The sequence below is a fragment of the Pseudomonas sp. GW821-FHT02B10 genome, assembly GCF_059421865.1.
Window position 1 is genome coordinate 1 of record NZ_JBWKVU010000004.1, and the last position, 227003, is coordinate 227003.

At 63.0% G+C, this 227003-nt stretch carries 209 protein-coding genes, 4 tRNA genes and 2 pseudogenes (1 of these 215 running past the window's edge); 103 read left to right on the forward strand and 112 right to left on the reverse strand.

The window, feature by feature from the left end; translation table 11 throughout:
- Positions 1-226: 226 nt before the first annotated feature.
- Positions 227-478, reverse strand: a complete 252-nt coding sequence (locus tag AC07VU_RS10470; protein WP_495029831.1) for a hypothetical protein — start codon at positions 476-478, stop codon at positions 227-229.
- A gap of 92 nt (positions 479-570) precedes the next feature.
- Here AC07VU_RS10470 and AC07VU_RS10475 point away from each other — a divergent pair, with 92 nt between their 5' ends.
- On the forward strand, positions 571-1356 hold the full coding sequence (locus tag AC07VU_RS10475; RefSeq protein ID WP_092421803.1) for an AraC family transcriptional regulator: 786 nt from the start codon (positions 571-573) through the stop codon (positions 1354-1356).
- 34 nt (positions 1357-1390) lie between these two features.
- On the opposite strand, the gene AC07VU_RS10480 is transcribed toward AC07VU_RS10475, so the two are convergent.
- Positions 1391-2107 carry a FadR/GntR family transcriptional regulator gene (locus AC07VU_RS10480; protein ID WP_007930610.1) on the reverse strand — a complete coding sequence of 239 codons (717 nt, stop codon included), beginning with the start codon at positions 2105-2107 and terminating at the stop codon, positions 1391-1393.
- 354 nt (positions 2108-2461) lie between these two features.
- On the opposite strand from AC07VU_RS10480, the gene AC07VU_RS10485 reads away from it, so the two are divergent.
- The 3 genes from AC07VU_RS10485 to AC07VU_RS10495 all read left to right on the forward strand — a co-directional run bounded on the left by AC07VU_RS10485 (position 2462) and on the right by AC07VU_RS10495 (position 6262).
- On the forward strand, positions 2462-3814 hold the full coding sequence (locus AC07VU_RS10485; RefSeq protein ID WP_422121738.1) for an MFS transporter: 1353 nt from the start codon (positions 2462-2464) through the stop codon (positions 3812-3814).
- Positions 3815-3837: 23 nt separating this feature from the next.
- Positions 3838-5193: a glucarate dehydratase gene (gudD, locus tag AC07VU_RS10490; protein ID WP_495029832.1), complete on the forward strand. Its 1356-nt coding sequence runs from the start codon at positions 3838-3840 to the stop codon at positions 5191-5193.
- A 76-nt stretch (positions 5194-5269) separates the two neighbouring features.
- Entirely contained in the window at positions 5270-6262 is a 993-nt protein-coding gene (locus AC07VU_RS10495; protein ID WP_495029833.1) for a diaminopimelate epimerase, read from the forward strand.
- A 221-nt stretch (positions 6263-6483) separates the two neighbouring features.
- On the opposite strand, the gene codA is transcribed toward AC07VU_RS10495, so the two are convergent.
- The 7 genes from codA to AC07VU_RS10530 all read right to left on the reverse strand — a co-directional run bounded on the left by codA (position 6484) and on the right by AC07VU_RS10530 (position 13173).
- Positions 6484-7737, reverse strand: coding sequence for a cytosine deaminase (gene codA / locus AC07VU_RS10500; protein ID WP_053261917.1), 1254 nt, complete (start codon positions 7735-7737; stop codon positions 6484-6486).
- 78 nt (positions 7738-7815) lie between these two features.
- Positions 7816-9087 carry a cytosine permease gene (codB, locus tag AC07VU_RS10505; protein ID WP_274304079.1) on the reverse strand — a complete coding sequence of 424 codons (1272 nt, stop codon included), beginning with the start codon at positions 9085-9087 and terminating at the stop codon, positions 7816-7818.
- A gap of 228 nt (positions 9088-9315) precedes the next feature.
- Entirely contained in the window at positions 9316-9939 is a 624-nt protein-coding gene (locus AC07VU_RS10510) for an NUDIX hydrolase (protein ID WP_495029834.1), read from the reverse strand.
- Positions 9940-10058: 119 nt separating this feature from the next.
- Positions 10059-10571: a nucleoside 2-deoxyribosyltransferase gene (locus AC07VU_RS10515; RefSeq protein ID WP_495029835.1), complete on the reverse strand. Its 513-nt coding sequence runs from the start codon at positions 10569-10571 to the stop codon at positions 10059-10061.
- Positions 10568-11404, reverse strand: coding sequence for an alpha/beta fold hydrolase (locus tag AC07VU_RS10520; RefSeq protein WP_495029836.1), 837 nt, complete (start codon positions 11402-11404; stop codon positions 10568-10570). Before AC07VU_RS10520 ends, AC07VU_RS10515 begins: the two co-directional genes overlap by 4 nt.
- A gap of 235 nt (positions 11405-11639) precedes the next feature.
- Positions 11640-11996 (reverse strand): 6-carboxytetrahydropterin synthase QueD, encoded by a 357-nt coding sequence (gene queD, locus AC07VU_RS10525; protein ID WP_007930577.1) that lies wholly within the window; start codon positions 11994-11996, stop codon positions 11640-11642.
- A gap of 97 nt (positions 11997-12093) precedes the next feature.
- Complete coding sequence (locus tag AC07VU_RS10530; protein ID WP_274304076.1) at positions 12094-13173, reverse strand: patatin-like phospholipase family protein; 1080 nt, start codon at positions 13171-13173, stop codon at positions 12094-12096.
- A 160-nt stretch (positions 13174-13333) separates the two neighbouring features.
- Between AC07VU_RS10530 and AC07VU_RS10535 the strand changes: the two genes are divergently transcribed.
- The 4 genes from AC07VU_RS10535 to AC07VU_RS10550 are packed head-to-tail and all read left to right on the forward strand — an operon-like array spanning position 13334 to position 15934.
- Entirely contained in the window at positions 13334-13642 is a 309-nt protein-coding gene (locus AC07VU_RS10535; protein ID WP_007930566.1) for a PepSY domain-containing protein, read from the forward strand.
- Complete coding sequence (locus tag AC07VU_RS10540) at positions 13642-13956, forward strand: PepSY domain-containing protein (RefSeq protein ID WP_097138949.1); 315 nt, start codon at positions 13642-13644, stop codon at positions 13954-13956. Before AC07VU_RS10535 ends, AC07VU_RS10540 begins: the two co-directional genes overlap by 1 nt.
- On the forward strand, positions 13956-14624 hold the full coding sequence (locus tag AC07VU_RS10545; RefSeq protein ID WP_007930561.1) for a response regulator transcription factor: 669 nt from the start codon (positions 13956-13958) through the stop codon (positions 14622-14624). Before AC07VU_RS10540 ends, AC07VU_RS10545 begins: the two co-directional genes overlap by 1 nt.
- On the forward strand, positions 14621-15934 hold the full coding sequence (locus AC07VU_RS10550; protein ID WP_009044668.1) for a sensor histidine kinase: 1314 nt from the start codon (positions 14621-14623) through the stop codon (positions 15932-15934). Before AC07VU_RS10545 ends, AC07VU_RS10550 begins: the two co-directional genes overlap by 4 nt.
- Positions 15935-16144: 210 nt before the next feature.
- On the opposite strand, the gene AC07VU_RS10555 is transcribed toward AC07VU_RS10550, so the two are convergent.
- Both AC07VU_RS10555 and AC07VU_RS10560 read right to left on the reverse strand, forming a co-directional pair.
- Positions 16145-16900 carry a methyl-accepting chemotaxis protein gene (locus tag AC07VU_RS10555; RefSeq protein ID WP_371858248.1) on the reverse strand — a complete coding sequence of 252 codons (756 nt, stop codon included), beginning with the start codon at positions 16898-16900 and terminating at the stop codon, positions 16145-16147.
- A 27-nt stretch (positions 16901-16927) separates the two neighbouring features.
- A pseudogene (locus AC07VU_RS10560) lies at positions 16928-18217 on the reverse strand (cache domain-containing protein); the annotation flags it as partial.
- A 428-nt stretch (positions 18218-18645) separates the two neighbouring features.
- Here AC07VU_RS10560 and AC07VU_RS10565 point away from each other — a divergent pair.
- Together AC07VU_RS10565 and ctpM are read left to right on the forward strand one after the other, a co-directional pair.
- On the forward strand, positions 18646-19962 hold the full coding sequence (locus AC07VU_RS10565) for a Na+/H+ antiporter family protein (protein WP_495029964.1): 1317 nt from the start codon (positions 18646-18648) through the stop codon (positions 19960-19962).
- A gap of 199 nt (positions 19963-20161) precedes the next feature.
- Positions 20162-21841: a methyl-accepting chemotaxis protein CtpM gene (ctpM, locus tag AC07VU_RS10570; RefSeq protein ID WP_007932949.1), complete on the forward strand. Its 1680-nt coding sequence runs from the start codon at positions 20162-20164 to the stop codon at positions 21839-21841.
- 186 nt (positions 21842-22027) lie between these two features.
- On the opposite strand, the gene AC07VU_RS10575 is transcribed toward ctpM, so the two are convergent.
- The 7 genes from AC07VU_RS10575 to trhP all read right to left on the reverse strand — a co-directional run bounded on the left by AC07VU_RS10575 (position 22028) and on the right by trhP (position 28859).
- A complete protein-coding gene (locus AC07VU_RS10575; protein ID WP_495029837.1) occupies positions 22028-22936 on the reverse strand; it encodes a MurR/RpiR family transcriptional regulator in 909 nt (302 codons plus the stop codon).
- Between the two features lie 108 nt (positions 22937-23044).
- Positions 23045-23809: an ABC transporter ATP-binding protein gene (locus AC07VU_RS10580; RefSeq protein WP_007927261.1), complete on the reverse strand. Its 765-nt coding sequence runs from the start codon at positions 23807-23809 to the stop codon at positions 23045-23047.
- A gap of 18 nt (positions 23810-23827) precedes the next feature.
- Positions 23828-24940 (reverse strand): succinylglutamate desuccinylase/aspartoacylase family protein, encoded by a 1113-nt coding sequence (locus tag AC07VU_RS10585; RefSeq protein ID WP_053261907.1) that lies wholly within the window; start codon positions 24938-24940, stop codon positions 23828-23830.
- Between the two features lie 9 nt (positions 24941-24949).
- On the reverse strand, positions 24950-25648 hold the full coding sequence (locus tag AC07VU_RS10590; RefSeq protein WP_007927258.1) for an ABC transporter permease: 699 nt from the start codon (positions 25646-25648) through the stop codon (positions 24950-24952).
- Positions 25649-25660: 12 nt separating this feature from the next.
- Positions 25661-26350: an ABC transporter permease gene (locus tag AC07VU_RS10595; RefSeq protein ID WP_053261906.1), complete on the reverse strand. Its 690-nt coding sequence runs from the start codon at positions 26348-26350 to the stop codon at positions 25661-25663.
- 84 nt (positions 26351-26434) lie between these two features.
- Complete coding sequence (locus AC07VU_RS10600; RefSeq protein ID WP_007927242.1) at positions 26435-27211, reverse strand: ABC transporter substrate-binding protein; 777 nt, start codon at positions 27209-27211, stop codon at positions 26435-26437.
- 310 nt (positions 27212-27521) lie between these two features.
- Positions 27522-28859: a prephenate-dependent tRNA uridine(34) hydroxylase TrhP gene (gene trhP, locus AC07VU_RS10605; protein ID WP_274304072.1), complete on the reverse strand. Its 1338-nt coding sequence runs from the start codon at positions 28857-28859 to the stop codon at positions 27522-27524.
- Between the two features lie 167 nt (positions 28860-29026).
- Here trhP and AC07VU_RS10610 point away from each other — a divergent pair, with 167 nt between their 5' ends.
- Complete coding sequence (locus tag AC07VU_RS10610; protein WP_495029838.1) at positions 29027-30094, forward strand: AI-2E family transporter; 1068 nt, start codon at positions 29027-29029, stop codon at positions 30092-30094.
- Here AC07VU_RS10610 and AC07VU_RS10615 read toward each other — a convergent pair.
- From AC07VU_RS10615 to AC07VU_RS10625, 3 genes are all read right to left on the reverse strand, one after another.
- Positions 30091-30273: a hypothetical protein gene (locus AC07VU_RS10615; protein ID WP_007927236.1), complete on the reverse strand. Its 183-nt coding sequence runs from the start codon at positions 30271-30273 to the stop codon at positions 30091-30093. The two genes, AC07VU_RS10610 and AC07VU_RS10615, sit on opposite strands and share 4 nt — an antisense overlap.
- Before the next feature lie 109 nt (positions 30274-30382).
- The gene (locus AC07VU_RS10620; protein ID WP_007927235.1) at positions 30383-30577 is read right to left on the reverse strand and encodes a hypothetical protein; all 195 of its coding nucleotides are present in this window, start codon (positions 30575-30577) and stop codon (positions 30383-30385) included.
- Positions 30578-30819: 242 nt separating this feature from the next.
- Positions 30820-31176 carry a hypothetical protein gene (locus tag AC07VU_RS10625; RefSeq protein ID WP_007927233.1) on the reverse strand — a complete coding sequence of 119 codons (357 nt, stop codon included), beginning with the start codon at positions 31174-31176 and terminating at the stop codon, positions 30820-30822.
- A gap of 252 nt (positions 31177-31428) precedes the next feature.
- Here AC07VU_RS10625 and AC07VU_RS10630 point away from each other — a divergent pair, with 252 nt between their 5' ends.
- On the forward strand, positions 31429-32247 hold the full coding sequence (locus AC07VU_RS10630) for a shikimate 5-dehydrogenase (protein WP_495029839.1): 819 nt from the start codon (positions 31429-31431) through the stop codon (positions 32245-32247).
- A 107-nt stretch (positions 32248-32354) separates the two neighbouring features.
- The gene (locus AC07VU_RS10635; RefSeq protein ID WP_495029840.1) at positions 32355-32864 is read left to right on the forward strand and encodes a cupin domain-containing protein; all 510 of its coding nucleotides are present in this window, start codon (positions 32355-32357) and stop codon (positions 32862-32864) included.
- A gap of 87 nt (positions 32865-32951) precedes the next feature.
- On the opposite strand, the gene AC07VU_RS10640 is transcribed toward AC07VU_RS10635, so the two are convergent.
- The gene (locus tag AC07VU_RS10640) at positions 32952-33602 is read right to left on the reverse strand and encodes a YceH family protein (protein WP_097138935.1); all 651 of its coding nucleotides are present in this window, start codon (positions 33600-33602) and stop codon (positions 32952-32954) included.
- Between the two features lie 137 nt (positions 33603-33739).
- Here AC07VU_RS10640 and AC07VU_RS10645 point away from each other — a divergent pair, with 137 nt between their 5' ends.
- Positions 33740-34249, forward strand: a complete 510-nt coding sequence (locus AC07VU_RS10645; RefSeq protein ID WP_053261899.1) for a DUF1993 domain-containing protein — start codon at positions 33740-33742, stop codon at positions 34247-34249.
- An 83-nt stretch (positions 34250-34332) separates the two neighbouring features.
- On the opposite strand, the gene sstT is transcribed toward AC07VU_RS10645, so the two are convergent.
- The gene (gene sstT, locus AC07VU_RS10650; RefSeq protein ID WP_274304069.1) at positions 34333-35565 is read right to left on the reverse strand and encodes a serine/threonine transporter SstT; all 1233 of its coding nucleotides are present in this window, start codon (positions 35563-35565) and stop codon (positions 34333-34335) included.
- A gap of 283 nt (positions 35566-35848) precedes the next feature.
- On the opposite strand from sstT, the gene AC07VU_RS10655 reads away from it, so the two are divergent.
- A complete protein-coding gene (locus AC07VU_RS10655; protein WP_007927226.1) occupies positions 35849-37003 on the forward strand; it encodes an MFS transporter in 1155 nt (384 codons plus the stop codon).
- A 6-nt stretch (positions 37004-37009) separates the two neighbouring features.
- Here the strand turns inward: AC07VU_RS10655 and nhaR are convergent, their stop codons facing one another.
- Entirely contained in the window at positions 37010-37915 is a 906-nt protein-coding gene (gene nhaR, locus AC07VU_RS10660) for a transcriptional activator NhaR (protein WP_007927225.1), read from the reverse strand.
- 135 nt (positions 37916-38050) lie between these two features.
- Here nhaR and AC07VU_RS10665 point away from each other — a divergent pair, with 135 nt between their 5' ends.
- Positions 38051-38299 carry a hypothetical protein gene (locus tag AC07VU_RS10665; RefSeq protein ID WP_009044657.1) on the forward strand — a complete coding sequence of 83 codons (249 nt, stop codon included), beginning with the start codon at positions 38051-38053 and terminating at the stop codon, positions 38297-38299.
- 29 nt (positions 38300-38328) lie between these two features.
- A complete protein-coding gene (locus AC07VU_RS10670) occupies positions 38329-39087 on the forward strand; it encodes a TerC family protein (protein WP_274304067.1) in 759 nt (252 codons plus the stop codon).
- A 79-nt stretch (positions 39088-39166) separates the two neighbouring features.
- Here AC07VU_RS10670 and AC07VU_RS10675 read toward each other — a convergent pair whose 3' ends face one another.
- Positions 39167-39334 (reverse strand): hypothetical protein, encoded by a 168-nt coding sequence (locus tag AC07VU_RS10675; protein WP_007927216.1) that lies wholly within the window; start codon positions 39332-39334, stop codon positions 39167-39169.
- A 222-nt stretch (positions 39335-39556) separates the two neighbouring features.
- On the opposite strand from AC07VU_RS10675, the gene AC07VU_RS10680 reads away from it, so the two are divergent.
- Positions 39557-40231 (forward strand): PA2778 family cysteine peptidase, encoded by a 675-nt coding sequence (locus AC07VU_RS10680; protein ID WP_037004852.1) that lies wholly within the window; start codon positions 39557-39559, stop codon positions 40229-40231.
- Between the two features lie 90 nt (positions 40232-40321).
- Here AC07VU_RS10680 and pbpG read toward each other — a convergent pair whose 3' ends face one another.
- Entirely contained in the window at positions 40322-41260 is a 939-nt protein-coding gene (gene pbpG, locus AC07VU_RS10685) for a D-alanyl-D-alanine endopeptidase (protein WP_009044654.1), read from the reverse strand.
- Between the two features lie 283 nt (positions 41261-41543).
- A complete protein-coding gene (folD, locus tag AC07VU_RS10690) occupies positions 41544-42398 on the reverse strand; it encodes a bifunctional methylenetetrahydrofolate dehydrogenase/methenyltetrahydrofolate cyclohydrolase FolD (protein ID WP_457274434.1) in 855 nt (284 codons plus the stop codon).
- Between the two features lie 280 nt (positions 42399-42678).
- On the opposite strand from folD, the gene AC07VU_RS10695 reads away from it, so the two are divergent.
- From AC07VU_RS10695 to AC07VU_RS10735, 9 genes are all read left to right on the forward strand, one after another.
- A tRNA-Arg gene (locus tag AC07VU_RS10695) sits at positions 42679-42755 on the forward strand.
- A gap of 40 nt (positions 42756-42795) precedes the next feature.
- A tRNA-His gene (locus tag AC07VU_RS10700) sits at positions 42796-42871 on the forward strand.
- Between the two features lie 56 nt (positions 42872-42927).
- A tRNA-Leu gene (locus AC07VU_RS10705) sits at positions 42928-43012 on the forward strand.
- Positions 43013-43435: 423 nt separating this feature from the next.
- On the forward strand, positions 43436-44746 hold the full coding sequence (gene tig / locus AC07VU_RS10710) for a trigger factor (protein ID WP_009044653.1): 1311 nt from the start codon (positions 43436-43438) through the stop codon (positions 44744-44746).
- 93 nt (positions 44747-44839) lie between these two features.
- On the forward strand, positions 44840-45481 hold the full coding sequence (gene clpP, locus AC07VU_RS10715; protein WP_007927205.1) for an ATP-dependent Clp endopeptidase proteolytic subunit ClpP: 642 nt from the start codon (positions 44840-44842) through the stop codon (positions 45479-45481).
- 106 nt (positions 45482-45587) lie between these two features.
- On the forward strand, positions 45588-46871 hold the full coding sequence (gene clpX, locus AC07VU_RS10720; RefSeq protein WP_007927204.1) for an ATP-dependent Clp protease ATP-binding subunit ClpX: 1284 nt from the start codon (positions 45588-45590) through the stop codon (positions 46869-46871).
- A gap of 163 nt (positions 46872-47034) precedes the next feature.
- On the forward strand, positions 47035-49431 hold the full coding sequence (gene lon / locus AC07VU_RS10725) for an endopeptidase La (protein ID WP_009044652.1): 2397 nt from the start codon (positions 47035-47037) through the stop codon (positions 49429-49431).
- A 93-nt stretch (positions 49432-49524) separates the two neighbouring features.
- Complete coding sequence (locus tag AC07VU_RS10730) at positions 49525-49854, forward strand: HU family DNA-binding protein (protein ID WP_020296819.1); 330 nt, start codon at positions 49525-49527, stop codon at positions 49852-49854.
- A gap of 233 nt (positions 49855-50087) precedes the next feature.
- A complete protein-coding gene (locus AC07VU_RS10735) occupies positions 50088-51959 on the forward strand; it encodes a SurA N-terminal domain-containing protein (RefSeq protein WP_457274360.1) in 1872 nt (623 codons plus the stop codon).
- A gap of 55 nt (positions 51960-52014) precedes the next feature.
- On the opposite strand, the gene AC07VU_RS10740 is transcribed toward AC07VU_RS10735, so the two are convergent.
- Positions 52015-53220, reverse strand: a complete 1206-nt coding sequence (locus AC07VU_RS10740; RefSeq protein WP_274304064.1) for an MFS transporter — start codon at positions 53218-53220, stop codon at positions 52015-52017.
- A 125-nt stretch (positions 53221-53345) separates the two neighbouring features.
- Here AC07VU_RS10740 and AC07VU_RS10745 point away from each other — a divergent pair, with 125 nt between their 5' ends.
- The 3 genes from AC07VU_RS10745 to AC07VU_RS10755 all read left to right on the forward strand — a co-directional run bounded on the left by AC07VU_RS10745 (position 53346) and on the right by AC07VU_RS10755 (position 55520).
- On the forward strand, positions 53346-54245 hold the full coding sequence (locus AC07VU_RS10745) for a LysR family transcriptional regulator (RefSeq protein WP_495029841.1): 900 nt from the start codon (positions 53346-53348) through the stop codon (positions 54243-54245).
- Between the two features lie 91 nt (positions 54246-54336).
- On the forward strand, positions 54337-55194 hold the full coding sequence (locus AC07VU_RS10750; protein WP_495029842.1) for a DUF2242 domain-containing protein: 858 nt from the start codon (positions 54337-54339) through the stop codon (positions 55192-55194).
- Between the two features lie 128 nt (positions 55195-55322).
- Complete coding sequence (locus tag AC07VU_RS10755; RefSeq protein WP_125738070.1) at positions 55323-55520, forward strand: hypothetical protein; 198 nt, start codon at positions 55323-55325, stop codon at positions 55518-55520.
- A 17-nt stretch (positions 55521-55537) separates the two neighbouring features.
- On the opposite strand, the gene AC07VU_RS10760 is transcribed toward AC07VU_RS10755, so the two are convergent.
- Both AC07VU_RS10760 and AC07VU_RS10765 read right to left on the reverse strand, forming a co-directional pair.
- Positions 55538-56575 carry an AraC family transcriptional regulator gene (locus AC07VU_RS10760; RefSeq protein WP_007927193.1) on the reverse strand — a complete coding sequence of 346 codons (1038 nt, stop codon included), beginning with the start codon at positions 56573-56575 and terminating at the stop codon, positions 55538-55540.
- Between the two features lie 4 nt (positions 56576-56579).
- Entirely contained in the window at positions 56580-57710 is a 1131-nt protein-coding gene (locus AC07VU_RS10765; RefSeq protein ID WP_495029843.1) for a carbon-nitrogen hydrolase family protein, read from the reverse strand.
- 211 nt (positions 57711-57921) lie between these two features.
- Here AC07VU_RS10765 and AC07VU_RS10770 point away from each other — a divergent pair, with 211 nt between their 5' ends.
- Both AC07VU_RS10770 and AC07VU_RS10775 read left to right on the forward strand, forming a co-directional pair.
- Complete coding sequence (locus AC07VU_RS10770; protein ID WP_495029844.1) at positions 57922-59961, forward strand: oxidoreductase; 2040 nt, start codon at positions 57922-57924, stop codon at positions 59959-59961.
- A 204-nt stretch (positions 59962-60165) separates the two neighbouring features.
- A complete protein-coding gene (locus tag AC07VU_RS10775; RefSeq protein ID WP_495029845.1) occupies positions 60166-61101 on the forward strand; it encodes a 1-aminocyclopropane-1-carboxylate deaminase/D-cysteine desulfhydrase in 936 nt (311 codons plus the stop codon).
- Here AC07VU_RS10775 and AC07VU_RS10780 read toward each other — a convergent pair.
- The 3 genes from AC07VU_RS10780 to AC07VU_RS10790 form a co-directional block, all read right to left on the reverse strand.
- Positions 61098-61646, reverse strand: a complete 549-nt coding sequence (locus AC07VU_RS10780) for a cytochrome b (RefSeq protein ID WP_274304057.1) — start codon at positions 61644-61646, stop codon at positions 61098-61100. The genes AC07VU_RS10775 and AC07VU_RS10780 overlap by 4 nt on opposite strands.
- A 169-nt stretch (positions 61647-61815) precedes the next feature.
- On the reverse strand, positions 61816-62643 hold the full coding sequence (gene phnX, locus AC07VU_RS10785; protein WP_495029846.1) for a phosphonoacetaldehyde hydrolase: 828 nt from the start codon (positions 62641-62643) through the stop codon (positions 61816-61818).
- A 110-nt stretch (positions 62644-62753) separates the two neighbouring features.
- Positions 62754-63863 (reverse strand): 2-aminoethylphosphonate--pyruvate transaminase, encoded by a 1110-nt coding sequence (locus tag AC07VU_RS10790; RefSeq protein ID WP_495029847.1) that lies wholly within the window; start codon positions 63861-63863, stop codon positions 62754-62756.
- 128 nt (positions 63864-63991) lie between these two features.
- Here AC07VU_RS10790 and AC07VU_RS10795 point away from each other — a divergent pair, with 128 nt between their 5' ends.
- Positions 63992-64855: a LysR substrate-binding domain-containing protein gene (locus AC07VU_RS10795; RefSeq protein WP_495029848.1), complete on the forward strand. Its 864-nt coding sequence runs from the start codon at positions 63992-63994 to the stop codon at positions 64853-64855.
- 206 nt (positions 64856-65061) lie between these two features.
- Positions 65062-65766 (forward strand): YebC/PmpR family DNA-binding transcriptional regulator, encoded by a 705-nt coding sequence (locus AC07VU_RS10800; RefSeq protein WP_007927175.1) that lies wholly within the window; start codon positions 65062-65064, stop codon positions 65764-65766.
- Between the two features lie 85 nt (positions 65767-65851).
- Here AC07VU_RS10800 and AC07VU_RS10805 read toward each other — a convergent pair whose 3' ends face one another.
- Both AC07VU_RS10805 and zapE read right to left on the reverse strand, forming a co-directional pair.
- Positions 65852-67165: a leucine-rich repeat-containing protein kinase family protein gene (locus tag AC07VU_RS10805; RefSeq protein ID WP_101338507.1), complete on the reverse strand. Its 1314-nt coding sequence runs from the start codon at positions 67163-67165 to the stop codon at positions 65852-65854.
- A gap of 93 nt (positions 67166-67258) precedes the next feature.
- Positions 67259-68404, reverse strand: a complete 1146-nt coding sequence (gene zapE / locus AC07VU_RS10810; protein ID WP_495029965.1) for a cell division protein ZapE — start codon at positions 68402-68404, stop codon at positions 67259-67261.
- Positions 68405-68689: 285 nt separating this feature from the next.
- Between zapE and AC07VU_RS10815 the strand changes: the two genes are divergently transcribed.
- The 7 genes from AC07VU_RS10815 to AC07VU_RS10845 all read left to right on the forward strand — a co-directional run bounded on the left by AC07VU_RS10815 (position 68690) and on the right by AC07VU_RS10845 (position 75238).
- On the forward strand, positions 68690-69214 hold the full coding sequence (locus AC07VU_RS10815) for a Csu type fimbrial protein (RefSeq protein WP_007923574.1): 525 nt from the start codon (positions 68690-68692) through the stop codon (positions 69212-69214).
- A 99-nt stretch (positions 69215-69313) separates the two neighbouring features.
- A complete protein-coding gene (locus AC07VU_RS10820; protein WP_495029849.1) occupies positions 69314-69853 on the forward strand; it encodes a Csu type fimbrial protein in 540 nt (179 codons plus the stop codon).
- Between the two features lie 20 nt (positions 69854-69873).
- Positions 69874-70407, forward strand: coding sequence for a Csu type fimbrial protein (locus AC07VU_RS10825; protein ID WP_274304052.1), 534 nt, complete (start codon positions 69874-69876; stop codon positions 70405-70407).
- 4 nt (positions 70408-70411) lie between these two features.
- Positions 70412-70912, forward strand: coding sequence for a Csu type fimbrial protein (locus AC07VU_RS10830; protein ID WP_495029850.1), 501 nt, complete (start codon positions 70412-70414; stop codon positions 70910-70912).
- Positions 70913-70939: 27 nt separating this feature from the next.
- Positions 70940-71731, forward strand: a complete 792-nt coding sequence (locus tag AC07VU_RS10835; protein ID WP_274304051.1) for a fimbrial biogenesis chaperone — start codon at positions 70940-70942, stop codon at positions 71729-71731.
- A gap of 127 nt (positions 71732-71858) precedes the next feature.
- A complete protein-coding gene (locus AC07VU_RS10840) occupies positions 71859-74216 on the forward strand; it encodes a fimbria/pilus outer membrane usher protein (RefSeq protein ID WP_495029966.1) in 2358 nt (785 codons plus the stop codon).
- A 32-nt stretch (positions 74217-74248) separates the two neighbouring features.
- Positions 74249-75238, forward strand: coding sequence for a Csu type fimbrial protein (locus tag AC07VU_RS10845; RefSeq protein ID WP_274304050.1), 990 nt, complete (start codon positions 74249-74251; stop codon positions 75236-75238).
- Positions 75239-75489: 251 nt separating this feature from the next.
- Here the strand turns inward: AC07VU_RS10845 and AC07VU_RS10850 are convergent, their stop codons facing one another.
- Positions 75490-76242: an anti-sigma factor family protein gene (locus AC07VU_RS10850; protein ID WP_495029851.1), complete on the reverse strand. Its 753-nt coding sequence runs from the start codon at positions 76240-76242 to the stop codon at positions 75490-75492.
- Positions 76239-76745 (reverse strand): RNA polymerase sigma factor, encoded by a 507-nt coding sequence (locus tag AC07VU_RS10855; RefSeq protein ID WP_087091647.1) that lies wholly within the window; start codon positions 76743-76745, stop codon positions 76239-76241. Before AC07VU_RS10855 ends, AC07VU_RS10850 begins: the two co-directional genes overlap by 4 nt.
- A 180-nt stretch (positions 76746-76925) precedes the next feature.
- Between AC07VU_RS10855 and AC07VU_RS10860 the strand changes: the two genes are divergently transcribed.
- Together AC07VU_RS10860 and AC07VU_RS10865 are read left to right on the forward strand one after the other, a co-directional pair.
- The gene (locus AC07VU_RS10860) at positions 76926-78011 is read left to right on the forward strand and encodes a catalase family peroxidase (RefSeq protein ID WP_277589215.1); all 1086 of its coding nucleotides are present in this window, start codon (positions 76926-76928) and stop codon (positions 78009-78011) included.
- The gene (locus AC07VU_RS10865; protein ID WP_277589214.1) at positions 78008-78547 is read left to right on the forward strand and encodes a cytochrome b; all 540 of its coding nucleotides are present in this window, start codon (positions 78008-78010) and stop codon (positions 78545-78547) included. The genes AC07VU_RS10860 and AC07VU_RS10865 overlap by 4 nt, the downstream gene beginning before the upstream one ends.
- A 43-nt stretch (positions 78548-78590) precedes the next feature.
- On the opposite strand, the gene AC07VU_RS10870 is transcribed toward AC07VU_RS10865, so the two are convergent.
- A complete protein-coding gene (locus AC07VU_RS10870; protein ID WP_274304046.1) occupies positions 78591-79802 on the reverse strand; it encodes an MFS transporter in 1212 nt (403 codons plus the stop codon).
- A gap of 97 nt (positions 79803-79899) precedes the next feature.
- Here AC07VU_RS10870 and AC07VU_RS10875 point away from each other — a divergent pair, with 97 nt between their 5' ends.
- Positions 79900-80346, forward strand: coding sequence for a winged helix-turn-helix transcriptional regulator (locus tag AC07VU_RS10875; protein ID WP_274304044.1), 447 nt, complete (start codon positions 79900-79902; stop codon positions 80344-80346).
- Positions 80347-80385: 39 nt separating this feature from the next.
- On the opposite strand, the gene AC07VU_RS10880 is transcribed toward AC07VU_RS10875, so the two are convergent.
- Positions 80386-81537, reverse strand: coding sequence for a M14 family metallopeptidase (locus tag AC07VU_RS10880; RefSeq protein ID WP_277589213.1), 1152 nt, complete (start codon positions 81535-81537; stop codon positions 80386-80388).
- Between the two features lie 508 nt (positions 81538-82045).
- Complete coding sequence (locus tag AC07VU_RS10885; protein WP_007929666.1) at positions 82046-82387, reverse strand: DUF6124 family protein; 342 nt, start codon at positions 82385-82387, stop codon at positions 82046-82048.
- A gap of 131 nt (positions 82388-82518) precedes the next feature.
- Here AC07VU_RS10885 and AC07VU_RS10890 point away from each other — a divergent pair, with 131 nt between their 5' ends.
- On the forward strand, positions 82519-83184 hold the full coding sequence (locus AC07VU_RS10890; protein ID WP_007929663.1) for a LexA family protein: 666 nt from the start codon (positions 82519-82521) through the stop codon (positions 83182-83184).
- 56 nt (positions 83185-83240) lie between these two features.
- Here AC07VU_RS10890 and AC07VU_RS10895 read toward each other — a convergent pair whose 3' ends face one another.
- Genes AC07VU_RS10895 through AC07VU_RS10910 form a run of 4 tightly spaced genes read right to left on the reverse strand, consistent with a single transcriptional unit; the run spans position 83241 to position 88802 of the window.
- The gene (locus tag AC07VU_RS10895) at positions 83241-85187 is read right to left on the reverse strand and encodes an acetyl/propionyl/methylcrotonyl-CoA carboxylase subunit alpha (protein WP_495029852.1); all 1947 of its coding nucleotides are present in this window, start codon (positions 85185-85187) and stop codon (positions 83241-83243) included.
- Complete coding sequence (locus AC07VU_RS10900; protein WP_007929659.1) at positions 85187-86002, reverse strand: gamma-carboxygeranoyl-CoA hydratase; 816 nt, start codon at positions 86000-86002, stop codon at positions 85187-85189. Before AC07VU_RS10900 ends, AC07VU_RS10895 begins: the two co-directional genes overlap by 1 nt.
- A 17-nt stretch (positions 86003-86019) precedes the next feature.
- Positions 86020-87627, reverse strand: coding sequence for a carboxyl transferase domain-containing protein (locus AC07VU_RS10905; RefSeq protein WP_277589211.1), 1608 nt, complete (start codon positions 87625-87627; stop codon positions 86020-86022).
- Positions 87628-87638: 11 nt separating this feature from the next.
- Positions 87639-88802: an isovaleryl-CoA dehydrogenase gene (locus AC07VU_RS10910; protein ID WP_009044618.1), complete on the reverse strand. Its 1164-nt coding sequence runs from the start codon at positions 88800-88802 to the stop codon at positions 87639-87641.
- 225 nt (positions 88803-89027) lie between these two features.
- On the opposite strand from AC07VU_RS10910, the gene AC07VU_RS10915 reads away from it, so the two are divergent.
- A complete protein-coding gene (locus AC07VU_RS10915) occupies positions 89028-90722 on the forward strand; it encodes an AMP-binding protein (protein ID WP_274304034.1) in 1695 nt (564 codons plus the stop codon).
- A gap of 657 nt (positions 90723-91379) precedes the next feature.
- Here AC07VU_RS10915 and AC07VU_RS10920 read toward each other — a convergent pair.
- The 3 genes from AC07VU_RS10920 to AC07VU_RS10930 all read right to left on the reverse strand — a co-directional run bounded on the left by AC07VU_RS10920 (position 91380) and on the right by AC07VU_RS10930 (position 93935).
- The gene (locus tag AC07VU_RS10920; RefSeq protein ID WP_038577780.1) at positions 91380-92279 is read right to left on the reverse strand and encodes a hydroxymethylglutaryl-CoA lyase; all 900 of its coding nucleotides are present in this window, start codon (positions 92277-92279) and stop codon (positions 91380-91382) included.
- 156 nt (positions 92280-92435) lie between these two features.
- A complete protein-coding gene (locus AC07VU_RS10925) occupies positions 92436-92840 on the reverse strand; it encodes a MerR family transcriptional regulator (RefSeq protein WP_007929654.1) in 405 nt (134 codons plus the stop codon).
- Positions 92841-93008: 168 nt separating this feature from the next.
- On the reverse strand, positions 93009-93935 hold the full coding sequence (locus AC07VU_RS10930; protein ID WP_009044615.1) for a LysR family transcriptional regulator: 927 nt from the start codon (positions 93933-93935) through the stop codon (positions 93009-93011).
- Between the two features lie 177 nt (positions 93936-94112).
- Between AC07VU_RS10930 and AC07VU_RS10935 the strand changes: the two genes are divergently transcribed.
- Entirely contained in the window at positions 94113-95342 is a 1230-nt protein-coding gene (locus AC07VU_RS10935; RefSeq protein ID WP_009049813.1) for an acyl-CoA dehydrogenase, read from the forward strand.
- Positions 95343-95435: 93 nt separating this feature from the next.
- Here the strand turns inward: AC07VU_RS10935 and AC07VU_RS10940 are convergent, their stop codons facing one another.
- Positions 95436-96818: a substrate-binding domain-containing protein gene (locus AC07VU_RS10940; protein ID WP_274304030.1), complete on the reverse strand. Its 1383-nt coding sequence runs from the start codon at positions 96816-96818 to the stop codon at positions 95436-95438.
- A 250-nt stretch (positions 96819-97068) separates the two neighbouring features.
- On the opposite strand from AC07VU_RS10940, the gene AC07VU_RS10945 reads away from it, so the two are divergent.
- Positions 97069-97395: a YegP family protein gene (locus AC07VU_RS10945; protein ID WP_007929647.1), complete on the forward strand. Its 327-nt coding sequence runs from the start codon at positions 97069-97071 to the stop codon at positions 97393-97395.
- A gap of 55 nt (positions 97396-97450) precedes the next feature.
- Here AC07VU_RS10945 and xthA read toward each other — a convergent pair whose 3' ends face one another.
- Positions 97451-98263, reverse strand: coding sequence for an exodeoxyribonuclease III (gene xthA / locus AC07VU_RS10950; protein WP_274304028.1), 813 nt, complete (start codon positions 98261-98263; stop codon positions 97451-97453).
- Between the two features lie 202 nt (positions 98264-98465).
- Here xthA and AC07VU_RS10955 point away from each other — a divergent pair, with 202 nt between their 5' ends.
- From AC07VU_RS10955 to AC07VU_RS10985, 7 genes are all read left to right on the forward strand, one after another.
- Positions 98466-99116: a GNAT family N-acetyltransferase gene (locus AC07VU_RS10955; RefSeq protein WP_009044610.1), complete on the forward strand. Its 651-nt coding sequence runs from the start codon at positions 98466-98468 to the stop codon at positions 99114-99116.
- Between the two features lie 63 nt (positions 99117-99179).
- Positions 99180-100907, forward strand: coding sequence for an autotransporter assembly complex protein TamA (locus tag AC07VU_RS10960; protein WP_495029853.1), 1728 nt, complete (start codon positions 99180-99182; stop codon positions 100905-100907).
- Complete coding sequence (locus tag AC07VU_RS10965) at positions 100904-104578, forward strand: translocation/assembly module TamB domain-containing protein (protein ID WP_495029854.1); 3675 nt, start codon at positions 100904-100906, stop codon at positions 104576-104578. The genes AC07VU_RS10960 and AC07VU_RS10965 overlap by 4 nt, the downstream gene beginning before the upstream one ends.
- Before the next feature lie 205 nt (positions 104579-104783).
- Positions 104784-105257, forward strand: a complete 474-nt coding sequence (locus tag AC07VU_RS10970; RefSeq protein ID WP_277589207.1) for a MarR family winged helix-turn-helix transcriptional regulator — start codon at positions 104784-104786, stop codon at positions 105255-105257.
- Positions 105258-106727 (forward strand): efflux transporter outer membrane subunit, encoded by a 1470-nt coding sequence (locus AC07VU_RS10975; RefSeq protein ID WP_274304020.1) that lies wholly within the window; start codon positions 105258-105260, stop codon positions 106725-106727.
- Between the two features lie 15 nt (positions 106728-106742).
- A complete protein-coding gene (locus AC07VU_RS10980) occupies positions 106743-107945 on the forward strand; it encodes an HlyD family secretion protein (protein WP_274304018.1) in 1203 nt (400 codons plus the stop codon).
- 65 nt (positions 107946-108010) lie between these two features.
- Positions 108011-109540: a DHA2 family efflux MFS transporter permease subunit gene (locus AC07VU_RS10985; protein ID WP_277589206.1), complete on the forward strand. Its 1530-nt coding sequence runs from the start codon at positions 108011-108013 to the stop codon at positions 109538-109540.
- 154 nt (positions 109541-109694) lie between these two features.
- Here the strand turns inward: AC07VU_RS10985 and lpxH are convergent, their stop codons facing one another.
- Both lpxH and AC07VU_RS10995 read right to left on the reverse strand, forming a co-directional pair.
- A complete protein-coding gene (gene lpxH, locus AC07VU_RS10990; protein WP_007929635.1) occupies positions 109695-110444 on the reverse strand; it encodes a UDP-2,3-diacylglucosamine diphosphatase in 750 nt (249 codons plus the stop codon).
- Positions 110441-110944 carry a peptidylprolyl isomerase gene (locus AC07VU_RS10995; RefSeq protein WP_007929634.1) on the reverse strand — a complete coding sequence of 168 codons (504 nt, stop codon included), beginning with the start codon at positions 110942-110944 and terminating at the stop codon, positions 110441-110443. The genes lpxH and AC07VU_RS10995 overlap by 4 nt, the downstream gene beginning before the upstream one ends.
- 277 nt (positions 110945-111221) lie before the next feature.
- Here AC07VU_RS10995 and AC07VU_RS11000 point away from each other — a divergent pair, with 277 nt between their 5' ends.
- Positions 111222-112919, forward strand: coding sequence for a glutamine--tRNA ligase/YqeY domain fusion protein (locus AC07VU_RS11000; protein WP_053261853.1), 1698 nt, complete (start codon positions 111222-111224; stop codon positions 112917-112919).
- A gap of 18 nt (positions 112920-112937) precedes the next feature.
- Entirely contained in the window at positions 112938-114320 is a 1383-nt protein-coding gene (gene cysS, locus AC07VU_RS11005) for a cysteine--tRNA ligase (protein ID WP_274304012.1), read from the forward strand.
- Positions 114321-114392: 72 nt separating this feature from the next.
- Here cysS and AC07VU_RS11010 read toward each other — a convergent pair whose 3' ends face one another.
- The 3 genes from AC07VU_RS11010 to AC07VU_RS11020 are packed head-to-tail and all read right to left on the reverse strand — an operon-like array spanning position 114393 to position 116936.
- The gene (locus AC07VU_RS11010) at positions 114393-114770 is read right to left on the reverse strand and encodes a type II toxin-antitoxin system VapC family toxin (protein WP_007929631.1); all 378 of its coding nucleotides are present in this window, start codon (positions 114768-114770) and stop codon (positions 114393-114395) included.
- On the reverse strand, positions 114767-115060 hold the full coding sequence (locus AC07VU_RS11015) for a type II toxin-antitoxin system Phd/YefM family antitoxin (protein WP_256593410.1): 294 nt from the start codon (positions 115058-115060) through the stop codon (positions 114767-114769). Before AC07VU_RS11015 ends, AC07VU_RS11010 begins: the two co-directional genes overlap by 4 nt.
- 25 nt (positions 115061-115085) lie before the next feature.
- Positions 115086-116936, reverse strand: a complete 1851-nt coding sequence (locus tag AC07VU_RS11020; protein WP_495029855.1) for a sigma-54-dependent Fis family transcriptional regulator — start codon at positions 116934-116936, stop codon at positions 115086-115088.
- Between the two features lie 294 nt (positions 116937-117230).
- Here AC07VU_RS11020 and AC07VU_RS11025 point away from each other — a divergent pair, with 294 nt between their 5' ends.
- From AC07VU_RS11025 to AC07VU_RS11050, 6 genes are read left to right on the forward strand one after another with little or no spacing between them, the layout of a single operon-like run.
- A complete protein-coding gene (locus AC07VU_RS11025; RefSeq protein WP_007929624.1) occupies positions 117231-118325 on the forward strand; it encodes an ABC transporter ATP-binding protein in 1095 nt (364 codons plus the stop codon).
- Positions 118325-119440, forward strand: a complete 1116-nt coding sequence (locus AC07VU_RS11030; protein ID WP_495029856.1) for an ABC transporter ATP-binding protein — start codon at positions 118325-118327, stop codon at positions 119438-119440. The genes AC07VU_RS11025 and AC07VU_RS11030 overlap by 1 nt, the downstream gene beginning before the upstream one ends.
- Entirely contained in the window at positions 119437-120303 is an 867-nt protein-coding gene (locus AC07VU_RS11035) for a carbohydrate ABC transporter permease (protein ID WP_007929620.1), read from the forward strand. Before AC07VU_RS11030 ends, AC07VU_RS11035 begins: the two co-directional genes overlap by 4 nt.
- Before the next feature lie 11 nt (positions 120304-120314).
- Complete coding sequence (locus tag AC07VU_RS11040; RefSeq protein ID WP_007929618.1) at positions 120315-121115, forward strand: carbohydrate ABC transporter permease; 801 nt, start codon at positions 120315-120317, stop codon at positions 121113-121115.
- A 10-nt stretch (positions 121116-121125) separates the two neighbouring features.
- Positions 121126-121398 carry a DUF2160 domain-containing protein gene (locus AC07VU_RS11045; RefSeq protein ID WP_009044596.1) on the forward strand — a complete coding sequence of 91 codons (273 nt, stop codon included), beginning with the start codon at positions 121126-121128 and terminating at the stop codon, positions 121396-121398.
- A gap of 50 nt (positions 121399-121448) precedes the next feature.
- Positions 121449-123191: an ABC transporter substrate-binding protein gene (locus AC07VU_RS11050; protein WP_087091627.1), complete on the forward strand. Its 1743-nt coding sequence runs from the start codon at positions 121449-121451 to the stop codon at positions 123189-123191.
- Between the two features lie 177 nt (positions 123192-123368).
- Here AC07VU_RS11050 and AC07VU_RS11055 read toward each other — a convergent pair.
- From AC07VU_RS11055 to AC07VU_RS11165, 23 genes and pseudogenes are all read right to left on the reverse strand, one after another.
- Positions 123369-123453, reverse strand: a pseudogene (locus AC07VU_RS11055) (transcriptional regulator); the annotation flags it as partial.
- A gap of 188 nt (positions 123454-123641) precedes the next feature.
- Positions 123642-125105, reverse strand: coding sequence for an NADH-quinone oxidoreductase subunit NuoN (nuoN, locus tag AC07VU_RS11060; RefSeq protein ID WP_007929613.1), 1464 nt, complete (start codon positions 125103-125105; stop codon positions 123642-123644).
- A 7-nt stretch (positions 125106-125112) separates the two neighbouring features.
- On the reverse strand, positions 125113-126645 hold the full coding sequence (gene nuoM, locus AC07VU_RS11065) for an NADH-quinone oxidoreductase subunit M (RefSeq protein WP_007929612.1): 1533 nt from the start codon (positions 126643-126645) through the stop codon (positions 125113-125115).
- A 39-nt stretch (positions 126646-126684) separates the two neighbouring features.
- Positions 126685-128538, reverse strand: coding sequence for an NADH-quinone oxidoreductase subunit L (gene nuoL / locus AC07VU_RS11070; protein WP_007929611.1), 1854 nt, complete (start codon positions 128536-128538; stop codon positions 126685-126687).
- On the reverse strand, positions 128535-128843 hold the full coding sequence (nuoK, locus tag AC07VU_RS11075) for an NADH-quinone oxidoreductase subunit NuoK (protein WP_085985111.1): 309 nt from the start codon (positions 128841-128843) through the stop codon (positions 128535-128537). The genes nuoL and nuoK overlap by 4 nt, the downstream gene beginning before the upstream one ends.
- Positions 128844-128856: 13 nt before the next feature.
- Positions 128857-129357: an NADH-quinone oxidoreductase subunit J gene (nuoJ, locus tag AC07VU_RS11080; RefSeq protein WP_007929608.1), complete on the reverse strand. Its 501-nt coding sequence runs from the start codon at positions 129355-129357 to the stop codon at positions 128857-128859.
- A gap of 9 nt (positions 129358-129366) precedes the next feature.
- A complete protein-coding gene (gene nuoI / locus AC07VU_RS11085; protein WP_003223795.1) occupies positions 129367-129915 on the reverse strand; it encodes an NADH-quinone oxidoreductase subunit NuoI in 549 nt (182 codons plus the stop codon).
- 11 nt (positions 129916-129926) lie between these two features.
- Entirely contained in the window at positions 129927-130934 is a 1008-nt protein-coding gene (nuoH, locus tag AC07VU_RS11090; RefSeq protein WP_495029857.1) for an NADH-quinone oxidoreductase subunit NuoH, read from the reverse strand.
- Entirely contained in the window at positions 130931-133645 is a 2715-nt protein-coding gene (nuoG, locus tag AC07VU_RS11095; RefSeq protein ID WP_274303997.1) for an NADH-quinone oxidoreductase subunit NuoG, read from the reverse strand. The genes nuoH and nuoG overlap by 4 nt, the downstream gene beginning before the upstream one ends.
- A gap of 125 nt (positions 133646-133770) precedes the next feature.
- Entirely contained in the window at positions 133771-135129 is a 1359-nt protein-coding gene (gene nuoF, locus AC07VU_RS11100) for an NADH-quinone oxidoreductase subunit NuoF (RefSeq protein WP_495029858.1), read from the reverse strand.
- Positions 135126-135623: an NADH-quinone oxidoreductase subunit NuoE gene (gene nuoE, locus AC07VU_RS11105; protein WP_007929184.1), complete on the reverse strand. Its 498-nt coding sequence runs from the start codon at positions 135621-135623 to the stop codon at positions 135126-135128. The genes nuoF and nuoE overlap by 4 nt, the downstream gene beginning before the upstream one ends.
- 2 nt (positions 135624-135625) lie before the next feature.
- Positions 135626-137407 (reverse strand): NADH-quinone oxidoreductase subunit C/D, encoded by a 1782-nt coding sequence (nuoC, locus tag AC07VU_RS11110; RefSeq protein ID WP_007929185.1) that lies wholly within the window; start codon positions 137405-137407, stop codon positions 135626-135628.
- Positions 137408-137479: 72 nt separating this feature from the next.
- On the reverse strand, positions 137480-138154 hold the full coding sequence (locus AC07VU_RS11115; RefSeq protein WP_007929186.1) for a NuoB/complex I 20 kDa subunit family protein: 675 nt from the start codon (positions 138152-138154) through the stop codon (positions 137480-137482).
- Between the two features lie 10 nt (positions 138155-138164).
- Positions 138165-138578: an NADH-quinone oxidoreductase subunit A gene (locus tag AC07VU_RS11120; protein WP_007929187.1), complete on the reverse strand. Its 414-nt coding sequence runs from the start codon at positions 138576-138578 to the stop codon at positions 138165-138167.
- A 599-nt stretch (positions 138579-139177) separates the two neighbouring features.
- Complete coding sequence (gene aceA, locus AC07VU_RS11125) at positions 139178-140503, reverse strand: isocitrate lyase (RefSeq protein ID WP_007929188.1); 1326 nt, start codon at positions 140501-140503, stop codon at positions 139178-139180.
- A 511-nt stretch (positions 140504-141014) separates the two neighbouring features.
- Positions 141015-141770, reverse strand: coding sequence for a secretin N-terminal domain-containing protein (locus AC07VU_RS11130; protein ID WP_274303996.1), 756 nt, complete (start codon positions 141768-141770; stop codon positions 141015-141017).
- A 196-nt stretch (positions 141771-141966) separates the two neighbouring features.
- Complete coding sequence (locus AC07VU_RS11135; RefSeq protein WP_007929190.1) at positions 141967-142392, reverse strand: GNAT family N-acetyltransferase; 426 nt, start codon at positions 142390-142392, stop codon at positions 141967-141969.
- Positions 142385-143551, reverse strand: coding sequence for a ribosomal protein uL16 3-hydroxylase (locus tag AC07VU_RS11140; protein ID WP_009044587.1), 1167 nt, complete (start codon positions 143549-143551; stop codon positions 142385-142387). The genes AC07VU_RS11135 and AC07VU_RS11140 overlap by 8 nt, the downstream gene beginning before the upstream one ends.
- 82 nt (positions 143552-143633) lie before the next feature.
- Positions 143634-145004, reverse strand: a complete 1371-nt coding sequence (gene purB, locus AC07VU_RS11145) for an adenylosuccinate lyase (RefSeq protein ID WP_007929192.1) — start codon at positions 145002-145004, stop codon at positions 143634-143636.
- Between the two features lie 126 nt (positions 145005-145130).
- Positions 145131-145754, reverse strand: a complete 624-nt coding sequence (hflD, locus tag AC07VU_RS11150) for a high frequency lysogenization protein HflD (RefSeq protein ID WP_007929193.1) — start codon at positions 145752-145754, stop codon at positions 145131-145133.
- Positions 145751-146875, reverse strand: coding sequence for a tRNA 2-thiouridine(34) synthase MnmA (gene mnmA, locus AC07VU_RS11155; RefSeq protein ID WP_495029859.1), 1125 nt, complete (start codon positions 146873-146875; stop codon positions 145751-145753). The genes hflD and mnmA overlap by 4 nt, the downstream gene beginning before the upstream one ends.
- 71 nt (positions 146876-146946) lie before the next feature.
- Positions 146947-147393 (reverse strand): NUDIX hydrolase, encoded by a 447-nt coding sequence (locus AC07VU_RS11160; RefSeq protein WP_150052189.1) that lies wholly within the window; start codon positions 147391-147393, stop codon positions 146947-146949.
- 208 nt (positions 147394-147601) lie between these two features.
- Entirely contained in the window at positions 147602-149827 is a 2226-nt protein-coding gene (locus tag AC07VU_RS11165; RefSeq protein WP_457274345.1) for an NADP-dependent isocitrate dehydrogenase, read from the reverse strand.
- A 505-nt stretch (positions 149828-150332) separates the two neighbouring features.
- On the opposite strand from AC07VU_RS11165, the gene icd reads away from it, so the two are divergent.
- On the forward strand, positions 150333-151589 hold the full coding sequence (gene icd, locus AC07VU_RS11170) for an NADP-dependent isocitrate dehydrogenase (RefSeq protein ID WP_007929208.1): 1257 nt from the start codon (positions 150333-150335) through the stop codon (positions 151587-151589).
- A gap of 90 nt (positions 151590-151679) precedes the next feature.
- Here icd and cspD read toward each other — a convergent pair whose 3' ends face one another.
- Positions 151680-151937 (reverse strand): cold shock domain-containing protein CspD, encoded by a 258-nt coding sequence (gene cspD / locus AC07VU_RS11175; protein ID WP_274303987.1) that lies wholly within the window; start codon positions 151935-151937, stop codon positions 151680-151682.
- Between the two features lie 226 nt (positions 151938-152163).
- Here cspD and clpS point away from each other — a divergent pair, with 226 nt between their 5' ends.
- Together clpS and clpA are read left to right on the forward strand one after the other, a co-directional pair.
- On the forward strand, positions 152164-152526 hold the full coding sequence (clpS, locus tag AC07VU_RS11180; RefSeq protein ID WP_009044582.1) for an ATP-dependent Clp protease adapter ClpS: 363 nt from the start codon (positions 152164-152166) through the stop codon (positions 152524-152526).
- 29 nt (positions 152527-152555) lie between these two features.
- Positions 152556-154826, forward strand: coding sequence for an ATP-dependent Clp protease ATP-binding subunit ClpA (clpA, locus tag AC07VU_RS11185; protein ID WP_007929214.1), 2271 nt, complete (start codon positions 152556-152558; stop codon positions 154824-154826).
- Positions 154827-154947: 121 nt separating this feature from the next.
- Here the strand turns inward: clpA and infA are convergent, their stop codons facing one another.
- The 4 genes from infA to trxB all read right to left on the reverse strand — a co-directional run bounded on the left by infA (position 154948) and on the right by trxB (position 157734).
- Complete coding sequence (infA, locus tag AC07VU_RS11190) at positions 154948-155166, reverse strand: translation initiation factor IF-1 (protein ID WP_002553999.1); 219 nt, start codon at positions 155164-155166, stop codon at positions 154948-154950.
- A 100-nt stretch (positions 155167-155266) separates the two neighbouring features.
- A complete protein-coding gene (locus AC07VU_RS11195; protein ID WP_007929216.1) occupies positions 155267-155974 on the reverse strand; it encodes an arginyltransferase in 708 nt (235 codons plus the stop codon).
- Positions 155975-156031: 57 nt separating this feature from the next.
- Positions 156032-156712: a leucyl/phenylalanyl-tRNA--protein transferase gene (aat, locus tag AC07VU_RS11200; protein ID WP_495029860.1), complete on the reverse strand. Its 681-nt coding sequence runs from the start codon at positions 156710-156712 to the stop codon at positions 156032-156034.
- Between the two features lie 71 nt (positions 156713-156783).
- Positions 156784-157734: a thioredoxin-disulfide reductase gene (gene trxB / locus AC07VU_RS11205; protein ID WP_495029861.1), complete on the reverse strand. Its 951-nt coding sequence runs from the start codon at positions 157732-157734 to the stop codon at positions 156784-156786.
- Positions 157735-158051: 317 nt separating this feature from the next.
- On the opposite strand from trxB, the gene ftsK reads away from it, so the two are divergent.
- The 6 genes from ftsK to cysG all read left to right on the forward strand — a co-directional run bounded on the left by ftsK (position 158052) and on the right by cysG (position 165568).
- A complete protein-coding gene (ftsK, locus tag AC07VU_RS11210; RefSeq protein ID WP_009044578.1) occupies positions 158052-160460 on the forward strand; it encodes a DNA translocase FtsK in 2409 nt (802 codons plus the stop codon).
- Positions 160461-160525: 65 nt separating this feature from the next.
- Entirely contained in the window at positions 160526-161149 is a 624-nt protein-coding gene (gene lolA / locus AC07VU_RS11215) for an outer membrane lipoprotein periplasmic chaperone LolA (RefSeq protein WP_007929220.1), read from the forward strand.
- A 30-nt stretch (positions 161150-161179) separates the two neighbouring features.
- Positions 161180-162505, forward strand: coding sequence for a replication-associated recombination protein A (locus AC07VU_RS11220; RefSeq protein WP_457274344.1), 1326 nt, complete (start codon positions 161180-161182; stop codon positions 162503-162505).
- A complete protein-coding gene (gene crcB / locus AC07VU_RS11225; RefSeq protein WP_007929222.1) occupies positions 162502-162876 on the forward strand; it encodes a fluoride efflux transporter CrcB in 375 nt (124 codons plus the stop codon). The genes AC07VU_RS11220 and crcB overlap by 4 nt, the downstream gene beginning before the upstream one ends.
- 16 nt (positions 162877-162892) lie before the next feature.
- The gene (gene serS / locus AC07VU_RS11230) at positions 162893-164173 is read left to right on the forward strand and encodes a serine--tRNA ligase (RefSeq protein WP_053279896.1); all 1281 of its coding nucleotides are present in this window, start codon (positions 162893-162895) and stop codon (positions 164171-164173) included.
- Positions 164174-165568, forward strand: a complete 1395-nt coding sequence (cysG, locus tag AC07VU_RS11235; RefSeq protein ID WP_274303979.1) for a siroheme synthase CysG — start codon at positions 164174-164176, stop codon at positions 165566-165568. It abuts the gene before it with no gap.
- A 99-nt stretch (positions 165569-165667) separates the two neighbouring features.
- Here the strand turns inward: cysG and AC07VU_RS11240 are convergent, their stop codons facing one another.
- The 8 genes from AC07VU_RS11240 to AC07VU_RS11275 all read right to left on the reverse strand — a co-directional run bounded on the left by AC07VU_RS11240 (position 165668) and on the right by AC07VU_RS11275 (position 170304).
- Positions 165668-166675 carry a glutathione S-transferase family protein gene (locus AC07VU_RS11240; RefSeq protein WP_274303978.1) on the reverse strand — a complete coding sequence of 336 codons (1008 nt, stop codon included), beginning with the start codon at positions 166673-166675 and terminating at the stop codon, positions 165668-165670.
- A gap of 88 nt (positions 166676-166763) precedes the next feature.
- Positions 166764-167765 carry a glycosyl transferase family protein gene (locus AC07VU_RS11245; RefSeq protein WP_274303976.1) on the reverse strand — a complete coding sequence of 334 codons (1002 nt, stop codon included), beginning with the start codon at positions 167763-167765 and terminating at the stop codon, positions 166764-166766.
- Positions 167762-168097 carry a TusE/DsrC/DsvC family sulfur relay protein gene (locus AC07VU_RS11250; protein ID WP_007929238.1) on the reverse strand — a complete coding sequence of 112 codons (336 nt, stop codon included), beginning with the start codon at positions 168095-168097 and terminating at the stop codon, positions 167762-167764. Before AC07VU_RS11250 ends, AC07VU_RS11245 begins: the two co-directional genes overlap by 4 nt.
- Entirely contained in the window at positions 168094-168393 is a 300-nt protein-coding gene (tusB, locus tag AC07VU_RS11255; RefSeq protein ID WP_277589193.1) for a sulfurtransferase complex subunit TusB, read from the reverse strand. The genes AC07VU_RS11250 and tusB overlap by 4 nt, the downstream gene beginning before the upstream one ends.
- A complete protein-coding gene (tusC, locus tag AC07VU_RS11260; RefSeq protein ID WP_495029862.1) occupies positions 168393-168755 on the reverse strand; it encodes a sulfurtransferase complex subunit TusC in 363 nt (120 codons plus the stop codon). Before tusC ends, tusB begins: the two co-directional genes overlap by 1 nt.
- A gap of 3 nt (positions 168756-168758) precedes the next feature.
- A complete protein-coding gene (gene tusD, locus AC07VU_RS11265; protein ID WP_274303969.1) occupies positions 168759-169151 on the reverse strand; it encodes a sulfurtransferase complex subunit TusD in 393 nt (130 codons plus the stop codon).
- 64 nt (positions 169152-169215) lie between these two features.
- A complete protein-coding gene (locus AC07VU_RS11270) occupies positions 169216-169920 on the reverse strand; it encodes a YoaK family protein (RefSeq protein WP_495029863.1) in 705 nt (234 codons plus the stop codon).
- Positions 169921-169971: 51 nt separating this feature from the next.
- Positions 169972-170304: a DUF6388 family protein gene (locus tag AC07VU_RS11275; RefSeq protein WP_274303966.1), complete on the reverse strand. Its 333-nt coding sequence runs from the start codon at positions 170302-170304 to the stop codon at positions 169972-169974.
- Positions 170305-170585: 281 nt separating this feature from the next.
- Here AC07VU_RS11275 and AC07VU_RS11280 point away from each other — a divergent pair, with 281 nt between their 5' ends.
- Positions 170586-170834, forward strand: a complete 249-nt coding sequence (locus AC07VU_RS11280) for a DUF1652 domain-containing protein (protein ID WP_053261828.1) — start codon at positions 170586-170588, stop codon at positions 170832-170834.
- A gap of 78 nt (positions 170835-170912) precedes the next feature.
- Here AC07VU_RS11280 and AC07VU_RS11285 read toward each other — a convergent pair whose 3' ends face one another.
- A complete protein-coding gene (locus AC07VU_RS11285) occupies positions 170913-171146 on the reverse strand; it encodes a DUF6555 family protein (RefSeq protein WP_007929246.1) in 234 nt (77 codons plus the stop codon).
- Between the two features lie 395 nt (positions 171147-171541).
- On the opposite strand from AC07VU_RS11285, the gene AC07VU_RS11290 reads away from it, so the two are divergent.
- The 3 genes from AC07VU_RS11290 (at position 171542) to AC07VU_RS11300 (ending at position 174878) form a co-directional block, all read left to right on the forward strand.
- Complete coding sequence (locus AC07VU_RS11290) at positions 171542-171877, forward strand: hypothetical protein (RefSeq protein ID WP_007929247.1); 336 nt, start codon at positions 171542-171544, stop codon at positions 171875-171877.
- A 700-nt stretch (positions 171878-172577) separates the two neighbouring features.
- Positions 172578-174224, forward strand: coding sequence for a malate dehydrogenase (quinone) (gene mqo / locus AC07VU_RS11295; protein WP_053261826.1), 1647 nt, complete (start codon positions 172578-172580; stop codon positions 174222-174224).
- 255 nt (positions 174225-174479) lie between these two features.
- Positions 174480-174878 (forward strand): hypothetical protein, encoded by a 399-nt coding sequence (locus tag AC07VU_RS11300; protein WP_150052180.1) that lies wholly within the window; start codon positions 174480-174482, stop codon positions 174876-174878.
- Positions 174879-174890: 12 nt separating this feature from the next.
- Here the strand turns inward: AC07VU_RS11300 and AC07VU_RS11305 are convergent, their stop codons facing one another.
- The 6 genes from AC07VU_RS11305 to AC07VU_RS11330 form a co-directional block, all read right to left on the reverse strand.
- Positions 174891-177074 (reverse strand): TonB-dependent siderophore receptor, encoded by a 2184-nt coding sequence (locus AC07VU_RS11305; protein ID WP_495029864.1) that lies wholly within the window; start codon positions 177072-177074, stop codon positions 174891-174893.
- A gap of 305 nt (positions 177075-177379) precedes the next feature.
- Positions 177380-178786 (reverse strand): ATP-binding protein, encoded by a 1407-nt coding sequence (locus AC07VU_RS11310; RefSeq protein ID WP_495029865.1) that lies wholly within the window; start codon positions 178784-178786, stop codon positions 177380-177382.
- A complete protein-coding gene (locus AC07VU_RS11315) occupies positions 178783-180594 on the reverse strand; it encodes a DAHL domain-containing sensor histidine kinase (RefSeq protein ID WP_277589190.1) in 1812 nt (603 codons plus the stop codon). Before AC07VU_RS11315 ends, AC07VU_RS11310 begins: the two co-directional genes overlap by 4 nt.
- Complete coding sequence (locus tag AC07VU_RS11320) at positions 180591-181544, reverse strand: cytochrome-c peroxidase (RefSeq protein ID WP_277589189.1); 954 nt, start codon at positions 181542-181544, stop codon at positions 180591-180593. The genes AC07VU_RS11315 and AC07VU_RS11320 overlap by 4 nt, the downstream gene beginning before the upstream one ends.
- Positions 181545-181570: 26 nt before the next feature.
- A complete protein-coding gene (locus AC07VU_RS11325) occupies positions 181571-183439 on the reverse strand; it encodes a putative bifunctional diguanylate cyclase/phosphodiesterase (RefSeq protein WP_277589188.1) in 1869 nt (622 codons plus the stop codon).
- Positions 183436-185712, reverse strand: a complete 2277-nt coding sequence (locus AC07VU_RS11330; RefSeq protein WP_495029967.1) for a GGDEF/EAL domain-containing response regulator — start codon at positions 185710-185712, stop codon at positions 183436-183438. Before AC07VU_RS11330 ends, AC07VU_RS11325 begins: the two co-directional genes overlap by 4 nt.
- A 213-nt stretch (positions 185713-185925) precedes the next feature.
- Between AC07VU_RS11330 and nosR the strand changes: the two genes are divergently transcribed.
- Positions 185926-187284, forward strand: a complete 1359-nt coding sequence (nosR, locus tag AC07VU_RS11335; RefSeq protein WP_274303952.1) for a response regulator c-di-GMP phosphodiesterase, NosR family — start codon at positions 185926-185928, stop codon at positions 187282-187284.
- 12 nt (positions 187285-187296) lie between these two features.
- Here the strand turns inward: nosR and AC07VU_RS11340 are convergent, their stop codons facing one another.
- Positions 187297-188010, reverse strand: coding sequence for a murein L,D-transpeptidase catalytic domain family protein (locus AC07VU_RS11340; protein ID WP_009044554.1), 714 nt, complete (start codon positions 188008-188010; stop codon positions 187297-187299).
- A gap of 141 nt (positions 188011-188151) precedes the next feature.
- On the opposite strand from AC07VU_RS11340, the gene AC07VU_RS11345 reads away from it, so the two are divergent.
- From AC07VU_RS11345 to AC07VU_RS11375, 7 genes are all read left to right on the forward strand, one after another.
- The gene (locus tag AC07VU_RS11345) at positions 188152-189723 is read left to right on the forward strand and encodes a L,D-transpeptidase family protein (protein WP_150052174.1); all 1572 of its coding nucleotides are present in this window, start codon (positions 188152-188154) and stop codon (positions 189721-189723) included.
- A gap of 97 nt (positions 189724-189820) precedes the next feature.
- Positions 189821-190093, forward strand: a complete 273-nt coding sequence (locus AC07VU_RS11350; protein ID WP_101338460.1) for a hypothetical protein — start codon at positions 189821-189823, stop codon at positions 190091-190093.
- A gap of 158 nt (positions 190094-190251) precedes the next feature.
- Positions 190252-190575: a hypothetical protein gene (locus AC07VU_RS11355; protein ID WP_169834595.1), complete on the forward strand. Its 324-nt coding sequence runs from the start codon at positions 190252-190254 to the stop codon at positions 190573-190575.
- 160 nt (positions 190576-190735) lie between these two features.
- Positions 190736-190972: a hypothetical protein gene (locus AC07VU_RS11360; RefSeq protein ID WP_007929299.1), complete on the forward strand. Its 237-nt coding sequence runs from the start codon at positions 190736-190738 to the stop codon at positions 190970-190972.
- 86 nt (positions 190973-191058) lie between these two features.
- Positions 191059-191475 carry a bleomycin resistance protein gene (locus tag AC07VU_RS11365; RefSeq protein ID WP_277589187.1) on the forward strand — a complete coding sequence of 139 codons (417 nt, stop codon included), beginning with the start codon at positions 191059-191061 and terminating at the stop codon, positions 191473-191475.
- A gap of 131 nt (positions 191476-191606) precedes the next feature.
- Positions 191607-191798, forward strand: coding sequence for a hypothetical protein (locus tag AC07VU_RS11370; protein ID WP_007929308.1), 192 nt, complete (start codon positions 191607-191609; stop codon positions 191796-191798).
- A 335-nt stretch (positions 191799-192133) separates the two neighbouring features.
- The gene (locus AC07VU_RS11375) at positions 192134-192673 is read left to right on the forward strand and encodes a GNAT family N-acetyltransferase (RefSeq protein ID WP_495029866.1); all 540 of its coding nucleotides are present in this window, start codon (positions 192134-192136) and stop codon (positions 192671-192673) included.
- 151 nt (positions 192674-192824) lie between these two features.
- Here AC07VU_RS11375 and AC07VU_RS11380 read toward each other — a convergent pair.
- Positions 192825-192912 (reverse strand) — tRNA-Ser (locus tag AC07VU_RS11380).
- Between the two features lie 123 nt (positions 192913-193035).
- Between AC07VU_RS11380 and AC07VU_RS11385 the strand changes: the two genes are divergently transcribed.
- Positions 193036-193707 carry a Bax inhibitor-1/YccA family protein gene (locus tag AC07VU_RS11385; protein WP_007929309.1) on the forward strand — a complete coding sequence of 224 codons (672 nt, stop codon included), beginning with the start codon at positions 193036-193038 and terminating at the stop codon, positions 193705-193707.
- Between the two features lie 70 nt (positions 193708-193777).
- On the opposite strand, the gene AC07VU_RS11390 is transcribed toward AC07VU_RS11385, so the two are convergent.
- Positions 193778-194107, reverse strand: coding sequence for a YceK/YidQ family lipoprotein (locus tag AC07VU_RS11390; protein WP_277589185.1), 330 nt, complete (start codon positions 194105-194107; stop codon positions 193778-193780).
- 83 nt (positions 194108-194190) lie between these two features.
- Positions 194191-194628 (reverse strand): Lrp/AsnC family transcriptional regulator, encoded by a 438-nt coding sequence (locus AC07VU_RS11395; RefSeq protein WP_087091584.1) that lies wholly within the window; start codon positions 194626-194628, stop codon positions 194191-194193.
- Between the two features lie 132 nt (positions 194629-194760).
- Here AC07VU_RS11395 and AC07VU_RS11400 point away from each other — a divergent pair, with 132 nt between their 5' ends.
- The 3 genes from AC07VU_RS11400 to AC07VU_RS11410 all read left to right on the forward strand — a co-directional run bounded on the left by AC07VU_RS11400 (position 194761) and on the right by AC07VU_RS11410 (position 199357).
- Positions 194761-195657 carry a DMT family transporter gene (locus AC07VU_RS11400; protein WP_457276728.1) on the forward strand — a complete coding sequence of 299 codons (897 nt, stop codon included), beginning with the start codon at positions 194761-194763 and terminating at the stop codon, positions 195655-195657.
- Between the two features lie 333 nt (positions 195658-195990).
- Positions 195991-198264 carry an FdhF/YdeP family oxidoreductase gene (locus AC07VU_RS11405; RefSeq protein WP_253365015.1) on the forward strand — a complete coding sequence of 758 codons (2274 nt, stop codon included), beginning with the start codon at positions 195991-195993 and terminating at the stop codon, positions 198262-198264.
- A gap of 139 nt (positions 198265-198403) precedes the next feature.
- The gene (locus AC07VU_RS11410; RefSeq protein WP_457276727.1) at positions 198404-199357 is read left to right on the forward strand and encodes a Dyp-type peroxidase; all 954 of its coding nucleotides are present in this window, start codon (positions 198404-198406) and stop codon (positions 199355-199357) included.
- 125 nt (positions 199358-199482) lie between these two features.
- Here AC07VU_RS11410 and AC07VU_RS11415 read toward each other — a convergent pair whose 3' ends face one another.
- From AC07VU_RS11415 to AC07VU_RS11435, 5 genes are all read right to left on the reverse strand, one after another.
- On the reverse strand, positions 199483-199644 hold the full coding sequence (locus tag AC07VU_RS11415) for a DUF2474 domain-containing protein (RefSeq protein ID WP_087091581.1): 162 nt from the start codon (positions 199642-199644) through the stop codon (positions 199483-199485).
- Positions 199631-199786: a hypothetical protein gene (locus tag AC07VU_RS11420; RefSeq protein ID WP_009044526.1), complete on the reverse strand. Its 156-nt coding sequence runs from the start codon at positions 199784-199786 to the stop codon at positions 199631-199633. Before AC07VU_RS11420 ends, AC07VU_RS11415 begins: the two co-directional genes overlap by 14 nt.
- Positions 199773-200789, reverse strand: a complete 1017-nt coding sequence (cydB, locus tag AC07VU_RS11425) for a cytochrome d ubiquinol oxidase subunit II (protein WP_053261802.1) — start codon at positions 200787-200789, stop codon at positions 199773-199775. The genes AC07VU_RS11420 and cydB overlap by 14 nt, the downstream gene beginning before the upstream one ends.
- Positions 200790-200804: 15 nt before the next feature.
- Positions 200805-202226: a cytochrome ubiquinol oxidase subunit I gene (locus AC07VU_RS11430; protein WP_495029867.1), complete on the reverse strand. Its 1422-nt coding sequence runs from the start codon at positions 202224-202226 to the stop codon at positions 200805-200807.
- A 127-nt stretch (positions 202227-202353) separates the two neighbouring features.
- Positions 202354-204678 carry an FdhF/YdeP family oxidoreductase gene (locus AC07VU_RS11435; RefSeq protein WP_007929318.1) on the reverse strand — a complete coding sequence of 775 codons (2325 nt, stop codon included), beginning with the start codon at positions 204676-204678 and terminating at the stop codon, positions 202354-202356.
- 445 nt (positions 204679-205123) lie between these two features.
- Between AC07VU_RS11435 and moaA the strand changes: the two genes are divergently transcribed.
- From moaA to moaE, 5 genes are all read left to right on the forward strand, one after another.
- Positions 205124-206122 (forward strand): GTP 3',8-cyclase MoaA, encoded by a 999-nt coding sequence (moaA, locus tag AC07VU_RS11440; RefSeq protein ID WP_009044522.1) that lies wholly within the window; start codon positions 205124-205126, stop codon positions 206120-206122.
- A gap of 39 nt (positions 206123-206161) precedes the next feature.
- Positions 206162-207061: a bestrophin family protein gene (locus AC07VU_RS11445; RefSeq protein ID WP_495029868.1), complete on the forward strand. Its 900-nt coding sequence runs from the start codon at positions 206162-206164 to the stop codon at positions 207059-207061.
- Positions 207062-207152: 91 nt separating this feature from the next.
- Positions 207153-207629, forward strand: coding sequence for a cyclic pyranopterin monophosphate synthase MoaC (gene moaC, locus AC07VU_RS11450; protein WP_495029968.1), 477 nt, complete (start codon positions 207153-207155; stop codon positions 207627-207629).
- On the forward strand, positions 207626-207877 hold the full coding sequence (locus AC07VU_RS11455; protein WP_274303923.1) for a MoaD/ThiS family protein: 252 nt from the start codon (positions 207626-207628) through the stop codon (positions 207875-207877). Before moaC ends, AC07VU_RS11455 begins: the two co-directional genes overlap by 4 nt.
- Positions 207878-207880: 3 nt before the next feature.
- Positions 207881-208327, forward strand: a complete 447-nt coding sequence (gene moaE, locus AC07VU_RS11460) for a molybdopterin synthase catalytic subunit MoaE (RefSeq protein ID WP_009044518.1) — start codon at positions 207881-207883, stop codon at positions 208325-208327.
- A gap of 30 nt (positions 208328-208357) precedes the next feature.
- Here the strand turns inward: moaE and AC07VU_RS11465 are convergent, their stop codons facing one another.
- Positions 208358-209260, reverse strand: coding sequence for a LysR family transcriptional regulator (locus AC07VU_RS11465; RefSeq protein WP_087091575.1), 903 nt, complete (start codon positions 209258-209260; stop codon positions 208358-208360).
- Positions 209261-209412: 152 nt separating this feature from the next.
- Positions 209413-210003: a molybdenum cofactor guanylyltransferase MobA gene (gene mobA / locus AC07VU_RS11470; RefSeq protein WP_495029869.1), complete on the reverse strand. Its 591-nt coding sequence runs from the start codon at positions 210001-210003 to the stop codon at positions 209413-209415.
- 251 nt (positions 210004-210254) lie between these two features.
- Here mobA and moaB point away from each other — a divergent pair, with 251 nt between their 5' ends.
- Together moaB and AC07VU_RS11480 are read left to right on the forward strand one after the other, a co-directional pair.
- A complete protein-coding gene (gene moaB, locus AC07VU_RS11475) occupies positions 210255-210794 on the forward strand; it encodes a molybdenum cofactor biosynthesis protein B (protein ID WP_101338444.1) in 540 nt (179 codons plus the stop codon).
- On the forward strand, positions 210791-211996 hold the full coding sequence (locus AC07VU_RS11480) for a molybdopterin molybdotransferase MoeA (protein WP_495029870.1): 1206 nt from the start codon (positions 210791-210793) through the stop codon (positions 211994-211996). The genes moaB and AC07VU_RS11480 overlap by 4 nt, the downstream gene beginning before the upstream one ends.
- Positions 211997-212027: 31 nt before the next feature.
- On the opposite strand, the gene AC07VU_RS11485 is transcribed toward AC07VU_RS11480, so the two are convergent.
- From AC07VU_RS11485 to AC07VU_RS11500, 4 genes are all read right to left on the reverse strand, one after another.
- On the reverse strand, positions 212028-213068 hold the full coding sequence (locus AC07VU_RS11485) for an FUSC family protein (protein ID WP_101338442.1): 1041 nt from the start codon (positions 213066-213068) through the stop codon (positions 212028-212030).
- 45 nt (positions 213069-213113) lie between these two features.
- Positions 213114-214739, reverse strand: a complete 1626-nt coding sequence (locus AC07VU_RS11490; protein WP_495029871.1) for an NADP-dependent glyceraldehyde-3-phosphate dehydrogenase — start codon at positions 214737-214739, stop codon at positions 213114-213116.
- Positions 214740-214969: 230 nt separating this feature from the next.
- Complete coding sequence (locus AC07VU_RS11495) at positions 214970-216007, reverse strand: AraC family transcriptional regulator (RefSeq protein WP_274303913.1); 1038 nt, start codon at positions 216005-216007, stop codon at positions 214970-214972.
- A 9-nt stretch (positions 216008-216016) separates the two neighbouring features.
- Positions 216017-216931 carry a GGDEF domain-containing protein gene (locus AC07VU_RS11500; RefSeq protein WP_457276720.1) on the reverse strand — a complete coding sequence of 305 codons (915 nt, stop codon included), beginning with the start codon at positions 216929-216931 and terminating at the stop codon, positions 216017-216019.
- A 383-nt stretch (positions 216932-217314) separates the two neighbouring features.
- Between AC07VU_RS11500 and AC07VU_RS11505 the strand changes: the two genes are divergently transcribed.
- The 8 genes from AC07VU_RS11505 to AC07VU_RS11540 form a co-directional block, all read left to right on the forward strand.
- The gene (locus AC07VU_RS11505; RefSeq protein WP_495029872.1) at positions 217315-219849 is read left to right on the forward strand and encodes a TonB-dependent receptor; all 2535 of its coding nucleotides are present in this window, start codon (positions 217315-217317) and stop codon (positions 219847-219849) included.
- 65 nt (positions 219850-219914) lie between these two features.
- Positions 219915-221849 (forward strand): phytase, encoded by a 1935-nt coding sequence (locus AC07VU_RS11510; protein WP_495029873.1) that lies wholly within the window; start codon positions 219915-219917, stop codon positions 221847-221849.
- A gap of 91 nt (positions 221850-221940) precedes the next feature.
- Positions 221941-222651 carry a protein TolQ gene (tolQ, locus tag AC07VU_RS11515; RefSeq protein WP_495029874.1) on the forward strand — a complete coding sequence of 237 codons (711 nt, stop codon included), beginning with the start codon at positions 221941-221943 and terminating at the stop codon, positions 222649-222651.
- Between the two features lie 13 nt (positions 222652-222664).
- Positions 222665-223111: a protein TolR gene (gene tolR, locus AC07VU_RS11520; protein ID WP_009044506.1), complete on the forward strand. Its 447-nt coding sequence runs from the start codon at positions 222665-222667 to the stop codon at positions 223109-223111.
- The gene (locus tag AC07VU_RS11525) at positions 223108-223944 is read left to right on the forward strand and encodes an energy transducer TonB (RefSeq protein WP_495029875.1); all 837 of its coding nucleotides are present in this window, start codon (positions 223108-223110) and stop codon (positions 223942-223944) included. Before tolR ends, AC07VU_RS11525 begins: the two co-directional genes overlap by 4 nt.
- Before the next feature lie 730 nt (positions 223945-224674).
- Entirely contained in the window at positions 224675-225292 is a 618-nt protein-coding gene (locus AC07VU_RS11530) for a fimbrial protein (protein ID WP_274303902.1), read from the forward strand.
- A 187-nt stretch (positions 225293-225479) separates the two neighbouring features.
- A complete protein-coding gene (locus AC07VU_RS11535; protein WP_274303900.1) occupies positions 225480-225881 on the forward strand; it encodes a c-type cytochrome in 402 nt (133 codons plus the stop codon).
- Between the two features lie 86 nt (positions 225882-225967).
- Positions 225968-227003 carry the 5' portion of a D-arabinono-1,4-lactone oxidase gene (locus tag AC07VU_RS11540; RefSeq protein ID WP_495029969.1) on the forward strand. It continues 293 nt past the right edge of the window, so 1036 of the gene's 1329 nt are visible here — the first part of the coding sequence; its start codon is at positions 225968-225970; its stop codon lies beyond the right edge, outside the window.

Here is a 227003-nt window from a genome sequence, read left to right on the forward strand (position 1 = left end):
CTTGCGGGCGCTGGAGACCCTGCGGGTCTATCGCAGCCTCGCGGGCTCGGCAGCGGCTACAGGGAGCGGTGACGCCCCCGATATTCCGGTCAGGCCCGATGTTTATGTAGCCGCTGCCGCAGGCTGCGATCGAGCGGTACGCTCGTGGGGATCTTGCGGACGCTGGAGACCCTGCGGGTCTATCGCAGCCTCGCGGGCTCGGCAGCGGCTACAGGGGCTGTCGGCGTTAGTCTTGCTCGCATAACGCCCGCAGGGCCGGGTCGCGCACGCGCATCAGCTCGAACAGCCCCAGGGCCCTGAGCGCCGGCAGGGCGGCCAGCAGATCTTCCTCGGCCACGCGGCGCTGCTGCGCCGAGGTGCCCGGGTCGCTCCACAGACGGGCATTGATCAGAAAGGCCCCCACCGTACCCTTGCGTACCTGGGTGCCGTTGAAGTCGCCATGGTTGAGTTGATCGGGTAACAGGTCTTCGGCGCGCATGGAGCAATCCTCGTGTGAATGAGCGTTCAGTCTGCGGCCCGAGGATTGGCTAAACTGCCTGGTTCTTGCCGTTGAATAACGTGAAGCAGCCAATGTCCCAACCTTTGGTTTCCCCCTTGCTCGCTCAAGCCGAGGGCGGTCCGCTGCTGGTCGCGGCGTGGCAACACAGCCCGATCGAACGGCAGACCGCCGCCCACAGTCACGCTCGCGGCCAATTGCTCGGCGCCCGGCGCGGCCTGTTGTCGGTGACGGCGGCCGACAGCCAGTGGGTGGTACCGGCGACCCATGCGGTGTGGGTGCCGCCCCGCTGCGAACACGCCTTGCGTTCCCATGGCCCGTTCGACGGCTGGAGCATCTATGTCGAGCCCGAGGCCTGCCATGAACTGCCGGCGCAACCACGGATCATTGCCACCTCCGGGCTGTTGCGGGAGGCGGTGATGCGTGCGGCGAGCTGGCCACAAGGCGCGCTGGATGAGCCGCAATTGCGCATCGCCCGGGTGATCCTCGATGAACTGGGCAGCCTGCCGGTGGAACCGTTTGGCCTGCCATTGCCTGTGGACCCGCGGTTGCGGCGGATCTGCCAGGCGCTGGCCGACGACCTGGCGGACAGCCGCGGCCTGGAGGCCTGGGCGCAATGGGCGGGGATCTCGCCACGAACCCTGGCCCGGCGTTTTGTCGCCGAGACCGGCTTTGCCTTCAGCCAGTGGCGGCAGCGCGCGCGGTTGCTGCGGGCCCTGGAGCGCCTGGCGGCGGGCGATGCGGTGACCCGGGTGGCGCTGGACCTGGGCTACGACAATGTCAGCGCCTTTATCGCCATGTTCCGCCGTCAGTTCGGGGTGACGCCGGGGCGCTATTTCGCCCGGCACGGAACAGGCTGAGCGCCGCTACCCCGATAGACGCGGGCGCATGCCCTCACCCCGCCGAAAACCGCTCCCGGCTGTTGCTCAGGTGGGTCCACATCGCCGCCCGCGCCGCATCCGGGTCCTGGCGGCGGATGGCGGCGTAGAGGGTTTCGTGTTCCTGGTTGGCCAGGGTCGCCAGTTGCGCCAGGTCGACATCGCCGCGCTCGGCGTCGCGCACCCGGGTCCGGGGGATCAGGGCGTTGCCCAATGATTGCAGGATCTGCACGAAATAGGGGTTGCCGGTGGCTTCGGCGATCAGCAGGTGGAAACGCTGGTCGGCCTCCACGCAACTGTCGTTGTTGGCCAGCAGTTGCTGGTAGTCGTCCAGCGCCTGGCGCATCTGCGCCAGTTGCTCGGCGCTGCGCCGGCGGGCGGCGAGAGCCACCGCCTGGGTTTCCAGGCCCAGGCGCAATTCGAGGATGTCGCGCACGCTCAGGGCGGTATCGACGTTCAAGCGCAGGCCGTGGGTGTCCTGGCGCTCCAGGACAAAACTGCCGACGCCATGGTGGGTTTCCACCCAGCCGGCGGCCTGCAGTTTGGAGATGGCTTCGCGCACCACGGTGCGGCTGACGCCATGGGCGCGGACGATGGTGCTTTCCGACGGCAGCTTGTCACCGGGCTTGAGCAGGCCGCGCATGATCTGTTGAGTCAGGTCGCTGACCAGGTCATGGGCCAGGTTGGTGGAAGGGCGACGGCGGCCCGGGGCGATATCGGATTCGGTGCTCATGGCAAGGTCGCGCGGGGAGGGAGCAAAAAGCTTATCACCGAAGTGGCCGGGCAGGGCGCAACTTGTCTGACATGTATGACAAGTTATCGGATAAGTCACTTCAGGGTTCAGTGCAGGTTCTCAGCGTGAGTGCAGCCTAAAAAATATTTCTGTGCCTGTATTTTTTATATATATGAATTAAATCAATCAGTTAAGTTTATTTCTCAACATTCTCTTCGATCAACAAAGCCTTGCGTACCGACTTCTGCGACGAGTCTGCGCTTGTGACGCTATTTTTCTACTTGTATGATGACTGTCAACTAGGGCGCTCGCCCAGTCACCCGCACACAACAACAAACAAGTGGGAGAGGCATCGTGAATACCACCCTCAATCCGGCCGGCGACGATTCCCTGCTGGCCATCGCCGTGGCGAAGGTCAAGCGCCATGTGCTGCCGCTGTTCGTCATCATGTTCATCGTCAACTACATCGACCGGGTCAACATCGGCTTCGTCCGCACCCACCTGGAACATGACCTGGGCATCGGCGCCGCGGCCTACGGTTTTGGCGCCGGGCTGTTCTTCATCGGTTACGCGCTGTTCGAAGTGCCATCCAACATGCTGTTGCAGCGGGTCGGCGCGCGGATCTGGCTGACCCGCATCATGTTCACCTGGGGGCTGGTGGCCACGGCCATGGCCTTCGTGCAGAACGAAACCCAGTTCTATGTGCTGCGCTTCCTGCTGGGGGTGGCCGAGGCCGGGTTCTTCCCCGGGGTGATCTACTACTTCACCCGCTGGCTGCCCGGGGTGGAGCGGGGCAAGGCGATCGCCATTTTCCTAAGCGGTTCGGCCGTGGCTTCGCTGGTCTCCGGCCCGCTGTCCGGAGCGCTGTTGCAGATCGAGGGCCTGGGCTGGCACGGCTGGCAGTGGATGTTCATCGTCGAGGGCATGGCCTCGGTGCTGCTCTGCGGTTTTGTCTGGTTCTGGCTCGACTCCACGCCCCGCGACGCCAAGTGGCTGAGCCCCGCTGAGCAAGAGGCGCTGGTGCGGGCGATCGACAGCGAACAGCGCGAGCGCGAAGCGGCGATGCCGGTCAAGCCGTCGCTCTGGACCCTGCTCAAGGACCGGCAGATCCTGCTGTTCTGCCTGATCTACTTCTGCATCCAGCTGACCATCTATGCCGCGACCTTCTGGCTGCCGAGCATCATCAAGAAGATGGGCGACCTCAGTGACCTGCAGGTGGGGTTCTTCAATTCCATTCCCTGGCTGATCTCGATCATCGCCATGTATGCCTTCGCCGCGGCGTCCGGCAAATGGAAGTTCCAGCAGGCCTGGGTCGCCAGCGCCTTGTTGGTGGCGGCCGCAGGGATGTTCCTGTCCACCACCGGCGGACCGGTGTTCGCCTTCGTCGCCGTGTGCTTCGCCGCTATCGGCTTCAAGTCGGCATCCGCGCTGTTCTGGCCGATTCCCCAGGCCTACCTGGATGCGCGCATCGCCGCCGCGGTGATCGCCCTGATCAACTCCATCGGCAACCTCGGCGGCTTCGTCGCCCCGGCCACCTTCGGCCTGCTGGAGCAGCGCACCGGGTCGATCCAGGGTGGCCTGTACGGCCTGGCGGCGACCTCGATCATCGCCGCGATCATCGTGTTTTTCGCCCGCACCCGGCCCAAGGCCCATGTCATGCCGACGCCCTTGGACGATACCCGCCCGCTGCTGGACAAAACCCACTGACTTTTGCCGACAGGAACCGACCCATGACTTTTGAATCCACCCATCATCACCCTGGCCAGACACCACTCATCACCCGACTGCAAGTGGTGCCGGTGGCCGGGCATGACAGCATGCTGCTCAACCTCAGCGGCGCCCATGGCCCGTTTTTCACCCGCAATATCGTGATCCTTACCGACAGCGCCGGTAACACCGGGGTCGGTGAAGTGCCGGGGGGCGAGCGGATTCGCGCGACCCTCGAGGAGGCCCGCGAACTGCTGGTCGGCCAGTCCATCGGCCATTACCAGAAGCTGCTCAACCAGGTGCGCCAGCGCTTTGCCGAGCGCGATGCCGGCGGGCGGGGCCAGCAGACTTTCGACCTGCGCATCGCCATCCATGCGGTGACCGCGCTGGAAGCGGCGCTGCTCGACCTGCTCGGCCAGTTTCTCGGGGTGCCGGTGGCGGCGCTGCTCGGCGAAGGCCAGCAACGCGAATCGGTGAAGATGCTCGGCTACCTGTTCTACATCGGCGACCGGCACCAGACCGACCTGGCCTACCGCAACGAAGCCGAGGCCGACGATGCCTGGCTGCGCCTGCGCCATGAACCGGCGCTGAACGCCGAGAGCATCGTGCGCCTGGCCGAGGCGGCCAAGGCGCGGTATGGCTTCAACGACTTCAAGCTCAAGGGCGGCGTGCTGCGCGGCGAAGAGGAAATGGAGGCCGTCACCGCCCTGGCCGAATGCTTTCCCAAGGCGCGCATCACGCTCGACCCCAACGGTGCCTGGTCGCTGAAACAGGCGATCGCCCTGTGCCGCGATCAACACCGGGTGCTGGCCTATGCCGAAGACCCCTGCGGTGCGGAAAACGGTTACTCCGGGCGCGAGGTGATGGCCGAATTCCGCCGCGCCACCGGGCTGCCCACGGCGACCAACATGATCGCCACCGACTGGCGGGAAATGGGCCACGCGATCCAGTTGCAAGCGGTGGACATTCCCCTGGCCGATCCGCATTTCTGGACGATGCAGGGTTCGGTGCGGGTGGCGCAGATGTGCCATGAATGGGGACTGACCTGGGGTTCGCACTCCAACAACCACTTCGACATTTCCCTGGCCATGTTCACCCATGTGGCGGCCGCGGCGCCGGGCGAGATCACCGCCATCGACACCCACTGGATCTGGCAGGACGGCCAGCACCTGACCCGCAATCCGCTGCAAATCGTCGAGGGTTGCGTGGCGGTGCCGCAGACGCCGGGGCTGGGCGTCGAACTGGACCTGGACGCGCTGGCCCGCGCCCATGAGCTGTACAACAGCCGGGGCCTGGGGGCGCGGGACGACAGCGTGGCCATGCAGTTCCTGATCCCGGGCTGGCGCTTCGACAACAAGCAGCCGTGCCTGGTGCGCTGAGCCAGGTAGAAGAGGCTTGGCCGGGCCGCTGCATTCACAGTAATGTCAGCGGCCCGTCTGCTTTTGGAGCCCTGCAATGACTGCTTTCTACGATGCCCGCGGCAATCTTTACGGCGTGGTGGCGCCCGAGGCGGTACGCCGGTTGGGGATCGCCTTGCCGGCCAGCGCGGCCGAGGCAGCGCTGGCCCGGGCCAATTGGAGCGAGCAGGCCATCGAAGCCCTGTGCAGTTGGCCCTCCGGTACCCGGCCGGAAGGGGCCAAGGCCCATCGCAGCGACGGTTTGCTGGTCGGGCCGTTCCAGGACGCGCCGCCGTTCGACCTGCTGATCGTCAACACCGACGGCACCCTGGCCGAGCGCAGCGGCAACGGTCTGACCATCTTTTCCCAGGCCTTGACCGAGCAAGGGCTGCTGCCGGCCCAGGGGCCTGCGCAGCTGCGGGTGCATCACGACAAGCCGGACGGGGTGTCGCCGCTGGCGACCCTGGTCGAGCCGGCGCAGGTCGCCGGGGTGTCCGGCTTCTGGCTGGACCTCGGGCAGCCGGCGTTTGGCCCACACGCCGTGGGTGCGCAACACGGGGTCGAGAATGACGGTTCGAGCTGTGTCGAGCTGAGCCGGGTGCGCGGGCTGGCGCGGTTGCACCCGCAATGGTGCCGTAGCCAGTTCGTGCGTATTGGCAACCCCCATTGCGTGACCCTGGTCAGTGACGCCAGCGCCTTGCCGGGCAACCGGCAGATGAGCGAAGCGCCCCTGGCCGAGGCCCTGACCCGTATCGCCTACGCCCTGCCCACCGGCAGCGGTGAACCCTGCCCGGCCGGGGTGAACCTGCAATGGGCGTGGCTGGAAGGCCCGCAGCGCATCGCCGCGCGGGTGTTCGAACGCGGCGAAGGCCCCACTGCATCCTCCGGCACCAGCGCCAGCGCGGTGGCCAGCGCGGCGTGGCGGGTCGGTTGGGTCAAGGCCGGCGAAGTCGCGGTGGTGATGCCCGGCGGCACCGCGCCGCTGCGCCTGGAAGCGCGGGGTGGGGAGTTGGTGCGGGTCAGTCTGTTCGGTACCGCCCGCGCCCTGTAGCCGCTGCCGCAGGCTGCGATCGACCGGCACGGTCGCAGCGATCTCAGGGACGCCGGAAGATCCTGCGGATCTTTGCGCAGCCTGCGGCAGCGGCTACAGGGAAGGGCTGGAATGTGATGGATGTTGGTGGATCGCCTTCACGGGCAAGCCTCGCTCCTACAGAGGAATATGCAACCTGCTTCTGTAGGCGCGAGGCTTGCCCGCGATGATGTCAGCGGTCGTTACACAAACCCCGCATCACCCGGCAGCTCGACCTGGGCCATCTGCCGTTTCATCAGCACCTTGCCGTCGCGGATCGAGTACAGCGCCAAGCCCTGGCTGCGGATCATTTCGTAGTCGCTGTCGGCCGACAGGATCAGCAGGTTGGCCGGCCGGCCTTCTTCCAGGCCGTAACGCTCGCCCAGGGCCAGGGCCTTGGCGCTGTTGTCGGTGACCAGGTCGAGGGCGCTCTGCAGGTTGCGGTAGCCGAGCATGTGGCAGATGTGCAGGCCGGCTTCCAGCACCCGCAGGATGTTGCCGTTACCCAGGGGGTACCAGGGGTCGACGATCGAGTCCTGGCCGAAACACACGTTCATCCCGGCTTCCAGCAGCTCGTTGACCCGGGTCACGCCGCGGCGTTTCGGGAAGCTGTCGAAGCGCCCCTGCAGGTGGATGCTTTCGGTGGGGCAGGAAACGAAGCTGATGCCCGAGTGGCCGAGCAGGCGGAACAGCTTGGCGCAGTAGGCGTTGTCGTAGGAACCCATGGCGGTGGTGTGGCTGGCGGTCACCCGCGAACCCATGTCGCGGCTGCGAGCTTCCTCGGCCAGCACTTCGAGAAAACGCGAGTGCGGGTCGTCGGTCTCGTCGCAATGCACGTCCACCAGGCAACCGGTGCGTTCGGCCAGGTCCATGAGGAACTTCACCGAGCTGACGCCCTGGTCACGGGTGTACTCGAAGTGCGGAATGCCGCCCACCACATCGGCGCCCAGGCGGATCGCCTCTTCCATCAACTCGCGGCCGTTGCGGTAGCTTTCGATGCCTTCCTGGGGGAAGGCGACGATCTGCATGTCGACCAGGTGCGCGCTTTGCTCGCGCACTTCGAGCATGGCCTTGAGCGCGGTCAGCTCCGGGTCGGTGACATCGACATGGGTACGCACGTGCTGGATGCCGTGGGCGGCGAGGGCGCGCAGGGTTTTCCGGGCGCGGGCCTTGGTGTCTTCCTGGGTGATGGTGACCTTGCGCTCGCCCCAGCATTCGATGCCTTCGAACAGGGTGCCGCTCATGTTCCAGCGCGGCTCGCCCGCGGTGAGGGTGGCGTCCAGGTGAATGTGCGGCTCGACGAAGGGCGGCACCACCAGGTTGCCGCCGGCGTCGAGGTCGTCGGGACCCAGGGTCGGGGCTTCGGTCTGCCGGGCGATGCTGGCGATGCGACCGTTCTCCAGGTGCAGTTCGTGCAGGCCTTCGCGGTTGCGCAGGCGGGCGTTGATGATAAGCATCGGAGCGATTCCTTTTTCAATCCAGGCGGTCAGGGTACGGCGCTCGGGCCGGCGGCCGCAACGTCGCGTGGCCCGGGCTCATGCCTGGATGTCCGCGGCGGTGGTGGCGCGTGCGCCGAGCAGGCTGCTCAGCAGCATGTAGCTCAGGGCGGCGGCCGCGATGCCTACCAGCGGCGCGACCCAGGGCGAACCGAAGGCCGCCACGGTGCCGATGGCATAGGCGCCCAGGCCGGCCCAGTTGAACGCCGGCAATTTGCTGTCGGCCAGGCGCGGGTACTGGCCGCGATAGCGATAGAAGAAGTCGGCCATGATCACCCCGCCAATCGGCGGGATCACCGTGCCCAGCAGAATCAGGTAGGGCACCAGCATGTCGTACATGCCCAGCAGCGCCAGCAGGGTACCGATCACCGCGCCAGCCAGGGTCACAGTCTTGCGTCGGCCGGTGCGCAGCAGGTTGCAGCCGGCGACGGCGAAGTTGTAGATGGTGTTGTCCTGGGTGCTCCAGATATTCAGCAGGAGCATGGCCATGGCGGCCGTGGCGAAGCCCTGTAACAGCAGCACTTCGACCACGTCCGGCTGCTGGTAGACGATGGCGCCATAGGCCCCGATCAGCACCATCAGGCCATTGCCGATGAAGAAGCCGATCAGGCTGGCCAGCACCGCGACCCTGGCCGAGCGGGAAAAGCGCGTCCAGTTGGTGGCCTGGGTGGCGCCGCTGACGAAGGTACCGAATACCAGGGTGATGGCCGTGGACAGATCGAGGCTGGCGCTCGGCACCACGGCCAGCAACCCATCGAGGCCACCGACCTTGACCGTGGCCACCCACATCGACAGCAACAGCAGCAGGGCCATGGCCGGCACCGCGATCCAGGAGAGGATTTCCAGCCCGCGATAACCGACGTAGGCGGTGGCGCAGAACATCAGGCCGAACAGCACCATCAGCCCAAGCACGGTGTCCTGGCCCAGCTCGAAATACTTGCCCAGTACCACCGCGGCGGTGGCGGTGCCCCAGGCGTACCAGCCGATCTGGGTGAAGCCGAGGATCAGGTCGCTGAGCTTGCTGCCCACCTCGCCGAAACAGAAGCGCCCCATCAGCACCGAGTTCAGGCCGCTCTTGAAGGCGATATAGCCCAGGCCCGCCGCGTACAGGCCCAGCAGCAGATTGCCGAGGACGATCACCCCGAGCATCTGGCCGAAGCTGAAGGCCACGCCGAGCTTGCCGCCGGCGAACATGGTGGCGGTGAAAAAGGTGAAGCCCAGCAGCACCATGGCCGTGGAGGCCAGGCCCTTGCGCGCGTGCATCGGCACTTCGCTGAGCGGGTAGTCGTTACCTGGATCGTTCTGCGTCATTTGCCTTCCCCTGATTGGCCCAGGCGTGGCCTGGTGCGTAAGCGACGCAGGCATCTGCTGCAGTCGCCGTGCCAACGCCCCCAGGGTCAGGGGCGCCCGGCTGGCGTTGTGCAACCTGCAGGAGATTTATAGACAAGCAGGGGATTTTTGCTTTCCGGCGCGGCCGATTGGCCGGCTCAGGCGCGAAAGCGGTGCGCCGGTGAGACAAATTGGATCACGGACACCCGATCAATCGAACAGGGTCAGGCGGGTTTCTCCACGGTGGAAGGCAAAGGCGGCTTCGATATCGCCTTCCACGGTGCGGCCACGGGACAGTTCGGGCAGGGCGTCGAGGGCGAAGAACCCGGCGTCGCTGACTTCCGAGCCGGCCACTGGGGCACTGCGTTCGTCGCGCTCGCAGAGAAAATACAGCTTGTAGAAATCCCGGGTGTCGGGGGTGAAGGGGCCCTTGGCCTTGTGCCGGACGCTGTAGAGGGCGCGGGCCGAGACGCTGAGCCCGGCCTCTTCGTGGATCTCCTTGACGATGTTTTCGGCGGCCGACAGGCCGATGTCGGCATACCCGCCGGGCATGGCCCAGCGCCCATCGGTCTGTTCGCGGACCAGGAGGATGCGCTCGTCTTCGATCAGGGCGCCGCGCACATCCACCAGGGGTGTCGAGTAGCGTTTGGCGAAGTCCGACACCAGGCCGGCGATGCGTTCCAGGGGCACGTCGGCCAGTTGCGCGAGCATGCTGTGGGCGATGTCGGCGACTTCCTGGTAACGCTCGCGGTCGAACGGGTCCTTGCAGAAATGCAGCCCGGTGGAGGCCAGGGCCTGCAAGCGTTTGGCGTGGGTGAGCCAGGTGTTTTCCATGGTGCGTGTCCTCAGGTAATCGCTGGGGCCAAATCCATCACTGTAGGAGCGAGCTTGCTCGCGATGAGGCCCTTGAGTATTGCATCGGCCTTGAAGACTTATCGCGAGCAAGCTCGCTCCTACAGGGGACGGGGCGGTGGTTGCTGGGCGAGGTAGGCGGCCAGGCGCGGCAGGGCTTCTTCGGCGCTGCGGCTGTGGCCGGCCCAGGTGCAGGCCAGCATCAGGTTGCGCGGCAGGTGGAAGTCCTCCACCAGGAAACCTTCGGCGTCGCGGCCGTCGGCGTCATGGGGCACTTGTTCGCGCAGGGTCGCGGGCGCCTCGAACCAGGCCCACACCGGTTTGCCCAGGGCGATGGCCATGCCCACCTCGAAGGCCGTACCGGAGTCCGGCTCCAGGCCGCGAAAGTCGTTGAGGTTGGCCAGCACTGCGTCGCAGTCGCGGATCATCTGCATGTTCTGCTGGCAGATCAGCTGCGCGGTCTGCTCCGGCGTCGGCTGGGCCGGCACCTGCTGGTCGAAGGGGTAGAGGCCTTGCAGGCCCTGGGCGTGGCACAGGTGCTTGAGGTATTCGCCGCGGGCGATGGCATCGCGGCGAAACAGGTCGAAGCCGGCGAGGTAGATGCGTGGGTTCATGCCTGGCTCCCGGCCTCGGGCAGAAAGCGCAGCAGCGCGGCGATGATGGCTTCCGGGGCGTCTTCCTGCAGCAGGTGGCCGGCGTTGGGCACCGCCTGGAACCGTGAACCGGGGATCAGCCGGTGCAACTGGCGCCCGCGTTCGATGGGGATCCACTGATCGTCCTCGCCCCAGAGGATCTGGGTCGGGCAGCGAATGCCGGGATAAAGCCCGGCCACCTCCGCGGTATAGCGCTCGTCCATTTGCGCGATCTGCCGGTAGAACGCGGCCTGGCCGTTGGCGCCGAGCCAGGGCTGGACGTAGGGCGCCAGTTCCCGGTCGGGGATCTCGCGCTGGATCGCCCCACGAATGTAGGCCGGTACTATGGCGCGCTGGATATAGTCCGGCACGCCGCTGAAGGCCTGTTCATGCTGGCGCACGTGCTGCACGAACGGCGAGCCCCAGGGCGACAGCGCCACCGGGTCGAGCAGGGTCAGGCTGCGGTAGTCCTTGCCGTTGAGCAGGTGGGCGCGCAGGGCGGTGGCGCCACCGAAGTCGTGGGCCACCACGTCCGGGCGCTCCAGGCCCCAGTGCTCCAGCAGTTCGGCCAGCAGCTGGTTCTGCACGCCGAGGGACACATCCTGGCCGGCGGCCTGTTCCGACTGGCCGTAGCCCAGCAGGTCGAAATAGTGCACCCGGTGGCTGGCGCTGAAATGCGGGGCGATGCGGTGCCAGACGTAGGAAGAAAACGGCGTGCCATGCACGAACACCAGAGGCGGCCCGTCACCCTGAATGGCGTAGCGCACCTTTTGTCCGTTGAAGCTGTAGGTTCGATCCAGCGGCCAGTCACTCATGTTGTGGTCCTCTGCGGGTGATCGGTCCGGCGCCTTGCTCATGCAAGGCCCGGCGCAGCCCATGCTCCTCGGCGCGCTGAGTCTGGGTGTAAGCGCGGCGCGAGCCCAGGCGATGTTTTCGCTCATGGCAGGGTTGGTGTAAAGCCGGATGTGGCTATGACCCGAGGGCCGAGCGGGCAAGCATAGGCATAAAAAAACCACCGCGGGCGGTGGTTTTTTTCAGGCGGGCGACGGTTTATTCGCCGCGATAGATGCAGCCGCTGGTGCAGGTCTCGTGAATGCGGATCGCACTCAGCTCCGGCAGCAGGGGTTTGAGCTCGTTCCAGATCCACTTGGCCAGCACTTCGCTGGTGGGGTTTTCCAGGCCGGGGATGTCGTTCAGGTAGTTGTGGTCCAGGCGCTCGTAGAGCGGCTTGAAGATCTCCTTGATCTCGGAGAAGTCGCGAATCCAGCCGGTGTGCGGATCGAGGTCGCCGCTCAGGTGGATGGCTACCTTGAACGAGTGGCCGTGCAGGCGCCCGCACTTGTGGCCTGCGGGCACGTGGGGCAGGCGGTGGGCGGATTCGAAGGTAAATTCTTTGAAGATTTCCACAGTGTCGGTCAGCTCGGTCAGGTGGCTATCGCCGCGGGCGATGTAAGGCAGGCGGCGAGTTTACCAGCTTGGTTATACGGTTGCGGGAAAACACTGACTAAAGGGTCAATAGCCGTTCGCCGAGACGACCACCTGCGGCCAGCTCGAGGAACTCGTCGCCCAGGCGCCGGCTTTCGTCCATCGCGCTGCGCCAGTATTTCTGGCGGCTGGCGTCGTCGCCCATGAAACGCTTGAAGTCGTTGCGGTCCGGCAGTTTGCCGTAGGGCAGGCGCGCCAGGTATTCCTTCGACGGTGCCAGCAGCAATACGTCCTGCAGGCGGCCCGGGTTGCCGCGGCGCCAGGGCAGGGTCTTGTCGAACCAGCCGGGAATTACCCGGTCGGTGAAGTGCGGGTAGAGCACGATATCGTCGCCGCTGTAGGGCAGGTCGAGGTGGTAGTCCAGCAGGCCGCCGTCGCGGAAGGTGCCGGCCCCGGCCCCGGGCAGGTCGCGCACGCCTTGCATGACCATCGGGATCGAACCCGAGGCCAGCAGGGCCTGGCGCAGGTTGCCGGTGTCCAGCGGCACGAAGCGCGAGGGGAAGTCGTCGAGAGCATGCAGCGGCGGCGCCAGGCGCGGGTCATGCAGCACCAGGCGTTCGAAGTGCCGCGCCAGGCGCGCGCGACCACGCAGGTTGTCGGCGATCACCGAGGACAGCCCCAGGCCCAGCCGCCCGCGATGGTCGTCGGCGAGCAGGCCGTGGCTTTTCACCACCATGATGTTCAGCCGGTAGTGCGGGTTGTCGAGAATGCTCGCATCGCGGCCGTCGAGCAGCTCGTGCAGCATGCGCTGCGAGCTCTGGCTGATCTGCGCCATGGTCACGCCCTTGGCAAAACTCTGGGCGTTGTACAGCTGGCCCAGGCGGCGGATGCCTTCGGCGGCGTCCGGCAGGCAGGCGCTGGCGAAGCGCCAGGAACCCACCGAGGCACCGATCAGCGAACGTTCCCGTGGCGCCGCTGGCAGCCATTCGCCGAACAGCGCCAGGTCCAGCCCCTGGATGCCCAGGGCTTTCGGCCCGCCGGCGGCGCCGGGCAGGGTGCCGACCTCGGCCGCGCTCAGGCCGTTGGCGCGAATGCGCGCCAGGGCGCGTGGGCCGGCCTTGAGAGTCAGGGCAGGGAACTTGATGTGGATAGCGGTCATACCGGCCTCAATCTCGAGCGACAGCGGAGTATAAAAGCTCGGGCCAGCGGCGCCGAATGAAACCTGCGCGGCGCCGATGATGGCCATTCAGTTTCAATTAAGTTCGACCCGCTATCGTGAGCCCCGTAGCAACACATAACGAGAAATTCGGAGACACCCCATGAAAACCCTGACTGCCCTGTTCACCGCGACCCTCATCGGTATGACCGCCAGCCTGGCCCATGCCCGCGACCTGGGGCCCGACGAGGCCCTGAGACTGCGCGACGCTGGTACCATTGTGTCCTTTGAAAAACTCAATGCCACGGCATTGGCCAAGCACCCGGGCGCGACCATCACCGAAACCGAGCTGGAAGAGGAGTACGGCAAGTACATCTACCAGATCGAGATGCGCGACCCTCAAGGGGTTGAGTGGGACCTGGAATTGGACGCAGTGAGCGGCCAGGTGCTCAAGGATCATCAGGATACGTAATGAAGGTGAATTTACGCGCCGGCAGCAGGGTGGCCCTGGCGCTTCTGGCTTTTTGCTCGGTGGCGCTGGCCCGCGACCTGGACCAGGACGAAGCCCTGCGCCTGCGCCAGCAAGGGGTGATCCTGCCGCTGGAGCAATTGCTGCAGCAGGCCCTGGACCGTTACCCCGGGGCCAAGTTGCTGGAAGCCGAGCTGGAAGAAAAACACGACGTCTATATCTATGAAGTCGAGCTGCTGACCACCGAGGGCGTGGTCCGCGAGCTGGACCTGGAGGCCGCCACCGGCCGCTTACTGAAAGACAAGGAAGATGACTGATGCGCCTGCTCCTGGTGGAAGACCACGTCTCCCTGGCCGACGAACTGCTGGCCGGGCTCAACCGCCAGGGTTACGCCGTGGACTGGCTGGCCGATGGTCGTGACGCGCTGTACCAGGGCGCCAGCGAGCCTTACGACCTGATCGTGCTCGACCTCGGCCTGCCCGGGGTGCCGGGCCTGGAAGTGCTGGCCAAATGGCGTGCCGGCGGCCTGGCGACCCCGGTGCTGATCCTCACCGCCCGCGGGTCCTGGGCCGAGCGCATCGAAGGCCTGAAGGCCGGTGCCGACGACTACCTGACCAAACCCTTCCACCCGGAAGAATTGCACCTGCGCATCCAGGCGCTGCTGCGCCGTTCCCACGGCCAGGCCAACCAGCCGACATTGCAGGCCGCCGGGCTGCACCTCGACGAGGGCCGCCAGTGCGTGCTGCGCGACGGCGTGGATATCCAGCTGACCGCCGCCGAATTCCGCCTGTTGCGCTACTTCATGCTGCACCCGGAGCAGATCCTCTCGAAAAGCCATTTGGCCGAGCACCTCTACGACGGTGAGACCGAGCGCGATTCCAACGTGCTGGAAGTCCACGTCAATCACCTGCGGCGCAAACTCGGGCGCAGCGTGATCGAAACCCGCCGCGGCCAGGGCTACCTGTTCGGCGGGAACGCCCAGTGAGGTCGATCCAGCGCCGCCTGAGCCTGGGCCTGATCAGCGTGATGGTGATTGTCGGCCTGGTGCTGGCGCAGACCAGCCTGTGGCTGTTCGAGATGGGCTTGCAACGCTACCTGGAAGCCGGCTTGCGCAACGACAGCGAAAGCCTGCTGGTGGCGCTGGTCCGGGGCCCCCAGGGTTTGCAGCTGGACGAGCGGCGGTTGTCGCCGGCTTATCAGCGGCCGTTTTCCGGGCATTACTTCCGTATCGACTTCGATGACGTGCACTGGCGCTCCCGCTCGCTGTGGGACCAGGACCTGCCTGCATTGGCACAGACCGGTCTGCACAGCAACCTGCAACTGGGGCCGGAAGGCCAGCGCCTGCTGGTGCTGCGCACCGACTACCGGCGCCTCGGGCAGTCGATTTCCATCAGCGTGGCCCAGGACTACACCCCGGTGCGCGAGAGCTTCCTGCGCATGCAGCAGGTGGGCCTGGGCCTGGGCCTGGCCGGCCTGCTGCTGATCCTGATCCTGCAGCGGGTCACCGTGCGCCGTGCCTTGCGCCCGCTGGAGCAGGCCCGCGAGCAGATCGCCCAATTGCAACGCGGCCAGCGTTCGCAACTGGACGAACAGGTGCCGCTGGAGCTGGAACCGCTGGTGGCGCAGATCAACCATTTGCTGGCCCATACCGAAGACAGCCTGAAGCGTTCGCGTAATGCCCTGGGCAACCTCGGGCACGCGCTGAAGACCCCGCTGGCGGTGCTGCTGAGCCTGGCCTCCAACCCCAAGCTGCAGGCGCACCCGGAGCTGCGCCAGTTGCTCGAGGAGCAGCTGGAGCAGGTGCAGCAGCGGCTCAACCGCGAGTTGAACCGCGCGCGCCTGGCCGGCGATGCGTTGCCCGGCGCGCTGTTCGATTGCGACGCCGAGCTGCCGGGGCTGCTGGCGACCCTGAGCATGATCCATGGCGAGCACCTGGACCTGAGCTATCAGGCGGCCCCCGGCCTGCAACTGCCCTGGGACCGGGAAGACCTGCTGGAACTGCTGGGCAACCTGCTGGACAACGCCTGCAAGTGGGCCGATGCCGAAGTGGCGCTGAGCGTGTGGCAGACCGCCGAGGGTTATGGCCTGGCGGTGGACGACGACGGGCCGGGGATTCCCGAGGAGCAGCGCAGCCAGGTGTTCAGCCGTGGCGCGCGCCTGGACGAACAGACCGACGGCCACGGCCTGGGCCTGGGCATCGTGCGCGATATCGTCGAGAGCTGGGGCGGGGTGCTGCGCTTGCTGGAAAGCCCGCAGGGCGGGCTGCGGGTGTTGATCGAGTTGCCTGGGCGCTGATATTGCCGGTGCTGAATCCCTGAATCCCTGTAGCCGCTGCCGAGGCACGAGGCTGCGATCGGGTTGGGCGGCATTCCGACGAAGCGCCCGCCAACCCTATGCCTGCGGTGTATCTGATCGACCGAGTCGCCGGGTCTACGACTGCTGCGCAGCCGATCGCAGCCTCGTGCCTCGGCAGCGGCTACACCGAGGCGTTTTTGAAAGGGGAGGTCAGACCCGGAACTGGTCCATCAGGCTCTGCTGCTGGTTGGCCAGGCTGTTCAGCGACTGGCTGACCCGCGCCGATTCGTTGGCCTGTTCCGACAGCGATTCGGTGACGTCGCGGATGGTCGCCACGTTGTTGTTGATCTCCTCGGCCACCGCGCTTTGCTCTTCGGCGGCGCTGGCGATCTGCAGGTTCATGTCGCTGATCACCGTCACCGCGTCGCCGATCTGCCGCAGGGCGGTGACCGCCTGGCCGACCTGCTCGACGCTGCCCTGGGCCTGGCGATGGCTGTTGCCCATCGAACCGACCACTTCCTGGGTGCCGCTTTGCAGCTGCTCGATGACCTGGCGGGTTTCCTCCACCGATTCCTGGGTGCGCCGGGCGAGGTTGCGCACTTCGTCGGCGACCACTGCGAAACCGCGCCCGGCCTCGCCGGCGCGGGCGGCCTCGATGGCGGCGTTGAGGGCCAGCAGGTTGGTCTGTTCGGCGATGGCGCGAATCACTTCCAGCACCGTACCGATCTTTTCACTGTTGGCGGCCAGGCCTTCGACCTGGGTCATGGCGGTGCTCATATCGGCCGCCAGGTGATCGATGCTCGCGGTAGTGCGGTCGATCACGCTCAGGCCCTGGCGCGTGGCCTGGTCGGCATCGCGGGCGGCCTGCGCGGCCTGGGCCGCGCTGCGGGCGACGTCCTGGGCGGTGGCGCTCATCTCGTGGGACGCGGTGGCCACCTGGTCGACCTGGCGATACTGCTGCTCCATGCCGGCGATGATCGGTTGCAGCTTGTCGAGGAAGCGGTTGAACCAGCCGGCCAGCTGGCCCAGTTCGTCTTTTTTGTCGTAGGCCAGGCGTCGGGTCAGGTCGCCTTCGCCGCTGGCGATGTCTTCCAGCATGTGCGCCACGCCGAGGATCGGCCGGGTCACGCTGCGCGCCATCAGCCACACCAGCAGCAGGCCGAGCACCGCGGCCAGCAGGCCCAGGCCCAGTTCGACCAGGGTGCCTGCCTTATTGCTCTGGTCCAGCTGGTTTTTCAGGGCTTCGGCCGGGCCCACCAGGACCCGCTCCGGCACTTGCAGCAGCACGCCCCAGGGCTTGCCGCCGGGAATCGGGGTGAAGGGCGCGAGTACTTTCAGGGCGTTGTCGTCGTGCAGGCTCTGGGTCTGGGTGCTGGCCGACAGCAGGCGGATCAGTTCGCCACCGTTGGTTTTGTCCAGTTGGTCCAGGCGCTGGCTGAGCTTGCTGGCGTCGGCGCTGTAGCCGGCGAGCAGGCCGACCGGGCTGATGATGCTGACCATGGTCTGGCCGTCGTAGAGCTCCTTGCTCGCTTGCTGGCTGACCGATTGCAGGCTGTTGAGGTTGATGTCCACCGACAGCGAGGCGATGACTTTGCCGTTCACCAGCAGCGGGAACACGATGCTGGTCATCAGCACGTTCTGGCCATCGATCACATAGAAGTAAGGCTCGATCACACAAGGCTTGAGGGTATTGCGCGGACAGGTGAACCAGGCGTTGGCCGGCTGGCCGCTGGGGCCGGTGGTGGTGTCGCTCATGTCGCTTTCCGGCAGCGCCATGGAGGTCAGCTTGCCCGGGGTCGGCTGTGACCAGTACAGGGCGAAGCGGCCCTTGTCGTTGCTGCCCAGTTCGCTCTGGCCGCTGAAGAGTTCGTCCTTGCCGTCCAGCGCGTTGGCTTCGAACACCAGCGACAGGCCGAGCAGGTCGGGGTTGGCCTGCAGCGCCGACTTCACCTGGCGGGTCAGGTCTTCGCGCAGGTCGAAGGCATCGAGGAAGCGCTTTTCGGCCTGCTCGCGCAGGAACAGCACCTGGCGCGAGAAGCCGTGGCCGTATTGATAGGCGTCCATGAATTGCTGGCGGATACCCAGCGCCTGGACCTCGCCCTGGGCCTCGATGCGGGCTTGGGCGGCTTCGTTGAGCATCTCCATGCTCGAAGCCTTCACCAGTGCGGAGCTGTGCTCCATGCGGTACAGCGAAAGCCCCACCAGCAGGGTCACTACCGCGGCCAGGCAGAGGCCGGCGAGCAGGGTGATTTTCCACTGGATGGAAAGTTGTCTGAGCGACATGGAGACGTCCTTATTCGATATTTATTTGAGACTTTGCAGCGTATCGGCCGCAGAACGGCCTTCTTTAAACGCTCGTTCGAATGCCGCTCCCTGTAGCCGCTGCCGCAGGCTGCGATCGAGTGCGCAGCACTCGCAAAGGCACGCAATGCGACTGGCCTGGAAGACTCGATTCTCAGACCTGGCGTCCGCTGCGCGGCCGATCGCAGGCTGCGCCAGCGGCTACAAGTGACGGCGGAGTTGCCGGCGCAGGCGGTAGTCGGTCGGGCAGCGAGTGCCCGCCGGTTTTGACAAGCGTTGCCCGCTGCTGCAAAGTGCGCGCCCTCTAATAAGACCCTCCTTTTTCAATCCGGCGTCGGCAATGGTTGCCCTCTGGCCGGACTCATTCCTTTTGCGGCGTTTTCCCGCCGCAGTGCCATGAGGTAACGATGATTAATGCAGTAATTGCCGCGGTTGGCGTCATGCTGGTCCTCAGCCTGTCCCGCGTGCATGTGGTGATCGCGCTGATCGTAGGCGCGCTGGTGGGTGGGCTGACCGGTGGCCTGGGCATCGAGGCGACCCTCAAGGCTTTCAATAATGGCCTCGGCGGCGGGGCGACGGTGGCCCTGTCCTACGCCTTGCTCGGCGCCTTTGCGGTGGCGATCGCCAAGTCCGGCCTGGCCCACGCCCTGGCGGACAAGATCCTGCTGCTGGTGGACCGCCAGGACGCCAATGGCGGCGGCAACGTCAAATGGCTGCTGATCGGCCTGTTGTGGGTGGTGGCGATCGCCTCGCAGAACATACTGCCGATCCATATCGCCTTCATCCCGCTGCTGGTGCCGCCGCTGTTGTATGTGCTGAGCAAACTGCAGCTGGACCGACGGTTGATCGCCTGCGTCATCACCTTCGGCCTGATCACTCCGTACATGTTCCTGCCGGTGGGGTTCGGCAACATCTTCCTCAACGAGATCCTGCTGGCCAACGTCGCCCGCAGCGGTGTGGACATCAGCAACATCAATGTCACCCACGCCATGGGCATTCCGGCCCTGGGCATGGTCTTCGGCCTGCTGCTGGCCTTTGTCAGCTACCGCAAGAAGCGCATGTATGACCTGGAGCTGATCGAGAAAGTCGAGCAGGTGACGGTGCAATACAACCCGCGCACGCTGCTGGTGGCGGGCCTGGCGATTGTCGCGGCCTTTGTCATCCAGCTGTTGCTGGACTCGATGATTATCGGGGCGTTGTCTGGTTTCCTGATCTTCTCGGTGTCGGGCATCGTGCGCTGGCGCGAGACCGACGACCTGTTCACCGAAGGCATGAAGATGATGGCGATGATCGGCTTCATCATGATCGCCGCCGCCGGTTTCGCCGAAGTGATGAAGGCCACCGGCGAGGTGAAGAGCCTGGTGGAGTCCTCGGCCAGCTGGATCGGCCACAGCAAGGGCGTCGGCGCCTTGCTGATGCTGCTGGTGGGGCTGCTGGTGACCATGGGCATCGGCTCGTCGTTCTCCACTGTGCCGATCCTGGCGACCATCTTCGTGCCGCTGTGCGTGCAGCTGGGCTTCAGCCCGCTGGCCATCGTCTGCATCGTCGGCACCGCCGGCGCATTGGGCGACGCCGGCTCGCCGGCCTCGGACTCGACCCTGGGCCCGACCTCCGGCCTGAACATCGACGGCCAGCATCACCACATCTGGGACACCGTGGTCCCGACCTTCCTGCACTACAACCTGCCGCTGCTGGCGTTCGGCTGGGTGGCCGCCATGGTGCTCTGAGGCCGCTGGGTTTCAGCCGCACCGCAGTGTTTTCATCGCGAGCAAGCTTCGCTCCTACAGAAGCGTGAAGCTTGCTCGCGAAAGATCTCAAGGGCGCTGGGTGGCCGCAGATTCCGCTCTTCATCCTGCGGGGCTCAACTTTTGTGACGGCGTGCCGTTAAGGCTGTATCACGCCAACAACATCAAGAGTGAACCTCCTATGCGCTTAAGTCTGAAGGGCAAAGTCCTGTCCCTCGCGGTCCTCCCGGTCCTGTTGTTTGCGCTGGTGATCAGCCTGACCACGGTCGTCATGCTCAAGGAGCAGGCGCAGAACGAGGTGGATGAGACCCGGCAGCGCCTGCTCGGCGAGGCCAAGACCACGCTGCAGAGTTATGTGGAGGTGGCCTTGAGCACCGTCAAGCCGCTCTACGACGCGGCGGCGCCCGGCGATACCGCGGCCCGCGCCCAAGTGGTGAAGCTGCTGTCGAACATCACCTACGGCAAGGACGGTTACTTCTTCGGCTACGACTCCGAGACGGTGCGCCTGTTCAAGGGCAACAGCCCGGACGGCGTCGGCAAGAGCTTCAAGGACAACCGCGACCCCAACGGCGTGTACGTCAACCGCGAGCTGGTCAAGGTCGGCAAGGACGGCACGCATTATGTGCAGTACAGCTCGACCCAGCCGGGCAGCGACGTGCTGGTGCCGAAACTGGGGTACACCGAATACCTGCCCAAGTGGGACCTGATCGTCGGCTCCTCGGTGAACCTGGACGGCATCGACGCCCAGGTGGCCGAGGTCGAGGCCAGCGTCAACCAGCGCATGCGGGGCATGGTCCTGAGCATCATCGGCATCGCCGTGGTGGTGCTGCTGGTGATCGCCGCCATCGGCCTGCTGGTGGCCAATACCATCCTGCGGCCGCTGAACCTGATGAAGCTCAACCTCGACGATATCGCCGCCGGCGAAGGCGACCTGACCCGCCGCCTGGCCATCACCAGCCAGGACGAGCTGGGCGACCTGGCCAGTTCCTTCAACCGTTTCGTCGACAAGATCCACGGCCTGGTGCGGCAGATCACCGAGATGACCGGCCAACTGACCGGCCTGGTGACCCAGGTGTCCGAACAGGCCCAGCGTTCCGAGCAGGCCATGGAGCGCCAGCGTCACGAGACCGATCAGGTGGCCACGGCGATCAATCAAATGTCGTCGGCGGCCCAGGAAGTGGCGCGCAGTGCCCAGGGCGCGGCCGTGGCGGCGCAGCAGACCGACGAGGAAGGCCAGGCGGCCAAGCGCGTGGTGGATGGCAGCATCCAGCAGATTCACGCGCTGGTCAGCGATATCCGCAGCAGCGGCACCTCCCTGGACAGCCTGCAGAAGGACGTGGCGTCGATTGTCAGCGTGCTCGACGTGATCCGTTCCATCGCCGAGCAGACCAACCTGCTGGCCCTCAACGCCGCCATCGAAGCGGCGCGGGCCGGTGAGGCCGGGCGTGGCTTCGCGGTGGTGGCCGACGAGGTCAGGGCGCTGGCCAGCCGCACGCAGCAGAGCACCCAGGAAATCCAGGGCATGATCGACCGCCTGCAACAGGGCACGCGCACCGCCGTGGAGGCCATGCGCCGCTCCAGCGACGCCGGCGACGGCACTTCGCACCAGGCCAATGAGGCGGGGGCTTCGCTGGATGCCATGGCGCAACTGATCGGCACCATCAACTCGATGAACGCGCAGATCGCCAGTGCCGCGGAAGAACAGACCGCGGTGGCCGAAGAGATCAACCGCAGCGTGCACCAGATCGCGGTGGCGGTGGACAGCGTCGCCGACGAAACCCAGCTCGGCGCCCAGACCTCACGCAGCCTGGCCGACCTCGGCCAGCGCCTGGGCAAGCTGGTGGGGCAGTTCCGTATTTGACGCTGGAGGCTCTCTTGTAGCCGCTGCCGCAGGCTGCGATAGGCCGGGGTCGCGCTCGACCCGCAGGACCTTCCTGCGATCTCAAGAGCACGGCTCCTTCGGAGCCGATCGCAGCCTGCGGCAGCGGCTACAGGGGCTGTCAGGCATTCACATCGAGCCAGCCCCTGTAGCCCGATAAAAACCGCCTCACGGCTTGCGCGGTTTGCCGCTGCCCGGGATATGCAGGTAGGACATCACGCTTTCGGTCAGCTCGGTCGCCAGCTTGACCGCTTCCTTGTTGCGCGCCATCACCCCGGCCACCAAGCCTTCGATCAGGGCCAGCACCGCGATGTTGGAGCTGGTCATCACCGGATGGTCGGCGGGGGCGAACAGCACATGTTCGGCAATGCTGGCCAGCGGCGAGGCAGGCGAGTCGGTGATGGCCAGCACTGAGGCGCCGCGTTCGTTGGCGAAACGGGCGAGTTGCAGAGTGTCCAGGGAGTAGCGCGGCAGGGAGATGGCCAGCAATACGTCCTGATCGGTGATCGCGGCCAGGCGGTAGGCGGCATTTTCGTTGCCGCCCTCCATGCTGATGGCGGTGGCGTCGGCACAGAAGGGCATCAGGGTCGAGGCGGCGAGGCCGGCGAAGTAGACGCTGTTGCCAAAGCCCAGGATGTAGATCTTGCGCGCCTGGACCAGGCTGGTGACGAAGGCGTCGAAGGTCTGGGCATGATTGTTGGTCGCCGTCATGGCGAGGTTGCTGCTGGCGCTCTGGATCTGTTCGTGCAGGCCGAAGGCGCCACCGGGGCGATGGGCCAGTTCGTTGCGCAGCTTGTCGACCGGCGAGACCATTTGCTGCAGCGTCGTCACCAGCTCGGCCTTCATGCCGGTGTAGCCGCCGAGGTCGAGGGTCTTGGCCAGCCGGTTGACCGCCGCCGGCGAGGTCGAGGTTGCGTGGGCCATCTCTTCGATGGTCAGCGTCGCGGCCTTCAACGGATGGCGCAGGATAAAGTCCGCGACCTTGCGCAGCGACGGCGGCAGGTCGGCAACGATTTGTGCCAGTTTGCGCATCACCGGCGCGGCATAGACCGTGGTGTCTTTCAGTGGGGTCGGCATATCCGGCTCAACATGTCCTGAGGATGGGAGGAGGGGCACAAGGTTGGCGGAGTGTATCCGAAGCCGCCCCCTGGCGTGCAGCGCCAGGCCAGGGGGCGCCGCGTCGGGTTATTTCAGGCTGCCGGCGAGGAACTGCCGCAGGCGTTCGGACTGGGGCCTGGCCAGCACTTCGCGCGGCTCGCCGCGTTCTTCGACCAGGCCCTGGTGGAGGAATACCAGCTGGTTCGAAACCTCGCGGGCAAAGCCCATTTCGTGGGTCACCACGACCATGGTCCGGCCTTCCTGGGCGAGGTCCTGCATCACCTTGAGCACGTCGCCGACCAGTTCCGGGTCGAGTGCCGAAGTCGGCTCGTCGAACAGCATCACTTCCGGTTCCATGGCCAGCGCCCGGGCAATCGCCACGCGCTGCTGCTCGCCGCCCGACATATGGGCCGGCCAGGCGTCCATACGGTGCGCCACGCCGACCTTGTCCAGGTAGTGCCCGGCCTTTTCCCGGGCCTCCTGCTTGCTCAGGCCCAGCACATGCACCGGTGCTTCCATGACGTTTTCCAGGGCGCTCATGTGCGACCACAGGTTGAAGTGCTGGAACACCATCGACAGCCGCGAACGCATGCGTTGCAACTGCCTGGGGTCGGCCGCCTTGAGGCTGCCGAGTTTACTGGCGCGCAGTTCGAGGGGTTCGCCATTGAGCACGATGCTGCCTGCGCTGGGCTGCTCCAGCAGGTTGATGCAGCGCAGGAAGGTGCTTTTGCCGGAGCCGCTGGAGCCGATGAGGCTGATCACGTCGCCGGCTTTCGCCTGCAGGGACACACCCTTGAGTACCTGGTGCGCGCCGTAGCTTTTGTGCAGGTCCTGAATTTCAAGTTTGTACATGGTTGCGATTCTCTGGAGTCAGTCGCTGAGCAGGCGACCCTGGCGGATGGGGGTATTGCCGGCCACCTTGGCCAGCCACAGACCGGGTTGGGCAAAACGCAGGCGCTCGCGGGCATAAAGGATGCCGTTGGTCTCGGCGCGCACCAGGCTGTGGTGATCGGTCAGCGGGTCGATGACCTCGAACAGCGGGTCGCCGACCTTGACCCGGGCCCCCAGGGGTTGCAGAAAACTCACCACCCCCGGGTGCGGCGCATAGGCGTACTGCGCGCCGGCGAAGGGCGTCGCTTCGCAGAGGCACGGTGGCGGTGTCGGCCAGCCGCCGCTGATCAGGCCCTGGTCGGCGAGGTAGCCGAGAATGGCCTGGGCGCTGTCGGCGCAGGGCGCGCGCTCGGTGTCGGCCATGCCGCGCAACTCGATGGTGGTGGCCACGCACGCCAGCGGAATATCGGCCGCCGGAAAGCGCTCGGCCAGCTGTAGCCAGGGGATCGCGCAGGCTTCATCGAAGGCGCTGCCGCCCGCGGCCTCGGCCAGCAGGGCGACCCCTGCGTACAGGCGCGCGGCCAGAGAGCGCAGGTGTGGCCAGTTCTGCGGCATGGCGTACAGCAGCATCACCGACTCGAAGTCGCAGTGCAGGTCCAGCACCACGTCGGCATCGCAGGCATGTTGCAACAACAGGCGGCGCAGGCCGTCGAGTTCCGAGTCTGGCGCCGGCATGTCCGCCAGGGCATCGAGCAGGGCGCGGCGGATCAGCGCGATGTTGGCGCTGGCGTCGTCGCCCAGCCGGCCTTCCAGCAGCGGCGTCACGGCCTCGGTCAGCTCCGGGAAATCGCGATTGAAGTTCTTGCCGCTGCCGAACTCGAAGCGGCCTTGGTGGGTGGCCTGGAACATCTGGGCGATGCCGATCGGGTTGGCCATCGGCACCAGCTCTATCACCCCCGTCAGGCGGCCTTGTTCTTCCAGTTCGAGCAGGCGCCGCTTGAGTTCGACGGCCACCCGCATGCCCGGCAGCTCGTCGGCGTGCAGGGACGCCTGGATGTAGGCCTTGCGCGGCCCGCTGCCGAAACGAAACAGCGTCAGCTGGCGTTCGGTACCCGAAGCGCTCCAGGGCAAGCGGTATTGAATGTGTTCCATGACAGCTCCTCAGTGCTTGCGCGGTGCCAGGTACGCCAGCCAGCGGCGCTCGGCGAGCTTGAACAGGCGGACCAGGATGAAAGTCAGGACCAGGTAGATGAGCCCGGCGGTGATGAACGCCTCGAACGGCAGGTAGAAGCGCGAACTGACGGTGCGCGCGGCGCCGGTGATATCGACGAGGGTGACGATGGAGGCCAGGCTGGTGGTTTGCAGCATCATCAGCACTTCGTTGCTGTACTGCGGCAGCGCCCGGCGCAAGGCCGAGGGCAGGAGAATGCGCCGGTACAGGGTCAGGCGCGACATGCCCATGGCCCTGGCGGCCTCGATCTCGCCGTGGGCCGTGGCCTTCAGGCTGCCGGCCAGCAGTTCGGCGCTATAGGCGCCGGTGTTGAGCGCGAAGGCCAGGCAGGCACAGAAGGTGGCGCTGGAGAGGTAAGGCCAGAGCAGGCTCTGGCGTACCGCTTCGAACTGGGCCAGGCCGTAGTAGATCAGGAACAGCTGCACCAGCATCGGCGTGCCGCGGATCACGTAGGTGTAGAGCCACGCCGGGAAGTTGATCAGCGGCGAGCGGGACACCCGCATCAGCGCCAATGGAACCGCCAGCAACAGGCCGCAGGCCAGGGAAATCAGCAGCACTTTGAGGGTCACCAGTACGCCACCGAAATACAGCGGCAGGTTCTCCCAGATCAGGTGGTAGTCGAGAATCATGGGGGCTCCCAATCACAGTTCGGCGGCTTTGAGGCCGACCGAGTAGTGTTTTTCCAGATAACGCAGCACCAGCAACGACAGGCTGGTCAGCAGCAGGTAAAGCGCCGCCACGGCGAGAAAGAAGGTGAAGGGTTCGTGGGTGGCGTCCGCCGCGTTCTTGGCCTTGAACATCATGTCTTGCAGGCCGATCACCGAAATCAGCGCGGTGGACTTGGTCAGTACCAGCCAGTTGTTGGTGAAGCCGGGAATGGCGAAGCGAATCATTTGCGGCACCAGAATCCGCCAGAACACTTGGGCGCCACTCATGCCATAAGCCGCGCCAGCCTCGGCCTGGCCCTTGGGGATCGCCATGAAGGCGCCGCGAAACGTCTCCGAGAGATAGGCGCCAAAAATGAAGCCCATGGTGCAGACGCCGGCGATAAACGGGTTGATGTCGAAATAGCGGGTGTAACCGAGCGCCAGGGCAAGGCGGTTCACCAGATCCTGGCCGCCGTAGAAGATCAGCAGGATCAACACCAGATCGGGAATCCCGCGAATCAGGGTCGTATACCCTTCGCCCAGCATCGCCAGCCATTTCAGCGGCGACAGGCGAAAGGCCGCGCCGACCAGGCCCAGGGCAATGGCCAGGGTCATGGAGGTCAGCGCCAGGTTGATGGTCAGCCAGGCGCCATCGAGAATGCTCGATCCGTAGCCGTGGAGCATGATGAAGTTCCTCAAGCGAGCGCCGCGAGGCGCAAGGCGGGCGCGGCACCGGCAACGGGCCGGCGCCAGGGCCCTGGGTCAGGCTTATTCGCCGTAGATATCGAACGCGAAGTAACGGGCCATTACCTGCTGGTACTTGCCGTTGGCGCGGATGGCGTCGATGGCCGCATTGAGGCGCGCGGCATTGGCGCTATCGCCCTTGCGCACGGCGATCCCGGCGCCCCTGCCGAAATAGTTCGGGTCGCTGATGTCCGGCCCGACCAGGGCGAAACCCTTGCCTGCCGCGGTCTTGATAAAGCTCTCGTCGGTGTTGACGATGTCGGCGAGGGTGGCGTCCAGGCGGCCCGAGGCGAGGTCGAGGAAGGCTTCGTTCTGCGAGGCATAGCGAACCACCTCGATCCCGGCGTTGGCCAGTTGCTCGGTGGCGAAACGGTCGTAGGTCGAGGAGCGTTGCACGCCGACTTTCTTGCCCTTGAGGTCCTGCACCGGGTCGTTGATCACGTTGCCGGCCTTCATCGCGAACTTGCCCGGCGTGTGGTAGTACTTTTTGCTGAAGTCGACCGACTTCATTCGGTCCTCGGTGATCGACATCGACGACAGCACGGCATCGATCTTGCGCACCTTGAGCGACGGGATCATGCCGTCGAATTCCTGGATGACCCACTCGCATTTCACCTTCATCTCTGCGCACAAGGCGTTGCCGATGTCGTAGTCGAAACCACTGACGTTGCCCTCTGGCGTCTTGAAGGAAAAGGGCGGGTAGGCGGCTTCGATGCCGATACGCAGGCGGTCTTCGTCGGCGTGGGCCAGGAAGCTTGCGGCGCACAGCGCCAGAGCACCTAGAAGTTCTGTCTTGTTCATATTGTTGACTCCTTGGAGGGGCGTTGGGGTGGTACGGGTACAAGCCGTCCGGTCTGGCGTGCTTCGGTCCTGGTGATTTTGGCGTGGCTATAAATGACATGTATTATTTCAGAAATCAATATTGTGAAAATAATAATGTCAGAATGATCCGTGCGGATATCTGGCCGCACCGGTCGGCGCAGCCTGTTGGGATGGATTTGGGGGAGGGGCGTACGTGATGCAGGGGCAGGGTTATTGCGGTGTAGGAGCGAGCGGGCGGCGATCCGGCTTGCCCGCGATGGCGTCATCAGCGACGCCACCTCAATCAGGATTACACCGCGCTGTTCGGCGTCACGTCGCGCATCAGCAAGGCAAAGCGCAGATCCACGGCGTCCGGGATCGGCAGGTACACCGTATGTCCGTCCCCCGGTGCGACCTCGATCGGCTCGCCGCGCACGTTCTGCAACTGGTGCAGGTCGAAGTGGAAGTTGCCCTTGGGGGTCATCAGTTCCATATGGTCGCCCAGGGCAAAGCGGTTCTTCACCTTGACTTCCGCCAGCCGGTCGCGGCGTTCGCCGGTGAGTTCGCCGACGAACTGCTGGCGTTCCGACACCGAGCTGCCGTTCTGGTAGTTCTGGTACTCGTCGTGCACGTGGCGGCGCAGGAAACCTTCGGTGTAGCCACGCTGGGCCAGGGACTCCAGGTCGTTCATCAGGCTGCGGTCGAACTCGCGGCCGGCCACTGCGTCGTCGATGGCCCGGCGATAGACCTGGGTGGTGCGGGCGCAATAGAAGTGCGACTTGGTGCGGCCCTCGATCTTCAATGAGTGCACGCCCATGCGCGTCAGGCGCTCGACATGCTGCACCGCGCGCAGATCCTTGGCGTTCATGATGTAGGTGCCGTGCTCGTCCTCGAAGGCTGGCATCGCTTCGTCCGGGCGATTGGCCTCGCGCAGCAGGAACACCTGGTCGGTCGGCGCGCCCAAGCCCAGGGTCGGCTCGGGCTGGAACGGCTGGACGATCTCGCCGAGGGTATTCTGCGTAGCCTCCTGGGCCTGGTATTTCCAGCGGCAGGCATTGGTGCAGGTGCCCTGGTTGGCGTCGCGCTTGTTCATGTACCCCGATAGCAGGCAGCGCCCGGAATAGGCCATGCACAGCGCGCCGTGGACGAATACCTCGAGCTCCATGGCCGGCACTTGCTGGCGGATTTCCTCGATCTCTTCCAGGGACAGCTCGCGGGACAGGATGATCCGGCTCAGGCCCTGTTGCTGCCAGAACTCGACGCTGGCCCAGTTCACCGTATTGGCCTGCACCGACAGGTGGATCGGCATCTGCGGGAAGTGCCGGCGCACCAGCATGATCAGCCCCGGGTCGGACATGATCAGCGCGTCCGGGGCCATGGCGATCACCGGCTCCAGGTCCTTGAGGAAGGTCTTGAGCTTGGCGTTGTGCGGGGCGATGTTGACCACCACGTAGAAGCGCTTGCCCTGGGCCTGGGCTTCGCGAATGCCGAGGGCCAGGTTGGCGTGGTCGAATTCGTTGTTGCGTACCCGCAGGCTGTAGCGCGGCTGGCCGGCGTATACCGCGTCGGCGCCATAGGCGAAGGCGTAGCGCATGTTTTTCAGGGTGCCGGCGGGGGCGAGCAGTTCGGGACGGGTCAGGGGCGTCATGGCGATTGTCGATGGCAAAAGGTCGCGAGGGTAAGGCCTGGGCCGGTTGGCGGCATTGATCTGGGTCTATGCTCGACGAATAAAACAGGGCACTTGGCCGAACGCTGGCGGACTAACGCTGTAGGAGCGTTTTGCGGCGTCCTGGACCTTATTGACGGGGAGCGGACATGAACCAGCACCTCATGCAACACAAAAGCCTGTTGCTTCTGCTGACCCTGGTGACCGTCGCCTTCATCTGGCTTCTGCTGCCCTTTTACGGCCCGGTGTTCTGGGCGGTGATTCTCGGCATCCTGTTCAACCCGCTGCAACGGCGCCTGCAACTCAAGTTCGGTTGGCCACGCACCCTGACCGCCCTGTGCACCCTGAGCATCTGCCTGGTGATCGCCATTCTGCCGGTGATCGTCATCGGCACCTTGCTGGTGCAGGAGGGCGCCAACCTCTACCAGAACATCGAAAGCGGCAAGCTGGACATCGCCGGTCATCTGGACCAGCTCAAGCACAGCCTGCCGCCGTACTTCCAGCAACTGCTGGACCGCTTTGGCCTGGGTGAGCTGGAGAGCGTGCGCGAGAAGATCGTCAAGGGTGCGCTGCAAGGCAGTCAGTTCTTCGCCACCCAGGCATTCAGCGTCGGCCAGGGCACCTTCAAGTTCGTGGTGAGCTTTTTCGTGATGCTGTACCTGTTGTTCTTCTTTCTGCGCGATGGCCCCGAACTGGTACGCAAGGTGCGCATCGCGGTGCCGTTGGCCGAGCACCAGAAACGCCGGCTGCAGCTCAAGTTCAATCGGGTGGTGCGGGCCACGGTGAAGGGTAACGTGCTGGTGGCGATCAGCCAGGGGCTGCTGGGCGGGTTGATCTTCTGGTTTCTGGAGATTCCCAGCCCGCTGCTGTGGGCGGTGCTGATGGCCCTGCTGTCGTTGTTGCCGGCGGTGGGCGCGGCGATCGTCTGGGGCCCGGCGGCCCTGTACTTCCTGTTCAGCGGGGCGATCTGGCAAGGGGTGGTGCTGGGCTTGTACGGGGTGTTCGTGATCGGCCTGGTGGACAACGTGCTGCGCCCGATCCTGGTGGGCAAGGACACCAGGATGCCGGATTACCTGATTCTGATTTCAACCCTGGGGGGCCTGGCGATCTTCGGCCTGAACGGCTTTGTCATCGGGCCATTGATCGCCGCGCTGTTCATCTCCAGCTGGGGCCTGTTCGTCGATACCCGGCCGCGGCCACAGCTGCCGTTGCCTTAGGCATGCAGGACGCGCTGCTCGATCTTTTGCGACAAGGCCTGGGCGGCGGTCAGCGAAGTGAGCGGACCGCTGACCGGCTCGCCGTCGCGCACCAGGTACCAACACGCCAGCAACCCCAGCTCCCTGAGCGAGGTGGGAACGGCGCTACCGATAACGGACATGATCTGAACCTTGGGCATAAGTACCTCCATCAATCTGTGGAGTTACCTTACGGACCGGCAAGTGCTACGAAAAATCACCGCGCTCGATAGTGGACATCGATACCGGCGAAAAAAGCGCCAGCCCCGATCAGTCGACGACCTGATCGAGCATGTAGACCACTTCCGGGTCGTGCAGCAGGCCCTTGCGCACCAGGTGCTCGGCCAGCAAGGCCAGGAACTTGGCGCTGCGGTGGCCTTCCAGGTGCTTGAGTTCGGTCAGGGCGCTGTACACCTTGCTCGCGGTACCCAGGGTGGGGGAGTGATGGGGGTTCTGTGTCGGCATGGGAGTCGTCCTTGTTGTTATGGGGCTGTTTTGTGGACAGATCCGATCTTGCGGACCTGGCATGACATAAATATGACAGTCGTGGGCTCGCCTACACGGGCTGCCGTTGGGCAACACTATTGTCGGATTGAATCGCAAAAACTGTTCCAGCAACGACCTTTGCAAGATTTATTCAGACGTTTGGCAAAACGCAACAGGCCCCGCTGGCGAAGGCGGGGCCTGTAGGTGTGTGGTCGCCTGGCTTACCAGCGGCCGGGGCCATAGTAGTAATGGCGGGGTGGGCCGTAGTAGCCGCGAGGTGGGCCGTAGTACACCGGGGCCGGGCGGTAATAGACCGGCGGGCCTTCCACGTACACCGGCTGTGGCTGGTAGTAGACCGGTGGCGGCGCGGCATAGACCGGCTGCGGCTGGACGTAGACTGGCTGTTGCACGTAGACCGGGCGGCTGTGGCTGGCGATCACCGAACCCACTACCGCGGCGCCGACCACCGCACCGACTACCGCCGGGCCACCCCAACCACCGCCACCGTGGGCGGACGCTTGACCGGCGACAGCAAGTGCACCAATGAGCAAGGCTATCTTGGGGATTTTACGCATCATGGCTATTCCTCGGTTCCGACCCCGGCGTTCGGTCTGCAATAGACGCGAGGACTGTCGCGGGGATACTTCTAAGACCGCTTTTTTCTGAAAAACTGCACAGCCGCCGGGTAAATTTTGTGTAAGGTCTGTACCGGTTTATTGACCCTCGTCCGTGGGCGGCAGGCCCGTCTTTCAGGCACGTCGATATGATCGGGCAGAACCCGATGACTGGCTAATCCCGTCTATCCGAAAGTGCGTTCCAAGGAGATCAACATGCAGATGAACCCCAACAAAGACACCCAACTGTGTATGTCGCTGTCAGGGCGTCCGGGGAATTTCGGCTTGCGCTTTCACAATCACTTGTATGAACAGCTGGGCTTGAACTTCTACTACAAGGCCTTCAGCAGCCAGGACCTGCCAGGCGCCGTCGGCGGGATCCGCGCCCTGGGCATTCGCGGCTGTGGCGTGTCCATGCCGTTCAAGGAAGCCTGCATTGCCTTGGTGGACGAACTGGACGCCTCGGCCAGCGCCATCCAGTCGATCAACACCATCGTCAACACCAATGGCCACCTCAAGGCCTACAACACCGACTACATCGCCGTCGCCCAGTTGCTCGAACACCACCGGATTCCCAAGGACACCCGCTTTGCCCTGCGCGGCAGCGGCGGCATGGCCAAGGCGGTGGCCAGTGCCTTGCGCGATGGTGGCTACCGCGATGGCCTGATAGTTGCCCGCAATGCCCAAGCCGGGCAGGCCCTCGCCGAATCCCTGGGGTATGCCTGGCAGGCGGAGCTGGGCGAATTGCGCCCGCAGATGCTGATCAACGTCACCCCGATCGGCATGAGCGGCGGTCCCGAGGCCGATCAGTTGGCATTCCCGGTCGAGGTGATCGAGGCCGCGCGCACGGTGTTCGACGTGGTGGCGGTTCCGGCACAAACCCCGCTGATCCTGCGCGCCCGGGCCGAAGGCAAGCAAGTGATCACCGGCCTGGAAGTGATCGCCATCCAGGCCCTGGAGCAGTTCGTGCTGTACACCGGTGTGCGCCCCAGCGCCGAGCAGTTCCAGCAGGCGGTGGCTTTCGCACGGGCCTGATCGACGGCGGGAGCGGGGCAGGTCCGTGGGGCGCAAAGCCCTGCCTATACTGGTCGCCAGCAAGCTCAGACTTGCCCCTGTTCCTTGCCACCGTGATCGAGGTCTGTATGCCACCTGCCATTCTCAATCTGGATCAGGCGGACCTTCAGCCGCTGCCTGAAGCCCTGAGCCCCACCGGCGAGACCGCCGGCCGTTATGTCCAGTGCATCGCCCAGCAACTGGGCGCCCAGAAGCTCGGCTACCGACTGATTGCCCTGGGCCCGGGGATGCGTGCCAGCCCCTTCCATAACCATCGCGTCAATGAAGAGATGTTCTACATAGTCGCCGGCGAGGGCGAGATCCGCCTCGGCGCCGAGCGTTTTGCCATCCGCGCCGGCGATGTGATCGCCTGCCCGCCGGGCGATATGGACAGCGCGCACCAGATCATCAACACCAGCCAGGGCGAGTTGCGCTACCTGGCGGTCAGTACCCAGGAAGCGCCGGACATCTGCGAATACCCGGACTCCGGCAAATATGTGGTGATGAAGGACTTCAAGATCGACGATGAGGGCAACGCCTCGGGATTCGTCGCGGTGGCGCGGCATGCGGATGGGGTGGATTACTGGAACGGGGAGTAGCGGGAAGTCTTCTGAGGCTTTACCCCGACTGCGTCGGCGATCGCAGCCTGCGGCAGCGGCTATAAGGCGCTGCCGCAGGAGCGGGGATCAGCCTTCGAGTTTCGCCAGGCGTTCTTCGAGGGCGGCGATGCGCGCTTCCAGCTCTTCGATGCGCTCGGCGGACACGCCGCTGGCCGAGCCGCGTTCCACCGGGTTCTGCCGGGCGGCGAGGATCGCTTCGATATCCGCCGGGTCGCCCAGGGCATGCATGTAGCGATCTTCGCGCTGGCCGGCCTGGCGCGGAATCAGCAGCGCCAGGCCACGGGCGATCAGGCGTTCCAGTTGGTGCACCACCTGTTCGCTGTCTTCGAAGTCGTGCATGCGGCCGCTGCGGGTCAGCAGTTCGTTGACGGTCTGCGGGCCGCGCAAGAACAGCAGTCCGGCCAGGGCCACCTGTGCCGGTACCAGCTCCAGCGCCTTGTCCAGGCGATGCTCCCAGCGGTCGGCGCGGCTGCCCATCACCAGGCGGGCGAAGCCGCGGTTTTCCAGGGCGCGTAGGCTCTGGCCGACCTGGCCCTGGGTGAGGTTCATCACCGGTTCGCGGCTGGTTTTCTGGTTGCAGGCGATGACCAGGGCATTGAGGGTCAGCGGATAGGTTTCCGGGCTGGTCGCCTGCTTCTCGATCAGCGATCCGAGAATGCGCAGTTCGGTGCTGCTCAGTTGCAATTGCTCGCTCAAGGTTTCTTGCTCAATGCTCATCGCGCGTTCCCTATGCTGTCGAAGGCGACTAGCCTAATCCTTGCTGGATAAAAGACAAGCCGCCGGCGGCACCCAAGCAGGTCTATAATCGCGCCACCTTTGTTTGTGCTTTTTTCCGTCAGCCTGTCGAGATCACCATGACTATTTCCCTGTACGCCGCCTCCGTTCCTGTCTTCAAGCAAATGCTCAACGCCCTGAGCGATGTCCTGAACAAGGCCGAAGCCCACGCCACCGCCAAGAACATCGACCCGAATGCCTTCCTCCAGGCGCGCCTGTACCCGGACATGTTCCCGCTGATCCGCCAGGTGCAGATCGCCGTCGATTTCGCCAAGGGCGTTTCCGCTCGCCTGGCCGAAGTCGAGCTGCCGAAGTACGACGACAGCGAAACCACCTTCGCCGAGCTGCAGGCGTTGCTGGCCAAGGTCCTGGCCTTTATCGACGGCATCCAGCCAGCGCAGATCGATGGCAAGGAAGGCATCGAGATCGTCACCCGTCCGGGCACCCCGAAAGAGAAGCGCTTCAGTGGCCAGTCGTACTTGCTGACCTACGGCCTGCCGCAGTTCTTCTTCCACGTCACCACCACCTACGCGATCCTGCGCCACAACGGCGTGGAAATCGGCAAGCGCGACTACATGGGCGCTTTCTGATGTAGTTGGGGGCCAGGCCCATAAAAAAGCCCGGCAAGGTGCGAGCCTTGCCGGGCTTTTTAGTGCGCGCTATTCGTGCAGGATCAGGCGGTCTGGCGGACCTTCTCTTCCTGGGCCATGCACGCGGCGGCGGTGAAGAGCACGTCGGTGGAGGAGTTCAGCGCGGTTTCCGCCGAGTCCTGCAGCACGCCGATGATGAAGCCGACGGCGACCACCTGCATGGCGATTTCGCTGGGGATGCCGAACAGGCTGCAGGCCAGCGGAATCAACAGCAGCGAACCGCCGGCCACGCCGGAGGCGCCACAGGCACAGATGGCGGCGACCACGCTGAGCAGCACGGCGGTGGGCAGGTCGACGGCGATACCCAGGGTATGCACGGCCGCCAGGGTCAGCACGGTGATGGTGATGGCGGCGCCGGCCATGTTGATGGTGGCGCCCAGCGGGATCGACACCGAATAGGTGTCTTCATGCAGGCCCAGGCGCTTGCTCAGTTCCAGGTTGACCGGAATGTTGGCCGCCGAGCTGCGGGTGAAGAAGGCGGTGATGCCGCTTTCGCGCAGGCACATGAGCACCAGCGGGAACGGGTTGCGGCGGATCTTCCAGAACACGATCAGCGGGTTCATCACCAGCGCGACGAACAGCATGCAGCCGATCAGTACCGCCAACAGGTGCATATAACCGAGCAGGGCGCCGAAGCCCGAGGTGGCCAGGGTCGAGGCCACCAGGCCAAAGATGCCCAGGGGGGCGAAGCGGATCACCACTCGGACGATCAGGGTCACGCCGTTGGACAGGTCGTCCAGCACGGTGCGGGTGGTGACGCCGGCATGGCGGATGGCCACGCCCATGCCGATGGCCCAGGCCAGGATGCCGATGAAGTTGGCGTTCATCAGCGCGCTGACCGGGTTGTCCACCACGCTCAGCAGCAGGCTTTGCAGGACTTCGCTGATGCCGCCGGGGGCGGAGATGGCGACATCATGGGTGCTCAGCACCAGGGAGGAGGGGAACAGGCTGCTGGCGATCACCGCCACCACCGCCGCGGCGAAAGTGCCCAGCAGGTAGAGCCATAGGATCGGGCGGATATGGGTTTCCTGGCCGTGCTTGTGGTTGGCGATGGAGGCCATGACCAGCACGAATACCAGGATCGGCGCTACGGCTTTCAGTGCCGAGACAAAGACCTTGCCGATAAAGGCGGTGGACTTCGCCAGTTCGGGGGCCAGCAGCGCCAGGGCGATACCGGCGATCAGGCCGATGACGATCTGCGTGACCAGGCTGGTGCGTTTGAGTTTTTCCAGGAGCGACGGGGGCGAAGCAGTCATAGCGGTATCTCTGATTTTTTTAATATGCCGTGCGTCGACGTGGGACGCCGTGCTGATGAGTTGCTGAAGGTACGGGGTGTTGCGGCAGGGGGCGGACTTTATCACACGGGGTTCGCCCACGGATGTGACGATCTGCCACCTGAGCCTTCAGAGTAGCCTGCGGTTTTTTCGCCGCTACCCCAGACATGCGCGGACACATTCTGTTAGGATTCGCCATCCTCTTCTCATCTCCAGTCAGCGGGCCACCAGGCCATCGCTGATGTCGTCGTTTCCGGAGTTTTCCATGCTGTTGCCCATTCTGCTGTTGTCAGCCGCCGGTTTTACCGTGCTGACGACGGAGTTCATCATTGTCGGCCTGCTGCCTTCGATTGCCCGGGACCTAGCGGTCAGCGTGCCCCAGGCCGGCCTGCTGGTGACCTTGTTTGCCTTCACCGTGGCGGCGTTCGGGCCGTTCCTGACGGCCTACTTTGCCCGCTTCCAGCGCAAGCGCCTGTTCATTTCGGTGCTGGTGATGTTTGGCCTGGCCAACACCCTGGCGGCGCTGGCGCCGAATATCTGGGTGATGGCGGTGGCGCGGCTGATCCCGGCGCTGGGCTTGCCGGTGTTCTGGGCCCTGGCCAGCGAAACCGCGGTGGACATCGTCGGCCCTGACTACGCCGGACGGGCCATCGCCAAGATCGGCTTCGGCATCGTCTGCGCCACGGTGTTCGGCATTCCGGTGGGGACGCTGATTTCCGATGCCTTCGGCTGGCGCGCCGCATTCGGCATCCTGGCGCTGGTGGCCTTTGCCAAGGCGTTGCTGCTGTATGTCTACCTGCCGCAGACCCGCGTGCACAACGAGCAGGCCAGCCTGCGCTCGCAGTTCGGCATCCTGCGCAGCCCCTTGATGCAGGGGCATGTGCTGCTGTCGATCCTGGTGTTCAGCGGCATGTTCACCGCCTACACCTACCTGGCGGATATCCTCGAGCGCCTGGCCGGTTTCAACGGCACGCTGGTGGGTTGGTGCCTGATGGGTTTCGGCGCGGTGGGGCTGATCGGCAACTCGCTGGGCGGCCGCGCGGTGGACCGTCATCCGTTGCTGGCTTCCATGGGCTTCTGCGCCTTGATGATCGGCGGCATGGTGGCGCTGGTGCCGAGCATCCACTCGCCGCTGGGCCTGGCCGCGGCCATGGGCATCTGGGGCGTGACCCAGGCGGCGCTGTTTCTGGTCAGCCATGTCCGCCTGATCAAGGCTGCGCCTCAGGCGCCGGCGTTTGCCGCTTCGCTGAACATCGCCGGAGCCAACCTGGGAATCGGCCTCGGCGCCATGGTCGGCGGCCGGGTGATCGACACCCTGGGGCTGGGCAGCCTGGGGTTCGCTGCCGCCGGTTTTATCCTGGTGTCGATCCTGCTGGCCCTGCTGTTGATGACCCTCAAGCCACAGGCCAGCTGCGCCTGACTCTCCTCAAGCGCCCATGGCGGTGAACAGCTCGCGGCGGGCGCCTTCGGTGATCGCCACGATGCCGGGATGCTTGACCTTGCGTTCGACCGAAATGGCGTAGAACGACTCGCTGACCGCATCGGTCTGGCCGATCAGTTGCACACCGTATTGGCGCCGCACTTCGTCGGCGATCACGCTGGGGCTGATAAAGATCCCGCTGCCCGACTGGCCGAATGCCTGCATCAAGGCGCTGTCGTCGAACTCACCGATGATCCTGGGTTGTATCTGTTGCTCGGCCAGCCAGCGCAGCAGCCGGCTGCGCACCACGGTTTCCTGCCCGGGAATCAGCAGCGGAGCGCCATGCAGGCTATGGGGAAAGTTCGTTCCATAGCGCTCGGCCAGTTCTTCGGTGGCGAAAAAACTGATACCGCATTCGCCGAGTTTCTGGCTGTAGCCCTTGATATCCAGGTGCGAAGGCATGGGGCTGTCGGAAATCACCAGGTCCAGGCGCTGGATGGCCAGGTCGGCCAGCAGGCGTTCGAGTTTGTCCTCGCGGCAGGTGATGCGGATCGGTTCGTTCAGCTCCATGGTCGGGGCGATCAGGCGGTAGACGATCGATTTGGGCACCACATCGGCCACGCCGACCCGAAACAGGATCTGCTGTTCGTTGGGCTGGGCCTGGAGCATGGCTTCCAGCTCGCCGCCGAGCTGGAACATCTGCTCGGCGTAGGGCAGGGTCTGGCGCCCGGCTTCGGTCAGTTCCAGTTGCCGGCCGACCCGACGAAACAACTCGATGCCATAGGTTTGTTCGAGCAGGGTGATCTGGCCGCTGATGGTTTGTGGGGTCAGGTTCAGTTGCTCGCAAGCCCGGACGATGCTGCCGGTCTTGGCGACGACCCAGAAGTAGTGCAGTTGGCGGTAATTGAGCATGGCTGGCTTTGATTCGTAAAAATCGAAGTATAGCTGTTAAAAATACGAATTTTCCTGAAGTGTTCGGGTCCATAGAATGCCTCGCTATTGACGGGTCATCATCTCGGCCCGGTCTGTTCTAACGAGGAAAGCGCAATGACCTATAAATCCATCGCCGCATCGTTGCTGGCGTTGTCGTTGATCACCCTTGCCGGTTGCGAGCAGGCGGAAAAAAGCGCGCAGCAGCTGTTGGGCAAGGCCGCGGAAAACGCCAAGCAGGCGATCGACGACACGCACAAGGCCGCCGAACAGGCGATCAGCGACGCGACCCAAGGCTTGATCAGCAAGCAGGAAAAGCCGGCTGACGAGGCCAAAGAAGCCACCTCGTCGTCCCAGGAAATCTGATCCCCCATACCCCGACTCAGGACTGAGCCATGGAATACCTTTTACAACTCGCCGCCAGCCCCACCGCCTGGGTCGCCCTGGCAACCCTGGTGGTCATGGAAATCGTGCTCGGCATCGATAACCTGATCTTCATTTCGATCCTGACCAACAAGTTGCCCGAGCAGCACCGGGCCAAGGCCCGGCGGATCGGTATCGGTATGGCCCTGATCCTGCGTCTGGCACTGCTCAGCACCATTGCCTTCATCGTGCAACTGACCGAGCCGGTGATCGATGTCTTCGGCCAGGTCTTCTCCTGGAAGGACATGATCCTGATTGCCGGCGGCCTGTTCCTGCTGTGGAAGGCCACCACGGAGATCCATCACAGCATGGACCCGGAGCCGCAGGACAGCAAAAGCGAGACCGCTGGCGTGTCCTTGGGTTTTGCCGCGGCGATCGGCCAGATCCTGATGCTGGACATGGTGTTCTCCATCGACAGCATCATTACCGCGGTCGGCATGACCGAACACTTGCCGATCATGATCATTGCGGTGGTGGTGTCGGTACTGGTGATGTTGCTGGCGGCCGAGCCTCTGGCCAAGTTCATCAATGACAACCCGACGGTGGTCATGCTGGCCCTGGGCTTCCTGATCATGATCGGCATGACCCTGATCGCCGAAGGTTTCGGTGCCCATGTGCCAAAAGGTTATGTGTACGCGGCCATGGCCTTCTCGGCGGCCATCGAGGGGCTGAACATGCTGGCTCGTCGTGCCCGGCAGAAGCGGGTGGCGGCGGCGGAAGTCGAAGCCTGATTTACGGCAATAACCGACGGCGGCCTGTGTTCAAGGACACAGGCCGCCGTTTTTTATTGGGCAGAAGAAAAAGTGCCAGTCAGTGCGCGGTGGCGTGATGCCGGGACGGTTTTGCGGTTTTCGCGGCGGGAGTCGGCAAACGCGGATGATGGTGCCGGCGAACGATCCGCAAGACACCCCAGAGCATGGCAGCGGCAACGGCCAGCCAGCCGCCGATCAGCATCAGGATTGTCGTTGTCAGGCTCATGCATGCCTCCTTGTTGCCCTGTCCAGGGCACACACTCTTCGCAATGGACAGTCTAGTCGCGGATGTGTTTCAAGCCATTGACCAATAGTCGAGTGTCATCGACCGCTTTGCTCTATGGGGCGCAAATTACCGCAGCTTAACGCTATACCCCTGCATCGCGGCGCCCTATGATCAGCGTTTCGGCCGGGGCTCCTGGCTTGGCGTCTGCACAAGAGAGTCATGATGGAACGGATGTTTCTGCGATTTCGAACACTGTTGTTGGCGGGCGCTTGCGCCCTGACGCTGGCCGGTTGCGCCAGCAGCGTGCAGCCGGAGATTCAGCGCCTGCCTGAGCGGGTGGAACTCAACGGCGTACCGTTTTTCCGCGGCGAAACCTATCAGAGCGGCCCTGGCACCCTGGCCAGCATGCTGTCCCAGCAAGGCATCGCGATCACCCCAGGTCTGCTGGACAAGCCGCTGCACCTGCCTGGCGCCGAGGCGAAGTTGCAGCAGAACATGCTGACCCTGGCGCGTGAGTACGGGATGGTGGTCTATCCGCTGGACGACAATTTATCGGCGCTGCTGACCCAGGTTGCCGCCGGATACCCGGTGATGGTGCGTTACACCGAAGGTTCGGCGTTCTGGGCCGAGCCTCGTTATGCCGTGCTGGCGGGCTATAACCGACACAAGCAGACAGTATTGCTGCGCGCGGGAATGAATCGTCGTCTGTTGATGGACTTTGCCAAGTTCGAGTCGGCCTGGAGCAATGCGGGACACTGGGCGGTGTTGATTCAGGGGCCGACCCAGGTGCCAGCCCAGGTCGATCGCCAGCGTTGGTTGAAGGCAGCCGATGAGTTGGCCCAGGCCGGGCAGGAGAACGCGGCGGCACGGGCGACCAAGGCGTTGAGCGCCAACTGAGGTTGCAGAAACGCTGACGGCGCCCAGGGGCGCCGTCTTTGAAAGGGCCGCGATCGACAGATCCGCGGTCTTTTTTGTGTCTGCCAGCTTCTATTCGGCAGTCTGGGCGACGCCGCTCTGACGGCTTTTCAGGTTTTTGCCGGCCTTGTAGCTCAAGGCGGCATTCGGTACCGAGCCGCTTTTACCGGTTTCCAGCCACTGGCGGATACGGCTGGCATCGGCGAAGTGCGTGTATTTGCCAAAGGCGTCGAGAATCACCAGGGCGACCGGGCGGTTGCTCATGCTGGTCACCAGTACCAGGCAGTGGCCTGCTTCATCGGTAAAGCCGGTCTTGGTCAGTTTGATGTCCCAGTTGGCCCTGTTGACCAGGTGATCGGTGTTGCGAAAGCCCAGGGTGTAGTTGGGTTTGCGGAACGCCACGGTCTTTTCCTTGGTGGTGCTCAGCTCGCTCAGCAGCGGGTATTTGCGCGCCGCCAGCAACAGTTTGCTCAGGTCGCGGGCGGTGGACACGTTATGGACCGACAGGCCGGTCGGCTCGACATAGTGCGTGCTGGTCATGCCCAGTGCCTTGGCCTTGGCGTTCATGGCGGCAATAAAGGCTGCGTACCCGCCCGGGTAGTGGTGGGCGAGGCTGGCGGCGGCACGGTTTTCCGACGACATCAGGGCGATCAGCAGCATCTCTTTGCGCGGCAGCTCGCTCTTGAGCTTGACCCGGGAAAACACGCCTTTCATTTCCGGGGTGTTGCTGATGTCCACGGAAATGTACTCATCCAGTGGTTGTTTGGCGTCGAGTACGATCAGACCGGTCATCAGCTTGGTTACCGACGCGATGGGTACGACCACGTCGGGATTGCTGGAGTAGATGACCTTGTTGGTCTGCAGGTCCAGCAGCATGGCGCTGCCGGAGGCAATGTGCAGTTGGGAAGGGTCGCGCGGCGCTTCGGTGGTTTCGCGAGCGACGGCGCTCTGCGTGATAAAGGTGCCTGTAAATGCAAAAAATAGGCTCAGGATAGAAAGACGGATTTTCACGCGGGCGGACTCATGAAGTGGATATGCCGTTCTGCAACGGGCTGCTTTCAGAAAAACGTTACATTTTATGAGTATGTGCCAGGAAAGAGCTACACGCCCGTAGGTAAAGGGCTTCAGGTAAATTAAATTTCATCTTGTATCAGTTTTGTATCGGTTCGATCCCCTCCTTTCTGATGAGTTGATCGTCACTGCAAGTGGGGGGGACTCGCTTCAGGTTTTCGGTGAGTAGAAACAAAGAACCCCGCCAGTGGCGGGGTTCTTTTATCCGGGCTATTTCCCAGCGTCAGTCGTGCAGCGTTTCTGCCGCATACAACGTGTTTTCCAGCAGGCAGGCGCGAGTCATCGGACCAACACCGCCCGGTACCGGGGTGATCCAGCCGGCGCGGGGCAGGGCGGTCTCGTAGACGACGTCACCCACCAGCTTGCCGTCTTCCTGGCGGTTGATGCCGACGTCGATGACGATGGCGCCTTCCTTGATCCACTCACCCTTGACCAGGCCCGGCTTGCCGGCGGCCACGACCACCAGGTCGGCACGCCCGACGTGGCCGGCCAGATCCTTGGTGAAGCGGTGGGTAACGGTAACGGTGCAGCCAGCGAGTAGCAGCTCCATCGCCATCGGGCGCCCGACGATGTTGGACGCACCGACCACTACCGCATCCATGCCGTACAGATCGGCACCGGTGCTTTCCAGCAGGGTCATGATGCCTTTCGGCGTGCATGGGCGTAGCAGAGGGATACGTTGGGCCAGGCGGCCGACGTTATAAGGATGGAAACCATCCACGTCTTTATCCGGGCGGATGCGCTCCAGCAGCTTGGAGGCATCGAGATGTTCGGGCAGTGGCAGTTGCAGCAGGACGCCATCGATGTTCGGGTCATCGTTGAGGCGGTCGATCAGGCTGGCCAGTGCTTCTTGAGTGGTGTCAGAAGGTAAGTCATAGGCTTGTGAAAGAAAGCCGACCTCTTCGCAGTCTTTACGCTTGTGCGAGACATAAACCTGAGAGGCCGGGTCGCTGCCGACCAGGATCACCGCGAGGCCTGGAGTACGCAGGCCTTGCTGGCTACGCTCGGCGACACGTTTGGCGATCTGCTGGCGCAGGCTAGCGGCGATCGCTTTGCCGTCGATTAGTTGTGCAGTCATGACGCGTGATTAACCATCGAGAGGGAGAGAAAAAGAGAACGCATTCTCGCATGCCAGGACGTGAGGGCAAAGGCGCTTGGTCTGCAAATTCCCCTAACTCCTTTAATTAAATGAATTTTTTTCAAAAAAGAGTTGACGACCTAACGGCTCGTCTATAACATTCGTCGCACTTGTCGGGCACAGCCTAGCACTGGTTAAGAAGGTCGGGCAGAGTTGATGTTTAACTCGTAACGACTGAAAGCACTTAGTTTGTAATCATTAAAGAATACAGATTAATAAGGCGCCCGTAGCTCAGCTGGATAGAGCATCCGCCTTCTAAGCGGATGGTCGCAGGTTCGAGTCCTGCCGGGTGCGCCATTAGGCAGCTTTGGCACAAGTAACGCAACAACGCAATATGGTGGGCGTAGCTCAGTTGGTAGAGCACAGGATTGTGACTCCTGTTGTCGTGGGTTCGATCCCCATCGTCCACCCCATATTCCGAAAGGCGCCAGATTAATAGTCTGGCGCCTTTGCTTTAAAAGCTTGATACGCGGACGTGGTGGAATTGGTAGACACACTGGATTTAGGTTCCAGCGCCGCAAGGTGTAAGAGTTCGAGTCTCTTCGTCCGCACCAATTAAGTAGCTATTTATATAGCAGAAAACGGCGCAGCACCTGAAAAGGGCTGCGCCGTTTTCGTTTCAGAAGTCTGTATTTCCAGCAGGCCGCAGGTGGTGGGCCGGGGAGGCGACGAAACACTCGTCCTTTTGTCGCTGGAATGCTGAAGGTTTACCGGTCGGGCTGTGGTTTGGTCCGGTCATCCGGGGTGTGACGCGCCATTCCTTCTATATATAGGAGCATGGGTGCAGAGGCCCTGGTTTGATTCGCTGTATTTGCTCTCAGGGCGCGGCTCAACCGTTGGTCCCCGCCTTTAAATCGCCAGCTGTTTTTTTACCCGTTTTCAGTAGGGTGACTTCTTGAGTTTGACCCACTAGAATGCATGCCCTTGATTCTGGGGTCGGAAACGGCCGGCTAACGTCTGTGCAACGAGGAATATCCATGCAAGTTTCTGTTGAAAATACTTCTGCTCTTGAGCGCCGCATGAGCATCACCGTGCCGGCTGAGCGCATCGAGACACAGGTCAACAAGCGTCTGCAGCAGACTGCCCAAAAGGCCAAGATTCCAGGCTTCCGTCCTGGCAAAGTCCCAATGAGCGTGATCCGTCAGCGTTATGAAGCTGATGCGCGTCAAGAAGCGGTGGGCGACGTGATCCAGGCTTCCTTCTACGAAGCCGTTGTCGAGCAGAAGCTGAACCCGGCTGGCGCTCCTTCGGTTGAGCCAAAGGTTCTGGAGAAGGGCAAGGACCTGGAATACGTTGCAACGTTCGAAGTGTTCCCTGAGTTCACCGTTGCCGGTTTCGAGTCCATCGCCGTTGAGCGCCTGAGCGCTGACGTGGCTGATGCCGATCTGGACAACATGCTGGAAATCCTGCGCAAGCAGAACATTCGCTTCGAAGTGGCCGATCGCGCCGCCCAGAACGAAGATCAACTGAACATCGATTTCGTCGGCAAGGTCGACGGTGAAGTGTTCGCTGGCGGTTCCGCCAAGGGTACTCAGTTGGTGCTGGGTTCCGGCCGCATGATCCCAGGCTTCGAAGAAGGCCTGGTTGGCGCCAAAGCGGGTGAAGAGCGTGTTCTGAACCTGACTTTCCCAGAGAACTACCAGAACCTGGATCTGGCTAACAAAGCCGCCGAGTTCACTGTCACCGTCAACACCGTTTCCGAGCCTAAGCTGCCAGAGCTGACCGAAGAGTTCTTCGCTCAATTTGGTATCAAAGAAGCCGGTCTGGAAGGTTTCCGCGCCGAAGTTCGCAAGAACATGGAGCGTGAACTGCGTCAGGCCATCAAGTCCAAGGTCAAGAACCAGGTAATGGACGGCCTGCTGGCTGCCAACCCGATCGAAGTGCCTAAGGCTCTGCTGGACAACGAAGTGAACCGTCTGCGCGTTCAGGCCGTTCAACAGTTCGGTGGCAACATCAAGCCTGATCAACTGCCGGCCGAGCTGTTCGAAGAGCAAGCCAAGCGTCGCGTTGTACTGGGTCTGATCGTGGCCGAAGTGGTCAAGCAATTCGACCTCAAGCCTGACGAAGCCCGCGTGCGTGAGCTGATTCAGGAAATGGCTTCTGCTTACCAAGAGCCAGAGCAGGTCGTGTCCTGGTACTACAAGAACGAGCAGCAACTGAACGAAGTCCGTTCGGTTGTGCTGGAAGAACAAGTTGTGGATACTGTTCTGCAGAAAGCTAGCGTGACCGACAAATCGGTCTCTTACGAAGAAGCGGTCAAGCCGGTAGAAGCACCACAAGCCGACTGATTTTTTACTCGTTCGAAAATACACACCATAAGCCAGCCTTCGTGCTGGCTTATGCGTATTCAAGACATGACTATTTGGGAGTGACTGCAGGACATGTCCCGCAATTCTTATTATCAGCAGAGCTCTGACATCCAGGCCGCAGGCGGCCTGGTCCCGATGGTTATCGAGCAGTCCGCCCGTGGCGAACGCGCCTATGACATCTACTCGCGCCTCCTCAAGGAGCGGGTGATCTTCCTGATTGGCCCGGTAGAAGACTACATGGCCAACCTGGTCGCGGCACAATTGCTCTTCCTTGAAGCGGAAAACCCGGACAAGGACATCCATCTCTATATCAACTCGCCAGGCGGTTCGGTGACAGCAGGCATGTCGATCTACGACACCATGCAATTCATCAAACCGGATGTTTCCACCATCTGCATCGGCCAGGCCTGCAGCATGGGGGCCTTCCTGCTCGCCGGTGGCGCCGCGGGCAAGCGTCATTGCCTGCCTAACTCGCGGATGATGATTCACCAGCCATTGGGCGGTTTCCAGGGCCAGGCGTCGGATATCGACATCCATGCCAAGGAAATCCTGCACATCCGTTCGCGTCTGAACTCGCTGCTGGCTCATCACACCGGTCAGAGCCTCGAGACCATCGAGCGCGATACCGAGCGCGACAACTTCATGAGCGCAGAGCGCGCGGCTGAATACGGCCTGATTGACTCTGTGATCACCAAGCGTCAAATGCCTGCCTAAGCAACTCAAATGTAGGTGGTTGGTTTAACCGGCCACCTGTGGGCTTGAAAAAGCCCGCAATTGCCTTCATCTTGTGTTGCAAGCCTATCGGATTTGGATCGATCGAATGACTGACACCCGCAACGGCGAGGACAACGGCAAACTGCTTTATTGCTCCTTCTGTGGCAAAAGCCAGCATGAAGTACGCAAATTGATTGCCGGCCCCTCGGTCTTTATCTGCGACGAGTGCGTCGACCTGTGCAATGACATCATCCGTGAGGAGGTGCAGGAAGCACAGGCCGAAAGCAGCGCGCATAAATTGCCTTCGCCTAAAGAAATCAGCGGCATCCTTGATCAGTATGTGATTGGTCAGGAACGTGCGAAAAAGGTTCTGGCAGTAGCGGTATACAACCACTACAAGCGCCTCAACCAGCGTGACAAGAAGAATGACGAGGTCGAACTGGGCAAGAGCAACATCTTGCTGATCGGCCCTACAGGTTCGGGCAAGACTCTGCTGGCAGAGACCCTGGCACGCCTGTTGAATGTACCGTTCACCATTGCCGACGCCACCACCCTGACCGAAGCCGGTTATGTGGGTGAGGACGTCGAGAACATCATTCAGAAACTGCTGCAGAAGTGCGATTACGATGTAGAGAAAGCTCAAATGGGCATCGTCTATATCGATGAAATCGACAAGATTTCCCGCAAGTCTGACAATCCTTCGATTACCCGTGATGTTTCGGGTGAAGGCGTTCAGCAGGCCCTGTTGAAATTGATCGAAGGTACTGTGGCTTCCGTTCCGCCTCAAGGTGGTCGCAAGCATCCGCAGCAAGAGTTCCTGCAGGTCGATACGCGCAACATCCTGTTCATCTGCGGTGGTGCGTTCTCGGGTCTGGAAAAGGTTATTCAGAACCGTTCGACTCGCGGCGGCATCGGCTTCAATGCCGAAGTGCGCAGCAAGGAAGAGGGCAAGAAGGTCGGCGAATCCCTGCGTGAAGTCGAACCGGACGATCTGGTCAAGTTCGGCCTGATTCCGGAGTTCGTGGGGCGTCTGCCGGTTCTGGCAACCCTGGACGAGTTGGATGAAGCAGCGCTGATCCAGATCCTCACCGAGCCGAAGAACGCCTTGACCAAGCAGTATGCCAAGCTGTTCGAGATGGAAGGCGTCGATCTGGAGTTCCGTACCGATGCCCTCAAGTCGGTCGCCAAGCGTGCGCTTGAGCGCAAGACCGGTGCTCGCGGATTGCGTTCGATTCTCGAAGGCGTGTTGCTCGACACTATGTATGAGATCCCCTCGCAGTCCGAGGTGAGTAAAGTAGTGATCGATGAAAGCGTTATAGAGGGTAAGTCCAAGCCACTGTATATCTATGAAAACAGTGAGCCGACTGCCAAGGCAGCCCCGGACGCTTAAGCGCCGGACTGCTGGTTTGACAGAAGGGGCCTTCGGGCCCCTTTGCTTTTACTGCCTTTAAAGTACTGTCTTTGAGCTTGTTTTTTTTCGAGGCAGCCCCCATCTTGGTTTCAAGCTTACTTCCATCTGTTTACGGCCTTATGGCCGCCGTAGAGGCGAAATCATGAAGACAACCATCGAATTGCCTCTCCTGCCATTGCGTGATGTCGTGGTTTATCCGCACATGGTTATCCCGCTGTTCGTGGGGCGCGAGAAGTCTATCGAAGCCCTCGAGGCCGCGATGACGGGCGACAAGCAGATTCTTCTGTTGGCTCAGAAAAATCCTGCTGATGATGATCCCGGTGAAGATGCACTCTATCGCGTAGGTACCATTGCCACTGTTCTGCAATTGCTCAAGTTGCCCGACGGCACCGTCAAAGTACTGGTCGAGGGCGAGCAGCGGGGTGCTGTGGAGCGTTTCAGCGAAGTGGATGGCCACTGCCGTGCCGAAGTCTCCCTGATTGACGAGGTGGACGCTCCTGAGCGCGAGTCGGAAGTCTTTGTCCGCAGCCTGCTGTCCCAGTTCGAGCAGTACGTGCAGTTGGGCAAGAAAGTCCCCGCCGAAGTGCTGTCGTCCCTCAACAGCATCGATGAGCCGAGCCGCCTGGTAGACACCATGGCCGCCCACATGGCGCTGAAAATCGAGCAGAAGCAGGAAATTCTCGAAATCATCGACCTGTCGGCGCGTGTCGAGCACGTGCTGGCGTTGCTGGATGCGGAAATCGATCTGTTGCAGGTCGAGAAGCGCATTCGCGGTCGCGTGAAGAAGCAAATGGAGCGCAGCCAGCGCGAGTACTACCTGAATGAGCAGATGAAGGCCATTCAGAAAGAGCTGGGCGACGGTGACGAAGGTCACAACGAAGTTGAAGAGCTGAAAAAGCGCATCGATGCCGCCGGCTTGCCAAAGGATGCCCTGGCCAAGGCTCAGGCCGAGCTGAACAAGCTCAAGCAGATGTCGCCGATGTCGGCTGAAGCCACAGTGGTGCGTTCGTACATCGACTGGCTGGTTCAGGTGCCCTGGAAGGCCCAAAGCAAGGTTCGCCTGGACCTGGCGCGTGCCGAAGACATCCTCGACGCCGACCACTATGGCCTGGAAGAAGTCAAAGAGCGGATTCTCGAATACCTCGCCGTGCAAAAGCGTGTGAAGAAGATTCGTGGTCCGGTACTGTGCCTGGTCGGACCTCCAGGGGTCGGTAAAACCTCCCTGGCGGAGTCGATTGCTCACGCCACTAACCGTAAATTCGTACGCATGGCCCTTGGCGGCGTGCGCGATGAAGCGGAAATTCGCGGCCATCGTCGTACCTATATTGGTTCGATGCCGGGAAGATTGATTCAAAAGATGACAAAGGTGGGCGTTCGCAACCCGCTGTTCCTGCTCGATGAAATCGACAAGATGGGCAGCGACATGCGCGGCGATCCGGCTTCGGCATTGCTCGAAGTGCTCGATCCCGAGCAGAACCACAACTTCAACGACCACTATCTGGAAGTCGATTACGACCTCTCCGATGTGATGTTCCTTTGCACCTCCAACTCGATGAATATTCCGCCAGCGTTGCTGGACCGGATGGAGGTGATTCGTCTGCCGGGTTACACCGAGGACGAGAAGATCAACATCGCGGTCAAATACCTGTCGCCGAAGCAGATCCAGGCCAACGGCCTGAAGAAAGGCGAGCTGGAGTTCGACGAAGAAGCCATTCGCGACATCATCCGCTACTACACCCGCGAAGCCGGTGTACGTGGGCTGGAACGCCAGATCGCCAAGGTTTGCCGCAAGGCGGTGAAGGAGCATGCGCTGGAAAAACGCTTCTCGGTGAAGGTCACTTCCGACCTGCTGGAGCACTTCCTCGGCGTGCGCAAATTCCGCTACGGCCTGGCCGAGCAACAGGATCAGATCGGTCAGGTAACGGGCCTGGCCTGGACCCAGGTCGGTGGCGAGCTGCTGACCATCGAGGCCGCCGTGGTACCTGGCAAAGGTCAGTTGATCAAGACCGGTTCGCTGGGCGACGTGATGGTCGAATCGATCACCGCGGCACTGACGGTGGTGCGTAGCCGTGCGAAGAGCCTGGGAATCCCCCTGGACTTCCACGAGAAGCGCGACACCCATATCCATATGCCGGAAGGGGCGACCCCGAAAGACGGCCCTAGCGCTGGCGTAGGCATGTGCACGGCTCTGGTTTCTGCACTGACCGGTATTCCGGTGCGGGCTGATGTGGCCATGACCGGGGAAATCACCCTGCGTGGTCAGGTGTTGGCTATCGGTGGTTTGAAAGAGAAACTTCTTGCAGCACATCGTGGTGGAATCAAGACCGTCATCATTCCAGAAGAGAATGTGCGCGATTTGAAGGAAATTCCTGACAATATCAAGCAGGATCTGCAAATTAAGCCAGTTAAATGGATTGACGAAGTCCTCCAAATTGCGCTGCAATACGCGCCGGAGCCCTTGCCGGATGTGGCTCCAGAGATAGTTGCAAAGGATGAAAAACGCGAGTCTGACTCTAAGGAAAGAATTAGCACGCATTAGTACGCATTAGCCTGGGGGGCTTCCTTGACAGCTTTTTAGAGCCCTTGTTATAAAGCGGCTCTTAAGTGTCTGTAGGCCATTCAGCACTGGTTTTTGCTTTCACCAAAAAACTTAGAATCATACTCAAATAGATATATAAGGGGACTTAGAGTGAACAAGTCGGAACTGATTGATGCTATCGCTGCATCTGCTGATATCCCGAAAGCTGCTGCTGGCCGTGCGCTGGATGCAGTAATCGAATCCGTCACTGGCGCTCTTAAGGCTGGCGACTCCGTTGTACTGGTTGGTTTCGGTACTTTCTCTGTTACCGATCGTCCTGCTCGCATTGGTCGTAACCCACAGACCGGTAAGACGCTGGAAATCGCTGCAGCCAAAAAACCAGGTTTCAAAGCCGGTAAAGCACTGAAAGAAGCCGTTAACTAAGCCTCCTTCAAGCCTTTGCCTACCCGGGTCGGGGTCTTTCCCGACCTGGCAGCGGAGCGGTAGGGCAGCCGGTTAGAAATCCGGTTTGTCACATCGGGGATCGAAGGTTCGAACCCCAGTCCGCTCCGCCAGTTACGAGAAAGGCGCATCCTCGGATGCGCCTTTCTTCTATCCGGACTCTACCCACGCTCCACGGTTGCTTAATTTGAAGTACAACCGTTTCTGGGGGACGCATGCTGCAGAATATCAGGGACAATTCACAAGGCTGGATTGCCAAGACCATTATCGGGGTCATCGTCGCACTGATGGCGCTGACCGGTTTCGATGCCATTTTTCAAGCCACTTCCACCAGTCAGGACGCGGCCAAGGTCAATGGCGAAGAAATCACCCAGAATGAGCTGAGCCAGGCGGTTGATATGCAACGCCGTCAGCTCATGCAACAACTGGGCAAGGATTTCGACGCTTCCTTGCTCGACGAGAAGCTGCTGCGTGAAGCCGCTCTCAAAGGTCTGATCGACCGCAAGCTACTGCTGCAAGGCGCGGAAAACTCCAAGTTCGCTTTCTCTGACGCCGCTCTGGATCAGGTGATCCTGCAAACGCCGGAATTCCTGGTGGACGGCAAGTTCAGCCCTGAGCGTTTCGACCAGGTGATCCGTCAGCTGGGTTATAGCCGGATGCAGTTCCGTCAGATGCTGGCTCAGGAAATGCTGATCGGCCAGGTACGCGCCGGTCTGGCTGGCAGCGGTTTCGTGACCGATGCCCAGGTGCTGGCCTTCGCTCGTCTGGAAAAGCAGACCCGCGATTACGCTTCCCTGACCATCAAGGCCGACCCTGCGGCAGTCAAGCTGACCGACGATGAGGTCAAGGCTTACTACGACGAACATGCCAAGGAATTCATGTCGCCGGACCAGGTGGTTATCGACTATCTGGAGTTGAAGAAGGCTTCCTTCTTCGATCAGGTCAGCGTCAAGGACGAAGAGCTGCAGGCGTTGTATCAGAAAGAAACCGCCAACCTGTCCGAGCAGCGTCGTGCCGCGCACATCCTGATCGAAGTGAACGACAAGGTGAACGAAGCGCAGGCCAAGGCCAAGATCGAAGAGATCCAGGCGCGCCTGGCCAAGGGCGAAAGCTTCGAGGCGCTGGCCAAGGAGTTCTCCCAGGATCCGGGTTCGGCGAACAACGGTGGTGACCTCGGTTATGCCGGCCCTGGCGTCTATGACCCGGCCTTCGAGGAAGCGCTGTACGCCTTGAACAAGGACCAGGTATCGGCACCGGTACGCACCGGTTTCGGTTTCCACCTGATCAAGCTGCTGGGCGTCGAGGCACCTGAAGTGCCAAGTTTCGCCAGCCTGAAAGACAAGCTGACCCGCGAGCTGAAAACCCAGCAGGTCGAGCAACGTTTTGTCGAGGCGACCAAGCAGCTGGAAGACTCCTCGTTCGAAGCCTCGGACCTGGCCCAGCCGGCTCAAGAGCTGAAACTGACCGTACACACTTCCGCACCGTTCGGGCGTGAAGGGGGCGAGGGCATCGCCGCCAACCGCGCCGTGATTCAGGCTGCTTTCAGCCCTGAAGTGCTGGATGAGGGTGCCAACAGCACCGCTATCGAGCTGGACCCGGAAACGGTAGTGGTCCTGCGCGCCAAAGAGCACCGCAAGCCAGAGCAGCTGCCGTTGGAAAGCGTCGCCAGCAGCATCCGCACGCAATTGGCCAAGGAGCACGCCAGTGCTGCCGCCAAGGCCAAGGCCGATGCCTTGATCGCCAGCTTGCGTGAAGGCAAGACTGCGCTGAAGGCGCCTGTCGACGGTCAGAGCTGGAAGGTTTCCGAAGCGGTGACCCGCGGCCAGGAAGGCGTCGAGCCAATCGTGCTGCAGACCCTGTTCCGCATGGCCAAGCCAGCGGCCAAGGACAAGCCGACCTTCAGCAGCGTGACGCTGCCGAACGGCAGCCTGGTGGTCTTGCAACTGAGTGGTGTGAACGAAGCCGCTGCTCCAACTGATGAAGAGAAGGCTCAGTACCGTCGCTTCCTCGCGTCGCGTGTGGGTCAGCAAGACTTCGCCGCGTACCGCAAGCAGTTGGAAAACCAGGCTGACATCAAGCGCTTCTGATGCCCGACTGAAGTAACAAACAGGAACCCCGGCCAACGCGCCGGGGTTTTTGTTTTCAGCGTATGGCGGGAAACCCATGGCGTCGGGCGTTCATGGCCACCAGCAGGCAAACCAGCAACAGGCCGACGATCACCCAGGGAAACGACAATACGCCCGGACCTTCCAGCAGCACGCCACCCACCAGCCCGCCCCCGGCGATCGCCAGGTTCCAGGCGGTCACCAGCATCGACTGCGCGGCATCGGCAGCGCTCCCGGCAGCCTTGGCTAGCGCGGTTTGCAGCAACGTGGCCAGGCCTCCGAACGACAATCCCCAGAGGGCTATCGAGGCATAGACCGCCATCGGCGTATCGGCCTGGAACGCCAGCAGCAGCGCCGAAAGAGCGAACAGGACGCAACTGACCAGTACCAGTTGACGCAACCAGCGATCGATCAGCAGGCCGACGATCCAGATGCTCAGCAGTGCGCTCAGGCCGAACGTCAGCAGTACCCGGTCAATTTGCCCGCCGATGCCGGCCGGCTCCAGAAACGGTGCGATATAGGTGTACAGGATGTTGTGGCCCAGAACATAAGCGAAGGTCACGAACAACACCGGCTTGACCCCGGGCAAAGCGAACACGTCCGTGAGCGGCAAGCGTTTGTCGGCGCGCTGGCCGGGAAAGTCCGGCACCTGCCAGCGCACCCAGCCGAGCAACAACAGCGTCAGCAGAGTCATCAGGGCAAAGCTCACCCGCCAGCCCACCAGCGTGCCGAGCAGTGTGCCCGCGGGGATCCCCAGGGACAGTGCCAGTGGTGCGCCAAGCATGGCCACGGCGATGGCCCGCCCCTGTAGGTGCGGTGCGACCATGCGGCTTGCGTAGCCGGCCAGCAGGGCCCAGAGCAGCCCGGCAAATACCCCGGCGAACAAGCGGGCGACCAGGGTCAGGCTGTAGTTGGTGGAGATCGCGGTGACACTGTTGACCAGGGCAAAGCCGCCGATTGCGATCATCAGCAAGGGGCGGCGGCGCCAGCCTTGGGTGAGGATCACCAACGGGATCGCCGCCAGCAGTGAGCCAATGGCGTACAGGGTGACCAGTTGGCCGACCAGCGCCGGGGACACCGCCAGGTCCTGGCTCATCTGCGGCAGCAGGCCCGCGGGCATGGCCTCGGTAAGAATGGTGATGAAGCCGGCGGTCGCCAGCGCCAGCAGGCCACCCAGTGGAAGTCGGTCGCGACGCCTGGACTCGATGTCCAGCAGGTCGGCGGTGCCAAGAGGTTTGGTCATGGTGTCAGGCTCGCTACAGGTTTCAAGAAGTAGGGAGGCTGAGGGTAGGGCGCTGTGGTAAAGAGAAAAATAGGCTAAGGTTCCGAACTTATCGGACATCTGTGTCCGTAATGGTGAGGTCGGCGATGGACTGGTTGAGCAATATCTCGGTCTTCCTGCATGTGGCGAAAACCCGCAGTTTCACCGAGGCGGGGCGGTTGTTGGGGGTATCCTCGTCGGCTGTCGGCAAGAGCATCGCGCGGCTCGAGGAGCGCCTGGAGACCCGGCTGTTCCATCGCAGTACCCGCAGCATCACCCTGACCGCCGAAGGCGCGAGTTTTCTCGAGCGCTGCCGCAGAATTGTCGCCGAGGCCGAGGCAGCCGAATTCGATCTGTGCAAGTCTTCCAGTGCCCCGCGGGGCAAGTTGCGAGTCAGCCTGCCGCAGGTTCACGGCCTGGTGATGCCGGTATTGGTGGAGTTCATGCAGCGTTATCCGCAGATCGAACTGGATATCGAGCTGACGGACCGCATAGTGGATGTCGTGGAGGAGGGCTTCGATGCCGTGATACGGACCGGCAGCCCCGGCGACTCGCGGCTGATGGCCCGGTCGCTGGGCCAGTTCCGCCTGGTGCTGGTGGGCACGCCTGGGTACTTTCGCGAGCGCGGCGTTCCGCAGGCCCCCGCGGACCTGGCTAACCACGGGTGCTTGCGGCATACCTTCCATAACACCGGCAAATTCGAGCATTGGCCGCTGCGACGGGCGGTCGATGCCCCGGAGCCGCTGTTGCCGGCGCGTTTTGTCAGTACCTCTATCGAAGCGGTGGACCACGCCGTGCGCAGTGGGCTGGGGATCGCCTGCCTGCCCGATTTCATGGTGCGTGAGGCGGTTGCACGGGGCGAGTTGCAGCAGGTGCTCGATGAGCATCTGGAACACCGCGGCACCTTCTGGCTGCTCTGGCCTGCGAGCCGACACACCGCCGCCAAGCTGCGGGTGTTCATCGATCATCTGTGTGCGCGACTTTTTCCGGCAAACCGTGGTCAGTAACCATGTATTAATTTTAAGACACTAATCCGTGCGCCCAGTGGCGTCGAACTGTTGCACAATACGCCCCGGACCGTTTTCCTCAGGATTTTCGATGCATAGATCATTTCACCTGCGTGCTGCCGGGTTGACGCTGCTGCTGGCGGCCGTCGCCGGTTGTTCGTCGCAGAAGACCGCCATTTACGAGCATGAAAACTTCGATGACTCTGGCACTTTTTCGCGCAATTACCCGGTGAATGAGACGGCGTCCTGCGAGGCCGCCCGTCGCGCCTTGCTCAGCCAGGGCTACATCATCACCAGCAGCGATCCGAAGCTGGTCAGTGGTCACAAGAGCTTCCAGCAGACCGGCGAAACCCACATGGAGATCAGCTTCAGCGTGGTGTGCGCCCAGGATGGCAACACCGGCCACCGTTCCACGGTGTTCGCCAACGCCCTGCAAGACCGTTATGCCCTGAAGAAGGTCAACAACTCGGCAAGCCTGGGGGTGGGTGTGCTGGGTTCGGTGTCGATGCCGATCGGCTCGACCGACGACTCGATGGTCAAGGTCGCCAGCGAGACGGTTTCCTCGGCGAAGTTCTACGAGCGTTATTTCGCCCTGGTGGAGCTGTTCCTGCCGCAGGAAGCGAAAAAGGCCGCGCACATCATCGAGAAACCCAAGACCGATCTGGGCGTGCCCGAACCCAAGCCCGCTGAGCCTGCCGCAGCGCCGGCCCCGGCCCCAGTGACGCCCCAACCGGCGCCTGTTGCACCGGCTGCCGAGCCGACTCCGGCCACCCCTCCGGTTGCGCCAGCCGAATCGAACCTCTCGCAACCGCTGGCACCACCGGCGGAAGCGGCGCCCATTGCGCCGAGCACACCTGCCGAGCCGACGCCGCCCACCGAAATCGTTACCCCGCCTCCCGCCAGCACCTTACCGGCCCCGACAGAGCCGATTCCGGCGCTGCCACAGTAAGCATCTGCGGATAGCTGCGAGATCGACCCAGATGTCGATCCCGCGGTTGCCGAGCCTCTCTGAAAATATCTTTGCCAGCCCACGGTAAATCCGTTGCCAGCTGCTACGTTCCATTTGAGGGACGCAGATTGCGCACGGTATTTTTTCTGTCATACCGGCACTTTATGCTGGTGGCCAAGGTCAGTAAGAAGACTACTCAGCGAGCAGATTACCTACACCCCACACACAAGGAGTCCGCCATGGACGATTACCAAGAAGAACTGCTGGAATTCCAGGCTTTCGAACTGGACCCGCTGGAACCCGCAGAAGACGCCACCGAGCTGTAACGCCGGTGGCGTTTTTTTTAGGCGGACTGCCGGTGGCTGCGACGAAATTCACCCGGTGTCTGGCCGCTCCAGCGCTTGAAGGCGCGTTGAAAGGCCTCGGCTGAGGCAAACCCCAACAGATAGGCAATTTCCCCGAAGGCCAGTTCGGTATCGCGAATGTAGGTCATGGCCAGGTCGCGACGGGTGTCGTTGAGAATGGCGCGAAACTGCGTGCCTTCCTCGGCCAGTTTGCGGCGCAAGGTCCAGGTTGGCAGCTTCAGGCGTGCCGCCACTTCTTCCAGGTCGGGCTCCCGGCCACCATTGAGCAAAGGCCCCAGCAACTGAGTGATGCGTTCACGCAGGCTGCGGGTACGGGTCAGTTGCTCCAGTTCCCGTTCACACAGTTGCAGCAGATGGCGCCAGGTACTGGGGCAGTGCTCGACATTGCGCTGGGCCAGGGTGGCCTGGCTCAGGCGCAGCTGATTGTGCTCGGCGCCGAACTGGATCGGGCAATCCCCCAGGCTGGTGTAGCGTTCGCGGTAATCGGTCTGGGCAAACTCGATCTCGATGCGTTCGGCCTTGACCGGTAAACCGAGGCTGCCCAGTTGCTGGAGCCAGCCGGCCAGGATCGAATCCACCACAAAGCGGTTGTAAGCGTTATAGGGGCTGATGGAGTAGAAGCGCAGCCAGGCGCCGTCGGCGTCTTCGTGGAAGCTCGACTGGCCGCGATAGTTCGAGCCATACAGAGCCTCGAAGCGGGTCAGGCATCGCGCAGCTTCACGTACGGTCGGCGCCTGGGCGGCGGTGACGCCCGCCAGCCCGGCCTGGCTCAGGCGGCTGAGCTGGCCCATGCGCAGCCCCAGCGCCGGATCGCCGGTCAGTTGAATCGCCGCGTGGCCCAGGCGCATGTAACGGGGAATCGACAGCCGCGCTCCGGCCTCGGCCAGGCGTGCGGTATCCAGTCCGTATTGTTCCAGCAGCGGCTGCGGGTCGAGGCCATGGCTGCGCACGGCGTCCGCCAGGCTATGGACGAAGCCCACCGACAGGTCTCCGAGGCGCATCGGCTGGGGCTTCATGGATTTACAACCAGATATTCAGCAAGCGCGCGCCACGGGCATCGCCATCGGCGAAGTGCTCGCCGTTGCTGTTGATGAAGCTTTGCCCGGCGCTGCCCTGATCCCAGAACTGGCCGCGCAGAAACACGCTGACACCGGCGCTGGCCAGGCTGCTGGGCGCGCGGCTGGTCAGGGTCAGGCGGCGCCAGGCTTCGCCTTCGCTGACTTCTTCCGGCTTGAGGCTGACCTCGCTCGGGGTCGAGAGATTCTTGTAGCCACGCCACGGCCGGTCCCAGGCGCCGCGGTCCATGACGAAGGCCGGGACCGCCACCAGTTGCGCGCCCTGGGCGTTGAGCTTGCGGTAGTTGTCCGGGTACCAGCTGTCGCTGCCGATCAGCACACCCAGGCGGCCGGCCGGGGTGTCGACCACCTGGACAGCCTGGTCGGTGCTGGCCTGGATAAAACCGCGTTCGTCGAAGGTCGGGTACAGCTGGCGTTGCGGTTGGCCGATCGGCAGGCCGTCGCTGCCGAAGACCAGGGTGGTGTTGTACAGCGCGCCGCTGCCGATGCGCAGGTTGCTGCCTTCGATCACCGGCTCGGGCAGGACAATGGAGCCGGCCACCAGGGTGATACCAAATTCCTTGGCCAGGCCGCCGAACAGCCGCTGGTATTGATCGGCCATGCTCCTGGCCTTCATCCGCAGGTGCGCGTCGTCCAGGCGATTGTCACCCTTGGCGGTGATCAGCGCGCGCAGGAAGGGCAGTGGGTTGCTCACCGCCAGCCAGTTCATCGCCTCTTTCAGGCTGGCGGCCTGGTACAGCTCGTTTTTCTCGCCGCTGACCATTAGCCAGGTGCCAATGTGCTCCGGCAGCACCACCACAGTCTTTTCATTCAACAGTCCCTGGTCCCGGGCCTGCTGCAGGTAGGCCGCAAGCTTGCGGTGCAGGCGCTCGGGGCTCTGGTAATCGGTGGGGAACAGCTCGGGCTGGATGCCCAGCAGATTGCCGTGATCGGCGGGAGTGCCCTGGTCCACCGCGAGCTGGATGCGCAGGTCGGAAAGGTAGTGACCGATCGGCCGCTCGCGGGTCCACAAGGCGTAGCTGGTCAGGGCGGCAATCAGGGCCAGGGTGAAGGTGAAATACAGAAGTTTGCGCATGGGAAGACAGTCGGCAGCCGTGTGCGGGATTCGCTGACTAGGGTAGGGCCCATGTCCGCGATTGCCAAGGCCGGGCTGCGCATTTGGATCAATAAGTTGTCAGTTACGGTCATTGAGCGCCTTGGGGGCTGCTCTTAGTCTGTCGAACATGACCGACGGAGGCCGCAGAGCTTCCGCATTTTTTCCGTGATCGTTCGATGTGGAGTTACCGATGGCCGCCGCTCACTACCCGCATTTGCTGGCCCCGCTGGACCTGGGCTTTACCACCCTGCGCAACCGTACCCTGATGGGCTCGATGCACACCGGCCTGGAAGAAAAGCCCGGTGGCTTCGAGCGCATGGCCGCCTACTTCGCCGAGCGCGCCCGCGGCGGCGTCGGCTTGATGGTCACCGGCGGCATCGGCCCCAATGACGAAGGCGGCGTGTACTCCGGCGCGGCCAAGCTGACCACCGAGGAAGAAGCGCTCAAGCACCGCGTCGTCACCCGCGCGGTCCACGAGGCGGGCGGCAAGATCTGCATGCAGATCCTCCACGCCGGGCGTTATGCCTACAGCCCGAAACAGGTGGCACCGAGCGCGATCCAGGCGCCGATCAACCCGTTCAAGCCCAAGGAGCTGGACGAAGAAGGCATCGAGAAACAGATCCGCGACTTCGTCACCTGCTCCACCTTGGCGCAGCAGGCCGAGTACGACGGCGTCGAGATCATGGGTTCCGAGGGCTACTTCATTAACCAGTTTCTCGCCGCGCACACCAACCACCGGACCGACCGCTGGGGCGGCAGCTACGAAAACCGCATGCGCCTGCCGGTGGAAATCGTCCGCCGCGTGCGCGAAGCGGTAGGCCCGAACTTCATCATCATCTTCCGCCTGTCGATGCTCGACCTGGTGGAAGGCGGCAGTACCTGGGAAGAAATCGTGCAACTGGCCCAGGCCATCGAGCAGGCCGGCGCGACCCTCATCAATACCGGGATCGGCTGGCACGAAGCGCGGATCCCGACCATCGCCACCAAGGTGCCGCGTGCCGCCTTCAGCAAGGTCACGGCCAAGCTGCGCGGTTCGGTATCGATCCCGCTGATCACCACCAACCGCATCAACACCCCGGAAGTCGCCGAGCAGATCCTCGCCGAAGGCGACGCCGACATGGTTTCCATGGCGCGGCCGTTCCTCGCCGACCCGGAGTTCGTCAACAAGGCGGCCGCGGGGCGTGGCGACGAAATCAATACCTGCATCGGCTGCAACCAGGCCTGCCTGGACCACACCTTTGGCGGCAAGCTCACCAGCTGCCTGGTCAACCCGCGGGCCTGCCACGAGACCGAGCTCAACTATTTGCCGGTGCAGCAGATCAAGAAGATCGCTGTGGTCGGCGCCGGCCCCGCTGGGCTGTCAGCCGCGACCGTGGCGGCCGAGCGTGGCCATCAGGTGACGCTCTTCGATTCGGCCAGCGAAATCGGCGGCCAGTTCAATGTCGCCAAGCGCGTGCCGGGCAAGGAAGAGTTCTTCGAAACCCTGCGCTACTTCAAGCGCAAACTGCAGACCACCCACGTCGAGCTGTGCCTGAACCGCCGGGTCGATGTCGAGCAACTGGTGGCCGGCGGCTATGACGAAATCATCCTGGCCACCGGTATCGCCCCGCGCACACCGGCAATCCCGGGCGTCGACAACGCCAAGGTCCTGAGCTACCTGGACGTGCTCTTGCAGCGCAAGCCGGTGGGCCAGAAAGTGGCGGTGATCGGGGCTGGCGGCATCGGCTTCGACGTCTCCGAGTTCCTCGTGCATCAGGGCGTGGCCACCAGCCAGGACCGTGAAGCGTTCTGGAAGGAGTGGGGCATCGATACGCACCTGGAGGCCCGTGGTGGCGTCGCCGGCATCAAGCCCGAGCGTCATGCCCCGGCGCGCCAGGTGTTCCTGCTGCAGCGCAAGACCTCCAAGGTCGGCGACGGCCTGGGCAAGACCACCGGCTGGATCCACCGCACCGGCCTGAAGAACAAGCAGGTGCAGATGCTCAACAGCGTCGAATACCTGAAGATCGACGACGCCGGCCTGCACATCCGCATCGGCGAGAGTGGCGAACCGCAGGTCTTGCCGGTGGACAACATCGTGATCTGCGCCGGCCAGGACCCGCTGCGCGAACTGCACGAAGGCCTGGTGGCCGCCGGGCAGAACGTGCACTTGATCGGTGGCGCCGACGTGGCCGCCGAGCTGGACGCCAAGCGCGCGATCAACCAGGGCTCGCGCCTGGCCGCCGAACTCTGATCCGCCGCTAATCATGGCCACCGCGACGAGCGCGGTGGCCTGATTACGTCCGCTGCGTGGCCGATCGCAGCCTGCGCCAGCGGTTACACCGGGGATCAGGTAGTCGCTGGCGAAGCCTGCGATCGGGGCCGCAGGACCCGCTATCAGGGACTCCGCGGTTTTGCTGATAGACTCCCGCCTCACTCCTTCCAAACCTCCCCATCCATGGCGTTTCCTGCTTCCTTCGACTGGCTGCCCAGCGCACCCTTGCAACCCCTGGACCTCGACTGGCTGACCGAGGCCGGGGTCGAGGTGGCGGTCTTGCGCCTGGACCAGATCGACCCGCTGATCTCCGGCAACAAGTGGTTCAAGCTCGCCCCGCATCTGGCGGCGGCGAGCCAAGCCGGCGCTCGGGGCATCATCAGCCTGGGCGGCGCGCACTCCAATCACCTGCACGCGCTGGCGGCCGCCGGCAAGCGTTTTGGTTTCGCCACCGTGGGGTTGCTGCGCGGCCATCCGCAGGACACGCCCACCGTGCTCGACCTGCAAGGCTTTGGCATGCAGCTGCACTGGCTCGGTTACGCCGGCTACCGGGCGCGGCATGAGCCTGATTTCTGGCAACCCTGGCAGGCGCAGTACCCCGGGCTGTTCCCGGTGGCGGAGGGCGGTGGCGGCCTGCTCGGGGCGACCGGCTGCATGCCCCTGGTGAACCAGCTGCGCAGCCAGCTGGATGCCATGGGTTGGGACGACTATCACGGCTGGTGGCTGGCCGCCGGCACCGGTACCACCCTGGCCGGGCTGGTGCTGGGGGAGGCTGGCGCCCACCCGGTGTATGGCGCCTTGGCGGTGCCGGACGATCATGGCGTCGCGCAACAGGTGGCGGCGATTGTGCGGGAGGCGGGGCTGCAGGCTGCGCGCTATGAACTGCTCGACGGCAGTCGTGGCGGTTTCGCCAAGGTCGACCCGCTGCTGCTGGAATTTATCGAGGAGAGCGAACGGCACAGCGGCATCCCCCTGGAGCCGCTGTACACCGGCAAGGCCTTGCTGGCCCTCAAGCAACAGGTCGAGGCCGGGCGGTTTGCCGCCGGCAGCCGCCTGGTCTTCGTGCATACCGGCGGCTTGCAGGGCCGCCGGGGGTTCGCCGCGCCGGCGCAGCCTTAGCCGCGCTTGGGCAGCATGCGTTGCAGGGTGTTGTCGCGCATAAAGTAGTGGTGATAGAGCCCGGCCACCGCATGCAACCCGATCAGCCAGTAGCCGACGGTGCCTAGCAGCCCGTGCCAGCCTTCGACCTGCTTGGCGAACTGCTTGTCTTCAGCCACCAGCAGCGGCAGGTCGATGCCGTAGAACATCACCTGATGGCCTTCGGCGCTGGTGATCAGCCAGCCGAGGATCGGCATGGCGATCATGAACAGGTACAGGGCCCAGTGCATCAGCTTGGCCAGGATCGTCTGCCAGCTCGGCGGGGTCGGCAGGATCTTCGGCGCCACCCCCAGGCTGCGGGCGAACAGGCGTAGCCAGACCAGCACGAACACGGTCAGGCCGAGCATGAAGTGCGCTTCCTTGATCAGCGTCCGGCCACCGCTGCCCTTGGGGAAAATGCCGCGCAGTTCGATGCAGGCGTACACCGCGATCAACAACACCAGCATCAGCCAATGCAATGCAATCGACACCGTACTGTAACGGCTGTCGGAGTTCTTCCAGGGCATAGATCCTTCCTCGTTCATCAGGTCAGTTGTCTCCGTTCTTAACGACGGAGTGCTGTAACTGTAATCCTGTTTCCGAGGCTCTGCCCGGGGCAAATGCGCGGTTTGAGCGGGTAGCGGAAAAAAAACGGCAGCCGCGGATCGGGGCTGCCGTTGGGGGGCAAGTGGCCGATCAGCTGCTTTGCGGCATCTCGCCGTTGGCCAGGCGCTGGTTGATGTCGGCGATCACCTGCGGCAGGTCGCTGATGGTGTCGATCATGTAGTGCGGGCGCGAGCCTTCGAACAACGCGTGGATGCGCTGGCGCTCGCTGGCCAGGGTGTCGCTGCCCAGGGCGCGATAACCTTCGTAGGTCAGCCCCAGGGCATTGCCGGAGCAGATCAGGGCCACGGTCCACATGCCGGCGCGACGGCCTTCGAGAATGCCCGGCACGGTGTCGTCGATCTTCACGCAGGCGGCGACATCGTCGATCCCCAGGGCGATCACGTTGGCCAGGGCCTGGGCCGGCCATGGGCGGCCGTTCGGTACTTCATCGGTGGCCACCACATGGTCGGCGACGTAGCCATGGGTCGCGGCCAGTTCCACCACCTTGTCCATGACCTGCTTCGGGTAGCCGGAGCAGGAGCCGATCTTTATGCCTTGCTGGCGCAGGTTGGCGATGGTCTCCAGGGCGCCGGGAATCAGCGCCGAATGTTCGGCGATCTTTTCGATCTGCAGCGGCATGAAGCGCTGGTAGATGGCGGTGACATCCTCGTCGGTCGGGGTGCGGCCGAACACCTGGCGATAACGCTCGGCAACCTGCGGCAGGTCGCACAGGGTGCGGATATGGTCCCACTTGCCCATGCCCATCGGGCCGCGGGCTTCTTCGATGGAGACCTGCACATCGAACTCGGCGAAGGCTTCGACGAAGATCTGGGTCGGGGCGAAGGAGCCAAAATCGACCACGGTGCCGGCCCAGTCGAGGATGGCGGCTTGCAGCTGGTTGGGGGTGTTGTAGTGCATGTCTGGAAAACCCGTGTAGGAGCGAGCTTGCTCGCGAAAAAAGTTGGGGGGCCGCGCCGTCTGTATCGCGAGCAAGCTCGCTCCTACAGGCCGTGTGGTGGTTGTGGTAGTCAGATATCCAGCACTTGCATTTCCCGCAGCACGTCGGCGATGGCCTGGACCGCGGTGCGTATCCCGGCCGGGTCGACATGGCCGATGCAGCCGACGCGGAAGGTTTCGACCTGGGTCAGCTTGCCGGGATAGAGGATGAAACCCTTGGCCTTGACCCGTTCGTAGAACTCCTTGAACTGGTAGCGCGGATCTTTCGGTGCGTGGAAGGTGACGATGATCGGCGCCTGGATCGCCGTCGGCAGGAAGCTGCGCAGGCCCAGGCGCGCCATGCCGTCGAGCAGCGCCTGGCAGTTGGCGGCATAGCGCTGGTGGCGCGCCGGCAGGCCGCCTTCTTCGTGGTATTGCAGTAGCGCTTCGTGCAGCGCCGCGACCACATGGGTCGGTGGCGTGAAGCGCCATTGCCCGGTCTTGGCCATGTAGCCGTGCTGGTCGTGCAGGTCCATCGCCAGCGAGTGCGAGTTGCCGGCGGCCGCGGCCAGGGCTTCCTTGCGGGTGAAGACGAAGCCCATGCCGGGGACGCCTTCCAGGCATTTGCCGGACGCGGCGATCAGCGCGTCGAATGGCACCTGTCGGGCATCGATCGGCAGCGCGCCGAAGGAACTCATGGCGTCGATGATCAGGCGTTTGCCATGCCCGGCCACGACCTGAGCGATCTCCGGCAGCGGGTTGAGGATGCCGGTGCTGGTTTCGCAGTGGATCAGCGCCACATGGCTGATGGCGGCATCGGCTCGTAGCAGGCGATCGACGTCGGCGGCGCTGGTCGGCTGGTCCTCGGCGGTTTCGAAGGTGCTGAAGTCGCGGCCCAGCACTGCGCAGATCTTCGCCAGGCGCTTGCCGTAGGCACCGTTGATCAGCACCAGCACCTTGCCGCCCCGTGGCACCAAGGTGCCGATGGCGGCTTCTACGGCGAAGGTGCCGCTGCCTTGCAGGGGCACGCAGTGGTGGCTGGCGGCGCCGTTGACGATGGCCAGCAGCTGTTCGCAGAGGCTGGCGGTCAGCTGGTTGAAACACTCATCCCAGGAACCCCAGTCCACCAGCATCGCCTGGCGAGTGCGGGCCGAGGTGGTCAGGGGGCCGGGGGTGAGCAGGATGGGCTCGGCAGTACTCAATTCGGGTGTCCTCGCAGAAACGCTGTGGGATGCGCTTGGGATAAAAACTACGGGGCCTAAATTGCAGTTTGGCTCTTTATCAATCAAATTGTTTGTCGTTATGCCAGCCATAAGTGAGGCCGATAGATATGAACCTGTTCCAACTGCGCGCATTCGATGCCGTGGCCCGTGAAGGCAGCTTCACCCGGGCCGCGGCGCGGCTGTTCATCAGCCAGCCGGCGGTCACCGGGCATATCAAGGCGCTGGAAGAGCACTACCAGATCACTCTGCTGCGGCGTACCGCGCGCCGGGTCGAACTGACGGAAGAGGGCACCCGGCTGGCGGCGATCACCCGCGCCATGTTTGGCCTGGCCGAAGAGGCCCAGGCCATGCTCGAAGCCAACCGGCAACTGCTCACCGGGCGCCTGGAAGTGGCGGCGGACGGCCCGCATCTGGTGATGCCGATGCTTGCCAGCCTGCGCGAGCGCTATCCGGGGATTACCGTCAACCTGCGCCTGGGCAATGCCCAGGAAACCCTGGCGGCGCTGCTTTCGGAGCACGCCGATGTGGCGGTGCTGACCGAGGTCGAACCGCGCAAGAGCCTGCATTTGCAAAGCCTTGGCGAGTCGCGGATCTGCGCGCTGGTGCCGCAGGGCCATCCATGGCTGGCCGAGCCCGAAGGCGTGCGGCTGGAGCGACTGGACCAGGTGATCATGGTCCTACGCGAGCCCAGCTCGATTACCCGCCGCACCTTCGACCAGGCCTGCGTCCAGGCCGGGGTCAACCCCAAGGTGCTGCTGGAGCTGGACAGCCGCGAGGCGGTGACCGAGGCGGTGGCGGCGCAACTGGGGGTGGGCGTGGTGTCGTCGCTGGAACTCAGCCCGGACCCGCGGGTGCGGGCGGTGCCGATCATCGGCGAGGGGCTGTTGAACCGGCACATGCTCGGCTGCATGGAGCGGCGCCGGGAGTTGCGCTTGATCCAGGCCTTCCTGGGACTGGCCCCCACAGGCTGACACTGAACCTGTAGCCGCTGCCGCAGGCTGCGATCGGCCCGGAACCGGACGCGCTCTTGAGGCCCCGGGAAGTTTGCCGCAGCCTGCGACCGCGGCTACAGGTCGCGGATCTGACTTTTTGGTCGATTGGTGCCTTCAGGCCGTATAAACTTGCCCATCGCGTCGGCCACATCCAACTCGACGCCACAGATCAAAGAGAGTGAGTAATGGGCGCACAGTGGAAGGTTAAACACAAAGAAGCAGCAGCCAACGCCAAGGGCAAGATCTTCGGCAAGCTGGTCAAAGAGATCACCATTGCTGCCCGCAACGGCGCTGACGTCGCCACCAACGCACACCTGCGTCTGGTGGTGGAGCAGGCGAAAAAGGCCTCGATGCCCCGCGAGACCCTGGAGCGTGCGATCAAGAAAGGTTCGGGCCAGCTCGGCGAGACCGTGCAGTACCACCGCGTGACCTACGAAGGTTTCGCGCCGCACCAGGTGCCGCTGATCGTCGAATGCGTGACGGACAACATCAACCGCACCGTGGCGGAAATCCGCGTGGCCTTCCGCAAGGGCCAGCTGGGCGCTTCCGGTTCGGTGTCCTGGGACTTCAACCATGTCGGCATGATCGAAGCCGCGCCGGACAGCCCGGACGCCGATCCGGAGCTGGCGGCCATCGAAGCCGGGGCCCAGGATTTCGAGCCGGGGGACGAGGGCGCGACCCTGTTCCTGACCGAGCCTGCCGACCTCGACGCGGTGCAGAAGGCCCTGCCCGAGCAAGGCTTCACCGTGCTCTCGGCCAAGCTCGGCTACCAGCCGAAGAACCCGGTCAGCGGCCTGTCCGACGAGCAGATGGCAGAAGTCGAAGCCTTCCTCGAAGGCCTGGACAACCATGACGACGTGCAGGACATGTTCGTCGGCCTGGCGGGTTGAGCCCGGCCCGGTGAATCGCGCTACCTGAGCGATTCTTGCGCCAGCCGGCAAGCTCCAGCAGGAGCGAGTTGGCTGGCGATGCTCTTCAAATCCCCCGCAACACGTCCCCGACTTCGGCAAATCCCGGTCGCGCCAGCACCTGCGGCTGACAGCAGTCGTTGACCAGCGCCGCCAGGCGTTCATGCTGCCGCGGGCTCAGGCCCGACTCGATCCTTGCCAGCAACTCCTCCAGCAGAATGCCGAAGGCCCGCACTTCGATGCGTTGCAGGGCCCGGGTTTCCTCGGTGTCGGCCAGCGCATGGAAGGACGCCGCGCCAAAATCCCCCAGCAGGCACTCGCCCTGTGGGTTCCACAGAATGTTATGGCCGTACAGGTCGCCGTGGGTGATGCCCTGGTGGTGCAAGTGCGCACCGACCGAAGCGATGCCGCGGGCCATGCGCAAGGCTGCGTCGGCGCTGAAACGGGTGCGCTCGTCGTAGATGTCCCGGGTACAGGAGGCCAGGCTCGGCAAGGCCGCCAGGTTGCGGTAGCTCGGCTCGATCAACTGCATCACCAGGCCGTTCTGCCCTTCGGGATGATCGCTGATCCGGCCTTCGACCCGGATCAGGTTCGGGTGCCGGCCGGCGCTGATGCAGGCGTTCATTTCATGCAGCGGCGAGCCGTCGCTGGTCATGCTGCCCTTGTACAGCTTGACCGCCACCTCGCTTGGCGCTTGCCCGGGGGGCTGCCAGCGGGCCTGGTGAATCACTCCGGACGCGCCTTCGCCCAGGCGCTGCTGCACTTCCAGCTCGGCCCAGGGAATGCGTGCCACCGATTCCAGCGCCGCGGCGTCGGCCTCGGATTCCAGCGGGTTGCCGGCATAGGCCAGCCAGGTCAGGCGCGGCAGGCCAAGCAGGAAGGCCGGCAGTGCGCTGAGCCGGTTGGCGGCGATGCGGATCAGCTCCAACTGCTGGCATTGGCCGAGGCTCTGGGGCAACCGGGTCAGGCGGTTGCCGGAGAGCATCAACTTTTGCAGGTGCGGGCGCTGGCCCAGCTCGTCCGGCAGTTCCTCGATGCGGTTGTCGGTGAGGATCAGCCAGCGCAACAGCGGCGGCAGGGCGGCGGCGGGCACCCGCTCGATGCGGTTGGCCTTGAAGCCGACCATGCTCAGTTGCGCGCACTGGCCGACACAGGCCGGCATCTCGGTGAAGAGGTTATCGGAGCAGAACAGCACCCGCAGGCGGGTCAGGCGGTGCAAGTCGTCCGGCAGGCTGCTCAGGGCATTGCCGCTGAGGTTGAGGACTTCCAGCGAGTCCGCCAGGTCGAAGATTTCCCGGGGGAATTCGCTCAGCCCGCAAGACAGGTCCAGACGCTTGAGCCCGGTCAATTGGCCGGCTCGCAGTTGGGCAAGGGTATCCATGAACAGGTTCGACACTCAGGCAGGAGGAGGGCGCGTGGCCCTGGAAATGGCCGCCATGATAGCGGCGTGGAGCAGTGGGTGGCGACCGCCGGTTCAGCCCGGCGGCGTATCCGCGCTGATTTCCTGCAGCTGGCCCAGGCGGCTGCGGGTGCGCGCCAGGTCGATGGCGTTACCGCCCAGGCTTTCACGCAGGGAGCGTTCGCCGATCAGAGTCAGGTGCTTGTCCTGGTCGTACAGCACGTCGATCAGGTTGATAAAGCGTTGCTGCACGGCAATCGGGCATTCGCCCAGCTCGGGCAGCTCGTCGATGATCCAGTGGTCGAAACGCCGGCTCAGCTCCAGGTAGTCCATGACCGCGGTCGGCTGTTCGCACAGGTCACTGAAGGCAAAACCCACGCTGTGTTGTTCGCACAACCGTACCTGGAGCTGACGCGCGCCGACCATCAGCGCCGAGGTCGGGCCGTTGCGCCGCGGCAGACCCAGGCTCAGGCGTTGCTGCTCGCTGCCGGGCCACAGGTAACGGCCCTGGGTGAACACCTGCTGCGAATGGCTGCGGGGCTGGCTGCGGTAGTCGTGGGGGCCGCCGACCTCCATCACCTGCATGCGGCTGCCGATCAGGTCGATCACCGGTTTGAAGCGCGCATGGTAGAGCGGGTTGGGCAGCAAGCCCTGGGGCGCGTAGTTGGAGGTCACCAGCAGCAGGATGCCGCGCAGGAACAGGGCCTTGAACAGCCGCGTGATCAGCATCGCATCGCCGATGTCGTGGACATGGAACTCGTCGAAGCACAATACGCGGCAGTCGTTGAGCAGTTCGTCGAGGGTGGCCTGCAGGGCGTCGGGCTGCTCGCCGTGGCGGAACATGCCCTGATGCAATTGGGCGAAGAAATCGTGGAAGTGCAGGCGCTGTTTTTCCGCCAGCGGGATGGCGCGGAAGAAACCGTCCAGCAGCCAGCTCTTGCCCCGTCCCACCGCGCCATAAAGGTACAGGCTGCGGCTGGCGTTTGGCTTGGCGTCTGGCTGGAGCAGGGCGTTGGCCTGCTGGGCCATGTAGTCGATCACCCGCTGCTGGCTGTGGCTCAGGGTGTAGCCCTGGTCGTGGGCCTTGTGCCGGAAATACTCGTGAATCACTCGGCCGTGGCTGGTGCTGGCGGCGGGCCGGGCGAAGGCCTTGCCGAAGAACGCGCGCAGCCTGGGCCAGCGCGATGGGCGTAGCGAGCGGTTTGGCGGTAAAGCGGCCAATGGTGTCACCCCGATGGTTCCAGGCCCGCTCCCCCCCTGGAACCGGCGCGGTAATTTAACCAATCCCCGGCCCGGCATCCAGCGCTGTCTGACGGCGCTGATTTATTCTACGGAAAGTTCTGGTCGGTACAGTTTTTTGCCCGTGTCACTGTGTTCGACCCTGGTGCATCGGGCACCCAAGGGGGTGTTTCATTGGCGGGCGGCTTGCCCCCGGCGCTGGCGATTTCCCTGGCGCTGACTAACCTGAGCTGTACCTATCGTTCCTCAAAAGGATTGAGGCGTTGAATGGCAAGCCGGTTTTTTGCAGTCATGAGCATGCTGCTCGCCGCAACAGCATCGGCCGTGGAACTCCAGGTGGAGGTCCGGGTCGACGTGCAGCGTGGCTGCCAGCTGGTGGGACAGCAGCGCGACGCCGGCGTCGAGCAACTGGGCGTGCTGGATTTCGGCAGCAGCCCGCGTCTCGACAACCCCGCCGGCCCCCTCAGCGCGGCGTTGCTCGACACTCGCCTGCCCAGGCTCGAGTGCAACCCGGACACCCCTTATCAAGTGCGCGTCGATGGTGGGCAACACGGGGGCGTCGGCGAAGTGCGCTACCTGGCCGGCAGTGCCGCACACAGCAAACCCATTCCCTATCGCCTGTACCAGGACGCGGCCCGGCGCATTCCGCTGCCGGTGAATGTGCCGGTGAGCGGCCGGGTTCCGGACTCGGGTTCGGTGGACCTGCCGTTGTACGGGCGGATCGAGCCGCTGGCCGAGATCCCGCGGGTCAGCCGTTATTCCGATCTGCTGAAAGTGACGGTCACCTGGTAGTGGCGGCGCGGGAGCTGCCCGGTGGATTCGGGCAGCGCAGGGAGACCGCGCACCAAGGGCGGTCAAGGTGAGAGAACCCATGGCTCCAGGAGGGCGGCGATGACGATCAGAAGCTGGGCGCTGGCCGCCCTGGGTTCGTTGCTCTTGCCGGCTGGCGACGCGCAAGCGGCGATCAGCGGGCAGATACACGCGCGGCTGACCATTATCGCCGGCTGTGAAGTGACCAATGGTGCGACCCGCACGCCCGAGAATCCGGTCGACGACTTCGGCCTGCTGGATTTCGGCCAGCATGGCCCGACCTGGAGTGCGCCCCTGAGAGCCAATGTCAGCGGTAGCGGCAGCGGGCGCCTGGAGGTGGCCTGCAACCCGTCGGTGACCGGTTTCACCGTGACCATCGACGGCGGCCGCAATGGCGACGGCAATACCCGGCGCCTGAGCAATGGTCGCCAGACCATTGCCTATCGGCTGTTCCTCGATGCCTCCGGCGGCGACAGCTACAGCATCGGTCAGCAACGCAATTTCGCCGTTACCAGTGGGGCCCAGGTACCGATCCCGGTGTTTGGCTCGGTGGTCGCGAATAGCCGGGCGCTGCCGGCAGGGGTCTACACCGACACCCTGACGGTGACGCTGGATTGGTAAACCCAAAGAGGACGAATGTCATGCACATGCTTGTATCCCGGATCGCCTTGTCGCTGCTTGGACTGGTCATGTTTTCCGTGGCCCAGGCCGCGACGGTCACCGGCCAGATCACGTCCAGCCTGATTCTCACCAGCAGTTGCCAGGTCAATGGCGCGGGCGGCAGCAGCGGCCTGAACTTCGGCGCCCTGAACTTCGGCACCACCGACAGCCTGTTCACCCAGGCTACGGCCCAGGTACTCGGTGGCGGCGGCGGGGCCTTGTCGATCCTCTGCTCCAGTGGCACCAGCCCGGTGGTGACGGTCCGCGCGGGCACCCATGACGGCCAGTCCGCCGGCGGCACCCGGGCCCTGGCCGATGGTAGCGGCAACTTCGTGCCTTACGACTTGTACACCGACTCCGGGCACACGCAGCTCCTGGCCATCGACGATGCCATCAACCTGGCCACCAGCACCGGCGTGGCGCAGACCGTCAATATCTACGGCAAGGCGCTCGGCAAGGCTGGCCTGCCGGCGGGCACCTACACCGATACCGTCGCTGTCGAACTGACTTTCTGACGCCATGGCCCGTCACGCGTGCGCGGCGCTGGTACTGCTCGGTGCCAGCAGCCTGCCGCTGCCCCTGGCGGCGGTGACCAGCCAGAGCTTCCAGGTCAGCGCCACGGTGGTCGCCGGGTGCCTGGTGGTGGGTGGCGTGAGCAATTACGGCAACCTGAACTTCGGCAGCCAGTCGGCGTTGTCCACCAGCACTTTGCAGGTCGCCCTGGCGAACAGCGTGCAACTGCAATGCACGCCGGGGGTGACCCTGAACATGAGCGTCGACGGCGGCCAGTACAACAGCAGCGGACGGCACATGCAGCTCGATGGCGGCAGTGCGCGGGTGGCTTATCAGCTGTTCCGCGACGCCGCGTTCAGCCAGAGCCTGAGCATCGGCCAGAGCGTGGCGGTGGCCTATAGCGACGCGAACAACATCAGCCTGCCGATCTACGGCCAGGTGCAATTACCGGGTAATCAGCCTGGGGGGACGTACAGCGATGTGCTGCAGGTGCAGCTGTCGTGGTGATGGAGCAAGACCATAAGGAGTAGCGGTATGTATTCGACTTCCCGGCGGTTGCAGGTCGTTGCTTGTGCCGTGCTGGCCATGGCGTTGCTGGGGGCGGTTCAGGCAAGGGCCGCCAGCTCGGTGCTGATCTGGCCGATCGACCCGGTGCTGGAGGCCGACCAGCAGGCTAGTGCGCTGTGGCTGGAAAACCGCGGCACGGAAACCGCGAACCTGCAGATCCGGGTCTTTGCCTGGAGCCAGAGCGGCTTCGAGGACCAGTACCAGAACCAGCGGGAGGTGATCGGCAGCCCGCCGGTGGCGAAGATCGCGCCCGGGCAGAGGCAACTGGTGCGCCTGACCCGGACCCGCGAAGTCCCGCCCGGCCAGGAGCTGGCCTACCGGATCATCATCGATGAGATCCCCTTGGCGCAGCCGCCGATCCCCGAAGGCGAGGGCAAGACGGCGGCGGCCATCCGTTTCCAGATGCGTTATTCGGTGCCGCTGTTCGCCTACGGTGCCGGGCTCTGGAGCAAGGAAGACAGCACTCGCCAGCGTGATCCGAAAAGCGCCGGCGTGCCCCAGCTGAGCTGGCGCAAGGTGGCGGTGGATGGCCGCAATTACGTCGAGGTCCGCAACCAGGGCGCGGTGCATGCGCGCCTGACCGATGTGGCGCTCAAGCAGGCGGGGCAGACCCGGCCGCTGGTGGAAGGGCTGCTGGGCTACGTGCTGCCGGGGGCGATCATGCGTTGGCCGGTGCCCGCCGCGCCAACCGCGGACGCGGCGTTGCAGGTGCGGGTCAATGGCGCGCCGCAGGTGCAGAACGTTGCGCCGGCCCGCTGAGGCCATCTACCGCTGCGGGCAGACAAGGTTGCGGGGCTGTCCGGCGATCGGCGATTCAGGCTGACCGGTAGCGGCAGTCACTGCAAGCCATGGAAGAAAGGTGTCCATCGATGGGCGTAACGCTTCAATGAACCTCGGCGCGGCTCGTCGTTTCTGGCGCCCGGGGTGGGCGGTGAGCGGGCTGTGTTGCTGGGTGTTCGCCTCCGGCAGCCTGGGTGGCGAACTGCCGCCGCCGCCCAGCGGCATGGAAGCGATCAGCGATGCCCAACTGTTTCTGGAACTGGTGGTCAATCAGATGAATACCGGGCGAGTGATCGCCGTCGAGCAACGTGCCGGACGCCTGTTCGTACCGGCCCAGGCCCTGCGAGAAAGCGGGATGAAATTGCCCGAAGGGCTCGACGCCCAGGTCGCCCTCGACAGCCTGCAAGGGCTGCACAGCGACTACGACAGCCAGGGCCAGCGGCTGTTGCTGGAGGTTCCGCCGGACTGGCTGCCGGAGCAATTGATCGGCAGCCGCCAGGCCTATCCACGAACCCCGGCGCTGAGCAGTTTCGGCGCCTTGCTCAATTACGATCTGTACCTCAACGACACCGACGATGCCGGCACCTACCTGGCGGCCTGGAACGAGGTGCGGCTGTTCGACGGCTGGGGCACCCTGTCCAACACCGGCCAGTACCGGCGGACCTTTTCCGGCCTGGGCGAGGGCACGCTGAACAACGGCTACCGGCGCTATGACACCACCTGGCGTTACTCCGACGACGAGCGTTTGCTGACCTACGAGGCCGGCGACCTGGTCAGTGGCGCCTTGCCCTGGAGCAACTCGGTGCGCCTGGGCGGTGTGCAACTGTCGCGCGATTTTGCCGTGCGCCCGGACCTGGTGACCTACCCCTTGCCGCAGTTCGCCGGGGAGGCGGCGGTGCCGTCCTCGGTGGACCTGTTTATCAACGGCTACAAGTCCAGCAGCGCCGACCTGCAGCCGGGGCCCTACACCCTGACCAATATCCCGTTCATCAACGGTGCCGGTGAAGCCGTGGTGGTGACCACCGATGCCCTGGGGCGACAGGTGTCCACCACCGTGCCGTTCTATGTCACCAGCAGCCTGCTGCAAAAAGGCCTGAGCGATTTCTCGGTGGCCGCCGGGACCCTGCGCCGCGACTACACGCTGCGGGACTTCAGCTACGGCCCCGGCGTCACTTCCGGCAGCCTGCGCTACGGCCTGAGCGACAACCTGACCCTGGAAGGCCACGCCGAGGCGGCGCAGTCCCTGACCCTTGGCGGCTTCGGCGGCAACCTGCGCCTGGGCAATTTCGGCGTGCTCAACAGCGCCATCAGCCAGAGCCGCTTCGACGGCCAGGGTGGGCAGCAGGTCAGCCTCGGTTACCAGTACAGCAGCCAGCGCTACAGCCTGTCCTACCAGCGGATGCAGCGCCGCGATGGCTACGCCGACCTGACGGTGGTGGACAGCCCCTACGCCAGCCTCAGCCAGCGCAGCGAACAGCTGACCCTGAGCCTCAACCTCGAGCGCTACGGCAGCCTCGGCGCCGGCTATTTCGATGTGCGCGCCGCGGACGACTCGCGCACCCGCCTGCTCAACCTGACCTGGAGCAAGCCGCTGTGGCGCAGCAGCAGTTTCTACCTGTCGGCCAACCGCGAGATCGGCGACAGCAACTGGGCGGTCCAGGCCCAGCTGGTGATTCCGTTCGACCTTCACGGCAGCCTGAGCCTGAGCAGCGAGCGCAGCAAGGACGGGCAGGACCGGCAGCGGGTCAACTACAGCCGGGCGGTGCCCAGCGAAGGGGGCGTCGGCTTCAATCTCGGTTATGCCCAGGGCGATGCGCCGGCCTACCGCCAGGCCGACCTGACCTGGCGTTTGCAGTCGGTGCAATTGCAGGCCGGGGTCTATGGTTCCAGCGAGGCCGAAACCCGCTGGGCCGACGCCAGTGGTTCGCTGGTGTGGATGGACCATCAGGTGTTTGCCGCCAACCGCATCGACGACGCCTTTGTGGTGGTCAGCACCGACGGCTACCGGGATATTCCGGTGCGCTATGAAAACCAGCTGGTGGGACGCACCGATAAGAACGGCCATCTGTTGGTGCCCTGGAGCAGCGCCTATTACCGCGGCAAATACGAGATCGACCCGCTGAACCTGCCGGCCAACGTGCAGAGCCCGCTGGTCGAACAGCGGGTCGCGGTGCGTCGCGGCAGTGGCTACCTGGTGGCGTTCCCCTTGACCCGCATCGTCGCCGCCAGCGTGGTCCTGGTGGACGCCCGGCACCAGGAGCTGCCCCTGGGCAGCCTGGTGACCCACGAGCAGAGCGGCGCCCAGGCAGTGGTGGGTTGGGATGGCCTGGTGTACCTGGAAAACCTGGCGCCGAACAACAGCCTGCGGGTCAGCCTGGCCGACGGCAGCAGTTGCCAGGTGAGCTTTACCCTGGAGCCGGAGCAGGAACAGGTGCCGTTGATCGGGCCTTTGGTGTGTCAGTGAGGATTCATGAACGGAATCGGGAGGCGGTGAACATGGACAGGTTGTGTCGCTATTGGGGCCAGGGGCTGTTGCTGATGGCGCTGCTGTCGCCGGGGGCGGCCCAGGCCCTGTGTTCGGTGGTCAGTACCTCGCCGGCGAGTTTCGGCACCCTCAGTTCGATCCTGGTGCGCACCACCTCGCAGTCCGCTTCCAGCACCAACGCCGGCCTGGCCTGTACCGGCTCGTTGGCGACCCTGATGGCCAGCAACGATCATTTCTACGCCACCATCACCTCCTCGCAGAGCGGGCTGTTGGGCCCCACCGGCGATGTCATCGGCTATACCATCTACGGCGACAACAGCACCAACTACCCCATCAACCGCGGTGTGCAGTTCGACTTTGCGCGCAACTCCATCGTCGATGCCCTGGGGCTGCTGGGCAGCCCGACCGTGGCCAAGGCCATTCCGGTCTACTTGGGTAGCATCACCGGCAGCAACGTCGCCGCCGGCATCTACACCGAGACCCTGAGCATCGCCTGGAGCTGGAACTACTGCTCGGGGATCGGTGCGCTGGGCGCATGCCTGGGGCGCGATATCGGCAGCGGCGTCGCCAGCCTGACGGTCAACCTGACGGTGGCCAACGATTGCGTGATCACCGCGCCCAATATCAGTTTCGGCAGTGCGCCGGTGATCAGCGCCTTCGCCACCGTCAGCGGACAGACCATCAACCTTGCCTGTACCAAGGGCAGTGCCTACACCGTGGGCCTGGACGATGGCCAGCATGCCGTCAGCGTCGGCGGGCGGCGGCGGATGATCTCGGGGAGCAATTACCTGGCCTACGACATCTTCAAGAGTGCCGGCACCACCCGCTGGGGCAGCGTGGGCGCGGCGCGGCGGGCCAGTTCCGATGCCGAGGTGAACCCGGGCAACGGCCTGGGCACCGGCAGCCAGGTGTTCAACTACAACGCCAGGATCTACACCGACCAGGCCACGCCGCCGGCGGGGACCTATATCGACAATGTGGTGCTGGATGTGGGGTTTTAGGCGGGGAGAGACAAACGATGGGGTGCAGGGTTACGGCTCATAGTGTGCCGGTCTCAGGCCCCGGCGGTGTTCTGGATATCCTGCGGCCGCTGCGCTGCCGATCACAGGCTGCGCCAGCGGCTACAGGAGGGGTAACGGCGCTCGGGAGAGGCGTAGCCGCTGCCGCAGGCTGCGATCGGCCGGGGTCGCGCTCGACACGAAGGACCTCTGGCGGTCTCAAGGCCGGTCCACGGGGATGTGGCTGCCATGGCTCAGAACCTCTGGGTGTCCTGCAGCCGCTGCGCCACCGCCGAACCACTGGGGCTGACCATGGCGTAGTTGTAGCCGCTGTCGGACCAGTAGTCGGCCTGCAGTTCGCCATCGCTGCGGCTGCCCCGGGGCAGCAGGTAGTGCTTCGGTCCCGGCGGACGGATATAGAAGCTGATCCTGTGCCCGCCCTGATCCTCGTACAGCACCATCGCCGCCGGCCCTTGATCGGTGCTCAGCAGGCGCCCGCTGACCGCCTGGAAGCCCGATTCGCGCAGGTCCGGCAGGCGCTCGGCCTGGGTGAAGTAACGGTCGAGCCAGGCCTGCATGGCGCCATTGCCCTGGACCTTGAGGTCGGCCGGGAGGACGCCTTGCTGGGCAAACAGGCGGTAGGCCTGCAGGGCGTCGGTCATCGGCAGCGGGGCGTTGGCCAGGGTCATTTCCCGCGCCTGCCAGCCACTCAGGCCGCCGACGCCGAGGGCGATCAACAGCAGCGCGGCGCTGGCCAGGTGGCGGCGCGACTGGCGCTTGAGGCGCTGGCGAATCAGCGCCGGGTCGAGGTCGGGGTTGGCCGGTTGTTGCAGGGCGCCGCCGAGGGCCGCGCGCAACTGCTGGGCGTCCTGCTGCCAGGCCTGGACCTGGGCGGCGAGCTGCGGGTGGCTGCTCAGGTAGGTTTCCAGCAGGCGTCGGTCGCTCTCGTTGAGCCGATGATCGACGTAGGCGTGCAGGTCGCGTTCGCTGGGGGGCAGGCTGATCATTTGAGTATCCGCAAAGAAGGGCTGCTGATTTCGCCGTCGCTGAGCTGGCGCAGGGCCTGGCGCGCCCGGGACAGGCGAGACATCACGGTGCCGGTGGGCACCTCGAGGATGGTGGCGACTTCCTTGTAGCTCAGGCCTTCCACCGAGACCCAGAGCAGCAGCGCGCGCTGCTCGGCGGGCAGGCGGTCGAAGGCTTCCAGGGTCGATTGCGCGACCACGCTGCGTTCCACCGAAGGCTGGGCGTCGTCGCGCCCGGTGAAGAATTCCAGCATGCGCGCATAACGCCGTGAGCGGCGGTGCGCGTCGAGAAACTGCCGGTAGAGAATGGCGAACAGCCAGGCCCGCAGATCGCCCTCGGGGCGTTTTTCGCCCCAGCTCGACAGCGCCCGTTCCAGGCTCGCCTGCACCAGATCGTCAGCGCTGCTGGGCTGGCGGCTCAGGGACAGGGCGAAGCGCCGCAACCGGGGGATGATTTCACGCAGCTGTTCGTCGATATCGTTCATGGGGTCCTGCAGGTTGTTGGCCAGTCGCTACGCTTGCAACAGCGTGCTTGCAACAGCCAGACGCCTGGTCGTGCAGGTTATTCCCGTGCTGGAAAAATAAATAGCGGGCCAGGGAATAACCGCTGTCGGGGCTCGTCTGACTTGTCCTTTCCACCTGTGGCCGCGGCCCTGGAGATATTCATGGTAGATCGTCCATCACCCCCTGACCGTCCGCCCTTGAGCGCGGCCAGCCTGAGCCTGCGTCTGGGCGGGATCGCCCTGGTGGTCGCGGCCCTGGCCGGCGCCATGGCTTATGTAAACGGCACTTTCGATCCGCAGCGCCTGACCCCCAAGGCCCTGGTGGATGTGCTGGAGAAAAACAACGGCGTGCATCCGGGCTTTCGCCGCAACCATGCCAAGGGCGTGTGCGTGGCCGGTTATTTCGAGAGCAGCGGCGAGGCCCGCAGTTATTCCAGCGCCCAGGTGTTCAACGAAGCGCGGACCCCGGTGGTCGGGCGTTTCGCCTTGCCTCCCGGCAATCCCTATGCGCCTGACAGCAGCGTGCCGATCCGCAGCCTGGCCCTGCGTTTTACCCAGGCCAACGGCCAGCAGTGGCGCACCGGGATGAACAGCATGCCGGTGTTCCCGGTGGGCACCCCCGAAGCGTTTTACCAGTTGCAGCAGGCCAGCTCGCCCGACCCGGCGACCGGCAAGCCGAACCCGGCCAGCGTGCCGGCGTTTTTCGCCGCCCACCCCGAAGCCATGCCGTTCCTGCAATGGATCAAGGGCGCCAAGCCCTCGGCCAGCTATGCCACCGAAACCTACAACGGCATCAACGCGTTTTACCTGGTGAGCGCCAGCGGGCAACGCCAGGCCGTGCGCTGGGGCGTGGTGCCGCTGACCCAGGACGCACCCGGCGCGATAGCGCCAGAGGGTAACGACTTCCTGGAAAAAGACCTGGTGCAGCGCCTGGCCGCGGGGCCGTTGCGCTGGCGCTTGAACATCACCCTGGCCAACCCGGGCGACCCGACCGACGACGCCAGCAAGGCCTGGCCCAGCGAGCGCAAGGTGCTGAATGCCGGGACCCTGGTACTGGAGCGCAGCCAACCGCAGAACGATGGCGAATGCCGCGACATCAACTACGACCCGCTGGTACTGCCGAGCGGCATCGCCGCCTCCGACGACCCGCTGCTGGCGGCCCGTTCGGCGGCCTATGCCAGTTCTTATCTGCGCCGCACCAGTGAAGTCGACCAATTGCCCCGCGCTGCCCAGGAGTCCCGCCCATGAGCGCCCAACCGAACCACTTCGCGCCACTGGCGCGCCTGCTGCACTGGCTGATGGCGCTGATGATCATTGCCATGCTGTTTATCGGCGCCGGCATGGTGGCCTCGGTGTCCGAGCGTCACCAATGGCTGATCCACCTGCACAAGCCGCTGGGCATTGCCATTCTGTTGCTGGTTATCGTGCGTTTGGTCGTGCGCTTTTCCACCCGGCAACCGCCGTTGCCGGCGGACCTGCCGGGCTGGCAGGCGGTGGCGGCCAAGGCCTCCCATGTGCTGCTGTACGCGCTGATGCTGGTCCTGCCGCTGCTGGGCTGGGCGATGATTTCGGCGGCGGGCGACCCGGTGATGCTCGGCAGTTCGCTGCAGTTGCCGGCGATCCTGCCGGCCAATGCCCAGCTGTTCGCCTTTTTACGCAAGGCTCACGGCGTTCTCGCCTACCTGCTGTTTTTGACGGTGCTGCTGCATCTGGCGGCGGCGCTGTTCCATGGCTGGGTGCGCCGCGACGGGGTGTTGGAGAGCATGCTGCGCGGCAAGGAGTGAGGGTGGGGGCGGTGCGGTCGAGAAGGACCGTACGGGCCCCGTCTCAACCGGCACACACCAGGGCTTTGCGCGGGTTCAGGCTCCACAGCCAGTACAGCAGCGCCACGCCATTGATCGCGGCGCCCAGCAGGCACACCCCGGTCCAGCCCGCCCAGGCGTACATGGCCGTGGCGCCGATCGAGCCGCTGGCGCTGCCGATCGAATAGAACAGCATGTAGCCCGCGGCCAGGCGGCTCTGGGCCTCGGGGCGGGTGCTGTAGATCAGGCTCTGGCTGGTGACATGCACCGCCTGCAAACCCAGGTCGAAGACGATCACCCCCAGCAGCAGGGCCCAGAGTGACCACTGGGTGTAGGCGATGGGTAACCAGGAGGCCAGCATCAGGCTCAGTGCCAGGCCGCTGGTCCACTGGCCCAGACCGCGGTCGGCCAGGCGTCCGGCGCGCGAAGCACCCAGGGCCCCGGCCGCGCCGGCGAGGCCGAACAGGCCGATCTCGGTATGGGACAACGACAGCGGTGGGGCACTCAGGGGCAGCACCAGCGGGGTCCACAACACGGTGCCGGCGCCGAAGATCAGCATTGCCAGCACCGCCCGGTCGCGCAGGACCTTTTCTTCGCGAAACAGACCGAACAGCGAGCGGATCAGTTGGCTGTAGCTGTGCAGCGCCGCCGGTTGCTCGACCTTGGGCAGTACCCGCCACAACAGCAGCGCCATGACCAGGGTCAGCCCGGCCGACAGCAGGTACACCGAACGCCAGCCGGCCAGGTCGGCCATGGTGCCCGAGACTGTGCGCGCCAGCAGGATCCCGAGCACGATGCCGCTGGTCACGCTGCCCACCACCCGGCCACGTTCGCCCGGCGCGGCCAGATTGGCGGCATAGGCCACCAGTACCTGGGTCACCACCGCGAGCAGCCCGGTCAGGGCCATGCCCAGCAACAGCCAGGTGCTGTCCGCAGCCAGCGCCACCATCAATAGCGCAGCGACCGACAAGCTCGTCTGGCCGACGATCAGCCGCCGCCGGTTCAGCAGATCGCCCAGCGGCACCAGGAACAGCAGGCCGAGGCCGTAGCCGACCTGGGTCAGGGTAATGACCAGGCCGATGGTCGCCGGCGGCATGCCCAGGCTGTGGGCCATGGCATCGAGCAGGGGTTGGGCGTAATAGACATTGCCCACCGCCAGCCCGCAGGCAATGGCAAAGAGCAGCACCACCGACGCCGGAATGGTGGCGGATGGCAGGGGGGCAATTGCGGCTGTCATGCTCGGCTCCGTGAGTTCTGGTTGCGTTATGAAACCAGTTGTACGGTAGAGAGGCTGGTTTTATATTGCAACCACTTTCCTGTCGCGAGTCTGCATCATGGTCAAACGCACAAGCCTGGAGGGCGCCGAATGCCCGGTGGCCCGTTCGCTGGACGCTATCGGCGACTGGTGGTCGCTGCTGATCATTCGCGATGCCTTCGACGGCATCCGCCGCTTCAGCGAGTTCCAGCGCAACCTGGGGATGGCCAAGAACATCCTCGCCGCCCGCCTGCGCACCCTGGTGGCCCATGGCATCTTCGAGGTGCTACCGGCGTCGGATGGCAGTGCCTATCAGGAGTACGTGCTGACGCAGAAGGGCAACGGCCTGTTCAACCTGATCATCGGTCTGCGGCAGTGGGGCGAGGCGTATTTCTATGAGGCGGGGGAGGCGCATTCGCTGATGGTCGACCGCGAGCAGGGGCAGCCGCTGCGACCGCTGGAATTGCGCTCAGCGGACGGGCGCCTGCTCGGGCCCGAGGATTGCCGACGGGTGCCGGCGCAATAGGCACTGGCCGCGGTTCGAGCCGCGGCCAGCACAGCAGGATCAGCGCAGGATGCCGACCATGTCGGCCACGGTGCTGAGGACGTCCTTGCCCAGCTGCATCGAGCGTTTGCCCGACCAGCCGGTGAGCAGGTTGGGGTTGTCGTCGTGGTCCTTGAACGGCATTTCCAGGGTCAGCGACAGGCAGTCGAACTTCTCGCCGACGCTGTTGCAGGCCAGGGTCATGTTGGCTTCGCCGGGCTTGTCCCTGGTGTAGCCGTGGGTGGTCTGGAAGTCCCGGGTCTTGTGTTTCAGGTGGCTGCGGAAATGCTCCTCGAGCTTGGCCAGGCGCGGCGTGTAGCCCGGGTTGCCTTCGCAGCCGGCGGTGAACACATGGGGGATTTCTTCGTCGCCGTGCACGTCGAGGAACAGGTCGACACCGTACTGCTCCATCTGCTGCTGGACGAACAGCACTTCCGGGCTGAGCTCCTGGCTGGCGCTCTGCCAGGCGCGGTTCAGGTCCTGGCCCATGGCGTTGGTGCGCAAATGGCCGTGGAAAGCGCCGTCGGGGTTCATGTTCGGCACCAGGTACAGGTCGGCGCTGGCCAGCAGCCTGTTCAGCTCGGCATCGTCACGGTGCTGCAGGCGCTCGATCACGCCCTCCATGAACCATTCGGCCATGTGCTCGCCAGGGTGCTGCTGGGCGATGATCCAGACCTTGCGCCGGCCTTCGCCGCCGTTGCCTTTGCGCAGCAGCTGGATGTCACGGCCCTCGACGCTTTTGCCGGTGGCCAGCAGTTCGGCGCCGGCCTTGGTCAGTGCCTGATCGATCAGCCAGTCGTGCCGACCGCGGCTGTAGGGTTCGAAGTAGGCGAACCAGGCGTGGGTCTGGGTGGCTTCCAGGCAGAAGCGCAGGGTGTCGCCTTCAAAAATCGTCGGCACGCGGAACCAGTTGACGTGATCGTAGGACGCCACCGCCTGATAGCCGCTCCAGGCCTTGTTGTATGAGGATTTGCTGGCATTGCTCAGGCGGAACCAGTGTTCCTGGCCGACATGCAGGCCGCTGGCCTTGAAGTGGAACCACTGGAAATGTGCGCTGCGGGTGTCGGGCTTGATGGCCAGCAGGACTTGCGACGGGTTGCTGGCATCCAGTACTTCGATATTGCCGCTGTCGAAATTGGCAGAGATTTGAAACGAGCTTTGGGCCACGGTCATGATTCCTGAGCAGGATTTTTATGGCCGTTACTTTAGCAAGGCGGGGGAGTTGCAGGGGGGCAATTTCGGCGGGAGAGGGGGGCGTCGTCCTTGACGCGAAAGCAGCTTAGAAGCTATGCGATTGATTCTCAAGCGCTGTTTTTGCATTTGCGAGCCGTTGCGGCGGGCGTCGGCTTGCAATGAGGCATTCTTTTGCTATCATCGCCGCCAATTTAGCGGTACCCAGTCTTCATTAGCCTGAAGCCAAGCCAGAAAAACTGGCAGAAAAAAAAGACCCGGCAAAAAGCCGGGTCAAAAACCGTGATTAGCCTGATGAGGAGATAATCCAGGAGTCCGACCTAAGGTCTCTTGGGTTATCGACTGATCTCGCGACCAGTTGCTTGCAATAATAATCATTATCATTTGCAAGTCAAATGTTTTTCCCCGCCTTTTAGAAAATAATTTCCTGCCCCTGTTGCCAGCCTTGTTTATCGGCCGGATCGGCCGTGGGCGAATTCTGCCGCGGCACTCATTCCGGGCGATGGCTGTCCAGCGAGCGATCCACCAGCGCCTTGGCCATGTCGATCATGTGCACCACGGAAAACGCCAGGTCGCGCCGGGTACCCCGCAGGTGGTCGGCAGCCTCGTAGGCACTGGCCGCGGCGCAACGCAGCAGGTCGGAAGCGTGGATCATCGCTTCCTCGCTGCTGATGCTGTGTTTGACCTCGAAGAACTTCTCGTCGATCGACGATTCTGCAATAGCCGGTTTCAAGTAGTAGTCCATGGCCCGGCGAGCGGCCTCGCTGTCCTTGAGGGCGTTGAAGCCGACATCGGTTTCCAGTTCCGGTGCATCTTTGCTGGTTGTGCTCATGAGCGGTTCCATCCTTTGACGTGGAATAAGAGGGTCTGAGGAATGGTAATACTTAATGTATTTGTGACTAGGTTTCAAATACTACAACTTGTGTGTTGAGGGCCGAAATACACAACGTATTGTTCCGCTCCATGGACAAATGGATCGAGTTGGTTAAATCCAACATGAAGGACCGCAAGGTCACACAAGAAAAGCTCGCGGAGCGCCTGGGCATGTCCCAGGGCGGCATCGGTCATTGGCTGAGCAAACGCCGCCAGCCGAAGATCGAAGACATGAACCGGGTGCTGGAAGAAATCGGCCTGGGTTTTCTCGAAGTCGCGCTGGTGATCCGCGAAAAACCACAGGTGGATGACGAGGGCCAACTGCTGCTGGAAGGGCCGTCGTTGGTGCAGAAGTACAACCCGTACTTCCGCTATCCGGTCAGCGACTGGCGGGGCGTTGGCGAGGTGCGCGAGGCCGGTGGCGTGGGCTACGCCAGCGAGCGTTACGAGCTCTCTGACTACCAGGCCGAAGGCTCGGCTTTCTGGCTGGTCGTGGTGGGCGACGCGATGATTGCCCCGAGCGGCCTGAGCATCGCCCAGGACATGTTGATCCTGGTGGACCCGGCGGTGGAGGCGGTTCCCGGCAAGCTGGTGATCGTGCAATGCCCGGGCAGCACCGAAGCGATTTTCCGCAAGCTGGTGGAGGAGGGTGGGCAGCGTTATCTGGTGCCGCTGAATCCGACTTACCCGAAGGCGCTTTACAGCGATGACTGTCGGATTATTGGTGTCGTGGTGCAGGCTACCGCTAAATTCTGACGTAAAAATACGATCGTTCCCGCAAGGCTGCGGGAACGATCTTCTGCCTCAGGAGCTTATTCCAGCTCCACCAGGGCGCTTCCCTCACTGACCATTTCACCTTCCTGGCAATACAGCGCCTTGACCACCCCGGCTTGCGGTGCGCGGATGCTGTGTTCCATCTTCATCGCTTCCAGAACCACCAGTTGCGCGCCAGCTTCGACGCTCTGCCCGGCTTGCACCAGAACCCGCACGATGCTGCCGTTCATGGGCGCGGTCAGGCCGCCATGATGGCCGTGGCTGGCCTCCACCGCGGCAATCGGGTCATAGGCCGTGACCCGGTGCATCTCGCCCTGCCACTTCAGGTACAGGCTGTCGTCCTGGCGAATCGCCCGGTGCTGCTGGCGCAGCCCCTTGTGTTCGATCGACAGCTGCTCGCCGTGCAAGGCCATGGCCGTGTTGTGGGTGTCCAGCGTGATCGCCCGGTCCTGGCCCTCGCAGTCGAGGTGCAGCACGGTTTCCCGCGGCAGGCCGATGCGCAGGCCGCTGGCCTTGGCCCAGGGCGAGTGACGGTCGTCGGCGCGCGTCTGGTCCGGCTGGCTCTGGGCGAACGCCTGGGCGGCGGCCTGCCAGAACTCGTCGCTCAAGGCGCTGGCCGGTGGCAGCAACTGGTCCTGATAGCGCGGGATAAAGCCGGTATCCAGCTCGGCGGCGGCGAAGGCCGGATGGGCGATGATGCGCCGCAGGAACGCCAGGTTGGTCTTCAGCCCGCCGATGGCGAACTCGTCGAGCATGCCCAGCAGACGCAAACGTGCCTGCTCACGGTTTTCGCCCCAGGCGATCAGCTTGCCGAGCATCGGGTCGTAGAACGGCGACACGCTGTCGCCTTGCTCGACGCCGCTGTCGACCCGACGTCCAGGACCCGACGCCGATTCGCGGTACAGCGCCAGGCGCCCGGTGGCCGGGAGGAAGTCATTGCCCGGGTCCTCGGTGTACAGCCGCACTTCGATCGCGTGCCCGATCAGCGGCACCTGGTCCTGGGTGATCGGCAGTGCTTCGCCCTGGGCCACGCGGATTTGCCAGGCCACCAGGTCCAGTCCAGTGATGGCTTCGGTGACCGGGTGCTCCACTTGCAGGCGGGTGTTCATTTCCATGAAGAAGAATTCGCCGCGCGAATCCAGCAGGAATTCCACGGTGCCGGCGCCGACGTAACCGATGGCCTGCGCCGCGCGCACCGCGGCTTCGCCCATGGCCTTGCGCTGCTCGACGCTCAGGCCGGGGGCCGGGGCTTCTTCGACGACTTTCTGGTGGCGCCGCTGGATCGAGCAGTCGCGCTCGTTGAGGTACAGGCAGTTGCCGTGCTGGTCGGCGAACACCTGGATCTCCACATGACGCGGCTTGAGCACGTACTTTTCCACCAGCATCCGCGAATCGCCGAAGGACGACTGCGCCTCACGCTGGGCCGAGGCCAGGGCTTCGGCCAGTTGGCTGACGTCCTCCACCACTTTCATGCCCTTGCCGCCACCGCCGGCGGTGGCCTTGAGCAGCACTGGGTAGCCGATGCGTTCGGCGGCGACGCGGAAGGTTTCCAGGTCCTGGGCTTCGCCGTGGTAACCGGGGACCAGGGGCACGCCGGCGGTTTCCATCAGTGCCTTGGCCGCCGATTTGCTGCCCATGGCGTCGATGGCCGACGCCGGCGGGCCGAGGAAGATCAGGCCGGCGGCTTCGATGGCGCGGGCGAAGCCGGCGTTCTCCGAGAGAAAACCGTAGCCGGGGTGAATCGCCTGGGCGCCGCTGGCCTTGGCGGCGGCGATCAGTTTGTCGATCTGCAGGTAGCTGTCGGCGGCCTTGCTGCCGCCCAGGTCGATGCGCAGGTCGGCTTCGCGGCTGTGGCGGGCGTCACGGTCGGTGGCGCTGTGCACGGCCACGGTGGTCAGGCCCAGGGCCTTGGCGGTGCGCATCACGCGGCAGGCGATCTCGCCGCGGTTGGCCACCAGCAGGGTGGTCAGGACAGGGGCGCTCATTAACGCGACTCCTTGGTGATCTGGTCGGGCTGCCAGCTGGGCGAGCGCTTTTGCAGAAAGGCGCGCAGGCCTTCCTGGCCTTCGGGGCTGACGCGGATGCGGGCAATGGCGTTTTCGCAGTAGCGGCGCAGGGCCGGGGTCAGGGCGCCGTTGCCGACTTCGCGCAGCAGGTCCTTGCTGGCGCGCATGGCGCACGGGCTGTTGAGCAGCAGGTTGTCGATCCACGACGCCACTTGTTGTTCCAGCTCGGTCGCCGGGTAGCTTTCCGCCAGCAGGCCGATTTCCCGGGCCCGCTGGCCGCTGAAGCGCTCGGCGGTCAGGGCGTAGCGGCGCGCCGCGCGTTCGCCGATGGCTTGCACCACGAACGGGCTGATCACCGCCGGGGCCAGGCCGATGCGTACTTCCGAGAGGCAGAACTGCGCGTCGTCGGCACCGATGGCCATGTCGCAGCAACTGATCAGGCCCAGGGCGCCGCCAAAGGCCGCGCCTTGCACCACGGCCAGGGTCGGGATCTTCAGCTTGGCCAGGTTGTACATCAGCTCGGCCAGCTCGCGGGCGTCGTCGAGGTTGGTGTGGTAGTCGAGTTCAGCCGACTGCTGCATCCAGGCCAGGTCGGCGCCGGCGCTGAAATGCTTGCCGCGGCCGCGCACCAGCAAAAAACGCAGGGCCGGATCGCTTTGCACCTGATCCAGGGCGAGGATCAGCTCGCGGATCATTTCGGCGTTGAAGGCGTTGTTCTTTTCCTCGCGGCTGAGCCACAGGGTGGCGAAACCACGCGGGTCCTTCAGCAGTTCCAGGGTGTTGAAGTCGTTCATGTCGGTTTCGCTCCGGGTCACATGCGGAACACGCCGAAGCGGCTCTGTTCGATAGGGGCGTTGAGGGACGCGGACAAGGCCAGCGCCAGGACGTCGCGGGTCTGCGCCGGGTCGATGACGCCGTCGTCCCACAGCCGGGCGCTGGAGTAATACGGATGGCCCTGGTGTTCGTACTGGTCGAGGATCGGCTGCTTGATCTCGGCTTCCTGGGCGGCGCTGAACGTCTGTCCGCCGCGTTCGGCCTGTTCGCGCTTGACCTGCACCAGCACCCCGGCGGCTTGTTCGGCGCCCATCACTCCGATCCTCGCGTTGGGCCACATCCACAGGAAACGTGGGTCGTAGGCGCGGCCGCACATGCCGTAGTTACCGGCTCCGAAGCTGCCGCCGATGATCACCGTGAACTTCGGCACCTTGGCGCAGGCCACCGCGGTCACCAGCTTGGCGCCGTGCTTGGCGATGCCGCCGGCTTCGTATTTCTGCCCGACCATGAAGCCGGTGATGTTCTGCAGGAACAGCAGCGGGATGCCGCGCTGGCAGGCCAGTTCGATGAAGTGCGCGCCTTTCTGCGCGGCTTCGGCGAAGAGGATGCCGTTGTTGGCGAGGATGGCGATCGGGTAACCGTGCAGGTGGGCGAAGCCGCACACCAGAGTGGTGCCGAACAGCGCCTTGAACTCATCGAAGACCGAAGCGTCCACCAGCCGCGCGATGACTTCGCGCACATCGAAAGGTTGTTTGGCGTCGGCCGGGATCACTCCGTACAGCTCGTCGCTGGCATACAGCGGGGCGATCGGCGCGCGTTGCTGCAACTCGCCCTGTTTGCGCCAGTTGAGGTTGGCGATGCTGCGCCGGGCCAGGGCCAGGGCGTGTTCGTCGCTGTCGGCGTAGTGGTCGGCGACACCGGAGATCTTGCAGTGCACATCGGCGCCGCCGAGGTCTTCGGCGCTGACCACTTCACCGGTGGCGGCTTTCACCAGCGGCGGGCCGGCGAGGAAGATGGTGGCCTGTTCGCGGACCATGATCGCTTCGTCGGCCATGGCCGGCACGTAGGCGCCACCGGCGGTGCAGGAGCCCATGACCACGGCGATCTGTGGGATGCCCTGGGCGCTCATGTTGGCCTGGTTGAAGAAGATCCGCCCGAAGTGTTCGCGGTCGGGGAACACCTCGTCCTGGCGCGGCAGGTTGGCGCCGCCCGAATCCACCAGATAGATGCAAGGCAGGCGGTTCTGCTGGGCGATGGTCTGGGCGCGTAGGTGTTTCTTCACGGTCAGCGGGTAATAGGAGCCGCCTTTCACCGTGGCGTCGTTGGCCACGATCATGCATTCGACGCCTTCGACCCGGCCGATGCCGGCAATCACCCCGGCGGCCGGCACGTCTTCGCCATACACCTGATACGCCGCCAGCTGGCTGACTTCGAGGAAGGGCGAGCCCGGGTCGAGCAGGCGGTTGATGCGCTCGCGTGGCAGCAGTTTGCCACGCGAGGTGTGCCGTTCCTGGGCCTTGGCGCCACCGCCTTGCTGGACCTGGGCGAGCAGGGTGTGCAAGGCGTCGACCTGTTTGAGCATCGCTTCGCTGTTGGCGACGAACTCCGCCGAACGGGGGTTGAGCTGGGTATGCAGGATAGCCATGGACAGCTCCGTTAGCGGGTTTCGTTGAACAGTTCGCGACCGATCAGCATGCGGCGGATTTCGCTGGTGCCGGCGCCGATTTCATACAACTTGGCGTCACGCAGCAGGCGGCCGGCGGGGAACTCGTTGATGTAGCCGTTGCCGCCAAGGATCTGGATTGCGTCCAGGGCCATCTGGGTAGCGCGTTCGGCGCTGTAGAGGATCACTCCGGCGGCGTCCTTGCGCGTGGTCTCGCCGCGCTCGCAGGCCTGGGCCACGGCATACAGGTAGGCGCGGCTGGCGTTGAGCTGGGTGTACATGTCGGCGACCTTACCCTGGATCAGCTGGAACTCGCCGATGCTCTGGCCGAACTGCTTGCGGTCATGGATGTAGGGCACTACCAGGTCCATGCAGGCCTGCATGATCCCGGTCGGGCCGCCGGAGAGCACCACGCGCTCGTAGTCCAGGCCGCTCATCAGCACCTTAACGCCGCCATTGAGCACGCCGAGGATGTTCTCTTCCGGGACTTCCACGTCGTCGAAGAACAGCTCGCAGGTGTTGGAGCCGCGCATGCCCAGCTTGTCGAACTTGTTGCTGCGGCTGAAGCCTTTCCAGTCGCGCTCGACGATGAACGCAGTGATGCCGTGCGGGCCCTTTTCCAGGTCGGTCTTGGCGTAGATCACATAGGTGTTGGCGTCGGGGCCGTTGGTGATCCAGGTCTTGCTGCCGTTGAGCACGTAGTGGTCGCCGCGCTTGTCGGCGCGCAGCTTCATCGAGACCACGTCGGAGCCGGCGTTGGGTTCGCTCATGGCCAGGGCGCCGATGTGTTCGCCGCTGATCAGCTTGGGCAGGTAGTGGCTTTTCTGTTGGTGGTTGCCGTTGCGGTTGATCTGGTTGACGCAGAGGTTGGAGTGGGCGCCGTAGGAGAGGGCGACCGAGGCCGAGCCGCGGCTGATTTCTTCCATGGCCACCACGTGGGCCAGGTAGCCCAGGCCGGCGCCGCCGTATTCTTCCGGCACGGTGATGCCCAGCAGGCCCATGTCGCCGAACTTGCGCCACATGTCGGCGGGGAACAGGTTGTCGATGTCGATCTGTGCCGCCCGTGGCGCCAGCTCGGCCTTGACGAAGGCCTGCACCTGGTCGCGGAGCATGTCGATGGTTTCGCCGAGGGCAAAGTTCAGGGTCGGATAGCTCATGGGGGCACCTTCAAACTTGTTTTTATGTCAGGGAGTCGGGCTGTGGAGAGCGGCTGATTCGGCTCTCACCTTTACGTTAACGTAAACCTGCGACGGGTGGCTGTCAATCGCCCTTTACGTAAACGTCAACTTGCGCCAGAGTAGGGGCGTTTTCGCTGGGGGCCAGGCTCCTTCGCTACATGCCTGGCTCATGCTTACCCACTAATAAAGACAATAGGGGTCATCATGGATCAACCCGCATCCGCGCCGGGGCGCAGCTACACTCGCGGCACGCAGGACAAGGCCTTGCTGGCGCTGACCATCGGTCAGGCGTTCGATCGCACGGTGGCGTCATACCCTCGGGGCGAAGCCCTGGTGGTGCGTCATCAGCAGCTGCGCTACAGCTGGCAGCAACTGGCCGAAACCGTCGATCTGCATGCCCGGGCGCTGCTGGCCCTGGGGCTCAAGACCGGCGACCGGCTGGGCATCTGGGCCCCCAACTGTGCCCAGTGGTGCATCAGCCAGTTCGCCAGCGCCAAGATCGGCGCGATCCTGGTGAACATCAATCCGGCCTATCGCAGCTCCGAACTGGAATACGTGCTCAAGCAGTCCGGCTGCCAGTGGCTGGTGTGCGCCGGAGCGTTCAAGACCTCCGACTACCACGCCATGCTCCAGGGCCTGGCGCCCGAACTGGCGCAGCAGTCCATCGGCCAGCTGCAAAGCGAGCGCCTGCCGGATTTGCGCGGCGTGATCAGCCTCGATGCCCGGCCGCCGTCGGGCTTTCTGCCCTGGTCGCAGTTGGCCGACCTGGGGGCCGGCGTCAGCGTTGAAGCGCTGCGCGAACGCCAGGACAGCCTGGACCCCGACCAGGCGGTGAATATCCAGTACACCTCCGGCACCACCGGTTTCCCCAAGGGCGCGACCCTCAGCCACTACAACATCCTCAACAACGGTTACATGGTCGGCGAGAGCCTGGGCCTGGGCCACGAGGACCGCCTGGTGATCCCGGTGCCGTTGTACCACTGCTTCGGCATGGTCATGGGCAACCTGGGCTGCGTGACCCACGGCACGACCATGATCTACCCCAACGATGCCTTCGATCCGCTGCTGACCCTGGGCGCCGTGGCCGAGGAAAAGGCCACCGGGCTGTACGGCGTGCCGACCATGTTCATCGCCATGCTCGACCAGCCACGGCGTGCTGAGTTCGACCTGTCGAGCCTGCGCACCGGGATCATGGCCGGGGCCACCTGTCCGATCGAGGTGATGCGCCGGGTGATCAGCGAGATGCACATGAGCGAAGTGCAGATCGCCTACGGCATGACCGAAACCAGCCCGGTGTCGTTGCAGACCGGCCCGGCGGATGAGCTTGAGCTGCGCGTGACCACGGTCGGTCGCACCCAGCCGCAGCTGGAAAGCAAGATCATCGACGAGGCGGGCAATATCGTGCCGCGCGGCACCATCGGCGAGCTGTGCACCCGCGGTTACAGCGTGATGCTGGGCTACTGGAACAACCCCCAGGGCACGGCCGAAGCCATCGACCAGGCCGGCTGGATGCACACCGGCGACCTGGCGACCATGAACGAGCAGGGTTACGTGTGCATCGCCGGGCGTAACAAGGACATGATCATCCGCGGCGGCGAGAACATTTATCCGCGCGAGCTGGAGGAGTTTTTCTTCACCCACCCGGCGGTGGCCGACGTGCAGGTGATCGGCATCCCGTGCTCGAAATATGGCGAAGAGATCGTCGCCTGGATCAAGTTCCACCCTGGCCACAGCGCCAGCGAGGAGGAGCTGCAGGCCTGGTGCAAGGCGCGTATCGCCCACTTCAAGACGCCGCGTTACTTCAAGTTCGTCGAGGAATTCCCGATGACCGTGACCGGCAAGATCCAGAAGTTCAGGATGCGCGAGATCAGCATCGAGGAGTTGCGCGGGCATTCCTGAGCCATTCGAGCAGGCTCCCGCGAATATGTGCGGGAGCGGCTCGCGAGCGGTTTTGGGGGGCGCAGCCGAGCCAGGAGAGGGGAGGGAAACAGGAAGGCCGGAAAGCACAAAGGGGAGCCGAAGCTCCCCTTTAATTTTTGTCGTTGCGTGCTCTTTTTTTATTATTGAGGGGCGGTCTGTTGTTGTTTTTGGCAACCGTTACCCTTTACCGCTGTTTTTGGCGATCCCCATCCGGGATCAAGAGCAAACGTATTTTTTTGAGCGCTGATCTATTTTCTCGCTTGAGCGACCAACCAGTTCGGGAGCTACCTTGGGGTAGTTTTATTGTTCTCTGCCCGGTTGCGGGTGGCTCTTATTGTTAAAGACACCCAGGAAAACACATCCTCTCCAAAAAAATCTGTTAGCTGCGTCTCTGCCGTGTTGTTTTTGTTATGTCAGAGTCGTTTCGTCTTATTTTTATTAGCTTTGCTGCTTTTTATTCTTGTTATGCCAGAGATATAGCAGAAGCCATGCCAACTTTTTAAAATCCTTTAAAATCAATGGTTTGATAAAATTGGTCTTTCATCTGTACCGCTAGAAAATCGACAAACTGTTTCCGTGTTACCCGTTTCGAGCGTGCGCCAGAGCGGCCGGTAACACCCTGAAACAGGCGTGCCCTCAACCTGGGTAACGGGCCTTGGCGACGCGCGAGCCGGTGGGCCGCCCCAGCACGGAGCAGATCTGCTGGCCGGCGAGGATCAGGCGCTCCATGTCGATACCGGTTTCGATGCCCAGCCCGTTGAGCAGGTACAGCACGTCCTCGCTGGCGACGTTGCCGCTGGCGCCCTTGGCATAGGGGCAGCCGCCGAGCCCGGCGATCGAGCTGTCGAACACCGCGATGCCTTCCAGCAGGCTGGCGTAGATATTGGCCAGGGCCTGGCCATAAGTGTCGTGGAAGTGCCCGGCGAGCTTGTCCCGCGGAACATGGGCGGCCACCACCTCGAACATGCGGCGGGTAGCGCCGGCGGTGCCAGTGCCGATGGTGTCGCCCAGGGACACTTCGTAGCAGCCCATGCTGTACAGCTCGCGGGCGACCACGGCGACCTGTTCCGGCGCTACTTCGCCTTCGTAAGGGCAGCCCAGCACGCAGGACACGTAACCGCGCACGGTAACGCCATGCTGTTTCGCTGCCTCCATGATCGGCACGAAGCGTTCCAGGCTCTCGCTGATGGAGCAGTTGATGTTGCGCTGGGAAAACGCCTCGGAGGCGGCGGCGAACACCGCGACTTCCTTGACCCCGGCGGCCAGGGCGTCTTCGAAACCGCGCAGGTTCGGGGCGAGGGCGCCGTAGGTCACCCCCGGCTTGCGCTGGATCTGCGCGAACACCTCGGCGGACCCGGCCATCTGCGGCACCCATTTGGGCGAGACGAAACTGCCGACTTCTATATAGCCGAGCCCGGCCGCGCTCAGGGCATCCACCAGTTGCACCTTGTCGGCGACGCTGATGGGCTGGGCTTCGTTCTGCAATCCGTCGCGAGGACCGACTTCGACCAGGCGGACATGGGTGGGAAGGGACATGAGAGCTTTACCTATATTAAGTGGGCACTAATGTAGCCGCTGCCGCAGGCTGCGCTCGGCGACGAAGTCGACGCAAAACCAGGCGCTACGGTCTGTCTGGCAGATTGTCTGTGTTGCTGGCGCGGCCGCTTTGCAAGCGATCGCAGCCTGGGGCGGTTACTGCACGGCGCTTTTCTGATTCTGGATGGTCTGCTCCAGCGCCTGGGTGCAGCGCTCTTCCGCGGTGTCCAGCTCCAGCTTCATCTGTTCGATGTCCAGCAACTGTTGCTCCAGCTGCTCACGGCGCTCGGCGATTTTCGCCAGCATGCTGTGCAGCTGTTTCAGGTTGCCGCTGCTGGGGTCGTAGAGTTCGATCAGTTCGCGGCATTCGGCCAGGGAGAAGCCGATGCGCTTGCCGCGCAGGATCAGCTTCAGGCTGACCTTGTCCCGTGGCGAGTAGATGCGTTCCTGGCCACGGCGTTCGGGGGCGAGCAGGCCTTGTTCTTCATAGAAACGGATGGCCCGGGTGGTGATGTCGAGCTCGCGGGCAAGGTCGGAAATGCTGTAGGTCTGGCTGCTCATGGGGGCACTCGAAAAAGGTCTTGGCGTTAAGCTAATTCGAGGTTGACGTATACGTCAAGCAGGATGCCGCCCTATCCGTAGGAGCGAGGCTTGCCCGCGATGGGTCCGCTGAGGTTTCCCTGAACCACCACGTTCTCCCTTATCGCGGGCAAGCGTTGCGCCTGCACATCACTTTTCGAGTTTTTTCTCGTGGGCCGTCACCTGCTGGCACAGCTCGATCATCTGCTCGCGCATCCAGCGGTTGGCCGGGTCCTGGTCGGTGCTTTCGTGCCAGTAGAGGTGGGTTTCCAGCGGCGGCACGTCGTTGACCGGCAGGTTGAACGCCTGCAGGTCATGGCGCCGGGCGAAGCGCTCGGGCACGGTCATGACCATGTCGGTCTGCTGCAGCACTTGCGAGGCCATCAGGTAATGCTGGGAACGCAGGGCGATCTTGCGCTGGATGCCCATCTTGCCCAGGGCCAGGTCGACGTAACCCAGGCCGCTGCGACGGCTGGAAATATGGATGTGGGTCAGCGACAAGTAGTCGTCGAGGCTGAGTTTTTCCTTGTTCGCCAGCGGGTGGCTCTTGCGCATGGCGCACACATAGCGGTCTTCCATCAGCTTGACGTGGCGGACCTGCGGGTCGGTGTTGAGGGGGGCATCGACGGCGAAATCCAGGCGGCCGGCGGCCAGTTCCTTGGTGGTTTCCCGGCGTTTGGACAGGAAACTCTCGATGATCACCGTGGGTGCCAGGCGCCGCAGGCGCTGGAACAGCGGCGGCAGGATCACCGCCTCGGTCAGGTCGGTCATGCTGATGCGGTAGGTCTTGACCGCCTGCAAGGGGTTGAAGATGCGGCTTTCCTGCACCGACACCCGCAGCAGCGAAAGGGCGTTGCGCACCGGGCCGATGATGTTCTGCGCCATGGGCGTGGGCACCATGCCCTGGGCGGTCCGCACGAACAGCGGGTCGTTGAAGGTCTCGCGCAGGCGGGCCAGGGCGTTGGAGACAGCGGGCTGAGTGATGCCGACGATCTGCCCGGCGCGGGTCAGGTTGGCTTCGGTGTAGATCGCGTCGAAGACGATGAAAAGGTTGAGGTCGACCTTGCTCAGATTCATTGCGCTGCACTCTTATTGTTAGGGTCGGGAGGGATGGGTTGATGACCTGCCTGATCAGTCAATCATATATCGGTGATGAATGTTAATACACGCCGAGAATAGGCTAGGTAAATTTTCGTAAGCTGTTCTAGCATCGATTCCATGCCCTCAACCACCTCGCCAAGAAGGTAGCTGCCCATGGATTTCGCCTATTCACCCAAGGTTCAGGAACTGCGTGAGCGCGTGACCGCGTTCATGGACACTTATGTCTATCCGGCTGAAGCGGTGTTCGAACGCCAGGTCGCCGAAGGCGATCGCTGGCAGCCGACGGCGATCATGGAAGAGCTCAAACTCAAGGCCAAGGCCGAGGGGTTGTGGAACCTGTTCCTGCCCGAGTCGGAACTCGGCGCCGGCCTGACCAACCTGGAATACGCGCCGCTGGCGGAAATCATGGGCCGCTCCCTGCTGGGGCCGGAACCCTTCAACTGCTCGGCACCGGACACCGGCAACATGGAAGTGCTGGTGCGTTACGCCAATGAAGAGCAGAAGCAACGCTGGCTGGAGCCGCTGCTGCGCGGTGAGATCCGCTCCGCCTTCGCCATGACCGAGCCGGACGTGGCGTCGTCCGACGCCACCAACATGGCGGCCCGCGCCGTGCGCGATGGCGACGAATGGGTGATCAACGGCAAGAAGTGGTGGACCTCGGGCGCTTGCGACCCGCGTTGCAAGATCCTGATCTTCATGGGGCTGAGTAACCCCGATGCGCCGCGCCACCAGCAGCACTCGATGATCCTGGTGCCGGTCGACACCCCCGGGGTGAAGATTGTCCGGCCGCTGCCGGTGTTCGGTTACGACGACGCGCCCCACGGCCATGCCGAAGTGCTGTTCGACAATGTGCGGGTACCCTACGAGAACGTGCTGCTGGGCGAAGGCCGTGGTTTCGAGATTGCCCAGGGCCGCCTTGGCCCGGGGCGGATTCACCACTGCATGCGTTCGATCGGTATGGCCGAGCGCGCGCTGGAATTGATGTGCAAGCGTGCGGTGAGCCGTACCGCTTTCGGCAAGCCGCTGGCGCGCCTGGGCGGTAACGTCGACAAGATCGCCGATTCGCGGATGGAGATCGACATGGCGCGCCTGCTGACCCTGAAGGCGGCGTACATGATGGACACCGTCGGCAACAAGGTGGCGAAAAGCGAGATCGCCCAGATCAAGGTGGTGGCGCCGAACGTGGCCTTGAAGGTGATCGACCGGGCCATCCAGATTCATGGCGGGGCCGGGGTCTCCAACGATTTTCCGCTGGCCTACATGTACGCCATGCAGCGTACGCTGCGCCTGGCCGACGGCCCGGACGAAGTACACCGTGCGGCCATCGGCAAGTTCGAAATCGGCAAGTACGTGCCCAAGGAAATGCTGCGCAGCGGGCATTAAAGCGATCGCTGGCAAGCCTCGTTCCTACAGAATCTTGCGTAGGAGCGAGGCTTGCCCGCGATGGCGTCCTCGATTACACCGCTGGTTTCTCTCTCAATACACCCAGACTTCCACCCGCCGATTCTTGATCCGCCCCTCGTCCGCGGTATTGGCCGCGACCGGCATCTGCGCGCCAAAACCGCGGATCTCGCGCAACACCACACCGTTTCTCACCAGTTCCCGGCGCACGGTCATGGCTCTGAGCTTGGACAGCAGCGCCGCGCGGGCCGGATCGTTCTTGGCATCGCCGAAGCCGACCAGGGTCACGCGCTTGGCCAGCTTGTCGTGCCGCTTGAGAAAGTCCAGGACCCGTGGCAGGTCCTGGCGTGCCTTGTTGTCGAGGGTGGCGCTGCCTTCCTCGAAGCGAAAATTCACGGTCAGGCGCTGCGCCTGCCGGGCGATGGCCTGGTAACCCTCGGGCATCTGCGGGGCGGGGGCGACACTCATGGCCAGCACCGTCTGGGCAATAAAACCGTTGGTCGCGACTATGGCCTGGCCCCTGGCGCTCTGGGCGAAACGCACCAGGGCCCTGGCCCAGGGGTTTTGCTCATTGGGCGGCAGGTAGAAGTACAGGCGCCGTGACAATGGGTAGTCCTCGGTGGCGATCAGGCTGTCGAGGGGCAGCATCGGTTGCGAGCCGCCGTCGACGATCGCCACGGCCTTGGCCTGGCGCACATAAGGCAGGCCGATAAAACCGATGCCCTGGGGATCGCGGCTGACCGCGTCGGAGAGTTGTTCGCTGGACTCGAAGCGTTTCGCCGTGGCGCTCAGGTTCTTGTCGCGGCGGGCCAGTACCAGTTCTTTGAACGTGTCGTAGGTGCCGGAGCGGTCATCGCGGGCGTACAGGTGAATGGCGCCGCCGACGCCGCCCAGTTCTTCCCAGGTTTTCACCTCGCCGCTGAACACCCGCGCCAGTTGTTCGGTGTCCAGTCGCGTCAGCGGGTTGTGCGGGTGGAGGATGATGGCCAGGCCGTCGATGGCGATCACCTGTTCGGCGTCGGGGTCTTTCAGGTCGCCGAGGGCTTCCAGCTCCACCAGTTCGCTGTCCTTGATCGGCCGCGACGCGGCGGCGAGGTCGGCGCTGGCGTTCTTCAACGCGGCAAAGCCGGTACTGGAGCCATGCGCGGCGATCTCGACGACAACGCGCTGGCCCTGGGCACTCTGGCCGCTCACCCGACGTTCGTTGTCTTTACCCGTCGCCTCGATCCGTATGTCGAGCAAACCCTGTTCTTGCATCAGGCCCTTGACCAGGGCCGGGCCCAGCGCGGCACCGATGGTGTTGGAACCCTGGATGCGCAGCACCGGCTGGTTGTCGCCGGCCAGGGGCAGGGCGGCGAACACCGACCAGGGCAGGGCGTAGCAGACGAAGCCGACCAGCAGCAGGCAGAGGGTTCGGCGCCAGAGGTCCGGTTCACTGACGGTACAAACGCGTGACATGCGGCAATGGCCTTCTATGGCGAGAGCGAGTGCGGCGAGATTAAGTCGGGGAGGTGACGGGGATGTGACAGTTGATGGGGGTAATCGGAGCGTTCCCCAGGCTTTTCAGAATGCTCTTAAAGACCCGGCACGGCGGGCTCAGTACAGTTGAAAACTTTGTCTGGAGGGGAATTGGTGCACACCGACTCTCGTCGTCACCAGGCGTCGATGCAGCCCTGGCTGCAATTTGCTTGTGTCAAAGGAGTATGAAATGAGTGGCTGGTTCGAGCTGAAGCAATATGGCAGCGGTGGTTTCAGGTTCTTGCTGAAGTCCAAGGACGCGCAGACCATGCTTCAAAGCGACCGTTACCCTTGTCGTGAGAGTGTCGAGGCAGCCATTGCGCTGCTCCGCAAGCACTGCACGTCCCCGGGTAGTTACGAAAAGAAGATCGCCCCCGGTGGCAAACCTTACTTCAATCTCAAGGCCGGCAAGGAGGTGATCCTGGTCAGCCACTTGTATGACTCAGAGCCGACCCGTGAGTCCGCCATCGAGGCCATCATGCAGGCCGGCACCAGCACCCGGATCGAGCTGTGCTGAGACGCTGAAGCATTAAAAAAGCCCATCTCCGGATGGGCTTTTTTGTGCCGGGCGATCAGCTCAGTTCGAGCCAGATCGGGGCGTGGTCGGAAGGTTTCTCCATGCCGCGCAGGTCGTAGTCGACCCCGGCATCCTTGATCCGTGGCAGCAGGCCGCGAGAGGCCATGATCAGGTCGATGCGCAGGCCGCGCTTGGGCTCGTCCTCGAAACCGCGGCTGCGGTAGTCGAACCAGCTGAAACGATCGGCCACCTCGGGGTTGAGGTGGCGGAAACTGTCCACCAGGCCCCAGTTCTTCAGGCGGGCCATCCACTCGCGCTCTTCCGGCAGGAAGCTGCACTTGCCGGTTTTCAGCCAGCGTTTCATGTTGTCCGGGCCGATGCCGATGTCGCAGTCTTCCGGGGAAATGTTCACGTCGCCCATGACCAGCAGCGGCTGCTCATTGCTGAAGCGGGTTTCCAGCAGGTGCTGCAGGTCACTGTAGAAACGTTGCTTGGCCGGGAACTTGGTGGGGTGGTCGCGGCTTTCGCCCTGGGGGAAGTAGCCGTTCATGATGGTCACCGGGGTGCCATCGACATCGGCGAAGGTGCCCCAGATAAAACGCCGCTGGGCATCTTCATCGTCGCCATCGAAGCCTTTGTACAGGTCCAGCGGCGCCTGGCGCGAGAGCAGGGCGACGCCGTAGTGGCCTTTCTGCCCGTGGTAATGCACGTGATAACCCAGCGCCTGGACTTCGGCCAGGGGGAACTGGTCGTCCGACACCTTGGTTTCCTGCAGGCCGATGACGTCCGGTTGATGCTTTTCGATCAGCGCCGCCAACTGATGGGGGCGGGCGCGCAGCCCGTTGATGTTGAACGAGACGATCTTCATGGTCGGCAGTCCTGGCAAAACTGCGATGCTAGCCGACAAGTCGCACGGCGGCCAGCGTGGCAGCAAGGCAGATGCGCTGCTAAGGTCGATGGGCGGTGGAACGATCACGAGCCTGAAAGGTTCGTAGCTATAACAACCGCGCAGAAGAACGCCGCCACCCAGCGTGGCCACTTCAAGCCGGGCCCAGGGGAGACCAATCGCCATGCCTGAAACCTCGACTGCCATCGCCGACATTCACATGCTCGACAGCGGCTACGCCCGCGAAGCCCGCTCCCTGCTGTATCAGGCTTATCGCCATGAGCCGACCTTCGCTTATCTGTTCGAGTCCGAACGCCCGGGTTACGAACAACGGGTGCGGGCCACGGTGCGGGAGCTGGTCAAGCAGCACTTCATTCAGGACCTGCCGGCCATCGGCCTGCTGGTCAATGACCGGCTGATCGGCATCGCCCTGATCGCGCCGCCCCAGCGTCGCCTGGGCATTACCGAGAGTTGGGCCTGGCGCCTGCGGATGGTGCTCAGTACCGGTTTTCGCTGTACCCGGCGTTACCTGGACTATCACGCCGCGGTGCTCGGTTGCCTGCCCAGCGATTCGGTGCACGTCCTGCCCTTGCTGGGGATTCATCCGCAATTCCAGGGCAAGCACTTCGGCGAGCAGTTGCTGCAGGCGGTGCACAACTGGTGCGCGGTGGACGAACACTCCCAGGGTGTGGTGCTGGACACCGGCAACCCGCGTTACCTGGCGTTCTATGAGCGCCAGGGTTATGAAGAGATTGGCGAGATCGCCGTCGGTCCGGTCCGCGAGCACGTTTTCTTTCACGCCAACCCGCAGGTTCTGCAAAGCGCGACCGGCTGAACAGAACTTTCCTCACATTTGTGCGCTCTATCGGGCTCCCAGCTCGTGATAGCATTCGCGCCTATGAAGTTTTCAGGAAGATTCACCAGCGGCTTGTTGCTGCTGTTCACAAGCTGTGCGGCACTGGCGCAAAGCGAATTGGACGTCAGGGTCAAACCCTCCAACGATGAACTCAAGGCCAATGTGGAAGGCTACATCGGCGGGGTGGGCGATCGCGACGAGGAAGCCCTGCTGCGTTTCAGCCGTGGCGCCGAGGAGCAGGCCCGCAAGGCCGCCCAGGCCCTGGGCTACTACCAGCCGCAGATCAGCAGCGAAGTCAAAGGCGGCGAAAAGCCGCGTTTGGTGCTGAATATCGATCCTGGCGAGCCGGTGCACCTGCGCAACGTCACCATCCGGGTCGACGGCCCGGCGGCTTCCCTCAAGGGCTTTCGTGTGCCCAGGAGCGACCAGCTGAAAAGTGGCGCGGTCCTCAATCACGGTCATTACGAAGACGCCAAGCGGCTGATCCAGAACCAGGCGTCGCGCTACGGCTTTTTCAGCGGGCGCTTCACCCGGCAGAAGCTGGCGGTGGACCCCCAGGCTGGGGTGGCGGATATCGAGCTGGTCTACGAAAGCGGTCCGCGTTACGCCCTGGGCAAGGTCAGTTTTGCCGGCGATACACCGTTCGACGAAGACCTGCTGCAACGCATGGTGCCGTTCAAGGCCGGAACTCCCTACGATTCCGAGCTGATCGCCGAGCTTAACCAGGCACTGCAATCGAGCGGTTACTTCGAGGGCGTGCGGGTCGACGCGGCGCCGACCGCGGCCGCCGCCGAGGTGATTCCGGTGGCGGTCCAGCTGGAAACCCGCAAGCCGCGCACCATGGGCCTGGGCCTGGGTTTTTCCACCGACGTCGGGCCACGGGCCAAGGCCAACTGGACCCGGCACTGGGTCAACGCCCAAGGCCACAGCTATGGCTGGGAGGCAGAAGTCTCCGCGCCACGGCAGAACGTCGGCCTGTTCTACGACATACCGCTGGACCCGCCGCTGACCGACAAGCTGCGTTTTGCCGGCGGCTACCAGAACGAAGAAATCGCCAACACCGACACCCTGAGTAAACTGTTCACCCTCGGTCCCGAGTGGCACAGCAAGTTGCCCAGCGGCTGGCAGCGGGTCATCTCGTTGAAGTGGCAACGCGAGGAATACCGCCTTGGCGACGACTCGGGCCTGAGTACCCTGTTGATGCCCGGGATCAGCTATTCCTACCTGCGCAGCGATAACCGCATCGACCCGCACAACGGCTATCGCCTGCAATTCGACAGCAAGGTGGCCAAGGAAGGGCTGGGCTCGGACACCAACCTGTTATATGGCACCGTGCTGCTCAAGGGCCTGACCACGGTGTGGGACAACCATCGTTTTCTCGGCCGGGTGCAGTTCGGTGGCAGCGCCACCAACGGTTACAAGAAGGTCCCGCCGTCGCTGCGCTTTTTCGCCGGTGGCGATCAGAGCGTGCGCGGCTACGACTACCAGAGCCTGTCGCCGGAGAACTCCGACGGCGACCGGATCGGCGGGCGCTACATGGTGGCCGGCAGCGTCGAGTATCAGTACTCCATCGCGGAAAAATGGCGCCTGGCGACCTTTGTCGACCAGGGCAACTCCTTCGACAAACTTGAACTGCCGAACCTCAAGACCGGGGTCGGTGTCGGTGTGCGCTGGGTGTCCCCGGTGGGGCCGATCCGCCTCGACCTGGCCCATGCGCTGGACGATGACGGCGGCATTCGCTTGCACTTTTCCATGGGGCCTGAGCTGTGAAGCGTGGTTTGAAGATCGTGGCGCTGGCGCTGCTTGTGCTGGTGGCGGTGCTGGTACTGGCGCTGGCTTCGATACTCGGCACCCAGGCCGGCAGTCGCTGGGCCCTGGGCCTGGTGCCGGGTTTGACGGTGGAGAACTTCGCCGGCCACTTAGGGGGGCAGTGGAGCGCCGATCATCTGCTGTGGCAGCAGGACAGCAGCCGGGTCGAACTCCAGGCGCCGAAATTCGCCTGGTCGCCGGCGTGCCTGATGCGCATGACCCTGTGCATCGAGCAACTGGACGTGGAGCAGGTCAGCCTGCAATTCCCGCCGGGCGCGGAAGAACAAAGCAGCGGCCCGATCAGCCTGCCGGATCTGCAGTTGCCTGTGGCTATCGAGCTGGGGCAGGTACGGGTCGGCAGCCTGCAGTTCAATGGCAGCGAGGAGCTCAAGGGCCTGCAGCTGGCGGCGCAGTGGACGGCCAAGGGCCTGCAGATCGACTCGGTGAGCCTGCAACGCGACGACCTCAGCCTGAATCTTTCGGGCTTGTTGTCGCCCAGCGGCGACTGGCCACTGAGTGCCACCGGTACCCTGACCCTGCCGGCGCCGGGCAGTGAACCCTGGGCGTTGGCGCTGAAGGTCGATGGCGACCTGCTGAAGACCCTCAAGCTTGCGGCCGACAGCAGCGGTTACCTGCAAGGCCGGTTGAGCGGTGAGCTGCAACCGCTGGCGGAGAACCTGCCGGCCCAGGTGCGGATCACCGCCGATGGCTTCAAGGCCAGCGCCGAGCTGCCCGATACCCTGATGCTCAACCAGCTGGAACTGACCGGCAAAGGCGACCTCAAGGCGGGTTACCAACTGCTGGGCAAGGCCAGCCTGCCGGCCGAGCAGGGGCCGGTGGCCCTGGTGCTGCAAGGCAAGGTCGACGCCAAGGGCGCGCAGATCGCCGCGCTGGACCTGAGCGCCAACGACAAGCAGAACCTCAAGCTGACGGGCCAGCTGGACTGGAGCCAGGGCCTGAACGCCGAAGCCAGGCTCGACTGGCTGGATTTCCCCTGGCATCGCCTGTACCCGCTGATCGAAGAGCCCGCGGTGGCGGTGCGCCGCTTCACGGCCGAGGTCGCCTACCGCGATGGCAACTACCTGGGCAACTTCAAGGGTGACCTCGATGGCCCGGCGGGGGCGTTCAGCCTCAGCAGCCCGTTCAGCGGCGACCTGACGAAAATCTTCCTGCCCCAGTTCAAGCTGGCCGCCGGCCAGGGCAAGGCCGAAGGCCACCTGAACCTGCAATTCGCCGACGGCATCGCCTGGGATACCGCCCTGGACCTGTCGGCGATCAACCCGGCGTACTGGGTCGCCGAGCTGCCGGGCACTTTGGCCGGGCCGCTGCGCAGCCAGGGCGAAATGAAGAACGAGCAACTCAAGCTCAACGCCGACCTCGACCTCAAGGGCAAGCTGCGCGGCCAGCCCGCGGTGCTGCAGGCCAAGGCCGATGGCGCTGGCGAGCAGTGGAGCCTGAACACCCTGGACATCCGCCTGGGCGACAACCGCATCAACGGTTCCGGCCGCCTGCAACAGCGTTTGGCCGGGCAACTCGATATCAAGCTGCCGCGTCTCGGCCAGCTGTGGCCCGAGCTGCGTGGCCAGCTCAACGGCCGCCTCGATGTGGCGGGCACCCTGAAGGCGCCGCAGGGCAAGCTCGACCTGCAAGGCCAGCAACTGGTGTTCGCCGACAATCGCCTGCAGAGCCTCAAGCTCGATGCCAACCTGGACAGCGCACAACGGGCGCAAATCGACCTCAAGGGGGCCGGCATCCAGGTCGGTGAAACCGCGCTGGGCACGCTGACGGCCAGCGGCCAGGGCGATATCAAGAGCCAGAAGCTGCAACTGGACCTGCAAGGTCCGCAGCTCAAGCTGGCACTGGGCCTGGACGGCAAGCTGGACCAGGGCAACTGGCGCGGACGCCTGGCCAGCGGCGATATCCAGACCGGTGGCCAGGACTGGAGGCTGCAAGCCCCGGCCAAGCTCGAATACCTGGCCGACGGCAAGCTCAACTTCGGCGCCCATTGCTGGGCCAGCGGCGATGCCAGCCTGTGTGGCGAGGATCAGCGGCTGATGCCCGAGCCCAAGTTGCGCTACCACCTCAAGCAGTTCCCGATCGACAGCCTCGCGCAGTGGTTGCCCAAGGACTTCGCCTGGAAGGGCCGGCTCAATGCCGATATCAAGCTGGACGTACCGGCCGGTGGCCCGCAGGGGCGGATCCTGCTGGACGCCAGCGGCGGCACCTTGCGGGTCAAGGAAAAGCAGCAGTGGCTGGACTTCCCGTACCAGACGCTGAAACTCGACACCACCCTCAACCCCAAGCGTATCGACACCCAGCTGGCGTTCAGTGGCGGCAAGCTCGGTGAGCTGATGCTGCAGGCGCAGATCAATCCGCTGCCGAAAAACAAGCCGCTGTCCGGCGAGTTCCGCCTCAGCGGCCTGGACCTGGCGGTGGCGCGGCCGTTCGTGCCGATGGTCGAAAAGCTCACCGGCACCCTCAATGGCAGCGGGCGCATCTCCGGCGGTCTGCTGGCGCCGCAGGTCAATGGCAACCTGGCCCTTAGTGGTGGCGAAGTTTCTGGCCCTGAATTGCCCATCAGCCTCCAGGACCTGCAATTGCAGGCGCTGATCGCCGGTGAAAGCGTGCAGTTGAGCGGTGGCTGGAAGAGTGGCAAGGCCGGGCAGGGTAGCCTGAACGGCAATATCGCCTGGGGCCAGGCGCTGGTGGTGGACCTGAGCCTGAAAGGCTCGCAGCTGCCGGTCACCGTCGAACCCTATGCGGTGCTGGACGTGGCGCCGGACCTGAAGATCTCGATGAAGGACGACAAGCTGGCGATCGCCGGCAAGGTCCATGTGCCCAAGGGTGAAATCACCATCCGTGAATTGCCGCCATCGACGGTCAAGGTGTCGGACGACACGGTGATCATCGGCCACCAGACCGAGGAGGGCAAAGCACCGATGGCCATGGCGATGGACATCGATGTGGTGGTCGGCGAGGACAAGCTCAGCTTCACCGGCTTCGGCCTGACCGCCAACCTGCAAGGCCACGTGCACATCGGCGACAACATGGACACCCGTGGCGAACTGTGGCTCAACGACGGCCGCTACCGCGCCTACGGCCAGCGCCTGACCGTGCGCCGGGCGCGCCTGCTGTTCGCCGGGCCGATCGACCAGCCGTACCTGGACATCGAGGCGATCCGCCAGACCGATGACGTGATCGCCGGTATCCGCCTCAGTGGCAGCGCCGAACAGCCGACCACGCAGATCTTCTCGGAGCCGGCCATGAGCCAGGAACAGGCACTGTCCTACCTGGTGCTCGGGCGTCCCTTGAGTACCACCGGCGAGGACAACAACATGCTGGCGCAGGCCGCCCTGGGCCTGGGCCTGATGGGCAGCTCGAACATCACCGGCGGGCTGGCCAAGGACCTGGGGATCGACGACTTCCAGCTCGACACCCAGGGCAGCGGCAACACCACCAGCGTGGTGGCCAGCGGCAATATCTCCGAGCGGCTCAGCCTGCGTTACGGGGTGGGGGTCTTCGAGCCGGCCAACACCATCGCCCTGCGCTACAAACTGAGCAAAAAGGTCTACCTGGAAGCGGCCAGCGGCGTCGCCAGCTCGCTGGATATCTTCTACAAGCGCGACTTCTGATAGTCGTGGGCAAGCCAGTCCCCTTTGGCGAGGGGACTGGCTTTCGCCACCCCTCCAACCGGTCTTTCTCCCCCGATTTTCGACGTCAAGGCTTTCCCATTAATTAGCTTAATAGTGAGCATGCTAATTATTGTTTGGATATTGGCTGCCTAGGCAGTAACATCTCGACATACTTTCGCTGCCTAGGCAGCTAACAGGTGGTCAGATGAAGCACTTCACCCCAGACGATTTCCACAATTGCCACCTCGGGCTCTTGCTGGGCCGCGCGGCCCTGCTCAAGGACCGGATCATCGACACCCACATGGAGCCCCACGGCATCACCGCCGCGCAGTTCAAGGTGCTGATCATCATGGCCCAGTTCGGCGTCGACACCCCGGCCGAGCTGTGCCGCCACCTGTCCCTGGACAGCGGTTCCATGACTCGCATGCTCGATCGCCTGGAGCAGAAGGGCTTCCTCGCCCGCCAACGCTCGGAGCACGACCGCCGCCAGGTGCGCCTGGTGCTCACCGAGGAGGGCCAGAAGCTCGCCGACTGCCTGCCGCACATTGGCGCCAACGCCATGAACCAACTGGCCGGCGCCATCACCCCCGAAGAGTTGAAAACCCTGGAACAGATCCTCAAGAAAATTTTGCTGGCGGCCGGTGACCCGATCACCGTGTTGCGGCTAGGTGATAAGTAAATGAGCAGTAAAACCTTGCGTGCCCGTTTGAGCCTGGTGCTGCTGGCCATGAGCCTGGCGGGATGTGCCAACTACAGCGGCCTGACAACCGAAGGGGTGAGCCTTGATGCCAAATCCCTCAAGGCCGGACAATCCCTGAGTGGCGTGACCCTGTCGCCGGCGGCCTGGCCGAAGAGCGACTGGTGGAAGAGCCTGGGCGATCCACAGCTCGATGGCCTGATTCGCGAGGCCCTGCACGACAGCCCCGACATGCAGATCGCCAGCGCCCGCGCCCACCAGGCCAGCGCGGCGGCCTATGCCGCGGACGCGGCACGCATGCCGACCCTGGACGCCAGCGGCAGTGTCAGCCGCTCGCGCCTGTCCCGTTCGCAGGACCCGAGCGGGCAGGGCGACAACTACAGCACGATGCGCAGCCTGACAGGCAACTTCAATTACACCTTCGACCTCTGGGGCGGCCAGCGCGATACCTGGGAAGCCGCCCTGGGCCAGGCGCGCGCCGCCGAGATCGATCGCCAGGCCGCGCAACTGACCCTGGCCGCCGACGTGGCCCGGGCCTACAGCGACCTGGGCCAGGCGCATATCGTCCATGACCTGGCCACTGAAGACCTCAAGCGCACCCGGCAGATGCTCGACCTGAGCCAGAAACGCCTGAGCTCGGGCATCGACAGCCAGTACCAGTACCAGCAGACCGAAAGCCTGGAGGCCAGCTCCGAAGCCAGCCTGATCGATGCCGAGAAAAACCTGCAGAGCGCCAAGATCGCCCTCGCGGTATTGCTCGGCAAGGGCCCCGACCGGGGCAACGAAATCGCCCGGCCGAAAGTCCTGCAGGCCAGCGCGGTGGCGCTGCCGTCGGTACTGCCGGCAGAACTGCTGGGCCGCCGTCCGGATCTGGTGGCCGCGCGTTGGCGGGTCGAGGCGGCGAGCAAGAGCATCGACGCCGGCAAGACCAACTTCTATCCCAACCTCAACCTGAGCGCCGCTGCCGGCACTCAAGCGTTGCTGGGGGACGCGATGTTCGGATCGGCCAGCCGCTTCTTCAACATCGCCCCGACCGTGTCGTTGCCGATCTTCGACGGTGGCCGCCTGCGCGCCGACCTGGATGCCCGGGACGCCGACTACGACCTGGCCGTGGCGCAATACAACAAGAGCCTGGTGAATGCCCTGGGGGATGTCAGTGACACCCTCTCCCAGCTGCGTGACATCGGTCGGCAGATCGCCGCCCAGCAACACGCCACCGACATCGCCCAGGACTCCTACGACACCGTGGTCCAGCGCTATGGCTCGGGGATCGGCAATTACCTGGACGTGCTCAGCATCGAGCAGCAATTGCTGCAGGCCCAGCGTCAGCTGGCGACCCTGAATGCCCAGCAGATCGACCTGTCGATCCAACTGATGCAGGCCCTGGGCGGTGGTTTCCAGACCGACAATCTGGCCGCGGCCACCCCGACCCCAGCCTCGCGCACTCAATAATTCAAGGTACTCATCATGGCCACTGTCGAAACCAACAACGCTCCCGAAAACACCCCGGACACCGCCAACCCGCGCAAGCGCAAGGTCATGCTGCTGGGCCTGATGGCGTTGATCGTCCTGGGCGGGCTGGGGGTCTTTGCCTGGTATGAACTCTACGGACGCTGGAACGAAGGCACCGACGACGCCTATGTGAACGGCAACGTGGTGGAAATCACCCCGCTGGTCACCGGTACGGTGGTCAGCATCGGCGCCGACGATGGCGATCTGGTCCACGAAGGCCAGGTGCTGATCAACTTCGACCCCAACGATGCCGAGGTCGGCCTGCAAAGCGCCGAGGCCAACCTGGCCCGCACCGTGCGCCAGGTGCGCGGGCTGTACAGCAATGTCGACGGCATGCGCGCCCAGGTGGCGGCGCAGAAGGCCGAAGTGCAGAAGGCCCAGGACAACTTCAACCGTCGCCGGACCCTCGCCAGCAGCGGGGCGATTTCCCAGGAAGAACTGTCCCACGCCCGCGACGACCTGACCTCGGCGCAGAACGCCCTGGCCAATGCCCAGCAGCAGCTCAACACCACCAACGCGCTGGTGGATGACACCGTGGTATCGAACCATCCGGACGTGCAGGCGGCCGCCGCACAACTGCGCCAGGCCTACCTGACCAACGCCCGCAGCACCCTGATCGCCCCGGTGACCGGTTATGTCGCCAAGCGCACCGTGCAACTGGGCCAGCGGGTACAGCCGGGTACTGCGTTGATGGCGGTGATTCCTCTGGACCAGCTGTGGATTGACGCCAACTTCAAGGAAACCCAGCTGCGTGACATGCGCATCGGCCAGCCGGTGGACATCGAGGCCGATATCTACGGCAGCGACGTCAAGTACAGCGGCACCATCGACAGCCTGGGCGCCGGTACCGGCAGTGCCTTCGCCCTGTTGCCGGCGCAGAACGCCACCGGCAACTGGATCAAGATCGTGCAGCGAGTACCGGTGCGCATCCATGTAAATGCCGAAGAATTGGCCAGGCACCCGCTGCGGGTCGGCCTGTCGACGGTGGTCAACGTCGATCTGCATGACCAGAGCGGCCCCGTGCTGGCCCAGCAGCCGCCACAAAAGGCGTCGTTCAGTACCAGCGTCTACGACCGCCAGCTGGGCGAGGCCGATGCCCTGATCGCCCGCCTGATCCACGACAACAGCGCCGCCATCGGCAAGACCGCGCAGCGCTGATTCGCCGATCCCTCTGCTGCGGCCGTTAGCGGCCGCGGCGCCTGCCTCGCTTCATAGGATTCGCGATGAGCAATAACGCCTCTTTCACGCCGCCCAGCCTGTTGCTCAGCACCATCGGCCTGTCGCTGGCGACCTTCATGCAGGTGCTCGACACCACCATCGCCAACGTGGCCTTGCCGACCATTTCCGGCAACCTTGGGGTGAGTTCGGAGCAGGGCACCTGGGTGATCACCTCGTTTGCCGTGAGCAACGCCATCGCCTTGCCGCTGACCGGCTGGCTGAGCCGGCGCTTCGGCGAGGTGAAGCTGTTTATATGGGCCACCCTGCTGTTCGTGCTGGCCTCCTTCCTCTGCGGGATTTCTACCTCCATGCCCGAGCTGGTGGGCTTTCGTGTGCTGCAAGGGGTGGTGGCCGGGCCGCTGTACCCGATGACCCAGACCCTGCTGATCGCGGTCTACCCGCCGGCGAAAAGGGGCATGGCCCTGGCGCTGCTGGCGATGGTCACGGTGGTGGCGCCGATTGCCGGGCCGATTCTCGGCGGCTGGATCACCGACAGTTACAGCTGGCCGTGGATCTTCTTCATCAACGTGCCGATCGGCCTGTTCGCCGCCTGGGTGGTCAGGCAGCAACTGAAGGCGCGGCCGGTGGTGACCAGTCGCCAGCCGATGGACTACATCGGCCTGCTGAGCCTGATCGTCGGCGTCGGTGCCTTGCAGATCGTGCTCGACAAGGGCAACGACCTGGACTGGTTCGAATCCAACTTCATCGTTATCGGTACGTTGATCTCGGTGATCGCCCTGGCGGTGTTCGTGATCTGGGAAATGACCGACCGCCATCCGGTGGTCAACCTGCGGTTGTTCGCCCACCGCAACTTCCGCATCGGCACCATCGTGCTGGTGGGCGGTTATGCCGGCTTCTTCGGCATCAACCTGATCCTGCCACAATGGTTGCAGACCCAGATGGGCTATACCGCGACCTGGGCCGGCCTGGCGGTGGCGCCGATCGGCATCCTGCCGGTGCTGATGTCGCCTTTCGTCGGCAAGTACGCGCACAAGTTCGACCTGCGCTTGCTGGCCGGTCTGGCGTTCCTGGCGATCGGCCTGAGCTGCTTCATGCGCGCCGGCTTCACCAACGAGGTGGACTTCCAGCACATCGCCCTGGTGCAACTGTTCATGGGCATCGGCGTGGCGCTGTTCTTCATGCCGACCCTGAGCATCCTGATGTCGGACCTGCCGCCGCAGCAGATCGCCGATGGCGCCGGCCTGGCCACTTTCCTGCGAACCCTGGGCGGCAGCTTCGCCGCGTCGTTGACCACCTGGATCTGGATCCGCCGGGCGAACGAGCACCATGCCTACATGAGTGAACACATCAGCAGCTTCGAGCCGGCCACCCGCGATGCCCTGAACTCCTTGGGCGGTGCCAGCAACCAGGCCTACGCGCAGCTGGACCAGGTGCTGACCGGGCAGGCATACATGATGTCCACCGTGGACTACTTCACGCTGCTGGGCTGGAGCTTCATGGCGCTGATCCTGCTGGTGTGGCTGGCCAAGCCACCGTTCACCGCCAAGGCCGGGCCGGCGTCGGCGGGGCATTGAGGGTGCGGTAGGGCAGAGGAATTATCGTGAGCAAGCTCGCTCCTACAGGGGAGGTACCTTTTTGTAGGAGCGAGCTTGCTTGCGATAGAACGCGCAGCGTTCGCCTGGCAGGCTTCGCGAGGCCCTTCGGGCCTTATTGCAGCCTGCGGCGGCGCTACAGGCGGGGCAATGCCTGCTGTGACGGCACGAAGTCGAAAGCCGCCAGCTGGAAGCCCTGTTCATCCACCTGCAAGGCCCAGCCCTGACGGTCCCAGTCCCCCAGCACGATGCGCTTGGCGGCCTGGTCGCCGATCTGCAACTTGTGGATGGCCGGGCGGTGGGTGTGGCCGTGGACCAGGGTCCGCACCTTGAACGCCTGCATGATCCGCGGCACTTCGTCCGGGGTCACGTCGACGATGTCGTTGGCCTTCATGCGGGTTTGCGCGCGGCTTTCATTGCGCAGCTTGCGCGCCAGCTTGTGCCGGGTGCGCAGCGGCAGGTGCCTGAGGATCCACAACGAAACCGGGTTGCGCAGGTAGCGGCGCATGCGCATGTAGGCTTCGTCGCGGGTGCACAGGCTGTCGCCGTGCATCAGCAGCACCGGCTCGCCGTAGAAGTCGACCACGCTCGGGTCCTTGAGCAGGGTCGCGCCCGCGGCCTTGCAGAAGGCCTTGCCGAGCATGAAGTCGCGATTGCCATGCATCAGGAAAACCTGCGTGCCGCTGTCGCTGAGCTCGCGCAGTGCCTGGCAAATGGAAAGCTGGTAGGGGGTCATGGCGTCGTCGCCGATCCAGACCTCGAAGAAATCTCCCAGGATGTACAGCGCTTGCGCCGAGCGGGCACGCCCGCCCAGTAAATCCAGAAACGCCCGGGTAATGTCCGGGCGTTCCTCTTCCAGATGCAAATCTGAAATCAGCAGTATCACTCAACGATCTCGGCTTTCTCGATGATCACGTCTTCTGCCGGTACGTCCTGGTGGCCGGCCTTCATGGTGGTGGCCACGCCTTTGATCTTGTCGACCACTTCGGTGCCGGCGACCACTTTGCCGAATACCGCGTAGCCCCAGCCCTGCACGGTCTTGCCGCTGTGGTTGAGGAAGCTGTTGTCAGCGACGTTGATGAAGAACTGCGCGGAAGCCGAATGCGGCTCCATGGTGCGGGCCATGGCGACGGTGTACTTGTCGTTGGAAAGACCGTTGTCGGCTTCGTTCTGGATGCTTGGACGCTTGTCTTTCTTTTCTTTCATGCCTGGCTCGAAACCGCCGCCCTGGATCATGAAGTTACCGATGACGCGGTGGAATACGGTGTTTTCGTAATGACCGGCTTTAACGTATTCGACGAAGTTGGCCACGGTGACCGGGGCTTTCTCGGCGTTCAGTTCCAGCACGATGTCGCCGTGGTTGGTGGTCAGTTTGACTTGGGTCATGATCGGTACTCTTTATAAGGAGGAGCGTTTTCAAGGAATTCCCGGGTTCCAGGAGGCAGGCCTGGGGCCCGCGGGCCGGAACCGCGCTGGCAAAAATCCGCCAAGGTGCGCAGTTTAGCGTGACGGGCGTGAAATTCGAGGCTGTTTTTTCATTTGCGACGGATTAATCGCGGCAGATTTAAAGCCCGCTCTGTCAGGGGCTTGACCGCATCGGCTATGATATCCGTTTTGATTTATCAGGCCGCACCGGCCGCGCACTTGTACGTTCAAGGATCCTATGAGCAAGCCCACTGTCGACCCTACCTCGAATTCCAAGACCGGACCGGCCGTTCCGGTCAACTTCCTGCGCCCGATCATCCAGGCGGACCTGGACTCGGGTAAGCACACACAGATCGTGACCCGCTTCCCGCCGGAACCCAACGGCTACCTGCACATCGGTCACGCCAAGTCGATCTGCGTGAACTTCGGGCTGGCCCAGGAATTCGGCGGCGTCACCCACCTGCGTTTCGACGACACCAACCCGGCCAAGGAAGACCAGGAATACATCGACGCCATCGAAAGCGACGTCAAGTGGCTGGGCTTCGAGTGGTCCGGTGAAGTGCGCTACGCCTCGCAATACTTCGACCAGCTGCACGACTGGGCGGTGGAGCTGATCAAGGCGGGCAAGGCCTATGTCGACGACCTGACCCCCGAGCAGGCCAAGGAATACCGTGGCAGCCTGACCGAGCCGGGCAAGAACAGCCCGTTCCGCGATCGCAGCGTCGAAGAGAACTTGGACCTGTTTGCCCGCATGCGCGCTGGCGAATTCCCGGACGGTGCACGTGTGCTGCGGGCCAAGATCGACATGGCCTCGCCGAACATGAACCTGCGCGACCCGATCATGTATCGCATCCGCCATGCGCATCACCACCAGACCGGCGACAAGTGGTGCATCTACCCGAACTACGACTTCACCCACGGTCAGTCGGACGCCATCGAAGGCATCACCCACTCGATCTGCACCCTGGAGTTCGAAAGCCACCGTCCGCTGTACGAGTGGTTCCTGGAAAACCTGCCGGTGCCGGCACAACCGCGCCAGTACGAGTTCAGCCGCCTGAACCTGAACTACACCATCACCAGCAAGCGCAAGCTCAAGCAACTGGTGGACGAGAAGCACGTCAATGGTTGGGACGACCCGCGCATGTCGACCCTGTCGGGCTTCCGCCGTCGTGGCTACACGCCGAAATCCATCCGCAACTTCTGCGAGATGGTCGGCACCAACCGTTCCGACGGCGTGGTGGACTTCGGCATGCTGGAATTCAGCATCCGTGACGACCTCGACCACAGCGCCCCGCGCGCCATGTGCGTGCTGCGTCCGCTGAAGGTGGTGATCACCAACTACCCGCAAGGCCAGGTCGAGAACCTCGAACTGCCGCGCCACCCGAAAGAAGACATGGGTGTGCGGGTGCTGCCGTTCGCCCGTGAAATCTACATCGATCGCGACGACTTCATGGAAGAGCCGCCAAAGGGCTACAAGCGCCTGGAACCGGCCGGCGAAGTGCGCCTGCGCGGCAGCTACGTGATCCGCGCCGACGAGGCGATCAAGGATGCCGACGGCAACATCGTCGAGCTGCGTTGCTCGTACGACCCGGACACCCTGGGCAAGAACCCGGAAGGGCGCAAGGTCAAGGGCGTGATCCACTGGGTGCCGGCCGCCGCCAGCGTCGAGTGCGAAGTGCGCCTGTACGATCGCCTGTTCCGTTCGCCGAACCCGGAGAAGGCCGAAGACAGCGCAAGTTTCCTGGACAACATCAACCCTGACTCCCTGCAGGTCCTCACTGGTTGTCGTGCCGAACCCTCGCTGGGCAACGCACAGCCGGAAGACCGTTTCCAGTTCGAGCGCGAAGGTTACTTCTGCGCGGATATCAAGGACTCGAAACCGGGCGCACCGGTATTCAACCGTACCGTGACCCTGCGCGACTCCTGGGGTCAGTGATCAGTTAAGGAACTCCTTGTGCTAACGATCTACAACACGCTCACCAAGAGCAAAGAAGTCTTCAAGCCGCTCGATGGCAACAAGGTGCGCATGTACGTGTGCGGCATGACCGTGTACGACTACTGCCACCTGGGCCACGGCCGCAGCATGGTCGCCTTCGACCTGGTGACCCGCTGGCTGCGCTTCAGCGGCTACGACCTGACCTATGTGCGCAACATCACCGACATCGACGACAAGATCATCAATCGGGCCAATGAGAACGGCGAATCGTTCGAGGCGTTGACCGAGCGCATGATCGCGGCGATGCACGAAGACGAAGCGCGCCTGAACATCAAGAAGCCGGACATGGAGCCGCGTGCCACCGACCATATCGCCGGCATGCACGCGATGATCCAGACCCTGATCGACAAGGGCTACGCCTACGCGCCGGGCAACGGCGACGTGTACTACCGGGTCGGCAAGTTCCTCGGTTACGGCAAGCTGTCGCGCAAGAAGATCGAAGACCTGCGCATCGGCGCGCGGATCGAAGTCGACGAGTCGAAACAGGACCCGCTGGACTTCGTGCTGTGGAAAGCCGCCAAACCGGGCGAGCCGAGCTGGGAATCACCATGGGGCGCCGGGCGTCCGGGCTGGCACATCGAATGCTCGGTGATGTCGACCTGCTGCCTGGGCGAAACCTTCGACATTCATGGCGGCGGCAGCGACCTCGAGTTCCCGCACCATGAAAACGAGATCGCCCAGAGCGAGGCGGCCACCGGCAAGACCTACGCCAATGCCTGGATGCATTGCGGCATGATCCGCATCAATGGCGAGAAGATGTCCAAGTCCTTGAACAACTTCTTCACCATCCGCGACGTGCTCGACAAATATCATCCGGAAGTGGTGCGTTACCTGCTGGTGTCGAGCCACTACCGCAGCGCGATCAACTACTCGGAAGACAACCTCAAGGACGCCAAGGGCGCCCTGGAGCGTTTCTACCACGCCCTCAAAGGCCTGCCGACTGTACCGGCCGCCGGTGGCGAAGCCTTCGTCGAGCGTTTCACCGAGGTGATGAACGACGACTTCGGCACGCCGGAAGCCTGTGCGGTGCTGTTCGAGATGGTGCGCGAGATCAACCGTCTGCGCGAGAGCGATCTCAATGCGGCGGCCGGTCTGGCGGCGCGCCTGCGGGAACTGGCGGATGTGCTGGGTGTGCTGCAGCTGGAAGCCGACGACTTCCTGCAGGCCGGTGCCGAAGGCCGGGTCGACGCAGCGCAGGTCGAAGCGTTGATCCAGGCGCGCCTGGCGGCCCGGGCCAACAAGGACTGGGCCGAGTCCGACCGCATCCGCGACCAGATCACCGCCATGGGCGTGGTGCTGGAAGACGGCAAGGGCGGGACTACCTGGCGCTTGGCTGACTGATCGTTGTACTGGCGACAAACAGAAACCCGCCTTGTGCGGGTTTTTGTTTGCCTGCGATTTATCTGTGCGGGATCAAACCAGAATGGCCAGGGAGCTGTACTTGGCGACTAGCGGGTCGGCGGTCAGCAGTTTCATCGGTTCGCTGATCGCGGTGGCCACAATCAGCCGGTCAAAGGGATCGCGGTGGTGATGTTCAAGGTCTTTGACCGCAATGGCGTGTTCCGAGGTGATGGCCAGTTCGATGAAACCACTCGCCAGGCAATATTCGCGAATCTCTTCCAGGTCCACATCAAGCTTGCCCAGGCCAACCTTGATGGCCATCTCCCAGAAAGACGCGGCGCTGATATAGATTTCGGCAGCGCTTTCAATCAGCTTTCGGGCCTTGGCCGACAACTTCGGATCGTCGCTGAGGGTCCAGAGCAGAATATGCGTGTCGAGCAGGACTCTCACTCCCGGGTACCTTCGAAGGCGTCGAGCATGTCGTCCGGCAGCGGGGCGTCAAAGTCGTCGGGAAGCACCAGTTTGCCTTTCATTGCACCAATGCGCTGCCCCGACGGTTTGCCGACGGGAACCAGGCGGGCGAGGGCACGACCGTGTTTGGCGATGGTAATGACCTGTCCTGCCGCGGCATCGTCGACCAGTTTGGACAGGTTGTTTTTAGCTTCTGCCAGCGGGACAGTGATCATGAGGTTTCTCCAATATTCTGGACAAATATAGCCAGAATATTCGATCCCGGCCAAGCCGAGGCAGACGGCAGGTCAGGTTTTATGTATCCAGCTGTCGCAAGCGCTTGTACAGGGTATTGCGACTCACCCCCAGGCGCCGGGCCAATAGGGATATGTTGCCGCCCACGGCCTTGAGCTGGCGGTGCAGGTCGGGGGTGTCTTGCAGGTCGATGTCGCCGGGCGGTTCGTGGCTGGTGGCTGGCTCCATGTCCAGGTCGACAAAAAAATCGTCGGGCAGGTGCTCGGCGCGGATCGGTTGTTCTTCGGCCATGGCCAGCGCCACCTGCATCACACTGCTGACCTGACGCAGGTTGCCCGGCCAGGGATGGCGCTCGAACAGTTCCTGGACGTCGCGGCTGAGCCCGGCCCATTGGCCGGGCTCGCGATGCTGTTCCCAGATGCGCTTGAACAGCGCCTGTTTGTCGCTGCGTTCGCGCAGGGGCGGCAACTCCAGGGTCAGGCCGCCGATGCGGTAATACAGGTCCTCGCGGAAACGCCCGAGTTGTACCTGTTCGCGCAGGGAGCGGTTGGTCGCCGAGATGATGCGGATGTCCACCGGGAACAGTTCGCTGCTGCCCACCGGTTGTACGCAACGCTCTTGCAGCACACGCAACAGGCGGGCCTGGGTCGGCAAGGGCATGTCGCCGATTTCGTCGAGGAACAGCGTGCCTTTGTCGGCCTTGCGGATCAGGCCGATGCTGCCTTTCTGGCTGGCGCCGGTGAAGGCGCCTTTCTCGTAGCCGAACAACTCGGACTCCACCAGTTCGGCGGGGATCGCCGCGCAGTTCACGGCAATGAACGCCTGTTTGCTCCGCGAACTGGCCTGGTGCAGGGCCTTGACGAAAACTTCCTTGCCGACGCCGGTTTCGCCGTGGATCAACAGCGGAATGTCCTTTTCCAGCAGGCGTTCGGCCTGGCGCACGGCTTTCTCCACCCGGCTGTCGCCGAAGTGCAGGGTGTTCAGGCTGACAGCATCGGCACTGGCGGGGGCTGGGCGGGCAGGCGCCTCAGCAAAGATCCGGGCCTGGATTGGCACCTGCCTTGGACGCTTGAGCAGGCAATGGAAGCGGTTGCGACCGGCGGCCTGCAGGGCGAAGGGCAGGCCTTCGGGCTGGTTGAGCAATTCCAGCAGGGACACCTTGAACAGGCTTTCGATGCCGACCCGCGACAGGCTGATGCCCAGCAGGTTGTCGGCGCGGCGGTTGGCCGAAAGCACCTGGCCGCTGTCATCGAAGATCAGCAAACCGGCCCACTGGCTGTCGAGGTTGTTCAGGCCGGTGTTGAAGGTCAGCTGGAAATGCCGGCCTTCAAACAGGTTGAGGATCAGCCGGTTCTCCACGGTCTGGCTCATCATCTTGACCATGCCCAGGGTGTGGGAGGGCGGCAGGTAGCTGTCGCTGGAGACGTCCAGCACCGCGATCACCCGGCGCTCGGCATCGAAGATCGGCGCGGCCGAGCCGGTCATGAAGCGGTTGGCCTTGAGAAAGTGTTCATCGTGCTCGATATGCACCGCTTGTTCGCAAGCCAGGGCGGTGCCGATGGCGTTGGTCCCGCTGCAGTGTTCCAGCCAGCTGGCGCCGGCGCTGAAACCACGGGCCAGGCTCGGCTGGATAAAACGCTGGGTGCCCCAGGACGTCAGCACCTGGCCCTGGTTGTCGGCGAGCATGATCAGGCAATTGGAGTTGCTGAGGATGTTCTCGTAGTAGGGCAGGACTTCCTGGTGGGTGGTCTGCACCAGGGCATGCTGGCTCTCCAGCAACTGGGCGATGCGCTCGGCGGGCAGTTGATCGAAGGCGGGCGTGCTCTGGTGGCTGAGGCCAAAGGCCCGGCAGCGACTCCAGGAGTCCTTGATGATGGTCTCGTGAGACAGCGGTGAGGCAGGTGCGCTCATGGCGGTAGGTCTCTGAAAACGCTTTTATTGTTGTTATTGGCCTAGGCCCGGGACTGTGGCGTTTACGGGCAAAAGCGTCCATCCAGTGTTGTTCACTCTTGTTCATTGTCAACCGCCGGACTGTTCAGTTGTTCAGTGCGGGTTGTTCATTTCTGTTCAGCTGTGAACCTTCCAATAGCCTGTCTTTTAATAAATATCAGGCTTATCAGTGGCTTGGTTCGGTGCCACGGTTCTGGCACGAAAGTCGCTCTGCTGCTCCGGTCGCTTGACTCCAATAATAAAAAAGGCCGAGCCATGTCATTAACGCTGGAGCACGTCAGCCGTGTCGTCGAGGGCCAGACCTGGATCGATGACATCTCGCTGCGCTTTGAACCCGGTTCCTTCAATGTCCTGCTGGGGCGCACGCTGTCCGGCAAGACCAGCCTGATGCGCCTGATCGCCGGGCTCGACAAGCCCGCCAGTGGGCGCATCCTGATGAACGGCGTGGACGTCACCGGGCGCCCGGTGCGGCTGCGCAACGTGTCGATGGTCTATCAGCAGTTCATCAACTACCCGACCATGACCGTGTTCGAGAATATCGCCTCGCCGCTGCGCCAGGCCGGCGTTTCGGCGCAACTGATCGAGAGCAAGGTGCTGGAGACGGCGAAGATGCTGCGGATCGAGAAGTTCCTGCAGCGCCATCCGCTGGAGCTGTCCGGCGGTCAGCAGCAGCGCACGGCGATGGCCCGGGCGCTGGTCAAGGATGCCGAGCTGATCCTGTTCGACGAGCCGCTGGTCAACCTCGACTACAAGCTGCGCGAAGAGCTGCGCCAGGAGATGCGCGAGCTGTTCCAGGCCCGCCACACCATCGCCATCTATGCCACCACCGAGCCCAACGAGGCGCTGGCCCTGGGCGGCACCACCACCATCCTCCACGAGGGGCGCCTGGTGCAGAGCGGCAAGACCGCCGAGGTCTATCACCAGCCCCAGACGGTGCTGGCCGCCGAGCTGTTCTCCGAACCGCCGATCAACCTGATGCCGGGGCGCATCGCCGGCAACGAAGTGAGCTTCGCCAATTTCGTGCACTTTCCGCTGAACGTCGATCTGCGCCCGGTCGGCGAGGGCGAGTTCCGCTTTGGCGTGCGGCCCAGCCATATCTCCCTGGTGCCGAGCAACGACGACGACCTGGAGCTGGCGGTGACCGTCGAGGTGGCGGAAATCAGCGGCTCGGAAACCTTCCTGCATGTGCGCAACGAACAATTCCTGTTGGTGCTGCACCTGCCCGGCGTGCACGAATACGACGTCGACGCGCCGATCCGTATCTATATCCCCACCCACAAACTGTTCGTCTTCGATGCCCAGGGCCGTCTGGTCCAGGCGCCGGGGCGGCGCGTCGCGAGGGTTGCCTGATGGCCGAGATCCGTTTGCACAACCTCGCCCACAGTTACACCAGTACCCCGGCCGGTCCCGAGGACTATGCGATCCGCGAGATGAACCACGTCTGGGAGCAGGGCGGCGCCTATGCCTTGCTCGGGCCGTCCGGCTGCGGCAAGTCGACCTTGCTCAACATCATTTCCGGGCTGCTCAGCCCTTCCCAGGGGCAGGTGCTGTTCGATACCCGGGTGGTCAACGAGCTGACTCCCGAGAAGCGCAACATCGCCCAGGTTTTCCAGTTCCCGGTGGTCTACGACACCATGACGGTGTTCGACAACCTGGCCTTCCCGCTGCGCAACCAGGGCCTGGCCGAGGCCAGGGTGCGCAGCAAGGTGCAGGAGATCGCCGAGGTCCTCGACCTGCAGGCGCTGCTGAACAAGAAGGCGCGCAACCTCAGCGCCGACGAAAAGCAGAAGGTTTCCATGGGCCGCGGCCTGGTGCGCGATGACGTATCGGCGATCCTGTTCGACGAGCCGCTGACGGTGATCGACCCGCACCTGAAGTGGAAGCTGCGGCGCAAGCTCAAGCAGATCCACGAGCAGTTCAACATCACCATGGTCTACGTCACCCACGACCAGCTCGAAGCCTCGACCTTCGCCGACAAGATCGCGGTGATGTACGGCGGGCAGATCGTCCAGTTCGGTACCCCGCGGGAGCTGTTCGAGCGGCCGAGCCACACCTTTGTCGGCTACTTCATCGGCAGCCCGGGGATGAACCTGATCGAGGTCCGGGCAGAGGCCGGCGGTGTCAGGTTCGCCGGCACCCATCTGGCCTTGCCCGAGGCCTTGCAGCAGCGGATCGCCGAGACCGATTACCAGAGCCTGAAAGTCGGCATCCGCCCGGAGTTCATCCATGTCTGGGACGAGCCTTACGAGGAGGCGCTGCAGGCCGACGTGGTCCACATCGAGGACCTGGGTACCTACAAGATCATGACCCTGAACCTCGACGGCGCGGTCTTGAAAGTGCGGCTGGCCGAAGACAAACCGGTGCCGCAGGGCAGGGCCTGCATCAGCTTCCCCGCGCAGTGGCTGATGGTCTACGCCGACGAATACCTGCTGGAGGCCCACGTCACGAACGAGGTTCAGCCATGAACAAAGTGCAGAACAACAAAGCCTGGTGGCTGGTATTGCCGGTGTTCCTGCTGGTGGCCTTCAGTGCGGTGATCCCGATGATGACCGTGGTCAACTACTCGGTGCAGGACATTTTCGACCAGTCCAGCCGCTATTTCGTCGGCGCCGACTGGTACCGCCAGGTGCTGCTCGACCCGCGCCTGCACGACTCGCTGCTGCGCCAGTTCATCTATTCGGCCTGTGTGCTGCTGATCGAAATTCCCTTGGGCATCGCCATCGCCCTGACCATGCCGAGCAAGGGGCGCTGGTCGTCGGTGGTGCTGATCATCCTCGCCATTCCGCTGCTGATCCCGTGGAACGTGGTGGGCACCATCTGGCAGATCTTCGGCCGCGCCGACATCGGCCTGATGGGCTCGGCGCTGAATGCCCTGGGCATCGATTACAACTACGCGGCCAACACCATGGATGCCTGGGTCACGGTGCTGGTGATGGACGTGTGGCACTGGACCTCGCTGGTGGCGCTGCTCTGCTTTTCGGGGCTGCGGGCGATCCCGGACGTGTATTACCAGGCGGCGCGCATCGACCGGGCGTCGAACTGGGCGGTGTTCCGCCATATCCAGTTGCCGAAGATGAAAAGCGTGCTGCTGATCGCGGTGATGCTGCGCTTCATGGACAGCTTCATGATCTACACCGAGCCGTTCGTGCTCACCGGCGGCGGGCCGGGCAACGCCACGACCTTCCTCAGCCAGACCCTGACCCAGATGGCGATCGGTCAGTTCGACCTGGGCCCGGCTGCGGCGTTCTCCCTGGTGTACTTCCTGATCATCCTGCTGGTGTCCTGGCTGTTCTACACCGCCATGACCCACTCCGACGCCAATCGCTGAGGACGGCCGCCATGACCAAGCGCAAGCTGATACCGCTGCTGATCTACATCCTGTTCCTGCTGGTGCCGATCTACTGGTTGCTGAACATGTCGTTCAAGAGCAACAACGAGATCCTCGGCAGCCTGACCCTGTGGCCCCAGGACTTCACCTGGCACAACTACAAGGTGATCTTCACCGACCCCAGCTGGTACACCGGCTACCTCAACTCGCTGTATTACGTCAGCCTGAACACGGTGATTTCCCTGAGCGTGGCGCTGCCGGCGGCCTACGCCTTTTCGCGCTACCGCTTCCTCGGCGACAAGCACCTGTTCTTCTGGCTGCTGACCAACCGCATGGCGCCGCCGGCGGTATTCCTGCTGCCGTTCTTCCAGCTGTATTCGTCCATCGGCCTGTTCGATACGCACATTGCCGTGGCCCTGGCCCACTGCCTGTTCAACGTGCCGCTGGCGGTGTGGATTCTCGAAGGCTTCATGTCCGGGGTGCCGAAGGAAATCGACGAGACCGCCTACATCGATGGCTACAGCTTTCCCAAGTTCTTCGTGAAGATCTTCGTCCCGCTGATCGGTTCGGGGATCGGCGTGACGGCGTTCTTCTGCTTCATGTTTTCCTGGGTCGAGCTGTTGCTGGCGCGGACTTTGACCTCGGTGAACGCCAAGCCGATCGCCGCGGTGATGACCCGCACCGTGTCCGCCTCCGGTATCGACTGGGGCGTGCTGGCGGCCGCCGGGGTGCTGACCATTCTGCCGGGCATGCTGGTGATCTGGTTTGTTCGCAACCATGTGGCCAAGGGCTTTGCCCTGGGCCGGGTATGAGGAACCGTTGATGGAATGGATGAACTGGACCGCCCCGACGGCGGCATTCTTCGGTGTCATTGCCTTGATCCTGCTGGGCATGACCACTTGGGAGCTGCGTTCGCCGAGCATCCCTCGGCGCGGCTTCCTGCCGATTGCCACCACCCGTGGCGATCGTCTGTTTATCGGTCTTCTCGGCAGCGCCTACCTGCATCTGCTGGTAATCGGCGCCACCGACTGGAGCATCTGGGTGGCGTTCGTGCTGTCCCTGGTGTGGCTGTTGGCTGTGATGCGTTGGGGCTAGCCGGGCGCGTGCGCGGTGGTCCTGCTTCGAAATTCAACCGGGAGGTCTCTATGTTCGACAAAAACAATAAGCTGCGACATAGCGTTTCATTGGCGGCCATGCTGGCATTGAGCGGCTTGAGCGCGACGGCCTGGGCCGACGCCTATGAGGACGCCGCGAAAAAATGGATCGGCAGCGAGTTCAAGCCATCCACCCTGACCGCGGAACAACAGCTGGAAGAGCTGAAGTGGTTCATCAAGGCGTCCGAGCCGTTTCGCGGGATGAAGATCAACGTGGTCTCGGAAACCATCGCCACCCATGAATACGAGTCCAAGGTGCTGGCCAAGGCTTTCAGTGAAATCACCGGGATCAAGCTAACCCACGACCTGCTGCAGGAAGGCGACGTGGTGGAGAAGCTGCAGACCCAGATGCAGTCGGACAAGAATATCTATGACGGCTGGGTCAACGACTCCGACCTGATCGGCACGCACTTTCGTTATGGCAAGACCGAATCCATCACCGACCTGATGGCCAACGAGGGCAAGGACTACACCTCGCCGACCCTGGACATCAAGGACTTCATCGGCATCTCCTTCACCACCGCGCCGGACGGCAAGATCTATCAGTTGCCCGACCAGCAGTTCGCCAACCTGTACTGGTTCCGCGCCGACTGGTTCGAGCGGGCCGACCTGAAAGCCAAGTTCAAGGAGAAGTACGGCTACGAGCTGGGTGTGCCGGTGAACTGGTCGGCCTATGAGGACATCGCCAAGTTCTTCAGCGAGGACGTCAAGGAGATCGACGGCAAGCGGGTCTATGGGCATATGGACTACGGCAAGAAGGACCCGTCCCTGGGCTGGCGCTTCACCGATGCCTGGTTCTCCATGGCCGGCGGTGGCGACAAGGGCTTGCCCAACGGTTTGCCGGTGGACGAGTGGGGGATCCGCGTCGAGGATTGCCATCCGGTGGGCTCCAGCGTGACCCGCGGCGGCGACACCAACGGCCCGGCGGCGGTGTTCGCCACCACCAAATACGTCGACTGGATGAAAAAGTACGCGCCACCGGAAGCGGCGGGCATGACCTTCTCCGAGTCCGGGCCGGTGCCGTCCCAGGGCAATATCGCCCAGCAGATCTTCTGGTACACCGCCTTCACCGCCGACATGACCAAGCCGGGCCTGGCGGTGATGAACGCCGACGGCACGCCGAAATGGCGCATGGCGCCGTCGCCGCGTGGACCGTACTGGGAGGAGGGCATGAAGCTGGGCTATCAGGACGTGGGGTCCTGGACCTTCATGAAGTCCACCCCGGAGAAGCAGAAACTCGCGGCCTGGCTCTATGCCCAGTTCGTGACCTCGAAAACCGTGTCGCTGAAGAAAACCATCGTCGGCCTGACACCGATCCGTGAGTCGGACATCAACTCCCAGGCGATGACTGACCTGGCGCCGAAGCTCGGCGGCCTGGTGGAGTTCTATCGCAGCCCAGCCCGAGTGCAGTGGACGCCGACCGGCACCAACGTGCCGGACTATCCACGCCTGGCGCAGTTGTGGTGGAGCCATATCGCCGAAGCCGCCAGCGGCGAGAAAACCCCGCAACAGGCGCTCGATGGCCTGGCCAAGGACCAGGACGCGATCATGACCCGGCTCGAGCGCTCGAAAGCCCAGGCCACCTGCGCGCCGAAAATGAACCCCGAGCGCGACGCGCAATACTGGTTCGACCAGCCGGGCGCACCGAAACCGAAACTGGCCAACGAGAAACCCAAGGGGGAAACCGTGAGCTACAGCGAACTGCTCAAGTCGTGGGAGGCAGCGCGCAAATAAGGTTATGGATCGGTAATACGCAACGGCACCTTCGGGTGCCGTTTTTTCGAGGCGCGCGATGATTGCGTTGTCGCTTTCGCGAGCAAGCCTACCCTGGCTGCTTCGCGACGCAGGTGCCGACGGTCTTCAGTTCTGTAGGTGTAGAGGGTTGTCGCTCGATTGCTCGCGACAGCGTCCTGGTGGGTAATGTGATCCTGCCGTGACGTTCATCTGCCAGCGCTTCAAGGCCTTCGGCCAACTCGGAAAAGATGTCTCGTCTCATCGTCTTTCCTTGCCTCTATTTGAGTGTGACGTGTGGAGTTCACTTTAAAGCCAGGCACAGTTCGGGTATGTCAGGCATCACGGATTTGCTTGAAGGGTAATTCGCAGGGCAGGGGAGGGCCGTGCCCATAAATGCAAAACGGCGCCCGAAGGCGCCGTCTTGTTTTACCGCGGATCGTGCTTGAGCGATCAGCCCGCCAGACCGGATTGCTGGACCAGGATCAGCAGCGGTTGTGGGTAGACGCCGAGGAAGAACGCCAGGACCGCGATGGCCAGCAGCATTACGCCGCCGGCTTTCTGTTCCCAGTGCAGTTGGGCGTCGACGCGGCGCAGGTTCGGCTCGATCAGGTACAGGGTGACCATGACGCGCAGGTAGTAGAACACGCCGATGGCGCTGCCCAGAACCAGGGAGCCGACCAGCCACCATTGGTGCGCTTCGACACCGGTGGCGATGATGTAGAACTTGCCGATGAAGCCCGCGGTCAGCGGGATGCCGGCCAGGGACAGCATCATCACGGTCAGTACGGCGGTCAGGTACGGACGGCGCCAGAACAGGCCGCGGTACTCGTACAGGGCATCCGCGTCGCGACCCTTGTAAGGCGAGGACATCAGGGTGATCACGCCGAAGGCGCCGAGGCTGGTGATCACGTAGGTGACCAGGTAGACGCCGATGGCTTCCATCGCCAGGCCCTTGCTCGCCACCAGGGCGATCAGCAGGTAACCGAAGTGGGCGATGGACGAGTAACCCAGCAGACGCTTGAGGTTGCTCTGGGTCAGCGCCAGCAGGTTACCGAACAGGATCGAGGCAATCGCGATCAGGGTCAGCACGGTGTTCAGGACACCGCTGCTGGCCACCGGCGAGATCTGGAACAGACGCACCATCACCGCGAATACCGCCACCTTGCTCGCGGTGGCCAGGAAGGCCGCCACAGGCGCCGGGGCCCCTTCGTAGACGTCCGGGGTCCACAGGTGGAAGGGTACCAGCGACAGCTTGAACGCCAGGCCGATCAGCATCATGCCCAGGCCCAGTTGGGCCAACGGGCTAGGCAGGCCGGTCGCGGCCAGGGCCTGACCGATGCCGTTGAAGCTCAGGCTGCCGGCTTCGGCGTAGAGCAGGGCCATGCCGAACAGCAGGAACGCGGAACCGGCGGCCGACAGCACCATGTACTTGATGCCGGCTTCCAGCGAGCGCTTGTTGAAGAAGGCATAAGCCACCAGGCCGTAGACCGGTACCGAGAGCAGCTCCAGGCCGATGAACAAGCCGGCCAGGTGCTGCGCGCTGACCAGAACCAGGCCACCGGCGGCGGCCATCAGGATCAGCAGGTACAGTTCTTCGCGGTTGCCCGGGTAACCGGTGCCGCCGTCGCCCAGGTAGGCATGGGCGAGGGTGACGCAGGCCAGGGTGGCCACCAGGATCAGCGCCATGTACAGGCAGGCGAACTGGTCGATCTGCAGCAATGGAGTCACCGCCAGAGGGGTGACTTTCAGGGCCGGGAGGATCGACAGCAACGCCAGGTTCAGACCGGCGACCGACAGCAGGAAGGTTTGCGAATGGTTGCGACGCCAGGCGATAGCCAGCATCACCACAATGATGGTGAGGCTGGTGATCAACAGCGGCGCAAGCGCGATAAAGTGTTGAATCGTAAAGTCCATAGCGCTCTTACCGGGCCGAAGCGAGTTGAGTGAAGGCGGTGCCGAGCCATTGCTGCACGCCACTCATGGTGGCGGCAGAGGTATCGAGGAACGGTTGCGGGTAGATGCCGATGTAAATCAGCAGCGCCGCCAGTCCGACCACCATGATCAGTTCGCGAGCGTCCATGCCGTGCAGGACCGCGTCCGACTTGGCGGGGCCGAAGTAGGCGCGGTGAATCATGATCAGCGAATAGACCGAACCGAACACCAGGCCGGACGTCGCGAGCACGGTGACCCATGGGGCACGGGCGAAGGTGCCGATCAGGATCAGGAATTCGCCGACGAAGTTACCGGTTGCCGGCAAGCCCAGCGAGGCCGCGGCGAAGAACAGGCTGATGGCTGGCAGGTAGGCGATCTTCGACCACAGGCCGCCCATTTCACGCATGTCGCGGGTGTGGGTGCGTTCGTACAACTGGCCGCACAGGATAAAGAGTGCCGCCGCCGACAGGCCGTGAGCCAGCATCTGGATCACCGCGCCCTGCAGGGCCAGCTGGCTGCCGGAGTAGATGCCGATCAGCACGAAGCCCATGTGCGAAACGCTGGAGAATGCCACCAGGCGCTTGATGTCGGTCTGGGCGAAGGCCAGGAAGGCACCGTAGAAGATCCCGATCAGACCCAGGGTCATGGCGATCGGCGCGAACTCGGCCGAGGCATTCGGGAACAGCGGCAGGGCAAAACGCAGCAGGCCGTAGGCCGCGGTCTTCAGCAAGATACCGGCGAGGTCCACGGAGCCCGCGGTCGGTGCCTGGGCGTGGGCATCGGGCAGCCAGGAGTGGAACGGCACCACCGGCAGCTTCACCGCGAAGGCGATAAAGAAGCCGAGCATCAGCACGTACTCGGTGGTGGTCGACATCTTGGTCTTCAACAGGTCGGCGTAGTTGAAGGTAATCACGCCGGTGTCGTTGAAGTTGACCAGCACCAGACCGAGGATCGCCACCAGCATGATCAGGCCGGAAGCCTGAGTGAAGATGAAGAACTTGGTCGCGGCGTAGATCCGGGTTTTCTTGCCGTCCGAAGAACTGTGACCCCAGAGCGCGATGAGGAAGTACATCGGCACCAGCATCATTTCCCAGAAGAAGAAGAACATGAACAGGTCGAGGGCGAGGAACACGCCGACGACACCGCCCAGGATCCACATCAGGTTCAGGTGGAAGAAGCCCACGTGACGCTGGATCTCTTTCCAGGAGCAGAGGACGGACAGCACGCCCAGGAGGCCGGTCAGCAGGATCATCAACAGCGACAGGCCATCGAGGGCCAGGTGCACGTTGATGCCGAAGCGCTCGATCCAGACGTGCTTGAACTCCAGGGTCCAGGTCGGATCGGCGCCAGGTGCCGGAGCGAATGAATAGTCGCCATGGGCCCACAGCCAGAGGCCGAGAGCGAGTTCCAGGGACATGGTCAGCAGCGCAATCCAGCGGGGGAGGGTGGCGCCGAAGCGCTCACCCATCCAGCACAGCAGGCCGCCGATGAAGGGGATCAGGATTAGCCAAGGCAGAATCATGACGGGCTCAATTCCTTTCGCAAGTTCGCAAGGTTCATATCAGACCGCTACCAGCACGACGGCGCCGATAACCAGCACGGCACCAGCAGCCATCGAGGCGGCGTACCAACGCAGTTGACCGGTTTCCGTACGGCTCAGGGAGTTGTGGCCCCCTTTGGCCAGGCGCGGGATCAGACCGATGGTCTGGTCGAGCGGGTCTTTGCGCAGTACATGGCTGATCGCCAGATATGGCTTGACGAACAGTTTGTCGTAGATCCAGTCGAAGCCCCAGGCAGCGAACCACCAGGCCGAGAGGATGCGGCCGATGCCGCTGTTGGCGACGGCGGTAACGAAACGACGCTTGCCGAGGAACAGCAGCGCGGCCAGCAGGATACCGGCGATGGCGATGGCGCCCGACGCCAGTTCCAGGCTGTGCTTGGCTTCGCCACCGGCATGGCCGACGCTTTGCGGCAGTACGCCGTGCAGCGGTGGAGTGATCATGGCGCCGACGGCGGTCGACAGAATGATCAGCACCGACAGCGGCAGCCAGTGGCTGATGCCGTGGCCGGCGTGGGCTTCGGTCTTGGCTTCACCGTGGAAGGTGATGAAGATCAGGCGGAAGGTGTACAGCGAGGTCATGAAGGCCCCCACCAGACCGGCATACAGCAGGCCGTGGTTACCGCTGGCAAAGGCTTCCCAGAGGATCTCGTCCTTGGAGTAGAAACCGGCGGTGACCAGTGGCAGGGCCGCCAGGGCCGCGCCGCCGACGATGAAGCTGGCGTAGGCCAGTGGCAGTTTCTTCCACAGGCCGCCCATCTTGAAGATGTTCTGCTCGTGGTGGCAGGCAACGATCACCGCACCGGAGGCAAGGAACAGCAGGGCCTTGAAGAAGGCGTGGGTCATCAGGTGGAAGATCGCGCCATCCCAGGCGCCAACGCCCAGGGCCAGGAACATGTAGCCGATCTGGCTCATGGTCGAGTAGGCGAGAATCCGCTTGATGTCGGTCTGGACCAGCGCGGCGAAGCCGGCCAGGACCAGGGTCACGCCACCGACGACGCCCACCAGGTGCAGGATATCCGGCGCCAGGGCGAACAGACCGTGGGTACGGGCGATCAGGTAGACACCGGCGGTCACCATGGTTGCGGCGTGGATCAGTGCCGAAACCGGAGTAGGACCGGCCATCGCGTCCGCCAGCCAGGTCTGCAGCGGCAGCTGGGCGGATTTACCGACCGCGCCACCCAGCAGCATCAGGGTCGCCAGGACGATCCAGAAGTCGCCGGCCTGGAACTTCGCAGGCGCCGCGACCAGCAGTTGCTGGATATTCAGGGTGCCCAGCTGCTGGAACAGGATGAACAGGCCGATGGCCATGAACACGTCGCCGATGCGGGTGACGATAAAGGCCTTGAGTGCCGCGTTACCGTTGTTGCGGTTGCTGTAGTAGAAACCGATCAGCAGGTACGAACACAGGCCCACGCCTTCCCAGCCGAAGTACAGGAACAACAGGTCATCGCCGAGCACCAGGAACAGCATGCTGGCGATGAACAGGTTGGTGTAGGCGAAGAAGCGCGAGTAACCGTCTTCACCGCGCATGTACCAGGACGCGAACAGGTGGATCAGGAAGCCCACGCCCACCACCACGCCGAGCATGGTCACGGACAGGCCATCCAGATACAGGGCGAAGGTCGGCTTGAAGTCGCCTACGGTCATCCACTGCCACAGCACCTGGGTGTAGTGGCCACCTTCCGGCGGGGCGACGTTGAATTGCCAGATCACATAAGCCGCGACAATCGCCGACAGGCCAACGGAGCCGACACCGATCAGGGCGGCGAGGTTTTCCGAGAGGCGTCCACGGGAGAACGACAGCAGCAGGAAACCGATCAGGGGGAACAGGAAAGTCAGATAGAGAAGGTTCATCCGCGCATCTCGCTGGCAGCGTCGATATCGAGAGTGTGGAAGCGGCGATACAGCTGCAACAGGATCGCCAGGCCGATACTGGCCTCGGCGGCTGCCAGGCTGATCACCAGGATGAACATGATCTGTCCATCCGGCTGCGCCCATCTGGCACCTGCGACGATGAAGGCCAGGGCGGAGGCGTTCATCATCACTTCCAGGCTCATCAGCACGAAGAGAATGTTGCGGCGCACCATCAGGCCGACCAGGCCAAGGCAGAACAGGATGCCGGCAACGGCCAGGCCATGCTCCAGAGGGATAGTTCCGATCGTAGGCATGGTCTTACTCCTTCGCCTCGTTGCGGCCCAGGTGGAACGCCGTGACGGCTGCGGCGAGCAGCAGCATCGAGGCGAGTTCGACCACCAGCAGATAAGGACCGAACAGGCTGATGCCCACGGCCTTGGCGTCCACGGTGGTGTGGCCGACACCGGTACCGCTCTGGTGGCTGAACAGTACGTACAGCAGTTCCACCAGCAGCAGGGCGGCAAGCACCACCGGCCCCAGCCAGATTCCCGGCTTGAGCCAGATGCGTTCCTGCTGAACCGAGGCAGGCCCCAGGTTCAGCATCATCACCACGAACACGAACAGCACCATGATGGCGCCAGCATAGGCGATCACTTCCAGTACGCCGGCGAACGGCGCGCCGAGGCTGAAGAAGGTCATCGCCACGGCGATCAGCGAAATGATCAGGTAGAGCAGGGCGTGCACAGGGTTGGTGTTGGTCACCACGCGGAGCGTGGAGACAACGGCGACACCTGACGCGAAATAGAAAGCGAATTCCATCTTTCTTCCTTAAGGCAGCAAGCTCTTCACGTTGATCGGCTCGGCTTCGTTTTGCGCGGAGCCTTTTGGCTTACCGGCAATGGCCATACCTGCAACACGATAGAAGTTGTAATCAGGGTTCTTTCCGGGGCCGGAGATCAGCAGATCTTCTTTCTCGTAAACCAGGTCCTGACGTTTGAACTCGGCCATCTCGAAATCCGGGGTCAGCTGGATCGCGGTGGTCGGGCAGGCTTCCTCGCAGAGGCCGCAGAAGATGCAACGCGAGAAGTTGATGCGGAAGAAGTCCGGGTACCAGCGACCGTCTTCGGTTTCAGCTTTCTGCAGCGAGATGCAACCCACCGGGCATGCCACGGCGCACAGGTTGCAGGCTACGCAACGCTCTTCGCCATCGGGGTCGCGGGTCAGCACGATGCGGCCGCGGTAGCGGGGCGGCAGGTAGACCGGCTCTTCCGGGTATTGCAGGGTGTCGCGCTTGCGAAAGCCATGGCCGAAGACCATCACCAGGCTGCGCAGTTGGGTACCAGTACCCTTAACGATGTCGCCAATATATTTGAACATGGGTCAAATCCTCACTGAACCGCGCCTGCTGGCGTGTTCAACAACACAAGCGCAGCAGTCACCAGCAAATTGATCAGGGTCAGCGGCAGGCAGAATTTCCAGCTGAAGTCCATCACCTGGTCATAACGCGGACGCGGGATGGAAGCGCGCAGCAGGATGAACAGCATGATGAAGAGCGCGGTCTTCAGGGAGAACCAGACGAAGGACAGTTGCGGCAGGATGCCGAACGGACCGTGCCAGCCGCCGAAGAACAGGGTGACCAGCAGTGCCGAGATCAGGATGATGCCGATGTACTCGCCAACGAAGAACATGCCCCATTTCATGCCGGCGTATTCAATGTGGTAACCGTCGGCCAGTTCCTGTTCCGCTTCCGGCTGGTCGAACGGGTGACGGTGAGTCACGGCCACGCCAGCGATGAAGAAGGTACAGAAGCCGAAGAACTGCGGAATGATGAACCACAGGTTCTGCGCCTGGTAGTCGACGATGTCGCGCATATTGAACGAGCCGACCTGGGCCACGATGCCCATCAGCGCCAGGCCCATGAACACTTCATAGGACACGGTCTGGGCCGAGGCACGCAGGCTGCCGAGCAGGGCGAACTTGTTGTTGCTCGACCAGCCGGCGAACAGCACCGCGTACACCGACAGGCCGGCCATGGCGAAGAAGAACAGCAGGCCGATGTTCAGGTCCGCCACGCCCCAGGTCGGGGTGATCGGGATGATCGCGAAAGCGATCAGCAAGGCGCTCATGGCCACGACCGGTGCCAGGGTGAAGATCACCTTGTCGGCAAACGGCGGGGTCCAGTCTTCCTTGAAGAACATCTTCAGCATGTCGGCGGCGATCTGGAACATGCCAAACGGGCCAACGCGGTTCGGACCGTAACGGTCCTGCCACCAGCCCAGCAGGCGACGTTCGACAAAGCTGAGCAAGGCACCTGCGACCACCACGGCCAGCATGATGACCAGGGCTTTGACGACCGCCAGGATCACGTCGATCACTTCAGGGGTGAACCAGGTCATTGCGCTGCCTCCTGCAGACCGTCAACGGATTTGCCAAAGAACGCCGGTGGAATGCCCGCCAGGCCTGCCGGCAGGGCCACCAGGCCAGCGCCCAGCTCTTCGTTGATGCGCAGCGGCAGACGCAGGGTCTGGCCCGCCACGCTCACGGCGAGCAGCGCGCCATCGTTGACGCCCAGGCGGTCGGCTTCGGACTTGGCCAGGGAGACATAGGCGGCCGGGATACGTTCCTGGACTGGAGCGGCTTTCGAAGAGTTCTCCTCGCTGCCGAACAGGTGGTAGAACGGCACCGCCTGCCAAGTGCCCTGGGCAGGGGAGAAGGCGCGCGGCACGCTGGCGAACCAGCCGAGGCTGTCGCCCTGGCTTTCGATCAGGCGGGTGCCCGGATCGCCGGCACGCAGGTGACCACCGACTTCGTCCTGGAACTTGTTCCAGGCTTGCGGCGAGTTCCAGCCCGGCGACCAGGCGAACGGCACCTGGGAGCGCGGCTCCACGGAGCCCGAGTAACCTTCCATGGAGAAGGAAAACGCGGTGTCCTGGTCTTGCGGGGTACGTGGCTCGTGCACGCTGATATCGGCGCGCATGGCGGTACGGCCGCTGTAACGCAGCGGTTCGCGAGCCAGCTTCAGGCCCTTGATGCGGAACGACGCCGATGGCGCGGCATCGACAATGCGCGCCAGTTGCGGGTTGCTCTGGGCGCAGGCGGCGGTCACGTGGTCCAGCTGGGTCCAGTCCACCGGCTTGTTCAGCAGGGTAGAGCGCAGGGCATGCAGCCAGCGCCAGCCTTCGTGAACCAGGATGCTGGCATCCATATAGGTTGGATCGAACACCTGGAAGAAGCGCTGGGCACGACCTTCCTGGCTGACCAGGGTGCCGTCGCCCTCGGCGAAGCTGGCCGCTGGCAGGACCAGGTGCGCGCGATCGCTGGTGGCGGTCTTCTGGTGGTCGGCGACGATCACCACTTTCGCGGCGTTCAGCGCGGCATCGACCTTGGCAGCGTCGGTGCGGGTGTACAGATCGTTTTCCAGCACGACCAGGGCGTCGGCCTTACCGTCGATCACCGCTTGCAGCGCGGCGTCCACCGATTCGCCACCGAGCATGGCCAGGCCGAGGCTGTTGGCCTCAGGCACGATCAGGCTGATGGAACCGTTCTTCTCGCGCAGCTTGAGGGCCTTGGCGATGTTTGCCGCGGCTTCGATCAGCGCCTTGGAACCCAGGGAGGTGCCGGCGATGATCAGTGGGCGCTTGGCGGCGAGGAGGGCGTCGGCGATGCGCTTGGCCAGCTCAAAGGCTTCGCTGTCCAGGCCTTCGACGGCCGGGGCGCTGGCATCCAGGGCGTGGGCCACGGCGAAACCGATGCGCGCCAGGTCGTCGGGAGCGGCGTGTACACACTCCTCGGCGACGTCGTCGAGCTTGGTTTCAGCGATGCTTGCAATGAACAGCGGGTTCAGCGCGTGCTGGCCGATGTTTTTCACCGCAGCGTCGAGCCATGGCTGGACGCGCATGGCGTCGGCCATCTCTTCGGCCTTGCCCTTGACCGACTGGCGCAGGGCCAGGGCCATGCGGGCGGCGGTCTGGGTCAGGTCCTCGCCGAGGACGAACACCGCATCGTGGTCTTCGATGTCGCGCATGGTCGGCACGGGCAGCGGGCTGTTTCTCAGCACTTGCAGGACCAGGCGGATGCGCTCCAGTTCGGCGGCTTCGATACCGCTGTAGAAGTGCTCGGCGCCTACCAGTTCACGCAGGGCGTAGTTGCTTTCCAGGCTGGCGCGAGGCGAACCGATACCGACAATATTGCGCCCGCGCAGCAGGTCGGCGGCCTTGTCCAGCGCCTGGTCCAGGTTCAGCTTGGTACCGTCGTTCAGCAGCGGCTGGCGTGGACGGTCTTCGCGGTTGACGTAGCCGTAGCCGAAACGGCCACGGTCGCACAGGAAGTACTGGTTCACCGAACCGTTGTAGCGGTTCTCGATGCGCCGCAGTTCGCCGTAGCGCTCGCCCGGGGAAATGTTGCAACCGCTGGAGCAGCCATGGCAGATGCTCGGCGAGAACTGCATGTCCCATTTGCGGTTGTAGCGCTCGGAGTGAGTCTTGTCGGTGAACACACCGGTCGGGCAGACCTCGGTGAGGTTGCCGGAGAACTCGCTTTCCAGGGTGCCGTCTTCAACGCGACCGAAGTACACGTTGTCGTGGGCGCCGAACACACCAAGGTCGGTGCCGCCGGCATAGTCCTTGTAGAAACGCACGCAACGGTAGCAGGCGATGCAGCGGTTCATCTCGTGAGCGATGAACGGGCCGAGTTCCTGGTTCTGGTGGGTACGCTTGGTGAAGCGATAACGGCGCTCGTTGTGGCCGGTCATCACGGTCATGTCTTGCAGGTGGCAGTGACCGCCTTCCTCGCAGACCGGGCAGTCGTGCGGGTGGTTGGTCATCAGCCATTCGACGACACTGGCGCGGAAGGCCTTGGATTCTTCATCGTCGATGGAGATCCAGGTGTTGTCGGTGGCGGGCGTCATGCAGGACATGACGATGCGACCACGGGTGTCGTTCTCGTCGGTGTACTGCTTGACCGCGCACTGGCGACAGGCACCGACGCTACCGAGAGCGGGGTGCCAGCAGAAATAAGGGATGTCGAGGCCTAGTGACAGACATGCCTGTAACAGGTTGTCCGCCCCATCGACTTCGAGCGCTTTGCCGTCTACGTGGATAGTGGCCATGGTTCAAAGTTCTTCGTTGGCCCGGTGTCAGCGGGCGTGGCTAATGGAATCTTGGTGCTCGCCTGGCGCGTCGCGGCGTCTTCAGGCGATACGAGGGCGGCACGGACCACCCTCGTTCGATACGTTTACGCGCCGACTACGATCGGCCGGGCCAGGGGCGGGACGGCGGCAGCACTGGTGGCTGCGATGCCGGCCTCGAACTCTGGACGGAAATACTTGATGGCACTGCCCAATGGCTCCACGGCGCCCGGTGCGTGAGCACAGAAGGTCTTGCCTGGGCCGAGGAAACCGACCAGACCCAGCAGGGTCTCGATATCGCCGGCTTGCCCTTCGCCTTTCTCGAGGGCGCGCAGCAGCTTGACGCTCCACGGCAGGCCATCGCGGCAAGGGGTGCAGAAGCCGCAGGATTCGCGGGCAAAGAACTCTTCCATGTTGCGCAGCAGCGACACCATGTTGATGCTGTCGTCGACCGCCATGGCCAGGCCGGTACCCATACGGGTGCCTACCTTGGCGATGCCGCCGGCGTACATCTGCGCATCCAGGTGCTCGGGCAGCAGGAAACCGGTACCGGCGCCGCCGGGCTGCCAGCACTTGAGCTTGAAGCCGTCGCGCATGCCGCCGGCATAGTCTTCGAACAGCTCGCGCGCGGTCACGCCGAACGGCAGCTCCCACAGCCCAGGGTTCTTCACTTTGCCGGAGAAGCCCATCAGCTTGGTGCCGTGGTCTTCACTGCCTTCGCGAGCGAGGGATTTGTACCACTCCACACCGTCGCCGATGATCGCTGGCACGTTGCACAGGGTCTCGACGTTGTTCACGCAGGTCGGCTTGCCCCACACGCCGACGGCGGCAGGGAAGGGCGGCTTGGAGCGCGGGTTGGCGCGGCGGCCTTCGAGGGAGTTGATCAGTGCGGTTTCTTCACCGCAGATGTAACGCCCGGCGCCGGTGTGGACGAACAGCTCGAAGTCGAAGCCCGAGCCGAGGATGTTCTTGCCCAGCAGGCCTGCGGCCTTGGCTTCTTCCACGGCACGGTTGAGGTGCTTGGCGGCGGTGGTGTACTCGCCTCGCAGGAAGATGTAGCCGCGGTAGGTTTTCAGCGCGTGGGCGCTGATCAGCATGCCTTCGATCAGCAGATGGGGCAGTTGCTCCATCAGCATGCGGTCTTTCCAGGTGTTGGGTTCCATTTCATCCGCGTTGCACAGCAGGTAGCGGATGTTCATGGATTCGTCTTTGGGCATCAGGCCCCACTTCACGCCAGTGGGGAAGCCCGCGCCGCCGCGGCCCTTGAGGCCGGCGTCCTTGACGGTCTGGACGATGTCGTCCTGGGACAGGTCGGCGAAGGCCTTGCGCGCAGCGGCGTAGCCGTTCTTGGCCTGGTACTCGTCGAGCCATACCGGCTCGCCGTCGTCGCGCAGGCGCCAGGTCAGCGGATGAGTTTCCGGGCTGCGCTGGATGCGGTTGGCAGGGCCGAAGGATGTCAGGGTCATACGTAGCCCTCCAACAGTTTGGCCACGCCAGCAGGCTGCACGTCGCCGAAAGTGTCGTCGTCGATCATCAGCGCCGGGGCCTTATCGCAGTTGCCCAGGCAGCATACCGGCAGCAGGGTGAAGCGGCCGTCGGCGGTGGTCTGGCCGAGGCCGATGCCCAGCTCGCTCTGGATCTGGCTGACCACGGACTCGTGGCCGCCGATGTAGCAGACCATGCTGTCGCAGACACGGATGATGTGACGGCCGACCGGCTGACGGAAGATCTGGCTGTAGAACGTCGCCACGCCTTCTACGTCGCTGGCCGGGATGCCGAGGATCTCGCCGATGGCGTAGAGCGCGCCATCAGGCACCCAGCCACGTTCCTTCTGGACGATCTTCAGGGCTTCGATAGACGCCGCGCGCGGGTCTTCGTAGTGATGCAGCTCGTGCTCGATGGCCGAGCGCTCGGTTTCGCTGAGGGCGAAACGGTCTGTCTGGATAAGCGTGCTGTTCATGCTTAGCGGTCCACGTCGGCCATAACGAAGTCGATACTACCCAGGTACGCGATCAAGTCCGCGACCATGCTGCCGCGGATCACCGAAGGGATCTGCTGCAGGTGGGCGAAGCTCGGAGTGCGGATCCGGGTGCGGTAGCTCATGGTGCCGCCATCGCTCGTCAGGTAATAACTGTTGATGCCCTTGGTCGCTTCGATCATCTGGAAGGACTCGTTGGCCGGCATGACCGGGCCCCAAGAAACCTGCAGGAAGTGCGTGATCAGGGTCTCGATGTGCTGCAGCGTGCGCTCTTTCGGCGGCGGCGTGGTCAGCGGGTGGTCCGCCTTGTACGGGCCTTCCGGCATGTTGCGCAGGCACTGGTCGATGATCTTGATGCTCTGGCGCATCTCTTCGACGCGGACCATGCAGCGGTCGTAGGCATCGCCGTTGGCCGCCAGCGGTACTTCGAATTCGAAGTTCTCGTAGCCGGAGTAGGGGCGCGCTTTACGCAGGTCGAAATCGCAACCGGTGGAACGCAGGCCGGCACCGGTGACGCCCCATTCCAGGGCTTCCTTGGTATTGTAGGCGGCGACGCCGATGGTACGACCCTTGAGGATGCTGTTCTGCAGGGCGGCCTTGGTGTATTCGTCGAGGCGCTTGGGCAGCCAGTCGACGAAGTCTTTCACCAGTTTTTCCCAGCCGCGCGGCAGGTCGTGGGCGACGCCGCCGATGCGGTACCAGGCCGGGTGCAGGCGGAAACCGGTGATGGCTTCGATCACGGTGTAGGCGCGCTGACGGTCGGTGAAGGTGAAGAACACCGGGGTCATGGCGCCGACGTCCTGGATGTAAGTGCCCAGGAACAGCAGGTGGCTGGTGATCCGGAAGAACTCGGCCATCATGATGCGGATGACGTCGACCTTCTCCGGCACCTTGATCCCGGCCAGTTTCTCGACCGAGAGCACGTACGGCAGGTTGTTCATCACGCCGCCGAGGTAGTCGATACGGTCGGTGTACGGGATGAAGCTGTGCCAGGACTGACGCTCGGCCATCTTCTCGGCGCCACGGTGGTGGTAGCCGATGTCCGGTACGCAGTCGACGATCTCTTCGCCGTCCAGCTGCAGGATGATGCGGAAGGCACCGTGGGCCGAAGGGTGGTTCGGGCCCAGGTTGAGGAACATGTAGTCCTCGTTGGCGCCGGAACGCTTCATGCCCCAGTCTTCCGGCTTGAAGCGCGCGGCTTCTTCTTCCAGTTGTTGCTTGGCCAGGGTCAGGCTGAACGGATCGAATTCGGTGGCGCGCGCCGGGAAGTCCTTGCGCAGCGGGTGACCTTCCCAGGTCGGCGGCATCATGATGCGCGACAGGTGAGGGTGGCCGGCGAAGTCGATGCCGAACATGTCCCAGACTTCACGCTCGTACCAGTTGGCGTTCGGCCAGATACCGGTCACGGTCGGCAAGCTGAGGTCGCTCTCGGACAAGGCGACCTTGATCATTACGTCACTATTACGTTCGATCGACAGCAGGTGGTAGAACACGCTGAAGTCGGCGCCTGGCAGCCCTTGACGCTTGGTGCGCAGACGCTCGTCCACGCCATGCAGGTCATAGAGCATGACGTACGGCTTGGGCAGGTTGCGCAGGAAGGTCAGGACTTCGACGAGTTTGGCGCGGGTAACCCACAGCACCGGCATGCCGGTGCGGGTGGCCTGGGCGGTGAACGCCTCAGGGCCAAAACGGTTATTGAGTTCGACGACCACATCCTGGTCGTCTGCCTTATAAGGCGGGATGTACAGAGCACTGCCTGTAGTCATGGTTTTTTATCGCTTTCGGTCAACGTAAAGAATGAAGCCAGTTTTTCGTTCTTTGTAAGAAGCGTTCTGGAATCAGACTTCGTCGGGGCTGCGCAGGTTGGTTACCTGAATACGCTGTTCGCGGCGCTGTTCCTTTTGCGACGGCATTTCGGCGCGATACACGCCTTGGTCACCGACGACCCAGGAAAGTGGGCGACGCTCCTGGCCAATCGACTCCTGCAAGAGCATCAGGCCTTGCAGAAAAGCTTCAGGGCGGGGCGGGCAGCCAGGCACGTAGACGTCCACGGGCAGGAACTTGTCCACCCCTTGAACGACGGAATAGATGTCGTACATGCCACCGGAGTTGGCGCACGAACCCATGGAGATGACCCACTTCGGCTCGAGCATTTGCTCGTAGAGACGCTGAATGATCGGCGCCATCTTGATGAAGCAGGTTCCGGCAATAACCATGAAATCCGCCTGGCGCGGTGATGCCCGGATAACTTCGGCGCCGAAGCGCGCGATGTCGTGGGGCGCCGTGAAGGCGGTGGTCATTTCCACGTAGCAGCAGGACAGGCCGAAGTTGTACGGCCACAGGGAGTTCTTACGCCCCCAGTTGACCGCGCCGCTCAGCACGTCTTCCAGCTTGCCCATGAAGATGTTTTTGTGGACTTGATCTTCTAACGGATCGGAAACGGTTTCCCGTTCGCCGATCGGATACTGCTCGTTAGGAGCATCGGGGTCGATCCTGGTGAGATTGTATTGCATCGCCAAAGCCTCATTGTTTTAGCTTCGCCTGCCGCTTACGGCGACCTTCCGGAGCCCAATCAAGAGCCCCCACCCGCCAAAGGTAGACAAGACCTGCCAACAGAATTGCTATGAAAACGAGAGCTTCGACGAATCCGGTCCAGCCGCTTTCGCGGACGGACACAGACCAGGCAAAGAGAAAGAGGGCTTCGATATCGAAGATCACGAAGAGCATCGCGACCAGATAGAATTTGGCTGAGAGCCGCAAGCGGGCGCCACCGGTAGGTAGCATGCCGGACTCGAACGGTTCGTTTTTGCTGCGGCCCCAGGCTTTTGACCCGAGGAGGCTGGAGACGCCGAGCATGAAGGCGCAGAGGCCGCCTACACCCAGAAGGAAAATGGCAAAGCCCCAGTTGTGGGCCATGAGTCCTGTCGCTTCGGGCATGCTGGTAATCCTTAACAGAGAGCAAAGGTCTCTGAGCTTGATAAAGAAATAAAGCAGTGACGATATGTCGCAGTGCAATCAATCGCCGTGATTTTATGGCTAAACACCGGGCAAGTAAATTTTCATGGCGAAATTATTTAGCGGAATAAGGACATAGCTCCCCTTGCAAGCCCCGTAAGCCACGGCCTGTGGGCATTAGCGGGTGTTTTGTTAATTATGTTTTGTCCTCGCTGTAACGAACATTACTACCTCTAAATGATAATCAATATTATTTGGAGCTGCTTTTAAACAATGGTTCTCATGAAGAGCCGCTAAGTTGTCTTTTATATGCTCGTTACTGCAAGTTGCGAGCGAGCCCCTTTTACCCGCTTTTTTCTCCACGCATACCGCTCTGGATCAATGTTTTGCCTGATTGGCAGGGTGTCCGGGCCGACGCCGTCGTGAGCAGGCTCGTTGCTGTCGCAGCTTGGGGGTTGCCGGTGATGCCTGCAAAAGCTGCAGGCAAAAAAACGCCCCGAACCAGTCGGGGCGTCAGATGTGCAGCACTGCAGTTAGCTTTTACCGGGTCTGCAATGGCCGTTTTTCAGCGCGAAGTCGAATCAGTGGAACTGTTCTTCTTCGGTGGAGCCGGTCAGTGCGGTTACCGAAGACGAGCCGCCCTGGATCACGGTGGTCATGTCGTCGAAGTAGCCGGTGCCCACTTCCTGCTGGTGAGCCACGAAGGTGTAACCCTTGGCGGCGTCGGCGAATTCCTGCTCCTGCAGCTTCACGTAGGCGGTCATGTCGTTGCGGGCGTAGTCGTGCGCCAGGTTGAACATGCTGTGCCACATGTTGTGAATCCCGGCCAGGGTGATGAACTGGTGCTTGTAGCCCATGGCGGACAGTTCGCGCTGGAACTTGGCGATGGTCGCGTCGTCCAGGTTCTTCTTCCAGTTGAAGGAAGGCGAGCAGTTGTACGACAGGATCTGGTCCGGGTATTCCTTCTTGATCGCTTCGGCGAAGCGACGGGCTTCGTCCAGGTCCGGCTTGGCGGTTTCGCACCAGATCAGGTCGGCATACGGCGCGTAGGCCAGGCCGCGAGCGATGGCCTGGTCGAGGCCGGCGCGCACTTTATAGAAGCCTTCCTGGGTGCGGGTGCCGGTCACGAACGGCTGGTCGTACGGGTCGCAGTCGGAGGTCAGCAGGTCGGCGGCGTTAGCGTCGGTGCGGGCCAGGATGATGGTCGGTACGCCGGCAACGTCGGCCGCCAGACGGGCAGCGGTCAGCTTCTGCACGGCTTCCTGGGTCGGAACCAGTACCTTGCCGCCCATGTGGCCGCATTTCTTCACGGAAGCCAGCTGGTCTTCGAAGTGAACGCCAGCGGCGCCTGCTTCGATCATGCTCTTCATCAGCTCGTAGGCGTTCAGCACGCCGCCGAAACCGGCTTCGGCGTCAGCCACGATCGGTGCGAAGTAGTCGATGTAGCCTTCGTCGCCGGGGTTCTTGCCGGATTTCCACTGGATCTGGTCGGCGCGACGGAACGAGTTGTTGATGCGCTTGACCACGGTTGGCACGGAGTCCACTGGGTACAGCGACTGGTCCGGGTACATCGATTCGGCGGAGTTGTTGTCCGCGGCAACCTGCCAGCCCGACAGGTAGATCGCCTGGATGCCGGCTTTGACTTGCTGCACTGCCTGGCCGCCGGTCAGGGCGCCCATGCAGTTGACGAAATCTTTCTCAGGACGGAAGGACGGTTTGGCACCCTGGGTCACCAGGTTCCAGAGCTTCTCGGCGCCCATGCGTGCCAGGGTGTGCTCAGGTTGAACCGAGCCACGCAGACGGACAACGTCGGCAGCGGAATAAGTGCGAGTCACGCCTTTCCAGCGCGGGTTTTCAGCCCAGTCTTTTTCAAGGGCTGCAATTTGCTGTTCGCGTGTCAGTGCCATGGAGATAAACCTCGTCGCGTCTTGTGTGAAAAGTCGTTCTTGGGCGGAAAATTCCGACTCGCCAGATACGCAGGTCAAAGGGTGCGTAGTTGGCTGCTCGCTGACCAGAAGCTTAGGCGGTCAAGTCGGGTATGACGCGATGGCGACGGTTGAACGATGGGCTCAAGGGGGAAGTGAGCAGGTGAGGGCCAGCTGTCGGGCGCATTCGGGCGTCGTGGGCCTTCATACGAACCATCAGTGTGTTGCCGATCTACCTAATTAGCTTCCGTCCCTCGGGACAACCTCGTTCCAGTCGCAATCTCGTCAAACACACCTTGTGGGCGGTACAGACACGAATCGGCTCAGGTGGGTAGGTTAGAGCGGCGATCCGAAGGCCCTTGCCAGGGCCCCTGATTAGCGGGAGCGAGGCCATCATGCCTTCGGTTTTTTGCCTCGTCAAACGTTTTGTAGTGCTTTTTTTTTACCACTACATCTTTGGTCTAATACGACTAATCAGTCAGTTTCCGGTGCTTTAGTCCAAGGCGTCGACTTTCACTCGCAAGGTCATGTCATCCCGGCCCTGAGTCGAGTAGCTGCGGGCTGTAGCCTGTTTGTCGGCCTGGTTCTGGCGATTGACGCCGGCCAGGGTGATCCACTCGCCAAGACGACCGCTGACAGTTGTGTCGGTACTTTGCACATTCACTACATCGGGACGTTCCTGGCTCATGCGGTCACGGTTGGTACTGATACTCAGGTGGACGGTTTCGCCGGTGACGCTGGCCGTGACGTAGAAACCCTGGGTGACGTTGCGATACTGGGTCTGGTTCTGCAGGCGGCCGTAAGGATCGGTCTGGGTGGTGGTCAGCGGCACGCTCTGGCCGACCTGGATCAGGGCCGGTATGCCTTCGCTGGCCTGGATCTGCTGGATGCCGCCATCGCGGCTGACGGTGCTGCGGCTGATGATGCGGGTTTGCGGTGCGCCGTTGAGCGAATAACCCTGGTTGTTCTGGGTGTTGTTTTCGTTGGTGTCGACCGTGATCAGCAGGCGTTTGGCGGCGGTATCCAGTTGCGCGATGAAGGCGCGCAGTTCCTCGATCTTCTCCGGTTCCGCATTGACGATCAGCTGGTTGCCGTAGGCGCTGACCCGGCCTTCCTTGCCGAGGAAGTTTTGTGCGACGGGCAGCAGGTCGGCGCTGGTGCGGTTGTTCAGGGGCACGATCTCGGTCGCGGCCGAGACTGAAAAGCTTGCAGTCAGCAGCAGCGTCGTGAGCAGGGTGCGTAGGGACATGTCCGTTATCTCCGCTAGGGGTGGAAGCCTTGAGTTTGACAGTTTGTCGGCCTGCGGTGGGGCAAGTTGAATCGCCGATGGCAAAACGCCCCGGCCTCCAAGGAGCCAGCTTAGCTTGCTGGATCCGGGGAGGCCGGGGCGTTTTGTGATGCCTGGCAGGACATCGTCAGCAGGTTCGCTGCTGCGCGGGGCTTGCTCAGGCGTTGCCGCGAACCATGTCGACGTGAGGAATGCCCGCTTCCAGGAATTCCTCGCTGACGATGCTGAAACCCAGGCGCTCATAGAAGGCGGTAGCCTGGACCTGGGCGCTGAGCATCAACTGCTTGAGGCCACGTTTCTCGGCTTCGCCGATCACTGCCTGCATCAGCGCATCGCCGACCTTCAGGCCGCGCCAGTCCTTGAGCACCGATACCCGGCCGATCTGCCCATCGGGCAGCAGGCGTGCGGTACCGATCGGAAAGTCGCCTTCGAGCGCGAGGAAATGCACCGCGCTGTCGTCGTCAGCGTCCCACTCCAGCTCAGGGGGGACGGATTGCTCGATGATGAACACCGCTTCACGAATGCGCCGGATCTCGGCGTTATCCTTTTGCCAGTCTGCGACACGTACGCGAATCTTATTCATCGGCAAATCCCAGGCTTCCTTGCTTGACCAGTTCGCACAGCAGGCTGCGTCCATCTTCGTCCGCCAGCCAGGGGCCGAGGTTGTCGAGGTGCAGCGCGTCGGCGGCGCAAATCATCTTCAGCAGTTCGCGCAGCTTGCCCGGCAGGTAGCGGCTCTGGCCGCTGGCGAACAGCAGCAGGTCGTCGTCGACTTCGGACCAGGCCAGGCGCGCGCTCGGGTTGCGGATCAGGATGGCGCCCTGTTCGAGGCTGCCGAGCAGGTCTTCTTCTTCCAGCTCGGGGCCGACCACCAGTTCCGGGTAGCGCGGCTCGGTCATGAACTGGCCGAACCAGGTCAGCAGCATGCGCTCGTCGCTCATGTGCTCGGCCAGTAGGCCCTTGAGGCGATCGAGGGCGTCGTGCTGGATCTGGTGCGGATCGCTGACAGGTTGCACGTCGGCGTCGGTATAGCGCTCTTCATCCGGCAGGTACTGGCTGAGGAAGTCGGTGAAGTGGGTCAGCACTTCGGCGGCGCTCGGGGCGCGGAAGCCCACCGAGTAGGTCATGCAGTCGTTCACCGCGACGCCGTAGTGGGCCAGGCGCGGTGGCAGGTAAAGCATGTCGCCGGGCTCCAGGACCCAGCTTTCGGTTTCTTCGAACTCAGCGAGGATGCGCAGGTCCGCGTGCTGCAGCAGCGGGCTTTCGGCGTCGCACATCTGGCCGATCTTCCAGTTGCGCTTGCCGTGGCCTTGCAGCAGGAACACATCGTAGTTATCGAAGTGCGGGCCGACGTTACCGCCGGGAGCGGCGAAGCTGATCATCACATCGTCGATGCGCCAGCTCGGCAGGAAACGGAAATGCTCCAGCAGTTCGGCGACTTCCGGCACAAACTGGTCGACGGCCTGGACCAGCAGGGTCCAGTCACGCTCCGGCAGCTTGCTGAACTCGTCTTCGGCGAACGGGCCGCGACGCAGTTCCCAAGGGCGTTCGCCATGCTCGATGACCAGGCGCGATTCGACCTCTTCTTCCAGCGCCAGGCCGGCCAGTTCGTCGGCGTCGATCGGGCTTTCGAAGTCTGGCAGGGCCTGACGGATCAGCAGGGGCTTTTTCTGCCAGTAGTCACGCAGGAATTCCCGTGCGCTGATGCCGCCCAGAAGTTGAAGAGGAATATCAGGATTCATGTGTAACCTATTGAAAAAATGCACTTTTCATACGGGAATAAAAACGCCCGGCGCTGCCGGGCGTCAAAGGTCTTGCCATCGATCAGATGCGTTTGGCTTGCGCCGCGGCATTGCCGATGTAGCTGGCCGGGGTGAGCTTTTTCAGCTCGGCCTTGGCCGCTTCGGGCATTTCCAACGCGTCGATGAAGGTCTGCAGGGCTTCAGGGCTGATGCCCTTGCCGCGCGTCAGTTCCTTGAGTTTTTCGTACGGGTTTTCGATGTTGTAGCGGCGCATCACGGTCTGGATCGGCTCGGCCAGGACTTCCCAGCAGGCATCCAGGTCTTCGGCGATTTTCTGGGCGTTGAGCTCCAGCTTGCTGATGCCTTTGAGGCTGGCTTCGTAAGCGATCACGCTGTGGGCGAAACCGACGCCCAGGTTACGCAGGACGGTGGAGTCGGTCAGGTCGCGCTGCCAGCGGGAGATCGGCAGTTTGCTCGCCAGGTGCTGGAACAGCGCGTTGGCGATACCCAGGTTGCCTTCGGAGTTTTCGAAGTCGATCGGGTTGACCTTGTGCGGCATGGTCGAGGAACCGATTTCGCCGGCGATGGTGCGCTGCTTGAAGTAGCCCAGGGAGATGTAACCCCAGATATCGCGATCGAAGTCGATCAGGATGGTGTTGAAGCGCGCGATGGCGTCGAACAGCTCGGCGATGTAGTCGTGCGGCTCGATCTGCGTGGTGTACGGGTTGAAGCTCAGGCCCAGCTCGTCTTCGATGAAGGCGCGGGCGTTGGCTTCCCAGTCGATTTCCGGGTAGGCCGACAGGTGTGCGTTGTAGTTGCCCACGGCGCCGTTGATCTTGCCCAGCAGAGGCACGGCGGCGACCTGAGCGATCTGGCGCTCCAGGCGGTACACCACGTTCGCCAGCTCTTTGCCCAGGGTGGTTGGCGAGGCCGGCTGGCCGTGGGTGCGCGACAGCATCGGCACGTCGGCGAAGCGCAGGGCCAGTTCGCGGATGGCCCCGGCGGTCTGGCGCATCAGCGGCAGCATCACTTCGTCGCGGCCTTCGCGCAGCATCAGGGCGTGGGACAGGTTGTTGATGTCCTCGCTGGTGCAGGCGAAGTGGATGAATTCGCTGACGTTGGCCAGTTCAGGCAGCTTGGCGGCCTGTTCCTTGAGCAGGTACTCGATGGCCTTGACGTCGTGGTTGGTAGTGCGTTCGATCTCTTTGACACGCTCGGCGTGCTCCAGAGAGAAGTTTTCCGCCAGGGTGTTCAGCACGGCGTTGGCTTCGGCGGAGAACGCCGGCACTTCGCTGATGGCGGAATGGGCGGCCAGGCGCTGGAGCCAGCGCACTTCGACCAGGACGCGAGCACGGATCAGGCCGTATTCGCTGAAAATGGGGCGCAGGGCCTGGGTTTTGCCGGCGTAGCGGCCGTCAACAGGGGAAACCGCAGTGAGCGAAGAGAGCTGCATGGGGTGTTCTCGGACAGTCGGGCAACGAAATGGGGCGCGTATCATACATGAAAATATCCGCCGGTCCGTTGCCAACTGACCAGCGTCTTACGCGTTACTGACTACAAAAGGTCTTGCGGGCGCAGTTCAGCTGCTGCGCATCAGCGGATAAAGCTCTTTGAGCAGTTTGCGGCGGCTGATCACCAGCTGCCAGCGGTGGCCGCCCAGCTGGCGCCACAGCCGCGCCGAACGGATGCCGGCCAGCAGCAGGGCGCGGATCTTCGAGGCATTGCTCGGTTGCTGCAGGTTGCGCATGTCGCCATGCACCTGGATCCGCTGGCGCAAGGTGCTCAGGGTGTCCTGATACAGCGAACCGCAAGCGGCAACCACGTTTTCGTGGGCCGGGCCGAAATGTTCGACCTGGGACTGAATCTGCGGCAGGCGCTTGCCGATGATTTCCAGCAGGTCGTCGCGCTTGGCCAGCTGGCGCTCCAGGCCGAGCATCGACAGGGCGTAGCGCAATGGTTCGCGCTGCAGGGTGCTGGGGTCACGTTCCAGGGCGCCGATCAGGGCGCGATAACCTTCACGCAGGTTGATGTCGTCGCCACCGTAGACTTCCAGGGTGTCTTTCGGGTCGCGGATCAGCAGGCTGCCAAGCATGCAGCTCAAGGCTGCTTCGGTGACCTGGCCGGTCTTGGCGATCTTGTCCACCAGCACGGCGGCGAGAAACACGCCGCCCAATGCCGTCAGTTGCTCCTGGGTCGGGCTCATGCCTTGCTGCTCCAGGGCTCTGCGACTTCGATCACGCCGCCGCCCAGACAGATTTCGCCGTCATAGAAGACTACGGATTGGCCGGGGGTGACCGCGCGTTGCGGGTCATCGAAGGTGGCGCGGTAGCCGCTGGCGGTCTTTTTCAGGGTGCAAGGCTGGTCGCTCTGGCGATAGCGCACTTTCGCGGTGAGGCGGCGCGGCTGGCTCAGGTCGATCGGGTTGACCCAATAGATGTCGGAGGCGAGCAGGGCGCGGGAGAACAGCCATGGGTGATCGTTGCCCTGGCCAACGATCAACTCGTTGTGTTCCAGGTCCTTGATCAGCACGTACCACGGCTCATCGCCGGCGTCCTTGAGGCCACCGATGCCCAGGCCCTGGCGCTGGCCGATGGTGTGGTACATCAGGCCGTGGTGGCGGCCGATCACTTCACCTTCGGTGGTCTTGATCTCGCCGGGCTGGGCCGGCAGGTATTGCTTGAGGAAGTCGCTGAAGCGTCGTTCACCGATAAAGCAGATACCGGTGGAGTCCTTCTTCTTGGCGGTGGCCAGGTCGTGTTTCTCGGCGATCGCACGGACTTCAGGCTTTTCCAGCTCGCCGACCGGGAACAGGGTCTTGGCGATCTGTTCGCCGCCGACGGCGTGCAGGAAGTAACTCTGATCCTTGTTCGGATCCAGGCCCTTGAGCAGTTCGGTGCGCCCGTCGATGTCGCGGCGACGCACATAGTGGCCGGTGGCGATCAGGTCGGCGCCGAGCATCATGGCGTAGTCGAGGAACGCCTTGAACTTGATTTCACGGTTGCACAGGATGTCCGGGTTTGGCGTGCGGCCGGCCTTGTATTCGGCCAGGAAGTGCTCGAACACATTGTCCCAGTACTCGGCGGCGAAGTTGGCGGTGTGCAGCTTGATGCCGATCTTGTCGCACACGGCCTGGGCGTCCGCGAGGTCGTCCATGGCGGTGCAGTACTCGGTTCCGTCGTCTTCCTCCCAGTTCTTCATGAACAGGCCTTCCACCTGGTAACCCTGCTCCATCAGCAGGAGGGCGGAAACGGAAGAGTCCACGCCGCCGGACATGCCGACGATGACGCGCTTCTTTTGGGTGTCAGAAGGGGCTGGATCACGCATAGGAATTCAACGGGTGTCTTGAAAAAGGACGCGATTCTAACAGGCTGAGGCCTGCAAGGCTAAAACTGCGGTTAAAGCGACGGACGGATCAGCTCGAGGCTGTGCAGTTGCCCGGCCAGATAGTCGTCGACGCAGCGGATGATCAGCTCGCTGCGCCATTGCGGGCGCAAGGCCAGCAGTTCGTCGCGGCTCAGCCAGCGCGGGCCGATGATGCCGTCGTCCAATTGATAGTCAGGGTGGTGCCTGAGCGGTTTGCCGGCAAAGCAGACGCGTTGGTAGGTCACGCCATTGCTGGGGGCGGTGTACAGGTAGATGCCGACCACGCCGGTCAGCTCGATGTCCCAGCCGGTTTCTTCCAGGGTTTCACGAATGGCCGCCTGGAGCAGGCTTTCGTCCGGGTCCAGGTGCCCGGCGGGTTGGTTGAACACCGCCTGCTCGCCCTGGAACTCCTCGACGAACAGGAAGCGCCCCTGATCCTCAATGATGGTGGCGACGGTGATGTGGGGTTGCCATTCCATATATAAAGCTCCGTCTTGAGTGGGTGGACATCATAAGGCGAACGCCAGTCCTGTAGGAGCGAAGCTTGCTCGCGATAGGGGCGCTGCGGTGAGTCAGGCGAAACGCGCTGCTTTCATCGCGAGCAAGCTTCGCTCCTACAGGGAAGGTGTTGTCCAAAAAAGCACAAACCCCGGCACCTGGCCGGGGTTTGCATGACAGCGGTGTTGCTTAAACCAGCGCAGCGATAGCCGCGTTGAGGGTGGCGCTTGGGCGCATGGCCTTGCTCACCAGCTCAGGGTTGGCGCTGTAGTAGCCGCCGATGTCCACTGGCTTGCCTTGAACACCGTTGAGTTCGGCGACGATGGTCGCTTCGTTCTCGGTCAGGGTCTTGGCCAGGGCGCTGAACTGCGCTTGCAGGGCGGTATCTTCAGTCTGGGCGGCCAGGGCCTGGGCCCAGTACAGCGCCAGGTAGAAGTGGCTGCCGCGGTTGTCGATGTTGCCGACTTTACGCGATGGCGACTTGTTGTTGTCCAGGAACTGACCGGTTGCCTGGTCGAGGGTCTTGGCCAGTACCAGCGCTTTCGGGTTGTTGTAAGTGTTGCCCAGGTGCTCCAGGGAAGCGGCCAAGGCCAGGAACTCACCCAGGGAATCCCAGCGCAGGAAGTTTTCTTCCAGCAGCTGTTGTACGTGCTTCGGAGCCGAACCGCCGGCACCGGTTTCGAACAGGCCGCCACCGTTCATCAGCGGCACGATCGACAGCATCTTGGCGCTGGTGCCCAGTTCCATGATCGGGAACAGGTCGGTCAGGTAGTCTCGCAGCACGTTGCCGGTGACGGAGATGGTGTCCTTGCCTTCGCGGGTGCGGGCCAGGGTGAACTTCATGGCATCGACTGGCGACATCACGCGGATGTCCAGGCCGGCGGTGTCGTGATCCTTCAGGTAAGCCTGGACCTTCTCGATCATCACGCCGTCGTGGGCGCGCATCGGGTCCAGCCAGAAAATCGCTGGCGTGCTGCTGGCGCGAGCGCGGTTGACGGCCAGTTTGACCCAATCCTGGATCGGCGCGTCCTTGGTTTGGCACATGCGGAAGATGTCGCCGGCTTCGACGGTCTGTTCCAGCAGCAGGTTGCCCTTGCTGTCGGTGACGCGAACGACGCCGTCAGCCTTGATCTGGAAGGTCTTGTCGTGGGAGCCGTACTCTTCGGCTTTCTTCGCCATCAGGCCAACGTTCGGCACGCTGCCCATGGTGGTCGGGTCGAAGGCGCCGTTGGCCTTGCAGTCTTCGATCACGGCCTGGTAGATGGTGGCGTAGCAGCGATCCGGGATCAGTGCCTTGGTATCGTGCAGCTGGCCGTCGGTGCCCCACATCTTGCCGGAGTCACGGATCATGGCTGGCATCGAGGCGTCGACGATCACGTCGCTCGGCACGTGCAGGTTGGTGATGCCTTTGTCGGAGTTGACCATGGCCAGGGCAGGGCGCACGGCGTAGACGGCCTGGATGTCGGCTTCGATCTGCGCTTGCTGCTCCGCGGGTAGGGCCTTGATGCGGGCGTACAGGTCGCCGATGCCGTTGTTCAGGTTGAAGCCGATCTGGCTCAGCACATCAGCGTGCTTGCTCAGGGCGTCCTGATAGAACTCGGCAACGATCTGGCCGAACATGATCGGGTCGGAAACCTTCATCATGGTGGCTTTCAGGTGCACCGACAGCAGTACGCCTTGCTTCTTGGCGTCTTCGATCTCGGCGGCAACGAAAGCCCGCAGGGCCTTCTTGCTCATGACTGCGCAATCGAGGATCTCGCCGGCTTGTACGGCGGTTTTTTCCTTCAGGACGGTAGTGCTACCGTCTTGAGCGATCAGCTCGATCTTCACAGTGTCCTGGGCGTCGATCAGGGCGGCTTTTTCGCTGCCGTAGAAATCGCCCTGGCTCATGTGAGCAACGTGGGACTTGGAGTCTTTGGCCCAGGCGCCCATTTTGTGCGGGTGCTTGCGCGCGTAGTTCTTGACCGACAGCGGAGCGCGGCGGTCGGAGTTGCCTTCACGCAGGACCGGGTTCACGGCGCTGCCCTTGACCTTGTCGTAGCGCGCCTTGGTGTCTTTGTCGGCGTCGCTGGTCACGGTTTCCGGGTAGTCCGGCAGGGCGTAGCCCTTGGCTTGCAGTTCTTTGATCGCGGCCTGAAGCTGCGGTGCCGAAGCACTGATGTTCGGCAGCTTGATGATGTTGGCTTCAGGCGTTACGGCCAGGTCGCCCAGCTCGGCCAGGTGGTCTGGTACGGCTTTGTCGCCCAGCAGCTCCGGGAAGCTGGCAAGAATACGCCCTGCGAGAGAGATGTCGCGGGTTTCCACGGCAATATCAGCGGAAGCGGTGAAGGCTTCGACGATAGGGAGCAGCGAGTAGGTGGCGAGGGCGGGGGCTTCGTCGGTGAAGGTATAGATGATCTTCGAGCGGGTGGGCATATTCGGATTAACTCTCTTCTTTGCTAAAGCGTGCGCAGAAACTCGAGGGGGCGCCGGGTAAGCGCGTTCGTTCAAAGTCATCCGTGAACCGAATGTCGAGGTTTCTTCGCGGTGATGTTGGGTGCATCAGTCGAGCGTCAAGCGGGTGGGCTGCGGTAACAACCCGGCTTTGGGCGGAAAGTCTCGGCTCCTTTTTTCCAGTAGCAGAGCGCTCAGCCGTCGTGACTCTGTGGTCAGCGGCGGCATTATACATAGGTAGCTGGCAAAACGCCGACGGTTCATATGCAACCGATCTCGTCCATTGGTCTAAAGGTCGCAGGCGGGGTGGCGGCGTAGAGTCCTCCACAGTGCTCAAGTTTGGCGCTTTTCCCTTTGCTTTCAGGCTTGTAGGCCACGAACTGCGCAGCCTTCACGGTAGATGAGCGGAACATGAGGTTCCCGTCCAGATTCAACTGGGGTACGCTCGAACGCAGCCAGATGTTCAATCCACACAACGGAGTTCAGCATGGGATACAAGAAGATTCAGGTTCCAGCAGTCGGCGACAAAATCACCGTCAACGCAGACCATTCTCTCAATGTTCCTAACAACCCGATTATCCCTTTCATCGAAGGCGATGGTATTGGCGTTGATATCAGCCCGGTCATGATCAAGGTTGTCGATGCTGCTGTTAAGAAGGCCTACGGCGGCGAGCGCAAAATCTCCTGGATGGAAGTCTATGCCGGCGAGAAAGCAACTCAAGTGTACGACCAGGACACCTGGCTCCCTCAGGAAACCCTGGACGCAGTCAAGGATTACGTGGTTTCCATCAAGGGTCCGCTGACCACTCCGGTAGGTGGCGGTATCCGTTCCCTGAACGTGGCCCTGCGTCAGCAGCTTGACCTGTATGTGTGCCTGCGTCCGGTGCGCTGGTTCGAAGGCGTGCCGAGCCCGGTGAAGAAGCCTGGCGATGTCGACATGACCATTTTCCGTGAGAACTCGGAAGACATTTACGCCGGTATCGAATGGAAGGCCGGCTCCGCCGAAGCCACCAAGGTCATCAAGTTCCTCAAAGAAGAAATGGGCGTCACCAAGATCCGTTTCGACGAAAACTGCGGTATCGGCGTCAAGCCGGTTTCCCTGCAGGGCACCAAGCGCCTGGCGCGCAAAGCGCTGCAATATGTGGTCGACAACGATCGCGATTCGCTGACTATCGTGCATAAAGGCAACATCATGAAGTTCACCGAAGGTGCCTTCAAAGAGTGGGCCTATGAAGTGGCGGCGGAGGAGTTCGGCGCGACGCTGCTCGATGGCGGCCCGTGGATGCAGTTCAAGAACCCGAAAACCGGCAAGAACGTGATCGTCAAGGACGCCATCGCCGATGCGATGCTCCAGCAGATCCTGCTGCGTCCGGCCGAATATGACGTGATTGCGACCCTTAACCTGAACGGTGACTACCTGTCCGACGCGCTGGCGGCTGAAGTGGGCGGGATCGGCATCGCTCCGGGCGCCAACCTGTCCGACACCGTGGCCATGTTCGAGGCGACCCACGGTACGGCGCCGAAGTACGCGGGCAAGGACCAGGTGAACCCGGGTTCGCTGATCCTGTCCGCGGAAATGATGCTGCGTCACATGGGCTGGACCGAAGCGGCCGACCTGATCATCAAGGGCACCAACGGCGCCATTGGTGCCAAGACCGTGACCTACGACTTCGAGCGCCTGATGGAAGGCGCCACGCTGTTGTCGTCTTCGGCGTTCGGCGATGCGCTGATCTCTCACATGTAAATTGACACGCTCCAAATGAAACGGCCGGTTCAATCAATTGAACCGGCCGTTTTTTTATGACTGTTTTTTATGACTGGATGCTGAAGATTTTCAGCTCAGGGCCGTTTCCTGGTAGGAGGGGGCTGCGGCGGAGGTGTTCTGGGTCTTGATGGATTGGATTTTCACGGCGTGCAGGCCCTTGGGTCCTTGAGTGATCTCAAAGCTCACGGCCTGGCCGGCTTTCAAGGTTTTGTAGCCTTCCATCTCGATGGCCGAGTAGTGGGCGAAAAGGTCATCGCTTTTACCCTCCTCATTAATGAAGCCATAACCCTTGGCGTTGTTGAACCACTTGACCTTGCCGCTTGCCATGCTCATATCCCTCTGCAACAGACTCCATCACTGGAGTATCATCCAGTTCATCCGTACCGGAATCCGAAAATATAGGATTGACGGTACGGACCTTTATTACCCAATGTGGGCTCTATTGGTTGTAACACCGTTTTGCCGATAGTCAAGGTGACCCGGCGGTCGGAGTTGAAATCCCCCTGGAGCGCCCCCACCACTGTATTTGCTCAACTAACGAACCTTTCTTTCCATGCATGCAATCAGCCAGATTCGACTAACATTCAATCAGGATCGCCCGGATTTCCAAGACGACGATTCCGCTGGCTTGGCTGTACAGGAAGCTAAGCCGACGTTGCAGGCTCCGCCGATGTACAAGGTGGTTTTGTTCAATGATGACTACACACCGATGGATTTCGTCGTCGAAGTGCTCGAGGTGTTTTTTAACCTGAATCGCGAGCTGGCGACCAAGGTAATGCTGGCCGTTCACACAGAAGGACGGGCAGTATGTGGATTGTTTACCCGCGACATCGCCGAGACCAAGGCCATGCAGGTCAACCAGTACGCCAGGGAAAGCCAGCATCCGCTACTCTGTGAAATCGAGAAGGACGGTTAACGCCGACCACTTGGGTATGAGGTGAAGCTATGTTAAACCGCGAGCTCGAAGTCACCCTCAATCTCGCCTTCAAAGAGGCTCGTTCGAAGCGTCATGAGTTCATGACCGTCGAGCACCTCTTGTTGGCTCTTTTGGATAATGAGGCCGCCGCCACCGTTTTGCGTGCCTGCGGAGCAAACCTCGACAAACTCAAGCACGACCTGCAGGAGTTCATCGACTCCACCACGCCGCTGATTCCTGTGCACGACGAGGATCGCGAAACCCAGCCAACCCTGGGCTTCCAGCGTGTGCTGCAACGTGCTGTCTTTCATGTGCAGAGCTCGGGCAAGCGCGAAGTGACCGGCGCCAATGTGCTGGTTGCGATCTTCAGTGAGCAAGAGAGTCAGGCGGTGTTCCTGCTGAAACAGCAGAGCGTTGCCCGCATCGATGTCGTCAACTACATCGCCCATGGCATCTCCAAAGTGCCGGGGCATGGCGATCATTCCGAAGGTGAGCAGGATATGCAGGACGATGAAGGCGGTGAGTCTTCCTCTTCAGGTAATCCGCTGGATGCTTATGCCAGCAATCTCAATGAGCTGGCGCGCCAGGGGCGTATCGACCCGTTGGTCGGTCGTGAGCAGGAAGTCGAGCGTGTGGCGCAGATTCTTGCGCGTCGGCGCAAGAACAACCCGCTGCTGGTGGGCGAGGCCGGGGTCGGTAAAACGGCCATCGCCGAAGGTCTGGCCAAGCGCATCGTCGACAGTCAGGTGCCTGATCTGTTGGCCAGTAGCGTGGTGTACTCCCTGGATCTCGGCGCGTTGCTGGCAGGTACCAAATACCGCGGCGATTTCGAGAAGCGCTTCAAAGCGTTGCTGGGCGAGTTGAAGAAACGTCCGCAGGCGATCCTGTTCATCGACGAGATTCACACCATCATTGGTGCCGGGGCGGCATCCGGTGGGGTGATGGATGCCTCGAACCTGCTCAAGCCACTGCTTTCTTCGGGTGATATCCGTTGCATCGGTTCGACCACCTTTCAGGAATTCCGTGGAATTTTCGAGAAGGACCGGGCCTTGGCTCGCCGTTTCCAGAAGGTCGATGTGTCCGAGCCTTCGGTAGAGGACACCATCGGCATTCTGCGCGGCCTCAAGGGGCGTTTCGAGCTGCACCACAGCATCGAGTACAGCGATGAGGCATTGCGCGCCGCCGCCGAACTGGCGTCGCGTTATATCAATGACCGGCATATGCCCGACAAGGCGATCGACGTGATCGACGAGGCGGGCGCCTATCAGCGTCTGCAGCCTGTCGACAAGCGCGTAAAACGCATAGAGGTCGCTCAGGTCGAGGATATCGTGGCGAAAATCGCGCGGATTCCGCCGAAACACGTCACCAGTTCCGACAAGGAGCTACTGCGTAACCTCGAGCGCGACCTGAAGCTGACGGTGTTCGGCCAGGATGCGGCGATCGACTCGCTGTCGACCGCGATCAAGCTGTCCCGTGCCGGCCTGAAGTCACCGGACAAGCCCGTCGGTTCGTTCCTGTTCGCCGGGCCTACCGGTGTCGGTAAGACCGAGGCTGCACGGCAGTTGGCCAAGGCGCTGGGTATCGAACTGGTGCGTTTCGACATGTCCGAGTACATGGAGCGTCACACCGTATCGCGTCTGATCGGTGCGCCTCCGGGTTATGTCGGTTTCGACCAGGGCGGTTTGCTGACTGAAGCGATTACCAAGCAGCCTCACTGCGTATTGCTGCTCGATGAAATCGAAAAGGCCCACCCGGAAGTCTTCAACCTGCTGCTGCAGGTGATGGACCACGGTACCTTGACCGATAACAACGGGCGCAAGGCGGATTTCCGCAACGTGATCGTGATCATGACCACCAACGCAGGTGCCGAGACCGCGGCGCGGGCTTCCATCGGGTTCACTCATCAGGATCACTCTTCCGATGCCATGGAAGTGATCAAGAAGAGTTTCACGCCGGAATTCCGTAACCGTCTGGACACCATTATCCAGTTTGGTCGCCTCAGTCATGAGGTCATCAAGAGCGTGGTGGACAAGTTCCTTACCGAACTGCAGGCGCAGCTGGAGGACAAGCGCGTTCAGCTGGAAGTCACCGATGCGGCCCGCAGCTGGCTGGCGGCTGGTGGTTACGATGTGACGATGGGCGCTCGTCCTATGGCGCGCCTGATCCAGGACAAGATCAAGCGTCCGCTGGCGGAGGAGATACTCTTTGGCGAGCTGGCCGAACATGGCGGTGTGGTGCACATCGACATCAAGGATGGCGAGCTGACCTTCGAGTTCGAGACCACCGCAGAAATGGCCTGACCGGCCGCAATAAAAAAGGCGCCGCAAGGCGCCTTTTTTATATCTGTTCTGTAGGCAGGCAGAGTAAATCGCAGGCAAACAAAAACGCCCGGCATGGGCCGGGCGTCTTGTATTGACTTGCTTAGCGAGCGCGGTAAGTGATGCGCCCTTTGCTCAAGTCATAGGGCGTCAGTTCGACGCGCACTTTGTCACCGGTAAGAATACGAATGTAGTTCTTGCGCATCTTGCCGGAGATATGCGCGGTTACGACGTGCCCATTTTCCAACTCCACACGAAACATGGTGTTGGGCAGGGTGTCGACGACAGTGCCTTCCATTTCGAAGCTGTCTTCTTTCGACATGCAGTAAAGCCCTCGGTGTCCAATGAATGGCCCGGTGCAACTGCGCCAGGCAAAAGCGGCGTGCATTGTGCCCGAAAAGTGGGGTTCAAGCCAAGGGCTTCTAGTTCAGGATGACCCATCTCTGGTTAATCAGCAGCTCAATGGGCCGATATTGGGTCTTGTAGTTCATCTTTTTGCAGTTCTTGATCCAGTATCCGAGGTAGACCGCGTCCAGGCCCAGGCGCAAGGCTTCGCCGATCTGCCATAGAATGGCGTAGCGGCCGAGGCTGCGGCGCTCTTCATCGGGTTCGTAGAAGGTGTAGACCGCGGAAAGGCCATTGGGTAGCAGATCGGTGACGGCCACGGCGAGCAGGCGCCCATCGAGGCGGAACTCGTAGAACCTGGAGAAGGGCAGATCGCGAACCAGAAAGGTCGAGAACTGATCGCGGCTGGGTGGGTACATGTCGCCATCGGCGTGGCGTTGCTCGATATAACGCTGATAAAGGTCGAAATACTCTTCGCTGAACCCCGGTTTGACAGGCTGGACTTTCAGGTCGGCATTGCGTTTGAGAATACGTTTTTGCTGACGATTGGGTACAAACTGCGCGGCAGGAATGCGTGCCGGAACACAGGCATTGCAGTTTTGGCAATGCGGCCGGTACAGGTGGTCGCCACTGCGGCGAAAGCCCATTTCCGACAGATCTGCGTAGACATGCACATCCATGGGCTGGCTAGGATCGAGGAACAGCGTGGTCGCCTGTTCTTCGGGCAGGTAGCTGCAAGAGTGGGGCTGAGTGGCATAAAACTTCAAACGCGCCAACTCGGTCATGAATCAACCCTCGGGATTAGCTTTGAATTAAGTGTAAGCCACGCCGGCAAAACCCGCCTAGGAAACCCATATGGCGCGGCTGGGCTGGTCCAGATGGCGCTGCAGATAACCGGCGAACTCCTGGCGGGGGATGGCGCGGGCGCCCAGGCTGTGCAAGTGGTCGGTGGGCATCTGGCAGTCGATCAGGGCGAAGCCCCATGCCCGTAAATGTTGGACCAGCGTGACGAAGCCGAATTTCGACGCATTGTCGGCCCGACTGAACATCGATTCGCCAAAAAACAGCTGGCCCATTGCTAGCCCATACAGCCCGCCCACCAGCAAACCCTGATCCCAGACTTCGACCGAATGGGCATAACCGCGCTTGTGCAGTTCAAGGTAGGCATCCTGCATCGATTCAGTGATCCAGGTGCCGTCGGCATAAGGGCGTGGCGCCGCGCAGGCGCTGATGACCGCGGCAAAATCCTGATCGAAGGTGACCTGGTAGCGCTGCTGACGCAGCAGCTTGCCCAGGCTGCGGGATACATGCAGTTCGTCTGGAAATAACACGGTGCGTGGGTCGGGTGACCACCAGAGGATGGGCTGGCCTTCGGAAAACCAGGGAAAGCAGCCGTGGCAATAGGCCTGGATCAGCCGGTCGGCCGACAGGTCGCCGCCGGCGGCCAACAGGCCGTTGGGGTCGCGCAGGGCCTTTTCCAGCGGGGGAAAGTCGAAGGTGTTGCGTTGTAACCAGGTCAGCATGGCATTCAGACTTGCGGAAGGGGAGGGCGGTGGCGGGCCTGCAAGGCCCGCCGCAAGCGTAGGTCGGGAGGTCAGTTGTCGTCGAGGAATTTCTCTGCATCCAGAGCCGCCATGCAGCCCGCGCCCGCGGAAGTGACGGCCTGGCGGTACACATGGTCGGCCACATCGCCCGCGGCGAACACGCCCGGGATGCCGGTAGCCGTGGCGTCGCCTTCGCTGCCACCCTTGACCAGCAGATAGCCATCGCGCATTTCCAGCTGGCCCTTGAACAGATCCGTATTGGGCTTGTGACCGATGGCGATGAATACGCCGGCTAGCGTCAGTTCCTGGGTCTCTCCGGTCAGGCTGTCGCGCAGTCGGGCGCCGGTGACGCCGCTGGCATCGCCCAGCACCTCATCGAGATTCTGGTTCCAGTGCAGACGGATATTGCCCTTGGCGGCTTTGTCGAACAGCTTGTCCTGGAGGATTTTCTCCGCGCGCAGCTTGTCGCGCCGGTGCACCAGGTGAACCTCTTTGGTGATGTTGGAGAGGTACAGGGCTTCCTCCACGGCGGTGTTGCCGCCACCGATTACGGCAACTACTTGATTGCGATAGAAAAAGCCGTCACAGGTAGCGCAGGCGGATACACCCTTGCCGGCGAAGGCTTCTTCGGAGGGCAGGCCCAGGTACTGAGCCGATGCACCCGTGGCGATGATCAGTGCGTCGCAGCTGTAGGTGCCGCTGTCGCCCTTGAGGATAAAGGGTTGCTGCTGCAACTCCGCGGTATGGATGTGGTCGTAGACGATCTCAGTGTCGAAGCGTTCAGCGTGTTTTTGCATGCGCTCCATCAGCACCGGGCCGGTCAGGCCTTCGACATCGCCAGGCCAATTGTCGACCTCGACGGTGGTGGTCAGTTGACCGCCTGCTTGCAGGCCGGTGATGACGGTCGGTTTGAGGTTGGCGCGGGCGGCATAAACGGCAGCGCTGTAACCGGCAGGGCCGGAGCCCAGAATGATCAGGCGTGAATGCTTCGCTTCGGTCATAAAAACACCTCATAAGCCTTTGTCACAAAAGAGAATGCATGCTCAAATTGAATACTGCGTAAAGTGTTCCTGATTATGCTACACCCAGTATTGAGCAGCGTGGCACGGCGCTTACAAACCCGTACAATGCGGGTTTGTATCCCTATATGGAATACATCGGCATTGCACGCGGCAGCTCTTACAGTTTCGCAATGCGTGGGCAGAATGTTAAAAGTAGCCCCAGTTACGCTCGTCAACTTTTTTACCTGCCTGGATTGGGCAGTATTTTTTAGTCGATCAACAGTTGGACGCGCCCATGGCGCAGGAAAAGACGCGTTTTGAAGAAATCCACCGCAGCACCTAAAACAGTAGTCCCACTCTGGCGCCAGCAATTGCACTACCGGCTCAAGGAAGGTGCGTTGATCGCCATTGGGGCCTTGTGCCTGTTCCTGATGATGGCATTGCTGACATATGGCAAGGACGATCCGGGCTGGAGTCATAACAGCAAGATCGAAGATGTACAGAACTTCGGTGGTCCTGCTGGCTCTTACAGCGCCGATATCCTGTTTATGGTGTTGGGTTACTTCGCCTATATCTTCCCGTTGTTATTGGCGATCAAGACTTATCAGATCTTCCGTCAGCGCCATGAGCCGTGGCAGTGGAGCGGCTGGCTGTTTTCCTGGCGCCTGATCGGCCTGGTGTTCCTGGTGCTGTCCGGTGCCGCGTTGGCGCATATCCATTTCCACGCGGCGACTGGCCTGCCGGCTGGCGCAGGCGGGGCGCTGGGTGAAAGCCTGGGCGACCTGGCCAAGAACGCGCTGAATATCCAGGGCAGTACCCTGATGTTTATCGCGCTGTTCCTGTTCGGCCTGACCGTTTTTACCGATCTTTCCTGGTTCAAGGTCATGGATGTGACCGGCAAGATCACCCTCGACCTGTTCGAACTGTTCCAGGGCGCCGCCAACCGCTGGTGGGCGGCCCGTACCGAGCGCAAGCAACTGGTCGCCCAATTGCGGGAAGTGGATGCCCGGGTCGACGAAGTGGTTGCTCCGACCGTGACCGACAAGCGTGAGCAGGCCAAGGTCAAGGAGCGCCTGATCGAGCGCGAGCAGGCCCTGAGCAAGCACATGTCCGACCGTGAGAAACAGGTCCCGCCGGTGATTGCCCCGGCTCCGGTCAAAGCGCCCGAGCCCAGCAAACGCGTGCAGAAAGAGAAACAAGTCCCGCTGTTCATCGATAGCGCGGTCGAAGGCACCTTGCCGCCTATCTCTATTCTCGATCCGGCGGAAAAGAAACAACTCAACTACTCCCCCGAGTCGCTGGCCGCTGTCGGCCATCTGCTGGAAATCAAGCTCAAGGAGTTCGGGGTCGAAGTGTCGGTGGACTCCATCCATCCGGGCCCGGTGATTACCCGATACGAAATCCAGCCGGCCGCCGGTGTGAAAGTCAGCCGTATCGCCAACCTGGCCAAGGACCTGGCGCGTTCGCTGGCGGTGACCAGCGTGCGGGTAGTGGAAGTGATTCCCGGCAAGACCACCGTGGGTATCGAGATTCCCAACGAAGACCGGCAGATTGTGCGCTTCTCCGAAGTGCTGTCGACCCCGGAATACGACAACTTCAAATCCCCGGTCACCCTGGCCCTGGGCCATGATATCGGCGGCAAGCCGATCATCACCGACCTGGCCAAGATGCCTCACCTGCTGGTGGCCGGTACCACCGGTTCCGGTAAGTCGGTGGGTGTGAACGCGATGATCCTGTCGATCCTGTTCAAGTCCGGCCCGGAAGACGCCAAGCTGATCATGATCGACCCGAAAATGCTCGAGCTGTCGATCTACGAAGGCATCCCGCACCTGCTGTGCCCGGTGGTGACCGACATGAAGGACGCCGCCAACGCCCTGCGCTGGAGCGTGGCCGAGATGGAGCGGCGCTACAAACTGATGGCGAAGATGGGCGTGCGTAACCTGTCAGGCTTCAACGCCAAGGTTAAAGAAGCGATCGAAGCCGGTACGCCGCTGACCGACCCACTGTACAACCGCGAAAGCATTCACGACGAAGCGCCGCTGCTGACCAAGCTGCCGACCATCGTCGTGGTGGTCGATGAGTTCGCCGACATGATGATGATCGTCGGCAAGAAGGTCGAAGAACTGATCGCGCGGATCGCCCAGAAAGCCCGTGCCGCGGGGATCCACCTGATCCTGGCGACCCAGCGTCCGTCGGTGGACGTGATCACCGGCCTGATCAAGGCCAACATCCCGACCCGCATGGCGTTCCAGGTATCGAGCAAGATCGACTCGCGGACCATCATCGACCAGGGCGGCGCCGAACAGCTGCTGGGTCACGGTGACATGCTCTATATGCCGCCGGGCACCAGCCTGCCGATCCGCGTCCATGGCGCCTTCGTCTCCGACGATGAGGTGCACCGTGTGGTGGAGGCCTGGAAACTGCGTGGCGCGCCGGAGTACAACGACGACATCCTCAACGGTGTCGAAGAAGCCGGTAGCGGCTTCGACGGCGGCAGCGGCGGTGGTGACGGTGACGACGCCGAGACCGACGCGCTGTACGACGAAGCGGTGCAGTTCGTCCTCGAGAGCCGCCGGGCATCGATCTCCGCGGTTCAGCGCAAGCTCAAGATCGGCTACAACCGCGCGGCCCGCATGATCGAAGCCATGGAAATGGCCGGTGTGGTGACCGCCATGAACACCAACGGCTCGCGCGAAGTGATAGCGCCGGGTCCGATGCGCGACTAATGACCCGACACAGGCGGCGCGCCCCAGCGCCGCCGGTTTTTTCCACGAATCTAATGAGGACTCCCATGCGTCTTATCCGCATGTTGCTGGTACCGGTACTGGCTTTAACGACGCTGTCGGCCCATGCCGATCAGAAAGACGTGGCGCGCCTGACCCAGTTGCTCGAAAAGTCCCAGACCCTGACTGCGCGTTTCTCGCAACTGACCCTCGACGGCAGCGGCACCCAGCTGCAGGAAACCGCTGGCGACATGGCGCTGAAGCGCCCGGGCCTGTTCTACTGGCACACCGATGCGCCGCAGGAGCAACTGATGGTCTCCGACGGCAAGAAGGTTTCCCTGTGGGACCCGGACCTGGAGCAGGTCACCATCAAGACCCTGGACCAGCGCCTGACCCAGACCCCAGCCTTGTTGTTGTCGGGCGATGTGTCGAAAATCAGCGAAAGCTTCGACATCAGCGCCAAGGAAGCCGGTGGCGTGGTGGACTTCATCCTCAAGCCGAAAACCAAGGACACCCTGTTCGACAGCCTGCGCCTGTCGTTCCGCAACGGCCTGGTGAATGACATGCAACTGATCGACAGTGTTGGCCAGCGCACCAATATCCTGTTCACCGGGGTCAAGGCCAACGAGCCGATCGCCGCTTCCAAGTTCAAGTTCGACATCCCCAAGGGTGCCGACGTGATCCAAGAATAAGTCGCCGCCAAGAGGTTTCAATCGTCCGCCATGGATCTGTTTCGCAGTGACCCGATCGCCCAACCCCTGGCCGCGCGCCTGCGCCCGGCCAACCTGGACGAGTACGTCGGTCAGGAGCATGTGCTCGCCCGCGGCAAGCCTCTGCGCGAAGCGCTGGAACAGGGGGCCTTGCACTCGATGATCTTCTGGGGGCCGCCGGGCGTGGGTAAGACCACCCTGGCGCGGCTCCTGGCGAAAGTCTCGGATGCGCACTTCGAAACGGTCTCGGCGGTGCTGGCCGGGGTCAAGGAGATCCGCCAGGCGGTGGAGATCGCCAAGCAGCAGGCGGCCCAGTACGGGCGCCGGACCATCCTGTTCGTCGACGAAGTGCACCGTTTCAACAAATCCCAGCAGGATGCCTTCCTGCCCTATGTCGAAGATGGCACCCTGATTTTCATCGGTGCGACCACCGAGAACCCGTCCTTCGAGCTGAACAACGCACTGTTGTCCCGGGCCCGGGTGTATGTGCTCAAGAGCCTCGACGAGGCGGCTCTGCACAAGCTGGTACAGCGGGCCTTGACTGAGGAACGCGGGCTGGGCAAGCGCCAGCTGAGCCTCAGCGACGAAGGCTTCCAGATGCTCCTGGCGGCGGCGGACGGCGATGGCCGGCGCCTGCTCAACCTGCTGGAGAACGCCTCCGATCTCGCCGAAGACGGCACGCAAATCGGCGTCGAGCTGCTGCAAAGTCTGCTGGGCGATACCCGCCGGCGTTTCGACAAGGGTGGCGAAGCCTTCTACGACCAGATATCGGCGCTGCACAAGTCGGTCCGTGGTTCCAACCCGGACGGCGCCCTGTACTGGTTCGCGCGGATGCTCGACGGTGGTTGCGACCCGCTGTACCTGGCGCGGCGCGTGGTGCGCATGGCCAGCGAAGACATCGGCAACGCCGATCCACGGGCATTGAGCCTGTGCCTGGCGGCCTGGGACGTGCAGGAGCGCCTGGGCAGCCCCGAAGGCGAGCTGGCGGTGGCCCAGGCCATCACCTACCTGGCCTGCGCGCCGAAAAGCAACGCCGTGTACATGGGCTTCAAGGCCGCCATGCGCAGCGCCGCCGAACATGGGTCGCTGGAAGTGCCTCTGCACCTGCGCAATGCGCCAACCAAGCTGATGAAGCAACTGGGCTACGGCGACGAATATCGTTATGCCCATGATGAGCCGGATGCCTACGCGGCCGGCGAAGACTACTTTCCCGAGGTGCTGGAGCCGCAACCCTTCTATCAACCCGTGCCCCGTGGCCTGGAGCTGAAGATCGGCGAGAAGCTCAAGCACCTGGCGGAGCTTGACCGGGCCAGCCCCAAGCAGCGGAGAAAACCGTGATCCCGTTGATCCTTGCTGTCTCGGTGGGTGGTATTGCCGGAACCCTGTTGCGCTTTGCCACCGGTAACTGGATCAGCGCCAATTGGCCGCGGCACTTCTATACCGCGACGCTGGCCGTTAATATCGTGGGCTGCCTGCTGATCGGCGTGCTGTACGGCCTGTTTCTGATACGCCCGGAGGTGCCCATCGAGGTGCGCGCCGGGTTGATGGTGGGCTTCCTTGGCGGCCTGACGACTTTTTCATCCTTTTCACTGGATACGGTACGTCTGCTGGAAAGCGGACAGATACCGCTGGCCCTGGGCTATGCGGCCATCAGCGTATTCGGCGGGCTGCTCGCGACCTGGGCCGGCCTGTCCCTGACCAAACTTTGATAAACGAGAGACCGACATGCTCGATTCCAAACTGTTACGTAGCAACCTTCAGGACGTAGCGGACCGCCTGGCATCCCGTGGCTTTGCCCTGGATGTAGCACGCATCGAAGCGCTGGAAGAACAGCGCAAGACCGTCCAGACCCGCACCGAACAACTGCAGGCCGAACGTAACGCGCGCTCCAAGTCCATCGGTCAGGCCAAGCAGCGCGGCGAAGACATCGCGCCGCTGATGGCCGACGTCGAGCGCATGGCGGGCGAGTTGGCGGTCGGCAAGGTTGAGCTGGACGCCATTCAAACCGAGCTGGACTCGATCCTGCAGGGCATCCCGAACCTGCCCCACGAATCGGTGCCGGTTGGCGACGACGAAGAGGGCAACGTCGAAGTGCGCCGCTGGGGCACGCCGACGGCGTTCGACTTCCCGATCCTGGACCACGTCGCCCTGGGCGAAAAACACGGCTGGCTGGACTTCGAGACCGCGGCCAAGCTGTCGGGCGCGCGTTTTGCCCTGCTGCGCGGGCCGATCGCCCGTCTGCACCGCGCCCTGGCGCAGTTCATGATCAACCTGCACACCAGCGAACACGGTTACGAAGAGGCCTACACCCCTTACCTGGTGCAGGCACCGGCATTGGTGGGCACCGGCCAGTTGCCGAAGTTCGAAGAAGACCTGTTCAAGATCAGCCGTGAAAACGAAGCCGATCTGTACCTGATCCCGACCGCCGAAGTGTCGCTGACCAATATCGTGGCCGGCGAGATCCTCGATTCGAAGCAACTGCCGATCAAGTTCGTCGCCCACACCCCGTGCTTCCGCAGCGAAGCCGGTTCGTCGGGTCGCGACACCCGCGGCATGATCCGCCAGCACCAGTTCGACAAGGTCGAGATGGTCCAGATCGTCGAGCCATCGACTTCCATGGAAGCCCTGGAAGGCCTGACCGCCAACGCCGAGAAAGTCCTGCAACTGCTGGAACTGCCTTACCGCACCCTGGCGCTGTGCACCGGCGACATGGGCTTCAGCGCGGTCAAGACTTACGATCTGGAAGTGTGGATCCCGAGCCAGGACAAGTACCGCGAGATTTCGTCGTGCTCCAACTGCGGCGACTTCCAGGCCCGTCGCATGCAGGCGCGCTTCCGCAATCCGGAAACCGGCAAGCCGGAACTAGTGCATACCCTGAACGGTTCCGGCCTGGCGGTCGGTCGTACCCTGGTGGCGGTGCTGGAGAACTACCAGCAGGCCGACGGTTCGATCCGTGTGCCTGAGGTGCTCAAGCCTTACATGGGCGGCCTCGAGGTCATCGGCTAAATGGAATTTCTGCCGCTGTTTCATAACCTGCGCGGCAGTCGTGTGTTGGTGGTCGGCGGCGGGGAGATTGCCTTGCGCAAATCCCGCCTGCTGGCCGACGCCGGTGCGCTGCTGCGGGTAGTTGCACCTGAAGTGGAACCCCAGTTGCGCGAGCTGGTCACGGCCAGCGGCGGCGAATGCCTGTCGCGCGGTTATGTCGAGGCGGACCTGGACGGCTGCGTGCTGATCATCGCCGCCACCGACGACGAACCGCTCAATGCCCAGGTCTCCGCCGATGCTCATCGGCGCTGCGTGCCGGTCAATGTGGTGGATGCGCCGGCCCTGTGCAGCGTGATCTTCCCGGCGATCGTCGACCGTTCGCCGCTGGTGATCGCCGTCTCCAGCGGCGGCGATGCGCCGGTGCTGGCGCGTCTGATCCGGGCCAAGCTGGAAACCTGGATTCCCTCGACCTACGGTCAGCTGGCCGGCCTGGCCGCGCGTTTTCGTAATCAGGTCAAAGGCCTGTTTCCGGACGTGCAGCAGCGTCGTGCCTTTTGGGAAGACGTGTTCCAGGGACCGATCGCCGACCGGCAGCTGGCCGGGCAGGGCGAGGAGGCCGAGCGCTTGCTGCAGGCCAAGATCGCCGGTGAGGCGCCCCATGCGCCGGGCGAGGTGTATCTGGTGGGGGCAGGGCCGGGCGATCCGGATCTGCTGACCTTCCGCGCCTTGCGCCTGATGCAGCAAGCCGATGTGGTGCTCTACGACCGCCTCGTAGCTCCGGCGATTCTCGAGCTGTGCCGGCGCGATGCCGAGCGGGTGTATGTCGGCAAGCGCCGCGCTGATCACGCCTTGCCCCAGGAACAGATCAACCAGCAATTGGTGGACCTGGCCAAACAGGGCAAGCGCGTGCTGCGTCTGAAGGGTGGCGATCCGTTCATCTTCGGCCGTGGCGGCGAAGAGATCGAAGAGCTGGCGGCCCATGGCATTCCGTTCCAGGTGGTGCCGGGGATTACCGCGGCCAGCGGTTGCGCGGCCTATGCCGGCATTCCTTTGACCCACCGTGACTATGCGCAGTCCGTGCGTTTCGTCACCGGACACCTGAAGGATGGCACCACCGATCTGCCCTGGGCCGACCTGGTCGCGCCTGCGCAGACCCTGGTGTTCTACATGGGCCTGGTGGGTTTGCCGGTGATCTGCGAGCAGTTGATCCGGCATGGCCGTTCGGCGGATACGCCGGCCGCCTTGATCCAGCAGGGCACGACCGCCAACCAGCGAGTGTTCACCGGCACCCTGGCGGATCTGCCGAAGCTGGTGGCGGAGCATGAAGTGCATGCGCCGACCCTGGTGATCGTCGGCGAAGTGGTGCAGCTTCGCGAGAAGCTCGCCTGGTTCGAAGGCGCGCAGTCGCAGGTCTGAAAAAGCATCGCGGGCAATCTCACTCCAACACAGAAAATCTCTTCTGTAGGAGCGAGGCTTGCCCGCGATAGCGATCTCAAGAACGATCGCTCTCCTGAGTTATTTCTTGTTGCCTTGCCAAACCCCACGCCCGCTCAAACGCTCGCGATCATGCGCCGCATCGAAGTCCTGCGCCGGCCCTTTCGGCACGATGCCGGTCGGGTTGATGGTGCGATGGCTGGCGTAGTAGTGCCCCTTGATATGGGCAAAGTCCACGGTTTCGCCGATCCCCGGCCATTGGTACAGCTCGCGCAGCCAGTTCGACAGGTTCGGATAGTCGGCAATCCGCCGCAGGTTGCACTTGAAGTGACCGTAATACACCGCGTCGAAGCGAATCAGCGTGGTGAACAGGCGGATGTCCGCTTCCGTCAGGTATTCGCCGGCCAGGTAGCGTTGGCCGCCCAGGCGCCGTTCCAGCCAGTCGAGTTCGGCGAACAGATCGTCGAAGGCTGCTTCGTAGGCTTGTTGCGAAGTGGCGAAGCCGGCGCGATACACACCATTGTTCACCGCCGGATAGATGCGCGCGTTCAGTTCGTCGATTTCGCGGCGTAGCGGCTCCGGATAGAAGTCCAGGCCGTTGCCGCTCAGGTCATCGAAGGCGCTGTTGAACATGCGGATGATTTCCGCCGATTCGTTGCTGACGATGCGTTTCTGCTGCTTGTCCCAGAGCACGGGCACGGTGACGCGGCCGGTGTAGTCGTGGGTATCGGCGGTGTAGCGTTGGTGCAGGAAATCCAGATGATCCAGCTGGTCGCCGCTGGAGCCCAGGGCCCGGTCGAAAGTCCAGCCCTGTTCCAGCATCAGCCAGCTGACCACCGACACATCGACCAGGCTTTCCAAACCCTTGAGCTTGCGCAGGATCAGCGTGCGGTGAGCCCAGGGGCAGGCCAGGGATACGTACAGATGATAACGGCCGGCATCCGCGCGAAAACCGCCTTCGCCGCTAGGGCCTGGTTTGCCGTCAACGGTCACCCAGTTGCGGCGTTGCGCCTGTTCGCGCTGGAAGGCGCCGTCTTTGCTGCTTTCGTACCACTGGTCGTGCCAGCGCCCTTCAATCAGCAGGCCCATAAAAAACTCCTCGGTCAGTGTGCATTGGAGTGCAGTCTAATCCGAGGGGTTCGAACGAATTACGCAAAAGTCCGGCAGTTATGATCGGTTAAATCGATCTTTCTCGCACGTCCCAGTAGTGCTGAGCCTGCTTGAAAGCCTGTTCCCGGGGTATGCCGAGCCCGCGCAGGGCCAGGGCCATGGTGGCGATCAGCGCCAGTTGCGGGTAGCTGTCCTGCACATCGCCGCGCCAGACGGCTTTCAGGTGCTCGGGGTCGAGGGCCGCCGGTTTGACATGGCGCTGCTCGGACTGGGCCGGCCATTCCTCATCCCAACTGATACCGCCGGTGGTGCCGTACAAGTGGCTGGCGCTGTCCGGGTTGATCTCGATTTCGCCGCCGTCGCCCTTGATCACAATGACGTTGTCCCCCAGCAGGCCGCTGGCATCGCGATGCACGCCCTGATAGCCGGGGTGGAAGATGCTTTGCAGGCCGCAGCGCGCGCCCAACGGGTTGAGGATGCGCGCCAGGGAGTGGATCGGCGAGCGCAGGCCCAGGGTATTGCGCAGGTCGATCATGCGTTGCAGCTGTGGCGCCCAGTCGCCCAGGGGGATGAAGGCCAGGTTGCCCTGGGCCAGCGCGGCATCGACCGCCTGCCAGTCGCGGCACAGCGGGATGTGCAACTGCTCCAGCAATTGCTCGGTGTACAGCCGGCCGGCGGTATGGGCGCCGCCGCCGTGCAGCAGGATACGCACGCCGTTTTGTGCCAGGCACTTGGCGGCCAGCAAGAACCAGGGCAGGTGGCGCTTTTTGCCGGCGTAGCTGGGCCAGTCCAGATCGACCTTGATCGGCGGCGCCTGCAGGCGCTGGCGCAGGGCTTCGGTAAAGCCCGCCAGCTCCTCGGGGCTTTCTTCCTTGTGCCGCAACAGCATCAGGAAGGCGCCGAGCTGGGTGTCCTCGACCTTGTCGTCGAGCAGCATACCCATGGCTTCCCGGGCTTCTTCGCGGGTGAGGCTGCGGGCGCCGCGTTTGCCTTTGCCGAGAATGCGCACGAACTGCGCGAAAGGATGCTCGGCGGGCGTTTCGGTGGTCAGCGGGGTGTAATCGGTCATAAGCAATTGGTCGGCTTGGGCAGGCCCGCCAGCTTGGCGGCAAGTTTGGCGGGAGTGCCTTTGAACAGTCGGTTCAGGTGCAGGCTGTTGCCCTTGTCCGGGCCCAGCTTCAAGGCGGTGTATTTGATCAGTGGGCGGGTCGCGGGCGACAGCTGGAACTCCTGGTAGAAGCCGCGCAGCAGCTCGAGGATCTCCCAGTGCTCGGGGGTCAGTTCGATCTGTTCCGCCGCGGCCAGGGCCGCGGCCACTTCGCTGGACCAGTCGCCCAGTTCCACCAGGTAGCCGTCCTTGTCCAGGGCGATGGCGCGTTCGCCGACAGTCAGTGCGTTCATAACCAGCTGTTGACCTTGTCGTACTGGATCGACAGCGCGACGAACGCCGGGTAATCGACACTCGTGGCCCAGGCCGGAACCACCAGGCCTCGGGCCTGGTGGTCTTCCGCCAAAACGTAGAGCGCCAGCGTCTCGCCGCGTGCCTGCAGGGCCGCCAGCGGCGCGCTGCCGGGCTGCAGGGCGTACACCGCATCGCCGCACAGGAGGATGGCATCCTGCGGGCCGAGCAGGCGCAGGCAACTGGTCAGCCGGGAGTCGGTGAAGGGCGAGTGGGACAGCACGTGCAAGGTCGACATCAGAGGGTGATCACCTGGTCAAAACGGTCAATAAGTGCGCCGAGTTCGGCCGGGGCCAGGACCTGCACCTCGTCCAGGTTCAGCGCGGCCGGGTCCAGGCCGCGTTCCGCCACGCTGGCGCCGCAGGCGAACAGCTGCTCCACACCAAACAGCGGCAGGGCCTGCAGATTGGCGCTGAGGTCCTTTTGCTGCACGGCAGCGGCTTTTTGCCCGAGGGCCAGCTGAAACACACCATCGTCAAGAAACAGCAGGCCGATCGGCAAGTCGAAGGCGCCGCCCGCCAGCACGATATCCAGGGCTTCGCGGGCGCCGGGGCCGGACCAGGGTGCCTGGCGGCTGATGATCAACAGGGATTGCGCCATGTTTCATGGCCCTCCGAAACAGATCAGGCGGTCGGCCGCCTGTACGGCGTCGTGCAACTGGCCGAGCCCGGAAAGCTCCCAGGGCGCGCTTAGATTGACGGCCGGGCGCTGGTAGCGCGCGGCTTCCTCCTGGTTCAACACCCCGCGGCGCAGGGCGGCGGCAATGCACACCACGCCATCGAGCTGGTGCTCGTTGACGAAGGTTCGCCATTGCGCGGGCAGGTCCGGTTCGTCCTGCGGGGTGACGATGTTGTCCGATGCGCTGTGCACGCCATCCTGATAGAAAAACAGCCGCACGATCTCGTGGCCGCCAGCCAGCGCTGCCTGGGCGAATGCCAGGGCGCGGCGCGAGGAGGGCGCGTGAGCGGCGGAAAAAAGGGCAATGGCGAACTTCATGTAGAACTCTGTCTGCAAACCTGGGGCCATGATAAAGCTTTATGCCGGGCCCAGCGAAGTGGCTTTAGCGCGGCATATAGCCCAGCTGCCAGCGATGGGGGATCTTCAGCGACAACAGCCCCAGCAGCGCCGACAGCAGGCCGCTGACGAACAGGGCCGCGAGGCCCAGATGCTGCTCCAGAACGGCGCCCAGCACGGCGCCGGCGAACATGCCGCTCCAGGGCACCAGCTGGATGCGCCAGCCATTGCGCCGCTCGCCGAGCATCCAGCGGCCCAGGCCGCGGCCAAAGCGCGACAGGGCGCCGGTGACATAGGTCAGGCCCATGGGCAGCCCGTTCACTTCCTCGACGGCAGCATTGAGCATGCCCATGGCGATGATCGCCGCCAGCACCGCCGGTAGCCGTTGTTCAAACGGCCAGGCGGCTGCCGCGCACAGCAGCGTGGCAATGCACAACAGCAGCGGCAAGGCCCGGCGGCCACCCAAGCGGCTGACGACGATGCCCAGGGCGTTGCCGGCGATGAAGGTGACGACCAGCAGCACCAGATGCAGGGTCAGGGCCAGGTCGGCATCGCTGATGGCGACGGCCAGGCGCGTGGTGTTGCCGCTCATGAAGGAGACGAAGTCCCCGGTGGCCATGAAGCCGATGGCGTCGGTCATGCCGGCCAGCACCGACAGGCTGGCGACCAGGCACAGGCCTATGCGGCCGCGCCATTTCTGGCGCCGCAGCAGCTCCGGGTTACTGCGAAGGCTGGTGGAAGAGGGCAGCATCAGCGTTGACTCATGGTGACAATGATCCTTTATCGAAGGCCCGAGCGGCGCTCAATCGCGTGGCAGGCCGTGTAGCTCGCAATACTCGCTCCAGGGCATGCTGGCCATTTCCGCCACTTCCCGGTGCACTTCGAGCCGCCGCGCGGCAAATTCCTCCGCGCTCTGCACGGTCAACTGCAGGCTCAGTTCCCAGGCAAACAGACCCTGGCGTTCCGCCTCGGCCTCGAAGGCTTCGTGCAGTTGCTCCGCGCGGTATTGCTCCTGGGTTTCGCCCCTGGCCTGGGCAGCCAAGGGATTGAGGTGATCGAGTGCTTCACGAAGCTCCGGGCGCGCTGCGAGAAACTTTTGCAGGGCCACTTCATGCGGGTGTTCGGGGGCGGCCATCGGCGATCCTGGATGGGGTTGAAGGAAGGCGTTTCGGATTTGGGAGGTGCGAAAGCCCAGCGACCATAACGCCTGGCCGGTCCAGCGTCAAAATGCTCCCGGGTGGAATTGCCGCGACGGAAGGTCAGGGCCGTGCTCGCACCATGCCACTGAGCGGATTGGCCAGGTAAAAATGCGTGCTGGGTAACACTTCCAGTGAATGCCTGGGTATGAGCCCCGTTCTTGTGACCTATTCTCAACGGGCACTCTCTCCAAATGGCGCCGCCAAGGAGGAATTTCTCATGCTCTCGATGGACGAGCTTCGCCAGATCCTGGAGTCCGGTTTCCTGCCGCTTTCCTGCACTTGCACCGTCAATCCCGACGGCTCCCTGGCAATCAAGGTTTTCGAGCCGCAAAGCGGACGGATCGATCTGTTCATTACCGGGGTATCGACCGAGCATCTCACCAGTGTTCGCGCGGCGGCCAATTTCGTCGGTGAGTTGCGGACTGAAATCAGGGCGGGGCGTCGGGCATTTGCCGGCGGTTTCTAGTCGTGGTGCAAGTGGATCATCGGGCAGGTTGAGCGCTTCCTTGCGCCAGTGTCGGACGTCTGAGTTGTGCGGGGAGGGCTAGTTTTCAGACAACTCTCTCCAGTTCGCCAGCGTGACGCCGCTGCGCTCGGCGAATATCTGCATGGTGCGGTAGGTCCCGCCGCAGGGGGTGTCGTGGGTAATCAGGCACCCGGAATGCAGAAAGGCCAGATACCAGGTGTCGCTGTCGCTCAATCGCGCGCCCTGGTAAGTGAAGGTTCTTTGCGAACCTGCGAAACAGTAGCGAATTTCGAAAGTCTTGATGCTGTTCATCGCCGCGTCCTTTGGGCTGTGTTAGGTGGTGGCGATTCAAGATTATTCCCAAAAGGACGCATTGACTTGCACCACTCATCCGAACTGCATGGACAGTCGCCGTTCGCATCCTCAAATGCCTCGCGGCATTCTCCTGTACCCCAAACGCCCCTGGCTGAAACCACCCTCAATGGGTGTCATGTTGCGCCAGGCAGCGGGCGTTTTCCGTCAATCGAGGCCTTTGTGGACAAACTGCTATTTGCCTGTCCGGAACGTGATGGGGTTAACGTTTTTTTGACCGGTATCAGGTGATGATCGCGGGGCGGGAATACCGTTCGACGAAAGAAGCAAGTGTTTCTAACGATAAGCCCGGGCAAGTGATACATTTCTCGATTTTTTAGGGATGAGGAAGACATATGCGAGTTTGGCTAGGCGCGTCGCTGATGGGACTGTTGGCCGGGTGTTCGTTACCCACGGCTTTGGCACCGGGCAAGCCGAATGTCAGTGAGCTGACTGGCAAAACGCCGAAAGATTACGCGCAGTGTGTTCTGCCGGCCTGGCAGCGCGAGACGCCCAGGAGCACCCAGTCCGATATCTCCAACGGCTATCGGATCACCGCTCCTGGCAGCCTGGCATCGGATGAGATCGTGGAAGTGGTGAAATCGAAGAACGGCAGCCTGGTCTCGCTCTACCAGGGAACACCCTGGGCCAAGTCCGCGGTGCTGAAAAAGGCCGTGCATGATTGCCTGTAGGCCGCTTCATGCCTTCTGTGAAGGGCTTGTCAAAGTGGCAGCCCATTGCTGTTGAATCGCGCGTTCCTGCCCACAAAAAAGCCCTGACTAATCAGGGCTTTTTTTGTGCCGGGTCTTGTCCGGGCCTCACCTTGTTCGTCTTCAGGCGAACTCTTGAATCATCAAGGTCCTTTTCTGCATAAAAACAGGACAAATCTGACAGTTTTTTTGACGGCTTTATCCGTCCAGTAGACAATGGCGCGTTAGCCACCACCCATGATGGCCATTATGTCCGTTTTCAGCAGGAGGGCTGCCAGGGTTGGGGGCGATCCCTGTATGCGATACCCGTGGCCTTGCCGCTGTCAGGCGGTGATCGAGGGCGTTGGCAGCAGGCCGATCGTAGTACCGGGTGTTGTTGACTCACTCCTTTGGTTACACCCGACTAGTCTCTCTATGGGAATGTGGTTTTAGCGGGCGTTTCGGACCGTCGATCGACGCTGTCCGAAGGCGTCCCAACAAAATAGTGTCACTCAAGTAGCTGAAGCCAATAGCGAATAAGAAGTCAGCGCAGGAGCGACATATAAACTGAGGTCGATAGTGTCATGTCGGCCTTGTGTGCCCACCCTTCAGTTCTTCTGAGTGCGGGAACCCATGGCGGTGCCGGGGCGACTGATGATCGAGAATGGGGGGGCGGATGGCGTTCTATCGTAGGAACTACTGTATGTTGAAAAAAGTGAACACGGCCCTGCTGGGCTTGGCGATGACGATGGGGCTCAGCTCCGCGTACGCCGCCGAGACCAAGAAAGTGGATGTGCTGCTCATCGGTGGCGGCATCATGAGTTCGACCCTGGGTGTCTGGCTCAATGAGCTGGAGCCGGGCTGGTCGATGGAAATGGTCGAGCGTCTCGACGGCGTTGCCGAAGAAAGCTCGAACGGCTGGAACAACGCCGGTACCGGTCACTCTGCCCTGGCGGAGCTGAACTACACCCCGGAAAACAAGGACGGCAAGGTCGAGATCGCCAAGGCCATCGAGATCAACGAAGCGTTCCAGATTTCCCGCCAGTTCTGGTCGTGGCAAGTCAAGAACAATGTCCTGAAGGACCCGCGTTCGTTCATCAACTCCACTCCGCACATGAGCTTTGTGTGGGGCGATGACAACATCAAGTTCCTGAAGAAACGCTACGAAGCGCTTCAGGCGAGCCCGCTGTTCGCCGGCATGCAGTATTCCGAAGACCCGGAGCAGATCAAGCAGTGGGTCCCGCTGATGATGCAAGGGCGCGATCCGAAGCAGAAGATCGCCGCCACCTGGTCGCCGCTCGGCACCGACGTGAACTTCGGCGAGATCACCCGCCAGTTCGTCGGCCACCTGAAAGCCCAGCCGAACTTCTCGCTCAAGCTGTCGAGCGAAGTGGAAGACATCAAGCGTAACGAAGATGGCTCCTGGCGCGTGGTGTACAAGAACCTGAAAGACGGTACCGAAACCCAGACCGACGCCAAGTTCGTGTTCATCGGCGCCGGCGGCGGTGCCCTGCACCTGCTGCAGAAGTCGGGCATTCCTGAAGCCCAGGAATATGCCGGTTTCCCTGTGGGCGGCTCGTTCCTGGTGACCGAGAACCCGGCGATCGCCGAGCAGCACCTGGCGAAGGCCTACGGCAAGGCGTCGGTCGGCGCTCCACCGATGTCGGTTCCGCACCTGGACACCCGCGTGCTGGACGGCAAGCGCGTGATCCTGTTTGGCCCGTTCGCGACCTTCTCCACCAAGTTCCTCAAGGAAGGTTCGTACCTCGACCTGCTGACCACTACCACCACTCACAACATCTGGCCCATGACCAAGGTCGGCATCAAGGAGTACCCGCTGGTCGAGTACCTCGCCGGCCAACTGATGCTGTCGGATGAAGATCGCTTGAATGCCCTGAAAGAGTACTTCCCTAACGCCAAGGCTGAAGACTGGCGTCTGTGGCAGGCCGGCCAGCGCGTGCAGATCATCAAGCGCGACGAGCAGCTGGGTGGCGTGCTGAAACTGGGCACCGAGATCGTCAGCGCCAAGGACGGCAGCATTGCCGGCCTGCTGGGGGCTTCGCCAGGTGCTTCGACCGCCGCGCCGATCATGCTCAGCGTGCTGGAGAAGGTCTTCAAGGACAAGGTCGCGACTCCGGCCTGGCAGGCGAAGCTGCACCAGATCGTGCCGAGCTACGGTACCCAGCTCAACGGCAGTCCTGAGCGTGTCGCTCAAGAGTGGGCCTACACCAGCGAAGTGCTGCAATTGACTCCGCCACCGGCCATCGGCCAGATGGCTGCACCTGCGCAACCTGCGGCTGAAAAGCCAAAGGCGCCAGTGAGCAACCCGTCGGCTGACATGGCCCTGTAATACCGGCCGCGCCCGACCTGTCGGGTGAACCGGAACCTGGGGCGGACATCCGCTCCAGGCTAAAAAAACGCCGCTCCCAGGAGCGGCGTTTTTTGTTTGTGCGGCGCATTCAAGAGCCTTTGCCCTCGCGTCCTGCAACCCTGCCTTGCGCCCATGGCGCATTTCTAACCGAAACATCCAGGTCACGCCTGCCCGGGAACTATTGCCGGGAAATCCCTTTCCATAAGCTCGACGCAATGATGCCTGGAGAAGGCGATGTTCAGAGCTGGCTCGTTAATCTCGATCGTCTCGATTCTGCTGTCGATCCCGCTGGATGCCGGCGCGGAGTCCGGCACGCAGGCAAATGCCCGGTACTCCAACGATCATGCGAATTGGGAACGCCTTCCCGTGGTCAATGACTATCAGGTGAGAGCACTGTTGCAGGCTTCGAAGCGGGACTGGAACCCGGCCGCAGCGCTGCCGGCCGATGCCAGGCAGAACCTTCGCCGGGGCAGGACGTTGCCCAGGCAGCAATCGCGACGCTTGAACCCCAGGCTGGTCCAGCAGCTGCCGCGTTACGACGGCTACCAATGGTGGCGCGCGGGCTCCGATCTGCTGCTGGTCAGGACCTCGAACCGGATGATCTTCGACGTCCTGGTCGATGCCTTCCAGTAGGGCTGGCCCCGATCAGAAGTTGATCGAGGCGCTCAACCGCGCGGTCAGGGGCGCGCCCTGGAACAGGTAGCCATCGCCCATGTATTCACCGGCGTCACGCCAGTAGCGTTTGTCGAACAGGTTGTCCACGGTCAGCCGGAACACGGTGTCGTAACCGTCGATGCGGGTGCTGTAGCGGCTGCCGATGTTGAACACGGCGTAGCTGCCGGTCTGCACCTCACCCTCGCGGTTGGCGTACTTGCGACCGCTGTACTGCACGCCGCCGAGCAGCGCCAGGCCGTCGAACCAGGGCAGGGCGTAGTCGCCGTAGAGGCTGGCGCGCAGGGTCGGCACGTTGAGCGCCTGGTGACCTTCGTACGCCGGGGTGTCGCTGCCGGTGACCCGCGCGTGGATCGCCGCGACGCTGGCCGAGACCTGCAGGCGTTGCGTGGCCCAGCCATTGGCCGAGAGTTCCAGCCCGGTGTTCTTCTGTTCGCCCTGCTGGGTGAAGGTGAAGGTGCCGTCGCCATTCGGCCGGGAATACTGGTAGGCCTGGCGGATCTGGAACAGCGCCGCGGCCAGGCTGATGCGCTGCCAGTCGTATTTGATGCCGGCCTCGATCTGCCGCGACACGGTGGGCGCGAGGATCTCGAAGGCATTGCTGGCGAACCACGGCGCTTCCCCACCCAGGGACAGGCCCTTGCTGTAGCGGGTGTACAGCGCCAGGTTCTGCACCGGCTTGTAGATCAGCGCGGCCTGGGGCAGGAACACATAACGCTGGGTGTGGCGGGTGGTGTCGCCCTGGCTGTCGAAGGTTTCCTCGTCCAGGCGTACCTCGCGCCCGCCGAGCACGGTCTGCCAGTGTTCGTTGAAACTGATGCGGTCGTTGAAGAACAGACCGTACTGGCGGCTGTCCAGGCGGCGGTAGGAGTCGTTGAGCGGTCCGTCGTAACGGGCGAAATCCGCTGGCTCGCCGTCGATGTTGGCGCTACCGATCATCTGGTTGATCGGGTCGCGTTTGTCCACCACGCGACGGAACGCGCTGGTGCCGACGCTGAGTTCGTGGCCCAGGCGGCCGGTGTCGAAGTTGCCGCTGAGGACGGCCTGAACCTCGTCGTTGCGCCGGGTATCGTCCGGGCTGCGGAAATCGTAAATGTCGTAGTCGCCCTCGGGGCTGAAGTGGTTGGGCACCGCGGCGCCGGCGCAGCTGGCGGCACCGTAGCAGCCCCAGGCGAACGAGCTGTAGTCATCGATCACCACCCGGCTGCGTGAGGCGCTGAGGTTGCCTTTCCACTGGTCGTTGAAGCGGTACTCGAAGTTGCCGTTGAGGTTCAGCGCGTCGGTGCCGACCGGCTTCGAACCGCTCTGGTGCGCCAGGAGCTTTTTCGGCGAGGCGTGGTGCGGCAGGCTGGAGCCGCCGAGCAATTGATAACCCGGGGCCGAGCGCTGTTCCTTGGTCTGGTACTCGATGTCCAGTTGCAGCAGGGCGTCGGGGCTGATGTTCCAGTCGAAGGCCAGGGAGGCGAAGTCGCGCTGGCCATTGGTGTGTTCGACATAGGAGTGGATGTCCTCGTGGGCCAGGTTGGCGCGCAGCCCGAACTGCTGCTCGCTGCCGAACCAGCCACCGACATCGGTGGCCACATAGCCGCTGCCGCGATCGTCGGTAGAGACTGTGACCGAGCGCACGTCGGTGGGGCGCTTGGTCACGTAGTTGATCAGCCCGCCGGGCTCGCTGACGCCGCTCTGCAGGCCGTTCAGCCCCTTGAGCAATTCCACCTGCTGCTTGTTTTCCAGGCCGACGTTCTGCTCGCCGGTGATGCTGCGGCCGTTGATCCGATAGCTGTTGGCGGCATTCAGGGAGAAGCCGCGCACCGTGAAATTCTCGTAGTAGCCGACCGGCGCATAACTTTCGCCGACCGAGGCGTCGTTCTTCAGCACCTCGCTGAGCAGGCGAGCCTGCTGGTCCTTGATCAAGTCTTCATTGATCACCGCGATCGAGGCGGGGGCATCGAGCAGGGGAGCCGCCTCGAAACCGCCAACCGCGGCGCTGCTGGCTTGATAACCGGAGCGGTCTTCGCCGGTCACGGTCAGTGCCGGCAGTTCGGTCTCGGCGGCCTGGGCCACGGGCGCGGCACCGGCCAGCAGCAGGCTCAGCAGATTGCGCGCGAACCGCGGGGCGGGCAGCCCCTGGCGGGAGGCCCGGTAAAGCATATCCATGAAAACTCCTCGACGATGGCGATCCCGGCCCCGGCGAATACCAGGCACAAAGGGCCAGGCGCGCTCGGGAAAGCGTCGTGCTGTTTAAGACGGGGGAAGCGTGTGTGCCCTGAAGGCGTCAGGCCGGATGTACTCCGGTGGTCATTGGCAAGACGAAATCGGCGACCCATTCTTGAGGCGCGCCATCATACAAGAGATCGGGCCTGCGGCATGCCCCGGCGTGCCGCGTCGCTTGGATCGCCGGCAAGCCTGGCTCCTACAGAAGCAGCAGTGGTGTCGAGCCTGTGGCCGGAGTGCGGGGGCGTTCAGCCGGCCTTTCTGCTCTGATGCACGGGAAGCTCGACGCGGAAGGTGGTGCCGACACCGACCTCGCTGCGCACCGAGATGTCGCCGCGGTGTTTCTTGACGATGCCGTAGGACAGCGACAGCCCCAGCCCCGTGCCCTGGCCCACGGGTTTGGTGGTGAAAAACGGGTCGAAGATTTTCTGCAGGCTGTCCGGCGGGATGCCCGAGCCATTGTCGGCCACTTCGATCCACACGTTCTCGCCCTCGACGCCGTTGCGCAGGGTGATGGTGCCCCGTTCGTTGCCCATGGCCTGGGCGGCGTTGACGATCAGGTTCATCACCACCTGGTTGATCTGCGAAGGCAGGCACTCGACCTCCGGCAGCTCGGCGTACTCCTTGATCACGTCGGCCTTGTACTTGATCTCGGCGGCGACGATGTTCAGGGTCGAGTCGATGCCCTGTTGCAGGTTCGCCCATTGCCATTCCTGGGTCGAATCGACCCGGGAAAAGTCCTTGAGGTCCTTGACGATCTGGCTGACCCGACCGATGCCGTCCTTGGACTCCTTGATCAGCAGCGGAATGTCCTCGAGGAGGAAGTCCAGCTCGATATCCGTGCGCAATTGTTTCAGCCGATCGCGCAGCTCGCTGGCGCCGATCCCGGTTTCGGCATTGCCGTAAGCCTCGAGCATCTCCTGCAGGCGCTTGAAGTAGCTGTCCAGGGCGCCGAGGTTGGAGGAAATGAAGCCGACCGGGTTGTTGATTTCATGGGCTACCCCGGCGGCCAACTGGCCCAGGGAGGCGAGCTTTTCCGATTGCACCAGTTGGCTTTCCAGCAACTTGCGCTCGTCGATTTCCCGTCGCAGCGCGGCGCTGGCCTGCTTGAACGCCAGGGTACGTTGCTCCACCCGTTCTTCCAGCTCGCTCATCTGCAGCTGCGCGCGCATGGTCATTTCCCATTTGGTGGTGAGGGTATTGGCCATCTGCTGGACTTCGATATTGTCGAAGGGCTTTTTCAGGATCAGCAGCCGGTCGTGGCCGTTCAGGCGATCGAGCAACTCGTCCCAGGAATAGTCGGAGTAGGCGGTGCACACCACCACTTGCAGCAGTGGGTCGTGCTTCCACAACTCTTCGATGGTTTGCGCGCCGTCCCAGCCATCGGGCATGCGCATGTCGACGAAGGCCAGGGCATAGGGTTGGCCCTTGCCCGCCGCTTCCAGCAGTTTGCCCAGGCCTTCCTGGCCACCATAGGCCGAATCCAGTTCGAACACCGTGGCGGCGGTTTTTGGCACGCTGCCGAACAGCGCGCTTTCCATCGCATCGAGGTCGGCGCTGTCGCCGGTCTTGGGCGTGAGGATCTTGCGGAAGTCGTCGTGGATCGCCGGGGTGTCGTCAATCAGCAGGATGCGCCGGTTTATCGGGTTGTTCATGCCTCAACCTCGGCGGTGATCAGGGGGATCTGCAGGACGAACAGCGCGCCTTTGCCCGGGCCGTCGCTGTGGGCGGTCAGGTGGCCATTCATCTCGATGGCCGCCAGGGCGCAACTGTGCAGGCCGAACCCATGGCCTTCCTTGCGGGTGGTGAAGCCGTGGGCAAAGATGCGGGTCATGTTTTCCGGAGCGATGCCTTCGCCTTCGTCGCGCACGCTGATCTGCAAGGTCTCGCCGTCGACCACCGCTGCCGCCAGGGTCATGTTGCGCGTCTGGTTGGACAGGTCGGACATGGCGTACTTGGCGTTGCTGATCAGGTTGATCAGGATCAGCAGCAGGCGATGCTTGTCGCCCATGATCAGTGGTACGTCGGCGTACTCCTTGCGCACGGTCACATGATGGCGGGTGAGGGCGCCGGAGTTCATGCGCAGCGCATCTTCGAGCAGTTCGCTGACCGACAGCGGTTCCAGCAGGCTGCTGGCGCCCGCATAGGATTGCTGGGTCGCGACGATGTCCTTGATGTGATCGACGCTTTTGCTCAGTTGGCTCAGCTCCTCGGTCATGCCTTGCTGTTCCAGGTCGATGGCCTCGACCAGCTGGTTCAGGTAGCCGGGCAGCAATTTGCCCTTTTCGTCCTCGGTGAGATAGCTGCCCAGGTCCTGCTTGTGTTGGTTGATCAACTGCATCGCCTTGCCCAGCCCCTGGGCCTTGCTGTTGCGCAGCTTGCGGCTGACCAGGTCGGCGGAGATGTTCACGCTGTTGAGCACGTTGCCGACGTTGTGCAGGACATTGGTGGCGATTTCCGCCATGCCCGCCTGGCGGGCGGTGTCGAGCAGTTCGCTCTGGGTGTCCTTGAGCTGGCGCGTGCGCTCTTCGACCCGTTGTTCGAGTTCGTCGTTGGCGGCCACCAGGGCGCGGTTCATCTGGTTGATCTCGGCAAAACTGCGGATCAGGCGAATGCCCAGCCAGATCAACAGCAGCACCAGCAGCGCGGAAAACAGCAGCAGGTAGAAATGGTATCGCTGGTCGACGGCCTCGGCCTGTTGCTGGTCGCGGTTGAGCAGGACGGTGATGTCGTCCAGGCGCTCGTCGACCGGCACCACTTCGATTTCCTCGAGCAGGCGGTTGACCTTGGGTTGCTCGCGCAGGATCAGCCCGACGTGGTTGCTGAGGGTATCGATCAGCTCATGGAACTCCGTGGGCAAGCGCTCCTTGTTGACCGCCAGCTTGTTCAGGCCCACCAGGATGTCCGCGGCCCTGTCGTCGGAGGTGACCTGGGCGAATTCCAGGCTGCTGAGCAACAGGTCGTAGGTATCGGTGGCGATGTTCTGCAGCTGCAGTTTGTCCGCGTCGTGCAGTTGGGCCAGCTCCTGCTGGATATCGTCCTCGGCGGTCGGCAGGAAGGCCAGGGAGTTGCGCAGCACGGAGTTGTGCGACTTGAACTGTTCCACCAACCGGGTCTTTTCCTTTATCGCGTTCAGGTAGCCGTCATGGGCATTGCGCCACAGCGGCGAATCGTTGCGCTGGTTCTGCGCCTCCATCGAGTCGAATTTCTGCCACAGGCGTGTCATTTCCCCCAGCGGCGAAACCAGCGGATCGTAGTTGTGGGTGATGGCCACCCTGGCCTTGAGTATTTCGTTTTCCCACAGCGAGTCCTGCTGCTTGATCTGACGGATCAGGTCGCGCGATTCGGTGTAGGTCACGGTCTGGTCGGACCTGGACTTGAGGTAGAGAAACAGCAGGATCGAAGCCATCAATACCGCCAGGGCGGCGAGCAACAGGATGCTTACGCGACGGGATACTTTCATAAAGGTTTGCCTTCCCATTCGCCGGTCAGGGTCTTGAGGAATTTGACGATCAGGCGTTTGTCTTCCTCGGACGGCGTACGTCCCAGCTGGTACTTGAACATCACTGCCACGGCGCCTTCGAGGGTGGCTTGCGAACCGTCGTGGAAGTACGGCGCCGTGACCGCGACGTTACGCAGGCTCGGCACCTTGAACACATTGCGGTCGTCTTCTTCGCCCGTGACGTTGAAGCGCCCCAGATCGGCCTCGGTAGGGTTGCCCCGGGCTGCGAAGTAGTCGCCGAGCACGCCGAACTTCTGGAACATGTTGCCGCCGATATTCACCCCCTGGTGACAGGCGATGCAGCCGTATTCCTGGAAGCGCTGGTAGCCGTACTTTTCCTCGATGTCGAGGATCTCGGTGTTGCCCGCCAGGTATCGGTCGAAGCGCGATTTGGCGCTGAGCAGGGTGCGTTCGTAATCGGCCAGGGCGCCCTGGATATTGGCCTGGGTCACACCACCGGGGTAGGCATCGGCGAAGGCGGTGCGATAGGCAGGGTCGTCGGCGATGCGCTGCGTCACGACTTTCCAGTCGCTGCCCATTTCGCTGGGGCTCTGCACCACGATGTGCACCTGGTCTTCCAGGGTTTCGGCCCGACCGTCCCAGAACTGGTGGAAGTTCAGGCTGGCGTTGAACACGCTCGGGGTATTGACCGCCACGGGCTTGCCATCGAAACCCAGGGAGTGCGGAACGGTATCGGCACCGCCCCGATCAAGGCGATGACAACTGGCGCACGACAGGCTGTTGTTCACCGACAGGCGCGGGTCGTTGAACAAGCGTCGTCCCAGTTCGACCCGCTTGCTGTCCAGCGCCGGTGCTGCGGGGAGGGGTTTGAGCGGTCCTTCCAATGGCGCGGCCTCGGCGCCTGGAGCGAGCAGCAGGTTGGCCGAAAGGAGTAATGCAAGTGACGACATGGTCGGTATCCTTACCAGGCACAACTTCATGGATGGGGCAGGTGAGGTCGCTGGGAGTCGGTCAGAAAGCGGGCGAATGCCTCGGGCTCCACGGCCTTGCTGAAGTAGAAACCCTGGCCTTCCTCGCAGTGGTGACGCTTGAGAAAGTCCAGTTGTTCGGCGGTCTCCACGCCTTCGGCGATGATGCTCAGGTTGAGGCTTTTACCCAGGTCGATGATGCTGCTGACCAGTTTCGCGTCGTTGCTGTCGGTGCCCAGGTCACGCACGAACGACTGGTCGATCTTCAACACATCGACCGGGAATTTCTGCAGGTAGCTCAAGCTCGAGTAGCCGGTGCCAAAGTCGTCGATGGCCAGGCGCACGCCCAGCTGCTTGATGGCGCAGAGCGTGGCGATGGTGGCGTCGACGTTCTGCATCAGCACGCTTTCGGTGATTTCCAGTTCCAGCAACGTCGGGTCGAGCCCGGTCTCGGCCAGCGTGCGGGTGAGGCGTTCGACATAGTCGTGCTGACGGAAGTCGATGGCCGACACATTCACCGACATGCAGATGGACGGCAGGCCCTGCGCTTGCCAGGCCTGCGATTGCAGGCAGGCACGACGCAATACCCATTGGCTGAGGGGGACGATCAGCCCGCTGTCTTCGGCCACCGGGATGAAGTCCGAGGGGAACACCCAGCCATGGCCGGGCCGGTTCCAGCGCACCAGCGCCTCGGCACCGACCACCGTGCCCCGCGCCAGGTCCAGCTTGGGCTGGTAGTGCAGGACGAACTCCTCACGCTGTAACGCCAGGCGCAGGCCGGTTTCCAGGGTCTGTTGCTGGCGCGCGCGCAGGTTCATGTCTTCGATGAAAAAGCTGAAGTTGTTGGGGCCGCAGTCCTTGACGTTGCGCATGGCCGTCTCGGCGTTCTTGATCAGCGTTACGGCATCGGCGCCATCGTAGGGATAGATGCTGATGCCTAGACTGGCGGTGACCGTCAGGTCGTGGCCCGCCACGGAATGAGGGGTATTGATGGCGGCCAGGAGTTTTTCGGCCACCCCTCGGGTCTGCTGTGGGTGCAGGATGTCGCCGATAATCACCACGAACTCGTCCGAACCGTAGCGAAATACCGAGTCGGTTTCGCGCACCGTGGTCGCCAGGCTGCGGGCGACGAGCTTGAGCATCTCGTCTCCCGCCGGGTGCCCGAGTGCGTTGTTGATGCGCTTGAAACGGTCCAGGCCGATGAACATCACCGCCAACTGGCGGTCATGGCGGCGGGACTGGGACAGATGCTGGGTCAGGCGATCACCGAGCAAGGTACTGTTGGGCAACCCGGTGAGCACATCGTAGTGCAGCAGGTGCGACACGCTCAGCAGTTCCTGGACCCGTTCCTCGATGGTCTGTTCCAGGTTGCGCATCTTGCTCGCCGCGTCCTGCGCCAGCTGCCATTTCCAGGTCAGGGCGCTGGCCATCTGGCGAATTTCGAGGCTGTCGAACGGCTTTTTCAGGATCAGCAACTGGTCGCCGAACTCAATACGTTCGGCCATGGCTTCCCATGAGTAATCGGAGAACGCGGTACATAGGGCGATCTGCAACTGCGGATCGGTTTTCCACAGATGCTCGATGGTCTGCAGGCCATCCCAGCCGGGTGGCATGCGCATGTCGATAAAGGCCAGGGCATACGGCCGGCCTTCGGCCTGGGCGCGCTTGACCAGTTCCACGGCTTCCTCGCCCTGGTAGGCCGAATCAAGCTCGAAGTGCTGATGGGGTCTGCGGCTGGCGCCCAGCAGCAAGGCTTCGGTGTTGCCCAGAGGCCCTTCGTCTTCGGGGCTGAGAATCTTGCGAAAGTCCTGATGGATCGCCGGTGTGTCGTCGATGATCAGAATTCGCCGATTGGGCACCACGGATAACGGGCTCACCTGAAATTCTCCGACGTCGGATCCGCCGACCTGGTGCTGCCATCCACAGCAGCAGACCTGGCCTTGAGCAGTTCGCCAGCCTGGTCGCTGTCGACCGCCGCACCGAGCGAGTGCCCCAGTGACGTGCCGCTGGATATCAAGGTCGTACGCTGCTCCTGGGTTTCCACCCCTTCAGCGGTGACCCCGATGCCCACCTCGCGGGCGAAGTTGAGGATGGCCCGCAGCGTCATGGCGTTGTCCGGGTCGCTGCTGGCGCTGTCGAGAAAGCGCTGGGCAAGCTTGAGGTGGTTAACCCTGTAGGTCTTGAGGTAGTCGAACGAGGAATATTCGGTGCCGAAATCGTCGATGGCGATCTTCACGCCCAGCTCGCACAGCCTGGGCAGGATGTCGTTGTGGGTCCACTTGGTCTGGGCCAGGGTGCCCTCGGTCACGTCGAATCTCAGGTCCCACGGGCACAGGTCCCAGCGCGCGGTGGTGCGCAATACGTCGTAGATCAGTTCTGGCCCGGTCTTGAGCTGGACCAGGGACAAATGGATCGCAATCAATGGCGGTGCCACGTTCTGGTCGCGCCAGGCGCGCATCTGCCGGCAGGCCTGGTCCAGCAACCAATGACCGAGGGCGATGACGATGCCAGTCTTCTCGGCCGCGGGCATGAAATCCTCGGCCTCGAGCCAGCCGCGCAGGGGGTGGAGCCAACGAACCTGGGTCGCCATGCCGAGGATCCTGCCGGTACCGAGATCGACTTCCGGCAGGTAATGCAGGTGCAGTTCGTCGCGTTCCAGGGCCAGCTTCAGGTCGTTGGCCAGGGTCACCCGCTCCGTGACCTCCTGGTTGATTTCCTCGCTGTGGAAATGGAACTGGTTGCGGCCCTTGTCCTTGGAGCGATACAGCGCCATGTCCGACTGCGCCATCAGGCTGTCGGCACTCAGGGTCTGCGGGCTGTAGAGGCTGATGCCGATGCTCACCGAGATGCGCACCTCGTTGCCTTCCAAGGAGTAGGGGAGCAGCAGGGTGTCGCGGATTTTCGTCGCCAGCGCGGCACAATGCGTGGCCTCGTCGACGTCCAGTTGCAGGATCGCGAACTCGTCGCCGCCCAGGCGCGCCACCACATCGTTTTCCCGGGTGCAGGCCTTGATGCGCCGGGCCACTTCCTGCAGCAGCAAGTCACCAATGGGGTGGCCGAGGGTGTCGTTGATGCGCTTGAAGTGGTCCAGGTCCAGGTAAAACATCGCGAAGGGCGCGGCTCCCCGTCGGGCCGCGGCGAATGCCTGATGCAGGCGCTCGATCAGGGTGGCGCGGTTGGCCAGCCCGGTCAGGCTGTCGGTGCGGGCCATCAGGGCCATTTTTTCTTCGGCCAGCCTGCGTTCGGTAATGTCGAGGATGATCCCTTCCACCTCGACCAATTGGCCCTGGTCGTTGCGTACCGGAATATAGCGGTTTTCCACCCAGCGAAAGGCACCATCGCCGGTGCGCATGCGGAACTCGATGGAGGCTCCCGCCACATCCCGATCGAGGATCCGCAGCATGGCGTTCTTGACCTTGGCCTGGTCGTCGGGGTGGATCAGGGTCTGGGCCCAGTCGGCCGAGGCCACCAGTTGCGCCGCCACATGGCCGAACTTGGTGATGTTGTGGGAGATGTACATCAGGGTGAACGATGGCTCGCCCCGCAGGCGATAGAGGATGGTGGGGCTGTTCTGCACGATGATGTTGGCGTCGGCCAACTCGCGGGTGCGTTCCTCGACCGCTTGCTCCAGCTGGTCCATTTTCAGTTCGGCGTCTTCGGTCATCTGCCATTTTACGGTCAGGGCGCTGGCCATCTGGCGGATCTCGATGGCGTCGAAGGGCTTTTTCAGGATCAGTAGGCGGTCGCCCAGTTGCAGGCGCTCGGCGATGTCTTCCCAAGAATAGTCGGAGTAGGCGGTGCACAGGGCGATTTGCAGCTTGGGGTCGACCTGCCACAGCCGCTCGATGGTTTCCAGGCCGTCCCAGCCGGGCGGCATGCGCATGTCGATGAACGCCATGGCATAAGGCGCATCGTGATCCAGCGCTGCCTGCACCTTGTCCAGCGCCTCCCGGCCCTGAAACGCCGAGTCGAGGAAAAAATGCTCCAGCGAGGCACTGACGGGCGTACCGAACAGGGCGGCTTCAGCGTCGCTGAGGCTGTCCCCGGGGGCATCCGTGCAGGCGAGGATCTTGCGAAAATCCTCGTGGATCGACGTCGTGTCGTCGACGATCAGAATTCGCCGGTTGGTCCGGTCTGCCGACGCCATCATCGGCGTGCCCCAACTCGGTGCGGACACCTTGTATATAAGCTCATCGGGCTTCCCTTCCTGCTTCCTGAACATGCAGTCCATTTTGGCCTTGAGCATAGTCAGGCTCCCCCGTATGCGCTAATCGGCCGGCGTCGAATTCATGCCGAAACACTACAAGTCATCTAGCCTGTCCCAGAAGGCGGGTCTGATCGCAGTCAAAGGGGAGGGGGAACCATGGAAGAACATACAGCGGGCACAGCCCAGGACAGACCGACGGTACTGCTGGTCGACGATGAGGAATCGATTCTCAATAGCCTTCGTCGGCTGTTACGCAGCCAGCCTTACGACATCCTGTTGGCCGACAGCGGTGCCAAGGCCCTGGAGATCCTCGAACAACGGCCGGTCGACGTGGTCATGAGTGACGCCCGCATGCCGAGCATGGACGGTGCGACCTTGCTGGCCCATATCCATCAGCGTTATCCATCGACGCTGCGCATCCTGCTCACTGGTTATGCCGACATGGCCTTGATCGCCAAGGCCATCAACGAAGGGCAGATCCATCGGTATATCAGCAAGCCCTGGAACGACGAGGACATGCTGGTGACGCTGCGCCAGGCCCTGGCCCATCACAATTCCGAAAGCGAGCGCCAGCGTCTGGAAGCCCTGACCCGGCAACAGAACGAGCAATTGAAAACCCTCAACTCGACCCTGGAAAAGCATGTGGCGGCGCGCACCGCCGAACTGCAACAGACCGCCGACATGCTCGATCTGGCGTATGAAGAGCTCAAGCGCAGCTACGTGACCGGTACCGAGGTGTTTTCGCTGCTGGCCAACCTGCGCTTGCCCAAGGCCAAGCAGACCAACCGGCAGATCATTGAGCTGATTCGTGTCTATTGCATCACCCATGGCCTGGACGAAGCCGACAGCCGCAACATGACCATGGCCGCCGCGCTGTACAACATCGGCAAGCTGAGCTGGACCGACAGCATGATGACCGCGCCCGCGGACTTGCTGCACCACAACGAGCGCGACCTGTACCGGGCCTACCCGAAGCAGAGCGAGTCGCTGCTGATGACCCTGGAGCCGATGAAGGACGCGGCGCGCATCATCCTGCATCACCAGGAACGCTGGGATGGCAGTGGTTTTCCCGATCATCTCAAGGGCGAGGCCATTCCGCTGGGCTCGCGCTGGCTCAAGCTGGCCGTGGACTTCATCGAGCTGCAACGCGGGCTGATACTCGAACGGCAGATGAACAGCGATGAGGCGCTGCTGTTCATTCGCAAATACGCCGGCAAACTCTACGACCCCGACCTGGTGGAGGATTTCGTCGGCGTTTGCGCGGCTTATCAGAGCGATGTCACCCTGGCCGATCCGACGGTCAGGGTCCTGACGACGCGCGACCTGGCCCCGGGCATGACCCTGGCGCGCAACCTGAATGCCGACAATGGCATGCTGTTGCTCAATGCCGGCAAGGTGCTGAGCGGCCCGCTGGTGGACAAGCTCATCGCCTTCGAAGCGATGGAAGGGGCGAAGTACAGCATCTTCGTCAAAATACCCGAAGAGTCGGAAACGGCGGTCTCGGCCGCCGGTTAAGGAGCAAACGGGTTAACCGCCGCTGGCGGCGACAATGCTGGCCACCTGGCGTGGCTGGCAGTTGAGATAGGGTGAGGATTTCAGCCAACGCTGGTCGGGGTACCAGGAAAACATGAACTGACCGTCCTTGAGGCGGTCGATCACCTGGCGCGCCACCTGCGGACGCACGGCCGGGCAACCCAGGCTGCGGCCGATGCGCCCTTGGCGTCGGCTCCACAGGGGGCTCACATAGTCGGCCGCGTGAATCACGATATCCCGATCGCGGGCGAGGTCATTGAAGCCTGGCTCCAGGCCGTCCATGCGCAGCGAATAACCGTGGCTGCCTTCATAACTTTCCTGGGTGCGGAACAGGCCGAGGCTGGACTGGAAACTGCCCATGCGATTGGAAAACTGGGTAGCGAAGTTCTCCCCGGATTTCTGCCCGTGGGCGACCAGGTCGCGCAGCACCAGGGTTCTTTTATTCAAGTCGAAGATCCACAGGCGGCGGGCGGTGGAAGGTTGCGAATAGTCGATGACCGCCAGGTGCCGGGCCTGCCTGGCACCGCTGTTGACTGCGCATTGCATGGCGCTCAAGGCACTTTTCAACACTTGGGGATTGAGTTCTGGAGCGGCGTGGGCGAGGCTGTTGTAAAGCAGCGGAGTCGTGTTGTTGGCGGCGAGCGCGGGGCTGCAGATCGCGCCTAGGGTGGTCATTGCCAGACAGAGCCGGCGCAAGAAGGTCAGCATTCTAGAGTGTCCCCACAGTCACTTTGGCTCCTGACGTCCTGTCGCTCTCCTGGCAGTTCTGGTTACAGGTGGTTGGATGATTTTTCGCAGCCACTGCCGAGGTTGACCATCACAATGATGGCCATGATTGGAGTAAAGCAGTTGTTCAAAAAACACGCATGTTACTTGAGCCTTTTCCTGCTCGCTGCGCCGTTGGTCGCGACTGCTCAGGATGTACCGGTCGATCATGAGAACCCTGTGCAACAGGTATTCACTCGATTGTCCGCCGCCTGTCCGGGGTTGGCGGTACACCTGGACATTCCCGCCCAGAGCCTGTTACAGGCTTTTTACCAACAGCAGGGTGACCAGCCGGTCTGGTCGTCCAGCGCACGTTTGGAGGCGTTGCAGGCACAGTTGCAGCAACTGGCCGACGATGGCCTGGACCCGGCCGACTACCGGTCACCGGCCAGTGCGCTCGCGGGCGACGCGCTGTGCGCCGATTTGAGCTTCAGCCAGCATTACCTGCAGGCCCTGCATGACCTGCATTACGGCCGTCTGTCGCAGGCCCGTTTCGAGCCGATGTGGCACGCCCATCCCTCACAGCTGGATCGCCAGGCGCAGGTGCTTGCCATCGCCGGGCCCGGCCTGCAGGACATCCCGGCGGCCTTCGCGCTGGCGCGGCCGAGCCTCGAGCAATATCAGAATCTGCGCCAGCTGTATGCCCAGCAGCGCCAGCTGGCGTTGCCCCATTGGCAGCCCCTTCCCAGCGGGCCGCTGTTGCGTCCGCAGATGCAGGACGCGCGAGTGCCGGAACTGGCGCAACGGCTGTTCAAGGAGGGGTACCTGGGCACCCTCGCCAACGAAGGCGACACCCTTTACAGCAGCGACCTGGTGAGTGCGGTGAAAAGCTTCCAGCTCAGCCATTCGCTGCAAGCCGATGGGGTGATCGGCGCGGGGACCTTGAATGAACTGAACATCAGCCCGCAGATGCGCCGCGAACAGCTGCGCATCAACCTCGAGCGCTTTCGCTGGCTGGCGCAGGACATGGAGCCCGACAGCCTGCTGGTCAACCTGGCCGCGGCGCAGTTGATCGTCTATCAGGGCGGCGTGCCGGTCTGGCAGACCCGGACCCAGGTGGGGCGTGCCGAGCGCCAGACGCCACTGTTGAAATCCCAGGTCACGCGCCTGACCCTGAACCCGACCTGGACGGTGCCGCCGACCATTTTCCGCGAAGACAAGCTGCCGGAAATTCGCCGCGACCAGTCCTTCCTCAATCGGCAGAACCTGCAGGTGCTCGACAGCGAAGGGCATCCCCTGGCGGTGGAGGATATCGACTGGGACAACCCCGGCAATATTCTCCTGCGCCAGGAAGCCGGACCGAGAAACCCGCTGGGGCAGATGGCGATCCGCTTCCCCAACCCGTTCTCGGTGTACCTGCACGACACGCCCAGCCAGGCGCTGTTCAACAAGGGGCCAAGGGCCTTCAGTTCGGGCTGCGTGCGGGTCGAGCATGCGTTGCAGCTGCGCGATCTGCTGGTGAGCCCGGCGGAACGGGTGCGCACCGACGAATTGCTGAGCACCGGGCTCACTCATGAGTTCAGGCTATCGACGCCGGTACCGATCCTGCTCACGTACTGGACGGCGCAAGCCGACAGTCATGGCCAGCTGTCCTATGCCCCGGACATCTACGGACGGGACGCGGCCTTGCTGGTGGCGCTGGACAGCAAGCTTTGAGGGCTTGGCCACTGTGTGCCTTTGGTCAGGAACCGCTGAACATCTGTCGGCGCGTGACGATCTGAATAAGTAAGAGGACCATGAAGGAGAATCGGAAATGGTTCAGCGTCGCCGTCATCACATCTCGCAGTTGTCCCTTCGTATCGAAGGCCTGCGGGCCAATGTCCTGCAATTCAAACAGGATGAGTTCCAGATCCAGCAAGCCCTGTGCGGCGCTTCGGCGACAGCGAAGGTGCGCGATCTGGAGGATGCCTTCGATGAGATCCGGGAATCGATCAATCACACCGAGGCCTTGCTGGAAGCCCTGGTCCAGGTCGCAGTTGGAGCCGGGGAAGAGGGTGCAGGAGCTTGCCAGGCCGCTGGACGTTAAGGAAGGCCGGCGCTGGGGCCGCCTACGGGCACCGTTAAACGATTGATGAAAACCCGGCCGCTGCGCCGGGTTTTTTATGGCGACACGAATGGCTATCATCGCTCGGTGATTTTTCAGCGTAGGGCGCCATGGCCTTTTTCGAGTTATTCGACCAATTCATGAGAAGCATGCTGGCGGCCTGGCTCTTTGTCGGTATCTGCCAGCTGGCCCGGTTCGTCTTCTCGCAGACTCCGTCCAGGTTGTCCGGATGGATCACCCTCGCCGGGCTGGCCTTCTTGATGGTCTACCCCTGCGGTTGGGACTGGGCTTCCGGCTTCATGGAGAACGCCTGGGTGGCGATGTGCAGGGTCTACCAGCATTCGGCTTCGCAACTGGCGCTGTTTCTGGCGGATGCGGCGGGCGCGGGGTTGGGCGGGCTGGTGGCTTACCTGATGTCTCGTTATGTCATGGCCGCCCCGGCACCACTGAAACCTGCCGGCTGAAGCGCTGACAGATAGAGGATTGGCCTCGCCACTGTGCGGGGCTTTTTATTGCCTTCGCAAAATCGGACCTGTCGTCTCTAACCCTTGATGGGGGGCCATAGACTGGCGTGAATCAATGGGCTGTGCCTTACTCGAACTTCATTTACTGAGGGATGCGGCCATGACTGAGCGTCATTTGAATCACAGTGAAACGCTTTCGAATGGATGCAAGATCAAGGTGCGATCAGAGATCCTCAGAGATGGCTCGCTCAAGATGTTCATCGGCATCTACAAGCCGGATGGTAGCGTTATCGTCGAAGACAATGACCTGGCCCCGGATGGCCTGGACATGGAAGATGCATTTGAGTGGGGGATCGACCGGGCCAAGAAGATTGGCAGCGGGCAGAAGGTTCAATGACCAGTAATGCCGAGTGCTAAATAAGCCGGCAATGACAGAGATCCAGGGTAGATTGGCCGGCCAAGGAACTGAATGGATACAAGAACATGTTCAAGTTGAACGCCCTGGTGCCGGAACTGATCGTTTCGGACTTGCAGCAGAGTCTGTATTTCTACTGTGATGTGTTGGGTTTCAGGGTTGAGTACGACCGGCCCGAGGACCAGTTTGCCTTTCTCTCCTTTGGCAACAGCCAGATCATGCTGGAGCAGGACTGGCATGACGATTCGCCCTGGCGTGTGGGGCCCCTGGAGCTTCCCTATGGCCGAGGCATGAACCTTTCCATCGAGTGTCCGGATGTGTCGGCCCTGGTTTCCGCGCTTGAGGCCGCCGGTTGCCCGATCAGGAGACCTGTCGAAGAACATTGGTACCGCAGCCATGATCGACAGTTCGGGCAGAGGAATTTCCTGGTCCTGGATCCCGATGGCTATCTGCTTCGTTTTGCGCAGAATATTGGCGTGAAATAGCTGCCAGGCGGCGCCGGAAACCTGTGTAGTCCAATTGGCTCCACACCGTTTGCCGGCTATCCGCTAGCGCGGGGGCTGTTGGCGATTGAGGCGTAAAATGACGGTGCTACCTCGTCAAAAGGAGCCCCCATATGATCGCCGACCAAGTAAGCAAACAGGCGTCTGAGCAAAGAGTCTGGGATCAATACTTCTGCGCTGCGTTGATTGCCGAAAGTAATCTGACGGCACCGGTCGTAGGAGAGGCCACTCATGAAGACAGGCAGAACCTGTTGATCGAAAGAGCCAAAACTCTCGCCGACAAGATGATGGCATGTAGAAAATAATCGAAGCCCAGCCAGAGTGCTGGGCTTTTTGCATCCTCCTCCTTGCACATGACCAAGGTTTGCAGACTGTTATACCCGTAACGATGACGGTGCTCTGTAGTACGCACTGCCTTACTTGCATGTGATGGGGGCCTTTGCCGTGTTCACGTTGTTTGCCTGTGTCGTGGCGCTGATAGTCGCCAATACAGCGGGCGCTATGGATGATCAGTGGTCGCGCACTGGCAGCAAGTGAGGTTTGGGTCTGTCATGCATTGTGCTGCGAGTGCCATATAGCGTGCTGTAGATGCTCTGGGTCTTCGGCGTACCCAATGTAACCAGCGTCAATTAGCCAGTTCATGGTTGCATTTGTGCTTTCCATCAGAACTATCGCTGAGCGTAATGGCATCTGGGGCATTGAAGCTGAAGTAAACTCCGGCGAATTTGACCGGAGGGACGCGATCATGAATTGGCAAATCAGACAGGCCGTCTTGAGCGATATCGAATGGTTGGTGCGTGTGGATCCTATCGCGGCAAAAGACCACGGCCGCCGAGCACAAATAGAAAGGGTAGTAGGCACGGGTGAATGCTGGGTTGCTTGTGAGACGAGCGATCCCAGTGTCCCGATCGGTTACGGCTGTTTGGACAAAAGTTTTTTCGGGGAGTGGTTCATCCCGCTTGTAGTCGTCTCAAACGCCCATAGACGTTCTGGTGTAGGTCGGCAAATCGTTGCTCACTTAGAGCATTGTTCCTCTGCCAGAAAGATCTTCACTTCGACCAACACGTCCAATGCACCCATGCGGCAATTGTTGGTACAGCTTGGATATCAATACAGCGGGTCTGTGGAGAATCTTGACCCTGGTGATCCAGAGCTGATTTTTGTGAGGTTTTTGAATTAACTCCGCACAACAACGGCGGCAAGGCCTTCACCATCCATGTTGCGCTGTAGACGCTGGTTACCTTTGCGGTGGGACTCCCAAAAGCAGCATCGATCCTCAAGCCCCAGAAACGAAAAAGCCCCGAATGATCGGGGCTTTAGCGTGACGAATATGGCGGAGGCGATGGGATTCGAACTCATGGACCTGTTACAGTCGACGGTTTTCAAGACCGTTGCCTTAAACCACTCGGCCACACCTCCGTTTTTGTTGCGGGCGCCATAATACCTGAATGAAACACACTGTCAAACTCTGTACATAGCTTGTTGCAGAGCGTCTGTTATGATCTTTGCCACTGAACGTTTCAAACCAACAGGAGTGTCGCCATGCGCGAACAGGATTACGCAGTTAATAACAGCGTGCAGGCCGAGCAGCTAGAAGTTAGCCGCGTCCTGCGCAACACCTACGGCCTACTCGCTCTCACTCTCGCCTTCAGCGGCGTGATGGCTTACGTGGCCCAGCAGATGCGGGTCGGTTACCCGAACATTTTCGTGGTGCTGATCGGTTTCTACGGTCTGTTCTTCCTCACCAACAAACTCCGTGATTCGGCCTGGGGCCTGGTGTCGGCGTTTGCCCTGACCGGTTTCATGGGCTTTCTGCTCGGCCCGATCCTCAACCGTTACCTGGGCATGCAGGGCGGCGCTGAAGTGGTCAGCTCGGCCTTTGCGATGACCGCCCTGGTATTTGGTGGTCTGTCGGCCTACGTGCTGATCTCCCGCAAGGACATGAGCTTCCTCGGTGGTTTCATCACCGCCGGTTTCTTCGTCCTGCTGGGCGCGACGCTGGCCAGCCTGTTCTTCCAGATCAGCGGTCTGCAACTGGCGATCAGCGCGGGCTTCGTGCTGTTCTCCTCGGTGTGCATCCTGTACCAGACCAGCGCCATCATCCATGGCGGCGAGCGTAACTACATCATGGCGACCATCAGCCTGTATGTATCGATCTACAACCTGTTCGTCAGCCTGTTGCAGCTGTTCGGCATCATGGGTCGCGACGACTGATCGTCAAGCCTGAAACAAAAAGCCCGCTTCGGCGGGCTTTTTGTTGTCTGCGATCTGAACGTCCGGGACGCTATTCGGCAATGATCAGACTGCCATCGGTTTGTTGCTGATAGATGGTGTAGGGCAACAGCAAGGTGTCGAGTACGCCTGAGACGGCCATGTCGAGCAGCATGGCTTGGTTCGAGGCCGGGCCGGTATGAGTTGCGCCGTTCTCTGGCTCAGGGGCGTGCAGGCTGCAGAAATCGTAAGTCACGCCACTGTAGATACGAGGGACGCCACCGCAGTACGATTTTCGCTCCTTGAGTTTCTCGCTGGCCACCGCATCCTCCCTGAAGACGGTATCGATGGTTCCACAACCTGAGAGCATCAATGCCGCCAGCAACAGAAAAGAGGTTTTCACGGTGCGAATCCTTCGTCGATGAGGCCCTGAGTCTAGCCAGTTTTTGGGTGCCAGGGGGCAAACGCCGTGTGTGAGCCCAGGCATTACGCCATCGGCGGCAACCGCCGTTTCACCGGGCTTTTCTTGACGATCGCGGTGTTGGTTTCCGCGCAGCTGTTGAGGTGGTCGAGCAGGCTGTCCAGTTGCTCCATGTTGCGTACATGCAGGCGGGCGATAAAGCAGTCCTCGCCCGTGACCTTGTCGCATTCGGTGAACTCGGGGATGGCCAGGATCTGTCGTTCGACTTCCTGGAGTTTCCCCGGCAGCGGCCGAATGCGCACGATGGCCTGCAATTGATAACCGAAGAACTTCGGGTCGACTTCGACGGTATAGGCCTTGAGCACACCACGCTCTTCCAGGCGTCGCAGGCGTTCGGCGACGCTGGGCGAGGACAGTCCGCTGATCTGCGCCAGGGCCTTGAGCGAACGGCGTGAATCTTCCATCAGGGCGCTGATCAGCGCCTGGTCAATCTCGTCGATCATGTCAGCCTCATTAGGTAAAACCTAAGAAATACCTTGATAAAAAAGGTGTAAGCCGATTTTAGCCTACCGTTGAGTCTTGAGCGGGGCAGGAGCCGATTGTCATACTTTTGGCTCTTGTTGAGGAGAGTGATCATGGACAAATTGTTACGCCGCGGCTCACTGGAAATGACCGCCGCCATGTTGATTTCCGGCACCATCGGCTGGTTCGTGCTGGTGTCCGGGCAGCCGGTGCTGGACGTGGTGTTCTGGCGCTGCATGTTCGGCGCGGCGACCCTGCTGCTGATCTGTGCCGGCTTCGGCTTTCTGCGCCCCGGCATCCTGACGCGCACCACCTTTCTCCTCGCCGTGCTCAGCGGTGTCGCCATCGTCGGCAACTGGGTGCTGCTGTTCGCCTCCTATTCCCGGGCCTCGATCGCCATCGGCACCGCGGTCTACAACGTCCAGCCGTTCATGCTGGTGGGGCTGGCGGCGCTGTTCCTCGGCGAGAAAATCACCGCGCAGAAACTGTTCTGGCTGAGCATTTCCTTCGCCGGGATGCTGGCGATCGTCAGCGCCCATGGCGAGCAGGGCGCGGCGGGCAATGACTATCTGCTGGGAATCGCCCTGGCGCTGGGGGCGGCCCTGCTGTATGCCTTCGCCGCGCTCTTGATCAAGCGCCTGACCGGCACGCCGCCGCACCTGATCGCGTTGATCCAGGTCTGCACCGGGGTGTTGTTGCTGGCGCCCTGGGCCAACTTCTCGGCGCTGCCCACGGCACCGGAGGCCTGGGCCAGCCTGCTGACCCTGGGCATCGTCCATACCGGGGTGATGTACGTGCTGCTGTACGGCGCGATCCAGAAACTGCCGACCGCGCTGACCGGCGCGCTGTCGTTCATCTATCCGATCGCGGCGATCTTCGTCGACTGGTTCGCCTTCGGCCATCGCCTGGAACTGCTGCAATGGATCGGCGTGATCGCCATCCTGCTGGCGGCCGCTGGCATGCAGCAGGGCTGGAGCCTGGGCTTGCGCCGTCGGGTGGCGGCACAGTGAGCGTTGGGTTCCGGTGAGTGACTGGTCGCCGAATTAATACGAATGATAAGTAACTACCCGATTTACCAGCTATTTATTGCCTTGACAGGCGGGGACGCACCACTAAGGTTTTAACTCAGGTTGAAAGATTCAAGCGCAACCCTTCGTCGTTGATTCAAAGGTTTCAAGTCCTCAAACCCGGTTCTGGGTTGCGTGTCTTTTTTGCTGTTCAGGTGTGACATCTACCGCCCCCCGATTCGGGTCGGTAGGTCGTTACCGAATGCCGCCATGGCGGCGGATCCCAGGCAACCAATGCTTCTTGTCTACAGGGCAGGGGGCGTATGGGGAGCGATCATGACGACTCGACGCAAGGTACCCGGTGTTCGTAACTACGACGGCCCCGCTGGCGGCTGGGGGGCGCTCAAGGCCACCGCGACAGCGGTTCGAGAGCAGATGGATACGCTGAAGGCGCCCATCACCCTGATGCGCACCAACCAGCCTGATGGCTTCGACTGCCCAGGCTGCGCCTGGCCTGACAAGGAGCACAAATCCACCTTCCAGTTCTGTGAAAACGGCGCCAAGGCGGTGACCTGGGAGGCGACCAACAAGCGGGTCACCCCGGACTTCTTCGCCAATCATCCGGTCGCCTCGTTATTGCACCGCAGCGATTACGAGCTGGAGGACCTGGGACGTATCACCCATCCCCTGGTATATGACCGTGCCAGCGACACCTACCAGCCGGTCGAATGGGAGGCGGCGTTCGCGCGAATAGGCGAGATACTCCGGGGGCTGCAACCGGAGCAGGTCGAGTTCTATACCTCTGGCAGGGCCTCCAATGAAGCGGCCTATCTGTACCAGCTGTTCATCCGGGAATACGGCAGCAACAACTTTCCCGATTGTTCCAACATGTGCCACGAACCGACCAGCGTCGGGCTGCCGCGATCCATCGGTATCGGCAAAGGCACGGTGTCGCTGGACGACTTCGATACCTGCGAACTGATCATCTCCATCGGCCACAACCCCGGCACCAACCACCCACGCATGATGGGCACGCTGCACGAGGCCTCGCGGCGCAAGGTGCCGATCATGGTCTTCAACCCCCTGCGCGAACGCGCGCTCGAGCGCTTTGCCGATCCGCAGAACATGGTTGAAATGGCGACTTACGGCTCCACCCGGATCGCCTCGTCCTACTTCCAGGTAAAAGCCGGAGGCGACGCGGCGGCGATCAAGGGGATCATGAAGGCGCTGCTGGAGCTGGAGCGGACGGTGGGCGAAGTCCTCGACCATGACTTCATCGCCCAGCACACCCAGGGTTTCGACGAGCTGGTCGCCGATCTGCACGCCACGGCCTGGCCCGATATAGAACAGGCCAGCGGCCTGCAGCAGGCCGAGCTGGAAAAGGTCGCCGCCGCTTACGCAAAATCCAACGCCACCATCGTCACCTACGGCATGGGCATCACCCAGCACAACGAAGGCACGGCCAATGTCCGGCTGATCTGTGACCTGCTGATGTTGCGCGGTAACTTTGGCAAGCCTGGCGCGGGTATTTGCCCGTTGCGCGGCCATTCCAATGTCCAGGGCAATCGGACCGTGGGCATTACCGAGAAACCGTCGAAGGCATTTCTCGACAGGCTGGAGAAAGTATTCGGCTTCAAGCCGCCAGCGGCCCACGGCCACGATTCGGTAAAAGCCATGCAGGCCATGATCGCGGGCACGGCCAAGGCGCTGATTTGCCTGGGAGGCAATTTCGCCGTCGCCTTGCCCGATCCGGGCCAGTGTTTTCCGGCCATGGGCAAGCTCGACCTGAGCGTGCATATCGGCACCAAGCTCAATCGCTCCCATCTGCTGGTCGCCAAGGAGTCCTATCTGTTTCCCTGCCTGGGTCGCACCGAATTGGACGTACAGGACGGGATGCGCCAGTCGATCACCGTCGAGGATTCGATGTCGATGGTCCACGCATCGGCCGGCAAGCTGACCCCGGCATCCGAGTTCCTGCGCTCGGAACCGGCGATAGTGGCCGGCATTGCCCGGGCCACGCTGCCAGGCAGCAAGGTGCCCTGGCAGGAACTGGTCGCCGACTACGACAAGATCCGCGACCTGATCGAGAAAACGGTGCCCGGCTTCGAGGCGTTCAACCAGCGCATCCGCGTGCCGGGCGGGTTCCGCATGCCGCTGCCGCCCACCGAGCGCATATGGCTCACGCCCTCGGGCAAGGCCGAATTCTTTGTCTTTCCCGGGCTGCATGAAGACAAGGTGGTCGATGGCGCGGACGTCCTGCGCCTGATCACCATTCGCAGCCATGACCAGTACAACACCACCATCTATGCCATGGACGATCGTTATCGCGGGGTCTTCGGCCGGCGCGACGTGCTGTTCATCAATCAAGCGGACCTGGATGCCCGTGGCCTGGCACATGGCGACCTGGTGGATATCGAGACGGTCACCCAGGGGCGCAAGCTGCGCTACGAGAAAATCACCGCGATCGAATACAAGATTTCCCCGGGCTCGGTCGCGGCCTATTACCCCGAAGCCAACCAGCTGGTGCCGCTGGATTACATCGACGTGGATAGCGGGACGCCGTCCTACAAATCGGTTCCGGTACGGATTGTGCGCTCGACGCTGAACTGACCCTGGCGATCCAGGGAAGGGGGCGCATGGGGCGCCCCTTTTTTCATCGGTGGGCTTTCATGAGCGCGATGCTCGCTGCCGGACTGCAGCGCCGCGATTATTTGCTACTCTGCGGTCTTTCCCGTTCCGCCGAGTGCTCATGCCCATGTCCAACGATATTCCTGAACCGCAATCCGTCTGCAACCCGATTACCAGCAGCGCGATCTTTATCGTCGCCACCCTGGCCCCCGGCAGTGACGCCGCCGCCAAGGTGCGGGGCTGGTGCGAGGATGTGGCGGGCCTCACCCGTTCGGTCGGCAAGCGGGTGCCCGCGGGTAACCTGTCGTGCGTCTGCGGTTTTGCTTCGGCGGCCTGGGACCGGCTCTTCGGCGGGCCGCGCCCAGCCTCGCTGCACGCCTTTCGCGAGTTCGGCCCGCAAGAGCGCCGGGCTGTGGCGACCCCCGGCGACATCCTGCTGCACATTCGCGCGGACCAGATGGACCTGTGCTTCGAACTGGCGACGCAACTGATCGGGGCATTGGGCGATGCGATCTCGGTGGTCGATGAGGTGCAGGGTTTCCGCTATTTCGACATGCGCAGCATCATCGGTTTTGTCGATGGCACGGAAAACCCGGTCGGGCGCAAGGCAGTCGAGTTCACCCTGGTCGGCGATGAAGACCCGGCGTTCAGCGGCGGCAGTTATGTGCTGGTGCAGAAGTACCTGCACAACATGAACGCCTGGAACGAGCTGTCGGTCGAGGCGCAGGAACGTGTCATCGGGCGCAAGAAGCTGTCCGATATCGAACTCGACGATGCCGTCAAGCCGACCTCTTCCCACAGTGCCTTGACCACCATCACCAAGGACGGCGAGGAGGTGAAGATCCTGCGCGACAACATGCCGTTCGGCCGGCCGGGGGCGGGGGAGTTCGGCACCTATTTCATCGGTTACGCGCGCTCGCCGGAGCCTATCGAGCAGATGCTGGAAAACATGTTTGTCGGCCGGCCGGCGGGCAACTATGACCGCTTGCTGGATTTCAGCACGGCGGTGACCGGCGGCCTGTTCTTCGTGCCTTCCGCCGATCTGCTGGAAGCGTTGGCCGAACGCCAGCCCTGATCCGGATGCAAAGAGCCCGCGAGGTGAGGGCCTCGCGGGCTCGTTGCATCTGGCGGATGCTATTCAATGGTTGGCGGGACCGCGCACCGGGAAAGGCGCCGGGCCTTTACCGATGCGATCAGCAATCAGTGAGTGCTCATGCCGGCCATGTGCATCATCAGCCGCAACAGGCCGGCCACCGCACCCAGGGCCAGCACACTGCCCAGCCAGATGCCCACCAGCCATGCCAGCCGCCGATACCAGGGGGCGTTCGGGTGGACGGTGGTCGATACCTCAGAGCGTTCCATAAGCCAACTCCATCATCAGTGCGGTGGCGGCGGCCAGCATCACCAGCCCGCCGAGGAACAGCAGGCTCAGCTGTGCCACCTGCTGGTAGAAAGGCCTCTGCCTGGTAGTGGTTCGAAGGGTTTCGCTATCAATGGTAACCATCGCCGATCCTCACTTTGCCGCGGAACACGTAGTAGCTCCAGCAGGTGTACATCAGGATGATCGGCAGGATGAACAGGGTGCCGATCAGGATGAACAGCTGGCTGGACGGGGGCGATGCGGCCTGCCACAGGCTGATGGAAGGCGGCACGATGTTCGGCCAGATGCTGAAGGCCAGGCCGATGTAGCCCAGGAACACCAGCGCCAGGGTGAACACGAACGGCCAGTGCGAGTGATGCTGGCGCAAGGTGCGCAGCAGCCCGAACAGCGCCAGCAGCGCGAGAACCACCAGAGCGCCGAAGACCACGATATGCGCGTGGGTGAACCAGCGGCTGGCGATCTCCGGGTGCAGCATGGGCGTCCACACACAGAGCACCGCGACCACCGCCATCAGCACGAACGCCAGCGGCCGGGTGTAGTGGCGCATGCGCGATTCGAGCATGCCTTCGGTCTTGACCAGCAGCCAGGTGCTGCCCAGCAGTGCATAGGCGACGATCAGGCCCAGGCCGCAGAACAGCGGGAACGGCGCCAGCCAGTCCAGGTTGCCGCCGGCGAACTGGCGATCGACCACCGGGATCCCCGCGATATAGCTGCCAATCACGATGCCCTGGCAGAAGGTCGCCAGCAGCGAGCCACCGATGAACGCCATGTCCCAGATATGGCGTTTTTCCGGGCTGGCCTTGAAGCGGAACTCAAAGGCCACGCCGCGGAAGATCAAGCCGGCCAGCATGAAAATCAGCGGCAGGTACAAGGCCTCCAGAATCACCGAATAGGCCAGCGGGAAGGCCCCGTACAGCGCCGCGCCACCGAGAATCAGCCAGGTTTCGTTACCGTCCCAGACCGGCGCCACGGTGTTCATCATCACATCGCGCTCCTGCGCGTCCGGGATGAGCGGGAAGAGGATCCCCAGTCCCAGGTCGAAGCCATCCATGATGACGTACATCATCACCCCGAAAGCGATGATCACGCCCCAGATCAACGACAGATCTATACCTTGAATGCCCATGGGCAAGCTCCTTGTTCAGTTGGCGGGGTTGCCGGACGCGAAGGTCTCGGTGACCGCGGACAGCGGCCGGCGCGGCGTGCGGTCCTGGCCGGGGCCGCCTTGTGGCGGATGATCGTGATGCGGCTGCGGGCCTTTGCGGACCAGCTTCATCATGTAGGCGATGCCGACGGTGAACACTGAGAAGTAGATCAGCACGAACAACGCGAGCGAGATGCTCAACTGGCTGACCGAGTGGTTCGACGCCGCGTCGGCGGTGCGCTGCAAGCCGTACACCACCCACGGCTGGCGGCCGACCTCGGTGGTAATCCAGCCGGCCAGCATGGCGATCAGGCCGGTCGGGCCCATGAATAGCACCAGGCACAGGAACAACCGGTTGCGGTACAGCGCGCCGTTGCGGCGCAAGGCCAGGCCGAGCAGGCCGGTGAGGATCATCAACATGCCCAGCCCGGCCATGATCCGGAAGCTGAAGAAGATGATGGTCGCGTTCGGCCGGTCCTCTTTCGGGAAGCTCTTGAGCGCCGGGATCTGCTTGTCCAGGCTGTGGGTCAGGATCAGGCTGCCCAGGTAAGGCACTTCGATCGCATAACCGGTCTTCTCGGCGTCCATGTCGGGGATGCCGAACAGCACCAGCGGCGTCGGTTCGTTACCGATGTTTTCCCAGTGGCCTTCGATGGCGGCGATTTTCGCCGGCTGATGTTCCAGGGTGTTCAGGCCATGGGCATCGCCGACCACTGCCTGGATCGGCGCCACGATCAGGGCCATCCACATCGCCATCGACAGCATCTTGCGCACTTGTGGCGTGTCGTTCTTGCGCAGCAGGTGCCAGGCCGCGGACGAGCCGACAAAAAACGCCGTGGCGACGAACGCGGCGATCGCCATGTGCGCCAGGCGGAACGGGAACGACGGGTTGAACACGATGGCCAGCCAGTCCATCGGCACGATCCGCCCATCGACGATGGAGAAGCCCTGTGGCGTCTGCATCCAGCTGTTGGAGGCGAGGATCCAGAAGGTCGAGATCAGCGTGCCGATGGCGACCATGACCGTGGAGAAGAAGTGCAGCCCGCGGCCGACCCGGTTCCAGCCGAACAGCATCACCCCGAGGAAACCGGCCTCGAGGAAAAACGCGGTCAGCACTTCATAGGTCAGCAGGGGCCCGGTAATGCTCCCGGCGAAGTCCGAGAAGCGACTCCAGTTGGTGCCGAACTCATAGGCCATGACCAGCCCGGAGACCACCCCCATGCCGAAGTTGACGGCAAAGATTTTCGACCAGAAGTGATACAGGTCCTTGTAGACCGAGTTATTGCTTTTCAGCCAGAGGCCTTCGAGCACTGCCAGGAAGCTGGCCAGCCCGATGGTGATGGCGGGAAATATGATGTGGAACGAGACCGTGAACGCGAATTGAATTCGCGCCAGGTCAAGCGCTTCCAGGTTTGACATGACGATACCCTCAGAGTGGCTCGATACGCGTGCACGGCCCGGCCGACCGTGTGAGCCTCGCGGCTCGCGGTCAACGGCAGTGCAGGTTTCGAAAGGGCCGGGGCGACGCTCGCCGCCCCGGGCAGGTTCAATCGACGGAGGACTGGATCAGGTTGCTGACCGGCGCCGGTTCAAGGCGAATCGCGATGAACTTCGAGGTCGGGGTGAAGGTGCGGTCGCCGTAGCTTTCCAGCGGCACCAGAGGGTTGGTTTCCGGGTAGTAGGCGGCGGCCTGGCCGGCGGGAATGTCGTAGGCGATCAGGGTGAAGCCGCTCACCCGGCGCTCGCGACCGTCGCCCCACAGCGAGATCATGTCGACCTTCTGCCCCGGCTCGTAACCCAGCTTGCGAATGTCCTGCTCGTTGACGAACACCACGTCGCGCATGCCGTAGACCCCGCGATAACGATCGTCCAGGCCATACAGGGTGGTGTTGTACTGATCGTGGGAACGCATGGTCTGCAGGATCAGCTCCGGCTTCACGCCCAGGTCGCGCACGCCCTGGCTCACCAGGTGTTCCGGCAATACGCCGGGGGTGAACTGGGCCTTGCCGGTGGCGGTTTTCCAGATGCGCTGGGCGGCGTCGTTACCCAGGTGGAAACCCCCGGGGTGCAGCAGCTTCTGGTTGAAGTCCTTGAAGCCGGGAATGGTGTCGGCGATCAGGTTGCGGATGCGGCTGTAGTCCTCGATCACCCAGAGCCAGTCGATGGGGTGGCTGCCGAGGGTGGCGTTGGCGATCCCGGCGATGATCGCCGGTTCCGAACGCATCAGCGGCGACTTGGGTTTCAACTGGCCGTGGGAAATGTGCACCATGCTGAAGGTGTCTTCCACGGTGACGCCTTGCGGGCCCTGGGCTTGCAGGTCGATATCGGTGCGCCCCAGGCACGGCAGGATCAGCGCCTCGCGGCCGGTGACCAGGTGGCTGCGGTTGAGCTTGGTGGCGATGTGCACGGTCAGCTCGCAGTTGCGCAGCGCGGCGTGGGTGCGCGGGCTGTCGGGGGTGGCCTGGGCGAAGTTGCCCCCCAGGCCGATGAACACCTTGGCCCGACCTTCTTCCATGGCGGCGATCGCCATCACCGTGTTGTGCCCGTGCTTGCGCGGCGCCTTGAAGGCAAAACGCGCTTCCAGGGCATCGAGCAACTCGGTGGGGGCCAGTTCGTTGATACCCATGGTGCGGTCGCCCTGCACGTTACTGTGGCCGCGCACCGGCGACAGCCCGGCGCCCGGACGGCCGATATTGCCGCGCAGCAGTTGCACGTTGACCACTTCCTGCACGGTCAGCACCGAGTGGGTGTGCTGGGTCACGCCCATGGCCCAGCACATGATCACCCGCTTGGCCTTGCGATACATGCGCGCGGCCAGCTCGATGTCCTCCAGGGACAGCCCGGACTGTTCGAGGATGTGCTCCCAACTGGTGGCGTCGACTTCGGCCAGGTAGGCGTCGAGGCCCGAGGTGTGCTCGGCGATGAAGGCGCGGTCGAACACCGCTTCGCCGTTGTTGGCCAGGGCTTCGCGTTCCCACTGCCAGAGGAACTTGGCGATGCCGCGCATGGCTGCCATGTCGCCGCCCAGGGCCGGGCGGAAGTAGGCGGAGGAGGTGGGCTCGGAGCCGTTGGTGAGCATCTCCAGCGGATGCTGCGGGTGCTGGAAGCGTTCCAGGCCACGCTCTTTCAGCGGGTTGAAACAGATCACCTGGGCACCGCGTTTCACCGCTTCACGCAGCGGTTCGAGCATCCGTGGGTGGTTGGTGCCAGGGTTCTGGCCGATGACAAAAATCGCGTCGGCTTCCCCCAGGTCCTCGAAGGTCACCGTGCCCTTGCCCACGCCGACACTGTCGTCCATGCCCAGGCCGCTGGCCTCGTGGCACATGTTCGAGCAGTCGGGGAAGTTGTTGGTGCCGTAGGCGCGCACGAACAGCTGGTAGAGGTAGGCGGCCTCGTTACTGGCCCGGCCCGAGGTATAGAACTCGGCCTGGTCGGGCGACTCCAGCCCGTTCAGGTGCCTGGCGATCAGGGCGAAGGCATCGTCCCAGCTGGTTTCGACGTAGCGATCCAGGCTGGCGTCGTAACGCATCGGGTGGGTCAGGCGGCCCTGGTATTCGAGCCAGTAATCGCTTTGCGCCGCCAGTGCCGACACCGTGTATTTGTTGAAGAAGGCCGGGTTGACCAGGCGCCCGGTGGCTTCCCAGTTGACCGCCTTGGCGCCGTTCTCGCAGAACTTGACCATGCCGTTTTCCGGCGACTCGCCCCAGGCGCAGCCCGGGCAGTCGAAGCCACCGTTCTGGTTGGTCTTGAGCATGGTGCGAATATTCTTGAAAGCGTTTTCGCTGCCCAGCCAGTTCCTGGTCACGGCAATCAATGCGCCCCAACCGGCCGCCGCCCCCTTGTACGGTTTATAGCGTTCAACTTCGCTCATGATACTTCTCCAGGACATTGCACGTAGGCTGCGCCTAATGCCGAGTCATTGTTAATGACTGTTTTCTTGTGTGCATAAATAACCAACTTTAAGTGGCTGTTAATTACAGGCCGCACGGGTTTATGCACTTCGCGGATTGCTTCAGGACTGCGGGGTCAAGCCTAAGCCGCTTATAAAGTGCCTGTCTAATCGCAAATAATGACCGGATGATCGAAATGCTCTATCAAGGAAAAAATCTATACTAATCAATAAAATAAATACTTAATTTGTGGCGGAATGGGATGATTTTTCTTCTGATAAATCCTATCGATCAACCGGTTGTTAATAGCAATTAGACGGTGGTTTGAAATGTCCTTAGTCTTGCCTCAAACAAGGCCTTCTATAACGGTGGCCTTCCAATAACAGCATTCGGGTCGATACACCTGAAGTGCTGACGGAGGCGGTAATGTCAGATCGAATCCTGCAGGATGGTTTTTCCAGGCGAGTCGACTATCTGCGAATGTCGGTGACTGATCGCTGCGACTTTCGTTGTGTGTATTGCATGGCCGAAGATATGCAGTTCCTGCCGCGGCAACGCATCCTGACCCTGGAGGAGCTCTATCAGCTGGCGCAAAGTTTCGTCGCCCTGGGCACCCGGAAAATCCGCCTGACCGGGGGCGAACCCTTGATCCGCCCGGGCGTCGTCGAGCTGTGCCGGCGCATCGCCGCGCTGCCGGGGCTGCGCGAGCTGTGCATGACCACCAATGGCTCGCAGCTGGGCAAGCTGGCGACGCCCTTGTTCGAGGCCGGGCTCAAGCGCCTGAACATCAGCATCGACAGCCTCGATGCCACGCGTTTTCGCGAGCTGACCCGCACCGGCGACCTGGCCCAGGTGATTGCCGGCATCGATGCGGCGAACGCCGCCGGTTTCCAGCACACCAAGCTCAACTGCGTGGTGATGAAAGGGCGCAACGATCACGAGATCAACGACCTGGTGGGCTTTGCCATTGACCGCGGGCTGGACATCTCCTTTATCGAAGAGATGCCCCTGGGGGTGATCAGCGAACACAGCCGCGCCGATGCGTTCTTTTCCAGCGCCCAGGTGCGCGAGCGCATCGCCGAGCGCTACACCCTGATCGACTCCACCGAGTCGACCCAGGGGCCGTCGCGTTACTGGCGCCTGGCCGAGGCGCCGGAGATTCGCCTGGGGTTCATCTCGCCCCACAGCCACAACTTCTGCGCTACCTGCAACCGGGTGCGGCTGACCGTCGAGGGCCGCCTCCTGCTGTGCCTGGGCAACGAGCATTCGGTCGATTTGAAGCAGGTGCTGCGCAGCCATCCGGGCGAGCCGCAGCGCCTGGAGCGGGCAATCATCGAGGCGATGAAAATCAAGCCGTACCGCCACAACTTCGCACTCAATGACGAGGTGCAAGTGGTGCGGTTCATGAACATGACCGGCGGCTAGCCCGCGCGGTTTTCCCCTCTGCAAAAAGGCTGTCTAGCGATGATCGTCAGATCCAAACCCAACCTGATCAATGTGCTGATCTCCCTCAAGGGCTCGATTGCCAAGCGCATCGCCCTGCGCAGCCTGCTGGTGACCCTGCTGGCCTCGGCGATTGTGTTTATCGAGACCCTGTACCCGACCTATTTCTCCAGGGTCAATGCCACGCCGTTCACTTTGTTGGGCCTGTCGCTGTCGATCTTCATGAGCTTTCGCAACAACGCCTGCTACGACCGTTGGTATGAAGCGCGCAAGGCCCTGGGCACGCTGGTGACGGAGGTGCGTTCGATGATCCGCGAAACCCAGGCGATCAAGGATTCGCGGCAGCGCGGCAAGATCTTGCGCGACCTCTGTGGCTTCGCCCATGCCCTCAACGCCAGGCTGCGCCAGGAAGACGAGTCGAGCGCGGCGGGTACCTGGCTGAGCCAGTTGCCGTCGGCCCAGGCGCCCAACGTGCCGGATAGCATCCTGCGCCACGTCGGCCAACAGTGTTCGACCCTGGCCGAGTCGGGGGCGATCAGCGAATGGCGCTACACGCTGATGGCCAATCACCTGAGCAGCCTGACCAACGCCCAGACCGTCTGCGAGCGGATCAAGAGCACGCCATTGCCTTTTCCCTACACGCTGTTGCTGCACCGCACCAGCTACATGTTCTGCATCCTGCTGCCCTTTGCCATGGCCGAGCCCCTGGGCTGGCTGACGCCGATCTTCACGGCCATCGTCAGTTATACGTTCTTTGGCCTGGACGCCATTGGTGACGAGCTGGAAGACCCCTTCGGCCGGGACGAGAACGACCTGCCGACCAATGCCCTGGTGCGTACCATCGAGCGGGAGGTGCTCTATGCCCTGGGGGCGACCCAGCTGCCGCCGATGCTGCAACCGGTGGACTTCGTGCTGAGCTGACCGACGCCCATGCATTCGCCCCGGTTCCCCGAGCCACATCACTCAACCCAGCCAACAGGCTGCGAGGATAACCATGAACCACGATTCCACGATCCTGACTCACCTGGACGCCGAAGGTCGGGCCAATATGGTCGATGTCAGCGACAAGCCGCCCACTGACCGTGAAGCCCAGGCCCAGGCCTGGGTACGCATGCGGCCCGCCACCTTGCAACTGATCCAGCGCAACGGCCACCCCAAGGGCGACGTGTTCGCGGTGGCGCGCATCGCGGGCATCATGGCGGCGAAGAAAACCCATGAACTCATCCCGCTGTGCCACCCGTTGCTGCTCAGCTCGATTCACCTCGAGCTGAAGGCCGTCGAGCCTGACAGCGTCAGGATTGTCGCCACCTGCCGGCTCAACGGCCGCACCGGTGTCGAGCTCGAAGCGCTCACCGCGGCCAGCGTCGCCGCGCTGACCATCTACGACATGTGCAAGGCGGTCGATCGCGGCATGGTCATCGACAGCATCCAGCTGTTGAAGAAACAGGGCGGGCGATCGGGCAGCTTTGACGCGGGAGTCACAGCATGATCCTGGTCAACTACTTTGCCCGTTATCGCGAGCAGCTCGGTATCGGCGGCGAGAAGATCGCGCTGGATGATTCGTTGCGCAGCGTCGGCGACGTGAGGACGTTGCTGATGGCCAGGGGCGAGATCTGGCAGGCGGTGCTCGGCGAAACCAGCCTGATGTGCGCGCTGAACCAGGACCTGTGCAACCTCGACGCGCCCATCGAGGACTTCGACGAGATCGCGTTTTTTCCGCAAGTCACCGGGGGCTGAGCCATGACCGTGCACGTCCAGGCCGAGGCCTTCGACCTTGATCGACTGCACCGCGAGGTGCACGGCGAGGACCCCGGCGTTGGTGCGCTGGTGACTTTCGTCGGCTATGTGCGTGACCTGAACCTGGGGGAGCAGGTCGGCAGCCTGTTCCTCGAACATTACCCGGGCATGACCGAGCGTTCGTTGCAGCGCATCGTCGATGAGGCCCATGAGCGCTGGCCATTGCAACGGGTAAGGGTCGTGCATCGGGTGGGGGCGTTGCAGGTGGCCGAGCCGATCGTGTTTGTCGGCGTCGCCAGCGCCCATCGGCAGGCGGCCTTCGAGGCCTGCGCCTTCCTGATGGACTACCTGAAAACCCGCGCGCCGTTCTGGAAGCGCGAACAGACCTCGTCCGGCGAGCGTTGGGTGCAGGGCAGGGAGAGCGACCAACTGGCCGCCAGTCGCTGGTAGGGCAGGAATGCGCCCTGCGGCGCAGCACCTTCAGTCGGCCGTGGGCGCTTGCCCGGCAAACAGTTTCCTGGCTTCGGCAAAGCACTTTTCGGCAATGGCCGAGCGCGGTTCGGTCTTGCGCATCACCAGGCCCAGGGGCGCCAGCACGCTGGCATCCGGCAGGTTGATGAAGGCCAGGTTCTCGATCGGGTTTTCCAGGCCGCTGGACAGCGGCATGATCGAGCAGCAGAAGCCTTCGTGAATCGCCTGGAACAGCTGATAGGTCGAATCGCTTTCGAGGATCGGCTGCGGGTCGAGGCCGCGGCTGCGGAAACTCAGGTCGATGGATTTGCGGTAGTGCATGCCATTGCTGATCATCCCCAGGGGCAGCTCGGCGGCCTCTTCCCAGCTCATTTCGCTGCCTTCGAAATGGAAGTGGCGGGTGTCGTACAGCAGGCCGACGCGGGTTTCGCCGATCTCGAAAAACTCGAAATAGTTCGGGTTCACGTGGTCCAGGTAACACACGCCCAGGTCCAGCTGGTTGTTGCCCAGGCCTTCGATGATCTGGTCCGAGCTCATGGACGACAGGGCGAACTTGAGCTCCGGGAAACTCTTGGAAAGACCCTGGACGTAGCCGATCGGGTTGAAGCTGCTCAGCGGCACCAGGCCCAGGCGCAGGCTACCGACCAGTTGGCCACGGCACGCGGCGGCCTCGGCGAACAGCCCGTCATGGGCGGCGAGCAGGGTCCGCGCCCAGGCCAGCACCCGTTCGCCGGCCTCGGTGAAACCTTCGAAGCGCTGGCCACGCTTGACCAGCACCAGGTCCAGCTCGTCCTCCAGGTTGCGCAAGCGCATGGACAGGGTCGGCTGGGTGATGTGGCAGCGCGCCGCGGCCTGGCCGAAGTGTCGGGTCTGGTCCAGGGCGATAAGGAACTTGAGTTGTTTGATGTCCACGATGGCACCTGTTGAAGAAGGGGGTTGATGTCAGGGGTGAGTCCAGGATGCACGAAGCGTTTGGAAATCCCGATCCGACCTTTGGAGGAAAAGACTGTGCGTCCGTTCGGTGGCACGCGGAGCTGTTAAAAAACGCCGTTAAAAAAACGCCGTTAAAAAAGTAGCTCAGGGGTATTGAAGTTGCTCAGGCGCGGGTCGTCCTCGGCGCAGACCAGGGCCTGCGGCCGGTGCTTCGACAAGGCGCGCTGCAGGCTGCGTTCGCCGGCGTCCCAGTCGTGTTGCAGGCTCGCCAGCAAGGCCTTGGGGATCAGGCTGAACATGGGCTGCCAGTGGCCGGCCTGTTGCACCATCAGCACCGAGTCCGGGGCAGGGCGCGCCGCCAGCATGGCGCCGATCAGCGCGCCGTCGATTTTCGGCGCGTCGCAGGCGAACACCAGCAGCCACGGATGACGCGCCACTGCCAGGCCGGCGAGCACACCCGCCAGGGGCCCCGGGAAATCCCTCTGCGAGTCTTCGACCAGTTGGTCGGCATAGGCCCGATACTGCTCGGCGTTGCGGTTGCAGGAGATGATCAGGTCGTCGGTGAAAGGTCGGACCGCCGCCTGCACATGGGCGATCAGCGGCTTGCCCTGCCAGGGCAGCAGGCCCTTGTCCCGGCCACCCATGCGCGCGCCACGGCCGCCGGCCAGCAGCAGCACCGAGCAGGGGATGGGCGAAGGGGCGGCGGGGCAGGTCGGGGTCATTGTTCGAGGCACGCTGGTTGGGGGCTCAGACGATCTCATTGTCGCCCCTTCGAGTCCAATCGGAAGTATCGAATGAGCGATCAAAAGGCTCTATCGGCCGCGGATTTCACCGGCGTGGGCCGGCACGTCAGGGGGAAAGAGTCCTTGATAGATATGCTCGATAAAGTGGTCGGCCAGAGTGATTAGACACCGACGGTTTCAGCGCTTTAGCCTCTGGCCATGGTTTTTATGACTGCCCGCCGGAGAAAGACATGAGTGTGAAATCGGATGCATTGTTTGTCCCCCTGAATATTGCCGTGCTGACCGTCAGCGATACCCGCGAATACGCCACCGACACCTCCGGTCAATTGCTCGTCAGCCGCCTGCTGGAAGCTGGCCACACCCTGAGCGAACGCAACCTGCTCAAGGATGACCTGTACAAGATCCGCGCCCAGGTCGCCCTGTGGATCGCCGATGAGGCTATCCAGGTGGTGCTGATTACCGGCGGCACCGGGTTCACCGGGCGCGACAGCACGCCCGAGGCGGTGAACTGTTTGCTGGACAAGCGGATCGACGGTTTCGGCGAGCTGTTCCGGGCGATCTCCATCCTCGATATCGGCACCTCCACCGTGCAGAGCCGGGCCCTGGCCGGGCTGTCCAACGGCACCCTGGTGTGCTGCCTGCCGGGCTCCACGGGCGCCTGCCGCACGGCCTGGGAAGGCATCCTCGCCGAGCAGCTCGACGCCCGCCACCGGCCGTGCAATTTCGTGCCGCACCTCAAGCAGGTGCAAGCCTGCGGGACCCGCGGATGAGCGCCTCAGCGCTGATGCCGGTGGAGGAGGCCATCGCCCGCTTGCTGGCCATGGCCGAGGCGCAACGTTTGCAGGACAGCGAGCCGGTGGCGCTGGGCGAGGCGCGGCAACGGGTGCTGGCCAGCGACCTGGTGGCGACCCTCGACCTGCCGCCCTGGCCGAATAGCGCCATGGACGGTTATGCCTTGAACCTCGATGCCTGGGACGGCCAGCCGCTGGCGGTGTCGCAACGCATTTTCGCCGGCCAGGCCCCCGAGCCGTTGCGGCCGGGCACCTGCGCGCGAATCTTCACCGGCGCGCCGCTGCCCGAGGGCGCCAACAGCATCGAGATGCAAGAGAACGTCGAGCTGCTTGACGACGGTCGCGTGCGCTTCAAGCAGCCGCTCAAGGCCGGCCAGAATATTCGCCCGCAAGGCCAGGAGAACCGCGCCGGACAAGTGCTGCTGCGCACCGGCAAACGCCTGGGGCCTTTCGAACTGGCTATCGCCGCGGCCCAGGGCTGCACCCATCTGCCGCTGGTGCGGCGGCCACGGGTGGCGTTGCTGTCGACGGGCGATGAACTGGCCGAGCCGGGCACCGCCTTGCGCCCCGGCTGCATCTACAACAGCAATCGCACCCTGCTCAGCCACTGGTTGAATGCCCTGGGCTGCGAGGTGGTCGATGCCGGAATTCTCCCCGACCAGCCGCAGCAGACTCGGCTGCGCCTGGAACAATTGCAGTGCGCCGCGGACCTGATCCTGACCACCGGCGGCGTGTCCGCCGGCGACGCCGATTGCCTCGGCCAGGTACTGCGCGAGTGCGCCACCCCGGTGTTCTGGAAGCTTGCGATAAAACCCGGCAAGCCGCTGACCGTGGGGCGCTTCGGCAGCGTGCCGGTGATCGGCCTGCCCGGCAACCCGACCTCGGCCCTGGTGACCTTTGGCCTGCTGGCCCGGCCGTATCTGTTGCGCATCCAGGGCGTCGAAGAGGTCATGCCCTTGAGCTTCCCGGTCAGCGTCGGTTTCGACTGGCCGAAAGCGGGAGGCCGCCGCGAATACCTGCGGGCCAGGCTGGAGGAGGGCCGTGCGGTGCTCTATCCGAACCAGAGTTCCGGTGTGTTGCTGGGCGCTTCGTGGGCCGATGGGCTGGTGGAAATCCTCGAGGGCAGCACCTTGCGGGCCGGCGAGCCGGCGCGCTTCATTCCGTTCAGCGAGTTGTTCTAGCCGGCGCGGTCTGGCGGCAGGCGTGGCGCACTCAGATCTTCCACTGCTCCGAGCTTTTCGCCAGGCGCTGGCGCATCTCGTCGAGGGTGGCCACCAGTTGCCGGGTCAGCAGGCGGTAGCCGTCCAGCGCGCTGTAGACCGAGGTGTCGAGGGGCGAGGAGGCCGGGCCATCCAGGGGCCGCCCCAGGCGTCTGGTGGCGCCGGATTGCAGGGCGCGGGCCATGCCCACCAGCTGTATGCGCACCTGCCGGTGCTCATGTTTCATGAGCTGTTGCAACTGTTCGCGGGCCTGTGGGTCGCTGAGGTCCGGCCGGGTATTGCCGAGGATTTCCAGGGTGCTGAAGCACATGCGCAGGTTGCGCTGGATGGCATCCAGTTCGGTCATGGAGATCCGCACTTCCTTGGACACCGAGGGCATCAGCGAGCGCAGTTGCAGCAAGGTGCTGTTGAGGCGCCCGAGCAACTTCAGGTGTTCGTCGTCGGTCACCGACTGACCGCCGATGATGCGTCCGTAAAGGGTGGCGCAGTCGCGCAAGGCGCTGGCCAGGTTGTAGCGCCAGGAATACACCGCGTACAACGGAATGGCGAAGGAAAACGCCAGGGCCAGGGCGATACCGATGAGGATATCCACGGTGCGCCACAGGCCATCGCTGACGTGGTTGTCGCCGTGGCCGGCGACGATGAACACGGTGATCGCCGCCAGCAGCGCGGTGTAGCCGCCCTTGCCGATGGCGTGATAGGAGAAATACCCGCACACCACCGACATCCCCAGGTAGGTCAGCCAGGACAGGCCCAGGTAAGCCTGCTGTACCACCAGCACCAGGCCGACGCCCGCGCCGATCAAGGTGCCGATGGCCCGTTCCGCGGCCTTCTTGCCAATGTTGCCGTGGTGCTGCAAGCCGCCGATCACCACCAGCATGGTCACCGACGCCCATTCGCCGTGGGGCAGATTGAGGCCGGTGGTCAGCACGATGGTGGCCAGCAACCCCAGGGCCACGCGCACCGCATGGATCAGCTTGGCGTAGCGGTAGCGCCGATACGGGTCCAGTACCGGGAGCAGGAAGCGGCGCAACAGCGGTGGCAGGCGGAAGGTCTGGCCCAGGGGAGTTCTCCGTTTCTAGAAAATGTAATCGGTGGTCAGGAAGCTCGACTCGCGGTTACGGATGATGTCGCTGATCAGCTCCTTGTTGCTCTCCTGGAACTTGGTGGCCACCAGGGTGCGGATCGAGAAGGTGCGCAACGCGTCATGCACCGACAGCGTGCCTTCGGCGGAGTTCTTGCGCCCGTTGAAGGGGTAGGTGTCCGGGCCGCGCTGGCACTGGGCGTTGAGGTTGATCCGCCCGACCTGGTTGGCGAAGGTGTCCACCAGATGCCCGACTTGTGCCGGCTCGGTGCCGAAGATACTCAGCTGCTGGCCGAAGTCCGATTCCAGGACATAGTCGATCACCGTTTCCAGGTCGCGATACGGCACGATCGGCACCACCGGCCCGAACTGCTCTTCCTGGTACACGCGCATCTGGCTGTTCACCGGGTACAGCACCGCCGGGTAGAAGAACGACGCCCGCGCCTCGCCTCCGCCGGGGTTGACCACCTTGGCGCCCTTGTCGATGGCGTCGGCCACCAGGGCGTGCAGGTAATCGACCTTGCCCGACTCCGGCAGCGGCGTCAGCGCCACCCCCGGTTCCCACGGCATGCCGGGCTTGAGGCTGAGCAGCTTGGCGTTGAATTTCTCGATAAAGGCATCGACCACGCTTTCATGGACAAAGAGGATCTTCAGCGCGGTGCAGCGCTGGCCGTTGAACGACAGCGAGCCGGTGACCGCCTCGTTGACCGCGTTATCCAGGTCCACCTCCGGCAGCACGATGCCGGGGTTTTTCGCGTCCAGGCCCAGGGCGGCGCGCAGGCGGTGCGGCTTGGGGTGCAGTTTCTTCAGGTCGCTGGCGGCCTTGTTGGTGCCGATAAAGGCGAAGATATCGATCTTGCCGCTGGCCATCAGCGCGCTGACGGTTTCCCGGCCGCTGCCGTAGATCACGTTGATCACCCCGGCCGGGAAGCTGTCGCAGAAGGCTTCCAGCAGTGGGCGGATCAGCAGCACGCCGAACTTGGCCGGCTTGAACACCACGGTGTTGCCCATGATCAGCGCCGGGATCAGGGTGGTGAAGGTTTCGTTCAGCGGGTAGTTGTACGGGCCCATGCACAGGGCCACGCCCAGGGGCACGCGGCGGATCTGGCCGAGGGTGTCCTGCTCCAGCTCGAAGCGGCTGGAGCGGCGGTCGAGTTCCTTGAGGGCGTTGATGGTATCGACGATGTAGTCGCAGGTGCGGTCGAACTCTTTTTCCGAGTCCTTGAGGTTCTTGCCGATTTCCCACATCAGCAGCTTGACCACCGCCGAGCGCTGTTCGCGCATGCGCCCGAGGAAGGCTTCGACGTGCTGGATGCGTTCGGCCACGCGCATGGTCGGCCACGCGCCCTGGCCACGGTCATAGGCGCGCACGGCGGCGTCGAGGGCGGTCAGCGCGGTATCGGCGTCGAGCAGCGGGGTGCTGCCGAGAATCACTTGTTCGTCGCCATGGGCGGTGGCCAGGTACACCGGGCTGCGCACCAGGGCCAGGGGGCCGTTCCAGGTCTGCAACTGACCGTCGACCAGATACTCGCGTTGCTCGACCTGGCCGTCCAGGCGGTACTGCTCGGGGATGTCGGCGGCGACGGGAAACAGCGTGTTCAACAGAGGGGCTGTGGTCATGACTCTATTCCGTAATGGCAATGGGCAATGCACCGGCGGGCTGGAGCGCGCCGGCGCTGACGGGCGAGACGGGTCTTCAAGGTTTGTTTCTACGGGTATACGCCTTGATGTCTCGGGTCTTTAGCAAAAAGCTGGGCCAAAATGGCGGAAAGTCGTGCAGCAGAGGTGTGATGGTGTGGTTCTTTGGGCCAAGAGTAGCCGCTTTTTCCCATGGAAAAACAGCCTTTGTTTCAACCGGCGCTGAACAATTGGCGGATCAGCCTGGGTGTGCTGCCGGTCCAGCGCTTGAACGAGCGGCGGAAATTCGCCGCGTCGTTGAAGCTCAGGTACTCGGCGACTGCCTCGTTGCTCAGGCCCTTGATCCGGTACAGGTACAGCGCCACGTGCTTGCGCACCAGGTCCGCCTGCTGCTGGAAACCGCTGTCGTGCTTGTGCAGCTTGCGCTTGAGGGTGGCCGGGCTCATGCCGAAGGCCTGGGCCGTCTGTTCCAGGCTTGGGGCCTGGCGCACCTGGGCTTGCAGGTAGCGGTAGACGCAGTCGAGAAAGCTTGAGGCAAAGCCCAGTTGCTCGAGCTGGCCCTGGGCTTCCTGGCGCGCCACCTGGCCGGCGGTGGCCGAGGCGTTGGGCCAGGGCTGAGTGAGGAATTCCCGGGGGATGCGCATCAGGTCCATGGGGCGCTTGAACTGGGTGTGCTCGCCCAGGTGCACCCAGTACTGCTCGACATAACGCGGCTCGGCATGGCTGAAGCTGCATTCCCAGGGCAGGCGCTGGCCGCTCAGCCACTGACTCATGGCCACCAGCGAGGTCATGCTGGCCTCCAGCAAAAAGCGCCATTGTTCGCCGGCGCCACAGCTGTCCAGCCAGTAGAAATAGGCGTGCTGGTCGTCCAGCAGCAAGCGCGGGCTGGCCAGCGGGCTGAGCAGCGCCTGTTGCTGCACCAGGGTGTCGAGGGCCTGGTGCAGGTTCTGCGCGTGGCGCAGGGCGTGGCTGGCGGCGCCGTAGTGGCCGGGCAGCAGGCGCTGGCCGAACAGGAAGCTGCTGTCGTCGGCGTCCAGCAGACGCCGGCTGTTGCCGATCAGGCCGAGAAACTGCTGTGGGCTGAGGCGGGTCTGGCCGGCGAGGATGTCCTCGTGGAACAGCCCGGTGCCGCGCAGCAGGCGATGGCTGTCGATGTCCCGCGACAGCGCCAGGTCGATCAGGCTGGCCGGCTGGTAATGCCCGGGAATGAACCGGCTGTCGTTTTCGTACCAACGGGTCTTCAGGGTCATGGCCGGGCCTCAGGCGCTTTTCGCCAGCGGTTGCTTGGCCCGGGCCAGGGCCAGGTTGAGGCGCTTGAGCAGCACCTCCGGCGTCTCGTCGAGGGCCATCACCACCGCGGTGCAGGCTGACAGCTGCAAGCGTTCGCCGTGCTGGCGGCTCTTGTGCGCCAGGCTCCGTACCGCCTGTTGCAGCTCCTGGGCCAGCAGCCGCGCCTGGCTCTCGCCGGTGTTCGGCAGCAGCACCACGAAGCGGTCGCCGGCCAACCGGCAGAGCAGGTCCTGGCGACGCAGGTTGAGCAGCAGCAAATGGCTCAGCGCCTGCAGCACCGCGTCGCCCTCGGCGTGGCCGAAGTCCTGGTTGATCGCGGCGAAGTTGTCCAGGTCCAGGGCCAGCAGCGACAGCGGCTGCTGCTGGCGCTGGCTGTCCTGCAGGCTGTCGGCCAGCTGGCGCTTGAGGTAGTCGGCGCCGCCCAGCGGGGTGAGCTTGTCGAACAGCCGGTGCTCGCGGAACAGCCGTTCGCGTTTCTCCATCTGCGCGCTGATCGCCAGCTGTTCGCGGTGCCAGTGGTAGATGCCGATGGTCAGCAGGACCATGCCCACCGGCATCGGCGCGGATTCCAGCCAGTGGTCCCAGGCGATGCTGTCGGGCAGGCGGATGAACTCGTCGAGGCTGTCGATCCACCAGGAGAAGAAGATGCAGCTCAGGCCCAGGGCCAGGTAGTTGGTGACCCGTCCCGCCGGGCGGCTTTTCAGCACCAGGCCGAGCCAGATCAGGGCCAGCAGCGCGGTACCGCCTTCGCCGACGATGTCCAGCCACACCCATTCGCTGACCGCCTTCAACTCGCCACAAGCCAGGTGCAGGAGCAGGCCGAGATTGGCCGCCAGCAGCAAGGTGGCGAGTTTCCATCGGTGGGGTTTGAGCACTGAGAACATGGCCGCGATCCTTTGGCGAAGAAGCAATGCGCGCCAGCACAGCAGATGTGTGTGACAGCCGGGTGACGGCGGCGAAGCGGGTGGGGGAGGTCGAATCAGCTCATCGTGGCGGTGTGTTTTTTTTGCGATCTGGGGGCGGTGTGGCCGCTGACGTTACGCGGTGTAGGAGCGAGGCTTGCCCGCGAAAGCGTCAGGCCAGTCACCGCCAACCCCCGGGAAAAGGTCATTTCAGCTCACTTTGCCCCTCGAACCCGGCCCAAACCCCGCTTCAAGGGCCTCCCCGCCAACCCCTGTCACGGAACCGTCATTCGCCGACCCTAGCTTGCCCTCCCAGTTGCCGGGCCCCTTGCCTGGCGTCACCGGACTCTTGGGGGAGGACCATCATGTACAAGCGCAGCAGCACCGCCGGCCTGCTCGGCTTCACGCTCACCGCCCTGGCCATGGCGATCGCCAGCGAACGCCTGAGCGCCGCCGAAGCCGACTCGAGTAAAACCACCGAACACCTGGAAGTGGTCGGCCAGGCCGCGAGCATCGACCAGGCGCTCAAGGAGCAGCGCAGCGCCGACAGCATCAAGAGCGTGGTGCACGCCGACGGCGTGGCCCAGTTGCCGGACGAGAACGTCGCCGAAGCGGCGCAGCGCCTGCCGGGCATCAGCGTCGAGCGCGACCAGGGCGAAGGGCGTTTTGTCAGCGTGCGTGGCCTGGGCCCGGACCTCAACAGCGTGACCATCAACGGCACCCTGGTGCCGGCCCCGGAAAGCGAACGCCGCGCCGTGGCCCTGGACGTGCTGCCCTCGGAGCTGGTGCAGTCGCTGTCGGTGATCAAGACCCTGACCCCGGACATGGACGCCAACTCCCTGGGCGGCACCGTCGATGTGCAGAGCCTTTCGGCCTTCGATCACAAGGGCCTGTTCTACACCGGCAGCACGGAAGCCAGCTACGACCGGAACACTCACCAGACCAGCCCGAAATTCTCCGGCGCGGTCAGCGACCGCTTCAGCCTCGGCGACGGCATCGACAACTTCGGCGTGGCCGCGGCCCTGAGCTGGCAGAAGCGCGACTTCGGTTCGGACAACGTCGAGACCGGCGGCGCCTGGGACTTCGAACAGGGCGCCAAACTGCAGGAGTTCGAACAGCGCGACTACGACATCAGCCGCGAGCGCGCCGGCGGCGGCCTGAACTTCGACTACAAGCCGGACGACCTCAGCAGCTACTACCTGCGCACCCTGTACAGCCGCTACAAGGACAGCGAGACGCGTAACGCCGCCAGCCTGGAATTCGCCGAGCCCCAGGCGGCCGGCGAGCTGGGCGACGCCGAAGGTAAACGCAAGCTCAAGCAGCGCGAGGAAACCCAGGAGATCCAGTCCTACGTGTTCGGCGGCGAGCGCATGTTCGGCCTCTGGACCCTCAGCGGCCAGGCCGGCTACAGCCGCTCCAGCGAGGACAGCCCGGGGCACATCGCCAACGCGGTGTTCGAAGGCAACGACGACTTCGCCGACAGCGGTTTCTACGACAAGGACAAGCCGCGGCCGATCGTCGGCCAGGGGTTCTACGACCCGGCCAACTTCAGCCTGGACAAGGTCGAGTGGGAAAAGCAGCGCACCACCGACACCGAGAAAAACCTGCGCCTGGACCTGGCCCGCGACTACGACCTCAGCGGTTATGCGTCCCAGGTCAAGTTCGGCGGCAAGGTCAGTCGGCGCAACAAGGACAATGACCTCGACGCCTGGGTCTACAAGGACTTCGACGAACTGGGTTTCAGTGACGAGCAGCTCAACCTCGGCCGCTTCCGCAAAGGCAGCGTCGACTATCGCCTCGGCCGCTTCGGCCCGGGCATCAGCGGCGGCTCGATCAAGCAGTTGATCGGCGGCCTGGACCGCGATGCGTTCTTCGACGAAACCGAATCCCGGGTCAACGACTTCAAGATCCGCGAAGACATCAACGCCGGCTACCTGATGAACACCGTCGATATCGACGACTGGCGCTTTATCGCCGGCCTGCGCTACGAAGGCACCGAGTTCGAAGCCAAGGGCACCGGCGCCACCGACGGCGAGTTCCAGTCCACCGCGACCAAGCGCCGTTACCATCACTGGCTGCCGGGCCTGCACGCGCGTTACCAGCTGGACAAGAACACCCAGGTGCGCGCGGCCTGGACCAAGGCGGTGGTGCGCCCGACCTTCGGCCAACTGGCGCCGGGTTTTGTCATCGACGATGACGAGGCCAGCTTCGGTAACCCGGACCTCAAGCCGCTGGAGTCGAGCAACCTGGACCTTGGCATCGAGCACTTCATGGGTCGCGCCGGCACCGTCTCGGCCTTCGTGTTCTACAAGGACATCAAGAACTTCGTCTACAACACCGACCTGGCCGGTACCGGCGCCTGGACCGACTTCGCCGAGGCGCACACCTTCGCCAACGGCGACAGCGCCAAGCTGTACGGCCTGGAACTGGCCTACTCGCAGAAATTCGACTGGCTGCCGGCGCCGTGGAACGGCCTGCTGCTGGGGGCCAACGCCACCTTCAGCCGCTCCGACGCAGAGATCAAGGGTTTCGACGCCGCCAGCGGGGTCAACCGCAAGCGCAGCATCGACCTGCCGAACCAGTCGGACACCGTCGGCAACCTGATGCTCGGCTGGGAAAACGACACGCTCAGCCTGCGTCTGTCGGCCAACTACAAGTCGGACTACCTCTATGAGCTGGCCTCGATCGATGACAAGGCCCACGACCTGCACGTCGATGCCCAGACCTTCGTCGATTTCAGCGCCCGCTACTCGCTGACCAAGAGCCTGCAACTGAGCTTCGAGGCGCAGAACCTCACCGACGAGCCGTACTTCGTCTACACCGGCCACCGCTCCTACAACGGCCAGTACGAGGAGTACGGTCCGACCTACAAGCTCGGCCTGACCTTCACCCACTTCTGATCCCGAGGCGGCGGCGCCTTAGTGCTGCCGCCGTGCCGAATGAACAATAAGGACCTGATCCATTCATGAGTATTTCGTTGTCACCCGCGCGCTGCCTGCTGGTCGCGCTGATCTGCCTGGGTAGCGGCGCGGCCGTTGCCGGCTCCTCATCGGCGCCCACCCTGGCCCTGAAACCCTGGCTGCCCAAGCAGGACCTGGCCATCGAGGCCATCGGCTTCATGCCCGGCGGCAGCGAGCGCCTGGCCGCCAGCGAACGTGACGGCCTGTTGCTGCTCGACGCCCAGGGCGAGGAACTGGCGCGCTTGCAAGGCGCCTTCAATGGCCTGGACAGCCGCGCCGCCGGCCAGCAGGTGCTGGTCGCCACGCTCGACAGCCAGCGCCAGCAGGCACTGCTGGTCAGCCTCGATCCGCGCAGCCGCCAGTGGGGCCAGCCGCTGTACCTGCCGGCGCGGGACTTCCCGGTCAACGGCCTGTGCCTGTACCGCGACGAGGCCAGCAACCTGTTCCTGTTCCTGGTGGGCGAGGAGGGCAAGGGCGAGCAATGGCTGGTGGGCGCCGGCGCCCGGCTGAGCGCCACGGCGCAACGGGTACGCGGCGTACCGCTGCCGCCGGCGGCGCAGTTCTGCCAGGTGGACGATGGCGCCAATCAGTTGCTGGTCAACGAAGAGAACGTCGGCTGGTGGGCCTACCCGGCGCACCCCGAGGCGCAGGTCGAGCGGCGGCCGGTGGCCATGCGCGCGCCCTTCGGCGACATCGCCCAGGCCGCTGGCGCCATGGCCCTGGTGCCGGGTGGCGTGCTGGCGCTCGACCCCAAGGCGGCGCGGCTGCACCTTTATCAGCAGGGCGACCAACAGCAGGGCGAAGGCTGGTCGCCCAGGGCCAACCTGAACTTGCCGGGTCTGAAGGAGCCGGAAAATCTCGCCGTGCAGGCCAGCGCCAAGGGCCTGCAAGTGCTGGTGCGCGACGATGACGACGGGCAGATCTACCAGGGCAGGCTGGACTGGCAGGCCACCCCGGTGCCGCTGGCGCCGGTGCTGCCAAATGTGCCGGCCCTGAGCCAGAGCGAGCCGGTGGGGCGCCAGGGCGACGCGGCGGACGACCCGGCGATCTGGATTCATCCGCGCCAGCCGGAGCTGAGCCGGGTGCTGGGCACCAACAAGAAACAGGGGCTGCTGGCCTACGACCTGCAAGGCAAGTTGCTCCAGGAGTTGCCGGTGGGGCGGCTGAACAACGTCGACCTGCGGGCGAATTTCAAGCTGGGCACCCAGGTGGTCGATCTGGCGGTGGCGAGCAACCGCGATCACAACAGCCTCAGCCTGTTCAGCATCGATCGCGCCAGCGGCGAGCTGCGCGAAGCCGGGGAGATCCCCACGCCGCTCAAGGAAATCTACGGTGTCTGCCTGTTCCAGCCGGCCAGCGGCGAGCTGTATGCCTTTGCCAACGGCAAGGACGGCCGCTTCCTGCAATACCGCCTGAGTGCCGCCGATGGCCGGGTCCAGGGCGAGCTGGTGCGCCAGTTCAAGGTCGACAGCCAGCCGGAAGGCTGTGTCGCCGACGACCAGCGCCAGCGCCTGTTCCTCGGCGAGGAAGACGTCGGCGTGTGGGCGGTGGATGCCCGCGCCGACCAGCCGGCAAACCTCGCCAGCGTGATCAAGGTCGGCCCGCAGCTGCATGCCGATGTCGAGGGCCTGGCGCTGTACCAGAGCAAGACGCATGACTACCTGGTGATTTCCAGCCAGGGCAACGACAGCTATGTGCTGCTCGACGCCGAGCCGCCGTTCGCTTCCCGCGGGGCTTTCCGGGTCGGCCTGAATGCCGCCGCGGGCATCGACGGGGCGTCGGAAACCGATGGCCTGGAGGTCACCTCGGCCAACCTCGGCGGGCCCTGGAGCCAGGGCTTGCTGGTGGTCCAGGACGGCCGCAAGCGCATGCCCGAGCAGACCCAGAACTTCAAGTTCGTGCCCTGGGCCGAGGTGGCCAGGGCGCTGCAACTGCCCTGAGCTGTCATTAACCGTTCATTAACATGTCATCGAATAGCCCCGGCGCCGTCGCGCATTGACGACCCGGGCGCACAGGCAAAGGAGTTTCACCATGCAGGCGACACTGGAACACATGACCATCTGGGGGCTGATCAGCGATGCCAGCCTGTTGGTCAAGGCGGTCATGCTCACCCTGTTGCTGGCGTCGTTGCTCAGCTGGTACCTGATCATCCAGCGCACCAGCGTGCTCAAGCGCAGCGAACGCCAGTTCGACGCCTTCATCCAGCGTTTTCGTAGCAGCGCCGACCTGACCCCGCTGTACCGCGAAAGCCTGCAACAGGCGGACGGCGAGGGCGGTGTCGAGCCGATCTTCCAGGCCGGTTTCCAGGCCTACAGCCAGCTGCGCCAGCAGGGCGGCAACCCGGCCGGGGTGGTGCTCGAAGGGGTCGAGCGTTCGCTGTACGTGGCCATCAGCGAGCAGGAAGTCCGCCTGGAGAAAGGCTTGCAGTTCCTCGCCACGGTCGGTTCGGTCAGCCCCTATATCGGCCTGTTCGGCACCGTGTGGGGGATCATGAATTCCTTCCTCGGCCTGTCCCAGGTGCATCAGGCGACCCTGTCCACCGTGGCCCCGGGCATCGCCGAAGCGCTGATCGCCACCGCCATCGGCCTGTTCGCGGCAATCCCCGCGGTGATCGCCTACAACCGCTTCGCCGCCCGTGGCCAGACCCTGCTGACCCGCTACTACGCCTTCGGCAACGAACTGCAGGCGCGCCTGCATCGCCAGCTGCACGGCGCATCGTCGAACCTGGCCGTCGCGGCCTGAGAGGAGAGTGCAGATGCTAGTCAGGCCGCAACGCAAGCACGGGCCCAAGGCCGAAATGAACGTGGTGCCTTATATCGACGTGATGCTGGTGCTGCTGGTGATCTTCATGGTCACCGCGCCGATGCTCACCCAGGGGGTGAAGATCGAGCTGCCCAAGGTCGCCAGCGAGGCCCTGGCCACCGATACCCGGCAGCAGATCCTGACCCTGTCGGTGAAGGCCGAGGGTGGCTACTACTGGAACCTCGGCGGCGAGCTGGATACGCGCCAGCAGACCGACAGCGCGGTGGACCTCGACGAGATGCGCGCCAAGGTCGCGCAAATCGTCGCCGCGCGCAGCGATACCCAGGTCTACATCCGCGCCGACCAGGACGCTGGCTACGGCCTGGTGGTGGCGGCCATGGCGGCGTTGCAGCAGGGCGGGGTGAGCAACCTGGGGCTGGTGACCGAGGCCCCGCAATGACGGCGATGATCATGCACAGTCCACGGCAGGCTTTCGACGAATTCTCCCTGCAACCCTCGCCCAGGCACTGGCGGTCCCATGCGCTGGCCGCGGTCCTGGCGGTGGCGCTGCACGCCGGGGTGCTGGCGCTGCTGGTGGCGGGCTGGTCGGTAGAGCCGCCGGCCGCCGAACAGCCGGCGGTGTTGCGTACCCAACTGGTGATGCTGCCGCCAGCGCCACAAGCGCCCGAGCCTGTGCCGGCTTTAGTCGAGCCCGCACCGACACCCGCACCACCGGAGCCGGTGCTCGCGGCCCCGGTCGAGCCAGTCAAGCCTGCTGTCGATCCGCAGCTCCAGGCGCGCAAACTCGAACAGGCGGCCCTGGCGCGCAAACGGATCGAGGACAAGAAACGCGAGCAGTTGGCCGAGCAGCAGCGCGAGCGCCAGGAAAACCAACAGCGCAGCCGCGAAGCCGAGCAGCAGCGCCTGGCCCAGGAGCAAGCGCAACAGCAGCAGCGTGCCGAACAGGCCCGCTTGGCCGCCGAGCGCGCCCGGCAACAAGCTGCCGCCCAGGCTGCGGCCGACAGCCGCCAGTACCTGCCCCTGAGCAAGGAGGCTCCGGACTACCCGCAGCGCGCCCTGGACAAGCACATCGAGGGCGACTGCACCGTGGAATACAGCGTCAACCCGCAAGGCAAGGTGGAGAATCCCAAGGTGCTCGATGGCTGCCACCCGCTGTTTATCCGCCCCTCGCTGGCGGCGGCCAACACCTTCCGCTACCAGCCGCGCATCGTCGACGGCCAGGCGGTGGCGGTGCCCGCGGTGCGCAACACCTTCCACTACCGCATCCAATAGCCCTGGCACCACACCTGGCCTCAGCCTCTGTAGGAGCGCAGCTTGCGCGCGAAGCACGATAACGCGGTGCACCGGTAGACCGCGTCGTCTCCATCGCGGGTAAGCCGGATCGCCGCCCGCTCGCTCCGACGTGTATCGAACAAAAACTGTCTCACTGTTTCCATTCATATCCAGATTGAATGGCCAGTTGTTTTGTTAAGTGATTTTTAGAGGCGATATAAGATGTTTTTTATATAAGGCGATTCTTAAATTTCCATGTAAGACGTTTCTGAAAATAATTCAGATTTTTAAGTTTTGACAATGTTGATGATATAAAGCTGATCCCATTTTTCAAGATGCTCGATATCTCATGTCTTTATATTTTCGGAAGCATTTTTTCGGGATTCTTGTGTTTGTCCTTTCACTTGTCTGCTCGAAAGTACAAGCAAGTTGCACTATTGATTATGGCGGCACTAACGTCGGTACGCGCACTATCAGATTGCCAATGACACCGTCCGAATCCTTTGATCCCAGTGTTCCTGACGGCACGGTCCTGTACAGTTCAACCTCACAAGGATCAGCGCAGGTAGGGACAGCCGAGTGCTCCGGACCTATTGGCCGTCTCGAGTTTAGGGGGGTAGGGGCCGTGGGCAGGTTCAATACCTACTCGACTTCGGTTTCCGGTGTGGGTATTCGAATAAACTACTATGCAGCGGGATGGTGGCCACAGTCACTTTCGTCCAGCTCGACGATGTACGCTCTGTACGATTACTCCCCTTCCGTAAAAATCGAGTTGGTAAAAACCGGCCCTATTACGGCGGCGGGGCGGATGACCGGGCTTATCGGTACCTTTACATCTATCGATCACGGCATGGATTTTCAGCGTTTTGTAATCAACGGCAATCTGGAGATCAAGCCGAGAGTACCTACGTGCGCCGTATCGACCCCCACAATCGCCGTAGGCATGGGCAAAGTACATGTCGGTGCTGTGGCCGATAAGGGCGCTACCAACCCGGCACGTCCTCTGGAGATTCGTTTGCAATGCTCGGGCGGGGATGCAGGTGCCCATACAAGAATGTTCATGACCTTGAGCGACGCCGCCAACCCGGGCAATCGCTCCACTACGTTGTCGTTGCTGTCTGGCTCTTCCGCCACGGGAGTAGGCATCCAGATACTGCGCAGCGACGACACGCCGGTCGGCTTTGGTCCCGACTCGGCGGTAGCTGGCAATCCGAATCAGTGGCAAGTAGGCGAGTTCGGTAACGGCCTGGTGACCATTCCGTTAAGGGCACGTTATATCCCCACCGGTGGCAAGGTTGGCCCTGGAACGGCCGATGCTGCCGCGACCTTCACCATGAGCTACCAGTAGCCGAACGGACGCTCTCCATTCAGCGGTCAGTCCAGTAATCCAGCACATCACGCTCAAACGCTCTTGTGCTGCTGCAGGGCTGGCCGCAGATGCCCCCCTCGCTGGCCCGCAATGCCCTCAGGCCGCGGCCGCGCCTGCCTTAGTGTTGGCTCTGGGTCGATCCCGACCGTCACCCGAGAGGAACACCATGCCGGCACCGACTGCCTCGCTGCGGTTTTCATCCGTCGTCACGCGGTATCGCCTGGGGCGCGTCGTGTTGTGGCTGGCGTTGGGCGGGCTGCTGGTGGCCTGCGGCGACAAGCCCGCGCCGCCCTCTACGGCCGCGGTGCAACAGGTACCCGACGACCCGGCGCTGGCGCGGATCTACGACAGCAGTTGCAAGCTCTGCCACGCCAACCCGGCGTCCGGCGCGCCGCTGACCGGCGACGTCCAGGCCTGGCGCCCGCGCATTGCCCAGGGCGCTGACACCCTGCTGGACCACAGCATCAACGGCTATAACGGCATGCCGCCGATGGGCCTGTGCATGCAGTGTTCCGAGGAGCAGTTCCTCGGCCTGATCCGCTTCATGTCCGCGCAAGACCTCCAATAATCCGGCACAAGGACACTGGCATGAGCATGCCCCTCACACGACGTCAGCTGTTGCAACGCGCCGCGGTGGCCGGGACCTTCAGCGCGCTGGCCAGCAACCCGCTGCTGGCCGAGCTGGCGCGGGCGCCCCGGCTGATTCCCTGGCGCAACTGGTCCGGCGCGCAAAGCTGCCTGCCCCTGGCGCGGCTGGCGCCCAAGGACCTGGACGAGTTGGTGCAGGTGATTCGCCAGACCCCGGGCAAGATCCGTCCGGTGGGCTCGGGGCATTCCTTCAGCGCCCTGGTGCCCACCGACGGCACGCTGCTGTCGCTGAGTTTTTTCAGCGGCCTGCTCAGCCACGATACCGCCACCTTGCAGGCCGAGTTCGCCGCCGGCACGCCGATGTCGCGCATGGGCGCGCCGCTCAAGGCGATCGGCCAGGCCCTGCCGAACATGGCCGACATCGACTACCAGACCCTGGCCGGGGCCATCGCCACCTCGACCCACGGCACCGGCGTCGGCTTCAAGTCCTATTCGGCCCAGGTGTGCGGCCTGCAACTGGTGACCGCCAGCGGCGAGGTGCTGGACTGTGACAGCAGCCGTAACGCCGAAATCTTCAACACCGCGCGGGTCTCCCTCGGTGCGTTGGGCGTGGCCACCCGGGTGCGTCTGCAGAATCGCCCGGCCTATCGCCTGCGGGAAAAACAGTGGATCGCCAAGACCGAGGAACTGCTCGAAGACCTGGCGAAAAACACCCGCGAGAACCAGCACTGGGAAATGCTGGTGGTCACCCATTCCGACTACGCACTGTCGATTGCCCTGAATGAAACCGATGACCCGGCGACCCCGCCTGTGGACCCGGCCGAAGAGGGTGGCAACGAGTTCGTCAGCCTGATCGAGAACCTCGATAAATACCTCAGCGACTTTCCCGAAACCCGCCGCACCCTGCTCAACAGCTTGCGGCATTTCGCCCGTTTCGACGACCGGGTCGGCGACTCCTACGAGGTCTACGCCAACGTGCGCAACGTGCGCTTCAACGAAATGGAGTACTCGGTGCCGGCCGAGCACGGCCCGGCCTGCCTGCGGGAAATCCTCAAGCTGATCCGCGACAAGAACCTGCGCACCTGGTTTCCCATCGAGTACC

Coding starts and splice junctions, on each gene's coding strand:
- AC07VU_RS10765 (WP_495029843.1), bottom strand. CDS start 57,710: ATGCGCAAACTTCTGTATTTCACCTTCACCCTGGCCCTGATTGCCGCC.
- nuoC (WP_007929185.1), bottom strand. CDS start 137,407: ATGACTACAGGCAGTGCTCTGTACATCCCGCCTTATAAGGCAGACGAC.
- mnmA (WP_495029859.1), bottom strand. CDS start 146,875: ATGCGTGATCCAGCCCCTTCTGACACCCAAAAGAAGCGCGTCATCGTC.
- codA (WP_053261917.1), bottom strand. CDS start 7,737: ATGCTTATCATCAACGCCCGCCTGCGCAACCGCGAAGGCCTGCACGAA.
- moaA (WP_009044522.1), top strand. CDS start 205,124: ATGTCAGATCGAATCCTGCAGGATGGTTTTTCCAGGCGAGTCGACTAT.
- phnX (WP_495029846.1), bottom strand. CDS start 62,643: ATGCACTACAACACCCCCAACCAGCTGCAAGCCGCCATCCTCGACTGG.
- clpX (WP_007927204.1), top strand. CDS start 45,588: ATGACTGACACCCGCAACGGCGAGGACAACGGCAAACTGCTTTATTGC.
- AC07VU_RS11165 (WP_457274345.1), bottom strand. CDS start 149,827: ATGCCCACCCGCTCGAAGATCATCTATACCTTCACCGACGAAGCCCCC.
- AC07VU_RS10575 (WP_495029837.1), bottom strand. CDS start 22,936: ATGCCGACCCCACTGAAAGACACCACGGTCTATGCCGCGCCGGTGATG.
- AC07VU_RS10475 (WP_092421803.1), top strand. CDS start 571: ATGTCCCAACCTTTGGTTTCCCCCTTGCTCGCTCAAGCCGAGGGCGGT.
- AC07VU_RS10945 (WP_007929647.1), top strand. CDS start 97,069: ATGAGTGGCTGGTTCGAGCTGAAGCAATATGGCAGCGGTGGTTTCAGG.
- AC07VU_RS10760 (WP_007927193.1), bottom strand. CDS start 56,575: ATGAAGCCCCAGCCGATGCGCCTCGGAGACCTGTCGGTGGGCTTCGTC.
- AC07VU_RS11135 (WP_007929190.1), bottom strand. CDS start 142,392: ATGAATAAGATTCGCGTACGTGTCGCAGACTGGCAAAAGGATAACGCC.
- AC07VU_RS11000 (WP_053261853.1), top strand. CDS start 111,222: ATGAGCAAGCCCACTGTCGACCCTACCTCGAATTCCAAGACCGGACCG.
- AC07VU_RS11310 (WP_495029865.1), bottom strand. CDS start 178,786: ATGAACAACCCGATAAACCGGCGCATCCTGCTGATTGACGACACCCCG.
- nuoE (WP_007929184.1), bottom strand. CDS start 135,623: ATGAACAGCACGCTTATCCAGACAGACCGTTTCGCCCTCAGCGAAACC.
- trhP (WP_274304072.1), bottom strand. CDS start 28,859: ATGACGCCCCTGACCCGTCCCGAACTGCTCGCCCCCGCCGGCACCCTG.
- AC07VU_RS11445 (WP_495029868.1), top strand. CDS start 206,162: ATGATCGTCAGATCCAAACCCAACCTGATCAATGTGCTGATCTCCCTC.
- AC07VU_RS11220 (WP_457274344.1), top strand. CDS start 161,180: ATGGATCTGTTTCGCAGTGACCCGATCGCCCAACCCCTGGCCGCGCGC.
- AC07VU_RS10850 (WP_495029851.1), bottom strand. CDS start 76,242: ATGATCAGCCTGCCCCCCAGCGAACGCGACCTGCACGCCTACGTCGAT.
- AC07VU_RS11385 (WP_007929309.1), top strand. CDS start 193,036: ATGCGCGAACAGGATTACGCAGTTAATAACAGCGTGCAGGCCGAGCAG.
- cysG (WP_274303979.1), top strand. CDS start 164,174: ATGGAATTTCTGCCGCTGTTTCATAACCTGCGCGGCAGTCGTGTGTTG.
- AC07VU_RS11510 (WP_495029873.1), top strand. CDS start 219,915: ATGAGTATTTCGTTGTCACCCGCGCGCTGCCTGCTGGTCGCGCTGATC.
- AC07VU_RS11160 (WP_150052189.1), bottom strand. CDS start 147,393: ATGGAATGGCAACCCCACATCACCGTCGCCACCATCATTGAGGATCAG.
- AC07VU_RS11045 (WP_009044596.1), top strand. CDS start 121,126: ATGGAATGGATGAACTGGACCGCCCCGACGGCGGCATTCTTCGGTGTC.
- nuoI (WP_003223795.1), bottom strand. CDS start 129,915: ATGTTCAAATATATTGGCGACATCGTTAAGGGTACTGGTACCCAACTG.
- tolQ (WP_495029874.1), top strand. CDS start 221,941: ATGCAGGCGACACTGGAACACATGACCATCTGGGGGCTGATCAGCGAT.
- AC07VU_RS11355 (WP_169834595.1), top strand. CDS start 190,252: ATGAGAAGCATGCTGGCGGCCTGGCTCTTTGTCGGTATCTGCCAGCTG.
- AC07VU_RS10870 (WP_274304046.1), bottom strand. CDS start 79,802: ATGACAGCCGCAATTGCCCCCCTGCCATCCGCCACCATTCCGGCGTCG.
- nuoJ (WP_007929608.1), bottom strand. CDS start 129,357: ATGGAATTCGCTTTCTATTTCGCGTCAGGTGTCGCCGTTGTCTCCACG.
- AC07VU_RS11030 (WP_495029856.1), top strand. CDS start 118,325: ATGGCCGAGATCCGTTTGCACAACCTCGCCCACAGTTACACCAGTACC.
- AC07VU_RS10885 (WP_007929666.1), bottom strand. CDS start 82,387: ATGAGCACAACCAGCAAAGATGCACCGGAACTGGAAACCGATGTCGGC.
- tig (WP_009044653.1), top strand. CDS start 43,436: ATGCAAGTTTCTGTTGAAAATACTTCTGCTCTTGAGCGCCGCATGAGC.
- AC07VU_RS11505 (WP_495029872.1), top strand. CDS start 217,315: ATGTACAAGCGCAGCAGCACCGCCGGCCTGCTCGGCTTCACGCTCACC.
- mqo (WP_053261826.1), top strand. CDS start 172,578: ATGTTGAAAAAAGTGAACACGGCCCTGCTGGGCTTGGCGATGACGATG.
- moaB (WP_101338444.1), top strand. CDS start 210,255: ATGAGTGTGAAATCGGATGCATTGTTTGTCCCCCTGAATATTGCCGTG.
- AC07VU_RS10520 (WP_495029836.1), bottom strand. CDS start 11,404: ATGAGTGACTGGCCGCTGGATCGAACCTACAGCTTCAACGGACAAAAG.
- AC07VU_RS10495 (WP_495029833.1), top strand. CDS start 5,270: ATGACTGCTTTCTACGATGCCCGCGGCAATCTTTACGGCGTGGTGGCG.
- AC07VU_RS11410 (WP_457276727.1), top strand. CDS start 198,404: ATGCCCATGTCCAACGATATTCCTGAACCGCAATCCGTCTGCAACCCG.
- AC07VU_RS10995 (WP_007929634.1), bottom strand. CDS start 110,944: ATGACCCAAGTCAAACTGACCACCAACCACGGCGACATCGTGCTGGAA.
- AC07VU_RS10665 (WP_009044657.1), top strand. CDS start 38,051: ATGACCTATAAATCCATCGCCGCATCGTTGCTGGCGTTGTCGTTGATC.
- AC07VU_RS10780 (WP_274304057.1), bottom strand. CDS start 61,646: ATGCCCTGGAAGAACTCCGACAGCCGTTACAGTACGGTGTCGATTGCA.
- AC07VU_RS11480 (WP_495029870.1), top strand. CDS start 210,791: ATGAGCGCCTCAGCGCTGATGCCGGTGGAGGAGGCCATCGCCCGCTTG.
- nosR (WP_274303952.1), top strand. CDS start 185,926: ATGGAAGAACATACAGCGGGCACAGCCCAGGACAGACCGACGGTACTG.
- lon (WP_009044652.1), top strand. CDS start 47,035: ATGAAGACAACCATCGAATTGCCTCTCCTGCCATTGCGTGATGTCGTG.
- nuoN (WP_007929613.1), bottom strand. CDS start 125,105: ATGGACTTTACGATTCAACACTTTATCGCGCTTGCGCCGCTGTTGATC.
- AC07VU_RS11495 (WP_274303913.1), bottom strand. CDS start 216,007: ATGACCCTGAAGACCCGTTGGTACGAAAACGACAGCCGGTTCATTCCC.
- AC07VU_RS10905 (WP_277589211.1), bottom strand. CDS start 87,627: ATGGCTATCCTGCATACCCAGCTCAACCCCCGTTCGGCGGAGTTCGTC.
- AC07VU_RS10640 (WP_097138935.1), bottom strand. CDS start 33,602: ATGAGCATTGAGCAAGAAACCTTGAGCGAGCAATTGCAACTGAGCAGC.
- folD (WP_457274434.1), bottom strand. CDS start 42,398: ATGACTGCACAACTAATCGACGGCAAAGCGATCGCCGCTAGCCTGCGC.
- AC07VU_RS11415 (WP_087091581.1), bottom strand. CDS start 199,644: ATGGAACGCTCTGAGGTATCGACCACCGTCCACCCGAACGCCCCCTGG.
- tusD (WP_274303969.1), bottom strand. CDS start 169,151: ATGAAGTTCGCCATTGCCCTTTTTTCCGCCGCTCACGCGCCCTCCTCG.
- AC07VU_RS11430 (WP_495029867.1), bottom strand. CDS start 202,226: ATGTCAAACCTGGAAGCGCTTGACCTGGCGCGAATTCAATTCGCGTTC.
- AC07VU_RS11350 (WP_101338460.1), top strand. CDS start 189,821: ATGGTTCAGCGTCGCCGTCATCACATCTCGCAGTTGTCCCTTCGTATC.
- AC07VU_RS10800 (WP_007927175.1), top strand. CDS start 65,062: ATGGGCGCACAGTGGAAGGTTAAACACAAAGAAGCAGCAGCCAACGCC.
- AC07VU_RS10845 (WP_274304050.1), top strand. CDS start 74,249: ATGGACAGGTTGTGTCGCTATTGGGGCCAGGGGCTGTTGCTGATGGCG.
- AC07VU_RS11315 (WP_277589190.1), bottom strand. CDS start 180,594: ATGAAAGTATCCCGTCGCGTAAGCATCCTGTTGCTCGCCGCCCTGGCG.
- cydB (WP_053261802.1), bottom strand. CDS start 200,789: ATGGGCATTCAAGGTATAGATCTGTCGTTGATCTGGGGCGTGATCATC.
- AC07VU_RS11370 (WP_007929308.1), top strand. CDS start 191,607: ATGATCGCCGACCAAGTAAGCAAACAGGCGTCTGAGCAAAGAGTCTGG.
- AC07VU_RS10530 (WP_274304076.1), bottom strand. CDS start 13,173: ATGACCGCTATCCACATCAAGTTCCCTGCCCTGACTCTCAAGGCCGGC.
- AC07VU_RS10825 (WP_274304052.1), top strand. CDS start 69,874: ATGCACATGCTTGTATCCCGGATCGCCTTGTCGCTGCTTGGACTGGTC.
- AC07VU_RS10580 (WP_007927261.1), bottom strand. CDS start 23,809: ATGTACAAACTTGAAATTCAGGACCTGCACAAAAGCTACGGCGCGCAC.
- AC07VU_RS10925 (WP_007929654.1), bottom strand. CDS start 92,840: ATGAGCAGCCAGACCTACAGCATTTCCGACCTTGCCCGCGAGCTCGAC.
- AC07VU_RS10620 (WP_007927235.1), bottom strand. CDS start 30,577: ATGCCGACACAGAACCCCCATCACTCCCCCACCCTGGGTACCGCGAGC.
- purB (WP_007929192.1), bottom strand. CDS start 145,004: ATGCAGCTCTCTTCGCTCACTGCGGTTTCCCCTGTTGACGGCCGCTAC.
- tolR (WP_009044506.1), top strand. CDS start 222,665: ATGCTAGTCAGGCCGCAACGCAAGCACGGGCCCAAGGCCGAAATGAAC.
- moaE (WP_009044518.1), top strand. CDS start 207,881: ATGACCGTGCACGTCCAGGCCGAGGCCTTCGACCTTGATCGACTGCAC.
- AC07VU_RS10940 (WP_274304030.1), bottom strand. CDS start 96,818: ATGTCACGCGTTTGTACCGTCAGTGAACCGGACCTCTGGCGCCGAACC.
- aat (WP_495029860.1), bottom strand. CDS start 156,712: ATGCTGACCTGGTTACAACGCAACACCTTCGACTTTCCCCCGCTGGAA.
- AC07VU_RS11420 (WP_009044526.1), bottom strand. CDS start 199,786: ATGGTTACCATTGATAGCGAAACCCTTCGAACCACTACCAGGCAGAGG.
- AC07VU_RS10775 (WP_495029845.1), top strand. CDS start 60,166: ATGGCGTTTCCTGCTTCCTTCGACTGGCTGCCCAGCGCACCCTTGCAA.
- tusC (WP_495029862.1), bottom strand. CDS start 168,755: ATGGCGCAATCCCTGTTGATCATCAGCCGCCAGGCACCCTGGTCCGGC.
- AC07VU_RS11320 (WP_277589189.1), bottom strand. CDS start 181,544: ATGTCGTCACTTGCATTACTCCTTTCGGCCAACCTGCTGCTCGCTCCA.
- AC07VU_RS10855 (WP_087091647.1), bottom strand. CDS start 76,745: ATGAACGATATCGACGAACAGCTGCGTGAAATCATCCCCCGGTTGCGG.
- gudD (WP_495029832.1), top strand. CDS start 3,838: ATGACTTTTGAATCCACCCATCATCACCCTGGCCAGACACCACTCATC.
- AC07VU_RS10895 (WP_495029852.1), bottom strand. CDS start 85,187: ATGAGCGCCCCTGTCCTGACCACCCTGCTGGTGGCCAACCGCGGCGAG.
- AC07VU_RS11240 (WP_274303978.1), bottom strand. CDS start 166,675: ATGGGCCTGCTGATTGAAGGGCGCTGGCACGACCAGTGGTACGAAAGC.
- AC07VU_RS10480 (WP_007930610.1), bottom strand. CDS start 2,107: ATGAGCACCGAATCCGATATCGCCCCGGGCCGCCGTCGCCCTTCCACC.
- AC07VU_RS11020 (WP_495029855.1), bottom strand. CDS start 116,936: ATGAGCGCACCTGCCTCACCGCTGTCTCACGAGACCATCATCAAGGAC.
- AC07VU_RS11395 (WP_087091584.1), bottom strand. CDS start 194,628: ATGATCGACGAGATTGACCAGGCGCTGATCAGCGCCCTGATGGAAGAT.
- AC07VU_RS11305 (WP_495029864.1), bottom strand. CDS start 177,074: ATGGATATGCTTTACCGGGCCTCCCGCCAGGGGCTGCCCGCCCCGCGG.
- serS (WP_053279896.1), top strand. CDS start 162,893: ATGCTCGATTCCAAACTGTTACGTAGCAACCTTCAGGACGTAGCGGAC.
- AC07VU_RS10535 (WP_007930566.1), top strand. CDS start 13,334: ATGAAAACCCTGACTGCCCTGTTCACCGCGACCCTCATCGGTATGACC.
- AC07VU_RS10600 (WP_007927242.1), bottom strand. CDS start 27,211: ATGAACAAGACAGAACTTCTAGGTGCTCTGGCGCTGTGCGCCGCAAGC.
- nuoH (WP_495029857.1), bottom strand. CDS start 130,934: ATGACCTGGTTCACCCCTGAAGTGATCGACGTGATCCTGGCGGTCGTC.
- AC07VU_RS10670 (WP_274304067.1), top strand. CDS start 38,329: ATGGAATACCTTTTACAACTCGCCGCCAGCCCCACCGCCTGGGTCGCC.
- cspD (WP_274303987.1), bottom strand. CDS start 151,937: ATGGCAAGCGGCAAGGTCAAGTGGTTCAACAACGCCAAGGGTTATGGC.
- trxB (WP_495029861.1), bottom strand. CDS start 157,734: ATGACCGAAGCGAAGCATTCACGCCTGATCATTCTGGGCTCCGGCCCT.
- AC07VU_RS10795 (WP_495029848.1), top strand. CDS start 63,992: ATGAACCTGTTCCAACTGCGCGCATTCGATGCCGTGGCCCGTGAAGGC.
- AC07VU_RS10820 (WP_495029849.1), top strand. CDS start 69,314: ATGACGATCAGAAGCTGGGCGCTGGCCGCCCTGGGTTCGTTGCTCTTG.
- AC07VU_RS10770 (WP_495029844.1), top strand. CDS start 57,922: ATGGCCGCCGCTCACTACCCGCATTTGCTGGCCCCGCTGGACCTGGGC.
- AC07VU_RS10745 (WP_495029841.1), top strand. CDS start 53,346: ATGGACTGGTTGAGCAATATCTCGGTCTTCCTGCATGTGGCGAAAACC.
- AC07VU_RS11535 (WP_274303900.1), top strand. CDS start 225,480: ATGCCGGCACCGACTGCCTCGCTGCGGTTTTCATCCGTCGTCACGCGG.
- AC07VU_RS11115 (WP_007929186.1), bottom strand. CDS start 138,154: ATGCAATACAATCTCACCAGGATCGACCCCGATGCTCCTAACGAGCAG.
- AC07VU_RS11050 (WP_087091627.1), top strand. CDS start 121,449: ATGTTCGACAAAAACAATAAGCTGCGACATAGCGTTTCATTGGCGGCC.
- icd (WP_007929208.1), top strand. CDS start 150,333: ATGGGATACAAGAAGATTCAGGTTCCAGCAGTCGGCGACAAAATCACC.
- AC07VU_RS10545 (WP_007930561.1), top strand. CDS start 13,956: ATGCGCCTGCTCCTGGTGGAAGACCACGTCTCCCTGGCCGACGAACTG.
- AC07VU_RS11400 (WP_457276728.1), top strand. CDS start 194,761: ATGGACAAATTGTTACGCCGCGGCTCACTGGAAATGACCGCCGCCATG.
- AC07VU_RS11275 (WP_274303966.1), bottom strand. CDS start 170,304: ATGGCCGCCCCCGAACACCCGCATGAAGTGGCCCTGCAAAAGTTTCTC.
- nuoM (WP_007929612.1), bottom strand. CDS start 126,645: ATGATTCTGCCTTGGCTAATCCTGATCCCCTTCATCGGCGGCCTGCTG.
- nuoL (WP_007929611.1), bottom strand. CDS start 128,538: ATGAACCTTCTCTATCTGACTTTCCTGTTCCCCCTGATCGGTTTCCTG.
- AC07VU_RS10655 (WP_007927226.1), top strand. CDS start 35,849: ATGCTGTTGCCCATTCTGCTGTTGTCAGCCGCCGGTTTTACCGTGCTG.
- AC07VU_RS10875 (WP_274304044.1), top strand. CDS start 79,900: ATGGTCAAACGCACAAGCCTGGAGGGCGCCGAATGCCCGGTGGCCCGT.
- codB (WP_274304079.1), bottom strand. CDS start 9,087: ATGACGCAGAACGATCCAGGTAACGACTACCCGCTCAGCGAAGTGCCG.
- hflD (WP_007929193.1), bottom strand. CDS start 145,754: ATGAGCCCGACCCAGGAGCAACTGACGGCATTGGGCGGCGTGTTTCTC.
- AC07VU_RS10900 (WP_007929659.1), bottom strand. CDS start 86,002: ATGAACGACTTCAACACCCTGGAACTGCTGAAGGACCCGCGTGGTTTC.
- mobA (WP_495029869.1), bottom strand. CDS start 210,003: ATGACCCCGACCTGCCCCGCCGCCCCTTCGCCCATCCCCTGCTCGGTG.
- AC07VU_RS11250 (WP_007929238.1), bottom strand. CDS start 168,097: ATGAACGCACTGACTGTCGGCGAACGCGCCATCGCCCTGGACAAGGAC.
- AC07VU_RS11290 (WP_007929247.1), top strand. CDS start 171,542: ATGCGAGTTTGGCTAGGCGCGTCGCTGATGGGACTGTTGGCCGGGTGT.
- AC07VU_RS11270 (WP_495029863.1), bottom strand. CDS start 169,920: ATGCTGCCCTCTTCCACCAGCCTTCGCAGTAACCCGGAGCTGCTGCGG.
- AC07VU_RS11455 (WP_274303923.1), top strand. CDS start 207,626: ATGATCCTGGTCAACTACTTTGCCCGTTATCGCGAGCAGCTCGGTATC.
- AC07VU_RS10735 (WP_457274360.1), top strand. CDS start 50,088: ATGCTGCAGAATATCAGGGACAATTCACAAGGCTGGATTGCCAAGACC.
- AC07VU_RS10840 (WP_495029966.1), top strand. CDS start 71,859: ATGAACCTCGGCGCGGCTCGTCGTTTCTGGCGCCCGGGGTGGGCGGTG.
- AC07VU_RS11340 (WP_009044554.1), bottom strand. CDS start 188,010: ATGCTGACCTTCTTGCGCCGGCTCTGTCTGGCAATGACCACCCTAGGC.
- nhaR (WP_007927225.1), bottom strand. CDS start 37,915: ATGCTCAATTACCGCCAACTGCACTACTTCTGGGTCGTCGCCAAGACC.
- AC07VU_RS10935 (WP_009049813.1), top strand. CDS start 94,113: ATGGATTTCGCCTATTCACCCAAGGTTCAGGAACTGCGTGAGCGCGTG.
- aceA (WP_007929188.1), bottom strand. CDS start 140,503: ATGGCACTGACACGCGAACAGCAAATTGCAGCCCTTGAAAAAGACTGG.
- AC07VU_RS10610 (WP_495029838.1), top strand. CDS start 29,027: ATGAACCAGCACCTCATGCAACACAAAAGCCTGTTGCTTCTGCTGACC.
- AC07VU_RS11130 (WP_274303996.1), bottom strand. CDS start 141,770: ATGTCCCTACGCACCCTGCTCACGACGCTGCTGCTGACTGCAAGCTTT.
- AC07VU_RS11360 (WP_007929299.1), top strand. CDS start 190,736: ATGACTGAGCGTCATTTGAATCACAGTGAAACGCTTTCGAATGGATGC.
- clpA (WP_007929214.1), top strand. CDS start 152,556: ATGTTAAACCGCGAGCTCGAAGTCACCCTCAATCTCGCCTTCAAAGAG.
- AC07VU_RS10920 (WP_038577780.1), bottom strand. CDS start 92,279: ATGTCCCTTCCCACCCATGTCCGCCTGGTCGAAGTCGGTCCTCGCGAC.
- clpS (WP_009044582.1), top strand. CDS start 152,164: ATGCATGCAATCAGCCAGATTCGACTAACATTCAATCAGGATCGCCCG.
- AC07VU_RS10630 (WP_495029839.1), top strand. CDS start 31,429: ATGCAGATGAACCCCAACAAAGACACCCAACTGTGTATGTCGCTGTCA.
- AC07VU_RS10835 (WP_274304051.1), top strand. CDS start 70,940: ATGTATTCGACTTCCCGGCGGTTGCAGGTCGTTGCTTGTGCCGTGCTG.
- AC07VU_RS10645 (WP_053261899.1), top strand. CDS start 33,740: ATGACTATTTCCCTGTACGCCGCCTCCGTTCCTGTCTTCAAGCAAATG.
- AC07VU_RS10680 (WP_037004852.1), top strand. CDS start 39,557: ATGGAACGGATGTTTCTGCGATTTCGAACACTGTTGTTGGCGGGCGCT.
- AC07VU_RS10865 (WP_277589214.1), top strand. CDS start 78,008: ATGAGCGCCCAACCGAACCACTTCGCGCCACTGGCGCGCCTGCTGCAC.
- AC07VU_RS10975 (WP_274304020.1), top strand. CDS start 105,258: ATGAGCAGTAAAACCTTGCGTGCCCGTTTGAGCCTGGTGCTGCTGGCC.
- AC07VU_RS10910 (WP_009044618.1), bottom strand. CDS start 88,802: ATGAGCTATCCGACCCTGAACTTTGCCCTCGGCGAAACCATCGACATG.
- AC07VU_RS11330 (WP_495029967.1), bottom strand. CDS start 185,712: ATGATGGCGTCGGCAGACCGGACCAACCGGCGAATTCTGATCGTCGAC.
- AC07VU_RS11025 (WP_007929624.1), top strand. CDS start 117,231: ATGTCATTAACGCTGGAGCACGTCAGCCGTGTCGTCGAGGGCCAGACC.
- AC07VU_RS11365 (WP_277589187.1), top strand. CDS start 191,059: ATGTTCAAGTTGAACGCCCTGGTGCCGGAACTGATCGTTTCGGACTTG.
- AC07VU_RS10815 (WP_007923574.1), top strand. CDS start 68,690: ATGGCAAGCCGGTTTTTTGCAGTCATGAGCATGCTGCTCGCCGCAACA.
- AC07VU_RS11140 (WP_009044587.1), bottom strand. CDS start 143,551: ATGAATCCTGATATTCCTCTTCAACTTCTGGGCGGCATCAGCGCACGG.
- AC07VU_RS11490 (WP_495029871.1), bottom strand. CDS start 214,739: ATGACCACAGCCCCTCTGTTGAACACGCTGTTTCCCGTCGCCGCCGAC.
- AC07VU_RS11435 (WP_007929318.1), bottom strand. CDS start 204,678: ATGAGCGAAGTTGAACGCTATAAACCGTACAAGGGGGCGGCGGCCGGT.
- AC07VU_RS11405 (WP_253365015.1), top strand. CDS start 195,991: ATGACGACTCGACGCAAGGTACCCGGTGTTCGTAACTACGACGGCCCC.
- AC07VU_RS10980 (WP_274304018.1), top strand. CDS start 106,743: ATGGCCACTGTCGAAACCAACAACGCTCCCGAAAACACCCCGGACACC.
- AC07VU_RS11195 (WP_007929216.1), bottom strand. CDS start 155,974: ATGACCGAGTTGGCGCGTTTGAAGTTTTATGCCACTCAGCCCCACTCT.
- AC07VU_RS10595 (WP_053261906.1), bottom strand. CDS start 26,350: ATGCTCCACGGCTACGGATCGAGCATTCTCGATGGCGCCTGGCTGACC.
- AC07VU_RS10555 (WP_371858248.1), bottom strand. CDS start 16,900: ATGGAGCAGCAGTATCGCCAGGTCGACCAGGTGGCCACCGCGTCCCAC.
- AC07VU_RS10625 (WP_007927233.1), bottom strand. CDS start 31,176: ATGATGCGTAAAATCCCCAAGATAGCCTTGCTCATTGGTGCACTTGCT.
- AC07VU_RS11245 (WP_274303976.1), bottom strand. CDS start 167,765: ATGACCGATTACACCCCGCTGACCACCGAAACGCCCGCCGAGCATCCT.
- AC07VU_RS10635 (WP_495029840.1), top strand. CDS start 32,355: ATGCCACCTGCCATTCTCAATCTGGATCAGGCGGACCTTCAGCCGCTG.
- AC07VU_RS10675 (WP_007927216.1), bottom strand. CDS start 39,334: ATGAGCCTGACAACGACAATCCTGATGCTGATCGGCGGCTGGCTGGCC.
- AC07VU_RS11035 (WP_007929620.1), top strand. CDS start 119,437: ATGAACAAAGTGCAGAACAACAAAGCCTGGTGGCTGGTATTGCCGGTG.
- AC07VU_RS10805 (WP_101338507.1), bottom strand. CDS start 67,165: ATGGATACCCTTGCCCAACTGCGAGCCGGCCAATTGACCGGGCTCAAG.
- AC07VU_RS11120 (WP_007929187.1), bottom strand. CDS start 138,578: ATGCCCGAAGCGACAGGACTCATGGCCCACAACTGGGGCTTTGCCATT.
- xthA (WP_274304028.1), bottom strand. CDS start 98,263: ATGAAGATCGTCTCGTTCAACATCAACGGGCTGCGCGCCCGCCCCCAT.
- AC07VU_RS10515 (WP_495029835.1), bottom strand. CDS start 10,571: ATGAACCCACGCATCTACCTCGCCGGCTTCGACCTGTTTCGCCGCGAT.
- AC07VU_RS10590 (WP_007927258.1), bottom strand. CDS start 25,648: ATGATTCTCGACTACCACCTGATCTGGGAGAACCTGCCGCTGTATTTC.
- AC07VU_RS10510 (WP_495029834.1), bottom strand. CDS start 9,939: ATGGAAAACACCTGGCTCACCCACGCCAAACGCTTGCAGGCCCTGGCC.
- nuoF (WP_495029858.1), bottom strand. CDS start 135,129: ATGACCCTGACATCCTTCGGCCCTGCCAACCGCATCCAGCGCAGCCCG.
- AC07VU_RS10585 (WP_053261907.1), bottom strand. CDS start 24,940: ATGGAACACATTCAATACCGCTTGCCCTGGAGCGCTTCGGGTACCGAA.
- sstT (WP_274304069.1), bottom strand. CDS start 35,565: ATGACTGCTTCGCCCCCGTCGCTCCTGGAAAAACTCAAACGCACCAGC.
- AC07VU_RS11530 (WP_274303902.1), top strand. CDS start 224,675: ATGTACGCTCTGTACGATTACTCCCCTTCCGTAAAAATCGAGTTGGTA.
- AC07VU_RS10985 (WP_277589206.1), top strand. CDS start 108,011: ATGAGCAATAACGCCTCTTTCACGCCGCCCAGCCTGTTGCTCAGCACC.
- AC07VU_RS10860 (WP_277589215.1), top strand. CDS start 76,926: ATGGTAGATCGTCCATCACCCCCTGACCGTCCGCCCTTGAGCGCGGCC.
- AC07VU_RS10880 (WP_277589213.1), bottom strand. CDS start 81,537: ATGACCGTGGCCCAAAGCTCGTTTCAAATCTCTGCCAATTTCGACAGC.
- lolA (WP_007929220.1), top strand. CDS start 160,526: ATGCGTCTTATCCGCATGTTGCTGGTACCGGTACTGGCTTTAACGACG.
- AC07VU_RS11375 (WP_495029866.1), top strand. CDS start 192,134: ATGGTTGCATTTGTGCTTTCCATCAGAACTATCGCTGAGCGTAATGGC.
- AC07VU_RS11040 (WP_007929618.1), top strand. CDS start 120,315: ATGACCAAGCGCAAGCTGATACCGCTGCTGATCTACATCCTGTTCCTG.
- AC07VU_RS10830 (WP_495029850.1), top strand. CDS start 70,412: ATGGCCCGTCACGCGTGCGCGGCGCTGGTACTGCTCGGTGCCAGCAGC.
- nuoG (WP_274303997.1), bottom strand. CDS start 133,645: ATGGCCACTATCCACGTAGACGGCAAAGCGCTCGAAGTCGATGGGGCG.
- AC07VU_RS11285 (WP_007929246.1), bottom strand. CDS start 171,146: ATGAACAGCATCAAGACTTTCGAAATTCGCTACTGTTTCGCAGGTTCG.
- AC07VU_RS10750 (WP_495029842.1), top strand. CDS start 54,337: ATGCATAGATCATTTCACCTGCGTGCTGCCGGGTTGACGCTGCTGCTG.
- AC07VU_RS11300 (WP_150052180.1), top strand. CDS start 174,480: ATGTTCAGAGCTGGCTCGTTAATCTCGATCGTCTCGATTCTGCTGTCG.
- AC07VU_RS10470 (WP_495029831.1), bottom strand. CDS start 478: ATGCGCGCCGAAGACCTGTTACCCGATCAACTCAACCATGGCGACTTC.
- tusB (WP_277589193.1), bottom strand. CDS start 168,393: ATGTCGACCTTGCACGTGCTGTCCCACTCGCCCTTCACCGACTCCCGG.
- AC07VU_RS10540 (WP_097138949.1), top strand. CDS start 13,642: ATGAAGGTGAATTTACGCGCCGGCAGCAGGGTGGCCCTGGCGCTTCTG.
- AC07VU_RS10890 (WP_007929663.1), top strand. CDS start 82,519: ATGGACAAATGGATCGAGTTGGTTAAATCCAACATGAAGGACCGCAAG.
- ctpM (WP_007932949.1), top strand. CDS start 20,162: ATGCGCTTAAGTCTGAAGGGCAAAGTCCTGTCCCTCGCGGTCCTCCCG.
- AC07VU_RS10615 (WP_007927236.1), bottom strand. CDS start 30,273: ATGCCCAAGGTTCAGATCATGTCCGTTATCGGTAGCGCCGTTCCCACC.
- AC07VU_RS10955 (WP_009044610.1), top strand. CDS start 98,466: ATGCCTGAAACCTCGACTGCCATCGCCGACATTCACATGCTCGACAGC.
- infA (WP_002553999.1), bottom strand. CDS start 155,166: ATGTCGAAAGAAGACAGCTTCGAAATGGAAGGCACTGTCGTCGACACC.
- AC07VU_RS10970 (WP_277589207.1), top strand. CDS start 104,784: ATGAAGCACTTCACCCCAGACGATTTCCACAATTGCCACCTCGGGCTC.
- AC07VU_RS10915 (WP_274304034.1), top strand. CDS start 89,028: ATGGATCAACCCGCATCCGCGCCGGGGCGCAGCTACACTCGCGGCACG.
- AC07VU_RS11280 (WP_053261828.1), top strand. CDS start 170,586: ATGCTCTCGATGGACGAGCTTCGCCAGATCCTGGAGTCCGGTTTCCTG.
- AC07VU_RS10740 (WP_274304064.1), bottom strand. CDS start 53,220: ATGACCAAACCTCTTGGCACCGCCGACCTGCTGGACATCGAGTCCAGG.
- AC07VU_RS10930 (WP_009044615.1), bottom strand. CDS start 93,935: ATGAATCTGAGCAAGGTCGACCTCAACCTTTTCATCGTCTTCGACGCG.
- AC07VU_RS10960 (WP_495029853.1), top strand. CDS start 99,180: ATGAAGTTTTCAGGAAGATTCACCAGCGGCTTGTTGCTGCTGTTCACA.
- AC07VU_RS11525 (WP_495029875.1), top strand. CDS start 223,108: ATGACGGCGATGATCATGCACAGTCCACGGCAGGCTTTCGACGAATTC.
- clpP (WP_007927205.1), top strand. CDS start 44,840: ATGTCCCGCAATTCTTATTATCAGCAGAGCTCTGACATCCAGGCCGCA.
- AC07VU_RS11500 (WP_457276720.1), bottom strand. CDS start 216,931: ATGTTCTCAGTGCTCAAACCCCACCGATGGAAACTCGCCACCTTGCTG.